Origin of the sequence: Variovorax sp. 278MFTsu5.1, assembly GCF_048305045.1 — a bacterium.
Taxonomy (GTDB): Bacteria; Pseudomonadota; Gammaproteobacteria; order Burkholderiales; family Burkholderiaceae_C; genus Variovorax; species Variovorax guangxiensis.
Genome location: NZ_CP157622.1, coordinates 2,423,599 through 2,647,423, shown reverse-complemented (window position 1 = coordinate 2,647,423; position 223,825 = coordinate 2,423,599). Strand labels below are relative to the sequence as shown.

Below are 223,825 nucleotides of genomic sequence, written 5' to 3'. Positions count from 1 at the left end.
TTCTACGGCCAGCGCCGTACCGTGACTGCGGCGGCCACGTATCGCTTCTGAAGAAAATCCTTGCCCGGGCGAAGGTCTGGCGCGGGGGCGACAGGCCGGCACCGTGGGTGCCACCTAGAATCGCCCCCGCTGCGCGGTTCGCCGCGCGGCAAGCGTTCTCAGGGCGGGGCGAAATTCCCCACCGGCGGTGATGGCGGCATGTTCCGGAAGGAAAGGCAGCACAAGCCCGCGAGCGCCTGGGGCTCGCAATGAGCTCCAGGGTCAGCAGATTTCGGTGCGATTCCGAAGCCGACGGTCACAGTCCGGATGAAAGAGAGCGCGAAATGCGGGTCGGCCCGCGCGCTGCGCTTTTTCAGGCGAACCGGCGCGCGAGCGGGCTCGCTGTTTCGTGCGCCCTGATTCAGGAAACCTGCTTTCTTCAAGAGGCACACCATGAGTCAGATCAACGACCTTCCCCTTTCCGCCGTCACCGCGTCGGGTTCGCCGCGCGGCACGCGCATCGCATTCGTCGAGGCGCAGTGGCATTCCGACATCGTCCACCAGGCGCGCGACGCCTTCCTCGAGGAGATGGAGCGCCAGGGCGTGGCGCGCGACCTCATCGACATCTTCGACGTGCCGGGCGCCTTCGAGATTCCGCTGCACGCCAAGCGGCTCGCCAACTCGGGCAAGTACGCGGCCATCGTCGGCTGCGCGCTGGTGGTCGACGGCGGCATCTACCGCCACGAGTTCGTGGCGAACACGGTGGTCAGCACGCTGATGTCGCTGCAGCTGGAGACCGACGTGCCGATCTTCTCGGCCGTGCTCACGCCGCACCACTTCCACGAGCACGTGGAGCACCGCAAGTACTTCCACCGCCATTTCGCGGTGAAGGGCACGGAAGTGGCCGAGGCCTGCGTGAAGACGCTCGAAGGGCTGAAGAAGGTGGACGCGCTTCTGGCCGCCTGACCTACGTGACATCGGGGGCGGGCCTGCGTAACCTGCGCGGATGAACGCTCCATCCACCTCCGCCCGCGAAGACCGCTACACCCTCTACGGCGCCCCCGGCTCGGGCGCCACGCCCGTGCACGCCGCGCTCACGCTGATCGGCGCGCAGGTCGAGACCGTCGACATCGCCCCGTGGGAGGGCGATGCCGAGCGCGAGCGGGTCGCCGGCGTCAACCCGATGCGGCAGGTGCCGGCGCTCGTGCTGCCTTCGGGCGAGGTGATGACCGAGAGCGCGGCCATACTGCTCTGGCTGGGCGACCGCTATCCCGAGGCCGGACTCTGCCCCGCACCCGACGACCCGCTGCGTGCGCGCTACCTGCGCTGGATGGTCTACCTGCCGGCCGCCATCTATTCGATGTTCTGGGTGCGCGACGAGCCTTCGCGCCTCGTGCCCGACCCCGCCGCGCAGCCGGCGATGCTCGAACGCACCGCCGAGCGCATCGCGCATTGCTGGCAGCTGATGGATTCGCAGATCGACGAGCCCGCGCCCTACCTGCTGGGCGAGAAGATCAGCATGCTCGACCTGTACGTGACCGTGGTGTCGCGCTGGACGCCGCGCCGTCGGCGCTTCTATCGCGTGGCGCCACGCATGGCGCAGGTGGTGCGCCGTGTCGATGCCGATCCGCGCCTGGCGGAATTCTGGGAGGCGCGCTTTCCGTTCTCGATGGACGCACAGGAAAGCTGAGCGGCGCCTGTTTCCTATCATCGGCACCATGACCGCACGCACCCCCACCACCGCCTACCCGATGACGATCTACCACAAGCCCAACTGCAGCACGTCGCGCAACGTGCTGCAGTTGATCCGCGAAAGCGGCGTGGAGCCCGAGATCGTTCTCTATCTTGAAACGCCGCCCTCGAAGAAGAAGCTGCGCGAGCTCTCCAAGGCCATGGGCATGGGCGCGCGAGACCTGCTGCGCACCAAGGAGGCTCCCTACGAGGAGCTGAACCTCGCCGATCCGAAATGGACCGACGACCAGATCTTCGACTTGATCGTGGAACACCCGATCCTGCTGCAGCGGCCCATCGTGGTCTCGCCGCGCGGCACGCTGATGTGCCGGCCGTGGGAGCGGGTGCGCGAGATCCTGCCGGCCTGAGGCTCAGTCTGCGCGTTGCGCCAGGCCCCAGGCGACGTGCTCGCGCACCAGTTCGCTCGGGTGTTCCGCCCGCGTCGCCAGCGCTTCCTTCGCACCACCCTCGCCCGAACGCACCGCGTTGCCCAGCGCCACTGCGATGTTGCGCAGCCAGCGCTCGTGCCCTATGCGGCGGATCGGGCTGCCTTCGGTGCGGCGCAGGAAGTCCTGTTCGGTCCACGCGAAGAGATCGGCCAGCGTGCGGCCGGTGAGTTCGTCGCGCGCGTCGAAGTCGGGCAGCGTGCTCTTCTTGGCGAACTTGTTCCAGGGGCAGATCAGCTGGCAGTCGTCGCAGCCGTAGATGCGGTTGGCCATCAGCGGACGCAGTTCGACCGGAATGGAACCGCCGTGCTCGATGGTGAGGTACGAGATGCAGCGGCGCGCGTCGAGCCGCTTCGGCGCCACGATGGCCTGCGTCGGGCACACGTCGATGCAGGCGCTGCAGCTGCCGCAATGCGCGGTGACGGGCTCGCTCGGCGGCAGTTCCATGTCGACGTAGATCTCGCCCAGGAAGAACATGGAGCCCGCATCGCGGTCGAGCACCAGCGTGTGCTTGCCGCGCCAGCCCTGGCCGCTGCGCGAGGCCAGCTCGGCTTCGAGCACGGGGGCCGAGTCGGTGAAGGCGCGGTGGCCGAAGGGGCCGACCTCCTCGGCGATGCGCTCGGCCAGCCTGGCGAGCCGGTTGCGCAGCACCTTGTGATAGTCGCGACCTCGGGCATAGACCGACACGATGGCCTCGCCAGGCCGCTTCAGCCGGTCGAACTCGATGGCCTGCCACTCGGGCTCGGTGGTGCGCGGCAGGTAGTCCATGCGCGCGGTGATCACGCTGACGGTGCCCGGCACCAGCTCGGCCGGACGCGCACGGCGCGTGCCGTGCGTTTCCATGTATTGCATCTCGCCATGGAACCCATGGGCCAGCCATTGCATCAGACCGGCCTCGGCGCTCGATAAATCGACGCCCGCGATTCCGATTTGGGAGAATCCGAGTTCCCGGGCCAAGGCCTGAATACGAACAACGAGTGGATGGCTGACGATCACTTGCCGATTGTAGAAACGCACAAGAGCACCCGCAGCCTGCGCTGGTGCAGCGAAGCCGACACCGATGCCTTCGCGCAGGCGCTGGCCGCATCGCCCGCATTGCGCGACGCATTCATCGAGCTGCATGGCGACCTCGGCGCCGGCAAGACCACTTTCGTACGCCACCTTCTGCGCGCCCTGGGCATCACCGGCCGCATCAAGAGCCCCACCTATGCGGTGGTCGAGCCCCACGAGGCGCCCGACGGGCTGCAGATCTTCCATTTCGACTTCTATCGCTTCGCCGACCCGCGCGAATGGGACGACGCCGGCTTCCGCGACATCTTCGCCGGACCGGGCCTCAAGCTGGCCGAGTGGCCGGAGAACGCCGCGGGCCGTACGCCAATTGCCGACCTCGCTATTAAAATAGAAGCAATGACTGACGACACACGCAGCGTGACCCTCCTCGCGAACACCCCTCGCGGCAGCGATCTGCTGGCGCGCATCGCCGCATGAAGGCGGCCGGCCTGAAACGGCGCGTGCTGCTGCAGGGCGGCAGCATCGCGCTGATGCTCGGCGTGCACCAGATCGCGCGCGGAGCCACCATCCTCGCAGTTCGCGTGTGGCCCGCCGCCGACTACACGCGCGTGACCATCGAGTCCGACGCACGCCTGAACTCGCAGCAGCTCGTGGTGGGCAGCCCGCCTCGGCTCGCGGTCGACATCGAGGGCATCGATCTCAACCCCGAGCTGCGCGAGCTCGTCGGCAAGATCAAGCCCGGCGACCCGTACATCAACGGCCTGCGCGTCGGGCAGAACGCGCCGAAGGTGGTGCGCATCGTGTTCGACCTGAAGCAGGCCGTGGTGCCGCAGGTGTTCTCGCTCGCGCCCGTGGCCGCGTACAAGCACCGGCTGGTGCTCGACCTGTACCCCGAGCAGGCGATCGACCCGATGGAAGCGCTGATCGCGGAGCGCCTGCGCGATGCGCCGCGCACTTCGGGCGGCGGCTCCGCTGTCGCCGGTGTCGTGCCGCCGCCCCCTGCCCCGGCAGCCGATCCGCTCGGTGACCTGATGGCGCAGCAGTCGATGCGCCCTGGCCCGCAGACGCCTCCACCCGCTGTCGCGATCGCACCCGATCGCCCTTCGGCCCCGCCTCCGCCCGTGGTCGGCACCACGCCCGTCAGGCCCGTCGCGCCGCCTCCGCCGGTTGCGCCTCCGTCGCGAGGCCCCAGCAGCACCGCCACCGCCAGCCGCACCGACCGCATCATCATCGTTGCGCTCGACCCCGGCCATGGCGGAGAAGACCCCGGCGCCATCGGCCCCGCCGGCACGCGCGAGAAGGACATCGTGCTGCAGGTGGCCCACCGCCTGCGCGAGCGCATCAACGCGAGCAGCGTGAACGGCAGCCCCATGCGCGCCTTCCTCACGCGCGACGCCGACTTCTTCGTGCCGCTGGGCGTGCGCGTGCAGAAGGCGCGGCGCGTGCAGGCCGACCTGTTCGTGAGCATCCATGCCGACGCCTTCACCACGCCCGCCGCGCGCGGCGCCAGCGTGTTCGCGCTGAGCCAGAGCGGCGCGTCGAGCAGCGCGGCGCGCTGGCTCGCCAACAAGGAAAACGACGCCGACCGGGTCGGCGGCGTGAACGTGGGAACCCACGAGGCACAGGTGCAGCGCGCGCTGCTCGACATGAGCACCACCGCGCAGATCAATGACAGCCTGAAGCTCGGCGGCGCGATGCTCGGAGAAATCAAGGGCATCGGCGCGCGGCTGCACAAGGGCTCGGTCGAGCAGGCCGGCTTTGCGGTGCTGAAGGCGCCCGACATTCCGAGCGTGCTGGTGGAAACCGCCTTCATCAGCAACCCGGAAGAAGAAGCGAACCTGCGCCGCGTCGACTACCAGGAGAACCTGGCAGATGCGCTGATGCGCGGCATCCAGCGCTACTTCGCGCAGAACCCGCCGCTGGCGCGCAGCCGGCAGCTCTAGCCGCCCCCTTTCCCGCACCGCTGCTGGCTGTAGAGCCAAAGCATGCACTCCTGTCCCACGCGGTGCGCCCCGCGAGGCCGCACAGGCACGTGCGGCTGGTTCCTACACGGCACACGGGGGTGCGTTGGACATGATGAGCCATCACTCATCGAAAGGTGGACATCATGAACACACGTCTCTGGATCGCTGCAGCCGCAGCCACTTCGGTCATGACCATTGCGGGTTGCGCAAGCGGTCCCAATCAGAACCTCGGGACCGGCGTAGGCGCCGTGGGCGGCGCTCTGGTGGGCAATGCCATCGGCGGCAACACCGCGAGCACCGTGGGCGGCGCGGCCATCGGCGGCCTCATCGGCAACCAGGTCGGCCGCAATGCCGATGAACGCAACTATTACAACCAGCAACGCTATCCGCGCGGCAGCGGCTACTACCCTGGCAACGGGCCGAACTACTGATGCACGGTCTGAACAACGGGCCTGAATGAAAAAGCGCGCCCCCCGGCGCGCTTTTTTCATTGGTTGGCGAAGTCGGGTCAGGCCTGCGAGGCCTGGGCCTCGCGCGCCTTCTCGGCCTTGGAGGCGCGCCACGCGCCGTAGATCGCCAGAAGGCCCGGTACGAAGATCAGCGCCCAGATGATCTTGTCCAGATGCTGGCGCACGAAAGGCAGGTTGCCGAAGAAGTAGCCGGCGGTGGCGATGCCCAGCACCCAGATCAGCCCGCCCACCACGTTGAACATCGTGAACTTCGCGCGGTTCATCTCGGCCACGCCGGCCACGAAGGGCGCGAAGGTGCGGATGAAGGGCATGAAGCGCGCGAGGATGATGGTGATGCCACCGTAGCGCTCGTAGAAGGCATGGGCCTGGTCGAAGGCCTTGCGGTTGAAGAAGCGCGAGTTCTCCCACTGGAACACCTTCGGCCCGAAGTAGCGCCCGATGGAGTAGTTGCACTGGTCGCCCAGGATCGCGGCCGCGATCAGGATGCCGCACGCCAGCGGATAGTTCATGAGCCCCGCGCCGCACAGCGCGCCGACGATGAAGAGCAGCGAGTCGCCCGGCAGGAACGGCATCACCACCGCGCCGGTTTCCACGAAGACGATGAGGAACAGCAAGGCATAGACCCAGGGGCCGTAGGCGATGACGAAGGCCTCGAGGTGCTTGTCGACGTGAAGGATGAAGTCGACGAGAAAGCTGATGATTTCCATGGGCGCGGATTATCCTTGCTCGACCTCGACGCACTCGCGAATCACCCCATGCTGCACATACGCGCCGCCACGGATGCGGACTGGCCCGCCATCTGGTCCGTCCTGGAACCCACCTTCCGCCGCGCGGACACCTACACGTATCCGCCCGACGTGACCGAGGAACAGGCACGCCACTCGTGGATGAAGGTGCCCACGGCGATCTTCGTCGCCTGCAACGACCAGGGCGCGGTGCTCGGCACCTACGTCCTGCGCCCCAACCAGCCCGGCCAGGGCTCGCACGTAAGCAATTGCGGTTACGTCGTGTCCGACGCGGCGCGCGGCATGGGTGTCGCATCGGCCCTGTGCGAACACTCGCAGCAGGAGGCCCTGCGCATGGGTTTTCGCGCGATGCAGTTCAACTTCGTCGTGTCCACCAATGAAGGCGCGGTACGCCTGTGGCGCAAGATGGGCTTCGAGATCGTCGGCACGCTGCCGGGCGCGTTCAGGCATCCGCGGCACGGCTTCGTGGATGCCTACGTGATGTTCAAGCAGCTGCAGCAGCCCTGAGCGGACGCCTCGGAACCCGCGCTTTTAGAATGCCCCGGTGAGCGCCCTCCCCACCACCATCTCCCCCCCACAACGCCGCCCGATCCGCGAGCTTCCCGACGAGTTGATCAGCCAGATCGCCGCCGGTGAAGTCGTCGAGCGTCCGGCCTCGGTGGTGCGCGAGTTGCTGGACAACGCGCTGGACGCAGGTGCCGGCCAGATCACGGTGCGGCTGGCCTCAGGTGGCGTGCGGCTGATCTCCGTGGAAGACGATGGCCTGGGCATTCCCCGCGAGGAACTCACGGTGGCGCTGCGCCGCCACGCGACCAGCAAGATCGCCAGCCTCGACGACCTGGAGACGGTCGGCACGATGGGCTTTCGCGGCGAGGCGCTGGCCGCCATCAATGCGATTGCCGAGCTCAGCATTCTTTCGCGCTTCGCGGGCTCCGATTCCGCCTTCGCGCTCGACGGGCGCACCGGCGAGCTGCGGCCCGTGGCCCGCTCAGCCGGCACCACCGTCGAGGTGCGCGAGCTGTTCTTCGCGACCCCCGCGCGCCGCAAGTTCCTGAAGACGGACGCCACCGAGCTGGCCCATTGCATCGAGGCGGTGCGCCGCCATGCGCTGGCGCGGCCCGAGGTGGGCTTCTCGATCTGGCACGACGGCAAGCTGGTCGAGCAGTGGCGCGCAGCCGCCACGCGCGAGCAGCGGCTGGCCGATGCGCTGAGCGACGAGTTCGTGTCGCAGAGCGTGGCCGTCGCGCGCGAAGGCGGCGCGGTGCGCGTGGTCGGCCGCGCGGGTATTCCCGACGCGGCGCGTTCGCGCGGCGATCATCAGTTCTTCTACGTCAACGGACGCTTCGTGCGCGACAAGGTGCTGTCGCACGCGGTGCGCAGCGCCTATGAAGACGTGCTGCACGGCCAGCGCCAGCCGGTGTATGCGCTGTACCTCGAAATCGATCCGTCGCGCGTCGACGTGAACGTGCATCCGACCAAGATCGAAGTGCGCTTTCGCGACGGGCGCGAGGTGCACCAGGCCGTACGCCATGCCGTCGAGGACGCGCTGGCGGCTCCGCGCGCCAATGACGCGACAGCGCCGGCAGGCGCGCCGCAGCCCTTCTTCAAGCAGACGGCGCTGCCGCCGAATGCCAGCTGGGCCCAGCCGGCCATGGACTTCACGCCGCGCGAGCGCGGCACCGGCGATTTCGAGGCGATGTGGCCCCAGCGCAGCGAGCAGCCGCGGCAGGTTGCGCTGCATGCGTCGGAACCTTCCGCGCCGCCACCCTGGCCCGCTGCCAGCGCGGCGCCGGCAAGCTTCCAGGCTCCGAGCGGACTTCCCCTTGCGCCGAGCCCTGGCACGCAGTCCATCGCCAACAACGACGAGGCCTGGCCGCTGGGCCGCGCGCTGGCCCAGCTGCAGGGGGTGTACATCCTGGCCGAGAACAGCCAGGGCCTGGTGATCGTCGACATGCACGCGGCACACGAGCGCATCGTCTACGAGCGGCTCAAGACGCAGCTCGACGGCGCTGCCATCAGCAGCCAGCCGCTGCTGATTCCGGCGACCTTCGCTGCCACGCCGCAGGAAGTGGCCACGGCCGAGGCCTGCGCCGAGGTGCTGCCGACGCTGGGGCTGGAGATCACGCCCTTTTCGGCGCGCACGCTCGCGGTGCGCGCCGTGCCCGGAACGCTGGCCGACGGCGATCCGGTGGAACTCGCACGCAGCGTGCTGGCCGAACTGGGCCAGCACGACGCCAGCACGGTGGTGCAGCGCGCCCAGAACGAACTGCTCTCCACCATGGCCTGCCACGGCGCGGTGCGGGCCAACCGCAAGCTCACCATCGACGAGATGAACGCGCTGCTGCGCCAGATGGAGGCCACCGAGCGTTCGGACCAGTGCAACCACGGTCGGCCGACCTGGCGCCAGCTTTCGGTGCGCGAGCTGGATTCGCTCTTCATGCGTGGCCGATAAGCAGCGAAACCCCGGCCGATCCGCGGTTTTCGGACATTTTTAAGCCTTTTTTCTAGGGTTTTCCGCAGTCGGCGAAATCCCAGGCACATCCGTTGCATGTGCTCGGTAAAGTGCCGGCGAGCACTGTTTCAGGGAGTTACCTTGCTGCTGTGTCGGCGCATCAAGGTGAAAGCAGGTGAACTTTCGAGCCGACTCCGCTGTCCCTCAAACCCATGATGAAACGCTGGACCCTCCTCGCGTCTGTCCTCTCGCTGTGTGCACTGCTTGCCGCCGGTTGCTCGACGCTCGACGAGCAGCAACGCGAATGGATCTTCCAGCCCAGCGACCGCAGCTGGGGCAACACCGCCTCCATGGCCCAGGGCATGGAGGACGTGTGGATCGACTTCCAGTCCTCCCTCACCGGCGAGCCCGCGCGCCTGCACGGCCTGTGGCTGGGCGGCGCGCCCGAGACCACCGCCACTCCTGTCCTGCTGTATCTGCACGGAGCCCGTTACAACGTGGCCGGCTCGGCACCACGCATCCAGCGCATGCATGAGCTGGGCTTCTCTGTGCTGGCCATCGACTATCGCGGCTTCGGGAAGAGCTCCAAGGGCCTGCCCTCGGAAGAATCGGCCCGCGAGGACGCCCGCGCCGCCTGGACCTGGCTGGCCGCGCGCCACCCCAGGCAGCACCGTTACATCTTCGGCCACTCGCTCGGCGGCGCCATCGGCATCGATCTCGCGGCGCACGTGAAGGACGAGAGCGGCACCATCGTCGAGAGCACCTTCACCTCCATCGCCGACGTGGTCAGCGGCTTCAAGTGGGGCTGGCTGCCCTTCGGCCCGTTCATCACGCAGCGTTTCGAGGCGATCAACGCGGTCAAGGACATCGGCTCGCCGCTGCTCGTGGTGCACGGCACGGCCGACAGCCTCATCAACCCGACGCTGGGCCGCAAGCTGTACGACGCGGCCACCGGGCCCAAGATGTTCGTGCTGGTCGAGGGCGGCTCGCACCACAACACCAATTCCATCGGCGAGGCGCAGTACCGCGCGGCGCTGACCCAGCTGTTCCGCATGAAGCCGGAGAACATGGTCGCCAGCAACGCCGCCGTGCGGCCGACGCCGCGCCTCGCGCCGCCGGCTGCCTCGGCCCCGCTCACGCCGCAGGACGTGAGCGGCAAGGTGGAGCCGCCAGTGCCCGCCGCCATCTGAGGGCGGCCACCTCCCCACCTCCACCCAAGGCCCGGCACGCTGCCAGGCCCGCGCCATTTGCTACGCTCGGCGCACCATGTCTCCCAGTTCCGACGCGGCCGCGAAGACCGCCACCCGCGCATCGCCCGATGCCGCGCCCTCCCCGACTCCACCGCGCTACATCGCGCTCGCAGGTCCCACCGCCTCGGGCAAGACGGCCGCCGCGCTGGCGCTCGCGCGCCTGCTGCCGGTGGAGATCGTCTCGGTCGATTCGGCGCTGGTCTACCGCGGCATGGACATCGGCACCGCCAAGCCCACGCCCGCCGAGCAGGCCGCCGTGCCGCACCACCTGATCGACATCCTCGATCCGCGCGAGAGCTACAGCGCCGCCGCCTTCGTGGCCGACGCCACGCGGCTCATCGGCGAGATCCGCGCGCGCGGCGCGCTGCCGCTGCTGGTGGGCGGCACCATGCTCTATTTCAAGGCGCTGTTCGACGGCATCGACGCCATGCCCGCGGCCGATGCCGCGGTGCGCGCGCGCATCGACGCCGACGCGGCCGCGCTCGGCTGGCCCGCCATGCACGCGCGGCTCGCGCAGGTCGATCCGGTCACGGCCGCACGGCTCGCACCGCAGGACAGCCAGCGCATCCAGCGCGCGCTCGAAGTGTGGGAGAGCAGCGGCCAGCCACTGTCGAGCTTCCATGCGAGCGACAACAAGGCAGCCGGCGCTGTCGAAGGCGGCGCGCTGTTCTCGCTGGAGCCCGCCGACCGCTCGTGGCTGCACGGCCGCATCGCCGAGCGCTTCGACGCCATGCTCGCCGCAGGCTTTCTCGACGAGGTGCGTGCCCTGCGCGCACGCGGCGATCTTTCGACCGACCTGCCCTCGATGCGCTGCGTCGGCTACCGGCAGGCCTGGGAAACGCTCGATGCGGCCGGCAGCGCGGCGCCCGACGCCAGGGCCATGGCCGATCTGCGAGAGCGCGGCATCGCCGCCACGCGTCAGCTCGCCAAGCGGCAGGTCACCTGGCTGCGCAGCATGCCGCAGCGCACCGTGATCGCCTGCGACGCTCCCGACGCGGTGCAGGCCGCCGTTCAACTCATGGCCAAGGCCGTGGCTCCCAGATGACGCTGCGTATTTCCAACCTCGGCAAGCACTACGGTGATGCGCCTGTCTTCGAGAACGTGACGCTCACCGTGGAGCCCGGCGAGTTCGTCGCCATCGTGGGTGAATCGGGCGTGGGCAAGTCGACACTGCTCAACTGCATGGCCGGCCTCGACAGCTGGGACCAGGGCACGGTGACGCACGACGGCGTCGACATCGGCGCGCTCGACGGCGAAGCCTGCGCGCTCTGGCGGCGGCGGCATGTCGGCTTCGTGTTCCAGGCCTTCCACGTGCTGCCGCACCTGGACGTGACGCAGAACGTGGCGCTGCCGCTGATGCTGCTGGGGCAGCAGAAGGACAGCGAAGGCCGCATCGCGCACATGCTCGAGGCGGTGGGCCTGCCCGGCATGGGTACGCGGCTGCCGCAGACGCTGTCGGGCGGCCAGCTGCAGCGCGTGGCCATCGCACGCGCGCTGGTACACCGCCCCGCCCTGCTGCTGGCCGACGAGCCCACGGGCAACCTCGACCCCACCACCGCCGCGAAGGTGATGGAGCTGCTGATCGGCCAGACCCGCGAGCACGGCGCCTCGCTGGTGCTGGTGACGCACTCGGAAAGCGCGGCCGCGCAGGCCGATCGCCTGCTGCACCTCACGGCCAGCGGAATCCGGGCCTGAACGAGGCCGAGAGTTACTGCGGTGCGATCAGCGCCGCGAAACGCGACAGGTCGACGTTGCCACCGCTGATCAGCACGCCCACGCGCTGGCCCGCGATCGCCTTGCCCGCCGCGATCGCGCCCGCGAAGGCGAGGCAGCCGGTGGGCTCCACCACCATCTTCATGCGCTCGGCGAAGAAGCGCATCGCGTCGACGAGCTGCTCGTCGGTGACGGTGAAGATGTCGTCCACGTCGCGGCGGATGATGCCGAAGGTGTACTCGCCCAAGTGCTGCGTCTGCGCGCCGTCGGCGATGGTCTTCGGGGTTTCGATGTGCACGATCTTCCCCGCTCGGAACGACTGCTGGCCGTCATTGCCCGCCTCGGGCTCCACGCCGTAGACCTTGCAGTCCGGCGACAGCGCGCGTGCCGACAGCGCCGAGCCCGAGAGCAGCCCGCCGCCGCCAAGGCACACGAACAGATGGTCGAGCGGGCCGGTTTCCTCGATCAGCTCCTTCACCGCCGTGCCCTGGCCGGTGAGCACGTCGGGGTGGTCATAGGGCGGGATCATCGTCATGCCGCGCTCCTGCGCCAGCTTCTTCGTCAGCGCCTCGCGGTCCTCGGTGAATCGGTCGTACAGCACCACCTCGGCGCCGTAGCCCTTGGTGGCCGCGACCTTGGCGGCCGGCGCGTCCTTGGGCATCACGATCACGGCGGGCATTTGCAGCAGGCGCGCCGACAGCGCGATGGCCTGCGCGTGGTTGCCCGACGAGAAGGCGATCACGCCGCCCTTGCGCTGCGAGGCGTCGAACTTCGACAGCGCGTTGAAGGCGCCGCGGAACTTGAAGGCGCCCATGCGCTGGAAGTTCTCGCACTTGAAGAAGAACTCGGCGCCCCAGCGCTCGTTGGCGGTGGTGGAGCGCAGCACCGGCGTGCGGTGGGCATGGCCTTCGAGCCGCTCGGCTGCGGCGATGACGTCGTCGTAGGTGGGTAGTTGCATGGGATCGAGCTTAGCGGCGGCTTCCGCTCTTTTGCAGCCCCAATGGGTAAAAACCCGCTAGCCACGGCAGCCCTGAACTCCGTACTCTGTATACAGAGTTCAAAGAACCCGGCGCAAGGAGACAACCATGCCCGCCCAGCTCGTCAGCATCGAGGTCGCGCCCGACCTCGTCGACCAGGTCTACCGCGCCCTGCTCGGCGCCATCAGCAGCGGCACGCTCGCACCCGGCGAGCGCATCACGCAGGAAGACATCGCGCAGCGCCTCTCGGTGTCGCGCCAGCCGGTGCTGCAGGCGCTGCGGCTGCTGAAGAAGGACGGCTTCGTGCTCGACGCGCCCGGCCGTGGCGTGCTGGTGGCCCCGCTCGAAGCGGAGGCGATGCGCAAGGTCTACCAGGTGCGCGGTGCGCTCGATGCCCTGGCCGCGCGGCTGGCGGCGCGGCAGCGCTTTCGCATCGACCCGAAGCTCATCGAGCGCGGCCGGCGCGCCGCGCGCGGGCGCAACGTGGAGGCCATGATCGACGCCGACGTGGCCTTCCACCAAGCCATCTACGAGGCATCGGGCAATCCGCTGATCGCGCAGAGCGCCGATCCGCACTGGCGCCACCTGCGCCGCGCGATGGGCGCGGTGCTGCAGGCCGAGCCCCAGCGCGAGACGCTGTGGGACGAGCACGAAGCCATTGCCGACGCCATCGCGGCAGGCAACGCGGACCGCGCCGCGCGCCTGAGCGAGGAACACGTCTCGCGGGCCAGCGAGGCACTGAGCGAACGGCTGCTGGCGCATGCCGCATCCCCCCACACCGCCATCACCCCCAAGCAAAAAGGAGACAAGGCATGAAGCTCAACCCCGAGCAGCGCGCGCAGTTCGAGCGCGACGGCTATCTGTTCTTCCCCGGCCACTTCTCGGCCGAAGAAACCAAGGTGCTGACCGACGCGGTACCCGATCTCTACGCGAAGCGCGAGGCCTTCAACGTGCGCGAGAAAGGCTCCGACGCCGTGCGCACGAACTTCGCCGCGCACCTCGTGAGCGAACCTTTCGCGCGGCTCGCGCGCCACCCGCGCATGGTCGAGCCGGTGACCGATCTCTTCGGCGAAGACGTGTACATGCACCAGTTCAAGATCAACGGAAAGATGGCCTTCGAAGGCGACGTGTGGCAGTGGCACCAGGACTACGGTACCTGGCTCAACGACGACCTGATGCCCACAGAGCGCGCGATGAACGTCGCGATCTTTCTGGACGACGTGAACGAGCACAACGGCCCGCTGATGTTCATCCCGGGCAGCCATCGCAAGGGCGTGGTCGATGCGAAGCACGACCTCACCACCACCAGCTATCCGCTGTGGACCGTCGACAACGACCTGATCCGCCAGCTGGTGGACCGCGCCGGCGGCAAGCAGGGCGGCATCGTCTCGCCCAAGGGGCCGGCCGGGTCGATGATCCTGTTCCACAGCTGCCTGGTGCATGCCTCGGGCAGCAACCTCTCGCCCTTCAACCGAGTGGCCGTGTACCTGAGCCTGTGCGCCGTCAGCAACCACATCCGCCGCCACAAGCGCCCCGAATACATCGCGCACCGCGACTTCACGCCCATCGAGCTGCTGCCCGACGACTGCCTGCTGAAGCCCTACCCCGTGGATGTGCCGTGGAAGAACGGCCTGCCCGAGAGCGCGCTGCGCACCTCGCCCGACGTGCTCGATACGGTGGAGGCCTGACGACATGAGCCTCCATGCCCGCCTGCAGCAGCGCGCAGCCGAAGGCCGCCCCATCCGCATCGGCCTGATCGGCGCCGGCAAGTTCGGCTCGATGTACCTCGCGCAGATTCCGCGCACGCCCGGCGTGCAGCTGGTGGCCATCGCAGACCTCTCGCCGGACGCGGCCCGCGTCAACCTCGAACGCGTGGGCTGGGAGCCCGGCCGCGCCGCAGCCGCATCGGTGCAGGAGGCGCTGAAGCAAGGCACCACCTGGATCACCGACGACTGGCAGGCCGTGACGCGCGAGCCCTCCATCGACATCGTGGTCGAGTGCACCGGCAACCCCATCGCGGCGGTGGACCACTGCCTGGATGCCTTCGCGCACGGCAAGCACGTGGTGAACGTGACGGTCGAGGCCGATGCCTTCTGCGGCCCGCTGCTCGCGCGCAGGGCGCAACAGGCCGGCGTGGTCTATTCGCTGGCCTTCGGCGACCAGCCCGCGCTGATCTGCGACCTGGTGGACTGGGCGCGCACCTGCGGCTTTCCGGTGGTGGCGGCCGGGCGCGGCCACAAGTGGCTGCCGCGCTTCACCGAATCGACGCCCGAGACGGTGTGGGGCAACTACGGCCTCACGCCCGAGCAGGCGAAACGCGGCGGGCTCAATCCGAAGATGTTCAACAGCTTCCTCGACGGCTCCAAGCCTTCCATCGAAAGCTCGGCGGTGGCCAACGCCACCGGCCTCGCCGTGCCATCGGACGGCCTGCTCTACCCGCCCGCGAGCGTGGAAGACATTCCCTTCGTCACCCGGCCCAGGAGCGAAGGCGGCGTGCTGGAGCGCAAGGGCATGGTCGAGGTGGTCTCTTCACTGGAAGCCGACGGACGGAAGATCCCGTACGACATCCGCATGGGCGTGTGGGTCACGGTCGAGGCCGAGACCGAGTACATCAAGAACTGCTTTGAGGAATACAACGCCCACACCGACCCGAGCGGGCGCTACTTCACGCTCTACAAGCGCTGGCACCTGATCGGGCTCGAAGTGGGCATGTCGGTGGCCAGCGTGGCGCTTCGCGGCGAGGCCACCGGCGTGGCCACCTGCTGGAACGCCGACGTGGTCGCCACCGCCAAGCGCGACCTGGCCGCCGGCGAGATGCTCGACGGAGAAGGCGGCTACACCGTCTGGGGCAAGCTGCTGCCGGCCGGGCGCTCGCTGCGCCTGGGCGGCCTGCCGCTCGGGCTGGCGCACAACATCAGGCTGGTGCGCCCGGTGAAGAAGGGCCAGAGCCTGAGCTGGGCCGACGTGGCCATCGACACCAATACCGCGGCCTACAAGCTGCGCAACGAGATGGAAGCCCTGTTCGCGCCCGCGGCGCAGGCAGAGGCCGCCTGAAGGAGGCTGGCCGAGAACTTTTCGCTTCGGTGCAGCCACCGTTGCACCGGGCGGCTTCCACGTAAAAAATGTTCTGCTCGACACGAGACCCGTGTCGAAATGACCGCCGGCGGGCCGTCATTGTGGTGAGCGATCCTGCTCAGCAAGCTTTTCCACGACGGAGAGACACCATGCAGTACATGTTGATGTTCTATCAGCCCGCGGCCGAATTCGAGCAACGCGAGGACGCATCCGCGCAGGCCTACCGCGCCAGCTGGGTCGCATATGCCGACGCCGTGCGCCAGTCGGGCATCTCGCTCGGCGGCCACGGCCTCTTCCCGCCCATGACCGGCACCACGCTGCGCGTGCGCGGCGACCGGCGCCAGGTGCAGGACGGCCCCTTCGCCGACACCAAGGAACAGCTCGGCGGCTACTTCGTGATCGACGTTCCCGACCTCGACGCCGCGCTCGAATGGGCCGCGCGTGCGCCCTGCGCGACCAGCGGCGGGGTGGAGGTGCGGCCCGTCTTCGTCGCCACGGCCCTGGCTGCTGCATGAGCGACCCGGCGGTTCACTGGGCCGCCGAGCGGGCGGCGCGCGAGTCGTACGGCCGGCTGCTGGCCATCCTCTCCGCGCGCACCCACGACATCGCCGCATCCGAAGACGCACTGGCCGACGCCTTCTCCCGCGCGCTCGAACGCTGGCCCGCCGACGGCATTCCGGCCGAGCCCGACGCCTGGCTGCTGAGCGTGGCGCGCCACCGCAAGCTCGACGCCTGGCGCCACAGCCGCGTGCAGGACCAGGCCACGCAGACCCTGCTGCTGCTCGCGGGCGAAATGGACGACGCCGCCGACGGCGCCGGCGCCATTCCCGACGAGCGGCTGCGCCTGCTCTTCGTGTGCGCGCACCCGGCCGTCGATGCCCCGGCACGTGCGCCGCTCATGCTGCAGACCGTGCTCGGCCTCGACGCGGCGCGCATGGCCGGCGCCTTCCTCACCGCGCCTTCCACCCTCGGGCAGCGGCTGGTGCGCGCCAAGGCCCGCATCCGGGCAGCCGGCATTCCCTTCGAATACCCGCAGGCGCGCGACCTGCCGCAGCGGCTGCAGGACGTGCTCGACGGCATCTACGCCGCCTACGGCACCGGCTGGGACGACATCGACGGCGCCGACGCCCTGCCGCGCGGCCTCACCACCGAGGCCATCGACCTGTGCCGCATCCTCTGCGGCCTGATGCCCACCGAACCCGAGCCGCTGGGCCTGCTGGCGCTGATGCTCTTCTGCGAGGCCCGCATGCCTGCGCGCCGCAGCGACACCGGCGCCTACGTGCCGCTCGACCAGCAGGACCCGTTGCGCTGGAACCCCGACCTGCTCGCCGAGGCCGAGCTCTGCCTGCGCCGCGCGTCCGAAATGAAGTCGCTCGGCGCCTACCAGCTCGAAGCCGCGATCCAGTCGGCCCACTGCGAACGCCGCGTCGGCGCACCGGTGCCGCCCGAGGCGCTGGTGTCGCTGTACGAGGGACTGCTGGCGCTGCGGACCAGCATCGGCGCGCAGGTCAGCCTCGCCTGCGCGCTCGCGAACGCGCGCGGCCCGGAGATCGGCCTGCGGGCACTGGAAGCCATTCCCGCGCAGGACGTGGCGAACTACCAGCCGTACTGGGCTGCACGAGCGCATCTGCTCGCGGCCGGTGGTGCGCGCTCCGCCGCCCGGCAGGCGTTCGACCGGGCCATCGGGCTGAGTTCCAACGCGGCCGTGCGTGCGTACCTGCACGCGATGTCGGATCGGCTCTGAGCCGTCGCCCAGCTACTTCGTCGCGTTGAAGGTGCGCGGAAACAGCGCCGCCTGCGAGCGGTCGCGCAGCCGGTAGCTCATGGCCGGCCGCCCCAGGCTGCCGGTGACCATGCCGGCCTCTTCCATGAATCCGCCGTCGAGCATGCGCTTGCGGAAGGCGCTCTTGTCGACCGCCCTGCCCAGCACGACCTCGTAGGTGTGCTGCAGCGCCGGCAGCGTGAACGGCTCCTCCAGCAGGAAGGCCGGCAGCGAGGTGTATTCGACCTTGCCGCGCAGCCGCGCCACGGCCGCATCGAGCAGCTCGCCATGGTCGAAGGCCAGCCGCTTGCGCGAGGCGGCATCGACCTCGAACCACGCCACCTCGGTCGCGTTCGCGCCGCTGCGCAGCTGCATCGCCTGCGCGGGGATCAGCGCGTAGAAGCAGTGCGTGGCCGACCAGCCCCGCGGATCGCGCTGCGCGCCGCCCCAGCTGCCCAACTGCTCCAGGTAGGGCGTGACCACGCCCGTCTTCTCGCGCAGCTTGCGCAGCGCGCAGTCGAGCAGCGTGGCGTCTTCGTCGATGTTCACGAAGCCGCCGGGCAAGGCCCACTTGCCCGGGAAGGGCTCGTCGGTGTCGGCGGGCCGCTTCACCAGCAGCACCTGGAGGGCGTCGCCGAGTACGGTGAACATCACGATGTCGACGGTGACCAGCGGGCGCGGGAAGGTCAGTGGCGGAAATCCGGAAGATGGAGTACTCACTTGAGAACTTGACTGCGGGTTTATTAGTTGTACTATACAACCCTCATTTAGTTGTACAGAGCAACTCACACGAGATCGTAGTCAAGACAAGAACAAGGAAAACGAAATGAACACCGCTGTCACACCCCGCAGCACCCGCGAGCTGCCCGCCTACTTCGCGCAGGGCCATCACCCAGAGTTCCTTCTCTTCTGGGGCCATCAGGCGCCGAAGACCGGCGTGAACAAAAGCTGCTTCAGCCAGTGGTTCGAAGCCGCGTTCACCGTCGACGGCGTCCGGTACCGCACGGCCGAGCATTTCATGATGGCCGGCAAGGCGCGCCTGTTCGGCGATGAAGAAATCTGCGTTCGCATCCTCGCCGCGCGCACGCCCGGCGAGGCCAAGAAGCTGGGCCGCGAGATACGCGGCTTCGACGAGGCCGCATGGGCGGCCGCCCGGCTGGACATCGTGACGCAGGGCAACATCGCCAAGTTCTCGCAGAACGCGGAACTCGGCGCCTTCCTGCTCGGCACGGGCCACCATGTGCTGGTGGAGGCCAGCCCTGTCGATCCGATCTGGGGCATCGGGCTCGCCGCCAACGATCCGCTCGCGCAGGACCCGCGCGAATGGAAGGGGCTCAACCTGCTGGGCTTCGCGCTCATGGCCGCGCGCGAGGCGCTGAGGCAGCGGCCATGAACGTGATCGAGCGCTATCGGGGTTGCCTGCTCGGTCTGGCCTGCGGCGACGCGGTGGGCACCACGGTCGAGTTCCGCACGCGCGGGAGCTTCGCGCCGGTGACGGGCATGCACGGCGGCGGGCCCTTCGGGCTCGTCGCGGGCGAGTGGACCGACGACACGTCGATGGCCCTGTGCCTGGCCGCAAGCCTGATCCACTGCAAGGGCTTCGACGCAATCGACCAGATGAACCGCTACTGCAACTGGCGCAGCGTGGGCTACATGAGCAGCACCGGCAACTGCTTCGACATCGGCCTGACGGTGTCGGGGGCTCTCACCCGCTACCTGGCCTCGGGCGATCCTTTCGCCGGAGATTCCGATCCGCGCACGGCCGGCAACGGCGCGCTGATGCGGCTCGCGCCGGTGCCGATGTTCTACGCGGCGAGCGCCGAGGCCACGTGGACGCAGGCCGGCGAAAGCGCGCGCACCACGCACGGCGCGCTGGAAGCCATCGAATGCTCTCGGCTCTTCGCATTGCAGCTGCGTTCGGCCCTGCTTGGCAAGGGCAAGGCTGCGATCCTCTCGACCGAACCGCTGGCGCCTCTGAGCGAGAAGGTCGCGGCGCTGACGCGGAACGACCATGCCTCGAAGAGCGCCACGCAGATCAAGGGATCGGGCTACTGCGTCGAATCGCTCGAAGCGGCGCTCTGGTGTTTCGCGAACACCGGCTCCTTCGAGGAAGCCGTGCTCGCCGCCGCCAACCTCGGCGACGACGCCGACACCACTGCAGCCATCTGCGGCCAGCTGGCGGGAGCTTTCTACGGCGTCGCAGGCATCCCGCGGGACTGGCTCGACAAGCTCGTGATGCGCGCGGAAATCGAAGAGATGGCCGGGCAGCTCCTCGCGCTGGCCGGCTGACGAAACCCGGCGACTACTCAGGCTGCACGGCCGCGTCCCCCACCCGCCGCGCATCGAGCTGGCTGCCGCCCTGCGCCAGCGACACGCCCACCACCGCATTCGCCGCATCGCGCCTGAACATGACCTGCGCGCCGATGGCAGTCACAGCAAAGCGGTCGTTGCCCGTGGGCGTGAGCGCGCTGTAGCCGCGGCCCGTCTCGCGCACCAGCAGCCTGCCGCTGCGCACGGTGAAGCTCAGCGACTTGTTCCTGGTCACGCGGTATTCGCCGCGGTACTCGTCCAGCCGCTTCGCATCGATCGGCACTTCGGCGGTCGGCACCGGATAGCGGCTCTTGCCGATGGCCAGCATCACCGATTGCATCGGCGCGCGCGCGTTGCTGCTGAGCACGATCATCGCCTCGCCGGTGTCGGGCGCCAGCAGCCACAGCGTGCGGTAGCCCTCGGTGACGCCCGCGTGATAGTAGGTGCGCCGGCCGCCTTCGGGCCCGCGCACCATCACGGCATAGCCGATCTCGGCGCCCTCGTAGCGCGCCAGCGGCGTGAGCATGCGCGCGGCGGCCGGGCCCAGCGGGCCTCCCGAGCCCGCGAGGATGGCGCGGCTGAAGGTCATCATGTCGGCGGCGGTGGAGCGCAGCGCGCTGGCCGGCGCGTAGGCCTGCATGTCGAACAGCGGCTGGCGGCGGTCGCCCGAGAAGGCCGGGGCCATGCGCGAGGCCTTGTCGCCCAGCGTGATGACGGTGTCGTTCATGCCCAGCGGCTCGGTGATGCGCGCGCGCACCAGCTCGCCCCACGAGGTGTCGTAGTGCTCGGCGAGCAGTTGGCCAAGCAGCGCCATGCCGAAGTTGCTGTAAGCGCCTTCGCAAGGCGGCGCGGCGGCCGTGAGCCTGATGCGAGCGAGCGCGGCCCAGAACATGGCCTTGTCGTAGGTGTGGAACTGCTCGACGAGCGGCGCGCCGCCGGTCACGCCGTCGGCCATCACGGGCATGCAGCCGGTGTGCGTGACGAGCTGGTGCAGCGTGACCGAGGCCACCGCGGGCGAAAGGCCGGCGACCTTGCCGGCGAGCAGCCTGCCGACCGTGTCGTCCAGCTTCAGGTCGCCGCGCTGCACCGCCTGCGCGAGCAGCAGGCCGGTGAACACCTTGGTGACGGATCCGATCTCGAACATCGGCTGCTCTGCGCTGCCCGATGCGATGGCGCGTGGCTGCGACGGCGGCTCGGGGTTATAGGCGGCGCCGTAGGCCACCTGCCCGTCGTGCAGCGTGCCCACCACCATCGTGCCCCGCTCGGTGCCGAGGGCTGCTTTCGCAAGAACGGCCGGATCGCTTGCCAGCGTCAGGGGCTGTTGTTGCTGTTGCGGCGGCTGCAGTTGCGCCAGGGCATTGCCGGCCAGCAGAGGGACGAAAAGCCAGGCTGCAAGCCAGGAGCGGTACAGCAAGGCATGGGGCATGAGCCACATCGTCGGATTCCTCAGGCGTTCGAAGAGCCGCAATCCTGCCACGTCCGGAGTCCCCCTCGCGCGCCGCGACGACAATCGGCCGATGCGCGCATTGCTCGGCACCTTCTCCTGGCAGGAACTCCGCCACCACCCCTGGCGCAACGCGGCGGCCGTGCTGGCCGTGATGCTCGGCGTCGCGCTGGCCTTCTCGGTACAGCTGATCAACGCCTCGGCGCTCGACGAGTTCTCGAGCGCGGTGCGCTCGGTCAACGGCGAGCCCGACCTGGAGGTGCGCGCCGTGCAGGGCGGCTTCGACGAGGCCGTGTTCGCGCAACTCGCCCGCCATCCGCAGGTGGCGCTGGCGAGTCCGGTGGTCGAGGTGCAGGGCCTGGCGCTTGCCGGCGGGCAGCAAGTGCCGATCCGCGTGATCGGCATCGACGCGCTGGCGCTGCCGACCATCGCACCCGCGCTGATGCCGCAGGCCGCGGCGGGTGCCGACCGCTTCGCCCTCTTTGCGCCGGGCCATGTGTTTCTCAACCTCGCGGCTCGCGATGCGCTGGGGCTGCCCGCGCAGGCGCCGGCCGACGGCAGGGCCGAGAAAGTGCAGCTGCGCAGCGGCGACGCCTGGCACAGCCTCTCGGTGGCCGGCCACGTGGCCGCGGGCGGCAAGGCGCTCGCGGTGATGGACATCGCGGCGGCACAGGAGCTCTTCGGCCGCATCGGCGAGCTCAGCCGCGTCGACCTGCGCCTCGCGCCCGGTACAGACCGGGCCGCGTTCATGGCCTCGCTGCAGCGCGCACCCGGCTGGCCCGCAGGCGTGCAGTTCGCCGAGCCCGGCGACGCGGCGCAGCGCGTGAGCAACCTGTCGCGCGCCTACCGCGTGAACCTCACGGTGCTGGCGCTGGTGGCGCTCTTCACGGGCGCCTTCCTGGTGTTCTCGGTGCTGGCGCTGAGCGTGGCCAAGCGCGCGCAGCAGTTCGCGCTGCTGGGCGTGCTCGGGCTCACGCCGCGCGAGCGGCTGCGTCTGGTGCTGGCCGAATCGCTGGTGCTGGGCCTGATCGGAAGCCTGGCCGGCCTCGCGCTGGGCACGGCGCTGGCGGCCTTCGCGCTGCGCGTGCTGGGCGGCGACCTGGGCGGCGGCTACTTCGAGGGCGTGGCGCCCACGCTGCACTGGAGCGCGGGCGCCGCCCTGCTCTACGGCGGGCTCGGCGTGCTGGCCGCGCTGGTCGGCGGCTGGTGGCCCGCGCGCGCGGCGCAGTCGCTGCCAGAGGCGCAGACGCTCAAGGGCCTGGGCGCCGCGCCCACGCAAGGCAAAAGCCACTGGCTGGCGCTGGGCCTGGTCGCGCTGGGCGCCGTGCTGGCCAACCTGCCGGCCATCGGCGGCATTCCGGTGGCGGCGTATCTCTCGGTCGCCTGCCTTCTGGTGGGCGGCATCACCGCCCTGCCCTGGCTGATCGCGCTGCTGTACGACCGCGTGGCGCCGCTGTTCTCGCAACGCGTGTTGCCGATGCTGGCGGTGGAGCGAGCCCGGCGCATGCGCGGCACGGCGGCCGTGGCCGTCAGCGGCGTGGTCGCGAGCCTGAGCCTTGCGGTCGCGCTCACGGTGATGGTCGCGAGCTTCCGCGACTCGGTGACGCATTGGCTCGACGTGGTGTTGCCCGCCGACCTGTACGTGCGCGCCACCTCGGGCGGACGCGGCGGCAACAGCGGCGGCGGAAGCAGCACCGACACCGCCACCTTCGCGCCGGCCTTCGTCCAGTCGCTGGCGCAGTTGCCCGGCGTGGCGCGCACCGGCACGCTGCGCACGCAACCGCTGCAGCTCGATGCGGCGCGGCCGGCGGTGACGCTCATAGCGCGCAGCCTCGAAGGCGGAGCCGCGCAGTCTCTGCCGCTGGTGGGCAGCGCACTGCCGGTGCCCGAGGGGCAGATCGGCATCTACGTGAGCGAGCCGATGGTGGAGCTCTACGGCGCGAAGCCGGGCACGGTGTTCGCGCCGCTGTCGGCCGCCATGGGCAAGGCGCAGGCCTCGTTCTTCGTGGCCGGCGTGTGGCGCGACTACGCGCGGCAGTTCGGCGCCATCACCATGGACGCGCGCGACTACGAACGCATCACCGGCGAGCGCAACGTGAGCGACGTTGCGCTGTGGCTCGCACCCGGCGCGTCGGAGGGGGCCGTGCAGGTCGCTGTGCACGAACTCGCCGCGCGCCAGAACGATGGCTCGGCCGGATCGGTGGAGATCGCTTCAGTGGGCCAGATCCGCACGACCTCGCTGCGCATCTTCGACCGCAGCTTCGCCGTCACCTACTGGCTGCAGGCGGTGGCCATCGCCATCGGCCTGTTCGGCATCGCCGCCAGCTTCAGCGCGCAGGTGCTCGCGCGTCGCAAGGAATTCGGCCTGCTCGCGCACCTGGGCTTCACGCGCCGGCAGGTGCTCGCGGTGGTCGCCGGCGAAGGCGCCGCGTGGACCGCCATCGGCGCCGTGGCCGGGCTCGGCCTGGGGCTGGCGGTGTCGGTGGTGCTCGTGAAGGTGGTGAACCCGCAGAGCTTCCACTGGAGCATGGATCTGCTGGTGCCGTGGGCGCGGCTGCTGGCGCTGTGCGCGGCGGTGGTCGCAGCCGGCACCATCACGGCGTGGATGGCCGGCCGCGCCGCCGCCGGCAAGGATGTGGTGCTGGCGGTAAAGGAAGACTGGTAGGCCGCAGGCCAGCCCCACGACTTCAGCGCGCCGGCGTCAGCTGGATTCTTTCCAGCGTCTCCTTCTCCACGGCAGCCCGGCTGTAGACCAGCGGCACGTACCTGCCTTCGAGCCACAGCGGCGCAAGGTCGCGGTAGTTCGGGCTCTCGGGGTTGCCCGACTGGCCCGGCGCGTTGATGACGCGCGAGGCGTCCCAGTTGCCCACGTCCAGCACCATGCGGAACGACGCGCCGGAGGTCAGCTTGTAGTCGCTCGCGCGGTAGGTGGCGGCCATCGGCGTGAAGGAGGAACCCGACATCGGCCAGTCGCCCACGTCGAGCTTCCTGCGCGTGGAGGCATCGACCACGCCGCCCAGCGGATGGCGGAACTCGGCGCGGTGCAGCGCGCCCCACTTCCATGTCGCGGGGTCCGGGCCGAGCTTGGCGCTCAGTTCCTGCATCGCGGCCGGCAAGGTCTTGAGCAGCAGCGCGTCGCGCTGTTCGTTCGTGACCCAGCCGAAGGGGTTTTCCAGCAGCAGCACCATGCGCGTGTTGTCGCCGGGCGCGGCCAGCGCAGCGCCGGCATCGCCCGCGCCGGCCTTGAGCACGGCGGCGCGCAGCGGCTTGCTGCTCCATACCTCGTAGAGGGCCGCGGCGGCGCTGTCGCGGTCCATGGTGCCGTCCCAGCCCTGCAGCATGCGCAGCGCGGCGGCCGTCTGTGCGTCGTCGCTGCGCAGGCCCGAGAGCAGCTTCAGCACCCGCTGCGCGGGCGTGGCGACGATGTCGTTCTGCATGCGCTGCGAATCTTCGACCGAGAAGCGCGAGCCCGCCGCCACCTTGCTGGCGAACAGCTCCTTGAGCCGGCGGGCACGCGCCGCATCGCTCCACTCGTAGCCCACGCCCTTCTTCGCAGCAGGGTGGTCGGGCGGGATGTTGTTCTCGTTGGCGGTCACCACGTAGCCGCGAGCCGGGTTGAACTCCGAGGGCAGCTCGTCGCCGTTGCGGAAGCCCGACCACTCGTAGCGGCCGTCGCCGGGCACCGGCATCAGGCCGTCCCAGTTGGGGCGTATGGGCGTGAGGCCGCCGGGAATCCAGCCGACATTGCCGCTGCTGTCGGCGTAGACCTGGTTCTCGCCCGGCGCGCCCCAGCGGTTCATGGCGGCGCGGAACTGGTCCCAGTTGCGCGCGCGCATGTAGTCCATGGAGCCGAAGTACGGCGCCATGCCGGGCTCCAGCCACGCCGCGCGCAACGCAAAGGCGCGCTGCTTGCCCGGTTCGGACAGCAGCACCGGCCCATGGCGCGTGAAGGTGTTGATCACCTCGCGCGGCGCGCTCTCGCCCTTCACCGCGATGCGCTCGGTGACGCGCACCATCGGCTCCCAGCGGCCCTGGTAGCGGTACTCGTTGGGATTGCGCGGGTTGAGCTGGTACACGTACAGGTCTTCCTGGTCCATGTAGAAGCGCGTGAGGCCGAAGGCGATGGTGCCGTTGTGGCCGATCGAGATGCCCGGCAGGAAAGGCTCGCCCGCGCCGATCACATCCATGCCCGGCGCGCTCAGGTGCGCCATGTAGCGCAGGCTGGGTGCGCCGTGCGCGCGATGCGGGTCGTTGGCGAGGATGGGCCGGCCGGTGGAGGTGAGCTTCGGCGAGATCACCCAGTTGTTGCTGCCGTAGCCGGCCGTGGGGTCGCCCTGCGATGGCTGCTGCGAATTCGGCAGGCTCGCTACGGGCGCCGCGAGCCGCGTGTTGGTCTTGCTGAACTGCGGTGCCTCGGTCGCGCGCATGTAGGCCGCGCGCAGTTCGGCTGTCGGAATGGTGCAGGGGTCCAGCCCCTGCGGCACGCGCGGGTTGATTGGCGGATCGAGCTCGCGCCGCAGCCAGTCGGCCTTGATGCCGGGGCCGCCCGCGCAGAAGGCGCGTGCGCGGTCGATCTCGGAAGTGAAGTTGAGCGTGAGGCCGTGGTGGCGGATGCGCACCACGTCCTCGGGCGACCACGTGGCCGGCTGGTAGCCCAGGAGCGCGAACTCCGGCGGCAGCAGCGAAGGCTTCGCGCGCACCTGCGCCACGTAGGCGTTCACGCCGGCCGTGAAGGCCTCGGCCACGCGCTTGGCGTCGGAGCCATAGGCCAGCCACTCGCGGTACATGTCGCCGCGATAGAGCACGGCGCGCGCGGCGCGGTCGTTCTCCACCCATGCGGGGCCGAAGTCCTTCGCCATCTCGCCGAGGCCGCGCTTGCGCCAGAGGTCCATCTGCCAGAGTCGGTCGCGCGCGGCGATGAAGCCCTGCGCGACGAAGGCGTCATAGAGCGTGCCCGCGTAGAGGTGGGGTACGCCCCATCGGTCCACGAGCACCTCGGCCGGTTTCTCGAGGCCGGGCACGGCGAATGATGAGGAAGGCCGCGTGGTGCCCGGCTGCGCATCGGGCGGCCCCGAGGCGCAACCCGCGAGCATGAGAGCGGTGAGTGATGCGAGCGCAACTGCGCGAAAGGAATGCCTTTGACCTAACGAGCGCCGCGATGCCCGGCGCAGGTTTGTTCTTTTCATGGGCCTCGTCTCCTGCCTTGTGTTGTTCGTAGAGGGGTGGCAGCGAACAGTATCCCGATTTGCGCGGCTCGTGGGCGTTACAAGGCGCGACTTGTAGACTGGCACACCATGCAGCGAGCCCTCTCTTCCTTCCCTCTTTCGCGCCGAAACCTGCTGCTCGCCGCGCTCGCATCGGGGCCGCTGGCCGCATGGGCGCTGCCCGAGCGCCGCCTCGAGTTCCCGCGCGACTTCGGCAGCCATCCCGACCTGCACACCGAGTGGTGGTACGTCACCGGCCACGCGAAGACTTCCGCCGGACGCGAGTTCGGCTTCCAGGTCACCTTCTTCCGCTCGCGCGTGGAGGCCACGCTGGGCATGCGCTCGGCCTTCGCGGCGAAGCACCTGGTGTTCGCGCATGCGGCCGTCACCGACCTCGAAGGCCGCGTGCTGCTGCACGACCAGCGCATCGCGCGCGCGGGCTTCGGCGTTGCCGAGGCTTCCGCGAACGACACCGACGTGCGCATCCGCGACTGGTCTCTCGTGCGCGAGAACGGCATCTATGTGGCGCGCATTCCGGCGAACGAGTTCATGCTCGAACTGCGCTTCACCCCCACGCAGCCGGTGCTGCTGCAAGGCAATGCCGGGCTCTCGCGCAAGGGGCCGGAGGAATCGCAGGCCAGCTACTACTACAGCGAGCCGCAGCTCAAGGCACAGGGCAAGCTCACGCTGAAGGGCCAGGCCTTCGACGTCGCGGGCACCGCATGGCTGGACCATGAATGGAGCGAGGCGCTGATGCATCCCGAGGCCGTGGGTTGGGACTGGATCGGCATGAACCTCGACGATGGCAGCGCCCTCACCGCCTTCCACCTGCGGCGCAACGACGGCACCGCGCTGTGGGCCGGAGGCTCGTACCGGCAGCGAGACGGCACGGCCCGGATCTTCAGGAACGGCGAGGTCCGCTTCGAGAGTCTCAAGACCTGGGACAGCCCCCGCACGCAGGCGAAGTATCCGACGCGATGGCGAGTACAGACGCCCGCCGGCAGCTTCGAGGTGCGCGCCCTGCTCGACGACCAGGAGCTGGACAGCCGCGGCTCCACCGGCGGCGTGTACTGGGAGGGCGTGAGCGACCTGCTCGACGCGCAGGGCCGCCGCGTGGGGCGCGGCTATCTCGAGATGACCGGCTACGCGGCTCCGTTGAAGCTGTAACTGTTGTAGCCACGGACAGAGGCTGACAACCGAAAGCCTCCTACATGCGTTGGGAAAATTTCCCATAAATAATCATCCCGAAGCAGAGGAACCCCAACATGAAAACCCGAATCGCAATGCTGGCCGCTGCCGGCGCGCTCTCCATCCTGGCGAGCCCCCTGGCCGCCAACGCGCAGGTCTCCGTCAACATCAACGTGCCCGGGCTGGTGATGACGGCGCCACCCCCGCCACGCTACGAGCCGCTGCCCCCGCCTCGCGGCGGCTTCATCTGGGTGCCGGGCCGCTGGATCTGGGACGGCCGCGCCTATGCATGGCGCGCGGGCGGATGGCAGCCGGAGCGTCCGGGCTACGTCTATGCGCCCGGCCGCTGGATCGAGGACCGCGGTGGCTGGCGCTGGACCGAAGGCGACTGGCGCCGCGAGGCCCGCCGTGAAGCGCGCCGCGAACGCGAGTGGGAAGAAGACCGCCGCCATGACCGCTACGAGCGCGATCACCGGCACGGCCACGATCGCGGCGATTTCTGCCCGCCCGGCCAGGCCAAGAAGGGCAACTGCTGAGGCGCAGGCCCGCAGGGCCCGGAACGAAAAAGGGAGCCGAAGAGGCTCCCTTTTTCTTTGTCCGCGTCTTGCTACTTCGCCCGACGCCGGTCGATGAACGCGATGATCTCGCCCATGATCCCCTTGCGGAAGGCCAGCACGCAGATTACGAAGATCAGGCCCGTCACCATGGTCACCGACTCGCCCAGCGTGTTGAACCAGTCCACCGTGGTGATGCGCGCGAGCAGGTTGCCGAGTTCGCCGATCTTGTTCTCCAGCAGCACCACCACCGCCGAGCCCACCAGCGGACCCGAGAGCGTGCCCAGGCCACCTACCAGCGTCATCAGGATGACCTGGCCCGAGGCGGTCCAGTGCACGTCCGAAAGCGTGGCAAAACCCAGCACCAGCGTCTTGAGCGAGCCGGCCAGGCCCGACAGCGCGGCCGAGATCACGAAGGCCAGCAGCTTGAAGCGGCTCACGTCGTAGCCCAGCGAGAGCGCGCGTGGCTCGTTCTCCTTGATGCCCTTCAACACCTGCCCGAAGGGCGAATGGATGGTGCGCACGATCAGCAGGAAGGCCACGACCACGATGACAAGCGCCACGTAGTACATGGTGAGGTCGTTCGACAGGTCGATCACGCCGAACAGCTTGCCGCGCGGCACGCCCTGCAGTCCGTCCTCGCCGCCGGTGAACTTGGCCTGAAGCGCGACGAAGAACATCATCTGCGCGAGCGCCAGCGTGATCATCGCGAAGTAGATGCCCTGGCGGCGGATGGCCAGCACGCCGAAGACCCAGCCGAGCAAGGCGCCGGTGAGCGTGCCCGCGATCAGCCCCAGCTCGGGCGTGAGGCCCCAGACCTTGATCGCATGGCCCGCCACGTAGGCCGAGCCGCCGAGGAATGCCGCGTGCCCGAAGGAGAGCAGGCCGGTGAAGCCCAGCAGCAGGTTGAACGCGGCCGCGAAGAGCGCGAAGCACATGAGCTTCATCACGAACACCGGGTAGGCGCCGAAGAACGGTGCCAGGACCAGTGCGAGCAGCAGCAGCGCGTAGACGACGGTGGATATCTTTTTCATGTTCATGCCGTCCGCCTTATTTTTCTTTGCCGAACAGGCCGGCCGGACGGATGAGCAGCACGATGACCATGATCACGAACACGACGGTGGAGGATGCCTCCGGATAGAAAACCTTGGTGAGCCCCTCGATCACGCCGAGCCCGAGGCCGGTGAGGATCGCGCCCATGATCGAGCCCATGCCGCCGATCACGACCACGGCGAACACCACGATGATGAGGTTCTGCCCCATCAGCGGCGACACCTGGATGACGGGCGCGGCGAGCACGCCGGCGAAGGCGGCGAGCGCACAGCCGAAGGCGTAGGTCAGCGTGATCATCAGCGGCACGTTGACGCCGAAGGCTTCCACCAGGCGCGGATTCTCGGTGCCGGCGCGCAGGTAGGCGCCGATGCGGGTCTTCTCGATCACGTACCAGGTGGCGAAGCACACCACCAGCGACGCCACCACCACCCATGCGCGGTAGTTGGGCAGCACCATGAAGCCGAGGTCGGTGGCGCTCGACAGCGCGTCGGGCGCGTCGTAGGGCAGGCCCGAGACGCCGTAGATCGAACGGAACACGCCCTCGATCAGCAGCGTGAGGCCCAGCGTGAGCAGCAGGCCGTAGAGGTGGTCGAGCTTGTAGATCCAGCGCAGCAGCAGCCGCTCGATAAGCACGCCGAAGATGCCGATGACGACCGGCGCGGCAATCAGCATCACCCAGTAGTTGATGCCGAAATACTCCATGGCCATCCACGTTAGGACGGCGCCGAGCATGAACAGCGCGCCGTGCGCGAAGTTGATGACGTTGAGCAGGCCGAAGATCACCGCCAGCCCGAGGCTCAGGATGGCGTAGAAGGAACCGTTGACCAGCCCAAGCAGGAGCTGGCTCAACAGGGCGGGAAGGGAAATGTTCATAGAAAGTTCAGGACACCACTGGCCGTTTCTTCTTTTTCGCGGGGGCCGCCGCGCACGGCCGCCCGAAGCGGCCGGCCCGCCCCCCCTTGCAAAGGGGGGTTGGCGAAGCGACACGCAGTGCGCGCAGCCTGGGGGGTTACTTCCATAACGCGCACTTGCTCTCGGCTTTGGTCGTGAAGACCTCTTCGCCCTTGAGCTTCTGGACCACCTTGTAGTAGTCCCACGGCTGCTTCGACTCGGCCGGCGACTTCACCTGCACCAGGTACATGTCGTGCACGAAGCGGCCGTCGGCGCGGATGCTGCCCTTGGCATAGAAGTCGTCGATGGGGGTGGACTTGAGCGTTTCCATCACCTTGTCGGCATCGACCGTCTTGGCGGCCTGCACGGCCTTCAGGTAGGTCATGGTGGCCGAGTAGTCGGCGGCCTGGATGTCGGTGGGCATGCGCTTGGTCTTCTCGAAGAAGCGCTTGCCGAAGGCGCGCGTCTTGTCGTCGAGGTTCCAGTCCCAGCTGGTGGTCAGCAGCAGGCCCTCGGTGTTCTTCAGGCCCAGGCTGTGCACGTCGGTCACGAAGACCAGCAGGCCGACCATCTTCATGCTCTTGGTGATGCCGAATTCCCGCGCCGCCTTGATGGCGTTCTGCGTGTCGCCGCCCGCATTCGCGAGCGCCAGCACTTGCGCCTTGGAGTTCTGCGCCTGCAGGAGGAACGAGGAGAAGTCGGAGGTGTTCAGCGGATGCTTCACGCTGCCGAGCACCGTGCCGCCCTTCTCCTTCACGACCTTGGTCGCGTCGGCTTCGAGGGCCTGGCCGAAGGCGTAGTCGGCCGTCAGAAAGTACCAGCTCTTGTCGCCGCGCGCGATCACGGCGCTGCCCGTGCCCTTGGCCAGCGCGACGGTGTCGTAGGCGTAGTGCACGGTGTAGGGGCTGCACTGCTCGTTGGTGAGCGCCGAGCTGCCCGCGCCGTTCACGATGAACACGCGCTTCTTCTCCTGCGCCACCTTGGCCATGGCCAGGCCGGTGCCCGAGCTGGTGCCGCCGAACAGCATCGTCAGGCCCTGCGTGTCGATCCACTCGCGCGCCTTGGAAGCGGCGATGTCGGCCTTGTTCTGGTGGTCGGCCTGCAGCAGCTCGATGGGCATGCCGTTGACCTTGCCGCCGAAGTCGTCGATGGCCATCTGGATCGCCAGCGCGCCGTTCTTGCCCTCCACGTCCGCGTAGAGGCTCGACATGTCGGTGATGAAGCCGATCTTGACCTTGTCCTGCGCCTGTGCGGCGCCGGTCGCCATCATGCAGGTAGCAGCGAGGCAGGCAGAAGCAATGAGCGTGCGGTTCATGGAGTGATCCTCTTGGTTGGCTTCGGTGAAAAGGTCTGGCGCGGCTTCAGCCGGTTATTTCCAGAGGGCGCACTTGGTCTCGGCCTTGGTCGTGAAGACCTGGTCGCCCGGCAGCGTCTTGAGCACCTTCAGGTAGTCCCAGGGCTTCTTCGATTCGGCCGGCGATTTCACTTCGACGAGGTACATGTCGTGGATGAAGCTGCCGTCCGCGCGGATCTGGCCCTTGCCGTAGAAGTCGTCGATCTTCATGCTCTTGAGCTGCGCCATCACCTTGTCGGAGTCGGTGGTCTTGGCGGCGGCCACGGCCTTCAGGTAGGTCATGGTGGCCGAGTAGTCGGCGGCCTGCACGTCGGTGGGCATGCGCTTGGTCTTCTCGAAGAAGCGGTTGGCGAACTTGCGCGACTCGTCGTTCAGGTCCCAGTACCAGCTGGTGGTGTGCAGCAGGCCTTCGGTGTTCTTCAGGCCCAGGCTATGGATGTCGCTCAGGAAGACCAGCAGGCCGGCGGTCTTCATCGTCTTGTTGATGCCGAACTCCTTGGCGGCCTTGATCGAGTTGATGGTGTCGCCGCCCGCGTTGGCCAGGCCCAGGATCTGCGCCTTGGAGTTCTGCGCCTGCAGCAGGAACGAGGAGAAGTCCGAAGCATTCAGCGGATGGCGCACGGCGCCCACCACGGTGCCGCCCTTCTCCTTCACGACCTTGGTGGTGTCGGCTTCGAGCGCGTGGCCGAAGGCGTAGTCGGCCGTCAGGAAGAACCAGCTCTTGCCGCCGCGGTCGACCACCGCGGCGCCGGTGCCTTTGGCCAGGGCCACGGTGTCGTAGGCATAGTGAATGGTGTACGGGCTGCACTGCTCGTTGGTGAGCACCGAGCTGCCGGCGCCGTTGTTGAAGTACACGCGCTTCTTTTCTTCGGCCACCTTCGCGGTGGCCAGCGCCACGCCCGAATTGGTGCCGCCGAAGACCATGGTCACGCCGGCGGTGTCGATCCACTCGCGGGCCTTGGAGGCGGCGATGTCGGCCTTGTTCTGGTGGTCGGCGGTCAGCAGTTCGATGGGCTGGCCCAGCACCTTGCCGCCGAAGTCGTCGATGGCCATCTGGATGGCGGTGGCACCGCCCTTGCCTTCGAGGTCGGCATACAGGCTCGACAGGTCGGTGACGAAGCCGATCTTCACTTTTTCCTGCGCCTGCGCGGCGCCTGCACTCATGGCGAGGATGCCGATTGCGGTTGCGATGAGGCCGAGTTTCTTGTTCATGCTGTTGTCTCCTGGAGAAATCTTTGTGGGATGGAAGGACAGGTCTTGTGGACTCGATGTGTTTTAGACGCCCAGCAGTTCGGTGAGCACGGGCATCTTGGCTTCGAGCTCGGCGGCGCCGAACTTCTCGACGATGCGGCCGTGCTCCATCACGTAGAAGCGGTCGGCCAGCGGCGCGGCGAAGCGGAAGTTCTGCTCCACCATCACGATGGTGTAGCCCTTGGCGCGCAGCGTGGTGATCATGCGCGCCAGCGCCTGCACGATGACCGGCGCGAGGCCTTCGGAAATCTCGTCGAGCAGCAGCAGCTTGGCGCCAGTGCGCAGGATGCGGGCCACGGCCAGCATCTGCTGCTCGCCGCCGGACAGGCGAGTGCCCTGGCTGTGGCGACGCTCTGCGAGGTTCGGGAACATGGCGTAGATCTCTTCGACCGACATGCCCGGCCCCGCCCCCTTCAGCTCGGGCGGCAGCATCAGGTTTTCCTCGCACGAGAGGCTGGCGAAGATGCCGCGCTCTTCCGGGCAATAGCCCACGCCGAGATGCGCGATGCGGTGCGTGGGCATGCCGACGGTCTCGCGGCCGTTGACCTCGATGCTGCCCTTGCGCGCGCCCGTCAGGCCCATGATGGCGCGCAGCGTGGTGGTGCGGCCCGCGCCGTTGCGGCCCAGCAGCGTGACGACCTCGCCCGGCTGCACGACCATGTCGACGCCGTGCAGCACATGCGATTCGCCGTACCAGGCTTGCAGGCCTTTGATTTCGAGTGCGGCCGTCATGTCAGTGGGCTCCCTGCAACTGGCCTTCGGTGGTGCCCATGTAGGCCTCCATGACCTGCGGGTTCTTCGAGACCACGGCATACGGACCTTCGGCCAGCACGGCGCCGCGCTGCAGCACCGTGATGGTGTCGGCGATGGTCGAGACCACGCTCATGTTGTGCTCCACCATGAGGATGGTGCGGCCGGCCGACACGCGCTTGATGAGTTCGGCAACGCGGTGCACGTCTTCGTGGCCCATGCCCTGCGTGGGCTCGTCCAGCAGCATCAGCTCGGGCTCCATGGCCAGCGTGGTGGCGATCTCCAGCGCGCGCTTGCGGCCGTAGGGCAGGTTCACGGTCTGTTCGTCGGCGAGCTCTTCGAGGCCGACTTCGGCCAGCAGCTCGCGGGCCCTGGCATCCAGCGGCTTGAGCGACTTCTCGCTCTTCCAGAAGTGGTACGAGGTGCCGAGACGGCGCTGCAGGCCCAGGCGCACGTTCTCCAGCAATGTGAGGTGCGGGAACACGGCCGAGATCTGGAACGAGCGGATGATGCCGCGGCGCGCGATCTGCGCGGGGCGCTCGCGCGTGATGTCCTGGCCGTTGAAGAGGATCGTGCCGGTGGTGGGCTCGAGGAACTTGGTCAGCAGGTTGAAGCAGGTCGTCTTGCCAGCGCCGTTCGGGCCGATGAGCGCGTGGATGGAGCCGCGCACCACGGACAGATTGACCTTGCTGACCGCGGTGAACCCCTTGAATTCCTTGGTGAGCTGGCGTGTTTCGAGGATGACGTCGCTCATCTCGCGAAGTCGCCCGGGTTCGTGTGAAGAATGTGGGTCATGCGGTCCATCTCAATGCGCCAACCATCGAGCGCGGACCGATTGTTCGTGGGTGCCTCCGGCTTGCATACTGGGGCAAATGCCTATGCTGCAGTGCAACCATTTCACGGCGCCGCAGGCTTGTTCGCCACGACTGTCATCTCGACGACAAAGCGGAATCCGGAGCACGGCAAAGATCGCACGCATGTTGCGCCGGCAGCGCCGACTTCCGTCGGGGAAATCACGGCACGCCGTCTCGCGGGTGCCAACCTAAACTGACCGGGACTCATCACGTCGAAGGCCGCACCGGCAAGCGCCGGGCATGACCGCGACCATGGAACCAACGACATCGCTGCACATGCCCGACTTCCGCTCTCCGGACTTCCTGACCGACCACATCCTGCACACGCTGGCCTTCTACGAGACGCGCAATCTCGACGCCACCGGCGGCTTCTTCCATTTCTTCAGGGACGACGGCACGGTGTACGACCGGCGCACGCGCCACCTGGTGAGCAGCACGCGCTTCGTGTTCAACCACGCGACGGCCTACCGGCGCTTCGGCAAGCCTGCCGACCTTGCGGCCGCGCGACACGGCCTCGCGTTCATCGAACATGCCCACAGGCAGCAGGACGGCGGCTATGCATGGCAGCTCGACTGGCACGAGCAGCGCGCCACCGTGCAGGACGCCACCAACCGCTGCTACGGCCTGGACTTCGTGCTGCTCGCGCAGGCGCATGCGCTCATGGCCGGCATCGAGGAGGCGTACCCGGGGCTGGATCACACCTGGCGGCTGATGGACGCGCATTTCTGGGAGCCGCGGCACCAGCTTTATGCCGACGAGGCCACGACCGACTGGCGCGTCGGTGCCTACCGGGGGCAGAACGCCAACATGCACGCCTGCGAGGCGCTGATGGCCGCCTTCGAGGCCACGCAGGAGGCGCGCTACCTCGAGCGTGCGCTGGCGGTGGCCGAATCGGTGACCGGCCGGCTGGCCTCGCTGGCCGACGGGCTGGTGTGGGAGCACTACCGCGAGGACTGGTCGGTCGACTGGGACTACAACCGCGGCAACAAGACCGACATCTTCAAGCCCTGGGGCTTCCAGACCGGCCACCTGACCGAATGGGCCAAGCTGCTGCTGCAGCTCGAAGGCCACCTCGCCACCGAAGACCGCGAGGCCGGCTGGATCGTGCCGCGCGCGCGCCACTTCTTCGACACCGCCATGTTCCGCGGCTGGGACGCCGACAACGGCGGGCTGGTCTACGGCTTCGGCCCCGACGGCAAGGTGTGCGACGGCGACAAGTACTTCTGGGTGCAGGCCGAGAGCTTCGCGGCCGCCGCCCTGCTCGCGGTGCGCACCGGCGAGGCCGGCTACTGGGACTGGTACGACAGCATCTGGGCCTACAGCTGGGAGCACTTCGTCGACCACAGGCACGGCGCCTGGTATCGCATCCTCACGCCGACGAACGGGAAGATCGGCGACGAGAAGAGTCCGGCAGGCAAGACCGACTATCACACCATGGGCGCTTGCCACGACGTGCTGCGCGCGTTGGGCAGGTAGAAGCGGCAACGAAAAAGAAGAACCCCCAGGCTCCTTGCGGAGGCTGGGGGTTGCGAGGGGGTCTGGCGCGGTCAGTGCGCGCCGGCTGCAGCGTCGCCGCCTGCTCCACCCTTCTGGGGCCGTGCCAGCCACACCAGCGGAATCAGCAGCAGGAACAGGATCGCCGACGCATAGAAGATGTCGTTGGTCGCCAGCATGTACGACTGCTGGTCAACGAGGCGATTGATCTGCCCCATCACCTGGTCGGTGCCGAAGCCGTTGGCGTTCAGCCCGGCCATCGCGCTGGTGGCCGCGTTGTTGCCCTGGTTGATCGTCTCGGCCAGCTGGGCGTGGTGCAGCGTCGCGCGGTTGTCCCAGAGCGTGGTCGTGATGGACGTGCCCATCGCGCCCGCGGTGATCCGCAGGAAGTTCGACAGGCCCGAGGCGGCCGGGATGCGGTCGGGCGTGAGGCCCGACAGCGTGATCGTCACCAGCGGGATGAAGAAGAACGCCATCGCGATGCCCTGGATGATCGTCGGGATGATGATCGTCACGAAGTCGGCCTGCGTATTGAAGTTCGAGCGCATCCACAGCACCAGCGCGAACACGAGGAACGAGAAGGTCGCGTAGCGGCGCGGGTCGATCTTGGCCACCGTGAGGCCCACCACCGGCGAGAAGAAGATCGCCAGCAGCCCCACGGGCGCCATGATCATCCCCGCCTGCGTGGCGGTGTAGCCCATCCACTGCTGCAGCCACAGCGGCAGCAGCACCACGTTGCCGAAGAAGAGGCCGTAGGCCACCGCCGTCGCCACCGCGCCCGACCAGAAGTTGCGGCGCTTGAAGAGCGACAGGTCGACCACCGGGTGCTTGTCGGTCAGCTCCCAGACCAGGAAGAAGGCGAAGCCGACCACGGACACCACCGCCAGCGTGACGATCTGCGCGGAGTGGAACCAGTCGAGTTCCTTGCCCTTGTCGAGCATGAGCTGCAGCGAGCCCACCCACAGCACCAGCAGCGCGAGGCCGATGGCGTCGATGGGCACCTTGTGCGTGGCGCTCTCGCGCTTGTGGTAGAGCGCCCAGGTGATGGCGGCAGCGACGATGCCCACCGGGATGTTGATGTAGAAGATCCACGGCCACGAGATGTTGTCGGTGATCCAGCCACCGAGCAGCGGCCCCATCACCGGCGCGACCAGCGTCGTCATGGACCACATCGCCATCGCCAGGCCCGCCTTGGCGCGCGGATAGCTCGACAGCAGCAGCGCCTGCGACAGCGGGATCATCGGCCCCGCGACGAAGCCCTGCAGCGCGCGGAAGGCGATCAGCGTCGTCATGTTCGGCGCGAGGCCGCACAGCAGCGAGCTGATCATGAACAGGATCACGCTGGCCATGAACAGGCGCACCTGTCCGAAGCGCTGCGTCATGAAGCCGGTGAGCGGCACCGCGATGGCGTTGGCCACTGCGAAGCTGGTGATGACCCAGGTGCCCTGCGTGGTGCTCACGCCCAGGTCGCCCGAGATGGCAGGCAGCGACACGTTCGCGATCGACGAATCGAGCACGTTCATGAAGGTTGCCGCAGAAAGCGCGACCGTGCCCCAGACGCGGGCTGCGCCCTCGAGCGGCGGATGCGCAACGTATGCAGGAGCAGCGGTGGCCATGGGGCGGGCTGTTTACCTGGACGGAAGAAAGGTCCGGACGAACGCTGGCGCGATCAGCCCGGCTGCCCCTGCACGGCCACGGAAGTGTTGCCGGCAGGCGCGGCGGGCGCCTTGGCGGGTGCCGCAGCCGTGGCGCCGCCCTTGCCGCCGATGTTGGCGGCGACGATGCGCTCCACTTCGGCATCGGCACCGCGGTCGAGCTGGCTGTAGACCGCGGTCTGCGCCAGCGCGGTGGCACGCGGCGCATCGGCGAGCATCTTGCCGCCCTTTTGCGAGATGTCGACCTCGGCGTCCATCGACAGGCCGATGCGCAGCGGGTTGGCCTTGAGCTGCTCGGGGTCGAGCGCGATGCGAACGGGCACGCGCTGCACCACCTTGATCCAGTTGCCGGTGGCGTTCTGCGCGGGCAGCAGCGCGAACGCGCTGCCGGTGCCCACGCCCAGGCCCGCGACCTTGCCGGTGTACTCGACCTTCTTGCCGTACACGTCGGCGGTGAGCTTCACGGGCTGATCGATGCGGATATTGCGCAACTGCACTTCCTTGAAGTTGGCGTCGACCCACAGCTGGTTGAGCGGCACGATGGACATCATCGGCGTGCCGGCGGCCACGCGCTGGCCGAGCTGCACGGTGCGCTTGGCGACGTAGCCGTCGACCGGCGCGGGCATGGCCACGCGCTGTGTGGCGAGGTAGGCCTCGCGCACCTTGGCGGCGGCGGCCAGCACGCTCGGGTGCTGGGCCACGCTGGTGCCTTCGGTCAGCGACTGGTTGCTGACCAGCGCTTCCTTCGCGGCCACGACGCCGGCCTGCGCGGCGGCGAGCTGGCTCTTGGCGGTGTCGAGCTGCGTCTCGGCATGGTTGAGTTCTTCCTTCGACACGGCACCGTTGCCCGACAGCGCGCGGCGGCGCTGCAGGTCGTCCTGGGCCTTGGCGATGTCGCTCTGCGCCTTGACGATGTCGGCCTGGCGCAGCGTGACCTGCGCGGCCAGCGAGCCGTTGTTGGCGTACAGCGTGCGCACCTGGCGCACCGCCTGTGCGAGCGCGGCCTCGGCCTGCTCGAGCGCCACCTTGGCGTCGGCCGGGTCGAGCTGCACCAGCGGCTGGCCGGCCTTCACGAAGTCGGTGTCGTCGGCGTTGATGGCCATCACCGTGCCGCCGATCTGCGGCGTGATCTGGATGACGTTGCCCGAGACGTAGGCGTTGTCGGTGTCCTCGTAGTGGCTGGCCACCAGCCATTCGTAGAGGCCCCAGCCGCCGCCGGCGACGATGACCACCGCTGCGAGCGCGGTGAGTGCGCGGCGGCGCTTGCCGTTCCCGGCGGGCGCCTCGGGGGCTGCGGAAGCTGCGGCTGCAGCGGGCGTCGGAGTGTTGTTGTCGCTCATGATGAAGTTCTTTCCGAAGACGAAGGAGTCGGGCCGGGCTGGATCTGCGCCGTGCCGATCAGTTCAGCGGGGCCGAGGGAGCCGATGCCGTGGCGGTTGCCGGCGGCTGCCAGCCGCCGCCGAGCGCGCGCGCCAGGCCCACCTGGGTGTCTAGCGCGCGGGCCGCGAGGTCGACCGCGAGCCGGCGCTGGGCCAGCACTGCCGTTTCGGCCGTCAGCACGTTGAGGTAGTTGCCGAGGCCCGCGCGGTAGCGCTGCACGGCGATGTCGTAGGCACCTTCGGCCGCGGTCTGCGCGGCGCGCTGTTCGGCCTGCTGGCGCGTGATCGACTGGGCACTCGTGACCTGGTCGGCCGCGTCGCGCACCGCGTCGATCACGGTGGCGTTGTAGCTCTCGACGGCCGCATCGAGGTCGGCCGACTTGCCGCGCAGGTTGGCGCGCAGCTTGCCGCCCTCGAAGATCGGCAGGCTGATGGCCGGGCCCACGCCCCACTGCTCGCTGCCCGACTTCAGCAGCTTGCCGAAGCCCAGGCTCTGGAAGCCGACGAAGGCCGTGAGGTTCACGTTGGGATAGAAGAGCGTCCTGGCGTTGGCCACGTCGCTGGTGGCAGCTTCGACGCGCCAGCGCGCGGCGGCGATGTCGGCGCGGCGGCCGAGCAGGTCGGCCGGGATGTTCGCCTGCAGCGCCATCGGCTTCACGCCATCGAGCACCGGCGGCTTGAGCGAGGCGGTGACGTTCGGCTGGCCCACGAGCGCGTCGAGCGCGTGCTGCTGCAGCGCGATCTGCTCGTTGAGCGCTTCGATCTGCTGGCGGGCTTCAGGCAGGCCGCCTTCGCTCTGGCGCAGTTCGAGGCGGGTGTCGAGGCCGGCGGAAACGCGGTCGCGCACCAGCTTCAGCGTTTCATCGCGCTGCGCCAGCGTGCGCCTGGCAACGGTGAGCTGGTCGTTCAGGCGCGCCCACTGGAAGTAGCTGCGCGCCACGTTGCTCGCGAGCAGCACGCGGGCCGCGTCGGCATCGGCCGCGGCTGCATTGGCGGCGCCGATGGCGGTGTCCAGCGCGGTGCGGTTCTTGCCGAAGAAGTCGAGCTCCCAGCTCGCGCCCAGCTGCAGCAGGCCGATGTTTTGGGTGGAGCCGCCCAGCGGTGCCGGGTAAATGTAGTTGCTGTTGAACTTCTGGCGGTTCAGGTCGAGATCGGCCTTGACCTGAGGCTTGAGCGCGGCACCGGCGATGTCGGCCGAAGCCTGCGCGCGCGCGAGGCGGGCCTGCGCGACCTGCAGGTTGGGGTTGCCGGCCACGGCCTGGTCGATGAGCGAGTTGAGCTGCGAGTCGCCGAAGGCGAGCCACCACTGGCTGTCGAGGCGGGACACCGGCACGGCGGCGCTGTCGGGCGCGATGCCCAGCGACGAGGCGTCGCGCAGCTTGGCCTGCGAGCCGATGCCGGCCATGTCGGCGCAGCCGGCGAGTGCAACCACCAGCAGCGCGGCGGCCACGACGGGAGTGCGGCGCATGGCGCGCACGGCGAGGGAATCAGTCATTTTTATCTCCACGGGCCGCGAGGGCCTGGGCGTTGTCGAGGATGCGACGCAGATAGCCTTTGAGCTGTTCCCATTCCTCGGTGGTGAAGCCTGCGAGGTGCTCGTTCTGCACCCTGCTGAGCACGTGCGGCACTTCCTTGGCGGCCGCGCGGCCTTCGTCGGTCAGTTCGATGTTGACCACGCGCCGATCTTCGAGCGAGCGCACCCGGCGGCACAGGCCCTTGGCCTCGAGGCGGTCGAGCAGGCGCGTCATGGCGCCGGTGTCGAGCTCGCAGGCCCTGGCCAGTTCGGCCACCGTTGTGGCCGCGCCGACGTGCAGCTTGTAGAGAGGCACCCACTGCGGATAGGTGGGGCTGCCCGGCTCGCACATGCGGGTTTCGACCGACTGGCCGACCGCCGTGACGATGCGGCGCATGAGGTAGCCGATGCTCTCCTCGGCGCGGTAGGTTTCCGGGGTGTAGAAGGCGACGGGCTCACGACGCTCCTCGCCGGTGGAAGCCGACGGGTTCTGAGGGGTGTTGGCATCGCTCATGGCCGCAATATTAGTTGCCTCGGCAATTATTGTCAAGGCTACCTTTGTAGAGGCAAGGGATCGGTAGAATTGGCGCATGGCTTCCTCCCCACCGTCTTCCATGGCCAAGGGCTCGCCCCGATCGCTCTCGGGCCTGAGCCCTTTTCTTCGTCCGTACCGTGTGCAGATCGTGCTGGCGGGCGTCTTCCTGGTGATGGCGGCGGTAACGACGCTGGCTTTTCCTATCGCCTTGCGCAGCCTGATCGACAACGGCCTCATCAGCTCCGACAAGGGCGCCCAGACCATGGCGCTGCGCGAGCATTTCGGCGCCCTCTTCGCCGTGGCCGTGGCGCTGGGCGTGTTCTCGGCGGCGCGCTTCTACACGGTGAGTTGGCTGGGCGAGCGCGTGACGGCCGACATCCGCAACGCCGTCTACGGCCATGTGCTCAGGCAGAGCCCCGCCTTCTTCGAGACCACGCAGACCGGCGAGGTGCTGTCGCGCCTGACAGCCGACACCACGCTGGTGCAGACGGTCGTCGGCTCATCGCTGAGCATGGGCCTGCGCAACGCGGTGATGGGCGTGGGCGCCCTGGCGGTGCTGATCTGGACCAACCCCTACGTGATGGTGCAGGTGCTGGGCATCCTCGTGCTGGTGGTGCTGCCGAGCATGGTTTTCGGCCGCCGCGTGCGCAAGCTGTCGCGCGCCAGCCAGGACCGCGTGGCCGACTCCAGCGCCATCGCCGCCGAAGTGTTGAATGCCATTCCGGTGGTTCAGAGCTACACGGCCGAGAGCCGCGAGGCCGCGCGCTTCAGCGGCTCGACCGAGAACGCCTTCCGCACCGCCGTGCGCCGCACCCGGGCCCGATCGGTGCTGGTGGCTTTCATCATCATCGCGACCTCCGCGGCGCTGCTCTGGGGCCTCTACCAGGGCACGCAGGCCGTGCTGCGCGGCGATATCACCGCCGGACACCTGGGCCAGACCGTGGTCTACGTCGCCATCCTCGCCAGCGCGACCGCCGTGCTCGGCGAGGTCTACGGCGACCTGCTGCGCGCAGCCGGCGCGACCGAGCGCTTGATGGAATTGCTGCACGCGCCCGCAGCCATCGTGTCACCCGCGAATCCAGCGGCTGCGCCCGTCCCCGTAGCGGGCAGCGCGATCAGGTTCGACGCGGTGACCTTCCACTACCCTTCCCGCCCCGGCACACCGGCCTTGCGCGACTTCAGCCTCGATGTCGCACCCGGCGAGACCGTGGCACTGGTGGGATCCAGCGGCGCCGGCAAGAGCACCGTGTTCCAGCTGCTCCTGCGCTACTACGACCCGCAAACGGGCCGCGTATTGCTCGACGGCGCACCGCTTGCCTCGCTGGCCCTGCCCGAGTTGCGCACCCGCATCGGCCTCGTGCCGCAGGACGCGGTGATCTTCTCGGCCAGCGCCTTCGAGAACATCCGCTACGGCAACCCCGAGGCAACCGCCGAGGAAGTGGAAGCCGCCGCCCGCGCCGCCTTCGCCCACGACTTCCTCCAGGCCCTGCCCGAGGGCTACGACACCTTCCTCGGCGAGCGCGGCGTGCGGCTTTCGGGCGGACAGCGACAGCGCATCGCTATCGCGCGCGCGATCCTCAAGAACCCGCCGCTGCTGCTGCTCGACGAAGCCACGAGCGCGCTCGACGCGGAGAGCGAACGCATGGTGCAGGCCGCGCTCGAATCGGCGATGGAGAACCGGACCACGCTGGTGATCGCCCACCGCCTGGCGACGGTGCAGAAAGCCGACCGCATCGTGGTGCTGGACCACGGCGGGATCGTCGAACAGGGAACGCACGCGGCGCTGGTCGCGCAGGGCGGCGTGTATGCGCGGCTGGCCGCGCTCCAGTTCACGGCCTGAACAGGCCGCGCTACTCAGCCAGTTACTGCAGGGTTTCTTTCAGTGCCGCCGGAATCGGCAGCGCCATCACCGGAATGCCCTCGTCGAGCAGCGCCTCGGTCTGCTCGGGCGTGGCCTGCCCGCGGATACCGCGCTCGGGGGTCTCGCCGTAATGCATCTTCCGGGCTTCGTCGGCAAAGCGCTCGCCGACGTCCTCCGTCTTCGCCAGCACCTCGCGCACTGCACGCATCCAGCGGGCTTCGGGCGAGGGATCGGCGGGAACGTTGGAAGCAGCAGCGACTGGAGCAGCCGCAGCAGCCTCCTTCGGCGCCCTGGCGTTGCCGAGGTTGAGGCGCGGCGCGCTCAGCAGCTTGACGATGGCGGTGTCGCCACAGACCGGGCATTCGACCAAGCCGGAGGCCAGCTGGGTCTCGAAATCCTCGCTCGAGGCGAACCAGCCTTCGAAGCCGTGGCCGTGGGTGCAGCGGAGATCGAGAACCTTCATGGCGCGGATTATCCCGCGCTGCCCTGCGCGGGCGCAGCCTGCCAGTCCAGTGCCCATGCGCCCGAAAGGACGTTCTGCAGCCAGAGCGTGCAGGTCAGCGTCTTGGCATCGGTGACCTTGCCTTCGCGGCACCAGCCGGCCAGTTCGTCGGGAGTGGCCGTGAACACGTCGAGGAACTCGCCGTGGTCGAGTTGCCGCTCGCCGAGCGAAAGGCCCCGCGCAAAGTAGATATGGATGATCTCGGTCGAGTAGGCCACGGCGAGGTGCATGGCGCCCGCATACGCCCACTCGCGCGCGGTGTAGCCCGTTTCCTCGATCAGCTCGCGCCGGCCGCAGTCGAACGGATCCTCGCCCGCATCGAGCTTGCCCGCGGGAAACTCGATCATCACGTGGCCGACCGGATAGCGGAACTGCCGCTCCAGCACGACGCGGCCGTCGTCAAGCAGCGGAATGACCACCACGGCGCCCGGGTGCACCACGTACTCGCGCGTGGCGCTGTGGCCATCGGGCAGGCGGATGGTGTCGCGCCGGGCCTTCAGGAACTTGCCGTTGAACAGCTCCTCGCGGCTCTGGAGCTCTTCCTTCAGGTGCGAATCGGCGGTGGAGGTGTCGGTCGGCTTGGTGGTCATGGTCGGTCGCTCGTCCTCTTCAGTGCCTGTGCTTCATCAGGTAGCGCCAGGTGAACCCCGGAAAGGCCAGCACGATGAACAGCGCGCCGGTCACCGCATAGAACTCCCAGCCCTGCGCGGCGATCTGCCCTGCCCTGCGCTCGAACAGCAGCCCGACGCCGCCGGCCAGAAAGTACAAGACCACCAGTTCGGCGAGGCGCACCGCGAGCGACTTGGGAGCAGTCGCCAGAGGCACGACGCCGAACAGGCGGTCGTTGAAGAACGGCAGGTTGGCGGCCACGAGGGCCACCAGGAGAACGACCCAGACGGACGCGGTCTGCGACACCCTAGGTCGGCCGCGTCAGTGGGCCAGCGTCGCCACGATGGCGTCGTAGCACAGCGTCATCAGGCCGCCGGGCACGATGCCCAGGATCAGGATCAGCGCGCCGTTGATCGTCAGCACGGTGCGCACGTCGCGCGGTGCCGACACGGTGGTGGCCGTGACGGGCGCATCGAAGTACATGACCTTGACCACGCGCAGGTAGTAGAAGGCGCCGATCAGCGACATCATCACCGCAAACACGGCCAGGCCGATGTAGATGGCGTGGCCCGAGGCGATCAGCGCCTGCAGCACGGCCAGCTTCGCGTAGAAGCCGACCAGCGGCGGCAGGCCGGCCAGCGAGAACATCGCGATCGACATCACGCCGGCGTACAGCGGGCTGCGCTGGTTCAGGCCGGCGAGGTCGGTGATTTCCTCGCTCTCGAAGCCTTCGCGCGCCAGCAGCAGGATGATGCCGAAGCTCGCGAGCGTGGTCAGCACGTAGGTCACGATGTAGAACATCGCGGCGCTGTAGGCGTACTGGGCGTTGTAGGTGCCCTGCTGGTCCGAACCGGCAACCAGGCCGAGGAGCATGAAGCCCATCTGCGAGATCGTCGAATAGGCCAGCATGCGCTTGAGGTTGCTCTGCGCGATGGCGGCCAGGTTGCCGACCAGCAGCGAGGCGATGGCCAGCACGGCGAGCATCTGCTGCCAGTCGATGGCCAGCGGCTGCAGCGCGTCGACCAGCAGGCGGATGATGATCGCGAAGGCGGCCAGCTCGGGCGCCGCGCCGATCAGCAGCGTGATCGCCGTCGGAGCGCCCTGGTAGACGTCGGGCACCCACATGTGGAACGGGGCTGCGCCCACCTTGAAAGCCAGGCCGGCGACGATGAACACGAGGCCGAACACCAGCACCTGGTGGTTGACCTTGCCGGTTGCGATGGTCTTGAAGACCTCGTTCACGTCGAGCGAACCGGTGGCGCCGTACATCATGGACAGGCCGTAGAGCAGGAAACCGCTGGCCATGGCGCCGAGCACGAAGTACTTCATGGCGGCTTCGCTGGCCACCGCGTTGTCGCGGCGCAGCGCCACCAGCGCGTAGCTCGACAGCGTGAGCAGTTCGAGGCCCAGGTAGATCAGCAGGAAGTTGCTGCCCGAGATCATCACGAACATGCCCAGCAGCGCGAACATGCTGATGGTGAACATCTCGCCGCCGCGCAGCATCTCGCGATCGGCCGCGTAGGGACGGCCGTAGACCAGCGTGATCATCAGGGCGACGGTGGCGAAGCACTTGAGCCAGTTGCCCATCGGGTCGCTGACGACCATGCCGCCGAAGCCGTAGATGGTCTTGGCTTCGGAAGCCTGCAGACCCGACAGCACTGCGACCACGGCCAGCGTGAGCAGCGTCAGGACATAGGTACGGGTGCGGCGCGGGCTCGTGTCCGACAGGTCGACCAGCGCAATGATGCAGGCCATGACCAGCAACACGATTTCGGGGTAGATCGTGACCCAGCTGAGTTTGTCAATCATCTCGTTCTCTTCTTCAGCGTGGCATCAGGAGGGCAGCTTCGAGACTGCCACGTGGCGCAGCAGCTCGGTCACGGAGGCGTCCATCGCGTCGGTGAACGGCTTCGGGAACAGGCCCATCCACAGCACGGCGATGGCCAGCAGCGCCAGCATCAGGAATTCGCGCGAATTGATGTCGCTGAGTTCCTTCACGTGGTCGTTGCCGACCGGGCCCAGATACACGCGCTTGTACATCCAGAGGGTATAGGCGGCGCCGAAGATCAGCGCGGTGGCTGCTCCCAGGCCGATCCAGAAGTTGGCCTTCACGGCGCCCAGGATCACCATCCACTCGCCCACGAAACCGGCGGTGCCCGGCAGGCCGCAGTTGGCCATGGCGAACAGCAGCGCGAACGCGGCGAACTTGGGCATGGTGTTCACCACGCCGCCGTAGTCGGCGATCTGGCGCGAGTGCACGCGGTCGTACAGCACGCCGATGCCCAGGAACATGGCGCCCGAGACGAAGCCGTGGGCGATCATCTGCACGATGCCGCCGGACACGCCCAGCTCATTGAAGATGAAGAAGCCGAGCGTCACGAAACCCATGTGGGCCACCGACGAATAGGCCACCAGCTTCTTCATGTCCTGCTGCACCAGCGCCACCAGGCCGACATAGATCACCGCGATCAGCGACAGCGCGATCATGAGCCAGGCCCATTCGTGCGAGGCGTCGGGAGCGATGGGCATCGAGAAGCGCAGGAAGCCGTAGGCGCCCAGCTTCAGCATGATCGCGGCCAGCACGGCGGAGCCGCCGGTCGGCGCCTCGACGTGCACGTCGGGCAGCCAGGTGTGCACCGGCCACATCGGCACCTTCACGGCGAAGGCCGCGAAGAAGGCGAAGAACAGGAAGGTCTGCGCGGTCGATCCCAGCGGCAGCTTGTGCCACGACAGGATGTCGAAGCTGCCGCCCGACTTGTTGTACAGGTAGATCAGCGCCACCAGCATCAGCAGCGAGCCGAGCAAGGTGTAGAGGAAGAACTTGAACGCCGCGTAGATCTTGTTCGGGCCGCCCCAGATGCCGATGATCAGGTACATCGGGATCAGCGTGGCTTCGAAGAACACGTAGAACAGCACGCCGTCGAGCGCGGCGAACACGCCGATCATGAGGCCCGACAGGATCAGGAACGCGCCCATGTACTGGTTCACGCGCTCGGTGATCACTTCCCAGGCCGAGATCACCACGATGACCGTGATGAACGACGTCAGCAGCACCAGCCAGAGCGACAGGCCGTCGACTCCGAGGTGGTAGTTGACGTTGAAGCGCGAGATCCAGCCCGTCTTCTCGACGAACTGCATCGCGGCGGTGCCGTTCTGGAAGCGCGTGAACAGCGGCACCGTGACCAGGAAGCTCACGATGGAACCGACGAGCGCGACCCAGCGCACGCCCCTGGCGTGCTCGTCACGGCCAAACGCCAGCAGCACGGCACCGAATGCGATCGGCACCCAGATGGCAAGGCTCAACAAACCCATTTTTCTTTTTCTCCAGCGCTAGGCTCAGCGTTTGAACCAGACGAAGTACGTCATCAGGATGAAGACGCCGAGCAGCATCGCGAAGGCGTAGTGATAGATGTAGCCCGACTGCATCCAGCGCACCACACCAGAGATACGGCCCACGACCTTCCACGAACCGTTCACCACGGCACCGTCGATCAGGGCCTGGTCGCCGCCCTTCCACAGGCCGGTACCCAGGGCGCGCGTGGCGCGGGCGATGACGTTCTCGTTGAACCAGTCCATGTAGTACTTGTTCTCGAGCAGGCGGTAGATCGGGCCGAAGGCACGCTTGATCGCCGCCGGCAGCGCCGGGTTGATCATGTACATGTACCAAGACAGGACCACGCCGGCCAGCGCCAGCCAGAACGGCGCCGTCTGCAGGCCGTGCATGGCCATGGCCACCGGACCGTGGAAGGCTTCTTCCAGCTCCTTCATCGCGTGATGCTTGGAAGCGTCCACGAAGATCGCGTTCTTGAAGAACTCGCCGAAGAGCATCGGCTCGATCGTCATGAAGCCGATCACCACCGAAGGAATAGCCAGCAGCACCAGCGGCAGCCAGACCACCCAGGGCGACTCGTGCGGCTTGTGGTCGTGGCCATGGCCGTGATCGTCATGACCGTGGCCATGGTCGTCATGGTGTGCATCGGGGTTCTGGTCGTAGCGTTCCTTGCCGTGGAAGACCAGGAAGTACATGCGGAACGAGTAGAACGCGGTGATGAACACGCCGGCCAGCACCGCGTAGTAGGCGAAGTTCGCGCCCCACAGGTGGCTTTCGTGCACAGCCTCGATGATGCTGTCCTTCGAGTAGAAGCCCGAGAAGAACGGCGTGCCGATCAGGGCCAGCGAACCCAGCAGCGAGGTGATCCAGGTGATCGGCATGTACTTGCGCACGCCGCCCATCCAGCGGATGTCCTGGTTGTGGTGCATGCCGATGATGACCGAGCCGGCGCCGAGGAACAGCAGCGCCTTGAAGAAAGCATGCGTCATCAGGTGGAACACCGCGACCGAGTAGGCCGAGGCACCGAGCGCCACCGTCATGTAGCCGAGCTGCGAGAGCGTCGAGTACGCGACCACGCGCTTGATGTCGTTCTGGATGATGCCCAGGAAGCCCATGAAGAGCGCGGTGATGGCGCCGATCACGAGGATGAAGCTCAGGGCCGTGTCGCTCAGCTCGAACAGCGGCGACATGCGCGCCACCATGAAGATGCCGGCCGTCACCATGGTCGCCGCGTGGATCAGCGCCGAGATGGGGGTCGGGCCTTCCATCGAGTCGGGCAGCCACACGTGCAGCGGGAACTGCGCGCTCTTGCCCATCGCGCCGATGAACAGGCAGATGCAGATCACCGTGATGAGCATCCACTCGGTGCCCGGGAAGGTGATGCCGGCCAGCGTGCCCGCCTTGGCGAAGGCTTCGGTGTAGTTCAGCGTGCCGGCGTAGGCCGCGATCAGGCCGATGCCGAGGATGAAGCCGAAGTCGCCCACGCGGTTGACCAGGAAGGCCTTCATGTTCGCGAAGATCGCGGTCGGCTTGTTGAACCAGAAGCCGATCAGCAGATACGACACCAGGCCCACCGCCTCCCAGCCGAAGAACAGCTGGAGCATGTTGTTGCTCATGACGAGCATCAGCATGGAGAAGGTGAACAGCGAGATGTACGCGAAGAAACGGTTGTAGCCGTCGTCCTCTTCCATGTAGCCGATGGTGTAGATGTGGACCATCAGCGACACGAAGGTCACGACGCACATCATCATGGCGGTGAGGCCGTCGACCATGAAGCCGACTTCCATCTTCAGGCCGCCGACCACCATCCATTCGTAGATGGTCTGGTTGAAGCGGGCACCGTCGGCTATCACGCTCTTGAGCGTCATCGCCGAGATGATGAAGGCGACCAGCACGCCGAGAATGGTCAGCGAATGCGTGACCTTGCGGCCGATGTGATTGCCGCCGAACTTCGTGCCGAACACGCCGGCCAGGGCTGCGCCGACCAGGGGTGCCAGCGGAACGGCCAGCAGTGTGGATGCGGAAAGGGTTGCGCTCATGTTGCTGTCAACCCTTGAGCGAGTTGAGTTCGTCGACGTTGATGTTCGACCTGTTACGGAACAGCAGGACCAGCAGCGCCAGCCCGATCGCCGACTCGGCCGCGGCCACCGTCAGGATGAAGAACACGAAGATCTGGCCATGCATGTCGCCCAGGAAGTGCGAGAAGGCCACGAAGTTCATGTTGACCGCCAGCAGCATCAGCTCGATGGCCATCAGCAGGACGATCAGGTTCTTGCGGTTCAGGAAGATGCCGATCACGGACAGCGCGAAAAGCATCGCGCCGAGCGAAAGAAAGTGTCCGAGCGTGAGCGTCATGCCTTGTTTTCCTTTGCAGCGTCCGCAGCTTCGACCACAGGCTCCGCGGCACGCGTTGCCGGCATCTGCACGATGCGCACGCGGTCGCGTGCCTTCACGCGAACCTGGTCGGCCGGGTTGACGTACTTGCTGTCCTTGCGGGTGCGCAGCGTCAGTGCGATGGCGGCCACGATGGCCACGAGCAGGATGACCGCGGCGATTTCCAGCGGATAGAGATATTCGGAGTAGAGCAGCTTGCCCAGTTCGAGCGTATTGGAGGTGTTGGCCGCTGCCGCATTGGCCGCGGCGCGGGGTGCCTCGCCCAGGCGGAAGCCGCCCATGAGCACCGCCGCCATCTCGAGCGCGATCAGCGCACCTACGCCCGCCGCCAGCGGGAAGTGCTTCCAGAAGCCCTCCCGCAAGCTGTCGACGTTGATGTCCAGCATCATCACCACGAACAGGAACAGCACCATCACGGCGCCCACATACACGAGCACGAGCGAAATCGCGAGGAACTCGGCGCGCAGCAGCAGCCAGATGGCCGATGCCTGGAAGAAGGCCAGAACCAGGTACAGCGCGGCGTACACGGGGTTGCGGGCGGTGATGACGCGGAATGCTGCGAACAGCAGCACCACGGCAAACAGATAGAACAGACCGGTCTTGACGTCCATTGGAATTCGAATTGGTACGGGTTTCGGGCTGAACCGGGTCAGCGGTACTTGGCGTCGGCCGCCTTGTTCGCTGCGATTTCCTTCTCGTAGCGGTCGCCCACGGCCAGCAGCATGTCCTTGGTGAAGTACAGGTCGCCGCGCTTTTCGCCGTGGTATTCGAAGATGTGCGTCTCGACGATCGAGTCGACCGGGCAGCTCTCTTCGCAGAAGCCGCAGAAGATGCACTTGGTCAGGTCGATGTCGTAGCGCGTCGTGCGACGCGAGCCGTCGTCGCGCACGTCCGATTCGATGGTGATCGCCAGCGCCGGGCAGACGGCTTCACAGAGCTTGCAGGCGATGCAGCGCTCTTCGCCGTTCTCGTAGCGGCGCAGCGCGTGCAGGCCGCGGAAGCGCGGCGACAGCGGCGTCTTCTCTTCGGGGAACTGCACCGTGATCTTGCGGGCGAAGGCGTACTTGCCGGTGATGGCCAGGCCCTTGAACAGCTCGAACAGCATGAAGCTGCTCAGGAAGTCCTTGAGCGAGAAAGGCGCGGATGGTGTTGCGGTGTGCGCAGCAGACATGATGTTGGCGCTCCCTGTTATTTCCAGATGTTGAACGGCGTCTGCATCCAGCCACCGACCACGACCAGCCACACGAGCGTGACGGGAATGAAGATCTTCCAGCCCAGACGCATGATCTGGTCATAGCGGAAGCGCGGGAACGTCGAACGCACCCACAGGAACATGGTGACCACGCAGAAGGTCTTGAGGCCCAGCCAGATCCAGCCCGGAATGAAGCTCAGGAACTCGAACGGGGGCAGCCATCCGCCGAGGAACAGCACCACGGTCAGGATCGAGACGAGCCACATGTTGGCGTATTCGGCCAGGAAGAACATCGCGAAGCTCATGCCCGAATACTCGATCATGTGGCCGGCCACGATTTCGGATTCGCCTTCCACCACGTCGAAGGGGTGGCGGTTGGTTTCGGCGAGGCCCGAGATGAAGTAGACGACGAAGATCGGCAGCAGCGGCAGCCAGTTCCACGACAGGACGCTGATGCCCATGTCTGCGAACATACCCTTGCCCTGCACGTTGACGATCTCGGTCATGTTCAGGCTGCCGGTGACCATCAGCACCACGACGAAGCAGAAGCCCATCGCGATTTCGTAGCTCACCATCTGTGCCGAGGCGCGCAGCGCGCCAAGAAAGGCGTACTTCGAGTTCGACGCCCAGCCGGCGATGATCACGCCGTACACCTCGAGCGAGGTGATGGCCATCACGAACAGCAGGCCGGCGTTGATGTTGGCCAGCGCCACGTCGGGGCCGAAGGGAATCACGGCCCATGCGGCGAGCGCCGGCATGATGGTCATGATCGGGCCGAGCAGGAACAGGCCCTTGTTGGCGACCGTCGGAAGAATGATTTCCTTGGTCATCAGCTTGAGCGCGTCGGCGATCGGCTGGAGCAGGCCCAGCGGTCCAATGCGGTTCGGGCCGATGCGGATCTGCGTGAAGCCGATGGCCTTGCGCTCCCACAGCGTGAGGTACGCCACGGCCAACATCAGCGGGATGACCACGATGATGATCTTGATCAGCGTCCAGATCACCGGCCAGACCACGCCGGTCCACCAGCCCGCGGCCACCAGGCCCTGGCCGAAGCCGTGAATGGTGTCGACGATCATGCCAATGCCTCCTCGGCACCAGCCGTCACGTTGGAGCCAGCCGATGCGTTGCGCGCGTCGGCTGTCAGTTGCAGCGATGGTGCGCGGCGCACGATCGAATCCAGCTGGTAGATGCTCGCGACCACGGGTGCAGCAGCCGCGCCGTCGGCAGCGACCGCAGTGGCGGACGTGGCGTTGCTCAGCGCATTCGCGGGCACGGCGCCCTTCTCACCCACGGTGGCCAGCACTTCGGCGGTCGATTCGAACGCGAAGCCGGGCAGGCCCAGCAGGTTGGCCAGCACGCGCAGCACCTTCCAGGCCGGACGGGTTTCGCCCAGGGGCTTCACCACGGCGTGGAAGCCCTGGACGCGGCCCTCGGCGTTGACGAAGGTGCCGGGCGTTTCGCTGAACGGGGCGATCGGAAGCAGCACGTCGCTGAATTCGAGGTTGGCCTTGAAGGGGCTCAGCGTGACGACCATTTGCGCATTGCCGATGACATCGGCCGCGGCTGCGCCGGCTGCCGAGTCGAACACCGGCTCGGTGTTCAGCAGCATCACGGCCTTCAGGCCCGAGCCAGCGGCGAGCATGCGGCCGGCATCCAGGCCGCCGTTCTTCGGGAACGCGCCGACGATCTGCGCGCCCACGGTGTTGGCCGCCTCGGTCAGGTAACCGACGGTGGCGCCGGTCTGCGCGCCGATCCAGTTGGCCAGCGCCAGCAGGCTGCTGGCCTGTGCGTGGTGCGCGGCTGCATTGCCGAGCAGGATGGCCTTGCGTTCGCCGCTCAGCAGCGAGGCAGCGATCGCCTTGGCGGCGGCGTCCGGTGCGTTCTTCGGCGCCAGAGGAGCGGCCGCGCCACTGGTTTCGCCGATGGCTGCAGCCACCGCGGCCAGCGCCTCGACCCACTCGCCGGCATCGACGATGGTCGACTGTGCCACGTTGATGGCCCAGGCGTCGCGGTCGGCCATCAGGCTGGCCGAAGTGATCACCGACAGCGCGGCGCCCTTTCGCACGGCCTGGCGGATGCGCTGCGCGAACAGCGGGTGCTCCTTGCGCAGGTTCGAACCCACGACGAGCGCGCGCTGCAGCTGCGTGAGCGACGCGATGGAAGTGCCGAGCCAGCGCACGCCTTCGAAGGCGGCGAATTCGGCATTGCGCAGGCGGTAGTCGATGTTGTCGCTGCCGAGCTCACGCGTGAGCATGGCGGCGAGCTGCAGCTCTTCGAGCGTGCTGTGCGGGCTGACCAGCGTACCGATGCTCTGCGCGCCGTGGTCGGCCTTGATCTGCTTGAGGCCGTTGGCGACGTACTCGAGCGCCGTCTGCCAGTCGACCTGCTGCCACTGGCCGCCCTGCTTCAGCATGGGCTGCGTCAGGCGCTCGGGGCCATTGAGCGCTTCGTACGAGAAGCGGTCGCGGTCGGCGATCCAGCATTCGTTGACATCTTCGTTCTCGAGCGGCACCACGCGCATCACGCGGTTGTTCTTGACCTGGACGATCAGGTTGGCGCCGGTGGAGTCGTGCGGGCTCACCGACTTGCGGCGCGACAGTTCCCAGGTGCGGGCGCTGTAGCGGAAGGGCTTGCTCGTGAGCGCGCCGACCGGGCAGATGTCGATCATGTTGCCCGAGAGTTCGGAGTCGACCGAGTCGCCCACGAAGGTTTCGATTTCGGAGTGCTCGCCGCGGTTCGACATGCCGAGCTCCATCACGCCGGCCACTTCCTGGCCGAAGCGGACGCAGCGCGTGCAGTGGATGCAGCGGCTCATCTCTTCCATGCTGATCAGCGGGCCGACGTCCTTGTGGAAGACGACGCGCTTTTCCTCTTCGTAGCGCGAAGAGGAACCGCCATAGCCGACGGCCAGGTCCTGCAGCTGGCATTCGCCGCCCTGGTCGCAGATCGGGCAATCCAGCGGGTGGTTGATCAGGAGGAACTCCATGACCGACTGCTGCGCCTTGATGGCCTTCTCGCTCTTGGTGCGAACGATCATGCCCTGCGTGACGGGCGTGGCGCAGGCCGGCATCGGCTTGGGCGCTTTCTCCACGTCCACGAGGCACATGCGGCAGTTGGCCGCGATGCTCAGTTTCTTGTGATAGCAGAAGTGCGGGATGTACGTGCCGGCCTTGTCGGCAGCGTGCATGACCATGCTGCCTTCGGCGACTTCGACCTTCTTGCCGTCGAGTTCGATTTCAACCATATGTGTATTTCTCGCGCTCAGGCCTTGACGGGCGCTTTCGGTACGTAGCCCGGGATCAGGGCCTCGAACTCATGGCGGAAGTGCTTGATCATGGCGCGCACCGGCATTGCCGCCGCGTCGCCGAGGGCGCAGATCGTGCGGCCCTGGATGTTGTCGGCCACCGAGTTCAGCAGGTCCATGTCGGACGCCCTGCCCTGCCCATTGTGGATGCGGTCCACCACGCGGTAGAGCCAGCCGGTGCCTTCGCGGCACGGCGTGCACTGGCCGCAGGACTCGTGCATGTAGAAGTACGACAGGCGGCGCAGCGACTCGACCATCGAACGGCTGTCGTCCATCACGATGACGGCGCCCGAGCCCAGCATGGAGCCGGCCTTGGAGATGGAGTCGTAGTCCATCGTGCATTCCATCATGATCGACGCGGGCAGCACCGGCGCGGACGAACCGCCGGGAATCACCGCCTTCAGCGTGCGGCCCTTGCGAACGCCGCCGGCCAGCTCCAGGAGCTTGGAGAACGGCGTGCCCATCGGGACTTCGTAGTTGCCGGGCAGCTCGACGTCGCCGCTCACCGAGTAGATCTTGGTGCCGCCGTTGTTCGGCTTGCCGCACTCGAGGTAGGCCTGGCCGCCGTTGCGGATGATCCAGGGCACCGCCGCGAAGGTCTCGGTGTTGTTGATGGTGGTGGGCTTGCCGTACAGGCCGAAGCTGGCGGGGAACGGCGGCTTGAAGCGCGGCTGGCCCTTCTTGCCTTCCAGCGATTCGAGCAGCGCGGTTTCCTCGCCGCAGATGTAGGCGCCGAAGCCGTGGGCCGCGTGCAACTGGAAGTTGTACGTGCTGCCCATGATCTTGTCGCCGAGATAGCCGGCGGCACGCGCCTCTTCGAGAGCTTCCTCGAAGCGCTCGTAGGTCTGGAATATCTCGCCGTGGATGTAGTTGTAGCCCACGCTGATGCCCATCGCGTAGGCGGCGATGGCCATGCCCTCGATCACGATGTGCGGGTTGAACTGCAGGATGTCGCGGTCCTTGCACGTACCCGGCTCGCCTTCGTCGGAGTTGCAGACGAGGTACTTCTGGCCCGGGAACTGGCGGGGCATGAAGCTCCACTTCAGGCCGGTCGGGAAGCCCGCGCCGCCGCGGCCGCGCAGGCCGGAGGCCTTCACTTCGGCGATCACCTGGTCGGGCGTGAGGCCCTCGGTCAGGATCTTGCGCAGGGCCTGGTAGCCGCCGCGCGCCTCGTAGTCGGCCAGGCGCCAGTTGGTGCCGTCGAGGCCGGCATAGATCTGCGGCTCGATGTGGCGGTCATGGAAACAGGTCTGGACGCCCGTCGCCTGGAACTGCTGGAGCACTTGTTCGGGTGACATCAGGAAGCCTCCCCCTTGGTGGCCGGCGCGGCGTTGCGCAGGCCGTCGACCAGCTGGTCGAGCTTCTCGTTGCTCATGAAGCTGCACATCGTGCGGTCGTTGACCAGCATCACGGGCGAATCGGCGCAGGCGCCCAGGCATTCGCTCTGCTGCAGCGTGAACAGGCCGTCGGGCGTGGTCTCGCCCATCTTGATGCCGAGCTTCTTCTCGAGATGCACGAGGGCGGTGACGCCATCGCGCAGCTGGCAAGGCAGGTTGGTGCACACGTTGAGCTTGAACTTGCCCACCGGATGCTGGTTGTACATGTTGTAGAAGGTCGTCACCTCGTGCACGGCAATGGGCGCCATGCCGAGGTACTCGGCGATCTCGCGCTCGCGCTGCAGGCTGACGTAGCCCTCGTTCTGCTGGACGATGGACAGGCAGGCCATCACGGCCGACTGCTTGCCCGCCTCGGGGTACTTCGCCACCTCGCGCGCAAAGCGCTCGAGGATCGCAGGCTCCAGAGGGGCAGAAGGCGCCGAGGGCGCCGTGTCATGGTGGGTCGAGGAAGTCATTCGCTCTTTCTCACCTGTCGATCTCGCCGAACACGATGTCCATCGTGCCGATCACCGCGACAGCGTCGGCGATCATGTGACCGCGCGACATTTCGTCGAGGGCGGCTAGGTGCGGGAAACCAGGGGCGCGGATCTTCAGGCGGTACGGCTTGTTGGCGCCGTCGCTCACGAGATAGATGCCGAACTCGCCCTTCGGATGCTCGACGGCGGCATAGGCCTGGCCTTCGGGCACATGGAAGCCTTCGGTGAAGAGCTTGAAATGGTGGATCAGCTCCTCCATGTTCGCCTTCATCGATTCGCGCGCGGGCGCGGCGACCTTGTGGTTGTCGGTGATGACAGGACCGGGGTTGGCACGCAGCCAGGCCGAGCACTGCTGGATGATCCGGTTGGCCTGGCGCATCTCCTCGACGCGGACCAGGTAGCGGTCGTAGCAGTCGCCGGTCTTGCCCACGGGCACGTCGAACTGCATGCGGTCGTAGACGTCGTAGGGCTGCTTCTTGCGCAGGTCCCATTCGATGCCCGAGCCGCGCAGCATGGGGCCGGTGAAGCCGAGGTTCAGGGCGCGCTCCGGCGAAACCACGCCGATGCCGACGGTGCGCTGCTTCCAGATGCGGTTGTCGGTGAGCAGCGTCTCGTACTCGTCAACCATCTTCGGGAAGCGCTTGCAGAAGTCGTCGACGAAGTCGAGCAGCGACCCCTGGCGGTTCTCGTTGAGCTTCTCGATGGCCTTCGCGTTCTTGACCTTGCTGACCTTGTAGCGCGGCATCGCGTCGGGCAGGTCGCGGTACACGCCGCCCGGACGGAAGTACGCCGCGTGCATGCGCGCGCCGGAAACGGCCTCGTACATGTCGAACAGGTCTTCGCGCTCGCGGAAGCAGTAGATGAGCATGTTCATCGCGCCGCAGTCGAGGCCGTGCGCGCCGAGCCACAGCAGGTGGTTCAGCAGGCGGGTGATCTCGGCGAACATCACGCGGATGTATTGCGCGCGCTCCGGCACCTCGAGGCCCAGCATCCGCTCGATGGCCAGGCAGTAGGCGTGCTCGTTGCTCATCATCGACACGTAGTCGAGACGGTCCATGTACGGCAGCGACTGGATGAAGGTGCGCGTTTCGGCAAGCTTCTCGGTGGCGCGGTGCAGCAGGCCGATGTGGGGGTCGGCGCGCTGGATGACCTCGCCGTCCAGCTCGAGCACCAGGCGCAGCACGCCGTGCGCTGCCGGGTGCTGGGGACCGAAGTTGAGTGTGTAGTTCTTGATTTCGGCCATATCAGTCAGTGCAAACCGCCGCCGTAGTTGTCTTCGCGGATCACGCGCGGGGTGATTTCGCGCGGCTCGATGGAAACCGGCTGGTAGACCACGCGCTTCTGCTCTTCGTCGTAGCGCATCTCGACATGACCCGACACCGGGAAGTCCTTGCGGAACGGATGGCCGATGAAGCCGTAGTCGGTCAGAAGGCGGCGCAGGTCGTCGTGGCCTTCGAACACGATGCCATAGAGGTCGAAGGCTTCGCGCTCGAACCAGGTGGCGGAGTTCCAAACGGACTGCAGCGAGTCGACCACGGGGAAGTCGTCGCTCGATGCGAGCACCGTCAGGCGCACGCGCTGGTTGAGACTCACCGACAGCAGATGGGAGACGACGCCATAGCGCCCGCCCTGCCACTCGCCGTCACGGTAGTCGGAGTAGTCCATGCCGCAGAGGTCGATCAGCTGCTCGAAGCGGCAGCCGGGCGCATCGCGCAGCAGCAGTGCAGCCTCGAGGTAGTCGGCAGCGCCGACCACCACGTTCACCTCGTCGAGGGCGACGGTCACGCTCTTGGCCTTGGCGCCGAGCGTCTCGGCGACGGTGGCGCGCAGCACCTCCGGCGAAATTGCAAAGTCAGTCATCGTCGGCGATCCCTCAGGCGCGGGCAATGGTGTTGGTGCGGCGAATCTTCTGCTGCAGCTGGATCACGCCGTAGAGCAAGGCCTCGGCGGTGGGCGGGCAACCCGGAACGTAGACATCGACCGGCACGATGCGGTCGCAGCCGCGCACGACCGAATAGCTGTAGTGGTAGTAGCCACCGCCATTCGCGCACGAACCCATGGAGAGAACCCAGCGCGGCTCCGGCATCTGGTCGTAGACCTTGCGCAGGGCCGGAGCCATCTTGTTGCACAGCGTGCCGGCCACGATCATCAGGTCGGACTGGCGCGGGCTGGGGCGGAACAGCATGCCGAAGCGGTCGATGTCATAGCGGGCGGCGCCCGCGTGCATCATCTCCACCGCACAGCATGCAAGGCCGAAGGTCATCGGCCAGAGAGAACCAGTCTTCGCCCAGTTGACGACCGAATCGTAGGTCGTGGTGACGAAGCCTTCCTTGAGAACGCCTTCAATGGCCATCGTGTTTCTTCCTTGTCATTCCCAGTCGAGCGCGCCCTTTTTCCACTCGTAGGCGAAGCCCACGACGAGGATGGCGAGAAAGATCATCATGGCCCAGAAGCCAACAGCGCCGATTTCCTTGAGCGCAATAGCCCATGGAAAGAGGAATGCAATTTCGAGGTCGAACAGGATGAAGAGAATCGCGACGAGGTAATAGCGCACGTCGAACTTCATGCGCGCATCCTCGAAGGCCTCAAAGCCACACTCGTACGGGGAGTTCTTCGCGGTGTCGGGCCTGTTGGGGCCGAGAATGTATCCGATGACCTGAGGGGCGACGCCTACGCCGACTCCGACCAGAATGAACAAAAGGACGGGGAGGTAGGAGTCGAGATTCATCGAGAGTTTTTCACCGCTTGCCACCGGCAGGAAGAACCTCTGGATGAGGTTTTCCGCCGATGAGATTTGGTGCGGTCGGCGAGACTCGAACTCGCACAGCTTTCGCCACTACCCCCTCAAGATAGCGTGTCTACCAATTTCACCACGACCGCGGTTTTTGCTGTTCGGATGGCATGAGGTACCTGCAAGAGGAATTTGGCTTTCCGAACAGATTTAGAGTTTACCCTGAAATGGAGCCATTTCTCACGGGCAACTCATGAAAACGAGTTGATTACTTGCCCGGAATCTGCCCCGCACCCGAAACAGGGGCTGCAGGAGCCGAAGCAGGCGCATTCGGAGCTGCCGCACCGGGGATCTCGTTCGCAGCACCGGAGGCCGGCGCAGCAGGCGCACCCACTGCCGCACGCTCCAGAAGACTGCCGCCGCCAGCAGGACGCGCATGGCTGAAGTAGGCCAGCAGCAGCGTGCAAGCGAAGAACACCGCGGCAAGCACTGCCGTGGTGCGCGACAGGAAGTTGGCACTGCCGCTGGCACCGAACAGGCTGCCGGCGCTGCCGCTGCCGAAGGCCGCGCCCATGTCGGCGCCCTTGCCGTGCTGGATCAGGATGAGGCCGATCATCGCGAGCGCTGCCAGCATCTGCACGCCGACCAGAAGGTTGAGGACCACGTTCATTCGTTCTTACTCCTAATTTGATGCAACCGGTGCGCGTTCAACGCGCAGCGGCGGAAATGATCTGCAGAAAGTCGGGCGCCTTGAGCGACGCACCGCCGATGAGGCCGCCATCGATGTCGGCCTGCGCCAGCAGCTCCGCGGCATTCGCCGCGTTCATGCTGCCGCCATAAAGAATGCGGATGCCGGCGGCATGCTCGCTGGCCGCGTGATGCAGTTGTGCGCGCAGCACCGCGTGCACTGCCTGCGCCTGCTCCGGCGTGGCCGTCTTGCCTGTGCCGATGGCCCAGACAGGCTCATAAGCCACCACGATCTCGCTGATGCAATGGCCGTTCACGTGAATGACGGCAGCCAGCTGGCGCTTGACCACCTCTTCGGTCTGCCCTGCTTCGCGCTGCGCAAGGGTCTCGCCCACGCAGACGATCGGCGTGATGCCGTTGGCCAGCGCAGCCGCGGTCTTGGCAGCAACCGCTTCGTCGCTCTCGCCGTGGTACTGGCGACGCTCGGAGTGGCCGACGATCGCATAGCGCACGCCGAAGTCCTTCAGCATCGCGGCCGATTGCTCGCCCGTGAACGCGCCTTGCGGGTGCGCCGAGACATCCTGCGCGCCGAGCGCCAGGGCCGGCGAAGCCGCCAGCAGCGACTGCAGCTGCGCGAAATACGGAGCGGGCGCGCACAGCGCCACGTCGCAGGCGGCCGGGCTCGCGGCCAGGCCCTGCTGGAGGGCCTTCACCAGCGCCTCGTTGGCAGCCAGGCCGCCGTTCATCTTCCAGTTGCCGGCGATCAGTTTCTTCTTCGTTGTCATCGCGTTCTTCTCGTCACCATGTCAGCACGATCTTGCCGATGTGCTGGTTCGATTCCATCAGCGCATGAGCCTGGGCCGCGCCGCTTGGCTCACCCGCCGCGGCAAAGGTGCTGTGGATCACGGGCTTGATCGCGCCGCTTTCCAGCAGCGGCCACACCTTCTCGCGCAACGCCCTGGCAATGGCGCCCTTGAACGCCACGGGCCGCGGACGCAGCGTCGAGCCGGTGATCGTGAGCCGCCTGCGCAGCACGAGACCCGCATTGATCTCGCTCTTCACGCCGCCCTGCACCGCGATGATGACCAGACGGCCATCTTCGGCCAGGCATTCGACCTCGCGCGCCACGTAGTCGCCGGCGACCATGTCGAGCACCACGTCCACGCCCTTGCCGCCCGTGAGCTTCTTCGCCTCTTCGACGAAGTCGCTGGTACGGTAGTTGATGGCGTGGTCGGCGCCGAGCTTGAGGCAGGCTTCACACTTGTCGTCGCTGCCGGCCGTGACGATCACGGTCGCGCCGAGCGCCTTGGCGATCTGGATCGCCGTGACGCCGATGCCGCTCGAGCCGCCCTGAATGAGCAGCGTCTCACCCTTCTGGAGGCGGCCGCGTTCGAACACGTTGCTCCAGACGGTGAAGAAGGTCTCGGGCAGAGAGGCCGCTTCGAGATCGCTCCACCCTTTGGGCACTGGCAGGCATTGCGCCACGGGCGCCACGCACAGCTCGGCATAGCCGCCGCCGGCAATCAGCGCGCAGACGCGATCGCCGACCTTGAAGCCGGCCTCTGCCAACGCCGCGGCATCGCCCGACACGATCTCGCCAGCCACTTCGAGGCCCGGCAGATCGGACGCGCCCGGCGGCACCGGGTAGTGCCCCTTGCGCTGCAACACGTCGGGGCGATTGACGCCACTCGCCGCAACGCGGATCAGCAGTTCGCCGGCGCCCGCGACGGGGTCGGGACGCTCGGCGACGCGCAGCACCTCGGGGGCGCCGTACGAAGTGATTTCAATGGCTTTCATGGTCTTTCGGCCTCCAGCGCCCGCAGATGGGGCGCAGCTTGACGTTCAAAAGATGAAGAGGCAGCAATGGCGGCTGCATGCACAGCCGCCACCCTCGCGCCCTTCTTACTCCTGAGGCTCGCGCGGAGCTTGCTGCTGCGGCTGCTCGCCGGCCGGCGCTTCGCTGCGCGGCTGTTGCTGCTGTTCGTTGAAGCGAGGCGCGCGTTCGCCGCGATCGCCGCCGCGGTCACCACCACGCTCGCCGCGATCACCGCGGTCTCCGCGGTCGCCACGCTCACGACGCTCGCCGCGGTCACCACGGTCTTCGCGCGGGGGACGCTCGCTGAACTCCATGCCGGCCGGACGCTCGGTCAGGGCCTTCATGGACAGCTTGACGAGGCCCTTGTCGTCGGTCTCGAGGACCTTGACCTTCACGATCTGGCCTTCGCTCAGGTAGTCGGTCACCTTCTCGACGCGTTCGTGCGCGATCTGGCTGATGTGCAGCAGGCCGTCCTTGCCGGGCAGCAGGTTGATGAGCGCACCGAAGTCCAGGATCTTGGTGACCGGGCCTTCGTAGACCTTGCCGATTTCGACTTCGGCAGTGATCTGCTCGATGCGCTTCTTGGCCATCTCGGCCTTTTCCGGATCGGTCGAGGCGATGGTGATGGTGCCGTCTTCGTCGATGTTGATCGTCGTGCCGGTTTCTTCCTGCAGGCCGCGGATGACCGCGCCGCCCTTGCCGATCACGTCGCGGATCTTCTCGGGGTTGATCTTCAGCGTGGTCAGGCGCGGTGCGAACTGCGACACGTCGGACTTGGCCTCGCCCATCGCTTCCTGCATCTTGCCGAGGATGTGCATGCGCGCTTCCTTGGCCTGTGCCAGCGCGACCTGCATGATTTCCTTGGTGATGCCCTGGATCTTGATGTCCATCTGCAAGGCGGTGATGCCGTTGGTCGTACCGGCCACCTTGAAGTCCATGTCGCCCAGGTGATCCTCGTCGCCCAGGATGTCGGTCAGCACCGCGAAGCGGTTGTCTTCCTTGATCAGGCCCATGGCGATGCCCGCCACGTGCGCCTTCATGGGCACGCCGGCGTCCATCATCGAGAGGCAGCCGCCGCACACCGATGCCATCGACGACGAGCCGTTCGACTCGGTGATTTCCGACACCACGCGGACCGTGTACGGGAACTCTTCCTTGTTCGGCAGCACGGCGACCAGCGCGCGCTTGGCCAGGCGGCCGTGGCCCACTTCGCGGCGCTTGGTGGAGCCCATGCGGCCCACCTCACCGGTGGCGAAGGGAGGCATGTTGTAGTGGAACAGGAAGCGGTCCTCGTACTCGCCGGCCAGCGCGTCGATGCGCTGTGCGTCGCGCTCGGTGCCCAGCGTGGTCACGACCAGCGCCTGCGTCTCGCCGCGCGTGAACAGGGCCGAGCCGTGGGTGCGGGGCAGCACCGAGTTGCGGATTTCGATGGGACGCACGGTGCGCGTGTCGCGGCCGTCGATGCGCGGCTCGCCCGACAGGATCTGGCTGCGCACGATCTTCGATTCGATGGCGAACAGCAGGTCGGAGACCTTGCCGGAGTCGAATTCGGCGCCTTCGGCCTTCAGGGCCTCGAGCACGCTGGCGTTGGCTTCGCGCAGGGCCTGGGTGCGGGCCTGCTTGCTGCGGATCTGGTAGACGGCGCGCAGCTTGTCTTCGGCCAGGCCCTTGACCTTGGCGACGAAGGCTTCGTCTTCGGCAGGCGCTTGCCAGTCCCACACCGGCTTGCCGGCGTCGCGCACGAGTTCATGGATCGCGTCGATGGCGATGTTGGCCTGCTCGTGGCCGAACACCACGCCACCCAGCATGACTTCTTCGCTCAACTGCAGGGCTTCGGACTCGACCATCAGCACGGCGGCTTGCGTGCCGGCCACGACGAGGTCCATCTGCGAATCCTTGCGGGCGGTCTGGCCCGGGTTCAGCACGTACTGGCCGTTGATGTAGCCCACGCGGGCGGCACCGATCGGGCCGTTGAACGGCACGCCGGAGATCGACAGGGCGGCGCTCACGCCGATCATGGCGGCGATGTCGGCGTCGACTTCGGGGTTCAGCGAGATCGTGTGCACGACCACGTGCACTTCGTTCAGGAAGCCTTCGGGGAACAGCGGACGGATCGGGCGGTCGATCAGGCGGCTGGTCAGCGTTTCATGCTCGCTGGGCTTGGCTTCGCGCTTGAAGAAGCTGCCGGGGATCTTGCCCGCGGCATAGGTCTTCTCGATGTAGTCGACGGTCAGCGGGAAGAAGTCCTGGCCGGGCTTGGCCGACTTGGAGGCGACCACGGTCGCGAGGATGACGGTGCCCTCGATGTCGACGAGCACTGCGCCGCTGGCCTGGCGGGCGATCTCGCCCGTTTCCATGACCACGGTCTTGCCGCCCCATTGGAACGACTTGGTGACTTTGTTGAAGAGGCTCATGTTTTGCTCCTGTTTTGATAGCGAACTACACGGAGTCCGCAGGTGACGGAGGCTTCTCAGAACACGATGCCATTCCAGCGAAGCTCGGCGGGAACTTCATTGGAATGACACAGCTTCGCTCTGTTTGGGCACTCCGAAAGTGGATCGCGAAGTAAAAAACGCCTGAGCTAGCGGACTAACCCAGGCGTTTTTTCATGCGATTTGGATTACTTGCGCAGACCCAGCTTGGCGATCAGCGCGGTGTAACGGTCGGCGTCCTTGGACTTGAGGTAGTCGAGGAGCTTGCGACGGCGGCTCACCATGCGCAGCAGGCCGCGACGACCGTGGTGGTCCTTGGCGTGCGTCTTGAAGTGGGGGGTGAGCTCGTTGATGCGGGCGGTCAGCAGTGCGACTTGCACTTCGGGGCTGCCGGTGTCGTTGGCGGCGCGGGCGTTGTCCTTGACAACTTCGGCCTTGATGGAGGCTGCGATCATGTTGATTTCCTTGTTCCTGGATGTTTGACTTGCGGCCAGGACTGGAACTGCCCTCGCCGTGCGCCTTGCGGCATGCAAAGCCTTGGGATTATAGCCCGACCGCCCCGCCCGGCCCTTTTACCCCCTTGGAAGCACGGGCAGGCCTCCCGTCGAGCGACGCCAGCCCCACCGCGCCCAGCACGCAGGCCGCCCCGCCGATCTGCGCCGCGCTGATGCTCTCGCCCAGCCACAGCGCCGCCAGCACCAGCGCCGAGACCGGCAGGACGGCCGTGAACAGCGCCGCCTCTGCCCCGTTCAGCCGGGAAGACCCGGCAAACCACAGTACGAAGCCCAGCACCGTGGGCACCAGCGCGTAGTAGGCGACGCCGGCCAGCGCCTCGGCGGGCAAAGGCCGCTCCCAGGCCCGCTCGAAAAGAGCCGGAGCCAGCGAAAGCAACAGCCCGAACGCCGTCATCAGCGTCGAAAGCGCCAGCGGCCGCACCGGAACCCGCAGCCGCTTGTTGAGCAGGATGAACATCGCCTCGCAGATCACCGCACCCAGCACCAGCAGGTTGCCTGCCAGCGCCGCCGGGGAGCTCGATCCCGCCGCCGCACCGCCCCCGGGCCAGCTGATCGCCAGCACCCCGACCGTCGCCAGCACGATGCTGCCCACCAGATACCGCCCCGGCCGCTCGCGCAGCGCGATCACCGCCACCAGCGCAGCTACCGCCGGCAAGGTGCCCGCCACCACGCCCGCGCTGGCGGCCGGCGCCCAGCGCACGCCGAGGATCAGCAGCACCGTGTAACCCACGCTCCCCAGCCCCGCCTGGCACACGAGCAGCGCCAGGTCGCGCCGATCGGGCCGCGGCCATGGCGTACGGGTCAACCGCAGCAGCACGAGAAAGACCGGCAGCGCCAGCGCGAAGCGCAGCGCCGTCGCGGTGAAAGGCGGCAGCCCCGCCGCGATGACCTTGCTGGCCACCACCGTGCTCCCGACCGTGACCATTGCCAGCGCACAAAGCGCCATGCCCTTGAACCGTTGCGACATCCCGGACCTTCCGCCTTCGTGGAGAAAAGCCCGAGCTTCGCGGCCCGGCCGCGCCGCGTATTGAACGAAATTGCAGCCGGCCGACCGGCCGTGTTGCAGCCGGTGTTACTTCTGCCGCGCCAGCCAGTCGCGCAGCCGCTCCACGCCTTTCACCAGCCGCTGCGGATCCTTCGACGCAAAGCACCAGCGCAGCCAGCCCTGCGCCTCGGGCGCGAAGGCATTGCCCGGCGCGAGCCCCAGGCCGGCCTCGGCCACCAGCCGCTTGGCCACTTCGAGCGAGTCGCCGAAGCCTTCGAGCCGGAAGAAGGCGTACATGCCGCCCTTGGCCGGCGCCACCTGCACGCCCGGCAGCGCGGCCAGCAGCGGCACCAGCGTGTCGCGGCACTGCTTCAGGTGCGCCACCACGCGCGGCGTGATCTCGGCCGTGTGCTCGATGGCGGCAATGGCTGCGCGCTGCGTGAACACGCTGACGCACGAGGTGTTGAACTCGATCAGCTTGCCGATGCCATCGACCATCGACGGCGGCAGCACCAGCCAGCCGAGGCGCCAGCCGGTCATCAGGAAGCTCTTCGAGAAGCTGTGCGTGACCACGAGCCGGTCGTCCGGCTTCGAGATGTCGAGGAAGCTCGGCGCGCAGGCGTTGGGCGTGGGCTCGAAATAGAGCCGCTCGTACACCTCGTCGGCCAGGATCCACGTGCCCGTCTGGCGGCAGTGGTCGAGCACGGCCTGCTGCTCGTCGCGGCTCATGGTCCAGCCCGTCGGGTTGTTCGGCGCGTTGACGATCAGCAGCCTGGTCTTCGAGGTGACCGCCGCGCGCAGCGCCTGCAGGTCGAGCGTCCACTGCCCGTTCACCGGCACCAGCGGCAGCGTGCGCACGTGCGCGCCCATGATCGCGGGCTGCGCCGTGAGGTTGGGCCACACCGGCGTGACGGCGACCACCTCGTCGCCCGCGTCGACCAGCGCCTGCACCGCCAGCATCAGCGCGCTCACGCCACCCGAAGTGACGGCGATGCGCGACGCCTCGACGGCGGGGTGCAGCGCGCTGGTGTAGCGCGCGATGGCTTCGCGCAGCTCGGGCAGGCCGAGGTTGTGGGCGTAGAAGGTCTCGCCACGCTGCAGCGATTCGATGGCCGCCTGGCGGACCACCTCGGGGGTGACTTCGTCGCTCTCGCCGAACCAGAAGGCCAGCACGTCGTCGCGGCCCATGCCGGCATTGGCGACTTCGCGGATTTTCGATGCTTCGAGGTTGTGGATGGCTTCACGCATGTAGGCAGTTCCTGTTGTTCGTCATCAGCTTCAAGGTCTCTTCATCTTGCACGAGGTCGGCAGCTCGGCGCGCTCCGGGGCGATGGTCTTGACCACGCGGAAGCCGTAGCCCGAGCCTTCCACGTCGAACTGCACGCCCGGCCGGCCCTGCCTGTCCATCACGCCCACCACGAGCTGCTGCTGGAACTGGTGGTCCGCCGCGCGCATGCGCCCGCGCTGGCCGTACATGCTCACGTCGGCCTGCTCCAGGGCGCGCGCCACGGGCAACGCATCGGCGCTGCCAGCGCGCTCGATGGCCTGCGCGAGCGCCTCGACCATGAGCTGCAGCCGCATATGCACGTAGTCGTCGGAAGGCTTCGGAAAGCGCGCGCGGAAGGCGCGGTAGAAGGCTTCCGACTGCGCCGTCTGCACATTGGGCAGCCAGTCGGCCACGGCCACCACGCGGCCGATGCCCGCGTCTGCGATGGCCGCCGGCGCGCCCAGCGCATTGCCATAGAAGGTGTAGAAGCTGCCGCCGAAACCCGCCTCGCGAGCGGCCTTCACCAGCAGCGTGAGGTCGTTGCCCCAGTTGCCGGTGATCACGGCCTGCGCACCGCTGGCGATGATCTTCGTGGCGTAGGGCGAGAAGTCCTTCACCTTGCCCATGGGATGCAGTTCGTCGCCGACGATCTCCACGTCGGGCCGCTGCGCGCCGAGCTGGCGGCGCGCCTCGCGCAGCACGGCCTGGCCGAAGCTGTAGTCCTGCCCGATCAGGTAGGCGCGCTTGAGCGACGCGTCGTCCTTCATCACGTCCATCAGCGCGGCCATGCGCATGTCGGCGTGTGCGTCGAAGCGGAAGTGCCAGAAGCTGCAGCGCTCGTTGGTGAGCGCCGGATCGACCGCCGCATAGTTGAGGAAGATCGCGCGCCGCGAGGGATCGCGCTCGTTGTGCTTGTCGATGGCATCGACGAGTGCCGCAGCGGTGGCCGACGAGTTGCCCTGCAGCACGATGCGCGCGCCGTCGTCGAGCGCGGCGCGCAGCGCGGAAAGCGCTTCCTCGTTCTGTCCCTTGCTGTCGTAGCGATCGAGCTGCAGCGGCCGCGCACCTCCAGCGACGCCGGGCAGCCTGATGCCGCCACGCGCATTCACGCGCTCCACGGCCCACAGCAGGTTGCGGAAGACGGCCTCGCCGGTGTTGGCGAAGGGCCCGCTCATGCTTTCGATGAGTGCGAGCCGGATGGGCGCGACAGGCGCCGAAGCTGCAGCCTGCGCAAGCGCCGCGAAGGGCTTCGCGCATAGCGCCAGCGCCGCGAATTTCAAGGTCTCGCGGCGCAAATTAAAGGGGGGATGCATTGTCTTGAAACGCGTGCCGCTGCGCCTAGATGAGGTCTCAAGCGGCACTCACGATGGAACGGCCGCGCAGTGTAAGGGACACACATTCCTTGTCCCCATTGTGTTCACTCAGGAGTTCTCACATGTTTTTCGCCCCCACCCTTCGCACCGCCCGCTTCGCACCCCGCGCCTATGACCGTTCGTTCGAACGCTTCGTGAACGAAGCCTTCGCCGGTGCACGCCGCTCGCCGCTCGTGGAGCAGGACGACAAGAGCTGGACCCTCTCGCTCGACGTGCCGGGCTTCGCTCGCGAAGACCTCGCCATCAGCATCGAAGGCGCCGTGCTGCGCATCGAGAGCAAGGCCGAAGCCAAGCGCCAGTTCAAGGCCGCCTACGAGTTGCCGCAGGACATCGACGTGGCCGCCAGCGAGGCGAAGCTCGAGAACGGCGTGCTTACGCTGAAGCTCGGCAAGCTGGTGCCGGTGAGCCAGGCCACGCAGTTGCAAATCAACTAAACAGGCCTAAGCCCACAAGAGGAAAATGTTAGTAAGACCTCGTTTTTGACATTAAACGAGCACCTTATTCACAATAGCGCTGGATTAACGTCACATGATGTGACGTTTTTTTAGAACTTTCTTCTTCGTGGGCGTCTTGTAAACGCACTGATTTCCCGACGGTGCGGTTCGGGTGCCCCCTCAAGGCACCATGAAAACTCATCTGCAGCCCGCAAATCCCAACGAACAATCCGACACGCTCCTGGTGTTCCTGCCGGGCGCGTACCTCAAGCCCGACGAGTTCGAGCGCGAGGGCTTCATCGCCGCCGTGCGCGAACGCCACTTGGCGGCCGATGCGCTATTGGTGGACGCGGACGTCTCCTACTACTACGAGCAGACCCTGAGCGACCGCCTGCACACCGAGGTCATCGAGCCGCAGCGCGCCAAGGGCTACAAGTCGATCTGGCTCGTGGGCATCTCCATCGGCGGCTTCGGTGCGCTGATCCACGAACTGGCGCGGCCGGGCTCGGTGGACGGCATCGTGGCGCTCGCGCCCTACCTGGGCCGGCGCGTGCTCGGCGCGGAGATCAAGAAGGCCGGCGGCCTGCGTGCCTGGCAGGCGCCTACCGGTCCGCTGCCCGACGAGGAACCCGACCGCAAGCTCTGGCCCTTCTTCCAGCAGTACCTGTCGGCAAAGCCGTCGAAGAACCTGCCGCGGCTCTACCTGGGCTTCGGGCTGGAAGACCGCTTCGCGAGCAACCACAAGCTGCTGGCAGACGCCCTGCCGCCGGAGCAGGTCTTCACGATCGAGGGCGGCCACGACTGGCCGCAATGGCGCCAGCTCTGGCGCAATGTGCTGGACGTGTTGCCGCTGCCGGCCGTCGGCCGGCCGTCTAAGCAAACGATTACGCAGTCTCAGGTAGCGCCGTCTCAGGCACCGAAAGCGACGCCATGGGCCATCGCGGCCTGACGTCGAACGCATAGCGCTCGCTCGCCTGCGACAGCCCCGACTGCAGGCGCATCGCGGCGGCCATGGCGATCATGGCGCCGTTGTCGGTGCACAGGTGCAGCTCGGGGTAGTGCACGCGCACCTTGCGCCTGGCGCACGCGGCGTTCAGTTGCTCGCGCAGGCTCCTGTTGGCCCCCACGCCACCCGCCACCACCAGCCGCTTCAGGCCGGTCTGGTCGAGCGCCGCGAGCGATTTCTTCAACAGCACCTCGACGATGGCCGCCTGCGTGGACGCCGCCAGGTCCGCCTTGCGCGCTCCCAGTTCGTCGCCCAGCTTCCTGGCCTGCGTGAGCACGGCCGTCTTCAGGCCGGCGAAGGAAAAATCGAGATCGCCGCTGTGCAGCAGCGGCCGCGGCAGCTTGAAGGCCGCGGCATCGCCGCCTTCCGCCAGCTTCGCGAGCCAAGGCCCGCCCGGGTACGGCAGGCCCATCAGCTTGGCGCTCTTGTCGAAGGCCTCGCCGGCCGCGTCGTCGATGGTCTCGCCGAGCAGCTCGTAGCGCCCCACGCCATCCACCCGCATCAGCTGCGTGTGGCCGCCTGACACCAGCAGCGCGACGAACGGAAATTCCGGCGAATCGGCGCTCAGGAACGGCGACAGCAGATGCCCTTCGAGGTGATGCACCCCCAGCACCGGCTTGCCCAGCGCCACGCCCAGCGCGCAGGCCACGCCCGCGCCCACCAGCAGTGCACCCGCCAGCCCAGGCCCGCGCGTGTAGGCCACTACGTCGATCTCGCCGAGCGAGCGGCCGGCTTCGGCCATGACCGTCTCGGTCAGCGGCAGCACGCGGCGGATGTGGTCGCGGCTGGCCAGCTCGGGCACCACGCCGCCGTAGGCCTGGTGCATGGCGATCTGGCTGTGCAGCGCGTGCGAACGCAGCACCGGCAGCGCGTCGCCTTGCGACTCGACCAGCGCCACGCCGGTTTCATCGCAGGATGATTCGATTCCCAACAAGAGCATGCCGCCGAGTGTAGGCGGCGCCCCCTGGCCGGCGCCCGCGAAGGGGCAAACGGCACGGATGTTGCAGTGACGCTCTCGAGAACCGCCCCACCATGAAATCCGGACTGTGCTTCCTCATCGCCGCCCGCCGCTGCGAAATCGACGAGCTGGACCGGCTCGCCCGCACCAGCGAGCTGGTGGGCGTGATCGGCCGGCTGGTCCATGCGCTGCAGCGCGAGCGCGGCATGTCGAACATGTTCCTCACCTCGCGCGGCAGCCGCTTCGCCGAGCAGCGCGGCCCGCAGATCGCCGAGTGCCTCGTGCTGGAGCAGGAAGTGCGAGCCGGCTTCGACCAGCTCGAAGCCGACAACTACCACCGTGGTGCCGACGCCGGCAACAACGCGCGCCTCTTCAGCCGCATCGCCTGGGTGCTGCCGGGCCTGGACGCCCTGCCCGCCCTGCGCCGCCGCATCGACGCGCTGGAGCTGAAGCCCGCCCAGTCCACCGCCGCCTTCGCCAAGCTGGTCGCCGGCCTGCTCTCGGTGGTGTTCGAGGCGGCCGACGGCGCCACCGACCCCGAGATCTCGCGCCTGCTGGTGGCGATGTTCAACTTCATGCAGGGCAAGGAGTTCGCCGGCCAGGAGCGCGCCTTCGGCGCCGCAGCGCTCGCGCTGGGCCGCAGCGACGAGGCGCAGCGCCTGCAGTGGCTGCACCTGATCGAATCGCAGGAACGCTGCTTCCAGGTTTTCACCGACTTCTCGGGCGAGGCGGTGCTCGCGCTCTGGCGCGACAGCCAGCCCGACGCCGAGGTGGCCGAGCTCGAACGCATCCGCCGGCGCGGCGGCATCGCGGCGCCGGCCGACGTGCCGCTGAGCCAGGCCTGGTTCGACTGCTGCACCCGCCGCATCGACGCCATGAAGACCGTCGAGGACCGCCTCGCCTGCGACCTGCGCACGCTGTGCGAGCACAAGACTGCGCAGGCCCGCAGCGAACTGCGCGAATACCGCCAGTTGCTGGACACGCTCACGCCGCAGGCCGGCGCCCTCTTCTTCGACGACGCCGACGCGCAGGCGGCCGCACCTGCCCAGTTCGGCCGACACCTGGAGCGCTCGGTGCTGGACATGGTCCGCGAGCAGTCGCAGCGCCTGCAGGCCATGAGCGACGAGCTCGAAACCGTGCGCGCATCGCTCAACGAACGCAAGGTCGTCGAGCGCGCCAAGGGCCTCTTGATGGCGCACCGCCGCCTCAGCGAGGAAGAGGCGCACAAGATGCTGCGCCAGACCGCCATGAACCAGAAGCGCAGGCTGGTGGACGTGGCCGAGTCGATGCTCGCGATGGCCGACTACCTGCCCATGCTCGACCGCGCACCGCCGCGCTGAGGCAACCGTGGCGGGCAATGCCGTTCAACTTGGTGCACTGCACAACAACCGTGCCAACCGCGCCCGCCGGCCCTGTACGTACGAAAGGCCCCTGCCCCGCGATCCTCGGCCACGCGCAGCTACTTTCCTGATAGCAGCCCCGGCTTCCGAAGGCTGGCACACCGCTTGCAAGCGAAAGTTTCGCAGGCCCCGAAGGCCTTCAGGCAGGCGGCACCCAACGGCGGGTGCTTCCCACCGAAACCGGACAAAGGCGTCCCCATCCCGCAAGGGCTCGTTTTCGAGCAGCCCGTGCGTGGTGCGGACGCCTTTTCGTTTTTGTCTTTCTTCTTTGTTGTTTGTCTTCAACCGGAGCCCGCCCCATGACCGACCTGCTCAAAACCCGCCTCAGCCGACGCCGCGTGCTGCAAGCCGCTGCCATCGGCGCCGCCGGCATCGACCCCGCCCTGCGCGCGGCCGTCTGGGCCCAGGGCTCGGACAAGCCCGAGAAGGAGGAAGTGAAGATCGGCTTCATCCCGCTGACCGACTGCGCCAGCGTGGTGATGGCCTCGGTGCTGGGCATCGACAAGAAGTACGGCGTGAAGATCGTGCCCAGCAAGGAAGCCAGCTGGGCCGGCGTGCGCGACAAGCTGGCCAACGGCGAGCTCGACTTCGCCCACGTGCTCTACGGCCTGGTCTACGGCATGCACCTGGGCCTGGGCGGCCCTAAGAAGGACATGGCCGTGCTCATGACCCTCAACAACAACGGCCAGGCCATCACGCTGTCGAAGAAGCTCGCCGACAAGGGCGCGGTGGACGCCGCCTCGCTCGCCAAGCTCATCGCCGCCGAGAAGCGCGAATACACCTTCGCCCAGACCTTCCCCACCGGCACGCACGCCATGTGGCTGTACTACTGGCTCGCATCGGCCGGCATCGACCCGTTCAAGGACGTGAAGAACATCACCGTGCCGCCTCCGCAGATGGTCGCCAACATGCGCGTGGGCAACATGGACGGCTACTGCGTGGGCGAGCCCTGGGGCCAGCGCGCGATCATGGACGGCATCGGCATCACGGCCATCACCACGCAGGACATCTGGAAGGACCACCCCGAGAAGGTGCTGGGCACCACGGCCGAGTTCGCGAAGAAGTACCCGAACACCGCGCGCGCCGTGACCGCCGCCATCCTCGAGGCCGGCAAGTGGATCGACACCGGCCTGCAGAACAAGAACAAGATGGCCGAGACCATCGCCGACAAGAGCTACGTCAACACCAGCGTGGACGCCATCAACCAGCGCATCCTGGGCCGCTACACCAACGGCCTGGGCAAGAGCTGGGACGACCCCAACCACATGAAGTTCTACAACGGCGGCGCCGTGAACTTCCCGTACCTGTCGGACGGCATGTGGTTCCTCACGCAGCACAAGCGCTGGGGCCTGCTGAAGGAGCACCCCGACTACCTGAAGGTGGCCACCGAGATCAACCGCATCGACATCTACAAGCAGGCCGCCGCCGCCACGCAGACGCCGGTGCCCAAGGACGCGATGCGCAGCAGCAAGCTCTTCGACGGCTCCGTCTGGGACGGCAAGGACCCGAAGAAGTACGCCGAATCCTTCAAGCTCCATGCATAGGGAGAACACCATGGTCAGCGCAGTCTTCCACTCGCCGCTCGATGTGGCCGCCGCGCAGGCGGCGCCCTCCGCCCCGGCCAAGGCGGCCGCCTCCAAGCTGGCCACGCCCCAGCCGGCTCCCACCCCTGCACCCGAACCAAGGGCGCGCGCGCCCATCGACCTGCGCGCCTTCTGGATGCGCGTGCTGCCGCCGCTGGCGGGCTTCGGCCTGCTGCTGCTGATCTGGGAGGTGGTGGCCATGAAGAGCACCACCGGCTTCCCGACGCCCGCGGCCACCTGGCAGCAGGCGGTGACGGTGTTCAGCGACCCGTTCTACAGCAAGGGCCCCAACGACCAGGGCGTGGGCTGGAACGTGCTCTCGTCCCTGCAGCGCGTGGCGCTGGGCTTCGGCCTCGCGGCGCTGGTGGGCATTCCGGCGGGCTTCGCCATCGGGCGCTTCGAGTTCCTCTCGCGCATGTTCAACCCGCTCATCAGCCTGCTGCGCCCGGTCTCGCCGCTGGCCTGGCTGCCCATCGGCCTGCTGGTGTTCAAGGGCGCCAACCCGGCCGCCATCTGGACCATCTTCATCTGCTCGATCTGGCCGATGGTCATCAACACCGCCGTGGGCGTGCAGCGCGTGCCCACCGACTACATGAACGTGGCCAAGGTGCTGAACCTCAGCGAATGGAAGATCCTCACCAAGATCCTGTTCCCCGCCGTGCTGCCCTACATGCTGACCGGCGTACGGCTGGCCGTGGGCACCGCCTGGCTGGTGATCGTGGCCGCCGAGATGCTCACCGGCGGCGTGGGCATCGGCTTCTGGGTGTGGGACGAATGGAACAACCTCAACGTCGCCAACATCATCATCGCGATCTTCGTGATCGGCATCGTGGGCCTGGTGCTGGAGTTCGCGCTCATCAAGCTGGCGACGGCCTTCACCTTCGACGAAGTGAAGGGCTGAGCTGAAGACAGATTCGGACAGCCGAACGCAGAAATCGCAAGGGTTCCGCGAAGGTCGCAGAAGAGAAACAAAAAATCTTCGGTCTTCCTTCTGCGACTTCTGCGTAGTTTTTGACTTTCTTCTGCGTTCTGTCCCCGCATTCAGGAGCACACATCATGAACGACACCAAGTACATCGAGATCCACGGCGTCGAGCAGGCCTTCAAGACGCCCAAGGGCCGCTTCGTCGCGTTGCGCGACGTGAACCTGAACGTGGCCAAGGGCGAGTTCATCACGCTCATCGGGCACTCGGGCTGCGGCAAGTCGACGCTGCTGAACCTGATCGCCGGGCTCACTACGCCCACCGAGGGCGCACTGCTGTGCGCCAACAAGGAGATCAAGGGCCCCGGCCCCGAGCGCGCGGTGGTGTTCCAGAACCACTCGCTGCTGCCCTGGCTCACCTGCTTCGAGAACGTCTACCTCGCGGTCGAGCGCGTTTTCGCGGCCACCGAGAGCAAGGCGCAGCTTCGCGCACGCACCGACGCCGCGCTGGCGCTGGTGGGCCTCACGCCCGCCGCGCAGAAGCGCCCCGGCGAAATCTCCGGCGGCATGAAGCAGCGCGTAGGCATCGCGCGCGCGCTGTCGATGGAGCCCAAGGTGCTGCTGATGGACGAGCCCTTCGGCGCGCTCGACGCCCTCACCCGCGCCAAGCTGCAGGACGAGCTGCTGGCCATCGTGCAGAAGACGCACAGCACCGTCGTCATGGTCACGCACGACGTGGACGAGGCCGTGCTGCTGAGCGACCGCATCGTGATGCTCACCAACGGCCCGGCCGCCACCATCGGCGACGTGCTGTCGGTGGACATTCCCCGCCCGCGCAATCGCGTGGAGCTGGCGGAAGACCCGGTCTACGTGCACGCGCGCAAGGCGGTGATCGACTTCCTCTACACGCGCCAGGCGCACGTGGAGAAGGTCGCGGCCTGACGCAGACCGAGCGCCGGCACCGGAGGCGTCACGACATGATGACCTGGAGGCTGTGCTCGTACGACGCCGTGAGGCGTTCGAAGGTGTCGACCAGCGCCTCGCTGGAACGCACCAGCGTGGCGCGGCCATCGGCGCTGTCCAGCGCCTGCACGCCGCCGACCAGCCGCAACCATTCGTCGCGAGCGCTCGCCAGCGCGGCGCGGATCTCTGCGGTGCTCAGCGGCGCGCGCTCCAGTTCGAGCAGCGCGGCCTCGAACTCGGCCATGGTCGGCACCAGCCGCGCCTTGGCCGCTTCTTCCTTCAGCGCCGCCGCGAGCAGCGAGTCCTTCGCGAGCCGCTGCGCACGCATGCGCTGCCGCCCGCAGATGTTGACGATGCGCAGCGCGCGGCGCGCGCCCGAGGTTTCCAGCGCCTCGGTCAGCGCCTCAGCGGCGCCCAGCAGCACTTCGGCGCGCTGGTCAATGTCGGCCAGCCCTGTAGCAGTCGGTTTCGCCGTGAGCGCATCGGCCAGCCCGCTCCACGCGGCCTGCGCCTGCGCGAGCGCCTCGACGCCGGCAGCACCAAGCCCGAGGGCCGCCAGATGATCCAGGTTCTGCTGCACACGCTCGGAAGACTGCGTGCGCAGCAGCCGGGCGCGCTGCGCGTCGATGCCGCCCAGCAGCTGCGCCGCCACGCGCACCAGCCGCTGCGAGAGCATGCGCAGCTGCCCGGCGCGGTTGATGGCGTCCGCCCACTGCGCGGCCTCTATCACCGAGCGCGACACCTCTCCGAGCCGCAGGTTCGCGTGCATCGCGGCACCGCGCAGCAGGCCGAAGGCTTCGTCCTCGCCGATGCCGCGCGCGGACATCAGCAGGCCCTTGGCGCGATCGACCCACTTGCGCTCGTCCATGCGGGTGCGCAGGTTCTCCAGTTCGGTGCGCAGCGCGGCTTCGCGCTGCCAGCGGGAGCGCGCACGCGCGATCACTGCGGCGAGCGATCCGGCATCGACGGTGCCGGCCGGCATCCAGGCATGCACGCCGAGTGCGACCAGTTCCTCGTGCTGCGCGGCGCTCAGCGGCTCGCTGACAAGGCTCAGCGCGCACGGTGGCACGCCAGCCCAGCTGTGCAAGGTGTCGAACAGCGCGGGCGTAGGCAGAGGCAGGAAGATCAGCGCCTGCCGAGGGGAAAGCGCCTCGACCTGCCGCGCGAAGCCGGCGCAATCGGCAACACCGAGCACATCGATTCCCGCACCGGACAGGGCCTTCGCCAGCGCCTCTGGCAGCACGAGGCCGGCGGTTTCATCGGGCAGGACAACGAGAAGGGACATCGTGGAAAAGAAACGGTGCGGGAGCGCACCGCGAGCATAGGCCACGCCCGCGTGAATCCGCAGGCACGCCTCTTGCATGAAACAGGGCGCGGTGTAACGAAGCACCGCTTTGGTGAAGAGGCTGCAGGCTCCTGCATCCGGCCCGGCAACGCACATGCCGCGCGCACCCCCACGTCGACAGCGTCCGCTGCCGGCACTCCGCTCCCAACCCCGTCCGTCGACACGGCCTCCCCAGGGCCGCGCCGCGGCTTTTTGCATCTTTGAACGCCATGTCAGGTTTCAGGAATTTCTTGCAGTCAGGCCACAGTCCGACACTGTTCGCGGCCTTCCTGTACTTCTCGTTCTCCTGCTGCATCTGGGTGCTCAACGGCGCCATGGCGCCCTTCATCGGCGAAACCTTCAGCCTCTCGCCGGCGCAGAAGGGCCTGATGCTGTCGGTGCCGATCATCGCGGGCGCGCTCATGCGCTTTCCGCTGGGCATCCTGTCGCAGTACATCGGGCGCAAGAAGGCCACGCTGGTGGAGATGGCGCTGATCGCGGTGGCGATGCTCTTCGGCTTCTTCTTCGTGAAGAGCTTCAACGACCTGCTCGCCATGGGCGTGCTGCTGGGCATCGCGGGCGCTAGCTTCGGCGTGGCGCTGTCGCTGGGCTCGGGCTGGTTCCCGCCGCAGCACAAGGGCCTGGCCATGGGCCTGGTGGGCGCGGGCAACGTGGGCACTGCCGTGTCGGTGCTGGTGGCGCCGCCGCTGGCCAACTGGCTGGGCTGGCAGGCGGTGTACGGCGTGGCCGCCGTCGCCATCCTGATTCCGATGGTGGTGATGGTGCTCTTCGCCAAGGAGCCGCCGGACGTGAACGCGCATTCGAGCTTCCGCGAGCACATCGCCTGCCTGTTCGAGAAGGACGGCTGGGTGTTCAGCCTGATCTACGGCGTGACCTTCGGCGGCTTCATCGGCCTCACGACCTTCCTGCCCTCCTACTACTACGACCAGTTCGGCGTGAGCAAGGTGCAGGCCGGCCAGCTGACCATGCTCGCGGCCTTCATGGGCGCGGCGGTGCGCGTCGCGGGCGGCTGGATCTCCGACCGCTGGGGCGGCGTCAACACCCTCACGGTGGTGCTGCTGGTGGTGACCGCCAGCCTGGTGCTGGTGGGGGTCTCGTCGGCCTCGCTGGCCGTGACCACGCTGGCGCTGATTGTCTGCTTCGCAGCGCTGGGCGCGGGCAACGGCGCGCTGTTCCAGCTGGTGCCGCTGCGCTGGCCCGCGAGCACCGCGGTGGCCGGCTCCATGATCGGCGAGATCGGCGCCCTGGGCGGCGGCCTCGTGCCCAACGCCATGGGCCTGTCGAAGCAGTACCTGGGCAGCTACCTCTGGGGCTTCATCTTCTTCGCGGTGCTCTCGCTCGTGATGCTGGGCGTGATGCGCGTAATGCAGATCCGCTGGACCCGCACCTGGGCCGAGAAGGGTGGCCGTGCGCGCATCGCGCCGGCACATGCTTCGCCCGCAGTCAACAACACGCGGAAGGCTGCCCGGTCATGAACCGCCCGGCCCGCCTCCGCTCATCGTGGCAAGAACAGGAGCCACACGATCAACAGGAGGTTGAACAGCACCGACACGCCCAGCGCCAGCTGGTAGAGCGCGAGCGGGTCGCGGCGGATCAGCGGCGTGGCGGCGGGCGCGTTCACCGGGCGGGATGCACCGCGTTCGAGCGCGAGCAGCAGCTCCTCGGCGGTTTCGAAGCGTTCTCGCGGATCGCGCGCGACGGCCTTGCGCACCAGGTGGTCGAGCCAGATGGGCACGTCGGGCCGCAACCGCGAGAGCGCAACCGGGTCGCGCCGGTAGCGCGCCACCTGGTAGGGCTCGATCTCGCCGTAGGGCAGATGGCCGGTGAGCCACTGGTAGAGCGTGACGCCGAGCGCGAACAGGTCGCTGCCCGCGTCGGCCGTGCCGCCCTCCTCCCACTGCTCGGGGTTGATGTAGCTGGGCGTGCCGGCATGCAGCTCGCGCTGGGCCGCACCCTCTCTGCCCGACAGCGCCACGCCCAGGTCGAGGATGCGCCAGCGCCCGTCCTCGCCCAGGTGCAGGTTGCCGGGCTTGACGTCGCGGTGGATCACGCCCTGGCGGTGCAGCCTGCCGAGCGCGCGGCTGAGCTCGATGGCGGCGGCCACCACTTCGGGCACCGCGCCGCGCGGGTTGGCCTTGCGCAGCTGCTCGAGCGTGCGCCCGCCGTGCCAGTCGAACACGACGTACAGCGCGCTCGCGTCCGCGGCGCGCTCATGCACGCGGACGAAACCGTTGCCGCCCACGCGCAGCCCCAGCCAGGCCTCGTGGGCCAGCATCGCGCGCTCCTGCGGATCGCCGGCGCGCGAGGGGTGCAGCGTCTTCAGCGCGACCAGCTCGCGCGTGGCCGGATGGCGCGCCTGGTACAGCAGGTGCACGCCGGTGTCGGCCACAAGCGCGGTGATGGCGTAGCCGTCGAGCACCTCGCCCACCTTCAGGGCGGGCGGCGGCGCGAGACGGCGGCCGTCGCCGAGTTCGTCGTCGAGCTGGCGGGCGTCCAAACCCACGACACGGATGACCAGCGCGGTCGCGTTGTCGCGCGTGCCGGCGTCGAGCGCCGCATGCACCAGCGCCTCGCTGGCGGCCTCGGCGTCGTCGCCCTGCAGGGCCAGCGCGGCCACCTGCTGGGGCTTGAGCACGCCGTGCACGCCGTCGGAGGTGAGCACGAAGCAGTCGCCCACGCGAACGTCGCCCTGCACATAGTCGACGCGCACCTGGTCGTCCAGGCCGATGGCGCGCGTCAGGCGGCTGCGCATGTCGGGATGGTCGAAGGCATGGTCCTGCGTGAGCGGCACGGCCGCTTCGCCGCCGGCACGCACGCGCCAGGCGCGGGTGTCGCCGACGTGCGCCAGCGTGTAGCCCTGGCCGTGCAGCACCAGCGCGGTGAGCGTGGTCAGCGCCGTGCCGCCTTCCTCGCTGCTCCTGCTCTGGCGGCGGCGGTTGTGGTCGGCCAGCCAGCCGTTCTGCGCGGCGACCAGCCGGTCGAGCGCGGCGGTCGGCTCCCAGGTGGCGGGCGTGGCGAAGTAGTCGGCCAGAAGCCCCATCACCGTGGTCTGCGCCGCCTCGCGGCCCCGGCCTCCGCTGGACACGCCGTCGGCAATGGCCGCGATGAGCCCGCGTGCCTCGTCGCCGGGCGGCGCGTGCACCGCGCCGGCGAAGTCCTCGTTCACCTCGCGCGGTCCGCGACGGCTGCTGTAGCCGATGTCCACTTCAAAGCTCATGGCGCGATTCTGAACGCGCGCTGCGGGCGCAAGTCCGCTTGATTTCCCTGAAAGGTCCAGCCCCATGAAGAAAATGAAACTCGTGATGGTCGGCAACGGCATGGCCGGCGTGCGCACGCTCGAAGAGCTTCTGAAGATCGCGCCCGACCTGTACGACATCACCGTCTTCGGCGCGGAGCCGCATCCCAACTACAACCGCATCCTGCTGTCGCCGGTGCTCGCGGGCGAGCAGACGATCGACGAGATCGTGCTCAACAGCTGGGAGTGGTATGCCGAGAACAACATCACGCTGCACGCCGGCAAGAAGGTGGTGGAGGTCGACCGCGTGAAACGCATCGTGCGCGCCGAGGATGGCACCGAGGCCGCCTACGACCGCCTGCTGATGTGCACCGGCTCCAACCCCTTCATGCTGCCGGTGCCCGGCAAGGACCTGAAGGGCGTGATCGCCTACCGCGACATCGCCGACACAGACTACATGATCGAGACCGCGCGCACGCACAAGAACGCGGTGGTCATCGGCGGCGGCCTGCTGGGCCTGGAGGCCGCCAACGGCCTGATGCTGCGCGGCATGAACGTGACGGTGGTGCACGTCATGCCCTGGCTGATGGAGCGCCAGCTCGACGACGTGGCGGGCAAGCTGCTGCAGAAGTCGCTGGAAGACCGCGGCCTGAAGTTCATGATGGGCGCGCAGACGCAGGAGCTGGTGGGTGGAGAGGATGGCCGCGTGAAGGCCATCCGCTTCAAGGACGGCACCGAGACCGCCGCCGACCTGGTGGTGATGGCCGTGGGCATCCGCCCCAACGTGGAGCTGGCCGAGAAGATGCGGCTGCACTGCAACCGCGGCATCGTCGTCACCGACACCATGCAGACCGTGACCGACGCGCGCATCTACTCGGTGGGCGAATGCGCGGCGCACCGCGGCATCGCCTACGGGCTGGTGGCCCCGCTCTTCGAGCAGGCCAAGGTGGCGGCCAACCACCTGGCGCAGTTCGGCATCGGCCGCTACCTGGGCTCGCTCACCTCCACCAAGCTGAAGGTGACGGGCATCGACCTGTTCTCGGCCGGCGAGTTCATGGGCGGCGAAGGCACGGAGGAGATCGTCATGAGCGACCCCTTCGGCGGCGTCTACAAGAAGCTGGTCATCAAGGACGACAAGCTGGTGGGCGCCTGCCTCTACGGCGACACGGTGGACGGCAGCTGGTACTTCAAGCTGCTGCGCGACGGCCGCAGCGTGCATGACATCCGCGACAAGCTGATGTTCGGCGAATCGAACATCGGCGACACCGGCCACGAGGGCCACAACAAGGCCGCCACCATGCCCGACGACGCCGAGGTGTGCGGCTGCAACGGCGTGAACAAGGGCACCATCTGCAAGGCCATCAAGGAAAAGGGCCTGTTCACGCTCGACGAGGTGAAGAAGCACACCAAGGCCAGCGCGAGCTGCGGCTCGTGCACCGGGCTGGTCGAGCAGATCCTGATGTTCACCGCCGGCGGCGACTACTCGGCCACGCCCAAGAAGAAGGCGGTGTGCGGCTGCACCGACGTGAGCCACCAGGACGTGCGCGACGCCATCCGCAAGGAGCACTACCTGACGCACGACGAGGTCTACCGCAACCTCGGCTGGCGCACGCCCAACGGCTGCTCCACCTGCCGCCCGGCCATCAACTACTACCTGATCAGCACCTGGCCCAAGGAGGCGAAAGACGATCCGCAGAGCCGCTTCATCAACGAGCGCAGCCACGCCAACATCCAGAAGGACGGTACCTACTCCGTCATTCCGCGCATGTGGGGCGGCCACACCACGCCCGACGAGCTGCGCCGCATTGCCGACGCGGCCGACAAGTACAAGATCCCGACCGTCAAGGTCACGGGCGGCCAGCGCATCGACCTGCTGGGCGTGAAGAAGGAAGACCTGGAAGGCGTGTGGAAGGACATCGGCATGCCCAGCGGCTTCGCCTACGCCAAGTCGCTGCGCACGGTGAAGACCTGCGTGGGCAGCGAGTGGTGCCGCTTCGGCACGCAGGACAGCACGCAGATGGGCAAGGACCTGGAACGCGCGCTGTGGGCCATGTACTCGCCGCACAAGGTCAAGCTGGCCGTTTCTGGCTGCCCGCGCAACTGCGCCGAGGCCGGCATCAAGGACGTGGGCGTGATCGGCGTCGACTCCGGCTGGGAACTCTATGTGGGCGGCAACGGCGGCATCAAGACCGAGGTAGCGCAGTTCCTGGTGAAGGTGAAGACCGCCGCCGAGGTGATGGAGTACTCGGGCGCCTTCCTGCAGCTGTACCGCGAGGAAGGCTGGTACCTGGAACGCACGGTGCACTACATCGGCCGCGTGGGCCTGGACTACGTGAAGAAGAAGATCCTCGACGACGCCGAGGGCCGCAAGGCACTGTGGGAGCGCCTGCAGTTCGCGCTCGACGGCGAACCCGACCCGTGGTTCGAGTCGGCGCAGGCCTCGGTGGACGTGCGGCAGTTCACGCCGCTGACGGCGGCCGCCTGAACCGCAACAAGGAACGAAAGAAAGAAGAGCCCCACCATGAGCGACTGGAAAGTGATCTGCCGCATCGACGACATCCCCGTGCTCGGCGCGCGCCGCGTGACGCGGCCGGCCGGGCTGGACGTGGCCGTGTTCCGCAATTCCGAGGATCAGGTGTTCGCGCTGCTCGACCGCTGCCCGCACAAAGGCGGCCCGCTGAGCCAGGGCATCGTGTTCGGCACCAGCGTGGCCTGCCCGCTGCACAACTGGGCCATCGGGCTGGACGACGGCTGCGCCAAGGCACCCGACGAGGGCTGCACGCCGAAGTTCGCGGTGAAGGTGGAAGACGGCGTGGTGCACCTCGACGCGGCCGAGCTGGCGACGCACGCCATCGACCTGGAGCGCCCGAGCGCGGGCCCGAAGCCTTTCGCGGTGCTGTCGGTCCTTCCGCTGGAATAAACCCATGACGCGGGAGACCCGGTCCACCTGCCCGTACTGCGGCGTCGGCTGCGGCGTGATCATCGAGTCGACCGGCGACCAGATCACCGGCGTGCGCGGCGACCCGGCGCACCCCGCCAACTTCGGGCGGCTGTGCACCAAGGGCTCGACGCTGCACCTCACTGCCAGCGCCACGGTCACGCGCCAGACGCGGCTGCTGCAGCCCATGCAGCGCCTCGCGCGCGGCGAGGCCCCCCAGGTCGTGAGCTGGGACACCGCGCTGGACAACGCCGCCGGCAAGTTCGCGCAGGTGGTCCGCGACCACGGGCCCGACGCGGTCGGCTTCTACGTGTCGGGCCAGCTTCTGACGGAGGACTATTACGTCTTCAACAAGCTGGCCAAGGGCCTGATCGGCACCAACAACATCGACACCAACTCGCGCCTGTGCATGAGCAGCGCGGTGGCCGGCTACAAGCAGACGCTGGGCGCAGACGCCCCGCCGGCCTGCTACGACGACCTGAAGCATGCGCAGTGCCTCTTCATCGTGGGCAGCAACACGGCCTGGGCGCATCCGATTCTTTTCCGCCGCATCGAGGACGCGAAGGCGGCGAACCCGGCGCTGAAGATCGTGGTGGCAGACCCGCGCCGCACCGACACGGTCGAGATCGCCGACCTGTTCCTGCCGATCCAGCCCGGCACCGACGTGATGCTCTTCAACGGCATGCTGCACCTGATGCTGTGGGAGGGCTGGACCGACGCGAAGTACATCGCGGCGCACACCAGCGGCTTCGACGCGCTGAAGGCCACGGTGCGCGAGTGCACGCCCGACAAGGTGGCGCAGGTCTGCGGCATCCCGAAGGACGACCTGCTCGAGGCCGCGCGGCTGTTCGCCACCTCGCCGGCCACGCTGAGCCTGTACTGCCAGGGCCTGAACCAGTCGTCCAGCGGCACGGCGAAGAATGCGGCGCTCATCAACCTGCACCTGGCCACCGGCCAGATCGGCCGCGCCGGCGCGGGCCCCTTCTCGCTGACCGGCCAGCCCAACGCGATGGGTGGGCGCGAGGTGGGCGGCCTGGCCAACCTGCTGAGCGCGCACCGCGACCTGGCCAACCCCGACCATCGCGCCGAAGTGGCCGCGCTCTGGGGCGTGCCCTCGGTGCCCGAGAAGCCGGGCAAGACCGCGGTGGAGATGTTCCAGGCGGCGGCCGACGGCGAGATCCGCGCGCTGTGGATCGCCTGCACCAACCCGGCGCAGTCGATGCCCGACCAGGCGACCGTGCGCCGCGCGCTGGAGCGCGCCGAGTTCGTGGTGGTGCAGGAAGCCTTCGCCACCACCGCCACCTGCGCTTTCGCCGACCTGCTGCTGCCAGCGACCACCTGGGGCGAGAAGGAAGGCACCGTGACCAACAGCGAGCGCCGCATCTCGCGCGTGCGCCCGGCCGTTGCGGCGCCGGGCGAGGCGCGCAACGACTGGTCGATCGCGGTGGCCTTCGCGCACCGGCTCGAAGCGCTGGCCGGCAGCGGCCTCTCGCTCTTCCCCTACGACACGGCCGAATCGGTCTGGAACGAGCATCGCGAATCCACGCGCGGGCGCGACCTCGACATCACCGGGCTGAGCTACGCGATGCTGGAGAGCGCCGGCCCGCAGCAGTGGCCGCTGAAGGAAGGCGAAAGCATCGGCCGCGCGCGCCTCTACGCAGACGGCGTTTTCCCCACGCCCGACGGCCGCGCCCGCTTCGTCGACACCGCCTACAAGCCGGTGGCCGAGGCGCGCGAGGCCCGCTATCCCTTCTCGCTGAACACCGGCCGCCTGCGCGACCAGTGGCATGGCATGAGCCGCACCGGCACGGCCGGGCGCCTGTTCGGCCACGTGCCCGAGCCGGTGGTGCAGATGAACGCGCAGGACATGGCCCGCCGCCAGATCGGCGAAGGCGACCTGGTGCACCTGACCTCGAAGCGGGGCTCGATCATGCTGCCCGCGCGCGCAAGCGCCGAGGTGGGGCTGAGCCAGGCCTTCGTCGCCATGCACTGGGGCGAGGAGTACCTGAGCGGCTGCTCGTCGAGCGGCACGCGGCTGGCGGGCATCAACGCGATCACCACGCCGGCCTTCTGCCCGACCTCGAAGCAGCCCGAGCTGAAGCACGCGGCGGTGAAGATCCTCAAGGCCGAGCTGCCCTGGTCGCTGCTGGCCATGGCCTGGCTGCCCGACGGCGAGGCGCTGGCGGCGCACCGCGCGCTGCAGCCGATGATGGCGCTCTTTCCTTTTGCAACCTGCGTGCCGTTTTCCGGCAACACGCAGGGAGGTGAACGCAGCGGCCTGCTCTTTCGCGCCGCCGCGCACGACGCGCCCGACGACGCGCTGGTCGGGAAGATCGAAGCCCTGCTCGGCCTGCAGACGCCCGACACCCTGCGCTACGCCGACCGCCGCCGCGGCCAGCGCCGCTCGGCGCGGCTGGCGCGCCGCGCCGACGGCAGCGCGGGCCTCGAGGCCTTCCTGCTGGGCGGCGACACCAGCGCCGAGGCATGGATCGCCACCCTGCTGCGCGAGGAACTGCCCGCCCAGAGCTACGGCCGCCTGCTGCTGTCGCCCGGCTCGAAGGCGCCGGTGGCGGTGCAGTCGCGCGGCAAGACGGTGTGCACCTGCTTCAACGTGGCGGATGGGACGATCCAGGCCGAGCTGGCGCGCTGCGCCGGCACCCCGGACGAAAGGCTGTCGAAGCTGCAGGGGGAGCTGAAATGCGGCACCAACTGCGGCTCGTGCATTCCGGAGCTCAAGCGGATGGTGCGGGCAACGGCGGCCGAGGCGGAGGCGCTGCCGTGATGCGCCGTCTGCATTGCTCCCTCTCCCCTCGGGGAGAGGGCTGGGGTGAGGGGGAGCGGTAATGACGTCCGCGCCATGTTGCAAGGCCGCTGCCCTCACCCTAACCCTAACCCTCTCCCGCAAGCGGGAGAGGGGACAAGACACCCAATGCATAAGCCGACTCACATTCCGGCATAAGCGTTGCAGGACAATCCGCCTACCCATGGGAATCAGCCAATACATCAAGGAAATCGGCCGCGGCGCGCGAGGCGCCAGGCCGCTCACGCGCGAACAGGCCACCGACCTGTTCGGCCAGGTGCTGGACGGCACCGTGACCGACCTGGAGATCGGCGGCTTCTGCCTGGCCATGCGCATCAAGGGCGAGACGCCCGAGGAGATGGCCGGTTTTCTCGATGCTACCCATGCGCGGCTCCGGATGGTTCCCGCCGGCGACCGCCCGCTGATCGTGCTGCCCAGCTACAACGGCGCGCGCAAGCTGCCGGTGCTCACGCCGCTGCTGGCGCTGCTCCTGGCCCGCGAAGGCCTGCCGGTGCTGGTGCACGGCAGCGCCAGCGAAACATCGCGCGTGCTGGCGTCGAACGTGCTCGCCGCCCTGGGCCACGCGCCGATGACGGCCATCCGCGCCGTCGCCAATGGCGAAGCGGCCTTTGCCTCCACCGAGCTGCTGAATCCCGCGCTCAAGCGCCTGCTCGACGTGCGCCGCGTGGTCGGCCTGCGCAACCCCGGCCACAGCGTGGTGAAGCTGATGCAGCCCACCGCGGGTCCGAGCGTAGTGGTGGCCAGCTACACGCATCCCGAATACGCGCGCGTCATGGCCGAGACCTTCGAGCTCATGGGCATGACCGCCCTGCTCTCGCGCGGCCTCGAAGGCGAAGTGGTGTCGGACCCGCGCCGCACCGCGCAGATCGACGGCTTCGTGCGCGGCGCACGCACCGAGCTGCAGTCGCAGCAGGCCGGCACCGCCTCGGAGGTGCCGGGGCTGCCGAAGGAAATCGACGTCGCCACCACCGCCGACTACACGCGCCGCGTGCTGGCCGGCGAGCTTCCCGTGCCGGAGGCCATCGCGACGCAGGTCAGGCACATCACGCAACTGGCATTGGCATCCCACGCATGAACAACGACAACCCCACCTCCCTCATCTCCGGCCGATGCACGCTGGTGGGCGCAGGCCCCGGCGACCCGGAACTGCTGACCATCAAGGCCGCGAAGGCGATCCAGGCGGCCACGGTGCTGCTGGTCGACGACCTCGTGAACGACCAGATCGTGCAGGCCTACGCACGGCCCGGGGCGCGCATCGTGCACGTGGGCAAGCGCGGCGGCTGCAAGAGCACGCCGCAGGCCTTCATCGAGCGGCTGATGATCACCGCCGTGCGCGAAGGCGAGACGGTGGTGCGCCTGAAGGGCGGCGACCCGTTCATCTTCGGCCGCGGCGGCGAGGAGGTGGAGCACCTGCGCGAAGCCGGCATCGAATGCACGGTGGTCAACGGCATCACCGCAGGCCTCGCGGCCGTGACGACGCTGGGCGTGCCGCTCACGCACCGCGACCATGCACAGGGCGTGGTGTTCGTCACCGGCCATGCCAAGACCGGTGCCGGCGCAGCCGAAGACCCGACCGACTGGCGCGCGCTGGCCGCGACCGCCTACAACGCGCGGCTCACGCTGGTGATCTACATGGGCGTGTCGGGCGCGGCGCACATCGAACGCGAGCTGCTGCACGGCCTGCCGGCCGACACGCCGGTGGCGGTGATCCAGCACGCGAGCCTGCCGCACCAGAAGCACATCGCGACCACGCTGGGCAGGCTTCAGGACGGCATCGCCGAAGCCGGCCTCGCGAGCCCGGCGGTGATCGTGGTGGGCGACGTGCTGCGCGGGCTGGCCGCTGCCGAGACGACGGCGGACGCGACCAGGTTCGGCACCTGAACCGCACCTGACCTGGGCGACTGAGGTGCAGGCGGCGCGAGCGCCGCGCACCACAACGTGGCATGGATCGTGCTCAGCGATGGGCAATGAATGCAGCCGCCACGCCTGAACCCGCCGCCGTCGAGATCGTCGCTCTCACCAAGCGCTACGCCCCAGGTACGCCGGCCGCCGTCGACCGTATAGACCTGCGCATCGCCAGCGGCAGCTACTGCTGCCTGCTGGGGCCCTCGGGCTGCGGCAAGAGTACGACCCTGCGCATGATCGCGGGGCACGAATCGGTCAGCAGCGGCGACATCCTGCTGGACAACCGCAACATCACGAACCTGCCCGCCGCCGCGCGCGGCACGGCGATGATGTTCCAGAGCTTCGCGCTCTTCCCGCACCTTTCGGCCACCGACAACGTCGCCTTCAGCCTCAAGATGAAGGGCGTGGGCAAGGCCGAGCGCCACAAGCGTGCGAACGACCTGCTCGAGCGCGTCGCGATGGGCCACCTTGCCGCGCGCAAGCCGGGTGAGCTTTCCGGCGGCCAGCAGCAGCGCGTGGCGCTGGCGCGCGCGCTCATCACCGAGCCGCGCGTGCTGCTGCTCGACGAACCGCTTTCCGCCCTCGACCCCTTCCTGCGCATCCAGATGCGCGCCGAGCTTCGGCGCTGGCAGAAGGAGCTGGGCCTGACCTTCATCCACGTCACGCACTCGCAGGAAGAGGCGATGGCGCTGGCCGACACCATGGTTGTCATGAACCACGGCGTGATCGAGCAGGTCGGCTCGCCGCACGCGGTCTACAACCATCCGGCAAGCGAGTTCGTGGCGCGCTTCATGGGCGGCCACAACGTGTTCGACACGCCTGCCGGGCCGATCGCGGTGCGCAACGACCGCATGCGGATCGCAGCCGCCGCGCAGGCAGCAACCGATGGAGCTCTCGCAGCCACTGTCACCGACGTCGAGTACCAGGGCACCTACGTCCTGCTCGGGCTGGCGCTCGATGGTGTCGCCGCCGCCGGACGCCAGAACGTTTCGGTGCTGCTCAGCGAAGCCGCTTTCCTCGCGCGCCCCTATGCGCACGGCGAGGCAGTGCACCTCTCGTGGGCCGAAGCCGACGCGCGTGTGCTCGGCCCCGGCGCCAAGCCGCCGAGCGAGCGGGCACCGGCACCCGCCGGGGCCGAAGCCACCCGCCAGGACGACACCGCCGTGCTCGCCGTTCCCTTCTGAGCGCCCGCGCCACCCGCTTTTCTCCGCGTTCGTTTCCCTTCACCTTCCTTTTCTTTCTGCAATGGAGACCCTGCCCATGACCGATCCCATCGACAACAACGGCCTCAAGCGCCGCACCCTGCTGCAAGGCACCGCCGGCATTCTTGCCACGGGCATCGCACCCTTCGTGCATGCACAGGAGAAGGTCGTGCTGCGCTATCTCGGCACCGCGGTGAACCAGGACAAGGCGATCGCCGAGAAATTCAAGGCCGACACCGGCATCGAGATCCAGTACGTGGCAGTGACCACCGACGACGTGACCAAGCGCGCAGTCACCGCGCCCAACAGCTTCGACCTGATCGACACCGAGTTCTTCTCGCTGAAGAAGATCGTGCCCACGGGCAACCTGAAGGGCATCGACACCAGGCGCGTGAAGAACGCGGACAAGATCACCTCGCTCTTCACCAAGGGCGAAGTGGCCGGCAAGAAGGTGGGCGACCAGGGCACGGCTCCGGTGAAGGTGATCTACCTCGAAGGCGAGAAGAGCAAGGCCTTCGCCAAGTCGGCCACGCAGTACATGTCGCTCATTCCGACCACCTACAACGCCGACACGCTGGGCATCCGCCCCGACCTCATCAAGCGTCCCATCGGCTCGTGGGCGGAGCTGCTGAACCCGGAGTTCAAGGGCAAGGCCGCGATCCTGAACATTCCCTCTATCGGCATCATGGACGCCGCAATGGTGGTGGAGGCCAAGGGCATCCACAAGTACGCCGACAAGGGCAACATGACCAAGGCCGAGATCGACCTGACCATCAAGGCGCTGATCGAGGCCAAGAAGGCCGGCCAGTTCCGCGCGCTGTGGAAGGACTTCAACGAGTCGGTGAACCTGATGTCCTCGGGCGAGGTGGTGATCCAGTCGATGTGGTCGCCCGCGGTCACGGCCGTGCGCAGCAAGGGCATCGACTGCACCTTCCAGCCGCTCAAGGAAGGCTATCGCGCCTGGGCCTCGGGCTTCGGCCTCCCGGCCACGCTCTCGGGCAAGAAGCTCGACGGCGCCTACGAGTTCATCAACTGGTTCCTCGACGGCTGGGCCGGCGCCTACCTCAACCGCCAGGGCTACTACAGCGCCGTGCTCGACACCGCGAAGACCAAGATGGAAGCGTACGAGTGGGCCTACTGGATGGAAGGCAAGCCCGCCGCCCAGGACATCAAGAGCCCGCAGGGCGACGTGATCGCCAAGGCCGGCGCGGTGCGCGACGGCGGCAGCTACGAGCAGCGCATGGGCGGCATCGCGTGCTGGAACGCCGTGATGGACGAGAACGAATACATGGTGAGGAAGTGGAACGAGTTCGTGGCTGCCTGACGGCAGTCCACGAACTCGACCCCCAGGCTGCGCTTCGCTTCGCCACCCCCCTGTAAGGGGGCGACACCTGCGGCCCGGCAAAGCCGGTTCCGCGGTGTCCCACGAACGGGCTTCGCCTTGCTCGCCCTTGGGCACAGTTTTTCGCTTTCATCCATGAGTACACCCGTCGCGTCCAGCCATGCCGCCGCTGCCCCCATCCACGCCGTGAAAGCGTGGTGGCAGGCGGCGCCGTTCGCGCTGGTGTTCCTGCTGTTCTTCCTGATTCCGCTGGGGCTGGTCGCGATGGTCAGCCTTTGGAATTTCAACGAGTACGAGCTGATACCGGCTGTCACGCTGCGCAACTACCTGAGCCTGTTCGAGGGCTGCTCGCGGCTGACCGACAACGGCGACCTGTGCGTCACGCTGAACACCTACCTGAGCACCTTCAAGTTCTGCCTGCTGGTGTGGGGCATCACGCTGGTGATCGGTTTTTCGGTGGCGTACTTCCTGGCGTTCCACGTGCGCTCGTCGACCATGCAGACGGTGCTGTTCGTGCTGTGCACGGTCCCCTTCTGGACTTCCAACGTGATCCGCATGATCTCGTGGGTGCCGCTGCTGGGGCGCAACGGGCTGGTCAACCAGGCGCTGATGGGCATGGGCCTCGTGAACCAGCCGGTCGAATGGCTGCTGTTCTCCGACTTCTCGGTGGTGCTGGCCTTCGTGCACCTGTACACGATGTTCATGATCGTGCCGATCTTCAACAGCATGATGCGCATCGACCGCTCGCTGCTCGAAGCGGCCAGCGACGCCGGCGCCTCGGGCTGGCAGACGCTGTGGAACGTGGTGGTGCCGCTGTCGCGCACCGGCATCCTCATCGGCTCGATCTTCGTCATCACCATCGTGATGGGCGACTTCGTCACCATCGGCGTGATGGGCGGGCAGCAGATCGCCTCCATCGGCAAGATCATCCAGGTGCAGACCTCGTACCTGCAGTTCCCGCTGGCGGCGGCCAACGCCATGATCCTGCTGGCCGTGGTGCTGATGATCATCTGGGGCCTGACCCGGATGGTCGACATCCGCAAGGAGCTCTGAAATGCAAACACCCATCGGCGCCCAGCGCGCCCCCGGCTTCTGGCCGCTGGCCACCGTGTTCGGGCTCTTCGTGCTGTTCCTGTACGGCCCGATGATCACGATCTTCGTGCTGAGCTTCCAGGGCCCCGAGGGCGGGCTGACCTTTCCGCTGCGCGGGCTGTCGCTGCACTGGTTCCACAAGCTGGCCGAAGGGCTGGGCACGGTCGACATCGGCGCGGCCTTCAGGCGCTCTCTGGCACTGGGTGCTGTGGTGATGGGGTTCACCGTGGTGCTGTCGGTGTTGGCCGGGCTCGCGTTCCGCAAGAAGCTCGCGGGCAGCAACGCCCTGTTCTTCGTGACGGTGGCCAGCCTCATCATGCCGTCGATCATCATTTCGCTGGGCATCGGCCTGCAGTTCCGGCTGATCGACACCGGCATCAAGAACGTGCTGACGGCGATGGACGCCACCTCGCTGCTCGAAGGCTACGGCACCGCGCTGGGCCTGTTCAGCTCCGCGCTCGGCGCGCACCTGACGTGGACGCTGCCTTTCGGGCTGCTCATCATGTTCGCGGTGTTCAACCGCTTCGACCCCGCCTACGAGGAAGCCGCGCGCGACCTGGGCGCCACGCCCTGGCAGACCTTCCGCTTCGTGGTGCTGCCGCTGATCGGGCCGTCGATCGTCGGCATCGGCATGTTCGGCTTCACGCTGTCGTGGGACGAGATCGCCCGCACCTCCCAGGCCATCGGCGACGTGAACACCCTGCCGCTCGAACTGCAGGGGCTGACGTCGACGGTGACCACGCCTTCGATCTATGCGCTGGGGACGGTGACCACCGTGGTGTCGCTGCTGGTGATGGCGGTGGCGCTGGGCACGGCGGCCCTGCTGAGGCGGCGCTCCGTGCGCAGGGGGTGAGCATTTTCCCGCCGCGCCTCTAAAATCGCGCACCCACAAAAGTCAAGAAGAGAGAGAGGCGGGGCATGCTGGACATCGACAAGCTCAACGAATTCACCCAGAACCACGGCGAACTGCGCCGCGGACAGGGCCTGGTCACCGGCACCATCGCGCTGAGCCTGGCCATCCTGTGCTTCCTGGGCGTGCTGGCCTTCCACTTCCCGCAGTACCTCACGACGCCGGAGTTGCGCAAGAGCTACAACGTCGACGTGATGCGCATGATCCTGCTGGCGGCGCTGGTCGTCTCGGGCGGGCTCTCGCTGGTCAACATCATCTTCAACCGCTCGCGCTGGCTCTCCTCGGCCGCGTTCCTGTTGGTGGCGGCCTCGGCGCTGCTCGGCGGGCACAAGGTGCCGGTGCACGACTTCGCGGACAACACGCCCTACATCGGGCTCGACTGGTTCATCCTCGACCTGCTGGGCTCCTCGCTGATCTTCATCTTCATCGAAAAGCTGTTCGCGCTGCGCAAGGACCAGCCGGTGTTCCGCGAGGAGTGGCAGACCGACTTCCACCATTTCGTGGTGAACCACATGATCGTGGGCTTCGTGCTGCTGGCCACCAACCTGATGGTGCACAAGCTCTTCGGCTGGGCGGCCAACGACGGCATCCGGGGCTGGGTGAGCAACCTGCCGTTCTGGGCGGGGCTGCTGCTGATCATCCTGGTGGCCGACCTGGTGCAGTACTGGACGCACCGCGCCTACCACGAGGTGCCCGTGCTGTGGCGCCTGCACGCGGTGCACCACAGCGTGAAGAGCATGGACTGGATGGCCGGCTCGCGCCAGCACATCCTGGAGCTGCTGATCACGCGCACGCTGGTGCTGGCGCCCATCTACGTGCTGGGCTTCAGCAAGGACGTGATCGACGCCTACATCGTGGTGGTGGGCTTCCAGGCGGTGTTCAACCACTGCAACGTGAGCGTGCGGCTCGGCCCGCTGCGCTACCTGATCGTGACGCCCAACTTCCACCACTGGCACCACAGCCAGGACCAGGAGGCGCTCGACAAGAACTACGCGGCGCACTACGCCTTTCTCGACTACATCTTCGGCACCGCCGTGAAGAGCACCAAGCTCTGGCCCGAGAAGTACGGCGTGCTGGGCGACTACGTGCCCAACGGATTCTTCAAGCAGCTGAAGTTCCCGTTCGTCTGGAAGGGCTGATGCGCATCGCTTTCCGTTCCGCCGCGGCCATTGTTGCCGCGGGCGCCGCCCTGCTGCTGTCGGCCTGCGCCACACGGCTCGACCTGCCGACCAAGGACACCGGCCTGCGCCTGCGCGTGCAGAGCTCGGTCATCGCGCCGGGCAACGGCGGCGAACTCATCGCCGCCGACGCGCTGGCGCCGGGCGACATCCTGCTGACCTCCATCGCCACGGTGAACTCCTTCGGCATCCGGCTGGGCACCTTCTCGCCGGTGAGCCACGCGGTGCTGTACCTGGGCAACGGCCAGATCGCCGAGGCCGTGGGCACGGGCGTGCGCGCGCGGCCGCTTTCGGAGGTGGTCGACGAGGAACAGATGGTCGTGGCCTTCCGCGTGCCCGGCGTGGACGACACGAGCGCCGCCCGCATGCGCGAATGGGCGCTGTCGCAGGTCGGCACCAGCTACAACACCGTGGGCGTGCTGCTGAACGCGCCCTTCGTGCTGAACCGGCGCCTGTGCGAACTGCCGCTGGTGCCCACCGCCGTCAGCCACTACTGCATGAGCGGCCTGGCCATGGTGCAGCTGGGCGCGAGCCGCGACGACCAGTTCTTCTGCTCGCAGTTCGTGCTGGAGGCCTACCGCCAGGCAGGCATGCCGATCACCAACGCCGACCCGCGCTGGGTGAGCCCGGCCGACCTGCTGCACATGCGCGAGGGCGACGTGCCCTCCATCGCCGCCACGCAGCCGCTGCGCTACGTGGGCCACCTGAAATACAACCCGCCGCCGCTGCTCGCGGCCGATGGACCTTGAGCGCGGCGGAGTTCGACGTCGTCGTGATCGGCGCCGGGGCCGCGGGCCTCTTCTGCGCCGGCGTGGCGGGCCAGCGCGGGCTGAAGGTGCTGGTGGTGGACCACAGCGAGAAGGTGGGCGAGAAGATCCGCATCTCGGGTGGCGGACGCGCCAACTTCACGAACCGCGACCTCGACGTGCGCGCGCCGCAGCGGCACTTCATCAGCGACAACCCGAATTTCTGCCGCTCGGCGCTATCGCGCTATGCGCCTCAGCAGTTCATCGAGCTGGTGCAGAAGCACGGGATCGCCTTCCACGAGAAGCACAAGGGGCAGCTTTTCTGCGACGGCTCGTCGCAGCAGATCGTCAACATGCTGCTGGCCGAATGTGAGGCGGGCGGGGTCGAGCGCTGGCAGCCGTGCAGGATCGGCGAAATCGCGTTTTCCGCCGGCAATGCAGACGGGAGCAGCGCGGGCAGCTATCGAATCGAGAGCAGCCGGGGCGCCATCGAGACGCCGAAGATCGTGGTCGCCACCGGCGGCCTGTCGATCCCGCAGATCGGCGCCAGCGACTTCGGCTACCGCATCGCCGAGCAGTTCGGCCTGCGGATGGTCACGCCCCGGCCAGCGCTGGTGCCGCTGACCTTCGGCGGCGACGCCTGGGCGCCGTATGCCGAACTGGCTGGCCTGGCGCTGCCGGTGCGCATCGAGACCGGCGCGAAGAAGGAAAAGACAGCCTTCCTCGAAGACCTGCTCTTCACCCACCGGGGCCTTTCGGGTCCGGCGGTGCTGCAGATTTCGAGCTACTGGAAGCCCGGTGCCCCGCTGACCATCGATTTCGCCCCCGGCGTGAACGTGGCCGAGGCGCTGGGCGAGGCGAAACTGCGGTCGAAGAAACGCATCGCCAACGAGCTGGCCGCGCTGGTGCCCTCGCGGCTGGCCGATGCCTGGGTCGGGCAGGACCCTGCCCTGCAGCGGCCGGTGAACGAGGCGGCCGACAAGGCGCTGGCGGCGCTTTCGGAGCGCATCGCGCGCTGGCAGATCGTCCCCAGCGGGACAGAAGGTTACAAAAAGGCCGAAGTCACGGCCGGCGGCGTCGACACCCGCGACCTGTCGTCGCAGACCATGGAATCGAAGCAGCCAGGCCTGTATTTCATCGGCGAAGTGGTCGACGTGACGGGCTGGCTCGGCGGTTACAACTTCCAGTGGGCCTGGGCGAGCGCGCATGCATGCGCCCAGGCTCTCTGACCTTCTCGCCCCCTTCAGAGACACCGAGGAACCGGCTTTGCCGGGCCTCAGGTGTCGCCCCCGGCGAGGGGGTTGGCGAAGCGACACGAAGTGCGCGAAGCCTGGGGGAGTGCCATTTCCGCCTGGGGGAGTGTTATAATCGCGGGCTAACTCTGGCCTCCCCTCAACGGCCGCAAAAGTTTTCAGTTGAGGAACCCCGGCTTGGGGCCTCGATCTCTCCAAGCCAAATTCATTTCAACGATTCATCAATGACCACCATCCGCGTTAAAGAAAACGAGCCCTTCGACGTCGCACTGCGCCGTTTCAAGCGCACCATCGAAAAGCTCGGCCTGCTGACCGACCTGCGTGCCCGCGAGTTCTACGAGAAGCCGACCGCCGAGCGCAAGCGCAAGAAGGCAGCCGCGGTCAAGCGCCACTACAAGCGCGTGCGCAGCATGCAGCTGCCCAAGAAGCTGTACTAAGCGACACCCCGGCGGCGGGCCCCAGACGAAAGTCGGCCCGGTCGCCTCGTTGCCTCAGCCGCGCCAGGGAAACCTGCCGCGGCTTTGTTTTTTCCGAAAGGTTGCCGAATGACTATCAAAGAACAGATCACCGAAGACATGAAGACGGCGATGCGCGCCAAGGACTCGGAGCGCCTGGCCACCATCCGCCTGCTGCTGGCCGCGATGAAGCAGAAGGAAGTCGACGAGCGCGTGGAGCTCGACGACACCATGGTGGTCGCCATCGTCGACAAGATGGTCAAGCAGCGCAAGGACTCCATCGCCGCCTTCACCACCGGCGGCCGCACCGACCTCGCCGACAAGGAAGCCGCCGAGATCAAGGTGCTGGAGGTCTACCTGCCCCAGCGCATGGGCGCCGACGAGGTCGCCGCCGAGGTGAAGGCCATCGTGGCCGAACTGGGCGCCAAGGGCCCGGGCGACATGGGCAAGGTGATGGGCGTGGTCAAGACCCGCCTGGCCGGCAAGGCCGACATGGGCCAGGTCAGCGCAGCGGTCAAGGCCGCTCTGACGGGCGCCTGAGCATGAACGCCGGCAGCCCGAGCGTCACCATCCCCAAGGCCTGCGCCTGCCTGATCGACGCACGGGGCCGGCTGCTGGTGTTCCGCCATCCCGAGGATGGCAACATGCAGCTTCCCAAGGGCACCATCGAGCCCGGCGAATCGCCCGAAGTGGCGGTTCGCCGTGAGCTGCTCGAGGAATCCGGCATCGACTACGCCGGCGAGCTGCAATCGCTGGGCACGCTGGAGCGCGAATGCGAAGCCGGTGTCGAAGGCAACACGCATCGCCACCCGCAGCTGTGGCACCTGTTCCTGATGCGCGCCGAGAGCGCCCTGCCCGAGAGCTTCACCCACACGGCCACGGGCAGCCCCGAGGAAGAGGGCCTGGTGTTCCTCTTCAGCTGGCTCGATGCCGGCGACGCGCTAGACGACTTCGCCCTGCCCTATCGCCAGACCATCGAGCGCGTGCGCGCCGCCCTGGTGCTCGCGGCCTGACTGGAAGAAGCGCCTCATCAGGCCGCGGCCCGCACGGCCATGTAGAGCCCCAGCAGCGCCAGCCCGATCAGGAAGCAGCGCCGGAACACCGCCACCGACAGCCGCTTGCGCAGCCAGGTCCCGAGCACCATGCCGCCGATGGCCGGCGCCAGCATCGCGATCGAGCCTCCGATCGCCGACACCGGATACCCGCCGTTCCCGGCCAGCCCGATGGCCAGCACCACCGTCGAGGTGGTGAACGAGATCCCCATCGCCTGTATCAGCGAATCGCGCTGGAACCCCAGCGCCTGCAGGTACGGCACCGCCGGCACCGCGAACACCCCCGTCACCGCCGTCACCAGCCCGGTGACCACGCCCACCAGCGGCCCGATCCAGCGCGCCTGCGAGTCGCTCACATGCAGCTGCCGCCCGGACAGCCCCCAGAGCGCATAGACGACCAGCGCCACACCGAGCGCGAAAGAAGCCCAGGCACCCGCCGGCACGCCCAGCCATAGTGCCCCCGCCAACGTGCCGACTACCACTCCCACCTGCATGCCGCCGATGCGCCGAAGCACCGGCATGAAGGTCGCGCGGGGCCCGGTCTGCCAGATGTTGGTGACCAGCGAGGGCACGATCAGCAGCGCAGCCGCCTGCGCCGGCGACATCCACAGCGCGAGCAGCGCCATCGACACCGTCGGCAGCCCGAGGCCGACCACGCCCTTGATCACTCCGGCCAGCAGGTACACGGCCGTGGCGGCGGCCCAGAAAGCGGTTGCGTCGATCGGATGCGTCATCGGACGCCGACTCTGCCAACGAAGCCCGCCGCCGCAAATGCGGGATTCGCGAAGCAGGCCTCAGTCTCAGGCTGAGGCTCCTGGTGCACACTCCGCCCAACCATGCGATTCGACCTCACCGACCTGCGGCTCTTCATCCACGTCGTCGAGGCCGGCAGCCTCACCGCGGGCGCCGGGCGCTCGCACATGACGCTGGCCTCCGCCAGCCAGCGGGTGCGTGGCATGGAAGACGCCCTGGGCAGCCCCCTGCTCACCCGCCACGCACAGGGCGTGAAGCCCACCGAAGCCGGCCGCACGCTGCTGCACCATGCGCGCGTCGTGCTGCAGCAGATGGAGCGCCTGCGCGGCGAACTCGGCGAATACGGCCAGGGCCTCAAGGGCCACGTGCGCTTCATGTGCGGCACCTCGGCGCTGACCGAGCACCTGCCCGAGGTGCTGAGCCGCTTCCTCGCCGAGCATCCGCGCATCTCGGTCGACCTGGAAGAGCGCCCCAGCCCCGACACGGTGGAAGCCCTGCGCGCCGGCCTGTGCGACATCGGCATCGTCTCCGACGCCATCGACAGCGAGGGCCTCGAATGCCATCCCTTCCGCCGCGACGACCTCGTGCTGGTGATGCCGCGCGGCCACGCACTGGCTACCCGGCGGCGCCTGAAGCTGGCCGAGGTGGTCGACAGCGAATTCGTCGGCCTGCCCGCCGACAGCGCGCTGCAGCAGCTGATCACCCAGCACGTGCGCGCCTTGGGCAGGCATCTGGCCTACCGCGTGCGCGTGCGCAACTTCGAGGCGGTCTGCCGGATGGTCGAGTACGGCATCGGCGTCGGCATCGTTCCGCAGACTGCCGCCGAGCGCTGCGCCCGCTCGATGAAGATCGCGCGCGCCTCGCTCGCCGACGCGTGGGCCGAGCGCACGCTGATGGCCTGCGTGCGCTCGTCGGAGGACCTGCCGCTCAACGCGCGGCGCATGCTCGACTACCTGGTCGCGCCGCCTCCCGACGAGGTCAGGAAGCTGCAGTGACCGGCCGCCCCAGCCGCGCCCGCGCCGCCACGAAGGCGTCGAAGGCTTCGCTGCTGGTCTTGCTCGGCACGTAGCCGAAGCGCTCCTTCAGCGCGGTGTTGAGCAGCACCGGCCGGTAGCGCAGGAAGTCGAGCTGCTCCGGCCCGTAGCGGCTCACGCCCAGCGCCGAGCCCACCGCCAGCGCGGTCTTCAGCACGCCGGCCGGCCAGTCGACCGCGCTCTTGCCGAGGCGCGAAGCGATCTCGTGGATGCCCAGCGCGCCGTCGCCCGCGAGGTTGTAGCAACCGGGCGGCGCACCGCCGAGCGCATGCGCGATGGCGCCGGTCACGTCCTCGTCCCAGATGAAGACGAAGGGGCTCGCGCTGCCGCGTATCGCGATGAGCCGCTTCTTCTCGAACAGCGCCGTGATCTGGTTGTCCACCCGCTCGCCGAGGATCGTGCCGATGCGCAGCACGGTCTGCGCCAGCGCGGGATGCCGGGCGCGGTAGTCGGCCAGCATCTCCTCCACCTGCCGCTTGTGGTCGGCGTAGGCGAACACCGTGTTGCCACGCAGCGGCTGTGACTCGGTGATCCACGCCGGGTTGTCCGCGTGGTAGCCGTAGGCCGCGCCGCTGGACGACACCACGATGTGCCGCACACCGTTCGCCACGCTGGCGTCGAGCACATTGCGCGTGCCGCCCACGTCCACCGAATGCTCGAAGGCGCGGTTCGAATCCTTGCCGGGCGTGACGATGGAAGCGAGGTGCACCACCGTGTCGATGGCGTGGTCGGCGATGGTCTCGGCGATGCGCGAATCGCGTACGTCCAGTTGCCGGTAGGTCACGCCCATGAGCTGCCGGTCCGGCGGCACTTCGCGCACGTCGACCGCGACCAGCGCCTCCAGCGTGCCCTGCTGCGCCAGGGTGGCGAGCAGGCTGCGCCCCAGGAAGCCGTCGGCCCCGGTCACCAGCACGCGACGCGCCACGATGCCTTCGCCGCCGCTCATGGCTTCGCGGGCTTGCGCCCCCACCAGCTCGCCAGTGCAAGGCCCGCGATGATGTCCCAGAAGCCCCATACGCCCGCCACCACGGCCATGCCGCCGAGCCCGCCGAAGAAGCTGAAGATCAGCACCAGCCCGAGCCCCGAGTTGCGGATGCCCACCTCGATGGACACCGCGCGCCGGTCGTAGTCGCCCAGCCCCGAGAGCCGCGCGCAGAGGTATCCCGTTCCGAAGGCCAGCGCGTCGTGGATCACCACCGCCAGCAGCACCAGCCCCACGTAGTCGAGGAAGAAGCGCCAGTTGCCCGCGATGGCGCCGATGATGAACACGATCAGCGCGACGAAGCTCAGCACGCCCACCGGCTTCTTGATGCGCGCCGTGAGCGCCGGCAGCCTGTGCGCGCAGGCCACGCCCAGCACGAAGGGAATGCCGATGATCGCCACGATGTGTCCCAGCATGTCCAGCGGATCGAGCGCGATGGTCTTCAACAGCGCCGAGGCCGTCGGATGCAGGCCGCCCCAGAAGGCGAAGTTCAGCGGCATCACCACGATGGAGATCGCGTTCGAGATCGCCGTCATCGACACCGACAGCGCCACGTTGCCGCCCGCGCGGTGCGTGAGGATCTGCGAGATGTTCCCCGGCGGGCAGCAGGCCACCAGGATCATGCCCAGCGCGATGCTCGGGCCGGGCTTGAGGATCAGCGTGAGCACATAGGTCACGGCCGGCAGCACGATGAACTGCGCGCCGATGCCCACCGCCATCGCGCCGGGCATGCGCGCCACGCGCTTGAAGTCCTCGATGCGCGTGTCCAGCGCGATGCCGAACATCAGGAAGCCCAGCACCACGTTGAGCAGCACCAGCGAGGCCGGATTGAAATGCAGGCGTATCTCGTCGACAGGCAGCATGCGGAGGGCCTCCTTCGTTTTTCTTCAGGTGGGATCGGCCAGCGCCGCGGCGGCGTTGCGCACGGCCGCGCGATAGGTGTCCTTGTGCACGTAGTACGCCATGCGCTCCAGCTGCAGGTACTTGAAGCCGCCCGACAGGTCGGGCGCTGGCCCCTGCGCCGCTGTGCGCAGCGCCGATGCCTTCGCCGAGCCGGCAGCCTGCGCGCGGAAGTAGCGCGCCACCAGTTCGGCCTGCTCGTAGCGGCCCTGCCAGCCGATGCCGCTGGCCTCGATCATCCCGAGCACCGCGATGTTCTCGAAGCGCGGCGAGAAGATGTTCAGGTACAGCCGCGGCGCCATGCCCTGCCAGTTCAGCAGCTCGCGGTCGATGAACGGGTAGTGCAGCGCGTAGCCGGTGGCAGCGAGGATCAGGTCGTAGTCGCGCGCGCCGCCGTCCTTGAAGTGCACCGTATGCCCGTCGAGCCGCGCGATGTCGGCGCGCACGCCGATGTCGCCGTGGCCCACGTGGTGCAGCACCAGCGAGTTCACGATGGGGTGCGACTCGTACATCCGGTAATCGGGCTTCGGGAAGCCGAAGCGCACCGGATCGCCGGTGAACCACTTGAGCACCGTCGAGTCGATGCGCTGCTTGAGCCATGGCGGCAGCGGGCGCTTGCCGCCCAGCGTGTCGGCCGGCTTGCCGAACACGTACTTGGGCACGAAGTAGTAGCCGCGCCGCACAGAGATGTCGACGCTCCTCGCGTAGTGCACGGCATCGACCGCGATGTCGCATCCCGAGTTGCCCGCGCCGACGATCAGCACGCGCTTGTCCTTGAAGAGCTCGGGGTGCTTGTAGTCGCTGGTGTGCAGCAGCTCGCCGTCGAAGTGGCCGTCGAAGCTGGGCCGCTTGGGCTCGGCGAGCGTGCCGTTGGCGATGACCACGCCCCTGTACTCGGCCGTCTCGATGGTGCCTTCGGCATCCTCGGTGGTCACGAGCCAGTGCGTGCCGGGCGAATCGCTCACCGGCTCGACGCGCAGCACGCGCGTGTTGAAGCGGAAGTGCTCGCGCAGCCCGAAGCGGTCGGCGAAGTCGCTGAAATAGCGGCGCAGTTCGCGGTGGCTCGGGTAGTCGGCCACCGTGTCGGCCATCGGGAACTCGCTGAACTCGGTGGTGCGCTTGCTCGAGATCAGGTGCGCGGAGTGATAGACCGTGGAGCGGGGGTTGGAGATGTCCCACAGCCCGCCCACGTCGCCATGCGCCTCGAAGCCCTGGAACGGCACGCCGTGCTTCTGCAGGTTGCGTGCGCCGGCGAGGCCGGAGGGGCCGGCGCCGATCAGCGCGATCTGTTCGTGGGTGGGTACGGCGTCGTTCGGCGTCGTCATCGGGTCGGAGGCTCCTTGGGAAGTCCGGGAATTGCAGTGGCGCCCGCCTCGCCCACGCGCGGCTTGCGCGGCTGGCCGCGCAGCAGGCGGTCGTGCAACGGCTCGGGCAGCAGGTCGAGCGCCTTCGACAGCCAGCCGATGCGGCGCGGCAGCACGATCTTCTCGCGCCCCGCCGCCACCGCAGCGAGCAGCCGGTGCGCGGCATCGCCGGCTTCGAGCAGCCCCGGCATCGCGAAGCGGTTGCCGGCGGTGAGCGCGGTGCGGATGTAGCCTGGGCTGACCGTGTGCACCGTGAGCCCCGTCTCTCGCAACTCGGCGCGCAGGCTTTCAAGGTAGCGGATCAGGCCGGCCTTGCTCGCGCAGTACGCGCCGTTGCCCGGCATGCCGCGCCAGCCGGCGATGCTGGCCATGCCGACGAGCGCGCCGCGCCGCTGCGCGCGCATCGCGGCGACGAAAGGCTGGAAGGTGGTGGCCGCGCCCAGCAGGTTGATTTCGAGCATGCGGCGGAACACGGCCAGGTCGTCGGCCTGGGCGGTGTCGTAGCCGCCGGCGACGCCGGCATTGGCGATCACCAGGTCGGGCATGCCGGCCCTGGCCATCCAGTCGACGGCCAGGGCCTGCATCTGCGGCCCGTTCGACACGTCGGGCGTGTAGACCGCGCAGCGTCCGGGTGCCAGCGCGGCCAGTGCTTCCAGTTTTCCGGCATCGAGCCCTGCCAGCGCAACCTGCGCTCCTTCTTCGATCAGCTCGCGTGCAAGCGCCTGGCCCAGGCCGCCGCAGGCGCCTGTGAGGACTACGTTGCGAAACTGCAGGGGCATCGGCTCGCGGTCTCCGGGTGGCAAAACCCGGCCACTGTAGCCGCGCATGCGCGCCCCGCCCCCCGGCATTTCCCCTTGCCCCGGCGGCTGCCGTAACGGGGGCTTCAGGAATGCGTCAGGCTTCTGCGCCCTGCGGAAACTCGATCTGGATCTTCACGTCGCCCGCGCGCCCCGCCGCCGCTTCCTCGAAGGCCCGCACGCCATCGGTGAACGCGAAGGTGCGCGAGATGAAGGGCTTGACGTCGACCTGCCCCGAGGCGATCAGCGCCAGCGCGCGCGGGAAGATGTTGGCGTAGCGGAACACCGACTCGATGCGAACTTCCTTCGACTGGATCGCGACGATGTCCATCGGCACCTTGCCGCCGGGCATGCCCACCAGCACCAGGCAGCCGCCGGGGCACAGCAGGTCGACGATGCCCTCGAAGGCGCGCGCGCTGCCGCTGGCCTCGAAGACCACGTTGGCGCCCCAGCCGTCGGTGAGCGACTTCACGGCCTCGGCGAGGTCGGTGCCGCGCACGTCGACGGTCGTCACCGCCGGGTTGCTGTCGAAGAGCGCCAGCTTCTCGGGCACGAGGTCCGCGAGGATCACGCGCGCCGCGCCGCCCGCGAGCGCCGCCAGCGCCGTCATCGCGCCGATGGTGCCGGCGCCGACGACCACGGCCACGTCGCCCGGCTTCAGCGCCGCCTTCTTCGCGGCCTGCAGGCCGATCGACAGCGGCTCGACGATGGCGCCCTCGCCGAAGCTCACGTTGTCGGGCAGCCGGAAGGTGAAGGCCGCCGGGTGCACCACGTAGGGCGTGAGGCAGCCGTGGATGGGCGGCGTGGCCCAGAAGCGCACGGCCGGGTCGAGGTTGTAGATGCCTTCCAGCGTGGCGCGCGAATCGGCCGCCGGGATGCCGGGCTCCATGCACACGCGGTCGCCGGGCTTGAGGTTCGTGACCTCGGCGCCCACCTCGACCACCGTGCCCGAGGCTTCGTGGCCGAGGACCATCGGGTCCTCCACCACGTAGGGGCCGATGCCGCCGTGCTGGTAGTAGTGCACGTCGCTGCCGCACACGCCCACGGTGTGCATGCGGATCTTCACGTCGCGCGGCCCCATGTCCAGGGGCAGTTCGACGTCGCGCAGCCTGAGCTCGTGCGCCTTTTCCAGAACCAGTGCTTTCATGTATTCGAGTCCTTGAATGGGTGTTGTCGGTATGTCGTCGGTCAATGCAATGAGGTGCCGGCGCGCAGCAGCGAGGCACCAGAGTCGATGTCGAAGAGGTGCACCTGCGCCGGGTCGGCCACGAAGCGCACGCGCTCGCGCAGCCCCGGGCACTGCGCTGAGGGCATGAGCGCGGCGATCTCGCCGTCGCCCTGTCCGAAGCTCACCAGCACCTCGTTGCCGAGGTACTCGATGAGCTGCACCTCGCCGTGGAAGCCGCCACCCTGCCCTTCGCTGGCGTCGGGGTGCAGGTGCGCGGGCCGCACGCCGAGCGTGACGCGCTTGCGGCCTTCGAGCGCGAAGCGGTGCGCGTCCACCCACACGGTGCCTTCGCGGCCGGCGAGTTCGATGGTTCCGGTGGCCACCCCGTCGTCGCGCACATCCATCTCCACCAGATTCATCGGCGGCGTGCCGATGAAACCCGCCACGAAGGCCGAGCGCGGCCGCTCGAAGATCTCGCGCGGCGAGCCGACCTGCTCGATGCGCCCGTCGCGCAGCAGCACGATGCGGTCGGCCAGCGTCATCGCCTCGTGCTGGTCGTGGGTCACGTAGACGGTGGTGGTCTTCAGCGCCTGGTGCAGGCGGGCGATCTCGATGCGCATGTGGTTGCGCAGCTTGGCGTCGAGGTTCGACAGCGGCTCGTCGAAGAGAAACACCTTGGGCGTCTTGATCATCGCCCGCGCGATCGCCACGCGCTGCTGCTGACCGCCCGAGAGCTCGGTGGGCTTGCGCTGCAGGTAGCGCTCCAGCCCCAGCGTGTCCGATACCTCCTTGATGCGCGCATCGATCTCGGCCTTGGGCACCTTCAGCCGCTTGAGGCCGAAGGCGATGTTGTCGCGCACGCTCATGTGCGGATAGAGCGCGTAGTTCTGGAACACCATCGCGATGCCGCGCTCCTGCGGCGGCAGGTCGTTCACCCGCTGGCCGCCGATCATGAGGTCGCCGCCGGAGATGTCTTCCAGGCCCGCGAGCATGCGCAGGATGGTCGACTTGCCGCAGCCCGAGGGGCCGAGGAACACGACGAACTCGTTGTCGGACACGTCGAGGTCGAACTGGTGGACGACCTGCGTGTCGCCGTAGCGCTTGATGATGTTGTGACAGCTGATTGCGGACATGTCGTTCTTCAGGGAAATGGGTTGTGCGCGGTGGTGCATGCCGGGGCTCATGCCGCGTCGCGCTTGCGCTTGAACGCCGCGTTGAGGAAGCCGCTGAGCACGCCGACCATGAGCAGCGGCGGCAGCGACAGCAGGATGACGGAGGCATTCAGGATGCCCCAGGGCACATCTCGCCCGAGCTGGCTCAGCTCCGAGGCCACGATGGGCAGCGTCTTCGCATCCGAAGTGGTGAGCATCAGCGCGATGAGGAACTCGTTCCACACCAGCACGAAGCCGAAGGCGATGGCGCCGATCAGCGAGCGCGCGGCGATCGGCAGCGCCACCTTGAAGAAGATCGCGTAGGGGCCGTAGCCGTCGACGCGGCCGGCCTCCTCCACTTCCTTCGGTACCGCCTTGAAGGCGGGAATGGCGAGCCAGATCACGGTGGAGAGCGTGAGCAACGTGTAGGTGACGACGAGCGCGATGCGCGTGTCGTACAGCTCCAGTTGCAGCCAGATCACCATCAGCGGAATGGCCACCGCCACCGGCGGCAGGAAGCGCATCGAGAGCACGAAGAACTGGATGTCGTTCGCCCAGCGCAGCGGATAGCGCGCGAGCGCGTAGGCCGCAGGCAGCCCGAGCACCGCGCCCGCGATCACCGCCGCTCCCACCACCACGACGGAGTTGAGCAGCCCTTGCGCCACCGCCTCGCGGCTCAGCACGTAGATGTAGTTCTCCAGCGTGGGCGAGAAGAAGAACTTGGGCACGGCCGAGACGATGTCGACCCGGTTCTTGAACGAGTTGAGAAAGGTCCACAGCACCGGCACCAGCGCCGAGAGCCCGGCCAGGACCAGCACCAGCCGCGCGAGCAGCGTGCCGAGGGACAGCTTCTTCGTTTTCCTGTTGGGGGATGCGCTCATTTCGGCCGCGTCCATTTCCAGATGTAGGTGAAGGCCACGGTCGAGGCGATCATCATCAGCACCGCCATGCCCGAGGCGTACGAGATGCGGCCCGACTCGATGAAGCCCTGCGAGAAGGCGTACATGTCCAGCGTCTCGGTCGAGATGCCGGGGCCGCCGCGGGTCATCACGTAGATCAGGTCGAAGGCGCGCAGCGACTCCACCATCTTCACGAAGCACAGGCTGACCAGCGGCGCCTTGAGCATCGGCAGCGCCACGTAGGCGTACACCTCCCAGGTCTTCGCGTGGTCCATGCGCGCGGCCTCGAAGGGCTGCGGCGGCAGGGTTTCGAGCAGCTTCAGCACGATGACCGCGAAGAACAGGCCCCACTGCCACACGTCGACGAAGGCCACGGTCAGCAGCGCGGTCACCGGGCTGGCGAGCAGGTCCAGCGGTTCTCCGGTGACGGCCTTGTACGGCCAGGTCAGCAGTCCGAACAGCGGGTGGAAGGCGAACTTCCACACGAAGGCCGCCGACACGCGCGGCAGCAGCACGGGCACGATGAACAGCATCGACAGCACGTTGCGCCAGCGCGCTGTGGTGCACTGGAACATCAGCACGCCCAGCAGCACCGCGAGGCCCATGGTGGCGCTGACGGTCAGCACTTCCCACACCAGCGACACGCGCACCGAATTGAGGAAGCGCCGGTCCGAAAAGAGCTGGATGTAGTTCGACAGCCAGACCCAGGCCGTGTCGGCCTGGCCCAACTCGCGGTCCTGCAGCGAGATGCCGATCGCGAAAAGGGTGGGCACCAGCGCCAGCACTGCAAGCACCAGCAGGCCGGGCCCGATGAAGACGAGCGGCAGCCGGGTTGCCGTCGCCGTCTTCTTTTTCTTCTCCCTGAGCGTCATTACTTCTTGCGCCGCGCGACCAGTTGCTTCGCGTAGGCATCGAGTTCGTCGAGCCCGCCCTTGATGTCGGTGCGCGAGCCGGTGATCAGCTCTTCGAGGATGATCCCCCAGCGGTCGCCGAGGTCGGGCCAGGCCGGGTCCTGCCAGAAGTTCACGGCCGTGACCTTGCCGGTGTCGGCCAGCGCCTTGCCGAGATCGGCGCCGTAGCGCTTGGCGAACTCGGGGCTGGCCAGCACGCTGGTGCGGTTGAGTTCGCCGAACTGGCCTGCGGCGAGGCGGCGCTGCTCCTGCTTCTTCGAGGTGGCCCAGGCGACGAAGAGGCCGGCGCACTTCTTGGCCTCCTCGGTCTTGTTGGCCTTGGCGCCGATGGCCAGGCCGTGGCCGTAGCCGCCGCCGGTCAGCGGCGTGGGCGGCGGCAGGTAGGCGACCTTGCCGATCACGGTCGACATCTTCGGGTCGAGCGCGTTGCCGGCCAGCGGAGTCGACTCGATCAGCATCGCCACCTTGCCTGCGAGGAAGGCGCCGGTGGATTCGTCCCAGCCGCCGGTCTTGGTGCCGGGCGCGGAGTACTTGAAGAGATCGAGATAGGTCTGCGTGGCCTTCAAGGCCGCGGGCGAGTCGAACACGGGCTTGTCGCCGTCGAACCACTGGCCGCCGTAGCCACGGAAGAAAGGCATCCAGCGCCACACATTGGCGCCCGAGCCGCGCTGGCCGCGCAGCGCCACGCCGTAGACGCCGTTGGCCGGATCGTTGAGCTTCTTCGCGGCCTCGGCGAATTCCTCCAGCGTGGTCGGGGGCTTGATGCCGGCCTTCTCCAGCAGGTCCTTGCGGTAGACCAGCAGGTCGCCGCCACCGGTGAGCGGCGCGAACCAGACCTGGCCGTCGAAGGTCGCGACCTTCTGGCGGCCGGGGTCGAAGTCGGCGTAGTCGTAGTCGGCGGGGTAGTACTTCGCCAGCGGCACGATCCACTTCGACTGGGCGAACAGCGGCACATTGGCCTCGTCGACGTAGTACACGTTGTACTTGCCCACGGTCGAGGCGTCTGCGCGGGTCTTGGTGCGGCGGTCGTTCTCGTTGAGGTTGTCGATGTTGAACGAGGCGCCGCTCAGGGCCTTGAACTCGTCCTTGTACTTTTCGAGCAGGGTCAGCCCGTCGCGGGGCTGGGACAGGACGCGCAGGTCCTCCTTGCAGACCTGCTGGGCCTGGGCCGCGCCGCCCCATGCGGCCAGCGCCGCCAGCAGCATCGCGCAGCCCTTGAGCCGGTGCCGGTTTTCTTGAACAGCCATCGTTTTGTCTCCTTTGAACCTGTCGCGAATTGCCGGCGGATCGCGGCGGAAACAGGTGGAACGAAGCGTAGGCAGCGGCGGCGCGGCGCCGCGTACACGCGAGCCGGGGCACTGGTATTTTCATGACCAGCCTGCTTGGGGTTTTGCCGGAGTCGAGGGCTTTCGGCCCTGCCTGGTTGCATTTCAAAACTCCATCGATAGAATCGATTTCAGTTTTTATTTGAAACCAAATAGGGCAATCATGAGCACCACGCCGCCATGCCAGGCCACCTTCGCGCGCCCATGCGCCACGCCGTCGATATCGGGCGCACTGGCGCTCCTCTTCGCCATCGCCTGCGGTCTGGCTGTGGCCAACGTCTACTACGCGCAGCCGCTGCTGGACACGCTGGCGCACACCTTCGGCATCCGGCCCGCCACTGTCGGCGTCGTCATCACCATCACGCAGATCGGCTACGGGCTGGGGCTGCTGCTGGTGGTTCCGCTGGGCGACCTCGTCGACCGCCGCCGGCTGATCGTCGGGCAGTCGCTGCTGTCGGTGGCCGCGCTGCTGGCCGTGGCGCTGGCGCCCAGCGCGTCGGTGCTGCTGCCGGCGATGGCCGCCGTGGGCGTGCTGGCCGTGGTGACGCAGGTGCTGGTCGCCTACGCCGCGAGCATGGCCGCGCCAGGCGAGCGCGGCCGCGTGGTGGGCACCGTCACCAGCGGCATCATCATCGGCATCCTGCTGGCGCGGGCGGTCTCGGGCACGCTGTCGGATCTCTTCGGCTGGCGCTCGGTGTACCTGGCCTCGGCGGCGGCCACGCTGGTGGTCGCCGGGCTGCTGTGGATGGTGCTGCCCGCGCGCACGCGGCCCGCGCCGGGCATCTCGTACCCCCGGCTGATCCGCTCGGTGTTCGCGCTCTTCGCGCAGGAGCCGGTGCTGCGCATCCGCGCCGTGCTCGCGATGCTGATCTTCATGTCCGTCACCATGCTGCTGACGCCGATGGTGCTGCCGCTCACGGCACCGCCCTTCTCGCTCTCGCACACGCAGGTGGGCCTGTTCGGGCTGGCGGGCGCGGCCGGGGCGCTAGGTGCCGCGCGAGCGGGCCGCCAGTCGGACCGAGGCCGCGCGCAGCGCACCACCTGCATCGGCCTGAGCGCGATGCTGCTTTCGTGGGGGCTCATCGCGATGCTGCCGTGGTCCATCTGGGCGATGGTGATCGGCGTGATCGTCATCGACTTCGGCCTGCAGTCGGTGCACGTGGCCAACCAGAGCCTGATCTACCGCGTGCGCCCCGAGGCGCAGAGCCGGCTGACGGCCGGGTACATGATCTTCTACTCCATCGGCTCCGCCACCGGATCGATGGCTTCGACGATGGTGTACGCCCATGCGGGCTGGAATGGCGTCTGCCTGGCCGGAGCCCTTGTCAGCGGCGCGGCGCTGCTGTTCTGGGCGCTGACCGGGCACCTGACGCCGCGAGACACGGCCGCCTGAGTTCAGTCCGTGGTGGCCAGCGGCGTGTTCTGCGCGGTGCGCAGCCCGAAGCGGTCCTGCGCCTGCTGCCGGTAGACCGAGGGCGTCATGCCCTTGAGCTGCAGGAAGCGGCGGTTGAAGTTCGCAAGGTTCGCGAAGCCCACCTCGTAGCAGATGTCGCTCACCAGCCTGTCCGACTTCTGCAGCATCTCGCAGGCCTTGGCCACGCGCAGCCGCGTCACGAAATCGGTGAAGGTGGCACCCATGTGCCTGTGGAACCAGCGCGAGAAGCTGCTCTCGGCCATGTTGGCCACGGCGCACACGGCGGGCAGCGAGAGTTCTTCGGTCAAGTGCCGGTCGAGGTAGTCGAGCACGCGGCGCATGCGGGTGTTGACGCTCGGATCCTCGGCCACTGGCTCGGCAGTGCTGGAAATCTGCCGCCAGTCGGGCCAGCGGGCCAGCTCGTGCAGCAGGCCGATGAAGGCCGAGAGCCGCGCCATGCCCTCCTGCCCCTGCACGCGCTGGAAGCGCTCGCGCACCAGGTCGCCGATGCCGAAGAACTCGATGCCCAGCTTCGCCCGGTCGAGCATCGGCAGCACCGCCTTCAGCTCGGGAAACAGGTCCGTGCCCTTGCGCAGCGGCTCGTCGCGGAAGTGGATGACCATGCTGCGCTCGGTGATGCCCTCGGGCGGCACGTCGTGCGAGATCCAGGTGTGGGGCAGCCGGGCGCCCACCAGCGCCACGTAGCCGGGCTCGAAGCGCCCGATGTGGTCGCCCACGAAGGCATCGCCGCTGCTGCGGTTGATGCACTGCAGCTCGTATTCGTCGTGGTAGTGCCAGCAGTCGAAGGGCCAGGGCACGCCGTGCTGCAGGCAGCGCACCGAACTGCCGCCCGCCGGCTCGAAGCCGAGCCTCGGGTCGCGCATCAGTTCGTGCTCGAGTTCCGGTTTTCGCGCTGCGTTGTGCCTCATGGTTCGACTAGCCTTCGCGCGCAGGCCGGCGGCGCAGCCTTCAGGCGCCGGCGACCTTCATGCGGTTCACCAGGACCGACCCCGTGGTCTTGGCGCCGAAAGTGTAGGCATCGGCCCCGATGGCTTCAATACCCAGCAGCATGTCCTTCAGGTTGCCGGCGATGGTGATCTCCTGCACCGGGAAGGCGATCTTGCCCTTCTCCACCCAGAAGCCGCTGGCGCCGCGCGAGTAGTCGCCGGTCACGTAGTTCACGCCCTGCCCCATCAGCTCGATGACGAAGAGGCCGGTGCCCAGCTTGGCGAGCATGGCGTCGAGGTCGTCGGTGTGCTTCGTCAGGCGCGAGCTCAGCGTCAGGTTGTGCGAGCCGCCGGCGTTGCCGGTGGTCTTCATGCCCAGCTTGCGCGCCGAGTAGGTCGAGAGGAAGTAGCCCTCGAGGCGGCCTGCATCGACCACCTTGCGCGCCCGGGTGGTCACGCCTTCGTCGTCGAAGGGGGCGCTGCCCTTGCCGCGCAACAGGTGCGGGTCTTCGGCCACGTCGACGTGCGCGGGCAGCACGGGCTTGCCCAGCGAGTCGAGCAGGAATGTGCTCTTGCGATACAGCGATCCGCCGCTCACGGCCTGCACCAGCGAGCCCAGCAGTCCCACGGCCAGCGGCGACTCGAAGAGCACCGGGCATTCGACGGTCTTGATCTTGCGCGACTTCAGGCGGCTGAGCGCGCGTTCGGCGGCGTAGCGGCCCACGGCCTGCGGGCTGGCCAGTTCTTCGGCCGAGCGCATGGAGCTGTACCAGGCGTCGCGCTGCATGTCGTCGCCCTTGCCGGCGATGGGCGCCACCGAGATGGAGTGCCGCGAGCTGGCGTAGCCGCCGCGAAAGCCATGCGTGTGGGCGCTGAAGAAGTGGCTCTGCTGGGCCGAGACGCCCGCGCCCTCGCTGTTGGTGATGCGCTTGTCGGTCGACAGGGCGGCCTCTTCGCATTCCAGGGCCAGCTTCGCGGCCTGCTCGCTGGTCACGTCCCAGGGGTGGAACAGGTCGAGCTCGGGGTGCTCCTTGGCGATGTCTTCCTCGTCCGGCAGGCCGCTCACGGGGTCTTCGGCGGTGAAGCGGGCGATGTCGTAGGCCGCCTGCACCGTCTGGGCGATGGCCGCCTCGGAGAAATCGGAGGTGCTGGCGTTGCCGCGGCGGTGGCCCACGTAGACCGTGACGCCCAGCGACTTGTCGCGGTTGCGCTCGACGTTTTCCAGTTCGCCCTTGCGCACCGAGACGCTCAGGCCGCAGCCCTCGGAGGCCTCGGCCCCGGCGTCGGTGGCACCCAGCCGCTTGGCGTGCGCCAGGGCGGTGTCGACCAGGTTTTCGAAGAAGGAGCGGCTGTAGGCGAAGCCGGAATCGGCGCGCGAGGAGGATGTCGTCATGTGGTGGCTATGATACTTGCGCCCCCCATTTCCCGTTTTCAGCAGCTTCCCACCGCGCATTGCACGCGTTGCAACGCCTCGCGGCGCGGCCCAGAATCCATCCCATGTCCCGCAAACCCAAAAAAGGCTATTACGTCCGCGGCCATTTCGTGGCCGAAGGCAGCGAGCTCGACCTCGAACTCAAGCGCGAGCTCAAGGGCTCCGACGACGCCAGCCGCACCGACCTGAAGCGCGAAAGCGAAGAGCTGCAGAAGCTGGGTGCCGAGCTGCTCACCCTGCGCGCCGGCCTGTTCGACGCGCTCCAGCTCGACGAGAAGCTGGTCGAGGCCATCGCCGAAGCCAAGCGGATCACCAATTTCGAGGGCAAGCGCCGCCAGATGCAGTACGTCGGCAAGCTCATGCGCAAGCTGGAGCCCGAGGTGCTGGAGGCCGTGAAGCGGGCCCTGCTCGAGCAGAACACCGTGCCGGCCGCCGAAGTCGCCGCCCTGCACGAGGCCGAGCGCTGGCGCGACAGGCTGATTGCCGACGACGACGCCCTCGGCGGCTGGATCGAGACCCACCCCGCCACCGACGCCCAGCAGCTTCGCGCCCTGGTGCGCCAGGCCCGCAAGGACATGAAGGCCGGCCCCGCCGGCGAGGCGCCGCGCCAGGGCAAGGCCTATCGCGAGGTGTTCCAGGTGGTGCGCGCCCAGCTGGCCGTGCACGGCGGCGCCGACCATGCCGCCGCAGCGGCAGCCCAGGACCGGGAAGAAGACGCATGAGCGAGGCTGCATTCGATCCGGTGCGCATCGGCATCGTCTCCGTCAGCGACCGCGCCTCCAGCGGCACCTACGAGGACAAGGGCCTGCCCTCGCTGAAGGAATGGCTGGGCCGGGCACTGAAGAACCCCATCGAGTTCGAACCCCGGCTGATTCCCGACGAGGCGGAACGCATCAGCGCCACGCTGATCGAGCTGGTCGACGCCGGCTGCTCCCTGGTGCTGACCACCGGCGGCACCGGCCCCGCCCTGCGCGACGTGACGCCCGAGGCCACGCTGGCCGTGGCGCACAAGGAAATGCCGGGCTTCGGCGAGCAGATGCGCCAGATCAGCCTGCGCTTCGTGCCCACCGCGATCCTCTCGCGACAGGTGGCGGTGATCCGTGACAAGAGCCTGATCATCAACCTGCCCGGCCAGCCCAAGTCGATCGCGGAAACGCTCGAAGGGCTGAAGGACACCGAGGGCGTGCAGGTGGTGCCGGGCATCTTCGCGGCCGTGCCCTACTGCATCGACCTGATCGGTGGGCCCTATCTCGAGACCGACGATTCCGTCTGCAAGGCCTTCAGGCCCAAGTCGGCCATTCGAGCCCGCTGAGCCTGTTGCTCATTGCGCCGCCTGCGCGCTCTTCGCCTCGACGTCCTTCAGGCAGGCGTTGATGGCGGCGTTCGACGCCAGCCCGTAGCAGCGCGCAGCGGCCGCGCGCACGGCCTTCTGCTGAACGCGCCGTTCCTCGGCGCTATCGATCTGGTAGCTCATGAGCCACTTCATGGCGAAGGCGAGCACGATGCCGAAGCCTATAGCGATGCCGACCACCGTCGAGCGCCAGGTCCGCGCCGGCGCGGCGGGAGGTGCCGAGCCGTAACCCACGTCGAATGCCATCGGCGGCTGCGCCGGCGAGCCGCCGTGGACCCTGCGGCGCTGCGGGGCGCGCGGCTCGGCCTTCGCCTGGGTGAAAGACTTGTTGTCGTAGCGGCTGCTCATCGATCTGCGTGCATGGGGAGGTAGTCCGGACGTGATTGTCCAACAGCCGTCCCCCGCAGGCTGAAACGACCGGTGGCTGTGTTCCTCCTCGCTCAGGCCGCCGCGCGCCGCGCCAGCCACTCGTCGAAGCGGATCGCGCCCAGGCGCGGGTTCGATCCGGGCGTCAGCGAACGGTCGTCGAGCTGCACGCCGAAGTAGCGTGCGCCGGGGTCGGTCACGACCTTCCGGGCATCGCCCGTCGCCGCGAAGAAGCGGCGCACCAGCGCGTCGAGCGGCAAGGCCTCGGGCCCGGCGATCTCGATCCGGCCGCGCGCCGGCAGCTCGGTCACGACCTCGGCCAGCGCCGCCGCCACGTCGTCGGACGCCATCGGCTGGATGAGCGCGTCCGAAAGCCGAGCCAGGCCGTCCTGCACGCCCGACGCCGCGATGGCGCCCACGAACTCGAAGAACTGCGTGGCCTGCACGATGGTGTAGGGCACGGGCGAGGCCTCGATCAGGTCTTCCTGGAGCTGCTTGGCGCGGAAGTAGCCGCTGTCGAGCAGGCGCGCGGTGCCGACCACCGACAGCGCGATGTGATGCGCCACGCCGGCCTTCACCTCGGCCGCGAGCAGGTTGCGCCCCGTTGTCGCGAAGAAATCGAGCGCCGCCTGGTCCTCGAACGAGGGCGAATTCGCCACGTCGACGACGACGCGGGCGCCCGCGAGCGCCTCGTCCAGGCCCTCGCCGGTGAGGGTGTTGACGCCCGTGGAGGGCGATGCGGCGACGACGTCGTGGCCGGCCTCGCGCAGGCGGGCGGCGAGCCTGGAGCCGATGAGGCCGGAGCCTCCGATGATGGCGATCTTCATGGTCGATTCCTTGGTCAAGAAAGAGTGCGAGGAGTGCGAAGGGGCGCCCCCGATGGGCGCCCTCGCCTGCAAGACGTCCGGCCGCACGCGCTTGTGACAGCCGGATCGCTCTTTCTTCCAAAAAATCGGCCCGAACCCCGCTCTGGGCCCTCACCGCCCCTTCACCGCCCCGAAACCGTGCGTGTCGGCCGCCTGCTCGCAGGGCACCCGTTCAGCCTGCACGGTCGAATGGTGGATGTCGAAGCGCTCTGCCAGCATCTCGCGCAGCCGCTGCGTGAGCGGCGCCAGGTCGCCCACCTCCGGCGCGCACACCACGTGCACGCTCAGGCTCACCTTGCCGCTGGACAGCGCCCACACGTGCAGGTCGTGCAGGCTCGCGACGCCCTCGCTGCCCAGCAGCGCACTCTCGACCACGGGCAGGTCCACCTCGTCGGGCACGCCTTCGAGCAGCAAGTTGAGACTCTCGCGCAGCAGGCGCCAGGTGCGCGGCAGCACCCAGAGGCCGATGGCCACGGCGATCACCGAGTCGACCCAGCCCCAGCCCGTGTAGCGAATGACGATGGCGCCGACGATCACGCCGATGGAGCCCAGCATGTCGGCCCACACCTCCAGGTACGCGCCCTTCACGTTGAGGCTCCGGTCCTTGCCGGAGGCCAGCAGCCGCATGCCGATGAGGTTGACCACCAGCCCGCCGGCGGCCACCAGCAGCATCGTGGTCGACTGGATCTCGGCCGGCGCCGAGATGCGCCGGTAGGCCTCGTACAGCACGTAGATCGCCACGAAGAACAGCAGCACCGCGTTGAGCACCGCCGCCAGGATCTCGAAGCGGTAGTAGCCGAAGGTGCGCCGCCGGTCGGCCGGCCGCTTGCCGATCCAGATGGCGGCCAGCGAGATCGCCAGCGCCACCGTGTCGGTGAACATGTGCGCGGCATCGGACAGCAGCGCGAGGCTGCCCGACACCAGCCCGCCCACCACCTCGGCGACGAGGTAGGCCGAGGTCAGCAGCAGCGCCCAGCGCAGTGCCTTCTCGTTGCCGCCGGTGGCGTGCGCATGCTCATGTGCCATGGGAGCCTCGCAGTGAAGGGGCCGAAGGATCGGGCGGCGCGCCGATCGCCTGTTGCTGCGCCTTCTCATCTTCCTCGTCGCGCCGGTGGGCGATGCGGTAGAGCAGCGGCAGCACCAGCAGCGTCAGCGCGGTCGACGACAGGATACCGCCGATCACCACCGTGGCCAGCGGCCGCTGCACCTCGGCGCCGGTGCCTGTGGCGATGGCCATCGGCACGAAGCCCAGCGAGGCGACCAGCGCCGTCATCAGCACCGGCCGCAGCCGAGTGAGCGCGCCTTCGCGGATGGCGGCGTCCAGCGGCAGGCCGCTCTCGCGCAGGTTGCGGATGAAGGAGATCATCACCAGCCCGTTGAGCACCGCCACGCCCGACAGCGCGATGAAGCCCACCGCCGCCGAGATCGACAGCGGAATGCCGCGCATCCACAGCGCCACGATGCCGCCCGTGAGCGCGAACGGGATGCCGGTGAACACCAGCAGCCCGTCCTTGATGTTGCCGAACATCGCGAACAGCAGCGTGAACACCAGGAGCAGCGACACCGGCACCACGATCTGCAGCCGCTGCGTGGCCGAGGCGAGGTTCTCGTACTGGCCGCCCCACACGGTCCAGTAGCCGGTGGGGATCTTCACCTTGCCCATCGCCTCCTCGGCCTCGGCCACGAAGGAGCCGAGGTCGCGCCCGCGCACGTTGGCGCTGACCACGATGCGGCGCTTGCCGTCCTCGCGGCTCACCTGGTTGGGGCCGGGCGCGATATCCAGCGTGGCCACCTCGCCCAGCGGAATGAAGCTGGTGCGCAGGCCCTCGGCGCCCGCGCCCTTGGGCAGGGCCACGGGCAGGCGCTTGATGGCCTCAAGGTCGGTGCGCAGCTCCTCGGGCAGGCGCACGATGATGTCGAAGCGCCGGTCGCCGTCGAACAGCGTGCCCGCCTCGCGCCCGCCCACGGCGGCGGAGATGGCGTCCTGCACGTCGCCCACGTTGAGGCCGTAGCGCGCGGTCTTGGTGCGGTCGATGTTCACGGTGAGCATCGGCAGGCCGGTGGTCTGCTCGATCTTCACCTCGGCCGCGCCGGCAATGCCGTTGAGCACGCCCGAGACCTCTGCCGCGGTCTTGTTCAGCACGTCCATGTCGTCGCCGAAGATCTTCACCGCCACGTCGCTGCGCACGCCCGAGATCAGCTCGTTGAAGCGAAGCTGGATGGGCTGCGAGAACTCGTAGTTGTTGCCCGGCAGCTTCTCGACCTCTTCCTGCACCGCCGCGAGCACCTCGGCGCGCGAGCGCTTCGGCGTGGGCCACTCGCTCTCGGGCTTGAGCATGATGTAGCCGTCGGAGATGTTCGGCGGCATCGGGTCGGACGCGATCTCGGCCGTGCCGGTGCGCGCGAACACGCGCTCGATCTCCGGAAACTTCGTCTTCAGCGTGCGCTCGAGCTGCTTCTGCATCTCGACCGACTGCGTCAGGCTGGTGCCCGGAATTCGCAGCGCCTGGATGGCGAAGTCGCCCTCGCTCAGGCTGGGCACGAACTCCGTGCCCAGGCGCGTGGCCAGCAGGCCCGACAGCACCACGGCAACGGCGGCGAAGGTGATAACCAGCGGCTTGGCCGCCATCACGCGCGCCAGCAGCGGCTCGTAGGCGCGCTTGGCCCACAGCATCAGGCGGTTTTCCTTCTCGCTGACCTTGTTGCCGATGAAGAGCGCCACGGCAGCGGGAATGAAGGTGATCGACAGGATCATCGCGCCCAGCAGCGCGATCACCACGGTGAAGGCCATCGGGTGGAACAGCTTGCCCTCGACACCCGTGAGCGCAAAGATCGGCAGGTACACGATCATGATGATCAGCTGGCCGAACAGCAGCGCGCGCCGCGCCTCCTGCGAGGCCGCGAACACCTCGTGGAAGCGCTCGCTGCGCGTGAGCGGCCTGCCTTTGTGGGCCTGCGCGTGGGCCAGCCTTCGCACGCAGTTCTCCACGATCACCACCGCTCCGTCGATGATGATGCCGAAGTCCAGCGCGCCCAGGCTCATGAGGTTGGCGCTGACCTTCTGGTTCACCATGCCGGTGAAGGTGAAGAGCATCGACAGCGGAATCACCAGCGCGGTGATGACGGCCGCGCGGATGTTGCCCAGGAACAGGAACAGGATCGCGATGACCAGCACCGCGCCCTCGAACAGGTTCTTCTTCACCGTGGCGATGGCCTTGTCGACCAGCACCGTGCGGTCGTACACCGTCACAGCCTTCACGCCGGCGGGCAGCGTGCGGTTGATTTCCTGCATCTTCTTGTCGACGGCCTGCGACACCGTGCGGCTGTTCTCGCCGATCAGCATGAACACTGTGCCCAGCACCACCTCGCGGCCGTTGTCGGTGGCAGCACCCGTGCGCAGTTCGCGGCCGATGCCGACCTCGGCCACGTCCTGCACGCGCAGCGGAATGCCGTTGGCGTTGCCCAGAATGACATTGCCGATGTCCTCGGCCGATTTCACCTGCCCCGGCGCGCGAATGAGGTATTGCTCGCCACGCTTCTCGATGTAGCCCGCGCCCACGTTGGCGTTGTTGCGCTCCAGCGCGAGCACGATGTCGCCCATGGTCAGGCCGTGGGCCAGCAGCTTGGCCGGGTCGGGTGCGATCTGGAACTCCTTGGCGAAGCCGCCGATGGAGTTGATCTCGGTCACGCCCGGCACGTTGCGCAGCTGCGGCTTGATGATCCAGTCCTGTATCTCGCGCAGGTCGGTGGGCGAATACAGCTTGCCGTCGGCCTTTTTCGCGCCCTCCTCCGCCTCGACGGTCCAGAGATAGATCTCGCCCAGGCCGGTGGAAATCGGCCCTATCACCGGCGAGATGCCGCGCGGCATGCTCTCGCGCGCGGACTGTATTCGCTCGTTGACGAGCTGGCGCGCGAAGTAGATGTCGGTGCCGTCCTTGAAGATCACCGTGACCTGCGAGAGGCCGTAGCGCGAAAGCGAGCGCGTCTGCTGCAGGCCCGGCAGGCCGGCCATGACGGTCTCTATCGGATAGGTCACGCGCTGCTCGGTCTCCAGCGGGGAGTAGCCGGGCGCGGCGGTGTTGATCTGCACCTGCACGTTGGTGATGTCGGGCACGGCGTCGATGGGCAGCTTCTGGTAGCTGAAGATGCCGAGCGCCGCCATGCCGAACACGGCGAGCAGCACCAGCCAGCGCTGCTCGATGGAGAAGCGGATGATTCGTTCGAACATGCGGGCTTCCTCAGTGGGTGTGCGTGGCCGAGCTCTTGCCCTGCTGCGACTTCACGACGAAGCTGCCGCTGGCCGCATACGCCGCGCCGGGCTTCAGCCCGCCGACGATCTCGACGCGCTTGCCGTCGCTGCGGCCTGTCTGCACGTGCTGCGGCAGGAAGCCGCCGGGCACGCGCAGGAACACAGTCGGCTTGTCTTCCACGGTCTGCACCGCGTCGGCCGCGACCGTCACGGGCGCCTCCGTCTCGGAGGCCACCAGCTCGACATTCACGAAGAGGCCCGGGCGCCAGATGCGGTCGGGGTTGGTCAGCGTGACGCGCGCCGTGGCGGTGCGCGTCTGCGCGCCGATCAGCGAGCCCACGTACGAGACCTTGCCGGTCGCGGTCTGGTCGAAGGCGCTGGAGCGGATCTTCACCTGCTCGCCGACGCGCACCAGGTTCAGGTTGCTGGCGGCCACGCTGATCTCGGCCCACACGGTCGACAGGTCGGAGATGGTGAAGACGTTGACCGCCTCGCCCACCGATTCGCCAAGCGAGATGTGCTTCTCGACCACCATGCCGTCGAAGGGCGCGCGCAGCTCGTAGCGGCCTAGCGCCGACGAGCCGGGCGTGGCGCCCAGCGCCAGCAGCTTCTGGTTGGCGTTGGCCACGGCGATGCGCGCCTCCTGCATGGCCTGCTCGGCCTGCAGGTAGTCCTGCTGCGGCGAGATCTTCTCCTCCCACAGCTTCTTCTCGCGCTCATACGTCGTGCGGGCCAGCTCCAGCCGGCGCTGCGCCGATTGCAGCTCGCTGCGCTGCTCAGAGAGCCCCGGGCTCGACAGCACCGCGAGCACCTCGCCGCGCTTGACCTCCTGGCCCAGATTGGCCGGCACGCTGTCGACCACGCCCGCCACGCGCGGCACCACATGGGCGGTGCGGTCTTCGTTGAACTTGATCTCGCCGGGCAGCTGCAGCGACAGCTTGATGCGCGCGGGGCCGGCGCTCTCGATGGCGATGTCGGCAGCCTTGATCTGCTCGTCGGTGAAGGCGATCTTTTCCTCGTCTTCCTTGTGGGCGGCGGACTTGGCCTCGCCCTTGCCTTCCTCCGCGTGATGCTCTTTGTCGCCGTGGCCCTTGGCCTCGCCGTGGCTGTGGTCATGGTCGTCGCCGGCCTTGGCCTCCTTGTGGCCGCCTTCCTCATGGTGTTCGCCGTCGCCATGGCCGGCGGCGTCCGAATGGCCGGCCGCCTCGGGCTTGGCTGGCGCGCTGCGCAATATCAGCGCCCCGGCACCCGCGCCCAGCACGAGCGCCGCCGCGATGGCGATCAGCTGCTTCTTGCCGACACGCTCGGCGAAAGTCTTGCGTTCTTCTGTGGTCATGATCTTTGGAATTCCTTGTTTGCCTGTCAGCGCGCGACGGGCGTGGTCATCGCGGGAGTGGTCGCGTCGCCTTCATTGCCCAGCAGCCGGTCGAGCTCGCCCGCGGCGCGGTGCGCGTCGGCCAGGGCGAGCAGGTACTGCGCGCGCACCTGGAACAGCGTGCGCTGCGCATCCAGCGCTTCGAGAAAGCTGAACTTGCCCAGCTCGAAGCCCTTGGTGGCGGCCTTGTAGGCGCTCTCGGCGCCGGGCAGCGCGTCGCGCTGCAGCGTCTCGGCGGTGGCGTGCGCGGAGCGCAGGCGCTCGGTGGCCTGGGCCACGTCGGTGCCCAGCTGCAGCTCGGCGGCGGCGAGGTCGTCGCGCGCCTTTTCCTCGCGGCTCAGCGCCTCGGCGACGTTGCCCCGGTTGGTATCGAAGATCGGCAGCGGCACCGACAGCCCCAGCACCACCTGGTTGCGCCGGCTGCTGCCGGTCTCGCCCTCGGAAGCCGGCACGCGCTTGGCGCCCAGCGAGACGGTCACGTCGGGAATGCGCCTGGCGCGCTCCAGATCGGCCAGCGCCTTGCGCCGATCGACCTCGAGCCGCGCCTGCCGCACCACCGGTGCATCGGCGAGCCTGCCGGCGATGTCCTGCGCCGAAGCTATCGCCGGCAGCTGATCGACCGCGCCATCCACCTGCGTGAAGCGGGGAGCGGGATTACCCCACAGCGCCGCGAGCTGCTGGCGTGCCGAGCGCAGCGTGCCCTCGGCCTGCATCAGCTCGACGCGGATGCCGGCCTCGGCCACGCGCGCCTTGGTTTCCTCCAGCGGCGAGACCTTGCCGGCAGCCACGCGGTTGGCGGCAGCGCGGGTGGCGGTCTGCGCGAGGCCCACCGAATCCTGCGCGAGCCGCAGGCGCTCCTGCGCGGTCAGCACGTCGAAGAAGGCTGTGACAGTGGCCGCGCGGATCTCGGCGCGGCGCCCAGCCAGCGCCGAGGCCGCCTGGTCGCGCGCCCGCTCGGCCGCCGTGACGCGGGCCGAGCGCTTGCCGCCCAGCTCGATGGGCTGGCTCAGCTGCAGCGTGGTGGTGCGGTTGTCGCGACGCATGTCTTCCAACTGCACGTCGAGCGTGGGGTTGGGCCAGGCGCCGGCCTGGACGACGGCGCCCTCGGTGGCCTCCTGCTCGCGCAATGCGGAGGACAGGCCGGGGTTGGCCCGCATCGCCATGGCGACGGCGCTGCGAAGGGTCAGCGGACCCGCGGGCTCCTGCACACGGGTGTTGGCCGCACCGGACGGCGCGGGTTGTGAATGGGGGACTCCGGCGGAGGCCTGAGCGACCTGCGAAAAAGCCGGGGGCGCCGCCATGGCCAGCACGGCCAGCGGCACGAAGAGCGTGCGCATCGAATTCTCCTGGGTTGCGAAACAACGGACGGACGAATTCGGCGAGAGCTCGGCTAGCTGATGGTGGGTATCAGAAGGGGGTGGTGTGCTCTCGCCGAATCAGGAGGCGAGAGACCAGTCGGGGCGGACCGGAACGTCGGAGACATGCGAGGCGAAACGCTCGTCGGGCGTCGCGCGCAGCGGCTGGGCCACGCGCGCCACGGAGGCTGCCGGTTCGTCCAGCGCATCGGCATGCTGGGCATGGCCGAAGTGGCAGACGGCGCAATCGCCGACCACCGCATTGGGCTGGGTGCTGGAGTTCTTCTGCGCACCTTCGCCGCTGTGGCTGCGGTCGGTGCCGCGGGTTTCGCTTTCGTGGTGGCCCCAGTGGTCGGGCCGGGTGTCGCGCTCATGCTGGCAGTACGCCGATGCCGACGCCCAGCTGAACTGGAACGGCAGCAGGGCGAGCATGAAGATGAGGAACCAGCGGCGCATGGAGGCAAAAAGTATATCGGCGGGCTGCATCGGGCATTTCGGCAATGGCCCTGCAAGGCGCAGGCCCTGAACGAAGCGGGCCGGCGCAATGTACGACCGGGGGGCGAGGCTTTGTCTGTCAGCAGGATTACCGAAACGTAACCCCCGTACCGGAAGTGCTTCGATACCATCCGCAGATGCGAATCCTTGTCATCGAAGACGAGCCCAAGCTGGGCGACTACCTCAAGAAGGGGCTCGAGGAGAACGGTTACGTCGTCGACATAGCCCGCGACGGCATCGAGGGAAAGTACCTCGCCACCGAGGGTGACTACGCGCTGATCCTGCTCGACGTGATGCTCCCCGGCATCGACGGCTTTGCCGTGCTGCAGGCCATCCGCCGCACGAAGAACGTACCGGTGCTCGTGCTCACGGCGCGCGACAAGGTCGAAGACCGCGTTCAGGGGCTGCAGCAGGGCGCCGACGACTATCTGGTCAAGCCCTTCTCCTTCTCCGAGCTGCTGGCGCGCGTGCAGGCCCTGCTGCGCCGCGGCAAGCCGCAGGACTCCACGGTACTGCGACTGGCCGACCTGGAGGTCGACCTGGTCAGCCGCAAATGCATGCGCAACCGCACGCGGCTGGATCTCACGGCCAAGGAGTTCACGTTGCTGCTGGTGCTGCTGCGCCGGCGCGGCCAGATTCTTTCGCGCACCACGCTTGCCGAGCAGGTGTGGGACATGAACTTCGACAGCGACACCAATGTGGTGGAAGTCGCCATCCGCCGCCTGCGCAGCAAGCTCGACGACCCCTTCGAGGTGAAGCTGCTGCACACGGTGCGTGGCATGGGCTACGTGCTGGAAGACCGCTCCTGGACTTGAGCGCCCGGCCTCAATCCCTGCAGAGCCGGCTGTCCCTCTGGCTCGCCGCGCAGACCCTGTTCGGGCTGAGCGTGATCTGCTTCGCCATCTACCTCGTCACCGCCTGGAACTTCGGCCAGAAGCAGGAAGAGGAGCTCGCCAACAAGGCGGTGCTGGTGGAGCACCTGCTGCTGGAGGCCGAGAAAGGCGGCGACCTCGTCTTCCTGCGCCACAAGCTCGACGACTTCTTCTCGATGCAGGACGACGTGACGCTGTCGATCTCCGCCGGCGGCAGGCGGCTCTTCGAATCGAGGCCCGCCACCGGCGGCAAATGGATGCTGCGCGACCTGCAGGTGCCGTGGACGCAGGCCGGCGCCACCACGCAGCTGTCGGTGCGCCTCGGCGTGAACACCGCGCAGGAGGCCCAGCTGCTGCGCCGCCTGGCGTGGACGCTGCTGGGCGCCGTGGTGCTGGGCACCGCGCTGGTCTCGCTCACCGGCATGTGGCTGGTGCGCCGGGGCCTGAAGCCGCTCAAGACGCTGACCGAGCGCACCGCCGCGATGGCGCCCGACAAGGCCAACCAGCCCATAGACGCCAGCGACTTCGCGGAAGAGCTGCGCCCCTGGATCACCCAGTTCAACGCCCTGCTGCTGCGGGTGCAGCGGGCCTATGTGCAGCTCGAATCCTTCAACGCCGACGTGGCGCACGAGCTGCGCACGCCGCTGGCCAACCTGATCGGCTCCACCGAACTCGCTCTCACCCGCCCGCGCAGCAACGAGGAGCTGCAGACCGTGCTCGCCTCCAACCTGGAAGAGGTCGGCCGGCTCTCGGGCATCGTCACCGACATGCTGTTTCTCTCGCAGGCCGAGCGTGGCGCGCCGATGCGCACGCGGGCGGTGGCGAGCCTTGCGGCGCAGGCAACCGACGTGATCGACTTCTACGACGCCATGCTGGAGGAGGCCGGCCTGCGCGCCGAGGTGCGCGGGGAGGCCATGGCCGATGTGGACGCGGCGCTGCTGCGTCGCGCGCTCTTCAACCTGCTGGGCAACGCCATACGCTTCGCGGCGCCGGCTTCGACAATACGCATCGAGATCGGCGAGGAAAGCGCCACCGAGTTCGCCGTGGCCGTGGTCAACAAGGGCGAGCCCATCGACCCCGCCGCCCTGCCCCGCCTGTTCGAGCGCTTCTATCGCGCCGCACAGGCCCGCGACGGCTCCACGCGGCACCACGGGCTGGGCCTGTCGATCGTGGAAGCCATTGCCCGCATGCACGGCGGGCGGGTGTTCGCGGCCAGCCGGGGCGGCGAGACGCGTATCGGCTTCACCGTGGCGAAGCGCTGATGGAAGTCAGGGCTTGGCGTGCGCGGCGTCCGCTGCAACCGCCTGCTTGCGGCCGATGAACAGGTTGATCAGCGGACCCGTCATCGCGGTGGTCGCGAGCGCCATCACCAGCAGCATGGTGAAGAGCTCCGGGCCGATCAGCCCCGCGTCGAGGCCGATCTTCATCACGATGAGTTCCATCAGCCCGCGCGCGTTCATCAGCGAGCCGGTGGCCAGGCTGTCGCGCCAGCCGTAGCCCGCCATGCGCGCGCCGGCCGCGCCGCCGGCGATCTTGCCCACGGTGGCAACGCCCACGATCAGCAGCATCGCGCCCAGGCTCGCGCCCGAGAAGGCGTTGGCCGTGGTGCCAAGTCCGGCAAGGGCGAAGAAGAGCGGCATCAGCACCACGATGGAGATCGGCTCGATGCGCTCGGTGAGCGACTTCAGCAGCCGGTCGTCGCGCGGCAGGCAGGCGCCGAACAGGAAGGCGCCGAACACCGCATGCAGGTGCAGCCACTCGGTGACCAGCGAAGTTGCCAGCAGGCCGATCATCAGCGCCGCCATCACCGTGGTCGAGGGCTCGCCTTCGGGCGCCTTGACGCGCAGCAGCCACGCGAAGGCCGGCTTGAGCCCGAGGAACAGCGCCGCAAGCACCACCGCCATGCCCAGCGTGGTCTTCAGCAGCCCCTGGTAGCCCTCGCCCGCGCCGACCAGCGCGACCACCACGGCCAGCAGGATCCAGGCGAACACGTCGACCACGGCAGCCGCGCCCAGCGAGAGCTGGCCGAAGGGCGTGCGCGTCATGCCGCGGTCTTTCAGGATGCGCGCCATCACCGGGAAGGCGGTGATCGACAGCGCCGCCGCGATGAAAAGAGCAAAGGGCCAGAAGCCGACACCTGCCGGCGCGAGCGTGGGATGCAGCGCCGGTGCGATCGCGATGCCCAGCGCCATCGGCACGACCACGCTCAGCACGCCCACGTAGCCCGCCGAGCGCAGCTGCTCGCGCACGCCCTTCGAGGCACGCAGCTCGAGGCCGACCACGAACATGAAGAGCACCAGCCCCAGCGTGGAAAGCGAGGAGAGCCCCTGCAGCGACTCCTTCGAGAACAGCTGCGCGTGCAGCGAGGGAAAGAGCGCGCCCATCACGACCGGCCCGAGCATCAGGCCCGCGGCCATCTCGCCGACCACGCCGGGCTGGCCCACATGGCGAAGGATCCAGCCGCAAAGACGCGCAGTGACCAGGATGACGATGAGCTGCAGCAGGAGCGAAGTGACGGACATCGGGTAGCCGGGAGTTGGATTTCGGCCGATGTTAGTTCGAAGCCGCGTCGTCGAGCCAGCGGTTGGCCCACTGGTTCAGCGGCAGCAGGCGCCTGACCAGCTCCGCGCCGGCCTCGGTCAGCACATAGCCCGCCACGGCGAGCTCGACCACACCGGCCGCGCGCAGCTCCTTGAGCCGGTCGTTCAGCACCGAGGGCGACATCTGGTCCGTGCTCGTGCGCAACGCCCTGAAGCTCTGCGGCTGGCCGTCGCGCAGCTCCCAGAGGATGCGCAGCGTGCCCTTGCGGCCGAGTTGCTCCAGCAGCCGCATGACGGGGCGGCGCGATGCGGCGGGTTGTGCGTCTTCCATGCGAAGCCTTCATTGATCGATCGTGCGAGTGTACGCGCTTGCGCTACGCAATTCGTAGCGATAGACTGCGATCGACCGCTACGTATTCCGTAGCGATTTCAACCCGGTTGCAACGAAGGAGACAACCTCTTGACCGACACCACCACACAGCGCACCCCGCGCATCCCCCCGCTCGAAGCCCCCTATCCCGAGCCCATCGGCGAGCTGCTCACACGCATGACGCCGCCGCAGGCGCCCGAAATACTCGCGCTGTTCCGCGTGCTGGCCGTCAACCCCGCGCTTGCCGAGCGCACGATGGAACTCGGCCGCTACCTGCTGGGGCGCAAGGCGGCCATCAGCCTGCGGGAACGCGAGATCGTCATCCTGCGGGTCTGCGCCCGCTGCGGCGCCGAATACGAATGGGGCGTTCACTGGAGCGGATTCGCCGACGCCGCCGGCTTCAACGACACCGACCGCCGCGTGATGGCATCGCCCGACGGCGATCTCTCGCTACTCGCCCCACGCGACCGTCTGCTGGTGTCGATGGTCGACCAGCTCCACCACACCAGCGACATCGACGACGCGCTGTGGGAAGCCCTGCGCGCCCACTGGAGCCACGCGCAGCTCATCGAACTGATGATGCTCGCGGGCTGGTATCACTCGGTGAGCTATGTCTGCAATGCGGCGCGCGTGCCGCTGGAGAAGTGGGCCGCGCGCTGGTAAGGCTCGCTCACTTCTGCGCGCGCATCAACCGCAGCCCGTTCGCCACCACCAGCAGGCTGGCGCCCATGTCCGCGAACACCGCCATCCACATGGTCGCGCTGCCGAACACGGCGAGCACGAAGAACACGGCCTTGATACCCAGCGCCAGCGTGATGTTCTGCCAGAGCACCGAGTGGGCGCGGCGCGAAAGACGGATGGTTTCGGGGATGCGGCGCAGGTCGTCGTTCATGATGACCACGTCGGCCGCCTCCATCGCGGTGTCGGTGCCGGCGCCGCCCATCGCGAAGCCGATGTCGGCCTGCGCGAGCGCGGGGGCGTCGTTGATGCCGTCGCCGGTCATCGCTGCGGCGCCGTAGCGCTGCTGCATGGCCTTGACGGCGTCGAGCTTCTCCTCGGGCAGCAGGTTGCCGCGCACGTCCTCGATGCCGGCATGGGCGCCGATGGTCCTGGCGGTGGCGGTATTGTCGCCGGTGAGCATCACTGGCACGACGCCCAGCGAGCGCAGCTCGGCCACCGCCGCCTGCGACGATTCCTTGATGGTGTCGGCCACCGCGAAGAGCGCGAGCACGGCCTTGTCCGAAGCCAGCAGCGTGACGGTGCGGCCGGCTTCCTCGTGTCGCTCGAGTTCGGCTTCGAGCGAGGGCGTGCAAAGGCCGCGCTCCTCGATGAGCCGGTGGTTGCCCAGCACGTAGACCTGCCCCGCATGCGCGGCCTGCACGCCGCGGCCGGGCAGCGCGGTGAAGTCGGCGACTTCGCCTTGCGGTCCCTTCAGCCCCTCGGCGATGGCCTTCGACACCGGGTGATCGGACCGGCCGGCAATGCTCGCAGCCACGGCGAACACGGCCGCCTCGTTGCCCGAGGATTCGCCGATCAGCGACGACTCCACCAGCTTCGGCTTGCCTTCGGTGATGGTGCCTGTCTTGTCCAGCGCCACGGCCTTGAGCTTGCGCGCCTCTTCGAGGTAGGTGCCGCCCTTGATGAGAATGCCGCGCCGCGCGGCCGAAGCGAGCGCGCTCACCACCGTCACCGGCGTGGAGATCACCAGCGCGCACGGGCAGGCGATGACCAGCAGCACCAGCGCCTTGTAGATGGCCTGCAGCCAGGTCCAGTCCATGAAGAAGGGCGTGAGCACCGCGACGGCCAGCGCCAGCACGAAGACGGTGGGCGTGTAGATGGCGGCGAACCTGTCGACAAAGCGCTGCGTGGGCGCGCGCGAGCCCTGCGCTTCCTCGACCGCGTGGATGATGCGCGCGAGCGTGGTATCGGCCGCCACGGCAGTCACGCGGAACTCCAGCGCGGCGGTCTGGTTGATGGTGCCCGCGAACACCTGGTCGCCGATGGTCTTGTCGACCGGAATGCTCTCGCCGGTGACCGGCGCCTGATCGATCGCGCTGGAGCCTTCGGTGACGATGCCGTCCAGCGGCACGCGACCGCCGGGGCGGATGCGCGCGATGGCCTGCAGCGGCACCTCGCTCGCCATCACCGTCTTCCAGCTGCCATCGGCCTGCTTCACCTCCGCCTGCTCGGGTGCGAGCGCCAGCAGGCTCTGGATGGCGTTGCGCGCGCGGTCCACGGCGCGGGCCTCGATGAGCTCGGCAATGGCGTAGAGCGCCATCACCATCGCGGCCTCGGGCCACTGGCCGATGATGAATGCGCCGGTGACGGCCACCGCCATCAGCGCGTTGATGTTCAGACGCCCGCGCACCAGCGCCGCGAAGCCCTTCTTGTAGGTGTCGAGGCCCGCGAGGCCGATGGCACCCAGCGCCAGCGCCATCTCGAACACCATGAAGCCCCGGCCCTCCAGCCCCATGAACGAGACCGACTCGGCCGCGATCGCCAGCACCAGCGCCGCAACCAGCCGCGCGAGCCCGGCGCTCATGCCGGCGATCTTCGCGGGCGCTGCCGGGGCTGCCTGCGCGCCCGGTGCATTCAGCGGCTCGGGCTTGAAACCCGCCTTGCGGATGGCGGCAAGCGCTTCGGGCAGCACGCCGTCGTCGGTGGTGATGGCCATGGTGCGCTCGCCGAGGCGGAAGCGCAGCGCCTTGACGCCCGCGATGGGCTCCAGCGCACGGCGGATTTCGGACTCTTCCACCGCGCAGTCCATGGTGGGAATGCGAAAGAGCAAGGCGCCGGTGGAGACATCGCTCACATCGGGCGCCAGGGGGATCGCCGAGTGGCTGCTTGCGCTGCAGCCGCAGCACGCATCGGCCGCCTTCGGCTGCGTATGCTCGTGTGTGTGACCATGCCCCTCTTCATGGGCATGCGGATGCGGATGAGAGTGCGCATGCGCGCGCGGCACGGGCGGGTTCAGGGCGTTCTGGTTCGTCATGGAATCGATTGGAAACCCTGAAGCAGGTGTAGAGTCAATCACTCATTCCCACTCGTTCATTTGCCGCATCATGAAAATCGGTGAACTGGCCAAGGTCGCGAACACGCCGGTCGAAACCATCCGGTACTACGAGCGCGAGCAACTGCTGCCCGAGCCCGCGCGCACCGAGGGCAACTACCGCATCTACGACGAAGACCACGCCCAGCGCCTGGGCTTCATCCGCCGCTGCCGCTCGCTGGACATGACGCTGGACGAGATCCGCAGCCTGCTCAAATTCCGCGATGCGCCGCAGGAAGACTGCGGCGAGGTCAACCAGCTGCTGGACGACCACATCGGCCACGTGGCCGCGCGCATCGCCGAGCTGAAGACGCTCGAGAAGCAATTGAAGGCGCTGCGCCAGCAGTGCTGCGGCCCCGAATCGGCGAACGCCTGCGGCATCCTGCAGGAGCTGGACACCACCGCGCTGGCACCCGAGAGCTTCGGGCAGCACGCGGGCCACGTCCACGGCGCGCTGCATGCGCCGGCCAAGCGCGGCGGCTGACCGCGCTTCTTTTTTCTCTTTTCCTTCTACTTGCCGATGAGCTGCGAGAGCTTGTCGGCCTCGAAGCTCTCGTCGCGCGCCGCGTCGCCCGGCACGCAGTCCTTGCTGCCGGGTTGCGCCGAGAGCTTCTCGATGGCCTGCCACAGCAGCGCGATCTGGTGTTCCTGGCTCGATGCGTTTTCGATCAGGCTGCGCATGGCCTGGCTCAGCGGGTCGTCGTCCTGCGTGATGCCGTAGGCAGAGAACTTTTGCGGCGTGGCCACGTCGGCGCTCTCGCCGGCCTTCGAGGGGATGATCCGCGCCGGGATGCCCACCGCCGTCGCGCCGGCCGGCACCGGCTTGATGACCACCGCGTTGCTGCCGATCTTGGCGCCGTCGCCCACCACGAAGCCGCCCAGCACCTTGGCCCCGGCGCTCACGACCACGTCGCGCCCCAGCGTCGGATGCCGCTTGGTGCCCTTGTAGAGCGAGGTGCCGCCCAGCGTCACGCCCTGGTAGATGGTGCAGCCGTCGCCGATCTCGGCCGTCTCGCCGACGACGACGCCCATGGCGTGGTCGAAGAACACGCGCTCGCCGATCTTGGCGGCGGGGTGGATCTCGATGCCGGTCAGCCAGCGGGCCCAGTGCGCGATGGCGCGCGCGGGCCACTTGAAGCCATGGGTCCAACAGGCGTGCGCCCAGCGATGCAGCACCACGGCGTGGAAGCCGGGGTAGACCGTGATCACTTCCCAGGCGCTTCGGGCGGCCGGGTCGCGTTCGAGGATGCACCGGATGTCGGCGCGCAGTCTGGAGAACATCGCTGCCTTGTGCCTTCTGTCTGTTGTCGTTATATCGATAGGGGCCGCGCAGTCTAAGGCCGGGCGTCTTCGCGTACGAACGATAAGGTTTTAGTCGTTTCCGGGGGCCTTGCCGCCCTTGTCTGCCTTGTCTCCCCTCGGCGGCCGGGTGGCATCGCTCATCGCCTTGGCGATGCCGCGCAGGATGTGGATCTCCTCCGGCGTGGGCTGGGCCCGGTTGAAGAGCTGCTGCAGCCTGGGCATGAGCTTCTTGGGCGCCCCGGGGTCGAGGAAGCCGATCTCCACCAGCGAGCGCTCCCAGTGGTCGAGCATGCCGGCCACGGCCTGGGCGTCTGCCGCCTGCACGGGCTGGATGGCCTCGCGCACCTCGTAGCCGCCCAGGGCCAGCCGCCATTCGTAGGCGATCACCTGGATGGCCGCACCCAGGTTGAGCGAGCCGAACTTCGGGTCGGTGGGAATGCTCAGGGCCACGTTGCAGCGATAGACGTCCTCGTTGCGCATGCCGAAACGCTCGGAGCCGAACAGGAAGGCCACGTGCTGGTCGCCCTGCCTGGCGAGCGGCTCCAGGTGCTCGCGGGGCGTGCGCGTGGGCGGGCCGAAGTCGCGCGGGATCATTGCAGTGGCGCACAGGTGTGTGACGCCGTCGAGGGCCTCGTCGAGCGTCTCGACGATGCGGGCGTTGGCCAGCACGTCGAGCGCGCCGCTCGCGCGCTGGATGGTTTCCTCGCGCCGCAGCACGTTGGCCCAGCGCGGGGCCACCAGCACCAGGTCGGAAAAACCCATGGTCTTCATGGCGCGGGCGGCGGCGCCCACGTTGCCGGCGTGGCTGGTCTGGATCAGGATGAAACGGGTGCGCATGGAGGGTTGGCGGACACTAACGGGCGGAGCCGGTAAAATCCCCCGATTCTCGCCGCCCGCATCGCCGGGCCGTCTCCGGGGGCCCTCCCCACCGTTCTTCCCACAATCCAATGTCGTCCCCCAACCTGCATCCCATGCTCAACGTGGCCGTCAAGGCCGCACGCGCCGCCGGCGCCATCATCAATCGCGCCGCCCTCGACGTCGAAGCCGTGCGCATTTCCCAGAAGCAGGTCAACGACTTCGTCACCGAAGTCGATCACGCCAGCGAGCAAGCGATCATCGAGACGCTGCTCGGCGCGTACCCGGGGCACGGCATCCTGGCGGAAGAATCCGGCAGCCAGTACGGCGCCAAGGACTCCGACTACGTCTGGATCATCGATCCGCTGGACGGCACCACCAATTTCATCCACGGCTTCCCGGTCTACTGCGTGTCGATCGCGCTGTCGGTGCGCGGCAAGATCGAGCAGGCGGTGGTCTACGACCCCACCCGCAACGACCTGTTCACCGCCACCAAGGGCCGCGGCGCCTACATGAACGAGCGCCGCATCCGCGTCTCGAAGCGCACCCGCCTCAACGAGTGCCTGATCTCCACCGGCTTCCCCTTCCGTACCGGCGACAACTTCAAGCAGTACCTGGCCATCATGGCGGACATGATGCCCCGCGCCGCCGGCCTGCGCCGCCCCGGCGCCGCCGCGCTCGACCTCGCCTACGTGGCGGCCGGCTTCACCGATGCCTTCTTCGAGACCGGCCTGAACCCCTGGGACGTGGCGGCAGGCTCGCTGCTGGTCACCGAGGCCGGCGGCCTGATCGGCAACTTCACGGGCGAGCCCGAGTTCATGGACCAGCGCGAGTGCCTGGCCGGCGCCCCGCGCGTGTACGGCCAGCTGGTGCCGCTGCTCGCCAAGTACTCCAAATTCGCCACCGTGGACGACAAGCTGCGCGCCAGCGACCGCGTGCGCGCCGTGTCTGCCTCCGCCAAGGCGAGCGCCGGCAACTCCAACGACTCGACCGACCTCTACGCCCGCAGTACGGTGCCGGGCTTCGCCGACGAGGCAGCCGAAGCCGAAACCCCGGCCGCGCCGGCGGCGGCTCCCGCTCCGCGCAAGCTCACGCGCGTGCGCCGCGAGGCACCCGCCAACGGCGCGCCTTCCGAAGGCAACTCCTCCGCCAAGTGACGATGCAGGGGCCCAGCAGCGCCGCGCCCCGGGTCCGTGCCGCTCTGCGCATCGCGCTGAGCCACTACGTCGCGAGCGGGCTCACCGTCGCGCTGGGCCTGCTCTTCATCTCCGGCGGGGTCCATCTCTGGCTGGGCACCATCGCGGCCTCTGCCGCCGCCACCGGCGTGATCGTCACCGCGCCGCCCGACCTGCCCGGCCCGCGCCGCGGCAAGTTCCTGCAGATGCTGCCGGCGCCGCTCATCGGGCTGCCGCTCTTCTTCGCGGTGCAGATGCTGCACAGCGCCCCCATCCGCCTCGGGCTGGTGCTGGTGCCCGCCACTTTCATGGCCTTCCTGGCCATGGCCTGGGGCAAGCGCGGCATCCCGATCGCCATCGCGGTGATGTTCTCGATGATCTTCTCCATGGCCACGCCCGCGCCTTCCGGCATGGCCGACGCCATCGAGCGCACCTGGCACTTCGGGCTGGGCGCGGGGCTGTACGTGATCTGGGCCACGCTGGCCAACCTGGCGCTCAACGGACGCTTCCGCACCCAGTCGGTGGCCGACGTGCTGTACTCGCTGGCCGCGCTCATGCGCACCGAGGCCAGCCAGTTCCTGCCGCAGGACGAAACCCGCGACGTGCGCGACACCCCCGCGCCCCTGCTGGGCCAGCTGCTGCGCGAGCAGGCCGCGCTGGCCGACCAGCTGCAGGCCACGCGCGACATCGTCCTCGAATCGCCGCGCACCCCGCGCCGCCAACGCCTGGCCGCCATGCTGGTGATCGTGCTCGAGATGCGCGACCAGCTGCTGGCCAGCGAGCTCGACCTGGACACCCTGCGCGCGCACCCCGCGCATGCCGACGCGCTCATCGAGATGCGCCGCGTGCTCGAAGAGCTCGCCGACGAGACCATAGCGCTGGCCGACGCCCTGCTCTTCGGCCGCCACCCCGACGCCGTGGTCGACCGCCGCCCGCGCCTGGCGGCCATCCACGTCTCGGCCGACGACAGCGCCGATGGCCATGCCGGCCACATCGGCCCCACGGCCGCCATGCTCGCGCGCGGGCTGGCCAGCCGCATCGGCCACATCAACGACGAGGTGCTGCGCCTGTCGGCCATGGCGCGCGGCGACGCCGAGCCCAACCTGGCCGTGGTGCGCGCCAACTGGCAGCTCTTCGTGAGCCCCACCGACTGGTCGCTGCGCCCCTTCTTCACGCTGTGGAGCTGGGACCAGCCGCCGCTGCGCCACGCCATCCGCGCCGCGCTGGCCATCGCGGCCGGCTACGCCATCGCGGTGTCGATGCCCTGGGGCTCGCACGACTACTGGATCCTGCTGACTATCGTGGTGGTGCTGCGCGGCAGCCTCTCGCAGACGCTGGAGCGGCGCAACGCCCGCGTGGCCGGCACGCTGCTGGGCTGCGTGCTGGCGGTGGGGCTGCTGTCGGCGCACCCCTCGGCGCTGATGCTGCTGGTCATCGTCACGGTCGCGCAGGCCATCGCGCACAGCTTCGCGGTGCGGCGCTACCTCATCACGGCGGTGGCCGCCACCGTGCTGGGCCTGGTGCAGGCCCACATGCTGAACGTGGGCATCGCCCCGATCTTCGCGCTCTTCGAGCGCATCGCCGACACGCTCATCGGCGCCGCGCTGGCCTGGGGCTTCTGCTACGTGCTGCCCTCGTGGGAGCGCACGCAGATCCCGGCGCTGGTCTCGCGCGTGCTCACCGCGCAGGCCCGCCATGCGCGCCTCGCGCTGGGCCTGGGCCAGCTCAAGGCCATCGACAGCAGCCCCGAGCTCGAGTGGCGCCTTGCGCGCCGCGAGGCCTACGACAGCCTCTCGGCGCTGGTGCAGGCCACGCAGCGTTCGCTTTCCGAGCCGCGCGCCGTGCAGCCGCCGCTGGAACCGCTGGAGCACCTGCAGGCCCACAGCTACCAGCTGCTCGCGCAGCTGAGCGCAGTGAAGTCGATGCTGGTGCTGCGGCGCGACCGCCTCACGCCGGCGGAGGTGGAAGGCCCCATCGGCCGCACCGCGCAACGAATCGAGGCGGCCATCGGAACCATTCCGACCACCGGCCCCTCCCACCCCGAAAGTTCGGGTTCGACCGCCGTCGGCGGCCCGATCCCCCTGCCCGACCCGTTCGACAACGACATCAGCCCCTGGCTGCTTCGCCGCCTCGACCTGGCCACGGCACTCGCCACGCAGCTGCGCGACGACGCGGCGCGCATTCTTCAACCTCTGAACGAGACAACAGCACAAGCGAAGACGACCACAGCCTGATGACCCAAGAGATACTCGCCCATCCCTGGTTCGGCACCTGGCTTGCCGCACTGATCGCAGTTCCCCTCTCTCTTCTCGCCCACCGCATCGTCGGCCTGGTGCTCAGGCGGATCACCCGCCCCGCGCCGGCCATCCATGCGATGGTGGTCAATTGCAGGGCTCCCGCCCGGCTCGTGTTCCCGCTGGTGGCGCTCACCATGGTGTGGCAGGGCGCGCCGGACGACCTGCGCTTCATCGGCAACGTCAGCCATCTCACCGGCCTGCTGCTCATCGCCGCCGCCACCTGGCTCACGGTGAAGGCCATCAGCGGCTTCGCCGAAGGCGTGCTGGCGCAGAACCCCTCCGACATCGCCGACAACCTGCAGGCCCGCCGCGTGCTCACGCAAACCCGCGTGCTGGCACGCACCGCCATGTCGGTGGTTATCGTGGCCGGCGGCGCGATGATGCTCATGACCTTCCCCGGCGCGCGCCAGGTGGGCGCGAGCCTGCTGGCCTCGGCCGGCGTGATCGGCATCGTGGCCGGTCTTGCCGCCAAGCCCGTGTTCAGCAACCTCATCGCCGGCCTGCAGATCGCGCTGGCGCAGCCGATCCGCATCGACGACGTGCTGGTGGTCGAGGGCGAATGGGGCCGCGTCGAGGAAATCACCGGCACCTTCGTCGTCCTGAAGATCTGGGACGAGCGCCGCCTGATCCTGCCGCTGAGCTATTTCATCGAGAAGCCGTTCCAGAACTGGACGCGGCATTCGTCGCAACTGCTGGGCGCGGTGTTCGTCTACGTCGACTACGGCATGCCGCTCGCGCCGCTGCGCGCCGAGGTCGAGCGCATCGTGAAGGCCGCGCCCGAGTGGGACGGCCGCTTCTTCAACGTGCGCGTGACCGACGCCACGGAGCGCACCATGCAGATCCGCGTGCTGTGCACGGCCGCCACCTCGGGCCTGACCTTCGACCTGCGCTGCAGCGTGCGAGAGGGCCTCATCGACTTCATGCAGCGCGAGTATCCGCAGTTCCTGCCGAAGATGCGCATCTCGGCCGACGGGCTGCCCGAGCGCGAACAGCTGCCGCAACAAGGACAGGCCCCGGCCTGATCCTGTCTTGAAGCCAGAGCCGGCCCCCGCCCCCGAACGCAAGCCCGCACTCACGCGCGCGCTGCTCTATGCCTTCGCGGTGCTGTGCCTGGTGCTGGGCCTCATCGGCGTGATCGTGCCCGGCATGCCGACCACGGTGTTCATCCTGATGGCCGCATGGGCCGCCGCCCGCAGCTCGCCGAGGCTGCATGCGTGGCTGCTGAGCCATCGCCTCTTCGGCCCGCTGCTGCACAACTGGGCCAACGGCCGCACCGTGAGCCGGCGCGCCAAATGGAGCGCGACCGTGACGATGGCGGTGTGCGCGGTGATCGTGTCGTTCACCGCGCACCGTGCGTGGCTCGCCGCGCTGGCCATCGGGTGCATGGCCTGCGTGCTGGCCTGGCTGTGGTCGCGGCCACTGCCTCCAACCTAGCACCCTGGCGCCCCTAGCGGCGCGGCTGCTTTTCCATGTTCGGGGCGGTAACGGCGCGCGGCGGAATCGGCACCGACATCACGATCGACGTGCGCGTCTCGCCCAGGTGGTTGATGGCGCTCACGAAGGCTTCCAGGTGCTCGATGTCGCGCGCCGCCACCTTCAGCACATACGAGTCCTGTCCCGTCACGTGGAAGCATTCGAGCACCTCGCGCCTGCTTTCGAGCAGCTTCAGCAGCCGCACCTTCTCTGGCTGCGGTGTGGTGATGCCGACGAGCGCCATCACTGTGTAGCCCACGTTGCGCGGAGGCACCACCGCCCGGTAGCCGGCCAGCACGCCGGCTTCTTCCAGCCGCTTCACGCGCTCCGAGGTCGACGGCACCGAAAGCCCCACCTGCCGCGCCAGCGCCGTGAGCGAAGTGCGCGCATCGGCCTGCAGCACTTCGAGGATCTGCCAGTTCTTGCTGTCGATTTCCATGGATTTCAGGCTTCGGCGGTCGATTCGTCTTGAATTTCAGGCAGGAAGCGCATTCCGCCTGAGCTTCGCCATTCTCCTCAGGCGAAGCTGTAAACACAATTTACAGCATGGACTCCACCCTCTTCCTCAAGGCCCTCGTCATCGGGCTCTCCATCGCGGCACCCGTAGGCCCCATTGGCCTTCTGTGCATCCAGCGCACCCTCGCGCATGGCCGCGGCATCGGTTTTCTCAGCGGGCTCGGCGCCGCGCTGGCCGATGCCTTCTATGGCGCCATCGGCGCACTGGGCGTGTCGGCCGTCATCGCGTCGATGGTGGCGGCCCGCGTGCCGCTGGCGCTGGGCGGCGCCGCCTTCCTCGCGTGGATGGGCGTTCAGCTGCTTCGCGCGCCGGTGGCCACCGAGGCCCGGCAGGCGGCGGACGCCACCACGCCGCTGAAGGCCACGCTCTCGGTCTTCGTGCTGACACTGGCGAATCCGATGACGATCCTGTCCTTCGTCGCGGTGTTCGCATCCATCTCCACGGGCCACGTTGCAGGCGGCAGCCAGGCCGCGACGATGGTGCTCGGCGTGTTCCTCGGTTCCGCGCTGTGGTGGCTGGGGCTTTCGACGATGGTCTCGTCGGTTCGGCACAAGCTCAGCGCGAAGACCATGCAGTCGATCAACCGGCTGTCGGGCGCGATCCTGCTGGCCTTCGCGGTCTATCAGCTCTCGACGCTGCTGCCGCGCTGAACCCCCTTGCGCCGCATCGGCGGAAGCTCTAGGTTCGTGAACGCACGCAGCACCCACTCGACCGGCCCGTAGACGAAGCGCCCCATCCACCAGCGGCTCAGCACCAGTTGCGCCGCGAAGATCGCGAAGGCGATGCCGGTGGCGGCCAGGGGGCCCATGGTGCCGATCCAGCGCAGCCCGTAGGCCAGGAAGAGCCATGCGCAGACCAGCGACTGCATCAGGTAGTTGGTCAGCGCCATGCGGCCTGCCGGCGCGAGCATGGCTTCGAGCATCCGGCCGCGCGGCGACAGCATCAGCAGCACGAGGCCGGCCGCGTAGGCAGCAGTGAGAAAAGGCGCGGTGAGCAGCGTGGCCGCGAGGCCGTAGAGCTCGCGCACCGGGTTGTCCAGCCGGATCGAAGGAAAGGCGTAGACCGCCGCGCCCGGCAGCCCGATGACCAGCCCCCAGCGCAGCAGTCGCTCGAACAGCGGCCGATACGCATCGGCATTGGCGAACAACTCGCGCCGCCCCGCGATGAAGCCCGCGAAGAACATCGCCAGCGCCGTCGGCGCCTGCACCAGCCCGGTGATCCACCAGATCTGCGAGAGCTCGCGCAGGTGCTGCACGATTACCGTGAACGGCGTTCCGCGATACGCGGCCAGCGCCCTGGCGGCATCCGCATAGGCCGTGCGCGTGTCGTTCGGCACGCCCGCCTTCACCAGCAGGTAGCCGATGCCCGCCCACAGCAGCGAGGTGGCCAGCACCAGGAACACCGCGGCGCGCGCCATGAACACGTCGCCGCGCCGCCGCAGCACAAGCAGCACCGCCCCGAGCACCGCGTAGGTGGTGAGAATGTCGCCGTGGTACAGCACCACCGCATGCAGCAGCCCCAGCACCCACAACCCCACCAGCCGCCGGCCCATGCGCGGCGCGAAAGACTTTCCGTTGCGCTCGGCCGACTGCATCTGCAGCGTGAAGCTGTAGCCGAAGAGGAAGGAGAACAGCAGGTAGAACTTGGTCTCGAACACCAGCGTGCGCACCAGCAGCGCCGCGCGTTCGAGCACCGACTGCGCCATCGGGTCTGGAATGCCCGCGCCGTAATACGTGGAAGAAAAGCTCGCGATGTTCACGACGAGGATGCCCAGCAGCGCGAAGCCGCGCAGGGCGTCGACCAGCGACTGGCGCTCGCCGGGGGCGGTCTTCTCGCTGCCGCTCATGCCGGCACCCGCTCAGGCTCGCGGGGCCGTGCAGCCACGATCTCGCGGATGGCATCGACCAGCAGCCGCGCGCCCTCGCCGGGCTCATCGCCGCGCCGCATGGTGAGCCCCACCGGCCCCTCGGTGCTGGAAGTGTCGATGGCCAGCCGCTTGAGTTCGCCGCGCTCGACCAGCCCTTCGACGGCTCCCTGCGGCGCGAACCACACCGCGTCGGAGCGCCGCAGCAGCCCCAGCACGAAGCTGGTGTCGGTCGCCTCCACCATCCGCCCGGGCAGCGCCATGCCCTGCGCGACGAGAAAGGCATCCGCCGTGTGCCGGATCAGCGTGCCCGACACCGGCAGCACCAGCGGGTGGCCCGCCAGCGCGTCGAGTGGCGGCTTGCGGCGTGCCGCCAGCGGATGCCCGGGCCGCGCGACCAGCAGCAGCGGCTCGCTGTAGAGCTGCTCGAAGGCCAGGTCGGCCATGGCCGAGGCCTGCGCGAGGCGGCCGAGCACGAGGTCGATCTCGCCCTGGCGCAGCTGCGTCATCAGCTGCGCGTTGGTGCCGCTCACCACGCGCACCCGCAGCGCCGGCTGCGAGGCGTGCAGCATGGCCACGGCCTCGGGCAGCAGGTTGGCCACCATGTTGGGCAGTGCGCCGACCGCCACGCGCAGCTGGTCGGCCTCGGGCTGGTCCATGGCCAGGCCCAGGCCCTCGCGCAGGCCGCGCAGCGCCGAGACCGCGTGGCGCACCAGCACCTCGGCGGCGGGAGTGAGCTCCACGCCGCGCCGGCGGCGCAGCAGCAGCTGGCGGCCGACGATCTCCTCCAGCTCGGCGACCGTCTTGGACACCGCCGGCTGCGTGAGCGACAGCGCCTTGGCCGCGCGCACCAGGTTGCGCTCCTGCGCCACCATCACGAGGCACTGCAGGTGGCGCATCTTCAGGCGCCCAAAGTTCATGGCTGACACGGTGTTTCCTTGGGAGAGTGGCCGCCTCAATATAACCAGCCGGAATAGCTGGCAGAAGAGCTTTCAGTTGTGCCGCCCCCGCCGGCCACCTAGAGTTGCCCTGGATAACGGAGACAAGACGACATGACCCCCGGTTCGCCCAGCAACACCCTTCGCGGCACGCGCCGCCGCCTCGCCGCTGCCCTTGCAGCCTGCGCAGCCCTCGCCTTCGGTGCCACCGCCACCACGAAGGCCTTGGCCGCCGACGCGCCCTACCCCGCCAAGGCGGTGCGGCTGCTCGTCAACTTCCCGGCGGGCGGGCCCATCGACATCCTCGCCCGCGCGCTGGCCGACGCGCTGCAGAAAGACCTGAAGCAGCCCTTCATCGTCGACAACCGGCCCGGCGCGGGCGGCAACATCGGCGCCGACCTGGTCGCCAAGAGCCCGGCCGACGGCTACACGGTGCTGCTGGGCATCGACAGCACCTTCACCATCAACCCGCACCTGTACGCCTCGATGCCCTTCGCGGCAAAAGACCTGAAGCCGCTGATGATCTTCAGCTCCTCGGGCCTGGCCTTCGGCGTGGCGCAGGGCGTGAAGGCGAAGACGCTGCCCGAGTTCATCGCCCAGGCCAAGGCCGAGCCCGCCACCTTCAGCTCGGCCGGCAACGGCAGCCCGGGCCACATCGCCGCCGAGATCTTCGCCAGCGACACGGGCGCCAAGATCACGCACGTGCCCTACAAGGGCAACGCGCCGGCCGTGCTGGCGCTGATGGGCGACGAGGTGCAGGCCGGCATCCTCGCCACGCCGGGCCTCCTGCCGCAGGTGCAGGCGGGCAAGCTGCGCGCCCTGGCCGTGACCGGCAAGCAACGCTCGCCGCTGCTGCCCCAGGTGCCCACCGTGGGCGAACTGGGCCTGAAGGGCCTCGAATTCGAAGTGCTCTACGTCTCGATGCTGCCGGCCGGCACGCCCGAGCCTGTGGCGCAGACGCTGCGCGCCGCGCTGCAGAAGGCGATGGCGCTGCCCGAGATCAAGTCGCGCCTCGCCTCGCTCGACATGGTGCCGCTCGGAGAAACCGGCACCGTGGCCAGCGAGCACCTGGCCGCCAGCCAGGCGCGCTATGGCCGCATCGTGAAGGCCACCAGCATGAAGGTGGATTGAGACAGCAGGCAGAACGGCAATGAAGGAAGGGTAAGTCCGGTGAATGGTTGATTTGATCAATCGAGCGCGGCCTCTTCAGAATCGTCCGCAACTGCGGATCCCGCGGCCATACTCGATTGCCATCGATAGCCATCGCCTGAACGACGAAGACAAGGACCTGCTCACCATGCTGCCGACCCCATCCCTCTCCATCACCCGCCGCCTTGCCGGCATGCTGGCCATTGCCGGCATTGCAACGGCTTTCGCCACCAGCGCGGTGGCCGCCGAGGTCAAGTTCGACACGCCCTTGCGCATCGTCGTCGGCTACGCCCCCGGCGGCGCCACCGACCGCGTGGCGCGCATCGTGGGCGACAAGCTCACCACCCGCCTGGGCGTGCCCGTGGTGGTCGACAACAAGCCCGGCGCGGGCGGCCGCCTCGCGGCGCAGCAGGTGAAGACCACGCCCGCCAGCCAGAACGTGCTGATGCTCGCCAACCCCGCCGTGATGATCGTGGCGCCGCTGGTCTTCAAGGACAACAACTACGACCCCGACCACGACTTCGTGCCCGTGTCGTACGTCAACGACTACAACTTCGCGCTCGCCGTGTCGCCCACCCTGCCCGTGCGCGAGCTGAACCACCTGCTGGCCTGGATGCGTGCCAACCCGAACCAGGCCAACGTGGGCGTGCCGGCCACCGGCAGCCTGCCGCACTTCTTCGGCCTCATGGTCGGCGAGAAGGCCAAGGTGCAGACCCAGGTGATCGGCTACCGCGGCTCGGCGCCCCTGCTCAACGACGTGATCGGCGGGCAGGTGCCCGTGGCCGTCGACACCGAAGACGTGGCCGTGCCGCAGCACACCGCGGGCAAGCTGCGCATCCTCGCCATTTCGGGCGCCAAGCGCTCGCCTTTCGTGCCCGACGTGCCCACCTTCAAGGAAGCCGGCCTCGACCTCGCGGCCACCGGCTGGAACACCTTCTTCGCACCGGCCACCATGCCCAAGGAGAAGGTCGAGCGCCTCGCCGTCGTCATCCGCGAAGTCATGCAGGACCCGGACACGCAGCGCAAGTTCAAGGACTCCGGCATGACGCCCGTGGTGAGCACCCAGGCGCAGACCGCCGCGATGCTCAAGGCCTACCGTGCGCAATGGGCGCCGGTGGTGCAGAAATCGGGCTACCAGCCCTGACCCCCGACAAGCAGAAGCAAAGAACCAAGCAAGCGAGAGAGAGCCCCAGAGAGACATGGCAAGACCCAACATCATCTTCATCGTGGCCGACGACCTCGGCTATGCCGACCTCGGCTGCTACGGCGGCCGCGACGCTGCGTTCGGCCCCGTCTCGCCGGTGCTCGACGGCCTGGCCGCCAACGGCCTGAAGCTCACGCAGGGCTACTCGAACTCGCCCGTGTGCTCGCCCACGCGCTTCGGCATGATCACCGGCCGCTACCAGTACCGCCTGCGCGGCGCGGCCGAAGAGCCCATCAACAGCAAGAGCCGTGGCAGCACCACCCTGGGCCTGCCCACCGACCACCCCACCCTGCCTTCGCTGCTGAAGGCCAGCGGCTACCAGACCGCCCTCATCGGCAAATGGCACCTGGGCTACCCGCCCACCTTCGGCCCGCTGCGCTCGGGGTACGACGAGTTCTTCGGCCCCATGTCGGGCGGCGTCGACTACTTCACGCATTGCGACTCCACCGGCCGCCACGACCTGTGGTTCGGCGAGGAAGACCAGCAGGAAGAGGGCTACCTCACCGACATCCTCTCGAAGCGCGCGGTCGACTACGTGGAACGCATGTCAAAGCAGGAAGCCCCCTTCTTCCTGAGCCTGCACTACACAGCCCCCCACTGGCCGTGGGAAACCCGCGACGACGCGGCCAAGGCGCCGAACATCAAGGACAACCTGTTCGACCTGGCCGGCGGCAACATCCACGTGTACCGCCGCATGATCCATCACATGGACGAAGGCATCGGCTGGATCATGGACGCGCTGAAGAAGCACGGCATGGCCGACAACACCCTGGTGGTGTTCACCAGCGACAACGGCGGCGAACGCTTCTCCGACAACTGGCCGCTGGTCGGCGGCAAGATGGATCTGACCGAAGGCGGCATCCGCGTGCCATGGATCGCGCACTGGCCCGCAGTGATCGGCAAGGGCGGCGAGAGCACCCAGCTGTGCATGACCATGGACTGGTCGGCCACCATGCTCGACGCAGCCGGCGTGGCCGCGCACCCCGACTACCCGCTGGACGGCGTCTCGCTGATGCCCGTGCTCAAGGACGCATCGAAGAGCTTCCGCCGCCCCCTGCACTGGCGCATGAACCATCGCGGCCAGGAGGCACTGCGCGACGGCGACTGGAAGTACCTGAAAGTCGATGGCAACGAGTACCTCTTCAACATCCCCGGCGACGAACGCGAGCGGGCGAATCTGGCGAAGAAGGAGCCGGAGAGGCTGGCCGCGATGCGCGCGGACTGGCAGGCCTGGAATGCGACCATGCCCGCGATTCCGGAGGATGCGACGGTCAGCCTGGGCTACTCGGTCAAGGACATGCCGCAGCGGTAAGCGACGACGGCAGGGCTACCATCCTGCCCTTCCGTCGGAAGCGCCAGGCGGCGCCACTGCGGCAAGGGAAATGGATCTGGAATCTGCATGCCGACGCCATCGACGAACGAAATGGAGGAGCGCCTTCGCGATCTTGCGCGGCGCTCCTTCTGGTTTGCACCCGCCCTGCGCGCGGTGCGCGACCAGGGCCTGGCCTCATGGTGCATCGGGGCCGGAGCCGTCCGCAATCTGGTGTGGGACGCGCTGCACGACTACCCGACGCCCACACACCTGGCTGACGTGGACGTCGCGTATTTCGACGCGACAGACCTGACGCCCGAGCGCGACGCAGCCATTCAAGATCGCTTGCGCTCCGCCCTGCCCGGCACGCCTTGGGAAGTGACCAACCAGGCGGCCGTGCATCACTGGTTCGAAGGGCACTTCGGGCACGCCGTCGAGCCGCTGCATTCGCTGCACGAGGCGGTAGCGTCATGGCCTGAATACGCCACCTGTGTGGGGCTGACTCTCAACGAAGACGACTCGATCGGCGTCATAGCGCCTCACGGCCTCGACGACCTGTTCGGCTGCATCGTGCGCCGCAACCCCACGCGTGTGAGCCTGGCCACCTACCGGCAACGCGTGGAACAGAAAAACTACGCGTCGCGGTGGCCGAAAGTCAGAGTCGTGGAAGCCTGATCGCGCGGCAGCGTGGAGGGCGGGCGCCCCGCGAGGCGGCGGCTTTCACGCGCCAGGTGCGGCTGGTCGGCGTAACCAGCCTCGGCGGCAAGGTGGGCCAACGGCGTCGATGGCTCCGCGCGCGCCAGTTGCAGGAAGCGCTGGTAGCGCAGCAGGCGTGACAGCGTCTGCGGGCCGTAGCCGAAGTGTTTTACGAAACGACGGCGCAGCGTGCGCTCGGGCTGCTGCAAGCGCTCGGAGAGCCAGCGCAGCGGCGAGTCTTCGGGGGCCATGCCGGACTGCAGCAGGCAGAAGGCTTCTGCCATTGCGGCATCGGGCGTGAGATTGGCGGCTGACCGCGCGGCCACCCTGTGCACGAATTGGGCGGATGAATCTGCGGAGAGGCATGCCGCGCGCGCCCCCCACAGATCGCTCAGCGCAACGCGGCGATCCGTCAGCGCGCTCATGTCGATGCCCAGCCACGCGGCCGCCGCACCGGGTTGAAAGCGCAGGCCCAACACCCACGCGCCGGGCTGCAGCGCTTCGGCATGCGGCTGCCGGTCGGGGCCGGCCACGCGAACCACGCCGTCGATCCACTGCAGGTCGATCGAGCCGTCGGGTACCACCAGCAGCGGCGTGCCGCCGGCATCGGTGGGCAGCACATGCATCCACTGGCAGGCAAAGATGCTGCGCAAGGCAGGCGGCACCGGGGCTTCGGCATATCGGCCGACCTCCTGCGCGAGCGGTGTGGCCGTTTTGTTCAAGTCGGCGGGCATGGCGTGGAGCAAGCTGGAGGCTTCCATTGGACAACAACAGCGAAGCAGGAGCCACCCGCATGAAAGCCCGTATTTCCGTTCTCACCATCTGCGTAGACGACCTGGAGCGCGCGCTGCGCTTCTACCGCGACGGCCTGGGCCTGGCGACGCCGGGCATCATCGGCCAGGAATTCGAACACGGTGCCGTCGCCTTCTTCGACCTGCAGCCCGGCCTGAAACTGGCGCTGTGGCCACGCGACAGCCTGGCGCACGACAGCGGCATCGCGCGAGGCAGCGGCAGCGCCTCGCCCGACTTCACCATCGGCCACAACCTGCGAAGCGAAGCCGAGGTGCAGGCCACCATGGCGCAGGCCGAGGCCGCCGGCGCGACCATCGTGAAGCCGGCGCAGAAGACCTTCTGGGGCGGCTTCGCGGGCTACTTCCAGGACCTGGACGGGCATCTGTGGGAGGTGGTCTACAACCCGGCCTTCCTGCCCGAGGACTGAAGAAGCGGATAGGACGCCAGCACCTCGTGCCACACCGGCCGCGTCTTCAGCCACGAACGCACGAACAGAAACTCGCGCACCGGCCAGCGAACAGGCGGCATGGCCGGCGCGGCGGCCCCCGATGCCTTGCGGGCGATGGTGATGTGCGGCGCCCAGTCGTCGTGGCGGCCCGACAGCCACGGCGCGAGCTGACGCACCACGGCTTGCTGCAACCGGTCGAGCGCGGCGTGCGGCTGCGGGCGCACGATGGCGATGCCGTTGTGGGCCCAGACGCCGGACCAGTCCAACAGCAGCTCGAAGCCCTCTTCCATGCGCAGCTCGCCCAATGCCTGGCGGATGCCTTCGACAGCGGCATCGCCCTGCGGCGAGATGTGGCACAGCGTCATGTGCAACCGGTTCGGCTTAGGGAGACTCGGCTTGGGCTGCGTGCGCCAGACCCACTGCGCGCGGTGCTCGGCGATGGCGGCCTGCACCGCCTCGTCGGGCTTGAGCCAGGCGTAGAGCATGGGCATTTCCAGTCGCGCGCGGCGCGCGGCATCGGCGGGGGTGAAGGGGGCGATGTCCATGGTGGGGCCATTGGACATCAGGCGGCGGGACCGCGCTTGAACCATCGCGGGCAGGAAGCCGTGCGCGATGGCGACTGGAAGTACATAAAGGTGGGCGGTGACAAATAACTGTTCAACATCCCCGGCGATGAACTCGAGCGGGTGAATCTAGCGAAGAGGGAGCCGGACAGGCTGGCGGAGATACGGCCGGATTGGCAGGCTCGGAGTGCGACGATGCCGGCGATTCCGGAGGATGGGATGCGACGGTTAGCCTTGGCTACTGATCAAAGATAGGCCGCAGAGATGAGGCTGGCTGCGGTCGACCGCAATTGAGCATGCATGGGCCGCCCAAAGGCCCATCCTCCAGTTGACCGATGTAGGTGGCAAACCTGCCCGAACTGATAGTGCTACCTCTCTCTCGAAGTGCACAATCAGTCATGGTCACACTTTCAGCCCCTAAATTTGACACGAAAGCTCGCGCGCGTCGCGTGGAGATTCTTGGCGTATTCGGATCAGGAAAAACCACTTTGGCGAAGCGTTTAACGGCTGCTTCAGGACGACTCCTTCCTGAAGACCATGAACGCAATCCATTCTGGGGCGACAGTAACTCAATCGCAGTGCTTGGCTATCTTGGCTATGACTTGTCTTTTTTGTTGCAACATGCGCACCTCGTTTCGACAGTCCCCAGTGACACCATCGCTTTTTGCGACTGGTCGTTTGAGACGGATTGGCTTTGGGCCTCATTGAGATTAGCTGATGATCTTCCAGCCTATGAGGCGATTCGAGCCCGTATATTGAAAAGGCTAGGTCCCCCAACCGGATACTTGTTTCTCAGACAAACGCCGGACACCATTGTTGACCGGATTGAGCGTAGGTCACGCCCCGCCGAAGACTCGTTCCGGCAATATGTTCGAAGCGCTTGCGCGCATCTTGACGAACTCACGAATAAGCTGCCGCGCGAAAAACTTCTTGTGGTTGACGACCATGTTGAGCCGACAGCGGTTTATCAATGGCTAGATGGCATGGATGCGAGAGAAACCTCATGACAGACACATCACGCGCGGCAGCCTCGGAGTTACTAAAAACGTACCGTGTCGATGGCTCTTGCCTCTACATGGTTGGCACGTTTGACACAGGGGTTACGGTATTTAGCCAGCAGGTCCGAGCTCTAAATCTCGCTTGGTCTACGATCGAATCAGAGTTGCTGCCCGCGTCAATTTCCGCAGAAAAAAACTCATCTACGAAGCACAAGAAAATTGCAATAGTTGGAGCTGGCTTTGCCGGCTTGACTGTTGCCGCAAGTTTGCTTGCAAAAGGTGTTCTAGCTGAGCTCACCCTTTTCGAACAGCGCGACGCTCTACTTCCACTACAGCAAGGAAGCGACTCACGGTGGCTTCACCCGAGGATCTACGACTGGCCAAAAACGGGCAGCCAGGCAAGTGTGGCGATGCTTCCAATCTTGAACTGGACGGCGGCGCGTGCATCTGACGTAGTTGTTCAGGTTCTTGCTCAATGGGGAAAGATAGTTCGCGCCTCAAGTAACGATTCGGTGAAGCTCTATTGCAATGCGCGGCATTTGCAAATTCATGAAACGCCTCGCCATGGCAAGCGTTTGCGCATTGAGTGGGTTGGTGAAGAGCGTGATCCCGCTGATGGCACCGCGCACAAGGGCAGAGTCAGTTTAGCGACAGGAATGTCGAACGATTTCGACATGGTAATTCTTGCAGTTGGCTTCGGGCTTGAGCGCGATGGAGTTCTTTCTTATTGGCGTAACGAGACCGTTGGCCAGCCGAGCCTAGACGAGCCACGTCGGACTTATTTGGTTTCGGGACAGGGCGATGGAGCGATGATTGATCTCCTTCGAGTCAGAATCTCGCAATACAGACAAGATCGAATTTTGGAAGAAGTGTTTGTAGGCCATGACCAACTTCTAACTGCGGTGCAAGAGCTGCATCGGAAATTTGCCTACGACCTCCATAAAACCGGCCTATTTGCCGCCTTTGAGAATCTCGGCATTAAAAGCAAGACCAAGACAGAATTTGAGAGCGCATGCGATCGGCTTAGGCGCAGGCTGCGTCGAGATACGGATGTCATTCTTCAGCTAAAAGTCAAAAAGCTATCGCAACTCTTTGATCCAAAAACTTCTCGCATCTCATTCCAGAACAAATTACTTGTATATATGCTGTACAAGTGCGGTGGCTTCGTACCGTCGACGCACGAGGAGAAAAATCTAATTCAGCAACATGGGATTCCTGAAAGCTTGGTAATTAGACGGCACGGCACGTATCGTGACGAACAACTGGAGGACATGCTTTCCGAGACGCTGTACCAAGCAATACAGACGCGAAGGGGGACTGCTCGCCCCGATCCGTTCTCTCAGATTGATAAACCTCTCTGGCCGGGCGGCTACTTTGATACGCCAGGTCCGAGTAAAGAGATTGGCAAGATTGGTGACGATCAACGATCTCATTGGCGCAAAGAATATCTGCCAGGTCCGACTGAGATGCTTGCCACTGCTTTTTGCTCTGCAATTGCCGGAGCCATCCTTCCACGCCACTCAAAAGGGCGCTTGAGGGTAACAATTCACCGGGCAATGATTTTTGGATCAGAAGAGTTGCTTCAGCAGGCCTGCGATTATCAAGGCACCGAAGATGCCCGAACTGAACAATCAGCGGCTGGGCGCACCTTTCCAGCTGAGAATGGAACTATTGGACAAGCCTACCTCTGTCGTCAAATAGTTCGCTCGATTCGCGACATCGACGCGACCAAATTGAATGCGTCAATGGAACCACTAAAACTGCATGAGGCCTCACGCTTCATGTCAAAAAAGGTTGGATTTGTGCTCGCGATTCCATTACTTGAACCAGAATCCAAGTCATCTCATACCGCCCCTTCACCGGTTCTTGGCGTGATTTACATCGACAGCACCGCCCCAAGATTTTTTATCGACAACAAAGAACTAGAGCAAATTGTAGCGATGACCAAATCTTTTCTTGAAGCTCTTCAACGAGCCACGATCTCACCCATTGACAGGATCAGAAACATCCAGCTTGCCGAACTAGCAGAAGCCATAAAGCCAACGCAAAAAATCTCAAATAAAGTGAAGAATATATTGGAATTGGTGACAGCAATAGATCCTCCGCGAGTCGACATACCACTGCAATTGAATTTCGATCATTCTGACTTCATTCCAATTTACAGCGCAGGCAAAAAATGAAGACACACATCTTAAAGAGTTGGCCAAAATTCTTTGAACCAATTGCAGCAGGAATTCGTACGCACGAACTTCGACGCTGCGACCGTGACTTCCATGTCGGAGATCGAATTGAACTGCGGGAATTTGATCCCGTCACGAATGAATATACGGGTCGAGTTTGTTTTGTGTTAGTTATGTCAATAACTTCGGCCGAAGAGCCATGTGCAGTCTCCGAAGAAGCTCTCAATCCGCATTTCTGCATTTTGAGTGTCCGACTGACTAGTCAATGAAGTGGCAGCCGTGCGCTTCGATTCCATTTGAATTCATCGATGAAATGCGAGCACACGCATACGTAATGAAATTCGATTCCCTACGAGGCATCGCCTGCCCTTGTCGCAGAGTAAAAGCGATTCGGCTACTGCAGAAGTGCGTTAAATCGCACGGCATCAATTTAGCGTCGGTTCGGTAGACAACGAAAGTTTGGGACCGCTCGCCACAAACGCAGCGGCGGCCCATTCCAATGTTTCCCTTAGCTCAGCCCCTCCTACTCACCTCCAACAACATCTCCGCCTCCCGCGCCAAATCCGCGGCAATCCAGAGCATGTAATCCCGATGCTTCTCCCCCGCCTCCTCGAACCACCCGTTGCCGTCGCCATAACAGCACCACAGCAGCGAGTTCAGCTGTGCCAGTTTGATTTCGAGTAGTTCCCTTGCCTCGTCGGGCGTCGGGGTGGCCGCCGTGGGCTTGGTGGTGGTGCCGCGCGTGGTGCTATTGCTGCTGCGGCGGGAAGATTGGGGCGTGGGACGCCCGGCCATAATTCGCTTAGACATCATGGTCGCGCTGCTTGCGAAGCGGCCGGTCTCCGCTGACGTAGGTTGCAAGCGAGCTTGCCGAGCTACATGCTGGAGACCGTGGTCACTACCAGCAAGGAAAGGAGACCGGCCATGCAAGAGATTAGCAAGATCCACGTGGGTTTGGACGTTCACAAGGACAGCATTGCCGTTGCAGTGGCTGAGCCTGGGCGAGCGGCAGCCAAGGTGATCGGCACGATCAGGCACGACGTTCCCAAGCTGCTGAAGTTGCTCGTCAAACTAGGCGACACCGAAGCCGTGCATGTGGTCTATGAGGCAGGTCCCACTGGCTGGGGCTTGCAGCGTGCCTTGACGGCCAAGGGTTACAGCTGCGAGGTCATTGCGCCGTCGAAGATGCCTCGACGTCCCGGAGACCGCATCAAGACCGACCGGCGCGACTGCGCGCAATTGGCCGAGTGCTCGCGTGCGGGACAACTGCGCGCGGTGTGGGTGCCTCGACCTGAGGACGAAGCCATTCGAGACCTGGCACGCGCCCGCGAAGATGCGCTGAACGACCGGCGCCAATTGCGCCAACAGCTCAAGGCCCTGCTGTTGCGCCACGACGTGCGCTTCCCGGGCAAGACCTCCTGGACGCAGGCGCACCATGCATGGCTCGGGAAGCTGAACTTCTCCGAGGTGGCAACGCAGGCAGCATTTATGGACTACTGGATGGCTGTGCAGGCCAGCGATGAACGCCTCAAGCGCCTGAGCTCAGCACTGCTCGAGTACGTCAAGAATTGGCGCTTTGCGCCACAGGTATCGGCGCTGCAGGCGCTGCGAGGCATCGACGTGACCTGCGCCATCGCACTGGTGGCCGAGATCGGGGACTTCAGCCGCTTCGATCATCCGCGCAAGCTCATGGGTTACTTGGGTCTGGTGCCCTCGGAGCGCTCCAGCGGTGAGCGCACTGCACGAGGCAGTATCACCAAGACTGGCAACGCGCATGCGAGAAGGATGCTGAGCGAGGCGGCGTGGAGCTACCGCTTCAAGCCACGATTGGGTGAGCGTGCACGTCGGCGCCAGGAAGGCTTGAGCCAGCAGCTGTGCGCTATTGGCTGGACGGCGCAGGTACGCCTGACGCAGCGCTTCGCAAAGCTCGACGCCCGTGGAGTGCACAGGAACAAGGTGTGTGTGGCCGTGGCGCGTGAACTCACCGGCTTCGTCTGGGCAGTTGCTCAGGCGGCGGACACACCATCGCAGGCAACACAAGGAGGCACGACATGAGCGAGATCGATTCGGTGATGCGACCCACGCACCCGGCAGGGCAACCCTCGTAATGGCTGCATAGGCTCCGAAAGGATGATCCACGACTTTTAGAGCGAGGCAGGCCCGCGACGGATCGATGAAGTGCCGGTAGCCAATCCGCGGATATGAGCATGATTCATCGTCGCTTGCGCGCTCGGGTCGCATCACCCGATCGATCTCATATGAGAAAAAATTAAATCCTCGTTGACGGCAGCGACCATATGAGCCATTTGGTGTGCTGTCCTTCCAAGGTTGTGCACGTCATGTGGTCAGACGGTCAGGGTGTTTGCGCGCCCTGGCCGTCGCCTTTTGTGCCTCACGTTCGCACCAGTGCACCGAGGAGCACCGGCAACCCGCCGTGAGGTAGGCGGTTCATCAGGTCAGTGGGTCAACTGGTTGGGGGAGCTCCTTTCACGATCGGTGGTCGTCGCCCACAAGGAGGGGCGTCTTGCGACAGGGGCATTCACTTTAGAGAAGCGAAGCCGCGCAAGAGAAAAGATTTCGTCGAGGATTTCTCGAAACGGCGGGATATCTGCCGGGGCGCTGCGGCGGGACACAAAGCTATGACGTTTGAAGGCCTGTCGCCCTCTGCCGGCTCGTGTCCTTGATGGCTGGTTCGTGCCTGCGATCAGAACCGGATGATCCACTCCCCACGCAGATACCGATACTGGTAGCTCGGCCCCGCGAAGGTTGTGCTGCGGCTGTAGCCGGCGCCGAAGCGGAACACGTGCGCGCCTCTCACGGGGCTTTGCAGGCTCACGTCGAGCAGCCTCGTGGGCTGGCTCATGTCGTGGTTGATGGTCTCGTTGCCGAGGCCTGCGGTCACGGAGGCGGTCCATCCCTGGAAGCGGTGGCGCCAGCCGATGGCGAACATCGACTCGCTGTAGCTCGTAGGGTTGAAGTAGGCCCTGTCGACGTCGTCGTGGGTGCTTCGGTATGTGCGGTAGCGCGCCTGCAGCGTGAGCCCGAGGTCGAGCGAGGGCTGGTAGATGAGCCGCAGGCGTCCGTGGTCTCGGCGGTTGCCGTCTGAAAAGTACTGCTGCGCGACGAGGCCCACCAAGGTGACGTGGTCGCCCAGGCGCTGGTCGGCCGCGACGCCGACGAAGGTGAAGTCGATGCCCCGGTCGAGCGACTTCGGGGTTTCGACCCAGTCGCGCGTGATGAGGAATTCGACCGCCGTGCTCTTGGTGGGCGATATGCGGTAGCTGCCGTCGAGCGTGAGCAGCGTGTGGCCGCCCTGCTCGAACACGCCGGCTTCCATGGTGCCGCCGTCGGCCGTTCGGGTTTCTATGTCGCGCGCGAGGAAGGTGAGCTTCTGGCCGCTTCTTTTCCAGCTGTCTTGCTTGTATCGGTAGTCGCCGAGCCTGAAGCCGAGAAAACGGTCTGCGTTTTCAAAGGCAGGAAAGAATTCGACGGACACGCGGCGTGACTGGAAATGGTCGCTGTCGTTGGTCAGGTAGAACTCGGGGCCGAAGGCCATGGTCTTGGGTTTTTCTTCCTCTTGCGCCTTGCAGGGGGCGGCGGCAAGCAGCGCGAGCGCCGGAATAAAAAGAAGAAAAGCGGTGGCCGAATGTCGTGTCATCGGTTTCATCGATGCCCGGGTCATTTGGTCCCCCAGGCCTTGGGCCTTTTGAAGAGTTCGTCCAGATATCCGAGAACGCTGGCCGGCTGAAGAATCAGGCTGTAGAGCAGCACGTAGATGAAGAAGCCCTGGAAATTCTTTCGCACGACGAGCCCGGTTTGCTTGAACATCCGGCGCTCGATGGAAAACATCAGCAGGCTCAATGCGAATGCGGCCGGTATGAGCGCAAGGGTCATCGGGCCGACGATCCAGAAATAGCCGAAGAGCGCGAGCACCAGCCCCGGAATGAATCCGATGGTGTAGGCCAGGTCGAGCCATGGGAAAAGCAGGTTCCAGTAAATGAAGAAGGTCGAAAGCCGGGGCTGCAGAAGAATGCCCGGGTGCTTGGCGAAGGCCTCGGTCATGCCGCGCGCCCAGCGCTGGCGCTGCTTCACCAGTTGGCGGATGCTGGTGGGCACGTTGGTGAAGAGGCAGGCGTCCTCGCAATGGCCGATGCGGTAGCCGGCCTTCAGCAGGGCCCAGGTGAGCACGATGTCTTCACCCACGCATTCGGGCCAGCCGCCGACCTCTTCGAGCGCGTCGCGGTCGTAGAGGGAGAACGCGCCCTGCGCCACCAGCGTGCCCTGGAAGAGCGACTGCACGCGCTTGATGGCCGCAATGCCGTGGAAGTAGTCCCACTCCTGGCAGCGGGTGATCCAGTTGTAGCGCGAGTTGCGCACCAGGATTTTTCCGGCCACGGCGCGCGTGTTGGGCGGGTCGGAGTGGTAGCGCTCGACGATGCTGGTGAGCGCGCCCTTGTACAGGAATGAATCGGCATCGACCGTGATGACGATGTCGTGCCGCACCTGCTTGAAGCCGATATTCAGGGCGCGCGCCTTGCCGCCGTTCTGCTTGAGGTCGACAAAAGTGATCCACGGATACCGGGCGCAGGCTCCCTCGACCACGGTGGCGGTGCCGTCTTTCGAGCCGTCGTTGATCACGAGGACCTGCAATTCGCCGGGGTAGTTTTGCCGCTCGATGCTGACGAGGGTTTCCTCGATGGAGGCTTCCTCGTTGTACGCGGCAATCAGGATGGATATCGGGGGATAGACGGAGAGCGCGGTACGCGGCGGCCTTTTGTCCAGAAGCAGGCTGATGGCCAGAAATGCATTCATGAACCCCGGAACGATGGCAATTCCATAAACCAGGAAAACTGCCAGCACGATGCCGACATGGGTGGTCAGCTCGGTCAGCCAGGCCTGCGCAGCCCAGATCGAAAAGGCAACCCACGCCACGGAGCCAATCAACGCTATAAGAAACTTACCTGACACGGGCAGGTAAATCATCGAATGCTGTGTCTTTTGGCTGCTCTCGTTCATATCGCCTTTTGACAGTTCCGCGAAATGTAATCTTCCGCGAAGGCGGTGAATAGTCTCGTTACCCCCTCAAGCCATTTTTGCAACAGTCGCGCATCGGTGCGCGCGAGCGCTATTTACGAGGGGTCGTAGCCAGGCGCCGAATTGATTTCGTTCGGCTTGTAGATCTTGTGCTGCGCCATGCCGGTGCCGGCATCTGTTACCACCAGCAGGCGCCACAGCGGCTCGCGCTTGGAGCAGTCGCTTTCTTCCTTGCCGAGCTTGAAGCTGGGCACGCCGGGCGCGGTGCCCTTGACGGTCACGCGCAGCAGGGTCTGGCCCTTGGCGTTGGACACTTCGAGGTCGAAGCCCTTGCCGGTCATGTTCTCGGCCTTGTAGCCGTAGCCGGTGAAGTGCTTGACGACGTATTCGAGGGCGGCGGCCTGCACGGCTTCGGGCGTGGCCTTTTCGTCGTCGGCGGCCTTGGCGGCGGCGGAGAGTTTCTGCGGAATGTTGCCGCGCTCCCTGGCGGCCTGCACTTCGGCTTCGCTCGGCGCCCAGCCGCGCGGGCCGCGCACGAGCACGGCGAGTTTCTGTTCGGGCTCCCAGCTGGCCACGTGCCATTCGTCGTCGTCGCGCACGCGGGTGGACACCTTGGCGTCCTTGTTGCTCTCGACTTCGAGAATGGCGATGCGGTTGGTCTGCACCACGGCGCGAAAGCCGTTGCCGGCGTCGTAGCTGCGCTTGAGCAGCGCGAGCCTGTCTTTTGCGCGCTGCAGCTGCTGGGCGTTGCGCTCGCCGCCGCCGGCGCGGTGGTGGGCGTCGAGCGATTCAAGGTAGAACCAGCGCCCACTGGCCGACACGTTGACCCATTCGGCCCAGATGGTGGCGATGACGTTGTCACCGGTGGCCAGCCACGCGTGCTCGAATGGTTTGTCGCGCGCGTCGAACACACCCATCTTGGCGACGATCTCGACCGGCGTGAGCCGTGGGCCCTTGAGCCGCATCTCGTCGATCACAGTGAGTACGCGGGGGTCGACTTCCTTGTCCATTCAGTGGAATTCTGCTGAGTTTGAGGGGGTGGGGAGTATGCCGCATCGCCCGGCGCCGACGCCCGTGCGCAGGCAATCGTATGGCACGATCAAAGGATGAACGAGCCCTCACGCCGCATACCGTATCGCACCTGGCCTGGGGCGCTGGCGGTGCTCCTCGCCATTGCCGCCTACGTGGGCGGCCTCACCTGGTGGGACCGCCACACGCCGGGCAACCGGCCGCTGCAGCCGGGCGAAACGGTCGAGGCAGGCCAGGCCAGGTTCGTGCCGGCCGAGGGTTGGGAGATGGACGTTTCGCGCTCCAAGGCGGGCCAGTCGCTGATGCTCTTCAAGGGCGGCCACAAGTTCCTGGTGACGACCTTCCCATGGGCGGGCGGGCCCGATGGCCCTCTCGTGCGCCAGCAGCGGCTGATGGAGCGCGGCCAGCGCCTGCAGATCGACGGCGACGTGTCGGACTTCATCACCTCCTGGGGCCTGCAGGGCAAGACTTTCGCGTACTACGGCTCGAAGCTGGCGGGCCGGTTCTGGCAGGTGGTCGACGTGCGGCGCAAGTCGCTGGTGCAGATCGACTTCTGGGGCTCCAGCGACGGCATGGACGACGCGCTGCAGGAGGCGCGCTCGATGCTCGACTCGATGGACCTGGAGGCGCCGCAATGAACATGCCGGTGTTCGACCAGGGCGACCAAAGCGGCCAGGGCAGCCAGCAGGTGACCGAGGTGGCCGGCTGGCCCGTCGGCACCGACTCCTTCTTCCAGCCCCGGCGCGTGGCCTTCTGGGTGCTGGCGGCGCTGATATTGAACGGGCTGTTCTACACGGTCTACATGTTCTCGCTGGGGGTGCGGGTGGTGCCCGTTACCGCCCTCCTGGGGCTGACGGTGTGGGGCATCTACACGATGCTCTTCGTGCAGGCCTTCCGCACGCTCGACCTGCTGGAGCAGCACCCGACGGAGGCCTACGTGCTGGCCTTCGCATGGGGCGGCATGGGCGCCGTGTACTTCGCGGCGCCGGCCAACGTCGCGATCCAGAGCCTGTGCGCCAAGCTGATTTCGCCGGAGTTCGTCGCCACATGGGGGCCGGCCATTGCGGGGCCGGTGACGGAAGAGTTTTTGAAGCTCGCGGGCGTCGTCCTGCTGGTGCTGGTGGCGCGCAACCAGTTCCAGACGTATCTGTCGGTGCTGATCGTCGGTGCGATGGTGGGGCTGGGCTTCCAGGTGGTCGAGAACCTGAGCTACACGGTCAAGTCGGCGGTGCACTTTCCGCTGGAGAACCAGGTCTATCCGGTGCTTCTGAACCTGTTCACGCGCGGGCTGCTGAGCGGGCTGTGGAGCCACGCAGCCTACACGGCGATCGCGTCTTTCGGCGTCGCCTGGTTCCTGCTGCATCCGCAGCGGCCGATGGTGGTGCGCGTCGCGGTCGCGGTGCTGTGCTTCGTGCTCGCGTGGGCGATGCACTTCATCTGGAATTCGCCCTTCCTCGAAGACCTGTTCGACGGCGGCTATGGAGAGATGGCGGTGATGCTGGTCATCAAGGGCCTGCCCGCGATCATCGTGGCCGCCCTCTTCTGGCATGTTGCCGCGCGCGAGAACGGCACCTACCTGCATGCGCTGGCGGCCTGGTTCGTGCCCGAGCGCGACCTGATCCAGGACGACGAATGGGTGCGGCTGGGCGCGCCCATGCAGCGCTACAGGGTGCGCCGCGAAATGGGCTGGACCTACGGCTGGCGCGCAAGACGCCTGAAGACGCACCTGCAGCGCGAGCAGCTGCGGCTGATCCGCAAGGCCGCCACCTACGGGCGCGGGCCGCAGACGCTGAAGCACGAAACGGCGGTGAGGCGGCTGCGGGCCAAGCTCGACCCGATCATCGCGGCAGGAATCACGGCAAAGACCTGAGGCGTTGGTTTCTCGCGATGACGGGCAATTCCTGCCCCGAATTGTTAAAAAAGATTGCTAAAGTCGTACGCGTCATGCGACGACAACAACAAGAAATGCTTGGACTGCGCCTGCTGGCGCTGCTGGTGCTCCTCTTGCTGGGCACCGGCTGGAGCTTCCCCGCCAGGGCCGTCACGCTCGTCGAACAGGCTCAGCTCACGCTGACGCTGCATGGCAAACACCCCACGGACCAGCCGCCCGAGCCGCACGCGGTGCAGCTGCCCTACAACTGGGACCAGCGGCAGGGCGCAGTCGATGGCGAGGCGGCTTTCGCGTTCGACGTTCCCGTCAACGATCCGAGCGTGCCGCACGCGCTGTTCGTGCCGCGCATCGGCAACAGCTTCAGGGTGCTGGTCGATGGACGGGAGTTGGCGCGATTCGGCACCTTTCCGCCGGGGCCGTACGACGATGCCTCGTTCACGCCGCAGTACTTCGCGCTGCCGGATTCATCGGCCCCGGTGCGGCGCGTGGAGATCGTCGTCGCCGCGCAGGCCGCACGCCAGGGCGGGCTCTCGCCAGTGGTGGCGGGCACCGAGGCGGAGATCCGGCCGCTGTACGAAGACGCGCTCTTCTGGCAGATCAGCGGCGGGCGCTTCATCGCCATCGTGAGCGGCGTGCTCGGGGCGCTGTCGCTGCTGGTGTGGCTGCGGCAACGCGAGTCGCTGTACCTCTACTACGGCCTGGGCGAGCTGCTCTGGTCGGTGCAGACGGCGCGGGTGCTCTTCACCCATGCACCGCTGCCGTGGCCCTGGTGGGGCGTGGTGCCGCTGGCGGCCTTCCAGGCGGCGGTGCCGCTGCTGTGCCGCTTCGCGCTGTCGGTGGTGGGCAAGGGAGACTCGCGGCTTGCGCGCTTTCTCGGCCTGCTCGCGCTGCTGTCTCCGGTGACGGCCACGCTGGGCATCACGATGCCGCTGCTGTGGCTGATGCCGGCGTGGCAGATCCTCTTCTTCCTGTCCGGCCTGGCGATGGTGGTGGTTGTGCTGCGGGTGGCGGTGCGCAGCCCGGTGCTGGAGCACCGCGTGCTGGGCGTGGCGGTGGTGCTGGTGGTGCTGAGCGCCGCGCGCGACAACTGGGTGATGCGCACCTCGCCCGAGGCCTATGCGGTGGTGCCGTGGATCCGCTTCGCGTGGGTGGGCTTCGCCATCTCGCTGGCCTGGGTGATCGCCGAGCGCATGCGCAAGGACGTGCGCGCCGTGGCGCAGATGAATGCATCGCTCGAAGCCGAGCTGGCCGAGCGCAACGCGGCGCTCGAAGCCGTCTTCGCGCGCGAACGCGAAGGCGAGAAGGCACGCGGCGCGCTGGAAGAACGCCAGCGTCTCACGCAGGACCTGCACGACGGCCTCGGCGGCCAGCTGGTCGGCCTGCTGCAGATGGCCCAGCAGCCCGGCGCCGCCATGAACGACGTGGCGCTGCACCTGCGCGACGCGGTCGACCAGCTCAAGCTCACGGTGGACGCCATGCACGGCTGCGAAGGCGACGTGGCCTCCGCGCTCGGCAGCGTGCGCTACCGCCTCGGCCCTCGCCTGCAGGCTGCCGGCATCGAGCTGCGATGGGACGTCGGTTCCCTGCCCACGATGACGGGCTGGACCGCACGCGAATCGCACCAGCTGCAGATGCTGCTGTTCGAAGCCTTCGGAAACCTGATGGCGCATGCGCAGGCGACGCAGGCCGGCCTTGGCGCGAGGCTGCTGGAAGGCTCCGGGGAACGCGCCATCGAGATCGAACTGCAGGACAACGGCCGCGGCTTCGACACGCAAGCGGCGTTCGCCGGCAAGGGCCTCGCGAACATGCGCACGCGCGCCGCTGCGCTGGGAGGCGCGCTCACCGTGCGCTCGCAGCCCGGCGAAACCAGCCTGCTGCTGCGCCTGCCGGTACCGGCGGCATCGACGACGCCGGGCGAACCCGGGCGGGAAACGGGCCGGCCGCCGCTTCAGCCGGCAAACGGCACGCTGCGATAGGGACTGCGCGCGTCGCTCAGCAGCAGGCGGTTGGTGCGCAGCAGGTGCTCTTCGCGCGCATCGGAATACTTCCAGATCAGACCGCCTGCGATGTAGGCAGCGCTCACCTGCGGCCAGCTGCCGTACGCCTCGCGCACCTGACTGGCGAGCCCGCCGGCAAAGCCCGCGAACTCCGCGCGCTCGATATAGCCGAGCTGGACCGCCCAGCGCGACAGGCTGGCCAGACGCACGGCGTCCCACGCGACCAGGCTGGATATGTCGGCGGGCGAGGCCTTGAAGTGCTTGCGCAACTCGTCCACCCAGCTGCGGCTGCCCGCCATCAACTGGGCCAGGTCCGCCATCGGCTTGCCGCTCTGCGCCGAGAGCTCGCGGTAGTCCAGGCTCTTGCGCGCCTTGATCTGGAAGAACGAGGGGAAGAAGGCGTCCATCGCCATGCGCAGGACCGCTGGCGTTTCCTGCGTTGCCGTGTCGATCGCGGCAATGGCGTTCCACAGGGACCGGTAGGCCGATCGCTGCCCTTCCTCGACGAGCCATCGGGCGGTCTGCTCGAAGCTGGCACGGTCGTGCACGCTCCACACGTCGGCGATGCCTTCGCGCAGCACGTCGTTGTCCTTGCCGGTGGCCACCGCGTTCACGAAGTCGCCGTTGAAGGCAGACAAAGGCGCGCTGAGCGTGACCAGCCATTGATCCTGGCCCGAGAGCGCCTCGGCGGCGTCGAAGTGAAGCTTGTCGTTGTCCATCATCGCGTGGCCGAGCGTGTCCATCATCCCCATTGAAACTCCCTGTGTTCGAAGCGCCCATGCATCCGGCGGATGCCAGGCAGGTTGACAAATGGTGGGGCCGCACGCGCGGCGAACTGGCGCCGGATTGGCGTGGCAGGCACGCCGCAGCCCCGAGGAAGGGCAGATGTTAACCAGAACGGACGTCCGGACATCCGATGAATTCGGGCCTTGGCCAGGAAGAGGCACGCCCTTCGTCCCGGGTATCGATTTGACTAAATTTTAGATATATCTAAAATAATTCAGACATACCTCAAGAAGGATCCCCACCATGAGACATTTCCACTTCGGCCATGGCCATCACCACTGCCACATCGCCCGCGGCGAGCACGACGACGGCCTTTCCGGCGGGGGCCGCGGTCATCGCGGCGGACGTGGCGGCGGCGGGCGCGTGTTCGGCCATGGCGGCCTGCGCTTCGTGCTGCTGCAGCTCATCGCCGACAAGCCCTCGCATGGCTACGAACTCATCAAGGCCATCGAAGAGCGCCTCGGCGGCAGCTACGCGCCCAGCCCCGGCGTGGTCTACCCCACGCTCACGCTGCTCGAGGAGATGGGCTATCTCAGCGTAGACACCGCCGACGGCAGCGGCCGCAAGAGCTACAGCATCACTGACGGCGGCCGCGAATTCCTCGCGGCCAACCGCGAGATGGCCGACGCCATGATGGCCCGCATGAGCGGCGGCGTAGACGGCGCCGGCCCGCGCGGCGGACGCCCGCCGCAGGTCACGCGCGCCATCGAGAACCTCAAGCTCGCGATGCGCATGCGCCTGACGGGCGCGCCGCTGACCGATCAACAGGCGCACGAATTTGCCGCGGTGCTCGACGCCGCGGCCCAGCAGATCGAAAGGATCTGAGGGGCCGAGGGCAACCCGAATCCCAACCAACCCTGTCTCGCAACAGGATTTCCGCAATGACTGACTTCAGTACATCACCAGCGTCCACGGCACCCATCGTGCCGGACCGCACGCCCCGCCGGGTGCGCCACGAGCTGCGCTTTCGCCGGCTCGCGGTGAAGACCGTGCAGCGCGTGACGCCGCACCTGATCCGCGTCACGCTCGCCGGCGACGACCTCGCGGGCTTCTACAGCCCGGGCTTCGACGACCACGTGAAGCTGTTCTTTCCCGATCCCGCCACCGGCAAGCTGAGCCTGCCCACCATGGGCCCCGAAGGTCCGGTGTGGCCCGAAGGCCGCCCAACCATGCGCGACTACACGCCGCGCAACCACGACGCGAAGGCCGGCACGCTCGAGATCGACTTCGCGCTGCACGAGGCCGGTCCGGCCACGCAATGGGCCGAGCAGGCGAAACCCGGCGACATCCTCGGCGTGGGCGGCCCGCGCGGTTCGTTCATCGTGCCGACCGAATTCGACTGGCACCTGCTGATCGGCGACGACACCGCCCTGCCCGCGATCTCGCGGCGCCTCGCCGAACTGCCCGCCGGCTCGCGCGCGGTGGTGCTGGCGGAAGTCGACAGCGAAGCCGACGAGATCGCGTTCGACACGCAGGCCGAGCTCACCCTGAAATGGGCGCACCGCCGAGGCACCGAGCCCGGCCTGAGCCCCGTGCTTGTCGACACGCTGAAGGCCATGCAGCTGCCTGCCGGCGACTTCCACGCGTGGGTGGGCTGCGAATCGGCCATCGCCAAGGCGCTGCGCTCGCACCTGGTGGGCGAGCGCGGCGCGAACCCGAAATGGACGCGGGCCTCGGGCTACTGGCGCCGCGGTGCGGTGGCCACGCACGATTCGCACGACGAGTGAGTGGGCTTGCTCCTTCCCCCCGCTGGGGGAGGGAGAAATGTCGGGGTCAGTGCGGCACTTCAGCCGGGCCTGAAGCCGCAGCGCTGCGCCTCGGGCTGCGTATCAGCAACAGCAGCGGAATCGCCAGCACCGTGATGATCATCATGATGGCGAAGTCGTCGAGGTAGCCGATCAGCGCGCCCTGCCGCGTCACCTCGGCGTTGAGCAGCGCAAGCCCCGTGGCGGTGTCGGGTGACATCGTCTGCGGCAGGGTCGCGAGCGCCGCGTTGCCCGGCGCCACGGTCGAGGCGATCTGCGCATGCGCCCTGCTCGAGCCTTCGGTCAGCAGCGCCTGCACGATCGAGATGCCCACGCTGCTGCCGATGTTGCGCAGCAGGCTGAAGATGGGCGTGCCCTGGTTGCGCAGCCTCGGCGCCAGCGTGGCGAAGGTGGCGGTGGAAAGCGGCACGAAGGTGAAGCCGATGCCCAGCCCCTGGATGAAGCCCGAGACCACGATGAGCGTGCTGTCCATCTGCAGCGTGAGCCGCGTCATCTGGTAAAGCGAGAAGGCCGTGAGGCCGAAGCCCAGCGCCATGATCGCGCGCACGTCGATGCGCTGCACCAGCCGCCCGACGATGATCATCGCGATCATCGTTCCCACGCCGCGCGGCGCGGTCACCTCGCCGGTGTAGATCACCGGGTAGCCCATCAGCCCCTGCAGGAAGTTGGGCAGCAAGGCCATGGTCGCGAACAGGATCATGCCGACGATGAACGCGAACAGCAGGCCGGTGACGAAGTTGCGGTCCTTCAGCAGGTCGCGGTCGAAGAAGGAGACGCCCTGCACCATCCAGGTGTGGACCACGAAGAAGCAGAAGGCCACCAGCGCGGCCGCGGCTTCGAGCTTGATCTCCCACGACTCGAACCAGTCGAGCTGCTCGCCGCGGTCCAGGAACAGCTGCAGCATGCCGATGGCGATGCTCAGCGTGACGAAGCCGAAGATGTCCAGCCGCTCGCCCTGCGGCCGGCTCTCGGGCAGGTAGCGCGCGATGCCCCAGAAGGCGAACACGCCCACCGGCAGGTTGATGAAGAACACCCAGCGCCAGTCGAAGTTCTCGGTGAGCCAGCCGCCCAGCAGCGGCCCGAGGATGGGCCCGACCATGATGCCCGCGCCCCAGATGGCCATGGCCTGGCCGACCTTCTCGCGCGGGTTGATGTCCAGCAGCACCGCCTGCGACAGCGGCACCAGCGCCGCGCCGAAGATGCCCTGCAGCAGCCGCGCGGCCACGATACCCACCAGCGAGGTCGCCAGCCCGCACAGCGCCGAGGCCACGGTGAAGCCGATCACCGAGATGATGAAGACGAGCCTGCGCCCCCAGTGCCCACACAGCCAGCCCGTGAGCGGCAGCGCGATGGCCGAGGCCACGATGTACGAGGTGAGCACCCAGGTGATCTGGTCCTGCGAGGCCTGCAGGCTGCCCTGCATGTGCGGCAGCGCCACGTTGGCGATGGTGGTGTCCAGCGCCTGCATGATGGTCGCCAGCATGATCGAGATGGTGATCATGCCGCGGTGCGGCACGGTGGTTCCCGGCGCGACGCTCATGACGACTTGCGGCCGGCCGGTGAAGCGATCTCAACGAGGCTGCCATGCACCCGGGCGAGCAGGACCAGCAGCTGGGCGCGCTCGGCCTGCGACAGCACCGACATCACGCGGGCGTTGAGCCCGTCGCTGATGCTCAGGGCGCTGTCGAGCGCCTTCTCGGCGCTGGGCTCCAGGTGGATCCTGTTGACGCGGCGGTCGGTGGGGCTGGGCTCGCGGCGTATCCAGCCGGCGGCCGCCATGCGGTCGCACAGGCCGGCCACGGCCATGGGGGTGAGGTCGAGCCGCTGCGCCAGTTCGGCCTGCGAGAGCGGCTCTTCTTCGTCGCCGTGCATCGCCAGCGCGCCCAGCAGCCGGCACTGCGCGCTGGTGAGCCCGATGCGCTCGCGCGCGAGGCGGTCGAACTCCTCGCTGTAGAGCTTGCCCACGCTCTTGACGAGGAAGCCGAAGCGCTGCGTGAAGTCCCTTTTCATAAGGGACTTGATTGTCTACATGTTTATTAGTTGAGCATTAGCAACAAGGGCGTCCGAGGCTCTTGGGACTCTCTAGAGCCAACCTGCCCGCCTGAACCGGTAGTAGAGATAGCCACAGGTGCTCACGATGAGCCCCAGCGCGATGCCATAGCCGTAGCGGAATTTCAGCTCCGGCATGTTCTCGAAGTTCATGCCCCAGATGCCGGCGAAGGCGGTGCACACCGCGAAGATGCTGGCCCAGGCCGCGAGGCGCTTGGTGACCTCGCTCTCCTCGATGGTGACCATCGACAGGTTCACCTGGATCGCCGTGGCGATGGTGTCGCGCATCGCGTCGATCGACGCGTTGATGCGCGCCAGGTGGTCGCCCACGTCGCGGAAGTATTCCTGCGAGCTCATGCAGATCTGCGGCACGCGCCCGCCGTGCATCTTGCCGGCCGCCTCCACCAGCGGCGCCACCGCGCGCTTGAGGACCATGCTGCGCCGCTTCAGGTCGTAGAGCTGCTTGATCTTGTCGCGCGCCGCGCCGCCCTGGCCGAAAATCTGCTGCTCGATGGACTCCAGCTCCACTTCCAGCGCGTCGATCACCGGGAAGTAGCGGTCGACCACCGCGTCCATCAGCGCGTACAGCACGAAGCCGGCGCCGTGGCGCAGCAACTCCGGCTCGCGCTCGCAGCGCTCGCGCACGCCCAGGAAGCCCTGCTTGCTGCGGTTGCGCACCGACAGCACGTAGTTGGCGCCGACGAAGACGTCGACCTCGCCCACGTTCATGCAGTGCTCGCCCTCCTCCGAGGGCTCCACCAGGTGCATGACGACGAAGAGCGAGTCGCCGTACTCCTCCATCTTCGGGCGCTGGTGGCCGTGGTGGGCGTCTTCCACCGCCAGCGGATGCAGGCCGAACTCCTTCTGCATCTCGCGCAGTTCCTCGTCGGAGGCATCGCTCAGCGCCACCCAGACGAAGCAGCCGGGCCGGCTGATGTATTCGCTGATGTCCTCGACCGATATGTCGGCGAGCTTGGAGCCGTTTTCGTAGGCGACGCAGTTGATCAGCATCGATGCCCTCGCAGTTCACGTTGGTGGAAGCCTTCGATGGTGCCACGGGCCTCCCGCTGCCGCCGGTGGGGCTGTCGCCGGGGCTTCGGCCGGCTCGGCTAGAGTTCGCCATGGTCCGGCCGGCGCGAGACCGGTGAACGCAGTCCAGCGGCGCAGCGCAGACGCCGCAACGCACAAGATGGGGAAAAGGGAGGAAGTCGATGAGAAAAAGCTTGTTCGAGGAGTCGCTCAAGTGAAGCGGGACGTTCGCCTTGCGAAGACCCTGCTCGCGGCCGTCATGATCTCGGTGTCGGCAGCCACCGGCTGGCAGCTCTGGACATCGCGCGAACAGACGCTGGCCGCAGCCGACACCAACAACCTCAACCTTGCCCAGGCGCTGAACATCTACGCCGAAGGCATCTTCACCCAGAGCGACATGCTGCTGCAGGGCGTGACCGAGACGCTGAAGGCCGACGGTCACCCGCACGCGCACCTGCAGCGGGTGCAGTCGCTGGTCGAGCGGCAGAAGCGCCTGCTCGACCCGCTCGACGGCGTCGCCGTCCTCGATGCCAGGGGCGACTGGCTGATCTACTCCAAGGGACAGGTTCCGCCGGGCACCAACAGCGCCCATCGGCCCTACTTCGTGCATCACCGCGACACGCGCTCCAACGATGTCCTCATCAGCCCGCCGCTTCGCAATCCGTTCACCGGCGAATGGGGTATCACGGTCAGCCGACGCCTCGAGGACGACAAGGGCCGGTTCGCGGGCGTCGTCGTCATCGGCCTGGGCCTGCAGAACTTCCTGCGCGCATTCGGAACCATCGCCCTGCCCGACACCGGCACCATCGGCCTGAGCACCAACACGGGGCAGATGCTGGTGCTCTACCCCTACCGCGAGAAGTACGTCGGCCTCGACTTCTCGAAGTCGGTCAATTTCCAGCGCCACTTCTCGGGCACTTCGGGTACCGCATCGTTCCGCTCCAGCGTGGATGGAACGAAGCGGCTCTACGCCTTCCGCAAGAGCGACCGCTACCCGGTGCTGACCACCGTGGCGGTGGGCCGCGACCAGGCGCTGCAGGCCTGGAGGCACCAGGCGCTGCTGACGCTCGCCGTGGTCAGCGCCCTGCTGACCGCGGTGGCGGCGGTGGGCTGGAAGCTGATCATCAACATCGGGCGGCGGATCAGGGCCGAGGCTTCGCTGATGGCCGCGCGCGAGGACCTGCTGCAGGCCAACCGCCGGCTGGAGATCTTGGCGACGCAGGACCCGCTCACCGGCCTGGCCAACCGCCGCAGCTTCGACGAAGTGCTGGCGCAGGAATCCCGCCGCGCGGCCAGGGAAGGCACGGCCCTGTCGCTGCTGCTGCTGGACCTGGACTACTTCAAGAGCTTCAACGATGCCTATGGCCACGTCGCCGGCGACCAGTGCCTGAGGGCCGTCGCGATGGCGCTCAGGCGCAGCATCAGGCGCCCGGGCGACCTGGTCGCGCGCTACGGCGGAGAGGAGCTGGCGATCGTGCTGCCCAGCACCGGCCTGCAGGGCGCCCGCAAGGTCGCGGAACTCATGCTCGAACAGGTGCGCGCGCTCGGCATCACCCACAGCGAGAGCCCGCATGGGCAGGTCACCGTCAGCATCGGAGTGGCGACCCTGCAGGACCCGCAGTCGCACGCGCCGGAGCAGCGGCTCGTCGAGGCGGCGGACGCCGCGCTCTACAAGGCCAAGCAGGGTGGACGCAACTGCTGGGTCAGCCAGGAGGAATGGGTGGCGGGCTGAGCCTCATGCGGCTCTGAAGCAGACGGGCCCGGCGGAATCAGCGCAGCATGCGGCGGGTGGCGCGCTGCCCCAGCCAGCGCGCCAGTTCCACGAGCAGCGGCGTCATCACGGCCCAGCCGGCACCCAGCACCAGCATCGCCCGGCTGGGGTCGGGAAACTGGCCGGCCCCCATCCGCACCGCGGCCGCGTAAGACAAGGCACCGCCCACGCCGCCGATCACGGCCGAGAGCAGCCAGCGCCCGTGCAGCCAGCGCAGCGGCCCGCGCAGCGTGGTCGAGAACAGCGCCCACAGCCCCAGGATCCACGCGGGCGCCACGCCCGGCCAGGGCCCCGGCGAGGCATAGACCAGCACGCCGCCGCGCGCCATGCCGGTGTCCCATGCCAGGCCCAGCAGCACCGCGCACAGCGCCAGCAGCAGTTCGTCGCGGCGCGCATCGCTGAACCACAGGTTCAGCAGCACGGCGCCGATGCAGGCCGCCACGCCCCAGCCGGGCGCGCCGCGCGCGGCGCCCAGCACGCACGCGAACCAGGCGGCCTGGAAGACCACGAGGTTGAGAACGGTGGGGCCGTACTGGCGCAGCAGTGTCTTCATGCGGACCGGGCCTGTGCGGCGAAAGCTGCGGGGGTGATCCGGGCACGGCCCTGCGGCGTAGGGAAGTTGCGGGGCCGGCGACGTTCGGCCCGGGCCGCCGCATTTCCGGGAGTCACGATGCCAGCTTCGATCACGCCCGCCCCGATGCGGGAGAGCCGTTCATGACACCGCCGATCCGCCAATTGGTGCTGGTGCTGGGCGACCAGCTGGACGGCCGGGCCTCGGCCTTCGACGGCTTCGACCCCGCGCGCGACGGCATCTGGATGGCCGAGGTGCGCGAGGAGTCCACGCACGTCGCCTCCAGCCGAATCCGGATCGCCCTGTTCCTGTCCGCCATGCGCCACCATGCGCGGCTGCTGCGCGAGCGCGGCTGGCCGCTGCACTACGTGCGCCTGGACGATCCCGCGAACACCGGCAGCCTGGCCGGCGAACTGGCGCGTGCGATCCGGCTGCTGCGGCCCGGGCGGCTGGTGATGACCGCGCCGGGCGACTGGCGCGTGCTGCGCGCGCTGCGCCGCGCCGCCGCCGAGGCCGGACTCGCGCTGGAGCTGCGCGACGACCGCCACTTCTTCTGCACCGTGCGCGAGTTCGCCGAGCATGCCCGCGGCCGCCGCACCCTGCGCATGGAAAACTTCTACCGGCAGATGCGCCGCCAGCACCGCGTGCTGATGGAGGGCGAGGAAGGAACGCAAGGCTACGGGCCCACGGGAGGGCGCTGGAATTTCGATGCCGACAACCGCCAGCCCTTCGGCGCCGAGGGTCCGGGCATCGTGCCCGAGCCCGCCCGCTTCGAGCCCGACGCGATCACGCAGGAGGTGCTGGCGCTGGTGGCCCGGGAGTTCGAACGCCATCCGGGCGAGCTCGGTGGCTTCGCCTGGCCGGTGACGCGCGAGCAGGCGCTGCTGGCGCTGGAGCGCTTCGTCGACGAGCGGCTGCCCGGCTTCGGCCCCTGGCAGGACGCGATCTGGCCCGGCCAGCCCTGGCTGTGGCACGCCCACCTCTCGGCGGCGATGAACCTCAAGCTGATCGAGCCGCGCGAAGTGGTCGCGCGGGTGGAACGCGCCTGGCAGGAGGGCCGCGTTCCGCTGGCGAGCGCCGAAGGGTTCATCCGCCAGGTGCTGGGCTGGCGCGAATATGTGCGCGGCGTCTACTGGACCTCCATGCCCGGCCTCGTGGAGTCGAACGCGCTGGATGCGCGGGCGCCGCTGCCGGGCTTCTACTGGACCGGCGACACGCCGATGGCCTGCCTGTCGGATGCGATCCTGCAGACGCTGCGCCTGGGCTACGCCCACCACATCCAGCGCCTGATGATCACTGGCCTGTTCGCGCTGCTGCTCGGCGTGCGGCCGCGCGAGGTCCACGAGTGGTATCTCGCCATCTACGTCGATGCGGTGGAATGGGTGGAGCTGCCCAACACCGCGGGCATGAGCCAGTACGCGGACGGCGGCGTGATGACGAGCAAGCCCTACATCGCCAGCGGCAAGTACATCGAGCGCATGAGCGGCGGGCAGTACTGCGCCCAGTGCCGCTACCGGCCCGGCGTCAGCCAGGGGCCCGAGGCCTGCCCCTTCACGACGCTCTACTGGGACTTCCTGCTCAGGCACCGCGAGCGCTTCGCGAAGCACCAGCGCATCGGCGCGCAGGTGCGCAACCTCTCGCGGCTGTCCGGGCAGCAGGCCGAGGCGATCAGGGCGCAGGCCGCCGCGCTTCGCGACGCGCTCGAAAAGGCAGGCGGCTACACGCCCTGACACCGCGCTCGGCCGTCTGCCGCCGGCGCCCTCCTCAGGCATCGGCCGCACGCAGCCGGTACAGCCCCACATCGATGCGCCCGCAGCGAAAGCCGGCCTCGCAATACGACAGGTAATAGGTCCACAGCCGCTTGAACGCGGCGTCGAAGCCCAGCGGCTCGATCTGCGGCCAGGCCGCCAGGAACCGCCGGCGCCACTCGGCGAGCGTTCGCGCATAGTCCATTCCGAAGCAGTGCGAAGTCTCGATGACGAACCCCGCGCGCCGTGCCTGCTCTTGCAGCACGCCCGGGCTGGGCAGCATGCCGCCCGGGAAGATGCAGTGCTGGATGAAATCGGCGCCCTGGCGGTAGCTGTCGAAGTGCTCGTCGGCGATGGTGATCGCCTGCAGCACCGCCACGCCACCGGGCTCGAGGCGGTCGCGCAGGGTCGCGAAGTAGGCGGGCCAGTAGGCCTCGCCGACGGCTTCGATCATCTCGATGGACACGATGCGGTCGAACCGGCCCTGCACGTCGCGGTAGTCCTGCAGCCTCAGGTCGAGCCGCTCGGCCACGCCCCATGCCTGGCCGCGCTCGCGCGCGAAGGCCAGTTGCTCGGCCGACAGCGTGAGCCCCGTCACGCGCGCCTCGTGCCGGCGGGCCAGGCTCGCCGCCAGCGTTCCCCAGCCGCAGCCGATTTCGAGCACGTTCGCGCCTTGCGGGGTGTCGAGCATGCGGTGGATGGCATCGAGGCGGCGCGCCTGGGCGGCCTCGAGAGTGTCGTCGGGCTCGTCGCTGAAGATCGCGCTCGAATACAGCATGCTGTCGTCGAGCCAGTGCCGGTAGAACTCGTTGCCCAGGTCGTAGTGGAAGGAGATGTTGTGCCGGCTGCCGCTGCGGCTGTTCCTGCGCGCCAGGTGCAGCAGCCGCGCCAGCCAGCGCGAAGGGCCGCGGCCCTTGAGCAGCGAGCCCCAGGCGGCCTCGTTGGCCAGACCGAATTCGAAGAGGGCCAGCAGGTCGGGGCTGTCCCATTCGCCGTCGCGGAAGCTCAGGGCCAGGCCGAGGTCGCCCTGCATGAGCAGCCGCACGATCGGCCGCCAGCTCGAAAGGCGCAGGCTGGCATGCGGGCCCGGCTCGCGGCCGGCCACCTCGATGCTGCGCCCGCCGGGCAGCGTCAGCGCCAGCCGGCCGAAGCGCGTGCGCGCGAGCAGGCGCCGCAGCGGCGAGAAGGACGGCACGGCGTCGAGAACGGGGGCGGAGGGCGTGGTCAGGCTCATGGAGTCTCGCTCGTGGAAACGATGGTGATGTCGCGCTCCGGGGCCACCGGACGCGGATGCAGTGGCACGCGCTTGATCCACAGGCGCAGTGCCTGCCAGTGGATGGCCGCGACGACCTTGAGGGTCAGCAGCGGATGGGTCAGGAAGACGCGCAGCAGCGCGAGGTCGCTCAGCGCGGTGCGCTGGCCGTCCTGGCGCGCGTTGAGCACGGCGCCGTCGGCATCGTGCACGCTCACGCCGATCGACACCGACTCGCCCGGCGCCGCGATGCGGAAGCGGTAGCGCAGGTCCATGCCGTTGAAGGGCGAGACGTACATCCGCTTGTCGCAGCGCTGGTCGATGACCGGGGCGGCGGCGTCGGCCACCGGGATCAGGTAGCTGTGCCGCTGCCCGAAGGTGTTGTTGACCTCGTAGACCATCGCCTGCAGCTCGCCTCCCGGGGCGTGGCAGAACCACACGCTGAGCGGGTTGAAGACGTGGCCAAGCAGGCGCGGCATGGTCAGCAGCCGGATCGCGCCGCCCGTGGGCAGGCCGGCCTCACGCAGCCGCGCCTCGACCTGGGCGCGCAGGTCGCGGCCCGAGCCGTCGCCGTAGTCGGCGGCGTGGAAGCTGAACAGGTTGAAGCGGTCCACCGAGAACAGGCGCAGCCGCTCGTGCAGCTGCGGCAGCTCGTCGATGTCGACCAGCACGTTGTAGACGCGGTAGGCGAGCCGGTGCCGCCTGGGCCGCAGCCGCTGGTGCATGACGCGCCCGACATAGAGCGCCGAGCCGCCCTGCCCGCTCATGACGAAACGGCCTGCACTGCCTGCATTGCGTGCATCGCCTGGGGCAGGTGGATGCGCCCGGACTCCTGCGGCACGCTCCAGGGCCGGCGAACGCCACCCAGCGCCTCGGCGACCGCCAGGCCGGACTGCAGCCCGTCCTCGTGGAAGCCGGAGCCGAAGTAGGCGCCGCAGAACCACGTGCGGCGCTGGCCCTGCAGGTTCCAGAGGTGGCGCTGCGCGGCCATGGCGGCGGCATCGAACAGCGGATGGTCGTAGACCTCCGTGCGGATCAGGTGTTCGGGCCGCGGGCCGGCGACGGGGTTGAGCGTCAGGAAGATCGGCTCGGCCCGCGGGCCCTGCGGCAGGTGGGGTTGCAGCCGGTTCATCCAGTAGGTCACCGTCGGGGCGGCGCCGCTGCCGCGCGTTCCGAGGTAGTTCCAGCTCGACCACACGGCGCGGCGCGCCGGCATCAGTGCAGGGTCGCGGTGCAGCACGGCCAGGTTGCGGCTGTAGGGAAATGCGCCCAGCAGGGCTCGCTCGGCGCTGGAGGCGTCGGGCAGCAGCGCCAGCGACCGGTCGGCGTGGGTCGCCAGCACGACGTGATCGAAGCGCTCGGGCCACCAGCCGCCGGTGGTGCGGATGCGCACGCCGTCCGGCTCGCGATGCAGTTCGAGCACGGCCTGGTCGAGGTGGACCCGGTCGGCAAAAGGCCGGCTCAGGCGCTGCACGTACTCGCGGCTGCCGCCTGCCACGGTGCGCCAGACCGGCCGGTCGCTGATCTGCAGCAGGCCGTGGTTCTCGCAGAAGCGCGCGAAGGCCGCCACCGGATAGCGCCCCACCCGCGCGGCGGGCGCCGACCAGATGGCGGCCGCCATGGGATAGAGATGGTCATCGCGAAACGCGCGGCCGTAGCCGCGGGCGTCCAGGTAGTCGTCCAGCGCCTGGTCGCCGGCGGCCTGGGCATCGCGCGGCGCCTCGCGGTAGAACCGCAGCAGCTCGCGCAGCATCGACCAGAACCTCGGGCTCGCCAGGTTTCGCTTCTGCGCGAACAGGCCGCGCAGGTCGGTCCCGGCGTATTCGAGGCGGCCGGCATCGAGGCTGACGGCGAAGGACATGTCGGAGGCCGCGGTCGGCACGCCCAGGTGCCGGAACAAGGCGCTCAGGTTCGGATAGGCGGGCTCGTTGTAGACGATGAAGCCGGTATCCACCGGCACCGTGCCTTCGCGGCCGGGCGCGTCCACCGTGTTGCTGTGCCCGCCGAGGCGCGATTCGCTCTCGAACACCGTCACTTCGTGCCGCTGGGACAGGAGCCAGGCGCAGGAAAGCCCCGAGATGCCGGTGCCGACGACGGCGATGCGCTGGCCCTGACCCGGCGAGGTGGGTGTCGCGAGGACGGTGGGCTGGGCGGGCTGGGGGTCGAAGGGCGGCATGGTGCGTATCCAAGTGTTGGAGCTTGTACGCAGGAAACCACCATTTGGACCATGGCGCATTGCGGCGATGATCCGATCGCGGCCGGATTGCGTAAGGGTTAGCATGGCCGCCGTTCCCGACCCATCCACCCAACCTGCGGGCATTCCGGTGCCCCGCGGCCGCCGAGCGCCCAACTTGACTGTTGTTGTGACCGATTTCAAGCAGCCGCGCCGCTCCGACGACCTCTGGGCGCAGGCCCTGGCGGCCGTGGCCGAACGGCAGGACAGGGAGGCGTTCGCGCGGCTTTTCTCGCACTTCGCGCCGCGCGTCAAGCGCTACCTGATGCACATCGGCTGCCCGGAACTGCAGGCCGAGGAGCTGGCCCAGGAAGCGCTGGTGAGCGTGTGGCGCAAGGCCGCGCTGTTCGACCCGGCGCAGGCCGCCGTCTCGACCTGGATCTTCACCATCGCGCGCAACCTGCGCGTGGACGCGCTGCGGCGGCGCCAGGGCGTGGAGTCGGCCGAGGAAGAGTTCGATTTCGACCTGCTCCAGGCGGACGGCGCCTCGCTCGACGACGGACTGCACGCCTCGCGCCTGAACGAACGCCTGCGCAGCGCCTTCCGGCAGCTGCCGCCCGAGCAGCAGCAGGTGCTGCACCTTTCCTATTTCGAAGACGAACCGCATGCCCGCATCGCGGCCCAGCTGAGCATTCCGCTGGGCACGGTGAAGTCGCGCGTGCGCCTGGCGGTCGCTCAGCTGCGCCGCCTGCTGGAACGCTGATGATGGACATCCGACACCACCCCGACGACGACCTGCTGCTGGCCCGGGCCTCCGGCCAGTTGCCGGCCGGAACGCGGCTGGTACTGGCCAGCCACCTCGAACTGTGCCCGCTGTGCCGCGAGCGCGCGCGCACGCTCGATGCCCTGGGCGGCATCCTGCTCGACGAACTGGAGCCCGTGCCGATGGCCGACGATGCGCTGGCGCGCACCTGGGCCTCGATCGACGCGCTCGAGAACGCGCCTGCCGGGACCGTGCGGGTGAGCGCGCCGCCGCCGCTGCCGCCCGGCGCGCGCTGGCCACGCGCCCTCGCCCACTGCAGCGCCACGCCATGGCGCTGGATCGGCCCCGGCATGCGCTGGAGCCGCGTGAGCGTGCCCGAGGCGCCGGATGCGAACGTCTTCCTGCTGCGCATCGCGGCCGGCAAGTACCTGCCGCAGCACACGCACCAGGGGCTGGAGCTGACCCAGGTGCTGCACGGCCGCTTCCACGACGGGCGGGCCCTGTTCGGCCCCGGGGATTTCGACGCGGCGGATGGAGAAATCCACCACCAGCCCGTGGTCCAGGACGGCAGCGAGTGCATCTGCCTCGCCTCCCTGGACGGCCGCCTGCGCTTCGAAAGCGCTATCGCGCGCGTGCTGGGTTCGCTCGTCGGGATGTGAGGCGGGCAGACACCCAGGCCGCCACGCCGCTCACGAAGCTGCCCCACACCAGGTCCGCGATGGTGATGGCCCAGGGCCAGTCGCGCAGCGTCGCCTGGTTGGTGAGGTCGTAGGTGGCGTAGGCCACCAGCCCGAAGAAGGCGCCGCGCCGCAGCGCCACGCCGGCCGAGCCTTCTGCCAAGGCCGGCGCGATCGCGAAGACCAGCAGGCCCGCCAGGTAGATGGCATAGAAAAGCACCGCCGCGAGCCAGTCGACGTCGGACGCCATCAGGTCGCCGAGCGCCGGCTTGTACAGGCGCGGGCCCATGAGCGACAGCCATACGGCGTCCAGCACGAGAAAGCTCAAGAGCGCCCACAGGTAGGCGATGGACAAGGTGCGGGCGGAAGCTTTCATGGTGCGCCAGTAGGAGAAGTCAATCGGTAACTCAGCTGCCGGTCGCCCTTGGTCTCGGCGTCCAGCCCGATCCAGCGCCCGCTGTCGGCGGCATACCAGATGCGGATGCGCTGCTGCGCGGCCTGCAGGCGCCAGCCCCGCGCCCGCACGGGCTGGCCGCGGACCTCGATGTTGGTGCCGGGCAGCGGCTCGAAGCGCACCGGCTCCAGCTTGCCGGTCTGCGGATCGACCAGGCGCTGCTGCTTCGGCAGGCGGGGGTTCCAGTACGCGAAAGTCATCACGCACTCGTCCTCGAAGCGGCGCGCGACCTGCTGCCGCGTGCCGTCGTCGTCGGTGTCGGCGCGCAGTTCGCGCAGGCAGTCGCCGGCCCAGCGCTCCCCGGCGTGATGGCGATAGCGGTAGACGGGCACGCCGAGCATGCGCACGACGAAGTCGGCGCGGCTGTCGACGCTGCGCGCCGCCGCGCTGCCGCCGACCACGAAGCGATGCGTGCCGATGGGCTTGCCGTCGAGCGTGGCGGTGAAGTTCCACTCGCCTTCCTCGGTCGCGCCCTCCTGCGCCGAGGCCGTGAAGGCCATGCAGGCGGCCATCGCCAGGGCGAGAGCCAGGGCGCGCGCCGGCATCAGCGCTTCTCGAACAGGTAGTGGGCGACCCACCACTGGCCGCCTTCGGCGTAGCCGAACAACTCTTCCACCGAGATGAAGAAAAGGCGCCAGCGCGTCCACCAGATGGGCGCCTCGCTCTCGCCGTAGACGGAAACCAAGAGCGGCATGAGCTCGTCGCGCCGGGCGTCCATGCGCGCCAGCCAGGCGGCGGAGGTCTTCGCATAGTGGCGGCCGTTCCAGCGCCATTGGCTCAGCAGGCGCAGGTCGTCCTGGCAGCGCAGGGCGAGGTCGTCGCCGGGCATCATGCCGCCCGAGAAGAAGTAGCGGCTCATCCAGTCGCTCGCGTCGCGCACCTCGAAGGGATACGGCGCCTCGCGGTGCACGAACACGTGCATGAAGAAGCGCCCCTGCGGATTCAGCCAGCGCGCAACGTTCGAGAAGGCGCGCGGCCAGTTGCGCAGGTGCTCGAACATTTCCACCGACACCACGCGGTCGAAGCGCCCGGCCGTCTCGAAGTCGTTGAAGTCGCAGGTGATCACCTCGAGGTTGCCGAGGCCGCGGGCCGCGGCCTCGGCAGTGATGAACATCCGTTGCGAATGCGAGTTGGACACCGCCGTGATGCGCGAGCCCGGAAAGCGCTCGGCCATCCACAGGCTCAGCGAACCCCAGCCGCAGCCGAGTTCGAGGATGCGCTGCCCATCTGCAAGGCCCGCACGCGCGCAGGTCTCGGCCAGCGCGGCCGCCTCGGCCTGCTCCAGCGTCTCGACACCTTCGGGCCACCAGCAGCAGCTGTACTTGCGGTGAGGCCCCAGCACGGCGGCGAAGAACTCGGCCGGCAGTTCGTAGTGCTGCTCGTTGGCCTTCTCGGGCAGCAGGGCCAGCGGAGCATTGCGCAGTTCGTCGAAGAATGCCTGCGAGTGCCGCGCGACGGCTTCGGGGTTGCCGCTGTCCAGTTCGGCCAGGCGCTGGCGCAGCAGCCGCCGCACGCCGATGCGGACGGCGCCGTCGGGCACCAGACCCTGTTCGACCCAGTGGATGGCGGCGGATGCGCTGGAGGCTCGGGGCATGGCGGGACGTCGGCAGTGGTTGGTCCCGTGGTACGCAAGGCCGGGCGCGCCGGATCACCGCGCGACGAATTCCGCTTCAGGCCGGCGGCGAACACGGCGCCGCGCGCAGGCCGGCGATACGCGCATTGAACGTAGAATGCCCGCGGCACTTTCACCCGTGCGCGCAGGCGTCATGCGCCATGCCTCCCATGCCCTCCCCGAACAAGCACTCCAGCCCCTCGCCCGCCGCCGTCCGCGACGCCCGCATTGCCGCGGGCCTCACGCAGACCGAGGCCGCGCAGACGGTCCAGGCCTCGCTGCGCGGATGGCAGCAGTGGGAGGCCGGCGACCGCTCGATGGCGCCGGGCCTCTTCGAGTTGTTCATGCTCAAGACGAGGCAGTGGCCGCTCGAGGGCGGCCACCGGGCCGGCTGAACAGAGAGCCGCGCGGAAAATGCCTAGGAACGTCCCCCACCTGCCCCCCATGCCCCGCGCGCCGGCGGCATGGATCGCAAGCAACTGATTGAAATGACCAAGACAGACCTCTCTGGGCACACGCCGATGATGGCCCAGTACCTGGGCCTGAAAGCCGACCATCCGGACACCCTTCTGTTCTACCGAATGGGCGACTTCTACGAACTCTTCTGGGCCGACGCCGAGAAGGCCGCGCGCCTCCTCGACATCACGCTCACCCAGCGCGGCCAGTCCGCCGGCCAGCCGGTGGTGATGTGCGGCGTGCCCTTCCACTCGGTCGACACCTACCTGGCCCGCCTCATCAAGCTGGGCGAATCGGTCGCCATCTGCGAGCAGGTGGGCGAAGTGGGCGCCGCCAAGGGCCCGGTCGAGCGCAAGGTGGTGCGCGTGGTCACGCCCGGCACGCTGACCGACTCCGAGCTTCTCAACGACAAGGCCGACTCGCTGCTCCTGGCCGTGCATGCGGGCGCGCGCAACGTCTGCGGCCTGGCCTGGCTCAGCGTGACCGGCGCCGAGCTGCGGCTGGCCGAGTGCCCGGCCGACGCGCTCGAAGCCTGGATCGCGCGCATCGGCCCCAGCGAGTTGCTCTACAGCGCCGAAGTCACGCCCGCCTTCGAGCAGCGACTGAAGGCCGCGCGCGCCGCCACGCCCTTCACGCTTTCGCTGCGCCCGGCGTGGCAGTTCGACGGCGGCCTCGGCGAGCGCAAGCTGGCCGAGCAGATGGGCAGCAACAGCCTCGCGGCCTGGAACGCCGAATCGCTCGCCAACGCGCACGCCGCGGCGGCTGCGCTGCTGGGCTACGCCGAGCACACCCAGGGCCGTGCGCTCTCGCACGTGCAGCGCCTGTCGGTGGAACGCGACGGCGACCTGATCGAGCTGCCGCCCACCACGCGGCGCAACCTCGAACTGGTGCAGACGCTGCGCGGCGAAGATTCGCCCACCATGTTCTCGCTGCTCGACACCTGCATGACCGGCATGGGCAGCCGCCTGCTCAAGCGCTGGCTGCTTTCGCCCCGGCGCGACCGCTCCGAGGCGCAAGGCCGCCTCGAAGCCATCGGCGCGCTGCAGGCCACGGCGCCCGGTGCCACGGCCGCCCCCTGGCGCACGCTGCGCGAGCAGCTCAAGAACACCAGCGACGTGGAACGCATCGCCGCGCGCATCGCGCTGCGCCAGGTGCGCCCGCGCGAACTGCTGGCGCTGCAGCTGGCGCTCGCGAAGGCGGAGCAGCTCGCACCGATGCTGCCCGCGGCGTCCGCCCTGCTCGGCCAGATCGCCGAACGGCTCGCCCCGCCGCCGGGCTGCGCCGCCTTGCTGACCAGCGCCATCAAGCCCGACCCATCCGCGCTGGTGCGCGACGGCGGCGTGATCGCCACCGGCCACGACGCCGAGCTCGACGAGCTGCGCGCCATCAGCGAGAACTGCGACGACTTCCTGCTCAAGCTCGAGATCAGCGAGCGCGAGCGCACCGGCATCGGCAACCTGCGGGTGCAGTTCAACCGCGTGCACGGCTTCTACATCGAGGTGACGCAGAGCGCGCTCTCCAAGGTGCCCGACAACTACCGCCGCCGCCAGACGCTGAAGAACGCCGAGCGCTTCATCACGCCCGAGCTGAAGGCCTTCGAGGACAAGGCCCTGAGCGCGCAGGACCGCGCGCTGGCCCGCGAGAAGTGGCTCTACGAGCAACTGCTCGACGCGCTGCAGCCCTCGGTGCCCGCGCTCACGCAACTGGCCGGCGGCCTCGCCACGCTCGACGCGCTGTGCGCGCTGGCCGAGCGCTCGCACACGCTGCACTGGCGCGCGCCCAGCTTCGTGTCGCACCCGTGCATCGAGATCCAGCAGGGCCGCCACCCGGTGGTGGAGGCGCGGCTGGCCGAAAAGTCGTCGGGCGGCTTCATCGCCAACGACACGCAGCTGGGGCCGCAGCAGCGCATGCAGGTCATCACCGGCCCCAACATGGGCGGTAAGTCGACGTACATGCGGCAGGTGGCGATCATCGTGCTGCTGGCCTCCATCGGCTCGCACGTGCCGGCGGCAGCCTGCCGGCTCGGGCCGATCGACGCGATCCACACCCGCATCGGCGCGGCGGACGACCTGGCCAACGCGCAGTCGACCTTCATGCTGGAGATGACCGAGGCCGCGCAGATATTGCACAGCGCCACCGCCCAGTCGCTGGTGCTCATGGACGAGATCGGCCGCGGCACCAGCACTTTCGACGGGCTGGCGCTGGCCGCCGGCATCGCGGCCCAGCTGCACGACCGCAGCAAGGCCTTCACGCTGTTCGCCACGCACTATTTCGAGCTGACCGAGTTCCCGGCCACGCACCACGGCGCGGTGAACATGCACGTGAGCGCCACCGAGGCGGGCCGCGACATCGTCTTCCTGCACGAAATGCAGCCCGGCCCGGCCAGCAAGAGCTACGGCATCCAGGTGGCGCGGCTGGCGGGCATGCCCGCGGCGGTGGTCAACCACGCGCGGCAGGCGCTGGAGGCACTTGAATCGCAGCATGCGCAAACTCGTGCACAGGTCGACCTGTTCGCTCCGCCTCCGGTGACCGAAACACCCATGGCCAGCGCCGTAGAATCCGCGCTGGCCGCGCTCGACCCCGACACGATGAGCCCGCGCGAGGCCCTCGATGCCTTGTATGCCCTTCAGAAACTGAACAAACGTGAACTCGGCGCCGCATGACCCGGCACAGTTCATGCCAGATGAACCTGAACCCATGACTTACTGCGTAGGCATCAAACTCAACGCCGGCCTGGTGTTTCTCTCCGACTCCCGCACCAACGCGGGCGTGGACCACATCAGCACATTCCGCAAGATGATCGTCTACGAGCAGCCGGGCGACCGCGTCATGGTGCTGCTGTCGTCGGGCAACCTGAGCATCTCTCAGTCGGTGCGCGAGATCCTCCAGATCGAGGAACTGCGCGAAACCCGCGAGGACGGCAGCCAGGGCGCCCCCATCACCATCTGGAACGCCAGGAGCATGTTCGATGCCGCACGCGTGCTGGGCTCGGCGGTGCGCCATGTGTACGACCGCGACGCCGAGGCGCTGAAGCACGCGGGGCTGGACTTCAACGTGTCCTTCATCTTCGGCGGGCAGGTCAAGGGCGAGGGCATGCGCCTCTTCCTGGTCTACGCGGCCGGCAACTTCATCGAGGCCACCACCGAGACGCCCTACTTCCAGGTCGGCGAGTCGAAATACGGCAAGCCGGTGCTCGACCGCGTCCTCACGCCCGAGACCCCGCTGGACGAGGCGGCCAAGTGCGCGCTGGTGTCGATGGATTCGACCATGAAGTCGAACCTGTCGGTCGGCCTGCCGCTGGACATGGTGGTCTACGAGGCCAACAAGCTCGAGACCGACCGCGTGATCTGCATCGACGCCGACAACCCCTACTACCGCATGGTGCACAACAGCTGGGGCCAGAAGCTGCGCGAGGTGTTCGACAGCATCGAGGACCCGGTGTGGGACGACAGCCATACCGAGCACCCGCTGAAGATGCCCGCGACGCGCCACAGCCCGCTGCGCAAGATCTCGACCCCCGACGAAAAGCTCATCTGAAATGATGCCCCCCGGCTTGCCACTTCGTGTGCTTCTCCACCCCCCGAGGGGGAGGCTCGGCCGCCTTGGGGCGGCCCGGCGACGGCCGTGATGCCCCCCGTCGTCTTCTCGCACGGCAACAGCTTTCCCGCGAGCACCTACCGCGTCGTCCTCGACAGCCTGCGCAACCGCGGCTTCGAGGTCGACGCCATCGAGAAATTCGGGCACGACCCGAAGTACCCCGTCACCGACAACTGGCCGCACCTGGTGCAGCAGCTGGCCGACTTCGCCAAGGCGCGCGCCGACCGCGCGGGCGGCCCGGTGTTCCTGATCGGCCATTCGCTCGGCGGCTTCCTGAGCCTGATGTGCGCCGCCCAGCACCCCGAGCTGGCGCGCGGCGTGCTGCTGATCGACTCGCCCATCCTCGGCGGCTGGCGCGCGAACACGCTCAACGTGGTCAAGCGCACGCCGCTCATGAAGAGCGTGTCGCCCGGCGCCATCAGCCGCAAGCGCAAGAACAGCTGGGAGCACCGCGAGGCGGTGTTCGAGCACTTCCGCAGCAAGAAGGCCTTCGCGAAATGGGACGAGCAGGTGCTGCACGACTACATCGACCACGGCACCTTCGACGCGGATGACGCTCGCGCGCTGAGCTTCGACCGCGACGTCGAGACCGCCATCTACAACACCCTGCCCCACAACCTCGGCGCGCTGCTGCGGGCGCACCCGCTCAAGTGCAAGGCGGCCTTCATCGGCGGGCGCCAGTCGGCCGAGATGAAGCGCGTGGGCATGGCGATGACGCAGAAGGTCACCCGCGGCCGCATCGCGATGCTGGACGGCACGCACCTGTTCCCGATGGAAAAGCCGCTGGCCACCGCGGCGGCCATCGAGGCCGCGCTGCGCAACCTGCTCTGACGGGCCGGAAACACGCCTCAGCGACGCTTGCCGTTTCCGCCTCCCTCATTTAAGGGATGCGCCCCCGGCCCTGGATTATTAGAGTCCCTCTCCACCTACGGAGGGCTCCATGACGACTGGCAGGAAGCAGACGAGAGCACCCGCGCGCAAGCGTGTATCTGTCAGGGGCGCCACCGGTAGCACGGTCATGACCGTCGGATGGCCCGGATCGCCGGACGCCCTACGTGGCGGTGCCTCGAAAGACGGCAAGGAAGTCAAGCGTCAGGCCCCCTGGTGGAACTATGCGCTGCTCAACCGGGAACGCTGGCGCGACACCGAGGTTCTCAATGTTGCCCAGCAGACGAGAGCGGTGTTGATGTGGGACCGACTGTTTCTTCCGAGAAACGCGGAACCGCGGCCAATGCCTGGGCTCGACACGCGGATCGCCGAAGTGTCGATCCGCTATGTCTCCGAGGATAAGAACTGGCAGTACCGCGTCATGCCCTGGGAGTTCGTGCTGAACTCTGCGATCCGCGCGCATCACCCGCACGAGTTGAGCGACGTCTACCGCCTGCCGGTCATCCGCCGACTTGACATCTCCGACACCGGACGGTCCACCGCGGCGCCCGCACTGCCCGCGAGCAGATGGAAAGTGCTGGTCGTGCTGTCAGCGCCGGGATTCATCAGCCGCAAGTACACCCTCAAGTCCGAACTGGAGGGCATCCGGGCCCATCTGCCCGATGCCGACGTCCAGGAAATATGGACGCCGCGGTACAGGGAACTCCAGGCAAGGATCGCCGAGTACAAGCCCGACATCGTGCACTTCGCGGGATGCGACACGCACCAGGCACGCGCCCTTGCGGAAAGCGACGAGTGGACCGCGAAGGAAAGCGAGGTGATCCTGGCCCAGTTGTGCGACTGCGTTCCCGACCCGAAGGACGGCATGGAGGAAGTCGACGGGTACGCCATGCTGCACGAGGACTCCGATCTGATGCATGGCACCAACGCCCGTATCGACTGCGTCTCCTACATGCGGCTTTCCAAATTGTTCGACAAGCACCATCCCGCCCTTGTCTGCTGGAACCTCTATCACTCCGGCAACCGGATCGCGGCGATGACCGTTGGCGAGGGACAGGCCGGCGCCTCGATCGGTTTCCAGGACTTCATCGACGACGAACTGGCCGAGGAATACTTCAAGGAGTTCTACATCGGCCTGGCCGCCAGCAAGGGGCGGGTCGCGGTGGCGCATGTGCGTGCGCTCAATGGCTTGTGGCGATTGCAGGGCGGCCTCCGCGGGGCGGGCATCGTGCTCTGGACCTGCGCATCCAGATTGAGCGAATTCGACGGCTCGGACCTCGAAACGAAGTCGCTCGAACCGACGAGAAACAGCGAGTTCCTGGGTAAAGCACTGCCGCCGGGTATATGCCAGTTCCACATATCGGTGCCGGCCGGGCTCAACTACGCGCAGTTGCACCAGAAGCAGTACCCCTTCGAGAACTTTCGCATTTTTCTGAAGAACCCGCTGATCCTGAACAACGTCAACATCGAAGTCAGGCTCAACGGCGAAGACCGGGAGCTGGTCTATCGCAAGCAGTTCGACCTGCAAGCGCCTTTCGTCGATCTGCGCAGCGAGATCGAGTTTCCGTTGACCTCGCCACTGGCGCGCTCTTGCGGCGAGAGCGTAGTGACCACGCTCTACGTGAAGCTGAGCCACGGCGACCAGCTACTGCTGAGCGAAACCTACTCCACGCGCCTGCTACCCGCCGACCAGTGGCGCTTCTCGGCGCAGAGCGCACACACGCTGGCCTCCTTTATTTTTCCGCGCGACCCGGAAATCGAGGCACTGGTGCTGAAGGCGCAGAAGTACGTGCGCGTGCTGCGGGACGATGCCACGGCGGGCTTCGAGGGCTACCAAGCGAGTTCGCCGGAGGCCGTCGACCTGCAGGTGCGCGCGCTGTGGTCCACACTGCTGCACGAATACCGCCTGGGCTACATCAACCCGCCTCCCGCCTATAGCAAGAACACCGACAGCCAGCGCCTGCGCACCCCCACGATGGTGCTCAAGGGCGGATGGGGCACCTGCATCGATCTCGCGCTGCTGCTGGCGGCCGCGCTCGAGCTGGTGGACATCCAGCCAGTCATCATGGTGCTCAAGGCCCATGCCTTCGTGGGTTACTGGCGCAGCATCGAAGGCCGCGACCGCTTCCTCGAGATGACCGACAGCGCCGATGCCGGCGAGAAATGGACCTTCCTGCCTCGGCGCCCCGTCTACGGCATGTTCCTGAGCACGTCACTGCGCGAGATCCAGCACTACATCGACACCGGCGAGTTGGTGACGCTGGAGGCCACGCTGCTGACCATGATGGGCGGCTTCGACGAGGCCATCGCCCATGGGCAGAACAACCTCAACGACCCGCAGGACTTCGACTACATGATCGACCTGATGAGCGCGCGCACGGCTCAGATCACGCCGCTTCCGCTGAACTTCGCCTGAGGAGCACACGATGAGCACGCAGGCTTCCATCCAGAAGAAGAACGACTTCCAGCTACTGGCCACGAAGCAACTCGCGCTTGGCGCCTCGGCCACCTTCGCTGCGGAGCAGAAACGAGAACCCACAAGCCCGGTAGCCCGCACGGGACCGCGGCGAGGCATCGGTACGGGAGCAGCCAATGCTGAAGTGCTGCTGATCGAGGACAGCCGCGGCGTGCTGCATTGGGACTACCGTGCCAGCGTAGGCAACAGCGGCGCTCCCAGCCTGCGCCGCGCCGCGCTGGGTGGGCGCGGGCGTTACCGCGGTGGCCTGTTCTCCTTCGGTCGCACCATCACCCGCTCGGAAGTGGCGGAAGTCGGTCCCAACCAGATCGGCGCCGCGCTGCAGAAGCTCGATGAAAAGCTCACGCCGAAGCAAGGGTTGCGCTTCTTGGTCGACGGGGCGCTTGGCGAGCCGGTGGCACTCGCCGGCCAATTGGAGGCCTGCAAGCGCTTGCTGCTGTTCGTGCATGGCACCTTCAGCAAGGGTGACGTTTACTTCGAGGCGCTACCGCCTGCTTTCTTCGCCTCTGCGCTGGCAAAGGTCTATAGCCATGTGGCGAGTTTCGACCACCCCACGTTGAGCGTGAGCCCGATACTCAACGCCATCGACCTGGAGAACGCGCTGAGCGCCGCAGGCCTGCCTGCGAGCACGCCGGTGGACGTCATCTGCCATAGCAGGGGCGGCCTGGTCGCCAGTTGGTGGCTCCGCTCAACCCGCTGCAAGGTCGAGACGCTTGTGACTGCAGGAGCGCCCCTGACGGGCACGAGCCTCGCTTCGCCCTATCGCATTCGCCACCTGCTGGACTATTTTGCGAACTATGCGCAGATGCTCAGCACCGGGCTTAAGACCAGCGCGGCGTTTCCCACCTTCGCCAGCGGCTTCCTGGCCGGCGCGGGCGGCCTGGTGGGCATTCTCGGCGGCGTCTCGGGCGCGCTCTCAGCGCTGCCGGTGGCGGACGCAGCCATCGCGCTCGTCCCGGGACTGAACGGCCAGTCGCTCGTTACCAACAACACTGAGCTCGCCCGCCTCTGGTCGGATCCGCGCTGGAACGCGGCCGGCCCCAGGCCGGCGTGCTACGTGCTGAGTTCCGACTACGAGCCACAGAACAACGATCCGTGGTGGAACATCGTGGCGCAGCTGCGGCAACTGCCCTGGATCGCGGCCGACGAAATCACCGATCGCCTCTTTCCCGGCAGCAATGATCTTGTGGTGGACACGAAATCGATGTCCCACTCGCTACTGGCGCCAGAGGAAACGCTGTCCTACGGGAAGACGGCCGGCGTGCACCACTGCGCCTACTTCACACAGCCCAGAACCGTGGTCAAGCTGCAGGGGTGGCTCAAGATCTCTTGAAGGGCCGAGCGCACGCCATGGCCTTTGCTCGGCTCATTTGCCGGCGACGTGCACCCTGGGCCGCCGGCCCCCATTCCACTTGCCGCCCAGCGCCCGCTCGATCTGCGCGGCCAGCTGCAGCAGCAGCCCGTCGTTGGCCTGCGCCGCCTGTGCCTGGATGCCCAGCGGCAAGCCGTTTTCCTGCGCTGCCATCGGCAGCGAGATGCCCGGCATGCCGCACAGGTTGGCCAGCGGCGTGTACGCGAAGTTCTGCCAGAGGTTGGCGAACCAGTCGTATACCGAGGGGTTCGTGCTGGTCGTGAGGTACTCGCTGGTGCCCACCTTGGGCGTGGGCAGCGCGGTGATGGGCGTGAGGATGATGTCCCAGCGCTGGAAGAAATCGCCGAAGGCGCGCGAGGTGGTGTTGAACACCGCCTGCATCTTCGCGCGCTCGGTGTAAGAGGTGTGCAGCCCGGCTTCCCAGATCTTGATGTTGATCGGCTCCAGCAGCTCGGCCGGCGGACGCTCCAGGCCCAGCCGGTGCAGGTGGCCGTCGATGACCTGCGCGAAGTTGCTGATGTAGCAGGTGGTCTGGGCGTCGAAGGCGGTGCGGAAGTCCAGCTCCGGCAGCGCCCACTCGACGTGGTGGCCCAGACCCTCCAGGAATTTGCCCGCGCGCTCCAGCTCGGCCACGAAATGCGGCGTGGCGCGGAAGTCGCCCCACTCGTGCGACAGCGCGATGCGCAGCCGCCCCGGATCGCGCTGGATGAGCTCGCTGTACGGCTCGGCCGGCGACCAGAAGGGCATGAACTCGCCGGGCGCGCCGCCGCGGCAATGATCGACGAAGGCGGCCGTGTCGCGCACGGTGCGGCTGTGACAGCCCTGGATCGACACCAGCCCCGAAAGATCCGACAGCCCCGGCGCCAGCGAGAACACGCCGCGCGACACCTTCAGGCCGATGTTGCCGTTCACGCCCGCCGGAATGCGGATGGAGCCGCCGCCGTCGGTGGCGTGCGACAGCGGCAGCACGCCTGCGGCCACGATCGCCGCCGTGCCGGCCGACGAGCCGCAGGTGGTGTATTCGAGGTCCCAGGGGTTGCGCGTGACGTGGAAGGCGTTCTCCGCCGAGCTGCACACGCCGAACTCCGGCGTGGTGCTGCGGCCCATGATGTTGAGGCCCACCTTGCGCAGCTGCTGCGTGAGGAAGCTGTCGGCCGCCGGGCGGTGGCCCTGCATCATCATCGAGCCGAACTCCTGCAGCCGGCCCTTGAGCGTGGGGCCCAGGTCCTTCATCAGATAGGGCAGGCCCGCGAAGACACCCTCGGGGTTCATGCCGTCCTTCAGCGGGTCGGCCACCACGTCGTCGAAGACTTCGACGACCGCGTCGAGCCGCGGATCGAGCCTCGCGATGCCGGCGGCCGCCTGCGCGGCCAGCTCCGCCGCCGTCACGTCACCCTTGCGGACCCGTTCGGCCAGGCCGACTCCGTCGTGGTCGGCCCATTCGCTCCAGCTCATTGCCAGCGTCATTCGCATTGCTCCATTTCTTGTTCATCGAGGAAAGTGCGTCCGATTTTGCCGAGCGTGTCGGCGCGACGCATACTGGCGCGTCCTTGGGTGAGCAGGAACGAAGGACAAACAAGCGACCGCATGACCGACGCAGACACCGCCTGGATCGCCACCACGCTGACCGCCTCGCGCCCGCGCGCGGTGGCCGCGCTGCTGCGCTACTTCCGCGAGCTCGACATGGCCGAGGAAGCCTTCCAGGAAGCCAGCCTGCGCGCCCTGCGCCACTGGCACGAAAGCGGCCCGCCGCGCGACCCGCTGGCCTGGCTGATCTTCGTCGGGCGCAACGCGGCGCTCGACGAAGTGCGCCGGCGCGGCCAGCACGAGCCGCTGCCGGAAGACGACGCGCTCGTTTCAGACCTGGACGACACCGAGGCCGCCCTCGTCGAACAGCTCGACCAGGCGCACTACCGCGACGACGTGCTGCGCCTGCTCTTCGTCTGCTGCCACCCCGAGCTGCCGCTGACGCAGCAGATCGCACTGGCGCTGCGCGTCGTCTCGGGCCTGTCGGTGCGCGAGATCGCTCGCGCCTTCCTGGTCGGCGAGGCCGCGATGGAGCAGCGCATCACCCGCGCCAAGAAGCGCGTGGCCTCGGCCGGCATTCCCTTCGACACGCCGGGCCGGCGCGAGCGCGACGAGCGGCTGGCGACCGTGTGCACCACCGTCTACCTGCTCTTCAACGAAGGCTATTCGGCCAGCGGCGGCGAGGAGCATGTGCGCGCCGCACTGTGCGAGGAAGCGATACGCCTTGCGCGGCTGCTGCTCGGCCTGTTCCCCGGCGAGCCCGAGCTGATGGGCCTGCTCGCCCTGCTCCTGCTGCAGCACGCGCGCGCCGATGCGCGTCTCGATGCGGGCGGCATGGTCGTACTGCTCGAAGACCAGGACCGCGCACGCTGGAACCGCGCGCTCATCGACGAAGGGCTGGCGCTGGTCGAAGGCGCACTGCGGCAGCGCAGGCCCGGCCCCTACCAGTTGCAGGCCGCCATCGCCGCCACCCACGCGCAGGCGCCGCGCGCCCGGGACACCGACTGGGCCGAGATCGACCGCCTCTACGCAGCGCTCGAAACACTGCAGCCCTCTCCCGTCGTCACGCTGAACCGCGCGGTGGCAGTGCACAAGCTGCGCGGGCCGCAGGTCGCGCTGGCCCTGACCGAACCGCTGGCCGGCGCTCTGGACGGCTACTTTCACTTCCACGGCCTGCGGGGCGCACTGCTGATGGAGTTGCAGCGCCCCGACGAGGCCCGCGCCGCCTTCGCTCGCGCCCTGGGCATGGCCCGTACCGCCGCGGAGGCCGCGCACATCCGGGCGATGCTCGACCGCCTGGGCAGGCCCGGCTGACCCGATTCCACCCCGCCCGCCACCCACGAAACACGGAAAAGAAAAGGAAGACCATGCTTTATTCCATCCTCATCTACGGCTCCGAATCCGCGGTGGCCGCCTGGGAGCCCGGTGTCGAAGAGGAAATGCTCGAACGCCACACCGACCTGCGCGAGGACCTCCAAGGCCAGGGCCGGCTCGGCACCGTGCTGCGGCTGATGCCCAATGTGGCGACCACGGTGCGCCGCGCGGGCGACATGCATCCGCTGGTCACCGACGGGCCCTTCGCCGAGACGAAGGAGCAGCTCATGGGCATCTACATCGTGGAGTGCGAGTCGGTCGAGGAAGCCACCCACGCAGCGCACCGGCTGGCCTTCGAGGGCGGCGTGTTCGAGATCAGGCCGATCACCTGGTACGACCCAGGTGTGATTGCTGCGCGCATTCCGCAGGTCTGAAGTAAAAAAATCTGCCGGCGTTGTCGGATCGGGCCACCGCCGCCCGTCCTTGGCTGGAACGCACGCATTTCGCGGGCGGCAAACCAAGGAAAAGACGATGTCGCAGACATTCAAGGACAAATGCGTGGTGGTTCATGGTGGCAGCGGAGCCATCGGTGCGGCGGTGGCCCGTGCCTTCGCGCGTGAAGGCGCCAGGGTGTTCATCACGGGGCGCGACCGCGCCAGGCTCGACGCGGCGGCGCGCTCCATCGAGGCCGGCGGCGGGCATGCCGAGCCTGCCGTGGTCGACGCGCTCGACGAACAGGCCATGGTCCGCCACGCCGCCGAAGTGGCCGGGCGCGCCGGCGGCATCGACATCGCGCTCAATGCCATCGGCATCGTGCACGTGCAGGGCACGCCGCTGGCGGAGCTGCCGCTGGAAGACTTCTTCCTGCCCGTGCAGGCCTACACCCGGAGCTGCTTCCTCACGGCGAAGGCCGTGGCGCCGCACATGGCCAAGCGCGGCGGCGGCGTGATCCTGTCGGTGTCGACGCCGGCCTCGCGCATGCCGGGGCCTGGCTACCTGGGCCATGCGGTGGCCTGCGCGGGCGTGGAGGCGCTGTCGCACCACATGGCGGGCGAGATGGCGGCCTTCAACATCCGTACCGTGTGCATCCGCTCGCATGCCATTCCCGAGGCGGTGACCGCCGGCTCGCACGCCCGCGAGGTGTTCCGCCCGGCGGCGGAAAGCATGGGGCTCACGGTCGAGCAGATGCTCGCGGCCAAGCCGCCCGGGCTGCTGGTGGAGCGGCTGCCCTCGCTCGACCAGATGGCCGCCACCGCGATGTTCGCGTCCTCGGACGGCGCCGGCGCGATGACCGGCGCGGTGCTCAACCTGAGCGGGGGCATCACGCTGGACTGAGGCTGGACTGAGGCCGGGCCCGACCGGGCTCCCTAGAATCGCCCGGGTCATTCCCGAACCGAGCCGATTCCGCATGCAGCCCGACTTCCCGCCAGCGCCCGCGCTGGCCGACGCCCTGATCGTCGATCCGTTCTACCTGGCGATCTCCGTCGATTTCGAGGACGACATGCCGGCGCGCAAGGCGGTGCTCGCCGACTACTTCGCCTATTCGCTGGGCGAGGCCGCGCGCACCGGCCGCTACCTCGCCACCGAAGACGCCCGGCTCGGCGCGGCGGCCTGGCTGCTGCCGCGCGCCGATGCGCTCGACGCGGCCGAGTCGGCGGCAAAGGGCGAATACCTCGCCGCCACGCTGGGCCCGCGCGGCCACGGCAACTACCGCCGCATCGTCGATTTCATGGCCGCGCGCTCGCCGGCCGTGGTGCCGGCGCATGCCTGGTACCTGTCGATCCTCGGTATCTCGCCCTCGGCGCAGGGACGCGGGCTGGGCGCGCAACTGCTGGCGCCGACCCTGGCCGAGGCCGACGCGGCGGGTGTGCCCTGCTTCCTGGAAACCTTCACGCCGCGCAGCGTGGCCTTCTACGAGCGGCTGGGCTTCCGCGGCGAGGCCGAGCACCTGGAGCCGGTCACGAACTCGGCGTACCTGATCATGTGCAGGCCGGCTCGGCAGTAGTCGGCAGCAAACGGGAAAATAGGCAGATACGTTCCACCCGCCGCGCCAGGCCGGCCGAAGATTCCGCCGCATGTCCCCTCTTCCCGCTGAAGCCGCCGAACCCGTCTCGCTGAGCCCCACGCTGATCGTCGAGGACGATCCGGCCACGCAGGAGCGCCTGCGCCATGTGCTGTCTTCCCTCGGCTGCGACGAGAGCCGTATCTCGGTGACCGACAGCGTCGCAGGCGCCCGGCAGTTGCTGGGCGAACAAGGCTACGGCGTGGTGCTGGTGGACATCGGCCTGCCCGACGGCAGCGGGGTGGAGCTCATCGGCTGGCTGCAGGCGCACCACCCGGGCGTACCGGCGGTGGTCATCTCGGCCTGGCGCACCGAGGAGATCATCTTCGCGGCCCTGCGCGCGGGCGCCATCGGCTACCTGCTGAAGGAGCGCGATGACGTCGAGCTGGGCATCGCGCTGCGCAGCATCGAACAGGGCGGCGCGCCCATCGACCCGAGCATCGCGCGCCACATCCTCGCCTGGCTCGCATCGCACCAGCCACCGGCCGACGCGCCCGCGCAGGCGCAGGGCTGCGCAGAGGCACCGGCCGCGCTCACGCGCCGGGAGCTCAAGATACTCGAGCTCGTCTCGCAGGGCCTGAGCAACCGCGACATGGCCGAATCGCTCTCGATCTCCAGACTGACCGTGGAATGCCACACCAAGAACATCTACCGCAAGCTGGCCGTCAGTTCGCGCACCGAAGCCGTCTTCGAAGCGCGACGGCATGGCTTGCTGCGCTGAGCGGCGCGTTCGTCCTGCTTCTTCTCGCGGCCTGCCCGGCCTTCGCTGCCGGAGAAACCGCCGCTCCCGCGCTGCGCGTGGAGGCCGTGCGCGGCACCGGCTGGAACGACACCGCCCCGCCCGCCGAAGGCTGGACGCCCGTCGCCCTGCCCGACAGCTGGGCCAACCGCTGGCCCGGCTTCGACGGCGTCGTCTGGTACCGCCTGACGTGGGAGCAGCCCGAGCAGGCGCGTGAAGCCGGCCTGCTGCTGCACTACCTGAACATGGCCGGCGAGGTCTCGCTCAACGGCACGACGATCTCGCGCGACCAAAGCCTGGTCGAGCCGCTCACGCGCGCCTGGAACACGCCGCGCTACTGGCTGCTGGCGCCGCCGCTGCTGAAGCCAGGCACCAACACCCTGCTGGTGCGCGTCTCGGGGCTGGCGCCCTACCAGGCGGGACTGGGGCCGGTCGAGATCGGCGAACCGGCGGCGATGCAGTCGCGCTTCGAGCGCGAACGGCTGGTGCGGCACGACCTGCAGGTGCTGGGCCTCGCGGTCAGCGCGGCGGTCTCGGCCTTCTTCGCCGCCTGGTGGTGGCTGCGCCGGCGCGAGACGGCCTATGGCTGGTTCGCGGCGATGTCGGTGCTGTGGCTGCTGTTCGCCTACAACCAGATCGCGACCAGCCCCTGGCCTTTCGGCTCCAACCATCACTGGCAGGCGCTCAACACCTCGCTGCTGCTGGTGTTCAGCGTCTCCTATCTGTTGTTCGTGCTGCGCTACTGCGGGCGCCGCCTGCCACGGCTCGAAGGCGCGGCCGCGCTGGTGGCGGCGGCCGGCGTGCTCGACCTGTGGCTGGCGCCCGAGCCGTCGCTGGCGGCGCACAGGGCCATCTGGACGCTGGTGGGCGGCCTCACGGTCATCGTGGTGAACAGCTGCGCCCTGGTGTACGGCTGGCGCCATCGCGGCAGCCCGGTGCGCTCCATCGCGCCCTTCATGGCGATCTCGGCCGTGACGGGCGCGCACGACCTGCTGGTGTTCACGCAGGTGATCGACAGCAACGTCTACTACACCAACATGTCGTCGTACGTGCTGCTGCTGGGCATGGCGCTCACGCAGGCGGCGCGCTTCGCGCAGAGCCTGCGGCGCATCGAGAACTTCAACACCGAACTGATCGAGGAGGTGAACGCAGCCAAGGCCGAGCTCGCCGCCACGCTGGCCCAGCAGCACGCGCTGGAGCTGGCGCACGCACGCATCGGCGAGCGCGTGAACCTGGTGAGCGACCTGCACGACGGGCTCGGCGGCATGCTGGTGGGCAGCATCGCGACGCTGGAGCGCAAGCCCGAGAACCTCAGCGCGCCGGAACTGCTCGCCATGCTCAAGCGCCTGCGCGACGACCTGCGGCTGATCATCGACGCCACCGGCCGCGACGACGGGGCCCGCGCGCTCGGCGAGCTGCTGGTGCCGATGCGCCACCGCAGCACGGAGCTGCTCGACGCCAACGGCATCGACTGCCGCTGGCAGGTGTCGGGCATCGAAACGCTGGAATTGCCGCCCTCGCAGAGCCTGGACCTGATGCGCTTCCTGCAGGAGGCGCTGACCAACGTGCTCAAGCACAGCGCGAGCCGCCGCGTGGACGTGACGGTGGCGCGCGCGGGCGCCGAGCTCCAGCTCAGCGTGCGCGACGACGGGCGCGGCTTCGCGGTCGATGACCGGACGGCCGGCGCGGGGCTGCGCAGCCTGCGCACGCGGGCCCGCCGCCTTGGCGCCGAGCTGCACCTGCAGTCGCGCCCCGGCGAGACCCGTGTGGCGCTGCGGATGCCGCTCGCCGGCTGAGCGCTCAGAGTTCGAGCACCAGCCGCCCCTCGCAGGCGCGCGAGCAGCAGGCCATCATCTTCGTGTTGGCGTCGCGCTCCACCCGCGTGAGCACCACGTCGCGGTGATCGACCTTGCCGGAGAGCACGCGCACCTCGCAGGAGCCGCACAGCCCCTCCTCGCAATCGCTCTGCACGTCGACGTTGGCGGCGCGCAGCGCGGTCAGCAGGGTCTGGTCGGGCGGCACGGTGAGGACGAGGCCCGAATCCTTCAGCTCGACCTCGAAGGCCCGTTCCTTCGACGGATCGAGCGTGGCCAGCGTGGATTCGAAATGCTCCACGCGCAGCGCGCCCTCGGGCCATGCGGCGCAGCACGCCTCCAGCGCCTGCAGCATGCGCAGCGGGCCGCAGGCGTAGACCTGCGCGCCGGGCACCGGCTGCGCGAGCAGCGCCTGCAAATCGTTACGCCGGCCTTCGTCGGCAACGTGCAGGTGCAGCCGCTCGCCATGCAGCGCAGCCAGCTCATCGACGAAGGCCATGCTGCGGCGGCTGCGGCCGCTGTAGTGCAGCTCGTAGTCCATGCCCAGCGCCTTGGCGCGCCGCGCCATCGCGCTCACCGGCGTGATGCCGATGCCGCCGGCGATGAAGATCGCCTTCTGCAGCGACTCGTCGAGCCTGAAGTGGTTGCGCGGGCCGCGTATGCGCAGCCTGTCGCCGGCCTTCACGTTCGCATGCACCCAGGCGGAGCCGCCGCGGCCTTCTGGCTCGTGCAGCACGGCGATCTCGAAGGCGCCCGCGTCGTCGGGGTCACCGCACAGCGAATACTGGCGCGAGAGTTCGGGCGTGCCGCATTCGACGTCGATGTGCGAGCCGGCCGTCCAGCGCGGCAGCGGCTTGCCATCGGGCGACACCAGGCGCAGCCTGACGACGCCCTCGGCCACCGGCGTCACGCCCTGCACCACCACGGGCCGCGCGATCGCATGCGCCGAGGGCTCGCCGATGCGCACCGGCACGCGCACGTCGCGCAGGCCGGGGTTCGCGCGCTCGGGGTTGGCGGCCGGGTCCCATTCCACCCACAGGTGCTCGGGCCCCCGGAACGAGGTGTTCGGCACGTAGGTGAAGCGCTGCTCGCAAAGCCGCATGTGCGGCAGCCGGCGCGTGAACTCCTCCAGGAAGATCTGCATCTCCATGCGCGCCAGGTTCTTGCCCATGCACTGGTGCGAGCCGTAGCCGAAGGTCAGGTGGTCGCTGGCGTTGTCGCGGCGGATGTCGAACAGGTCGGCATCCGAGAAATGCCCCTCGTCGTGGTTGGCCGACGAGGTCACGATGAGCAGGCGCGAGCCCGCCGGCAGGTCGACGCCGCCGACCTGCGTGTCTTTGGTGACCATGCGGCGCCACGCGGCCACCGAGCCGTTGTGGCGCAGGCACTCCTCCACCGCGTTGGGGATGAGCCCCGGGTCCTCGCACAGCTCGCGCCACACCTGCGGGTGCTGCAGCAGCAGCTTCACCGCGTTGGCGGTGGCGTTGGCCGTGGTCTCGTGCGCGGCGACGATGCCGGCCATCATCATCGAGTGCAGGTACGAGTCGGTCACCACATCTGGGTGCTGCATCTGCTTGCGGATGCCGTACTGCATCCAGCCAGGCGCGTCGGGGTCCTGGCGCATCTTGGCCAGCACCTTGCCGGCGTACTGCCAGAAGTTGCCCACCGCATGCGCCACCGCCACCTGCTCCTCGGGCTTCGGACGGCCCCAGGTGTTGACTGTGTGCGCGATGGAGTACTTGCGCAGCGTGTCCATGTCTTCCTCGGGCACGCCGAGGAAGTGCAGCGCCACGGTCAGCGGGATCTCCCACAGCATCTGGTCGACCAGGTCGGCGCGGCCGTCGTCGATGAAGCGGTCGACGTACTCGCGCGCCAGCTCGCGCACCATGGGCTCGTGGTGCTTCAGCGCCTCGGGCGTGAAGGGGTCCATCAGCGCGCGGCGGCGCGGCATGTGGGCGGGCTCGTCCTCGTTGACCAGCGTGCGGTTGAGCGCGAAGCCGTAGGAGGCCAGCACCGCGTTGGCTTCCTCGCCCGTGGGCGTGATCTTCTCGAGCGCGATGGAGGGGCTGAAGGTGATGTTGTCGCGGAACACCGCCTTGATGTCCTCGTAGCGCGTGAGCACCCAGTAGCCCAGCTTGGGGCTGTAGAAGATGGGCTCCTGCTCGCGCGCCCAGCGCACGTACTCGGGCGGATCCTGCTGGTAGCCGTCCTCGAAGGGGTCGAAGCCGGCGGCGCGCTGGCTCACCGGGCAACCGGTGGGCGTTCGCTCGGAAGACAGCGGGCCGTGCGCGACGGGGCAGCCGGAAGTGCGCGAGGACGTGGCGGTATCGGGCATGGCGGACAGCTTCAGTCGAGGGTGATCTTCAGGTCGCGGATCAGCTTGTGCCAGCGCTCGGTCTCGCTCCTGAGCAGCGCGGCGTACTGCGCGGGCGTGTTGCCGACCGGCTCCACGCCGAAGTCGACCATGCGCGTGCGCACCGAGGGCTCGTTGATGGCGGCGACGAGCTGACGGTTGAGCGTGGTCACCACATCGGCGGGCGTGGCCGAGGGCACCACCACGCCGACCAGCGCGGCGGCCTCGACGTTCTTGTAGCCGAGCTCGGCGAAGGTGGGCACATCAGGCAGCTGTGGCAGGCGCGTGGGGTTGGCCACAGCCAGGGCCTTGACCTTGCCGCCCTTGATGAAGCCGGAGCCCGCGGCCAGGTCGACCATCATGGCCGGCAGCTGTCCGCCGACCACGTCGGCCAGCGCGGGCGCCGCGCCGCGGTACGGCACGTGGACCATGAAGAGCTTGGCCTCCACCTTCAGCAGTTCCATCGCCAGGTGGTGCGGGCTGCCCGCGCCGGCCGAGGCGTAGTTGATGCCGCCCGGCTTGGCGCGGGCCTGGGCGATGAAGTCCTTGGCGGAGTTGAAGCCCGAGTTGGCGCCGACGACCAGGATCATCGGGAACTTGCCCATCAGCGTGACGGGCGCCAGGTCCTTGGTGGGGTTGTAGCTCAGCGACTTGTAGAGCGCGGGGTTGAACACCAGCGTGCCGTTGTCGGCCGAGAGCACGGTGTAGCCGTCCGCCGCGGCGCGCACGGTTTCGGAAGCGGCCAGCGCGGTGTTGCCGCCGGGCTTGTTGTCCACCAGCACCGGCTGCCCGACCTGGGTCGAGAGCGTCTGCGCGACCGTGCGCGCCAGGAAGTCGGAGCCGCCGCCGGCCGCGTAGGGAACGATCCAGCGGATCGGCTTGGCGGGATAGGCCTGCTGTGCGCCGGCGCCGGCGGCGACGGCAGCCAGCGAAAGAACCGCGAGGCAGCGGGCGAAGTGCTTCTTCATGAGGGAGTCTCCGTGAGGAATTTTGTGTATTGCGTAATTATCATACGCATAGCGTAATTCTCAGATCGCGGGTTTACCCGGCTCTGCCGGTCGAGCACCTAACATCCAGCCGTCATGAAGCAGCCTCCGGAATCCGATCGCTCTCTCTCCTCCCCAGCGCGCGAACGCCGCCAGCGGGTGCAGTCCGCCGAGACCGGCATGTCCGTGCTCAAGGGGCTGGCGCACCTGGGCGGGCGCAGCAGCCTGACCGCGCTGTCGGCGCACGTCGCCGAGAGCCCGGCCAAGGTGCACCGCTACCTCGCGAGCCTGATGGAAGCGGGCCTCGTGCTGCAGGACGCCGCCTCGCAGCACTACTACCTGGGCACCGAAGCCATCCAGATCGGCCTGGCCGCCATGCGCCAGGCCGACCCGATCCGCGCTGCCGAGCCCTGCCTGATCCGCCTGCGCGAATCGCTGGAGGTGACCTGCTTCGTGGCGGTGATGGGCAACAAGGGCCCGACCATCGTGCGCTTCGAGGAACCGGGCCTGCCGGTCACGGTGAACGTGCGCGCCGGCTCGGTGATGTCGATGCTGTGGTCGGCCACGGGCCGCGCCTTCCTGGGGCTGCTGGATGAATCGCGGGTGCTTGCGCTGGCCGAGCAGGAACTGGCCGATGCCACGCCCGAGATGCGCTCGCAGCTCGACGCGAAGGACCCGATCGGGGAGCTGCGCCGCGAGGTGCGCCAGGCGCGCTGCGCGAGCGTGAAGGACACCTACCTGCGCGGCATCAGCGCCGTGGCGGCGCCGGTGTACGACTATGCGGGGCGGGTCTGCGCCGTGATCACCGCGCTGGGCGCCACGGGCGGCTTCGACCCGTCGATCGACGGGCCCATCGCCGCGGCGGTGCGGCAGGAAGCAAGGGCCGCGAGCGCCCTGCTGGGCGCCGCGGGCTGAAGAATCAAACCAGGATCAGTCGGCCCAGACCACCGTGCCGGTCCACGCCGTGGCCAGCACCAGGATGCCGAAGGCGATGCGGTACCAGGCGAAGGGAATGAAGCTGTGGCTGCTGATGTACTTCAGCAGCCAGCGCACGCAAAGCCATGCGCTGATGAACGAGAACACCAGCCCCACCGCGAAGAGCGGCACGTCGGCCATCGACAGCGCCGCGCGCTCCTTGTAGATGCTGTAGAGGCCCGCGCCGATCAGCGTGGGAATGGCCAGGAAGAACGAGAAGTCGGTCGCCGCCTGGCGCGAGAGGCCCAGCAGCATGCCGCCGATGATGGTCGAGCCGCTGCGGCTGGTGCCGGGGATCATCGCGAAGCACTGCACCAGGCCGACCTTGAGCGCGTCCCACGGCGTCATGTCGTCGACATGCTCGACGCGCACCGATCCGGGCGGCCGCTTCTCGGCCCAGAGGATGATGAAGCCGCCGATGATGAAGGTGCTCGCCACCACGGTCGGGATGAACAGGTGCTCCTTGATGACCTTGCCGAACAGCAGGCCCAGCACCACTGCGGGCAGGAAGCCGATGAAGATGTTCAGCGCCAGGCGCTGGGCCTTGGGTTGGCGCGGCAGCGCGACGACGGTAGAGCGGATCTTCTGCCAGTACACCAGGATCACCGCGAAGATCGCGCCGGTCTGGATGGCGATCTCGAAGACCTTGCCCCGGTTGTCGCCGAAGCCGCCGAGCAGCGAGCCCGCAAGGATCAGGTGGCCCGTCGAAGAGATCGGAAGAAATTCGGTGAGCCCCTCGACGATGCCCATGATGGCGGCCTTGGCCAGCAAAACAATATCCACGCGTACTCCTTTCAAGTGCGGCCATTATCGCGAGGGGGCTGGTCAGCCAGGGCTCAGACTCCCCTGTTCCGGTGATGTTCAGGCACGGCGCGTTGACACACAGTCGAGGGTGTGCGAAGGCATGGGATGCCTAAGGAGCCATTGGTAATGCGAACGTTCACGCCCGGCGACAGACTCGAAGAGCACGCCTCGACTTTCGACGATCACGGCGAAGACCGCCGCAAGAACGCCCTCGACCTGGAACGCGAGCAGAGCGCCTCGATGCGCCGCGTGACCGAGGCCACGGGCGCGTCGGCCCACGAACTGCGGCAGCTGATGCAGCGGCTGCGCGACATCGACCTCTCGGGCTCCAGCGCGGGCATCGTCGCGCAGGGCCACATCGAGGCCGACCGCATGCAGTCGGGCATGGCCGCGCTCGACCTGGGCGACGGCAACGTGGCCGAACAGCGCGGCGACGCGGTGCAGAGCATCGATTTCTGGCTGCTCGAACCGCTGGACCCCGCGCACGACAAGAAGTGGTATGCGCGCTGGAAGTTCTGGAGCTTCATCCTCGGCGCGGCCGGCCCGGAAGCCGCGCTCACCCTGCAGGGGTTGGCGCTGCGCCCCACAGAGCCCGGCGACACGCACGCCGACCTGGTGGCCAAGGCGCGCAAGGTGCTCGAAAGCTGGCGCCGCACCTCCGAGCCGCTCTTCTGGGCAGCGGTCGAATGCTACGTGCGGCAACAGTCGTTCTCGCTCGAAACACAGGCCTACCTGATGCACTGCATCGCGTCGGTTTTCACCGGCGACCCGATGAAGCTGTCGAACGAGCAGAGCGAGCAGCTCGCGGCCGTGCTCGCCGACACCTACTGCGACGCGCTGGGCACCTCGGCGAGCATGCCCTCGGCGGACATCTACCGCCGCCTGTCGCAGGGGCTTGAAGCCACCGACCGCGAGACCGGCCTCACCCGCAACCTCGGGCGCAGCGACGCGGCGCAGATCGCGATGACCGCGCTGTTCTCGGTGATCGAGTTCTCGCGCCTACGCTGAAGCGCCGCCGCCGGCGTGGCGGCGCAGCGCGCGCACCGCGCTGTCGACCGTGGTGAACACCGGCAGCCCGCTGGCCGCCTCGCAGGCAGAACGTGCCCGTGCCATGCTGAACTGCGCCAGCGCGATGCGCGTGCAGCCCCGTTCGCGCAGTGCGGCGGTCTGGGCGGCGATGAGCGCATCGTGGCGCTGCGTATCGCCAGCGTTCAATGCATCGAGCGCGCCTTCGGCCAGCGCGGTTTCGAGCGCGACCTCCGATGGAAACTCCGGCGGCATCGACGCCAGCGTGGGGGCGAAGGTGGCGATCAGGCCGAGCCGGCCCTGCAGCCCTTGCACTGCCTCGTCGATCATGGCCTCGTTGGGCTTGAGCACCGGAATGCCCGCGTGCCGCCGCGCCACCGCCTCGATGCACGGCCCGAAGGCCGAGCAGGTGAAGAGAATGCCCTGCGCGCCGGTATCGACCGCGTACTGCGCGAGGCGCTGGAAGCGCTCGTGCATGGCGGCGTCGAGCCCCTTGCCCTCGCGCGCCAGGTCGGCCGAGAGGCTGTCGTCGAGCAGGTTCATGCGCACGGCATCGGGCCAGTCGCGCGCGAAGGCTTCGTTGATGGGCGCGACGGAGTGCGAGAGCGCGTGGATCAGGGCGATGCGGGTCATGAGTTCAGGCGACGGCGCTCAGATGCCCTTGGAGGAAGGATTGGCGAAGGCGTCCTTCGTCTCGGCATTCAGCGGGTAGTTGATGTTGATGCCCTTGGGCGGAATGGGCGACATGAACCACTTCGCATAGAGCTTTTCCATCTCGCCCGACTTCATCATGCCCGAGACCACGCGATCGACCAGCGCCTTGAAGGCCGGGTCGTCCTTGCGGAACATCAGCGACTGGTTCTCGGTGCGCAGGCTCTCGCCGGTGATGAGGAAGTCCTTGGGGTTGCGCGCGTTCGCGATCTGGCCGGCCAGCAGGATGTCGTCGAGCACGAAGGCCTGGGCGCGGCCGGTTTCCACCAGCAGGAAGGAGTCGCTGTGGTCCTTGCCCGCGAGATTGGTCACCTCCAGGTTGCGGCCCCGGTCGGCCTCGCGCAGCAGGCGGAACGAGGTGGTGCCGCTTGTGGTGGCCACGGTCTTGCCCTGCAGGTCGGCGATGCCCTTGATACCCGAATCGGCCTTCACCAGCATGCGCACGTTGTAGCGGAAGATGTCCGGCGAGAAGGCCACCAGCTTCTGCCGCTCGACGAGGTTGGTGGTGGAGCCGCATTCGATGTCGACCGTGCCGTTCTGCACCAGCGGAATGCGGTTGGCCGAGGTGACGGCCTGGTACCTGACCTCGACGGCCGGCATCTTCAGCTCGCTCTTCACCGCCTCGACGATGCGGTTGCAGATGTCGAGGCTGTAGCCCACCGGCCTGAGGTTGCCGTCGAGGTAAGAGAAGCCGAAGGACGACTCCCGGTATCCGAAGGTGATGGCGCCGCTGGCCTTGATCTTGGCGAGCGTGTCGTTCTCCTGCGCCTGCGCGGCGGCGAGGGGCATCAGCGCGGCCGCAAGCACGGCGGCGAAGGAAAACAGCGGACGAAGCTTGGGCATGGAACGCTCCTCGAGGCGATGGTGGAGGGAAGACGAACGGACGGGAAAGTGGTGGCGCTCAGCGCGCCGTAGCCGCTGCCGCGGCACGCGTGACCGCGTCGATGGAGGCCGCGAGCCGCGCGGCGATCTCCTGCAGGTCCTGCCGGGTGGCGATGAACGGCGGCGCCAGCAGCACGTGGTCGCCCTGGCGGCCATCGACCGTGCCGCCGAAGGGATAGCACAGCAGGCCGCGCGACATGGCGTCCTTCTTGACGGTGGCGTTGACCTTCAGCGCCGGATCGAACGGCGCCTTGCTCGCGCGGTCGGCCACCAGCTCGATGCCCCAGAAGAAGCCGCGGCCGCGGATGTCGCCCACGTGCGGATGCGCGCCCAGCGCGTCGGCAAGCATGCGGCCGAAGGCGACGCCATCCTCGCGCACCTTGGCGACCAGGCCGTCGCGGCGGATCACCTGCTGCACCGCGAGCGCGGCGGCGCAGGCCATCGGGTGCCCGAGGTAGGTGTGGCCGTGCTGGAAGAAGCCGCTGCCTTTCGACATCGCCTCGACGATGCGCCGCTGCGCCAGCACGGCGCCCACCGGCTGGTAGCCGCCGCCCAGGCCCTTGGCGACAGTCATCAGGTCGGGCACCACGCCCTCCTGCTCGCAGGCGTGCAGCGAACCGGTGCGGCCCATGCCGCACATCACCTCGTCGAGGATCAGCAGCACGCCGTACCTGTCGCACACCGCGCGCACCGCCTTGAAGTAGCCCGGCACCGGCGTGAGCACGCCGGCCGTGGCGCCGCCGACCGTTTCGGCGACGAAGGCGATCACGCGGTCGGCGCCCTGCGCGAGGATGGCCGCTTCCAGCTCGGCCGCCAGGCGCAGGCCGTACTGCTCGGCGCTCTCGTCGGCGTGCTGCTCGCGATACGGATAGCAGGGCGAGACATGCGTGGCCGGCACCAGGATGGGCGCGAAGGGTTCGCGGCGCCATGCGTTGCCGCCCACGGCGAGCGCGCCCAGCGTGTTGCCGTGGTAGCTCTGTCGGCGCGCGATGAAGTGCGTGCGCTGCGGCTGGCCGATTTCCACGAAGTACTGCCGCGCCATCTTCAGTGCCGACTCCACCGCCTCGGAACCGCCGCTCACCAGGTAGACATGGCTCATGCCCTCGGGGGCGGAGCCGATCAGCTCGTCCGCCAGCTGCTCGGCCACCTCGCTCGTGAAGAAGCTGGTGTGGGCGTAGGCCAGCTTGTCGATCTGCGCGTGCATCGCGGCCATGACTTCGGGATGCGCGTGGCCCAGCGAGGACACGGCGGCGCCGCCGGAGGCGTCGAGGTACTCGCGGCCCTCGGCGTCGCGAATGAACATGCCGTGGGAGCCCACGGCAACGGGCGGGGTCTGGCGGAGGTGGCGGTGGAAGACGTGCGTCATGGCTCGGTGTTTGGAACTAACGTTTCCGGCGAATTATTGTTTGGAACATTTGTTCCGTCAACTGCCGTGTTTTCCCTGCTCCGGTACATTTGTTCCAACTCAGCCAAGGAGACACACCGTCATGGACGCCAAAGAGCAGATACGCCAGCGTTTCAACGAACTGAGCCCCGCGCTGCAACAGGTGGCGCGCTACGTACTCGACCACCCGAACGCGGTGGTCACCAGCTCGATGCGCAGCGTCGGCATGCGCTCGCAGAGCACGCCCGCGACGCTCGTGCGTTTCGCGCAACACATGGGCTACGAAGGCTGGCCACAGCTCAAGGAAGCCTTCGCCGCCGGGATGGGCCTGGGCTCCGAGACCTACGGCGGCCGCGCCAAGCAGCTCGTCGGCCGCGCCAGCGACCAGACGCTGACCGGCGAGATGTTCGAAGTGCAGCGCCGCAACCTCGAAGCCACCCACCAGCAAAGCGGCTACGCGCTGCAGAAGGCCTGCGCGCTGATCGAGAAGGCACCCGCCGTGCACGCCGCCGGCTTCAGGGCCTGCTTTCCGATCGCCTTTTCGTTCGTGTACGTGTACCGGCTCTTCCGCGCCAGCGTGCACCTGGTCGACGGCCAGGGCGGCTCGCTGGAGATGCAGCAGCGCGCCTTCGCCAAGGGCGACGCGCTGGTGGTGGCGAGCTTCGCGCCCTATTCGCGCGAGGCGCTGCAGGTGACGCGGGCGGCCAAGGCGGCGGGCTGCCGCATCGTCGCCATCACCGACAGCGTGGCCTCGCCGCTGTCGCTGCTGGCGGAGGAGACGCTGCTCTTCACGATCAACAGTCCCTCCTTCTTCCCCTCGGTCGCGGCCGGGGTGGCGGTGACTGAGGCGCTGGTCGAGCTGCTGGCCAGCCGTGCCGGCAAACCGGTGATCCGGCGCATCGACCAGGCCGAGGCGCAGCTCTTCGAGTCGGGGGCCTACCTCACGGCGCCGGCCATGCGCGGCGGCCAGGGGCCGGCCTGAGTCTGCTTCAGACCAGGGACCGGGTGCGGGTCGGGTTCTTCTGGCTCAGGTAGAGCACCAGCAGATCGCGGTTGGAGTTGATGTGCTCGCGCATGGCGGCCTCGGCGGCGGCGGCTTCCTGCCGGCCCAGCGCCTCGACGATGCGGCAGTGGTCCGCGAACGCCTGCAGGGCCTGCTCGTGCCTGTGCAGCAGCATCGAGGCATCGCGGTTGTGGGGACGCAGCTTGCTGTCGAAGATGATCGGCAGCTGGCTGGCGCGCTGCACCGCCTCGGCGAGCCAGCGGTTGTCCGCCAGCGCCAGCAGTTTCTGGTGGAAGGCCAGGTCCAGGTCCTGCCAGCGGGCGGCGCGGCCTTCGGACCATTCGCCGGTGTGATGCAGCAGCTCGTGCTGCTCGTCGAGCATGGCGGTCAGCTTCGACAGGGCCGCGCCGTCGAGCCCGACCTCGCCGATCAGCCGGCAGCACATGCCTTCCAGCGTGGCGCGCACGCTGAAGGCGTCGTGCACGTCCTTGGCGTTGAAGCGGCGCACCTGGAAGCCCTTGTTGGGCAGGTAGACCAGCAGCCCCTCGTCCGCCAGCCGTGCCATGGCGCCGCGAACAGGCGTGCGCGACACGCCGAGCTCGTTGGCCAGCGTAATTTCCATCAAATGGGAACCGGGCGCGATATCGCCATCGAAGATGCGGTCACGCAGGGTTTCGGCCACGGACAACGCTCGCGTCCGTGAAGGATCTGGGGGGGTCATCGAAAGTCGGGAACTGGGGGCGGCCGGAAGCGGGCCGCGCGGATGGTACGGCGGCGTACAAAAGCTTCATATCCCCTGTTTCCGTAAAAATTTTATTTCTGGGCTTTTTCGATGATTACGGAAAAATTCTTAATTTTTGTAAACAGCTTTCTGACCACGAGCGTTAACCTGCCCCCGCCCGGTTGCGCCGCCCCAAACCCGGCCAGTTCTTCTCAGCGCGAGGCTGTCTGCGCAGCGATGTGAATGGCGGCGCGGATGCGCGGATAGGTACCGCAGCGACAAATGTTTCCGCTCATTGCGGAAGAAATGTCGTCATCGCCAGGCTTTGGCGTCTTTTTCAGCAGCGCGCAGGCCGACATCAGCTGACCGCTCTGGCAGTAGCCGCACTGCACCACGTCGACTTCGGCCCAGGCCTGCCGCAGGGCGTCGGCCTCCTTGCCATTCAGTCCCTCGATGGTGGTCACTTCCCGGCTGCCCACCGCCTCCAGCGGGGTGACGCAGGAGCGCACCGCCTCGCCGTCGAGGTGCACGGTGCAGGCGCCGCAAAGCGCCTTGCCGCAGCCGAACTTGGTGCCGACGAGCCGCATCTCGCCGCGCAGCACCCACAGCAGGGGGGTATCGGGTTCGGCATTGACGGTGACGGCCTTGCCGTTGACGGTGAGCGTGGTGGTCATCGCGTTTTCCTTGCTTGTTTGTTTGTCCGGTGTCTTGCCGCTCAGGCGAGCTTCAGCGGCAGGCTGCGCAGCCGCTGCCCGGTGAGCGCGAACACGGCATTCGCCACCGCCGGCGCAATGGGCGGCGTGCCGGGCTCGCCAACGCCACCGGGCGCCTCGCCGCTGGCGGCGATCTCGACCTCGATGGCCGGGCACTCGTTCATGCGCAGCGGCATGTAGTCGTGGAAGTTGCTCTGCTGCACCTGCCCCTTCTCGACCGTGATCTCGCCGTGCAGCGCGGCCGAGAGGCCGTAGACGATGGCGCCTTCCATCTGCTGGCGGATCAGGTTCGGGTTGACGGCCACGCCGCAGTCGATGACGCAGACCACGCGGTGCACCCGCACCTGCCTGTCCGCCGAGACCGACACCTCCGCCACCTGCGCGACGATGCTGCCGAAGGAACGGTGGATCGCCAGCCCGCGCGCGCGCTTCGCGCCGTCGGGCCCCGGCTCCGGTGGCCGGCCCCAGTTCGACAGCTCGGCCACGCGCCTGAGCACGCGCAGGTGGCGCTCGTCCTTCGCGAGCAGCGCGGCGCGGAACGCCACCGCGTCCTTGCCCGCTGCGGCGGCGCATTCGTCGATGAAGCTCTCGACGAAGAAGGCGTTCTGCGAATGCGCGACCGATCGCCACACGCCCGTGGGCATGGCCGATTCCACCGGCTCGTGGGCGACACGCGCATTGGGAAATGCGTAGGCCGTATTCCACGCGCCATCGGTGGTGGTGTCCATGAACGAGGGCGCGCCCATGCTCGAGCCGGCCGTCGTGGTCTGCCAGGCAACCAGCGCGCCAGCCGTATCGAAGCCCGCCTTGCATCGCGCGACGTAGGCCGGCCGGTAGAAGTCGTGCGCCATGTCCTCCTCGCGCGACCAGAAGAGCTGCACCGGCGCGCCGCCGGTCTCGCGCGCCAGCGTGGCGGCCTGGGTGACGAAGTCGGTGCTGTAGCGCCGGCCGAAGCCGCCGCCGAGGTAGGTCACGTGCAGCTCGACCTTGGCGGCGTCGATGCCCAGCGCCTTGGCCGCGGCGTTGCGCGTGAAGCCCGGCGCCTGCGTCGGCGCCCAGACGGTCGCCTTGCCGTCCTTGAACTGCACGGTGCAGTTCATCGGCTCCATGGTCGCGTGGGCCAGGAAGGGCACGCGGTACTCGGCCTCGATGGTCTTGGCGGATGACCGGAACGCGGCGGCCACGTCGCCGTCGTTCAGTTGCGCGTTGCCGGGCCTGGTGCGCAGCGTCTGCGAGAGCCGCTCGATCATCTCGGCGCTCGAAAGGCTGGCGGCCGGGCCGTGGTCCCATTCGACGGCGAGCGCCTTCACGGCGCGCATCGCGTGGTACGGCGTGTCGGCGATCACGGCCACGCCGCCCGGCGTGGCGCCGGTGCCGATGAGCGTGGCACCGACCGGCTCCAGCGCCATCACCTTGCGCACGCCCGGCAGCTTCTGCGCCGCCGTGGCGTCGAAGCTCGCGACGCGGCCGCCGGTGGTCGGGCACATCGCGATGCTCGCGTACAGCAGGCCCGGCGGGAGCACGTCGAGGCCGAAGGTGGCGGAGCCGTCGAGCTTGGCCGCGCCGTCCACGCGCCGCGCGGGCTGGCCGATGAGCTTGAAATCGGCAGGCTTCTTCAGAGCCACCTGCGCCGGCAGCGGCTGCTGCGCGGCCTTCGGGGCCAGTTCGCCGAAAGTGGCGCTCTTGCCGCTGACATGCAGAACGCGCCCGGCTTCGGCGCGGCATTCGGCCACGGGCACCTGCCACAGCGCGGCGGCGGCGCCCAGCAGCATGGTGCGCGCCGATGCGCCGGCCTCGCGCAGCGGCACCCACTGGTCGGTGATGCTCGATGAGCCGCCCGTGCCCGAGAGCCCCGGAATCGAGCGCAGCAGCTTGCCGACCACGTGCTGCGTCGAGCGCTTCACCGCGCCCTCATCGCCGGGCCGGAAAGGCAGCGCGTCGAGGATCGCTGCCTGGTTGTTGTAGATGGCGTCGGGGCCGGCCGTCTCCAGCCGGATCTGCTCGAGCGAGGCGCCCATTTCTTCGGCGAGAAGCATCGACAGCCCGGTGTGCGTGCCCTGCCCCATTTCCGACTGCGACATCATCAGCGTGACCGTGTTGTCGCTGCCCACCTTGACCCAGCCGTTGAGCGCGACCTGCCCTGAGGCGGCCGGCAAGGGTTCGGCCGGCACGAGCCGCGACGCGGCCGGCGTGGCCGACCAGCCGACGACGAGGGCGCCGACGGCCCCCACGGTGCCAAGAACGAAATGGCGGCGCTTGAGCTTGGGCATGGTGTGGTTCTCTCTCGTGGGGATCTGCGGACAGGACTCAGGCGCCGGCGACGATGCCGCGCCAGAAGGTCTCGAAGCCGGCTTCGCAGTAGCCGGCGCGCCCTTTCCTGCTCTTGGTCTGCGCGACGAAGACCATCGTGGTCTCGGCCATCGCGCCCAGCATCGCGCCGAGGAAGGGCAGCGGCTGGTCGCGTATCAGGCCGTTGCGGATGCACTCCGTCGCCAGCACCTCCAGCCGCAGGAACGGCGCCATGCCCGCCGCCTTGCTTTCATCGCTCACCTGGTCCGACACCTTGAGCTGCGACATCACCTTGAATTTTTCCGGGTTGTCGACGCCCCAGTACACGTAGCGGTCCCAGATGTGGAGGTACTTTGTCTTGGGGTCCGCCTTCTCGGGCCAGTCGGCGAGCATGACCTCGGCGAGCTCGGTCTTCAGCTGGCGGTAGAGCTCGTTGACCAGCACTTCCTTGTTCGCGAAGTAGGTGAAGAGCGTGCCCTCGGCCACGCCTGCCGCGCGCGAGATGGCCGAGGTGGGCGTGCTCCACGCGCCCCGGCTGGCGAACTCGGCAATGGCTGCATCGAGGATCGCGTTGCGCTTGTCTTCGCTTCTGGGTCTGGCCATGGCGGTCGGCTGCGGTCTTTATTGATTGAGTACGTGCTCAATTATAGAAACGCGATCCGGATGCTGGCAACCATGGCGTCTTCCCGTCCGGGGCTCCCAGGCGATGCCGACCGACTACCTCCGCCGGCAGGTGACCATGCTGCGCAAGTGGGAAACATTGGAGTTGCCACTCTAGGCGCGGCGCCTCGCCGGCAGGAACCCCTTCCCCGCGCCATGGGTCAAAAAACTGTCGCGGCGCCTTGTCGCGACAGGAGGTAATGACCATGAAGCAAGTGAAGCATTGGCAAGACCCCGTCAACGCCGCCGCCGGCGCCTGGCTGATCGTCTCGCCCTGGGTCCTGGGCTTTTCGGGCATGACGGCCGCCATGTGGACGATGGTGGCGACCGGCATCGTGCTCGGCGCGGTGGCCCTGGGTGCGACCTTCGTGCCCCGGCAGTGGGAAGAATGGACCGAGGTCGCGCTGGCGGCCTGGCTCGCAATATCGCCCTGGGTGCTCGGCTTCCGCGGCACCGAGACGGCGATGGTCAACGCGGTGCTCGTGGCCGCGGTGATCCTGGTGCTGGCGCTGTGGGTTCTCGTGACCGACAAGGACTACCTGGGTCACACCATGGACCGCCCGGCGCATTGACGACCGCCCGCGCCGATCAGGTGGTATCGGCGCTCGCCGCGCTTACCGCGTAGCAGGCGATGTGGCGGGCTGCGCCTGCGCGGCGCCGTCCATCCACCCGGCCTGCCAGCCACCGCCCATCGCCTGGATCAACGCGATGGCCGTGGTCTGGCGGTTGACCTGCAGCTGCACCAGCGTGCGTCGCGCGCTGAGCGCGGCGGCCTGTGCCGTGACCACGTCGGTGTAGCTGACCTGCCCCGCGCGGTAGCGGTTGAGCAGCTGCTGCTCGGTCTTGTCCGCCGCCGCCGAGGCCTCGCGGCGCAGGCCCTCCTGCTGCGCGAGCGTCGCACTCGCGGTGAGCTGGTCTTCCACCGCCTGGAAGGCCGTGAGCACGGTCTGGCGATATCGCGCCACGCTGGATTCGTAGCCCGCCTTCGCCGAATCGACATTGGCCGCGATCGCGCCTGCGTCGAACACCACCTGCGCAACCGACAGCCCCAGCCCCCACAGCGTGTTGGACGAGCTGAACAGGTCCTTCACGCGGCTGACGTTGCTGCTGCCGACCGACGCCGTGAGGCTGATGTTCGGGAAGTACGCCGCGCGCGCAATGCCGATCTGCGCATTGGCCGCCGCCACCGAGCGTTCGGCCGCCGCGATGTCGGGACGGCGCTGCAGCAGCGTCGAGGGCACGCCCAGCGGCACGCCGGGCACCGTGGGCGTCCATTGCGCGGCGGGCAGGCTGAAGTCGGCCGGCGCCACGCCGATCAGCGCCGCGATCGCGTGCTCGTAGGTGGCGCGCGTGCGCTGCAGGCCCACGCGCTCGGCCTTGGCATTCACCAGTTGCGTCTGCGCCTGCAGCACGTCGGTCTGCGCGGCAATGCCGGCGGCATAGCGATTGCTGGTGATGTCGAAGGCGCGCTGGTAGCCCTGGATGGTCTCGTCGAGCAGCACGATCTCCGCATCGGCCTCGCGCAGCGAGAAATAGTTGGTCGCCAGGTCGCCGATGGCCGACAGCCGCGCCGCGGCCAGGTCGGCCTCGCTGGCCTGTGCGTTGGCCTGCGCGCTGCTCACCGCCTCGCGCAGCCGGCCCCAGACGTCGGGCGTCCAGCTCGCGCCCAACGATGCCGAGAAGCTGTTCGACGGGCTCGAGGTGCTGCTGCCACCCACCGTGCCCGAGCGCCTGCCGCTGCCGTCGAGCGACACCGACGGGAACAGCGCCGCGCGCTCGCCGCGCACCAGCGCCTGGGCCTGCGTGTAGTTGGCCACCGCGGCGGCGATGTTCTGGTTCGACACCTGCACGCGGCCGGCCAGGTCGTCGAGCGTGGCGTCGCCGAAGAGCTTCCACCATTCGCCGCGGTCGAGCGCGTCGGCCGGCGCCGCGGGCAGCCAGCCTTCGGCGGCCTTCTGCTCCTTCCAGCCGGCCGACGCGGCGGTGGCCGGCTGTTCGTAGCGCGGGCCGACCGCGCAGCCCGCGAGCATGGCGGCCAGTGCGAGCGCCGAAAGCGAAAAGCGGGAAGTGGAAGTAAACAGTGCGTTCATGTCGTTGTCGTTTCTCGCTCAGGCGGGCGTCACGCGGCTCAGCTCGCGCTCGTTGGCGCCGCGGCGGCGCAGTTTGTCGAGCAGCAGGTAGACCACCGGCGTCGTCAGCAGGGTCAGCAGCTGGCTCGCGATCAGCCCCCCGATGATGGCCACGCCCAGCGGACGGCGCAGCTCGGCCCCCTCGCCGAAGCCGATGGCCAGCGGCAGCGCGCCGAGCGCGGCCGCCATGGTCGTCATCAGGATCGGGCGGAAGCGCAGCAGGCACGCCTCGCGCACCGCCTCCAGCGGCGTGAGCCCGCGCGAGCGCTCGGCCTCGAGCGCGAAGTCGATGATCAGGATGGCGTTCTTCTTCACGATGCCGATCAGCAGGAACACGCCGATCAGCGCGATGATGGAAAACTCCATGCGGAACATCAGCAGCGCCAGCACCGCGCCCACGCCCGCCGAAGGCAGCGTCGACAGCACCGTGATCGGGTGCACCAGGCTCTCGTACAGGATGCCCAGCACGATGTAGATCACGATCAGCGCCGCCAGGATCAGAATCGCCTGCTGGCCCTGCGACTGCTGCGCGCTCGCCGCCGTGCCCGCGAACGCGCCGCGCACGTTGGTGGGCATGGCGATGTTGGCCTCGGCCTTGGCGATGGCCTCGCGCGCATCGCCCAGGTTGGCACCCTCGGCGAGGTTGAACGAGATGGTCGTGGCCAGCTCGCCGTCTTCGTGGCTCACCGAGGTGGCCACCGACTGCTCCTCGAACTTCGCGACCGCCGACAGCGGCACGAGCGCGGTGGCCGTGTTGCTCAGCACGTTGCCCGTCGATGCGTTGCGCAGCGCCGCGTTGGCCGACACCGGCACGGTGGCAGCGGTTGCGGCGGACGAGGACGAGGAGGAAGACGACGAACTCGACGAGGAAGAAGACGAAGACCCCGTCGACGTGCTGCTCGCCGCCACCTGCGTGGTCACGGTCTGCCCGCCCACCACCGACGTCCTGGTGGCCGGCACGTAAACGTCGCTCAGCGAGTTCGGGCTGCGCGTGTAGCGCTGCGCCCATTCCATCACCACGTGGTACTGGTTCAGCTCGGTGTAGATGGTCGCCACCTGCCGCTGGCCGAAGGCGTTGTAGAGCGCGTTGTCGATGGCCGTGGATGTCAGGCCCAGCCGGCGAGCGCTGTCGGGGTCGACCTTGGCCACCGTTTCCACGCCGTTCTGGTCCTGGTCGGTGTCGATGTCGGTCAGCACCGGCTGCAGCTTGAGCTCGTCGGCCAGCTTCACGGCCCAGGTGCGCAGGTCTGCGACGTTGTCGCTCTTGAGCGTGTACTGGTAGGTCGAGTTGCTTGCCCGGCCGCCCGAGCGCACGTCCTGCACCGTGCCCAGGAACACGCGCAGGCCTGTCACCTGGTTGAGCTGCGGGCGCAGCCGCGCGATGACCGCCAGGCCGCTGTCCTTGCGCTGGTTCGCCGGCTTCAGGTTGACGAACATGAAGCCGCCCCCTGCCCGGCCCGCGCCGGTGAAGCCCACCACGGTGTCGACCGCCTCGTCCTTGCGGATGATGTCGACCACCTGCCTCAGCTTCTCGCCGAGCGCCTGCGAAGAGATGCTCTGGTCGGCCCGCAGGCCGCCGTTGAGCTGGCCGCTGTCCTGCTGCGGGAAGAAGCCCTTGGGCGCCGCGCTGAACAGGTACACGTTCAGCCCGACCACCGCCACCAGGATCAGCATCACCAGCGCCTTGCTGTCCAGAGCCCAGTCGAGGCTGCTCTCGTAGCGCTTGAGCATCCAGTCGTAGCTGCGCGCGGCGATGCGGCCCAGCCTGCCCTGCGGCTTGTTTTTGTCGTGCTCGCCGCCGGGCTTGAGCATCCATGCGCACATCATCGGCGTGGTGGTCAGCGAGATCACCAGCGAGATCAGCACCGCCGCCGACAGCGTCACCGCGAACTCGCGGAACAGCCGCCCCACCTGCCCGCCCATGAACAGCAGCGGGATGAACACCGCCACCAGCGACACGCTGATCGACAGCACGGTGAAACCCACCTCCTTCGCGCCCAGCAACGCCGCCTTCATGCGCGTCATTCCCGACTCGATGTGCCGGCTCGTGTTCTCGAGCACCACGATGGCGTCGTCCACCACGAAGCCGGTGGCCACCGTGAGCGCCATCAGGCTCAGGTTGTTGAGGCTGAAGCCCAGCAGGTACATCACCCCGAAGGTGCCCAGCAGCGCCGCCACCGTCGCCACGGCCGGCACGATCGTCGCTCGCACGCTGCGCAGGAACAGGCTCACCACCAGCACCACCAGGATGACGGAGATCACCAGCGTCAGCTCCACCTCGCGCAGCGAGCCGCGGATGGAGTTGGTGCTGTCCGACGCCACCTGCAGCGTCACGTCGGGCGGCAGTTGGGCCTGCAGCTCGGGCAACAGCGCCCGCACGCTGTCCACCGTCTCGATGATGTTGGCCGAGGGCTGCCGCGTGATCAGCACGATGATCGCCGGCTCGCCGTTGAAGAGACCCAGCGTGCGCGTGTCCTCCACGCCGTCGACCACCTCCGCCACGTCCTGCAGCCGCACCGCCGCGCCGTTGCGCCAGGCGATCACCATCGACGCGTAGTCGCTCGCGCGCAGCGCAGGCGTCTGCGTGTAGATCTGCAGCTTGCGCCCGTCGCCCTGCACCATGCCCTTGGGCCGGTTGGCGTTCGAAGCCTGGATGGCGGCGCGCACGTCCTCGGTGCTGATGCCGTAGCGGTTGAGAGCGAACGGCAGCAGCTCGATGCGTACGGCGGGCAGCGAGCCCCCGCCGATCTCCACGTCGCCCACGCCGTCCACCTGCGACAGGCGCTGGCTGACGATGTTCGACACGGCGTCATAGATCTGGCCCGGCGTCTTGGTCTTGGACGTGAGCGCCAGGATGATCACCGGCGACGCCGCCGGGTTGGCCTTGCGGTAGGTCGGGTTGCTGCGCAGCGTGGCGGGCAGGTCGATGCGGCTCGCGTTGATGGCGGCCTGCACCTCGCGGGCCGCGCCGTCGATGTTGCGGCTGAGGTCGAACTGCAGCGTGACGCGGGTCGAGCCGACCGAGCTCGTCGACGTCATTTCGTTGACGCCTGCGATTGTTCCGAGGTGGCGCTCCAGCGGGGTGGCTACGCTGGTGGCCATCGTCTCCGGGCTCGCTCCGGGGATCGAGGCTCTTACCGAGATGACGGGGTAGTCGACCTGCGGGAGGGGGGAGACTGGGAGGACGAAGAAGGCTGCTATGCCGGCCAGGGCTACGCCTATGGTCAGAAGCACTGTGCCTATGGGGCGGCGGACGAAGGGCAGGGATAGATTCATCTCGCTGCTCCTTGTGGGAGCGTGCTGAGGGTTTCTTTCCCGGGGCCGGGTCTCGGCCCGGCGGCCGACTCACTTTCTTTTGCTTCGCCAAAAGAAAGTAAGCAAAGAAAAGGCGACCCCACTGTCTGCGACCCCTTCGCTTTGCGAAGGGGCAACCTGCGGTGCTCGCGTTTCGCGGGGTCTCGCCCAAACTCGCTTCGCTCAAACAAGGGCGAGCCCTGATCCGCGAAACGCTGCGCTCCTCGGCGCAGCCAGAGGGGATTGGGGACATGCGGGCCATCGCTGCGCTCGGCCGCGGGTGCCCAGCAGGCGCTTTGCGCCTGCTGGGCTTGGAATGGCGCATTGGGTTCGGCGAGGCCACTGGAACTCGATACCTGGCCGAGGGAAGCGAAGGCCAGTCCAGGCTGTTCAAAAGCCGAGCGAAGCGATGGCGCGGATCGCTCCCTTCTGGCTGTGCCGAGGAGCGCAGGCGCAGGAGGGATCAGGGCCGCAGCTGTTTGAGCGAAGCGAGTTCTGCGGACCCCCTCCTGCGCCGAGCACCGCAGGTTGCCCGTAGCGCAGCGAAGGGACACAGACAGCAGGGTCGCCTTTTCTTTGCCTACTTTCTTTTGGCGAAGCAAAAGAAAGTAGGTCGCCCGCCGGGGCGAGACCCGGCCTCGGGAAGCAAAACGACCAGAGGCAAGCAAAGTCAAACCGCCTCCTCCTCAATCTCAACCCTCCGAGCACTCCCCCCACCCAGTCGATCAAACGCCAGATAAATAACAGGCGTAGTGAACAGAGTAAGCAGCTGACTGACGATCAACCCCCCAAAAATCGCCAACCCAAGAGGCCGCCGCAACTCAGCCCCATCCCCAAAACTCAACATCAACGGCACAGCAGCAAACAAAGCCGCCAACGTAGTCATCAAGATAGGCCGGAACCGCAACAAGGCAGCCTGGTGAATCGCTTCCCGAGGAGACTTCCCCTGTGTCCGCTCCGCATCGATCGCAAAGTCGATCATCATGATCGCGTTCTTCTTCACGATGCCGATCAGCAGGATGATCCCGATGATCCCGATCACCCCCAGGTCGTTGCCCGTGATCATCAGCGCCAGCAGCGCCCCCACGCCAGCCGAAGGCAGCGTGGACAGGATGGTCAGCGGATGCACGTAACTCTCGTACAGCACCCCCAGCACGATGTACACGCACACCACGGCGGCAAGAATCAGCCACAGCTGGTTAGACAACGATTTCTCGTAGGCCCCTGAAGCCCCAAGGAAGGTCATCGTCACGCTGCTCGGCAGCCCGATTTCCTTCGCCGCCGCGCGAATCGCATCGACCGAAGCCCCGAGCGAAACACCGGGCGCGGTGTCGAAGTTCAGCGTGCTCGCCGGGTACTGCGCCACGTGAGTGATCTGCAGCGGCGCCTGCTGCTCGCTGATCTGCGCAATGGCCGACAGCGGCGTCGCGGTGCCCGAACCGGCGATCAGGCTCAGCTGCCCCAGCGTCTGCGGCGTGTTCACCATGCCGGGCTGGGCCTCGAGGATCACGCGGTACTGGTTGGTCTCGGTGAAGATGGTCGAGACGATGCGCTGGCCGAAGGCGCTGTAGAGCGCGTCGTCCACGGTGCTCGCGGTGATCGACAGCCGCGCAGCCGTGTCGCGGTTCACGTTCACGAAAGCCGCCAGACCCTGGGCGCCGGCGTCGCTGCTCACGTTGCGCACCTTGTCCGATTCCTGCAGCTTCGCAACGAGCTTCTTCATCCACTCGGTGATGGCGGCGCTGTCCACGCCTTCGAGCGACATGCGGTATTCGGTCGGGCCGGTCTCGGCGTCGATGGTGAGGTCCTGCGTGGGCTGCAGGTACAGCGTGACGCCCGCCACCTGCCGCACGCGCTCGCGCAGGCGGTCCATCACGACCTGCTGGCTGTCGCGGTCCTTCGCGAGGTTGATGAGCATGCTGCCGGTGTGCAGCATCGTGTTGTTGGCCGCGTCGACGCCAACGAAGGAGCTGAGGTTCTCGACCGCCGGGTCTTCGAGGATGGCCTGCGCCGCCTGCAGCTGAAGCTGCGACATGCGGTCGAACGAGACGTCCTGCGCGGCCTGCACGCGGGCCTGCAGCTGGCCGGTGTCCTGCGTGGGAAACAGGCCCTTGGGAATGGTGAGGTAGAGCAGCACCGTCAGCACCAGGGTGAGCAGCGCCACCAGCAGCGTGAGCGCCTGGTGCTCGATCACCCAGTGCAGCGAGCGGTCGTAGCGCACCATCACGCCGCTGAAGAAGCGCTGGGCGCGTGCGCCGAAGCCCTTGTCGGAGACCTGCTTCTTTTCCTCGTGCTTGAGCCAGCGCGCCGACATCATCGGCACCAGCGTGAGCGAGACGACCGCCGAGATCAGGATGGTGATGGCCAGCGTCACCGCGAACTCGCGGAACAGGCGGCCGACCACGTCGCCCATGAAGAGCAGCGGGATCAGCACCGCGATGAGCGACACGGTCAGCGAGATGATGGTGAAGCCGATCTGCGTGGCGCCCTTGAACGCGGCCTGCAGCGGCTTCTCGCCCTCCTCGATGTACCGCGCGATGTTCTCGATCATCACGATCGCGTCGTCCACCACGAAGCCGGTGGCGATGGTCAGCGCCATCAGGCTCAGGTTGTTCAGGCTGTAGCCCAGCAGGTACATCAGCCCGAAGGTGCCGATCAGCGAGATCGGCACCGCGATGCTCGCGATGACGGTGGCGCGCAGGCTGCCCAGGAAGGCGAAGATCACCAGCACCACGAGCACCACGGCCAGCACCAGTTCCATCTCGACGTGCTGCACCGAGGCGCGGATGCCGGCCGTGCGGTCGCTGAGCACCTCGATCTTCAGCCCGGCGGGCAGGCCGGCCTGCAGCTCGGGCAGCTGCTTCTTGATGGCGTCGACAGTGGCGATCACGTTGGCGCCGGGCTGGCGCTGCACGTTCATGATGATCGCGGGCGACAGCTTGCTGGTGCCGTCGGCCTTGTTGCCGGCCCAGGCGGCGAGCTGGTTGTTCTCGGCGCTGCTGACCACCTGCGCCACGTCGACCATGCGGATCGGCGCGCCGTTCTTGTACGAGACGATCAGGTTCTTGTAGTCGTCGACCGTCATCAGCTGGTCGTTCGAATTGATCGTGTAGGCGCGCTTGGGTCCGTCGAAGCTGCCCTTGGCCCCGTTGGAGTTGGCCGCCGAGATCGCGGTGCGCAGGGTGTCCAGCCCGATGCCGTTGGCCGCCAGCGCCTGGGTGTTGGCCTGGATGCGCATCGCCGGGCGCTGCCCGCCGCTGAGCGACACCAGCCCCACGCCAGAGACCTGGCTGATCTTCTGAGCGAGCCGGGTGTTGACCAGGTTCTGCACGTCGGTGAGCGGCAGCGTGTCGGAGGTGATTGAGAGCGTGAGCACCGGCGCGTCGGCCGGGTTGACCTTGGCGTACACCGGCGGCGCCGGCAGGTCGGCCGGCAGCAGCGAGCCGCCGGCGTTGATGGCGGCCTGCACCTCCTGCTCGGCCACGTCCAGCGTCTGGCCCAGCGAGAACTGCAGCGTGATGATCGACACGCCCGCGGCGCTGGTCGAGCTCATGCGGTCGAGCCCCGACATCTGGCCGAACTGGCGCTCCAGCGGCGCGGTGACGGTGTTGCTCATCACCTCGGGGCTGGCCCCGGGGTAGAGCGTCTGGACCTGGATGGTCGGGTAGTCGACCTGCGGCAGCGCCGACAGCGGCAGGAAGCGGAACGCCACCAGGCCGGCCAGCACGATGGCGACCATCAGCAGCGAAGTCGCCACCGGCCGGAGGATGAACGGACGTGACGGGCTCAACGTGGGGCCTCCGTGCTGCTGCTACTACTGCTACTGCAAGGACCGCTCGTCATTGGTTGCCGCGCCTGCCCTGCGCGCCTTCGCCGCCGCGGCCTTCGGACATGCGCTGCCAGCGTTCCAGCGCGGCCGGGTCGCCGCGGTCCAGCGCCTCGAGGAAACGCTTGCGGCGTTCGAGCTGCTCGGGGTTGTCCTTGGCGGAGTCGAGCATGCGCTGGCGCTGCTCGGCGGTAGGGAGCTTGACGGGGGTTGCAGGGGCAGCAGGGGCCGATTCGGCCGAGGGCGCCGGGGATGCGGCCGGGGCTGCAGGGGCTGCAGGGGCGGCAGGGGCCGTGGGGGCAGCAGCAGCCGGAGCGGCTTCACCGCCCCTGGGCGCGCCGGGCCCGCCGGCACCTGCGCCACCACCCTGGCGGCGGCCGCGATGCGTACCGCCTGCCGGCGCCGACGCCGCGCCGGCCGGACGGTCGGCCTGGGTCTGCACCCGCGCGCCGTCCTTCAGCCGGTCGCCGCCTTCGGTCACGACCTGCTCGCCGGCCTTCAGGCCCGACATGATCGCGACGTTGTCCACGCTCGATTCGCCGCGCGTCACCGGCCGCTGCGACACGGTGCTGTCCTCGTTCAGCACGTACACGTAGTCGCCGTTGGGGCCATGGCGCAGCGCGGTGACGGGCACCACCACGGCGCTGCTCACGGTGCGCAGCAGCAGCCGCAGGTTGACGAACTGGTTCGGGAACAGCGCGTTGTCGGCGTTGGTGAAGCGGGCCTTGGCCTTGACGGTGCCGGTGGCGGTGTCGACCAGGTTGTCCAGCGTGGAGAAAGTGCCGTTCGCGAGCCGGCGAGTGCGGGTGCGGTCGAAGGCGGTGGCGTCGAGCTTGGCGCCCTGGGCCAGGCGCTCCTGCACCTCGGGCACGCGGTCCTGCGGGATGGCGAATTCGACGTCGATCGGCGCGATCTGAGTGATGGTGGCGACGCCGTTGGCGGTGCCGGTGGAGATGTAGTTGCCCGCGTCCACCGGCCGCAGGCCGATGCGCCCGCTCACCGGCGCGGTGATGCGGCTCCAGGCGAGATTGAGCTTGGCGGTGTTCTCGTTGGCGCGGTCGATGGCCACCGTGCCTTCGAGCTGCTTGACCAGCGCGGCCTGGGTGTCCACGTCCTGCCGGGCGATCGAGTCCTGGCCCAGCAGGGTCTGGTAGCGCTGCAGCGTGACGCGCGCCGCCGCGAGCTGCGCCTCGTCGCGCTGGCGTGCGCCGGTGGCCTGGCCGAGCGCGTTCTGGAACGGCTGCGGATCGATGGTGGCGAGCACGTCGCCCTTCTTGACCATCTGCCCTTCCTGGAAGAGCACCGCCGTGAGCACGCCCGACACCTGCGGCTGGACGATCACGTTGGCCAGCGGCGTGACGGTGCCCAGCGCCTCGAGCTGCACGGGAATGTCGGCCTGCCGGGCGGTCGCGATGCCGACCGTGCTGGAGGCCGCGCCGCCACCGCCACCACGCCCCCCCGGCCCGCCCGGGCCTCCGGGACCGCCCTGTCGCCCGGCGCCTGGTCCCGCACCAGGGCCGGCAACCGGCATCTTCGAGCGCTGGACCAGATACCAGGCGCCGCCGCCCAGCACCGCCAGCAGCAGCAGGGCCAGCAGGCTGCCCATCCAACGGCGTCTGCGTACCGTCGGATGCGTGGGAGACACGGTGGAAGGCAGAGGCTCGGTTGGTTTTTCTTGTTCCATGGACGGTGCGTGCGAAAGGTGCAGAGGTGCGGACCAGCGTAGTACAGCGCGGATGGTAGTCCGGCTCTTTGCTGGGCCGTAAAGCGGCGGTAAAGCTGGCTGGCGCCCCGTCGGAGCCTCCCCGAATTGCCGCGAAACCCCGCAATTCGCGCCGCCCGGCTGCAATTGGCGCCGCCTGCGCGCATTCCGTCGCACGGCGATGGCGGGCATGCGGGGCCGCCGGCACAGTCCACCCCATCGATTCCCTTGTGCCGCCTTTTCAGCTTTTCTTCACCTTTCACCTTCAACGGAGTGCCGCCATGCTGATGCAGATCATCCTTCACACGCCCAAGTGGGTGTTCGCCGTCTTCTTCCTGCTGCTGTGGCTCGGCGCCCGGCAACTGCTGGCCAACCAGGTGAGCCTGACCCGCGTCACGCTGATGCCCGTCGCCATGGGCGGCCTGTCGCTGTACGGCGTGGCCTCGGTCTTCGGCGACTCCTTCGGCGCCCTGCTGGGCTGGGCCGCCGCCGCCGCCGTGATGGCCGCCCTGGTGCTGCAGCGCCCGCTGCACGCCGCCACCCGCTACGACGCGGCCACCCGCCAGTTCGACGTGGCCGGCAGCCCGGTGCCGCTGATGCTCATGATGGGCATCTTCCTGACCAAGTACGTGGTCGGCGCCGCCCTGGCCATGCACCCCGAGCTGCGCCACCAGCCCACCCTCGCACTCGTGGTTCCCGTGCTGTACGGCGCGTTCACCGGTGTGTTCGCGGCCCGCGCCGCGCGCCTGTGGAAGCTGGCCATCCGCACTGACGCTATGGCTGCCGCCGCCCGCGCCGCCTAATATTCCCGGGCCACCACTTCCAGAAGAAGAAACGCCGCCATGAACGCGCTCCTGCTGATCCTCAAGGTTTCCGTCACGGTGGTGCTCGTCGCTTCCATCGCCGAGGCCCTGGTGCTTTCGTGGCGCAACGGCTGGCGCAGCTACGACTGGAAGGCCGCCGGCGTCTCGGTGTTCGACTTCCTGGTGCGCGAATACCCCCTGCGCTGGCTGCTGCCCCTGGCCTTCTGGACCGGCGCGATGGACTGGTTCTACGCCCACCGCCTCTTCACCCTGCCGATGGACCACTGGACCGGCTGGGCCGCCTGCTTCATCGGCCAGGAGTTCTGCTACTACTGGTACCACCGCGCCGCGCACCGCGTGCGGTGGTTCTGGTGCACCCATGCCATCCACCATTCGCCGAACCAGCTGAACCTGTCGGCCGCCTACCGCTTCGGCTGGACCGGCCGCCTCACCGGCACCCTGGCCTTCTTCATGCTGGCGCCGCTGCTGGGCATGCCGCCGCGGGTGATCCTGCTGATGCTCACGCTGAACCTGCTGTACCAGTTCTGGATCCACGCGACCTGGATCCCGCGCCTGGGCCCGCTCGAATGGGTGCTCAACACCCCCTCGGCCCACCGCGTGCACCATGCCTCGAACCTGGAATACCTGGACGGCAACTACGGCGGCGTGCTGATCGTGTTCGACCGCCTGTTCGGCACCTACATCCCGGAGCGCGCCGACGTGCCCTGCCGCTACGGCCTCGTCAACCCGGTCACCACGCACAACATCCTGGAGATCGAGTTCGGCCAGTGGCGCGCGCTCTTTCGCGACCTCGCCTCGGCCCGCTCGGTGCGCGCCTTCGTCGGCTACCTCGTGAAGCCGCCCGGCTGGAAGCCCGAGGGCCCCGGCGACACCACCGAGGAGCTGCGCCAGCGCGCGGCCCTGCAGGCGGCGCCGCAGCCTGCCGTGGCGACCACCGATTTCATTCCTGTCCAATACAAGGAGCTGTCATGACTTCCTACGCATCGTCCTCCGATTCCTCCCGCTGCGACGTCGAGCGCCTCGCACGCCGCCGCGCCGGCGCCAAGATGGGCTGGTACATCCACGCCTTCGTCTATGTGCTGGTCAACCTGGGGCTGGTCACCATCTCGGCCGCCAACGGCCGCAGCTGGGCGATGTATCCGCTCATGGGCTGGGGGCTGGGGCTCCTGATCCATGGGGCGGTGGTCTGGTTCATCGCACCGGGCGGCGGCTTCTACGACCGGCTGGTCGAACGCGAGCGCCGCGCGCTGGGGGGCCAGGACCGCGGATGAGTTCCACGACGCCGCTGCACCGCTTCCGCGCGGAAAACATCCGGGACATGCTGCGGCATGGCCTGATCACCGCCGTCTTCTGCTGCCTCATCGCCATCGCGATGACCATCACGGGGGGCGAGAACTGGGCCGGCCATCTGGTCTATTCGCTGGCCATCGGGATGATCAGCTGGCTGTTCATCGACACGGGGCGGCTCCTGCTCAGCGGGGACAGTGAAACCCACTGGCCGAACTGGCCCTGGGGCTTCATGCTGATCGCGCTGGGCGTGGCCGTCGGTTTCTTCGTGGGCAATCTCATCGGCGACGCCGTGTTCGGCGCGCCCCGGTACGACTTCCTCGACTTCAAGGGCCACAAGCTGGCGACCGGCGTCACGATCACCATCATCGCGACCGTCGGCATGTGCTTCTTCTTCTACAGCCTCGGCAAGAGCAAGCACATGCAGAGCCAGATCGAGCTGGCGCAGCGCAATGCCACCGAGGCACGGCTGAAGCTGCTGGAGACGCAGCTGGAGCCGCACATGCTCTTCAACACGCTGGCCAACCTGCGCGTGCTGATCACCGTCGACCCGCCCCGCGCCGTGGCCATGCTCGACCGCCTCAACAGCTACCTGCGCATGACGCTCAGCGGCTCGCGCGCGCTCTCGCATCCGCTGTCGGCCGAGTTCGAGCGGCTGGGCGACTACCTGGAGCTGATGTCGGTGCGCATGGGCGACCGGCTGCGCTACACGCTCGACCTGCCGCAGGATCTGCGCGATACGCCGGTGCCGCCGCTGCTGCTGCAGCCACTGGTGGAGAACAGCATCCGCCACGGGCTGGAGCCGAAGGTGGAAGGCGGCGAGATCGTCGTGCGTGCGCGCCGGCAAGAAGAAGGCGGCCTGCTGGTGATCGAGGTGAGCGACACCGGCGTGGGCCTCGGCGCGGCGCCGCCGTCGCAGGGCAGCGGCTTCGGGCTGGAGCAGGTGCGCGAGCGGCTGGCCACGGTGTACGGCGAGCGCGGCGGCATGCGCCTGGCGCCCTCGCCTTCGGGCGGCACCCTCGCCACGCTGAGCTTTCCGGCACCCGCCTGAATGCAACACGAAAACAACGACAAGATGACCACTGCATCCCCCACCGCCCTCATCGCCGAGGACGAGCCCCTTCTGGCCCAGGCCCTCAAGGCCGAACTGGCCGCGGCATGGCCCGAACTGCAGATCGTCGCCACCACGGGCGACGGCCGCAGCGCCGTGCGCGAGGCGTTGCGCTTGCTGCCGCAGGTGCTTTTCTTCGACATCCGCATGCCCGGGCTCGATGGCCTGGGCGCCGCCGCCGAACTGGCCGACTGCTGGCCCGCCGACGAAGCACCCATGCCCCAGCTGGTGTTCGTGACGGCCTACGACGAATACGCCGCCCGCGCCTTCGAGGCGCAGGCCATCGACTACGTGCTCAAGCCGGTGCAGCCCGACCGCCTGCGCAAGACCGTGGGCCGCCTGCAACAGGCGCTGGCCGCGCGGCAGCCGGCGGCCACGCCCGCGCTGGCGGATGCGGCGCTGGAACAGACGCTCGCCCAATGGCGCCAGGTGCTGGGCGCCGCCGGCGCAGGAGTCGCCACGGCTACACCCGCCCCGCTGCGCATGATCGCCGCCAGCGACGCCGGCGGCAGCACCGTGCGCATGGTGCCCATCGACGAAGTGCTTTATTTCGAGGCGGCCGACAAATACCTGCGCGTGCTGACCGCCACGCACGAATACCTGATCCGCACGCCGCTGAAGCAGCTGCTGCCCCAGCTCGACGCCGACACCTTCTGGCAAGTGCACCGGGCGGTGGTGGTGCGCAGTTCGGCCATCGAGTCGGTGCACCGCGACGAGGCCGGCAAGCTGCACCTGATGCTGCGCGGGCGGGCCGAGAAGATTCCGGTCAGCCGGCTCTACGCCCATCTTTTTCGCGCGATGTGAAATCGGCCGGGCGAGCGCCCAAAGAAAAAGCCGGCCCTTTCGGGGCCGGCTTTTTTCATTCAGTCACGATTGCCGTGGCTTTTTAGCGCCAGTGGCCATGTCCGCGGTAGTAGCCACGACCGTAGTAGCGCGGGCCGTAATAGGCCGGCGGGCCGTAGTAAACGGGGGCCGGACGGTAGTAGACCGGCGGCGGGCGGTAGTAAACCGGGGGCGGCGGCGCGTAGTAGACGGGGGCCGGCGGCACGTAGACCGGGGCCGGGTAGTAGGCCGGGCTGCCAACGCCCACGGCCACGCCGGGGACGCCGACGCCGATCGACCAGCTCACATCACTGCGGGCGCTGGCCGAGGTGGCGGCAAACAATGCACCGGCTGCCACGACGCCCGCGGCGGCCCACTTGAAAAAGGTTGAACGTGTGAAGCTCATGATCCTGCTCTCCTTGTTTGGCTGGGCAGTCCGGACCCGGACCGCCCATGTGGTGTATTGAACGCGGCAAATGCAAACGGGGTGCACCGGCCAATGTGAAGAACGTTGCCAAAGGTAACCCATAGGGGGTGCCCCCTAAAATGCCGCGATGACCTCCCCGACCGACAAAAGCGGCACCAAGACGACAGCTGCACCAAGCAATTTCCTGCGCCACGTGATCGAGAACGACCTCGCGCAGGGTGCCTATTCTGGCCGCAAGTGGGGCGGATCGCCCGGCAACGCCGCCCATCATGCGCAGGGCATGGCCGATCCGGCCAAGGTGCGCATGCGCTTTCCGCCCGAGCCCAACGGCTACCTGCACATCGGCCACGCCAAGAGCATCTGGCTCAACTTCGAGCTGGCCAAGGAATACGGCGGCGTGAGCCACCTGCGCTTCGACGACACCAACCCCGAGAAGGAAGACCAGGAATACGTCGATTCCATCCGCGACGCGGTGAAGTGGCTGGGCTACGAGACCTACCTGGCCGACCGCCCCAGCGCCCCCGGCACCCTGCAGCCGCACGAGTACTTTGCGAGCGACTACTTCGACTTCATGTACGAGGCTGCCGAATACCTGATCGGCGCCGGCCTCGCCTACGTCGACGAGCAAACGGCAGAGGAAGTGCGCGCGAACCGCGGCGACTTCAACACGCCCGGCACCGACAGCCCCTTCCGCACCCGCACGCCCGAGGAGAACCTCGCGCGCTTCCGCGCCATGCGCGACGGCCAGGTGGCCGACGGTGCCGCCATCCTGCGCGCGAAGATCGACATGGCCAGCACCAACATCAACATGCGCGACCCCGCGCTGTACCGCGTGCGCCGTGCCCACCACCACAACACCGGCGACAAGTGGTGCATCTACCCGATGTACACCTACGCGCACCCCATCGAGGACGCGCTCGAGCAGATCACCCACAGCATCTGCACACTGGAATTCGAAGACCAGCGCCCCTTCTACGACTGGCTGCTCGACCGCCTCGCCGAAGGCGGCCTCATCGCCAGCCCGCACCCGCGCCAGTACGAATTCGCGCGCCTGAACGTGACCCACGTGCTCACCAGCAAGCGCAAGCTGCGCCAGCTGGTCGAAGAGAAATACGTCGATGGCTGGGACGACCCGCGCATGCCCACCATCGCCGGCCTGCGCCGCCGCGGCTACACGCCCGAGGCGCTGCGCCTGTTCTGCGAACGCAGCGGCACCACCAAGTCGGGCGGCTGGATCGACTACGCCAGCCTCGAGGCCGCGCTGCGCGACACCCTCGACCCGGTCGCACCGCGTGCCATGGCCGTGCTCGACCCGGTCAAGCTGGTCATCACCAACTGGGGCGAACTGATGGGCGGTGACGATGTGCTCGACAACTGCTCGGCCCCGGTGCACCCGCACCACCCCGAGATGGGCCAGCGCGAGTTCAAGCTCGGCCGCGAGGTCTGGATCGAGCGCACCGACTATGAAGAAGTGCAGCCCAAGGGCTTCTTCCGCCTCTTCCCCGGCAACAAGGTGCGGCTGAAGTACGGCCACGTCATCGAATGCACCGGCGGCACCAAGGACGCCAGCGGCAGGCTCGTCGAGGTGCAGGCCACGCTGGTGCCCGACACCAAGAGCGGCACCCCCGGCGCCGACGCGATCAAGGTGAAGGGCAACATCACCTGGGTGGCCGCCGCAGACGCGGTGCAGGCCGAAGTGCGGCTCTACGAGCGCCTGTTTGCCGAAGCGCATCCGGGCAGCGGCGAACTGCTGGAAGAACTGAACAAGAACAGCCTGGAAGTGTGTTCGGCCTTCGTCGAGCCCTCGCTCGCCAAGGCCGAGCCGGGCGTCGGCATCCAGTTCGAACGGCACGGCTACTTCGTGCTCGACGCGAAGGCCAGCGCCGCCGCCGGCAAGCCGGTGTTCAACCGCGCGGCCGGGATGCGGGACAGCTGGGGCAAGTAAGCAAGCAGGCCCGCAGTTACTCGGGCCGCTTGTAGACCACCCCGATCACCGCGCTGTTCTCGTCAGTGGTGCAGACGGCCGAACGCCCCTGCGGCCCGACCCTCAGGTTGATCGTGTAGACCCCGTCGCGCGGCGTCGTGCCCTTGTCGGCGACGATGCTGGCCGGCGGCACCTTCAGTTCGCGCGCGGCCGCTGCCACGCAGTTCTTCACGCTGGCCTCGGGCGCGCCGCCCACCCGGATGCCCGGGCTGTTGCACGCCGCCAGCAGCAGGCCGGCCATCGCCGCGCAGGCGAGTTGGATGGAGCGTCGCATCGTCGTCGTCATACCGGATTCCCTGTGTCTCGAATGAACAGGTCGATTGGAGCCGAGCCGGCCGCCGGAGGTTGCAGGACGGACCCGGGCTATCCTGTCGGCACATGAATCGTCCGAGCCCTTCGTCCCCTCGTTCTTCGCCTGCGCCGTCCTCCTCCCGCCTGATCCGCTTCAACAAGCCTTATGGCGTGCTCAGCCAGTTCACGCCCGAGGGCCGCTGGCGCGGGCTCAAGGAATTCATCGACATCCCCGGCGTCTACGTCGCCGGCCGGCTCGATGCCGACAGCGAAGGCCTGCTGCTGCTCACCGACGACGGCAGGCTCCAGGCGCGCATCGCCGATCCGCGCTTCAAGATGGAAAAGATCTACTGGGTGCAGGTCGAAGGCGAGCCGACCGAAGCGGCGCTTGCCGCCCTGCGCAATGGCGTGCAGCTCAACGACGGCCTCA

The 223,825-nt window shown here is 67.9% G+C and carries 205 protein-coding genes, 1 tRNA gene and 1 riboswitch (2 of these 207 running past the window's edge); of the genes, 100 read left to right on the top strand and 106 right to left on the bottom strand.

The annotated features are described in order from the left end of the window. The 4 genes from ABL844_RS11990 to arsC all read left to right on the top strand — a co-directional run. On the top strand, window positions 1-51 hold the end of the coding sequence (locus tag ABL844_RS11990) for a TonB-dependent siderophore receptor (protein WP_418131375.1). Its footprint begins 2,136 nt before the window's first position; the window shows 51 of its 2,187 coding nt (coding positions 2,137-2,187); its start codon lies off the left edge, out of view; the stop codon is at window positions 49-51. A 99-nt stretch (window positions 52-150) separates the two neighbouring features. Further along, window positions 151-322, top strand: a riboswitch (FMN riboswitch). Between the two features lie 110 nt (window positions 323-432). Beyond that, a complete protein-coding gene (locus tag ABL844_RS11985) occupies window positions 433-945 on the top strand; it encodes a 6,7-dimethyl-8-ribityllumazine synthase (protein ID WP_369658612.1) in 513 nt (170 codons plus the stop codon). Between the two features lie 40 nt (window positions 946-985). Continuing rightward, the gene (locus tag ABL844_RS11980) at window positions 986-1,669 is read left to right on the top strand and encodes a glutathione S-transferase family protein (RefSeq protein WP_418131374.1); all 684 of its coding nucleotides are present in this window, start codon (window positions 986-988) and stop codon (window positions 1,667-1,669) included. A 28-nt stretch (window positions 1,670-1,697) separates the two neighbouring features. Next, on the top strand, window positions 1,698-2,078 hold the full coding sequence (arsC, locus tag ABL844_RS11975; protein ID WP_418131373.1) for an arsenate reductase (glutaredoxin): 381 nt from the start codon (window positions 1,698-1,700) through the stop codon (window positions 2,076-2,078). Between the two features lie 3 nt (window positions 2,079-2,081). Here the strand turns inward: arsC and queG are convergent, their stop codons facing one another. After that, the gene (gene queG, locus ABL844_RS11970) at window positions 2,082-3,152 is read right to left on the bottom strand and encodes a tRNA epoxyqueuosine(34) reductase QueG (protein ID WP_418131372.1); all 1,071 of its coding nucleotides are present in this window, start codon (window positions 3,150-3,152) and stop codon (window positions 2,082-2,084) included. Between queG and tsaE the strand changes: the two genes are divergently transcribed. The 3 genes from tsaE (at window position 3,138) to ABL844_RS11955 (ending at window position 5,562) form a co-directional block, all read left to right on the top strand. Next, window positions 3,138-3,644: a tRNA (adenosine(37)-N6)-threonylcarbamoyltransferase complex ATPase subunit type 1 TsaE gene (gene tsaE / locus ABL844_RS11965; RefSeq protein WP_418131371.1), complete on the top strand. Its 507-nt coding sequence runs from the start codon at window positions 3,138-3,140 to the stop codon at window positions 3,642-3,644. The genes queG and tsaE overlap by 15 nt on opposite strands. Next, entirely contained in the window at window positions 3,641-5,110 is a 1,470-nt protein-coding gene (locus ABL844_RS11960) for an N-acetylmuramoyl-L-alanine amidase (RefSeq protein ID WP_418131370.1), read from the top strand. Before tsaE ends, ABL844_RS11960 begins: the two co-directional genes overlap by 4 nt. Before the next feature lie 164 nt (window positions 5,111-5,274). Next, window positions 5,275-5,562: a glycine zipper domain-containing protein gene (locus ABL844_RS11955; RefSeq protein WP_126018379.1), complete on the top strand. Its 288-nt coding sequence runs from the start codon at window positions 5,275-5,277 to the stop codon at window positions 5,560-5,562. Window positions 5,563-5,639: 77 nt separating this feature from the next. Here ABL844_RS11955 and ABL844_RS11950 read toward each other — a convergent pair whose 3' ends face one another. Beyond that, entirely contained in the window at window positions 5,640-6,308 is a 669-nt protein-coding gene (locus ABL844_RS11950) for a DedA family protein (RefSeq protein WP_126018377.1), read from the bottom strand. 48 nt (window positions 6,309-6,356) lie between these two features. Here ABL844_RS11950 and ABL844_RS11945 point away from each other — a divergent pair, with 48 nt between their 5' ends. From ABL844_RS11945 to ABL844_RS11925, 5 genes are all read left to right on the top strand, one after another. Continuing rightward, complete coding sequence (locus tag ABL844_RS11945; protein WP_184636600.1) at window positions 6,357-6,854, top strand: GNAT family N-acetyltransferase; 498 nt, start codon at window positions 6,357-6,359, stop codon at window positions 6,852-6,854. Between the two features lie 37 nt (window positions 6,855-6,891). Continuing rightward, window positions 6,892-8,799 (top strand): DNA mismatch repair endonuclease MutL, encoded by a 1,908-nt coding sequence (gene mutL / locus ABL844_RS11940; protein ID WP_418131369.1) that lies wholly within the window; start codon window positions 6,892-6,894, stop codon window positions 8,797-8,799. Between the two features lie 215 nt (window positions 8,800-9,014). Next, the gene (locus tag ABL844_RS11935) at window positions 9,015-9,989 is read left to right on the top strand and encodes an alpha/beta hydrolase (protein WP_260319211.1); all 975 of its coding nucleotides are present in this window, start codon (window positions 9,015-9,017) and stop codon (window positions 9,987-9,989) included. 76 nt (window positions 9,990-10,065) lie between these two features. Continuing rightward, complete coding sequence (miaA, locus tag ABL844_RS11930) at window positions 10,066-11,094, top strand: tRNA (adenosine(37)-N6)-dimethylallyltransferase MiaA (protein WP_418125430.1); 1,029 nt, start codon at window positions 10,066-10,068, stop codon at window positions 11,092-11,094. Then, window positions 11,091-11,744 (top strand): ABC transporter ATP-binding protein, encoded by a 654-nt coding sequence (locus ABL844_RS11925; RefSeq protein ID WP_126018370.1) that lies wholly within the window; start codon window positions 11,091-11,093, stop codon window positions 11,742-11,744. The genes miaA and ABL844_RS11925 overlap by 4 nt, the downstream gene beginning before the upstream one ends. Before the next feature lie 13 nt (window positions 11,745-11,757). Here the strand turns inward: ABL844_RS11925 and ABL844_RS11920 are convergent, their stop codons facing one another. After that, complete coding sequence (locus ABL844_RS11920) at window positions 11,758-12,720, bottom strand: threo-3-hydroxy-L-aspartate ammonia-lyase (RefSeq protein WP_418131368.1); 963 nt, start codon at window positions 12,718-12,720, stop codon at window positions 11,758-11,760. Window positions 12,721-12,847: 127 nt separating this feature from the next. Between ABL844_RS11920 and ABL844_RS11915 the strand changes: the two genes are divergently transcribed. The 5 genes from ABL844_RS11915 to ABL844_RS11895 all read left to right on the top strand — a co-directional run bounded on the left by ABL844_RS11915 (window position 12,848) and on the right by ABL844_RS11895 (window position 17,558). Continuing rightward, a complete protein-coding gene (locus ABL844_RS11915; RefSeq protein WP_418125426.1) occupies window positions 12,848-13,555 on the top strand; it encodes a GntR family transcriptional regulator in 708 nt (235 codons plus the stop codon). Further along, window positions 13,552-14,427 carry a phytanoyl-CoA dioxygenase family protein gene (locus tag ABL844_RS11910; protein WP_184636588.1) on the top strand — a complete coding sequence of 292 codons (876 nt, stop codon included), beginning with the start codon at window positions 13,552-13,554 and terminating at the stop codon, window positions 14,425-14,427. The genes ABL844_RS11915 and ABL844_RS11910 overlap by 4 nt, the downstream gene beginning before the upstream one ends. Before the next feature lie 4 nt (window positions 14,428-14,431). Further along, the gene (locus ABL844_RS11905) at window positions 14,432-15,793 is read left to right on the top strand and encodes an NAD(P)H-dependent oxidoreductase (protein WP_418125425.1); all 1,362 of its coding nucleotides are present in this window, start codon (window positions 14,432-14,434) and stop codon (window positions 15,791-15,793) included. A 170-nt stretch (window positions 15,794-15,963) separates the two neighbouring features. Continuing rightward, on the top strand, window positions 15,964-16,329 hold the full coding sequence (locus tag ABL844_RS11900; protein ID WP_126018360.1) for a YciI family protein: 366 nt from the start codon (window positions 15,964-15,966) through the stop codon (window positions 16,327-16,329). Then, complete coding sequence (locus ABL844_RS11895) at window positions 16,326-17,558, top strand: RNA polymerase sigma factor (protein WP_418131367.1); 1,233 nt, start codon at window positions 16,326-16,328, stop codon at window positions 17,556-17,558. The genes ABL844_RS11900 and ABL844_RS11895 overlap by 4 nt, the downstream gene beginning before the upstream one ends. A 12-nt stretch (window positions 17,559-17,570) precedes the next feature. Here ABL844_RS11895 and ABL844_RS11890 read toward each other — a convergent pair whose 3' ends face one another. After that, the gene (locus ABL844_RS11890) at window positions 17,571-18,227 is read right to left on the bottom strand and encodes an NUDIX hydrolase (protein WP_240650515.1); all 657 of its coding nucleotides are present in this window, start codon (window positions 18,225-18,227) and stop codon (window positions 17,571-17,573) included. Between the two features lie 175 nt (window positions 18,228-18,402). Between ABL844_RS11890 and ABL844_RS11885 the strand changes: the two genes are divergently transcribed. Both ABL844_RS11885 and ABL844_RS11880 read left to right on the top strand, forming a co-directional pair. Continuing rightward, window positions 18,403-18,969, top strand: coding sequence for an NADAR family protein (locus ABL844_RS11885; RefSeq protein WP_184636580.1), 567 nt, complete (start codon window positions 18,403-18,405; stop codon window positions 18,967-18,969). Further along, window positions 18,966-19,865, top strand: a complete 900-nt coding sequence (locus ABL844_RS11880) for an ADP-ribosylglycohydrolase family protein (protein WP_418131366.1) — start codon at window positions 18,966-18,968, stop codon at window positions 19,863-19,865. Before ABL844_RS11885 ends, ABL844_RS11880 begins: the two co-directional genes overlap by 4 nt. A 13-nt stretch (window positions 19,866-19,878) precedes the next feature. Here ABL844_RS11880 and ABL844_RS11875 read toward each other — a convergent pair whose 3' ends face one another. Beyond that, the gene (locus ABL844_RS11875; RefSeq protein WP_418131365.1) at window positions 19,879-21,321 is read right to left on the bottom strand and encodes a serine hydrolase domain-containing protein; all 1,443 of its coding nucleotides are present in this window, start codon (window positions 21,319-21,321) and stop codon (window positions 19,879-19,881) included. 82 nt (window positions 21,322-21,403) lie between these two features. Between ABL844_RS11875 and ABL844_RS11870 the strand changes: the two genes are divergently transcribed. Next, on the top strand, window positions 21,404-23,995 hold the full coding sequence (locus ABL844_RS11870) for an FtsX-like permease family protein (RefSeq protein ID WP_418131364.1): 2,592 nt from the start codon (window positions 21,404-21,406) through the stop codon (window positions 23,993-23,995). A 22-nt stretch (window positions 23,996-24,017) separates the two neighbouring features. Here the strand turns inward: ABL844_RS11870 and ABL844_RS11865 are convergent, their stop codons facing one another. Next, window positions 24,018-26,516: a penicillin acylase family protein gene (locus ABL844_RS11865; RefSeq protein WP_418131363.1), complete on the bottom strand. Its 2,499-nt coding sequence runs from the start codon at window positions 26,514-26,516 to the stop codon at window positions 24,018-24,020. Window positions 26,517-26,624: 108 nt separating this feature from the next. Between ABL844_RS11865 and ABL844_RS11860 the strand changes: the two genes are divergently transcribed. After that, a complete protein-coding gene (locus ABL844_RS11860) occupies window positions 26,625-27,701 on the top strand; it encodes a lipocalin-like domain-containing protein (RefSeq protein WP_418131362.1) in 1,077 nt (358 codons plus the stop codon). Between the two features lie 98 nt (window positions 27,702-27,799). After that, window positions 27,800-28,258, top strand: coding sequence for a hypothetical protein (locus ABL844_RS11855; protein WP_418131361.1), 459 nt, complete (start codon window positions 27,800-27,802; stop codon window positions 28,256-28,258). A 71-nt stretch (window positions 28,259-28,329) separates the two neighbouring features. On the opposite strand, the gene ABL844_RS11850 is transcribed toward ABL844_RS11855, so the two are convergent. The 6 genes from ABL844_RS11850 to ABL844_RS11825 form a co-directional block, all read right to left on the bottom strand. Beyond that, window positions 28,330-29,316, bottom strand: coding sequence for a branched-chain amino acid ABC transporter permease (locus ABL844_RS11850; protein ID WP_184636568.1), 987 nt, complete (start codon window positions 29,314-29,316; stop codon window positions 28,330-28,332). A gap of 10 nt (window positions 29,317-29,326) precedes the next feature. Next, window positions 29,327-30,202, bottom strand: a complete 876-nt coding sequence (locus ABL844_RS11845; RefSeq protein WP_184636566.1) for a branched-chain amino acid ABC transporter permease — start codon at window positions 30,200-30,202, stop codon at window positions 29,327-29,329. Between the two features lie 136 nt (window positions 30,203-30,338). Then, window positions 30,339-31,535, bottom strand: a complete 1,197-nt coding sequence (locus ABL844_RS11840; protein WP_418131360.1) for an ABC transporter substrate-binding protein — start codon at window positions 31,533-31,535, stop codon at window positions 30,339-30,341. Window positions 31,536-31,589: 54 nt separating this feature from the next. After that, a complete protein-coding gene (locus ABL844_RS11835) occupies window positions 31,590-32,786 on the bottom strand; it encodes an ABC transporter substrate-binding protein (RefSeq protein ID WP_418131359.1) in 1,197 nt (398 codons plus the stop codon). A gap of 63 nt (window positions 32,787-32,849) precedes the next feature. Beyond that, window positions 32,850-33,557 carry an ABC transporter ATP-binding protein gene (locus ABL844_RS11830; RefSeq protein WP_126018332.1) on the bottom strand — a complete coding sequence of 236 codons (708 nt, stop codon included), beginning with the start codon at window positions 33,555-33,557 and terminating at the stop codon, window positions 32,850-32,852. Between the two features lies 1 nt (window position 33,558). Beyond that, window positions 33,559-34,329, bottom strand: coding sequence for an ABC transporter ATP-binding protein (locus ABL844_RS11825; RefSeq protein WP_126018330.1), 771 nt, complete (start codon window positions 34,327-34,329; stop codon window positions 33,559-33,561). 340 nt (window positions 34,330-34,669) lie between these two features. Here ABL844_RS11825 and ABL844_RS11820 point away from each other — a divergent pair, with 340 nt between their 5' ends. Then, window positions 34,670-35,905 carry an AGE family epimerase/isomerase gene (locus ABL844_RS11820; RefSeq protein WP_418131358.1) on the top strand — a complete coding sequence of 412 codons (1,236 nt, stop codon included), beginning with the start codon at window positions 34,670-34,672 and terminating at the stop codon, window positions 35,903-35,905. 71 nt (window positions 35,906-35,976) lie between these two features. Here ABL844_RS11820 and ABL844_RS11815 read toward each other — a convergent pair whose 3' ends face one another. From ABL844_RS11815 to ABL844_RS11800, 4 genes are read right to left on the bottom strand one after another with little or no spacing between them, the layout of a single operon-like run. Beyond that, on the bottom strand, window positions 35,977-37,539 hold the full coding sequence (locus ABL844_RS11815; protein ID WP_126018326.1) for a DHA2 family efflux MFS transporter permease subunit: 1,563 nt from the start codon (window positions 37,537-37,539) through the stop codon (window positions 35,977-35,979). Window positions 37,540-37,592: 53 nt separating this feature from the next. Beyond that, the gene (locus ABL844_RS11810) at window positions 37,593-38,918 is read right to left on the bottom strand and encodes an efflux RND transporter periplasmic adaptor subunit (RefSeq protein WP_184636558.1); all 1,326 of its coding nucleotides are present in this window, start codon (window positions 38,916-38,918) and stop codon (window positions 37,593-37,595) included. Between the two features lie 58 nt (window positions 38,919-38,976). Beyond that, window positions 38,977-40,452 (bottom strand): efflux transporter outer membrane subunit, encoded by a 1,476-nt coding sequence (locus ABL844_RS11805; RefSeq protein WP_418131357.1) that lies wholly within the window; start codon window positions 40,450-40,452, stop codon window positions 38,977-38,979. Further along, the gene (locus ABL844_RS11800) at window positions 40,445-40,984 is read right to left on the bottom strand and encodes a MarR family winged helix-turn-helix transcriptional regulator (RefSeq protein ID WP_418125406.1); all 540 of its coding nucleotides are present in this window, start codon (window positions 40,982-40,984) and stop codon (window positions 40,445-40,447) included. Before ABL844_RS11800 ends, ABL844_RS11805 begins: the two co-directional genes overlap by 8 nt. Before the next feature lie 76 nt (window positions 40,985-41,060). Between ABL844_RS11800 and ABL844_RS11795 the strand changes: the two genes are divergently transcribed. After that, on the top strand, window positions 41,061-42,845 hold the full coding sequence (locus tag ABL844_RS11795) for an ABC transporter transmembrane domain-containing protein (protein ID WP_418131356.1): 1,785 nt from the start codon (window positions 41,061-41,063) through the stop codon (window positions 42,843-42,845). A 22-nt stretch (window positions 42,846-42,867) separates the two neighbouring features. Here the strand turns inward: ABL844_RS11795 and ABL844_RS11790 are convergent, their stop codons facing one another. The 26 genes from ABL844_RS11790 to ABL844_RS11665 form a co-directional block, all read right to left on the bottom strand. Next, on the bottom strand, window positions 42,868-43,329 hold the full coding sequence (locus ABL844_RS11790) for a DUF1178 family protein (protein ID WP_418131355.1): 462 nt from the start codon (window positions 43,327-43,329) through the stop codon (window positions 42,868-42,870). Between the two features lie 8 nt (window positions 43,330-43,337). Next, the gene (locus ABL844_RS11785) at window positions 43,338-43,958 is read right to left on the bottom strand and encodes an NUDIX domain-containing protein (protein WP_418131354.1); all 621 of its coding nucleotides are present in this window, start codon (window positions 43,956-43,958) and stop codon (window positions 43,338-43,340) included. A 19-nt stretch (window positions 43,959-43,977) separates the two neighbouring features. After that, the gene (locus tag ABL844_RS11780) at window positions 43,978-44,283 is read right to left on the bottom strand and encodes a DUF2818 family protein (protein ID WP_126018312.1); all 306 of its coding nucleotides are present in this window, start codon (window positions 44,281-44,283) and stop codon (window positions 43,978-43,980) included. Window positions 44,284-44,298: 15 nt separating this feature from the next. Beyond that, complete coding sequence (gene nuoN, locus ABL844_RS11775) at window positions 44,299-45,786, bottom strand: NADH-quinone oxidoreductase subunit NuoN (protein WP_418119957.1); 1,488 nt, start codon at window positions 45,784-45,786, stop codon at window positions 44,299-44,301. A 24-nt stretch (window positions 45,787-45,810) separates the two neighbouring features. Beyond that, window positions 45,811-47,289, bottom strand: a complete 1,479-nt coding sequence (locus ABL844_RS11770; RefSeq protein WP_184636550.1) for an NADH-quinone oxidoreductase subunit M — start codon at window positions 47,287-47,289, stop codon at window positions 45,811-45,813. Between the two features lie 24 nt (window positions 47,290-47,313). Beyond that, window positions 47,314-49,347: an NADH-quinone oxidoreductase subunit L gene (nuoL, locus tag ABL844_RS11765; RefSeq protein WP_418119956.1), complete on the bottom strand. Its 2,034-nt coding sequence runs from the start codon at window positions 49,345-49,347 to the stop codon at window positions 47,314-47,316. 7 nt (window positions 49,348-49,354) lie between these two features. Further along, a complete protein-coding gene (nuoK, locus tag ABL844_RS11760; RefSeq protein WP_093204819.1) occupies window positions 49,355-49,663 on the bottom strand; it encodes an NADH-quinone oxidoreductase subunit NuoK in 309 nt (102 codons plus the stop codon). Next, window positions 49,660-50,313 (bottom strand): NADH-quinone oxidoreductase subunit J, encoded by a 654-nt coding sequence (locus tag ABL844_RS11755; RefSeq protein WP_126018304.1) that lies wholly within the window; start codon window positions 50,311-50,313, stop codon window positions 49,660-49,662. The genes nuoK and ABL844_RS11755 overlap by 4 nt, the downstream gene beginning before the upstream one ends. Before the next feature lie 38 nt (window positions 50,314-50,351). Then, a complete protein-coding gene (gene nuoI, locus ABL844_RS11750; RefSeq protein WP_019653385.1) occupies window positions 50,352-50,873 on the bottom strand; it encodes an NADH-quinone oxidoreductase subunit NuoI in 522 nt (173 codons plus the stop codon). 17 nt (window positions 50,874-50,890) lie between these two features. Then, window positions 50,891-51,970 (bottom strand): NADH-quinone oxidoreductase subunit NuoH, encoded by a 1,080-nt coding sequence (nuoH, locus tag ABL844_RS11745; RefSeq protein ID WP_221297392.1) that lies wholly within the window; start codon window positions 51,968-51,970, stop codon window positions 50,891-50,893. Beyond that, window positions 51,967-54,138 carry an NADH-quinone oxidoreductase subunit NuoG gene (gene nuoG / locus ABL844_RS11740; RefSeq protein ID WP_418131353.1) on the bottom strand — a complete coding sequence of 724 codons (2,172 nt, stop codon included), beginning with the start codon at window positions 54,136-54,138 and terminating at the stop codon, window positions 51,967-51,969. Before nuoG ends, nuoH begins: the two co-directional genes overlap by 4 nt. A 17-nt stretch (window positions 54,139-54,155) precedes the next feature. Continuing rightward, entirely contained in the window at window positions 54,156-55,496 is a 1,341-nt protein-coding gene (gene nuoF, locus ABL844_RS11735; protein ID WP_369658637.1) for an NADH-quinone oxidoreductase subunit NuoF, read from the bottom strand. After that, a complete protein-coding gene (gene nuoE, locus ABL844_RS11730) occupies window positions 55,496-56,050 on the bottom strand; it encodes an NADH-quinone oxidoreductase subunit NuoE (RefSeq protein WP_240650452.1) in 555 nt (184 codons plus the stop codon). Before nuoE ends, nuoF begins: the two co-directional genes overlap by 1 nt. Window positions 56,051-56,060: 10 nt before the next feature. Continuing rightward, the gene (locus ABL844_RS11725; RefSeq protein WP_126018296.1) at window positions 56,061-57,314 is read right to left on the bottom strand and encodes an NADH-quinone oxidoreductase subunit D; all 1,254 of its coding nucleotides are present in this window, start codon (window positions 57,312-57,314) and stop codon (window positions 56,061-56,063) included. 5 nt (window positions 57,315-57,319) lie between these two features. Further along, window positions 57,320-57,931, bottom strand: coding sequence for an NADH-quinone oxidoreductase subunit C (locus tag ABL844_RS11720; RefSeq protein WP_126018294.1), 612 nt, complete (start codon window positions 57,929-57,931; stop codon window positions 57,320-57,322). Window positions 57,932-57,944: 13 nt separating this feature from the next. After that, entirely contained in the window at window positions 57,945-58,424 is a 480-nt protein-coding gene (locus tag ABL844_RS11715) for a NuoB/complex I 20 kDa subunit family protein (RefSeq protein ID WP_007837763.1), read from the bottom strand. 15 nt (window positions 58,425-58,439) lie between these two features. Continuing rightward, window positions 58,440-58,799: an NADH-quinone oxidoreductase subunit A gene (locus ABL844_RS11710; RefSeq protein ID WP_026346262.1), complete on the bottom strand. Its 360-nt coding sequence runs from the start codon at window positions 58,797-58,799 to the stop codon at window positions 58,440-58,442. A gap of 67 nt (window positions 58,800-58,866) precedes the next feature. After that, window positions 58,867-58,951 (bottom strand) — tRNA-Leu (locus tag ABL844_RS11705). A gap of 119 nt (window positions 58,952-59,070) precedes the next feature. Next, window positions 59,071-59,472, bottom strand: coding sequence for a preprotein translocase subunit SecG (gene secG, locus ABL844_RS11700; protein WP_126018292.1), 402 nt, complete (start codon window positions 59,470-59,472; stop codon window positions 59,071-59,073). 37 nt (window positions 59,473-59,509) lie between these two features. Further along, the gene (gene tpiA / locus ABL844_RS11695) at window positions 59,510-60,274 is read right to left on the bottom strand and encodes a triose-phosphate isomerase (protein WP_184636544.1); all 765 of its coding nucleotides are present in this window, start codon (window positions 60,272-60,274) and stop codon (window positions 59,510-59,512) included. Window positions 60,275-60,287: 13 nt separating this feature from the next. Then, on the bottom strand, window positions 60,288-61,286 hold the full coding sequence (locus ABL844_RS11690; RefSeq protein ID WP_418131352.1) for an NAD(P)H-quinone oxidoreductase: 999 nt from the start codon (window positions 61,284-61,286) through the stop codon (window positions 60,288-60,290). Window positions 61,287-61,391: 105 nt separating this feature from the next. Further along, window positions 61,392-63,719 (bottom strand): polyribonucleotide nucleotidyltransferase, encoded by a 2,328-nt coding sequence (gene pnp / locus ABL844_RS11685; protein WP_418131351.1) that lies wholly within the window; start codon window positions 63,717-63,719, stop codon window positions 61,392-61,394. 206 nt (window positions 63,720-63,925) lie between these two features. After that, complete coding sequence (gene rpsO / locus ABL844_RS11680; RefSeq protein WP_007837783.1) at window positions 63,926-64,192, bottom strand: 30S ribosomal protein S15; 267 nt, start codon at window positions 64,190-64,192, stop codon at window positions 63,926-63,928. Between the two features lie 88 nt (window positions 64,193-64,280). Next, a complete protein-coding gene (locus ABL844_RS11675; RefSeq protein ID WP_418131350.1) occupies window positions 64,281-65,219 on the bottom strand; it encodes a DMT family transporter in 939 nt (312 codons plus the stop codon). A 105-nt stretch (window positions 65,220-65,324) separates the two neighbouring features. Then, on the bottom strand, window positions 65,325-66,485 hold the full coding sequence (locus ABL844_RS11670) for a pyridoxal phosphate-dependent aminotransferase (RefSeq protein ID WP_418131349.1): 1,161 nt from the start codon (window positions 66,483-66,485) through the stop codon (window positions 65,325-65,327). 30 nt (window positions 66,486-66,515) lie between these two features. Then, window positions 66,516-67,817, bottom strand: a complete 1,302-nt coding sequence (locus tag ABL844_RS11665) for a branched-chain amino acid ABC transporter substrate-binding protein (protein WP_418131348.1) — start codon at window positions 67,815-67,817, stop codon at window positions 66,516-66,518. A 122-nt stretch (window positions 67,818-67,939) separates the two neighbouring features. Between ABL844_RS11665 and ABL844_RS11660 the strand changes: the two genes are divergently transcribed. Together ABL844_RS11660 and ABL844_RS11655 are read left to right on the top strand one after the other, a co-directional pair. After that, entirely contained in the window at window positions 67,940-68,311 is a 372-nt protein-coding gene (locus ABL844_RS11660; RefSeq protein WP_019653399.1) for an Hsp20/alpha crystallin family protein, read from the top strand. A gap of 190 nt (window positions 68,312-68,501) precedes the next feature. Beyond that, entirely contained in the window at window positions 68,502-69,260 is a 759-nt protein-coding gene (locus ABL844_RS11655) for an alpha/beta fold hydrolase (RefSeq protein WP_184636532.1), read from the top strand. Here the strand turns inward: ABL844_RS11655 and tsaD are convergent. Further along, complete coding sequence (gene tsaD, locus ABL844_RS11650) at window positions 69,196-70,257, bottom strand: tRNA (adenosine(37)-N6)-threonylcarbamoyltransferase complex transferase subunit TsaD (RefSeq protein WP_418131347.1); 1,062 nt, start codon at window positions 70,255-70,257, stop codon at window positions 69,196-69,198. The two genes, ABL844_RS11655 and tsaD, sit on opposite strands and share 65 nt — an antisense overlap. A gap of 92 nt (window positions 70,258-70,349) precedes the next feature. On the opposite strand from tsaD, the gene ABL844_RS11645 reads away from it, so the two are divergent. The 4 genes from ABL844_RS11645 to ABL844_RS11630 all read left to right on the top strand — a co-directional run bounded on the left by ABL844_RS11645 (window position 70,350) and on the right by ABL844_RS11630 (window position 75,121). Further along, window positions 70,350-71,615, top strand: a complete 1,266-nt coding sequence (locus ABL844_RS11645; protein WP_418131346.1) for a nitrate- and nitrite sensing domain-containing protein — start codon at window positions 70,350-70,352, stop codon at window positions 71,613-71,615. Between the two features lie 359 nt (window positions 71,616-71,974). Continuing rightward, a complete protein-coding gene (locus ABL844_RS11640; protein WP_418131345.1) occupies window positions 71,975-73,219 on the top strand; it encodes a CmpA/NrtA family ABC transporter substrate-binding protein in 1,245 nt (414 codons plus the stop codon). 10 nt (window positions 73,220-73,229) lie between these two features. Then, a complete protein-coding gene (gene ntrB, locus ABL844_RS11635) occupies window positions 73,230-74,159 on the top strand; it encodes a nitrate ABC transporter permease (RefSeq protein WP_418131344.1) in 930 nt (309 codons plus the stop codon). A 152-nt stretch (window positions 74,160-74,311) separates the two neighbouring features. Further along, window positions 74,312-75,121: an ABC transporter ATP-binding protein gene (locus ABL844_RS11630; protein ID WP_126018268.1), complete on the top strand. Its 810-nt coding sequence runs from the start codon at window positions 74,312-74,314 to the stop codon at window positions 75,119-75,121. Window positions 75,122-75,149: 28 nt separating this feature from the next. Here ABL844_RS11630 and ABL844_RS11625 read toward each other — a convergent pair whose 3' ends face one another. Beyond that, window positions 75,150-76,427: an ANTAR domain-containing response regulator gene (locus ABL844_RS11625; protein WP_418131343.1), complete on the bottom strand. Its 1,278-nt coding sequence runs from the start codon at window positions 76,425-76,427 to the stop codon at window positions 75,150-75,152. Between the two features lie 269 nt (window positions 76,428-76,696). On the opposite strand from ABL844_RS11625, the gene ABL844_RS11620 reads away from it, so the two are divergent. Continuing rightward, a complete protein-coding gene (locus tag ABL844_RS11620) occupies window positions 76,697-77,962 on the top strand; it encodes an MFS transporter (RefSeq protein ID WP_126018264.1) in 1,266 nt (421 codons plus the stop codon). Between the two features lie 20 nt (window positions 77,963-77,982). Here the strand turns inward: ABL844_RS11620 and ABL844_RS11615 are convergent, their stop codons facing one another. Continuing rightward, entirely contained in the window at window positions 77,983-79,704 is a 1,722-nt protein-coding gene (locus tag ABL844_RS11615; RefSeq protein ID WP_418131342.1) for a bifunctional protein-serine/threonine kinase/phosphatase, read from the bottom strand. A 64-nt stretch (window positions 79,705-79,768) separates the two neighbouring features. On the opposite strand from ABL844_RS11615, the gene nirB reads away from it, so the two are divergent. The 15 genes from nirB (at window position 79,769) to ABL844_RS11540 (ending at window position 96,577) form a co-directional block, all read left to right on the top strand. Next, window positions 79,769-82,207: a nitrite reductase large subunit NirB gene (nirB, locus tag ABL844_RS11610; RefSeq protein ID WP_369658648.1), complete on the top strand. Its 2,439-nt coding sequence runs from the start codon at window positions 79,769-79,771 to the stop codon at window positions 82,205-82,207. A 36-nt stretch (window positions 82,208-82,243) separates the two neighbouring features. Continuing rightward, window positions 82,244-82,642, top strand: coding sequence for a nitrite reductase small subunit NirD (nirD, locus tag ABL844_RS11605; protein ID WP_184636514.1), 399 nt, complete (start codon window positions 82,244-82,246; stop codon window positions 82,640-82,642). Between the two features lie 4 nt (window positions 82,643-82,646). After that, window positions 82,647-85,442 carry a molybdopterin-dependent oxidoreductase gene (locus ABL844_RS11600; protein WP_418131341.1) on the top strand — a complete coding sequence of 932 codons (2,796 nt, stop codon included), beginning with the start codon at window positions 82,647-82,649 and terminating at the stop codon, window positions 85,440-85,442. A 202-nt stretch (window positions 85,443-85,644) separates the two neighbouring features. Next, complete coding sequence (gene ybiB, locus ABL844_RS11595; RefSeq protein WP_418131340.1) at window positions 85,645-86,556, top strand: DNA-binding protein YbiB; 912 nt, start codon at window positions 85,645-85,647, stop codon at window positions 86,554-86,556. Further along, complete coding sequence (gene cobA / locus ABL844_RS11590; RefSeq protein WP_418131339.1) at window positions 86,553-87,362, top strand: uroporphyrinogen-III C-methyltransferase; 810 nt, start codon at window positions 86,553-86,555, stop codon at window positions 87,360-87,362. Before ybiB ends, cobA begins: the two co-directional genes overlap by 4 nt. Window positions 87,363-87,448: 86 nt before the next feature. After that, window positions 87,449-88,570 carry an ABC transporter ATP-binding protein gene (locus ABL844_RS11585; protein WP_369658651.1) on the top strand — a complete coding sequence of 374 codons (1,122 nt, stop codon included), beginning with the start codon at window positions 87,449-87,451 and terminating at the stop codon, window positions 88,568-88,570. A gap of 76 nt (window positions 88,571-88,646) precedes the next feature. Continuing rightward, on the top strand, window positions 88,647-89,912 hold the full coding sequence (locus ABL844_RS11580) for an ABC transporter substrate-binding protein (RefSeq protein WP_418131338.1): 1,266 nt from the start codon (window positions 88,647-88,649) through the stop codon (window positions 89,910-89,912). A 153-nt stretch (window positions 89,913-90,065) separates the two neighbouring features. Continuing rightward, a complete protein-coding gene (locus ABL844_RS11575) occupies window positions 90,066-90,983 on the top strand; it encodes an ABC transporter permease (protein WP_184636504.1) in 918 nt (305 codons plus the stop codon). 1 nt (window position 90,984) lies between these two features. Further along, window positions 90,985-91,875, top strand: coding sequence for an ABC transporter permease (locus ABL844_RS11570; RefSeq protein WP_418131337.1), 891 nt, complete (start codon window positions 90,985-90,987; stop codon window positions 91,873-91,875). A 65-nt stretch (window positions 91,876-91,940) separates the two neighbouring features. Then, on the top strand, window positions 91,941-93,071 hold the full coding sequence (locus ABL844_RS11565; RefSeq protein ID WP_184636500.1) for a sterol desaturase family protein: 1,131 nt from the start codon (window positions 91,941-91,943) through the stop codon (window positions 93,069-93,071). Next, on the top strand, window positions 93,071-93,859 hold the full coding sequence (locus tag ABL844_RS11560) for a YaeF family permuted papain-like enzyme (protein WP_418131336.1): 789 nt from the start codon (window positions 93,071-93,073) through the stop codon (window positions 93,857-93,859). Before ABL844_RS11565 ends, ABL844_RS11560 begins: the two co-directional genes overlap by 1 nt. Further along, complete coding sequence (locus tag ABL844_RS11555) at window positions 93,856-95,085, top strand: NAD(P)/FAD-dependent oxidoreductase (protein ID WP_418131335.1); 1,230 nt, start codon at window positions 93,856-93,858, stop codon at window positions 95,083-95,085. The genes ABL844_RS11560 and ABL844_RS11555 overlap by 4 nt, the downstream gene beginning before the upstream one ends. Before the next feature lie 248 nt (window positions 95,086-95,333). Further along, window positions 95,334-95,546: a 30S ribosomal protein S21 gene (gene rpsU / locus ABL844_RS11550; RefSeq protein ID WP_007833691.1), complete on the top strand. Its 213-nt coding sequence runs from the start codon at window positions 95,334-95,336 to the stop codon at window positions 95,544-95,546. A 108-nt stretch (window positions 95,547-95,654) separates the two neighbouring features. Beyond that, the gene (locus ABL844_RS11545; RefSeq protein ID WP_184636494.1) at window positions 95,655-96,104 is read left to right on the top strand and encodes a GatB/YqeY domain-containing protein; all 450 of its coding nucleotides are present in this window, start codon (window positions 95,655-95,657) and stop codon (window positions 96,102-96,104) included. Between the two features lie 2 nt (window positions 96,105-96,106). Then, entirely contained in the window at window positions 96,107-96,577 is a 471-nt protein-coding gene (locus tag ABL844_RS11540; protein WP_126018236.1) for an NUDIX domain-containing protein, read from the top strand. Between the two features lie 17 nt (window positions 96,578-96,594). Here the strand turns inward: ABL844_RS11540 and ABL844_RS11535 are convergent, their stop codons facing one another. Next, on the bottom strand, window positions 96,595-97,350 hold the full coding sequence (locus ABL844_RS11535; protein WP_184636492.1) for a sulfite exporter TauE/SafE family protein: 756 nt from the start codon (window positions 97,348-97,350) through the stop codon (window positions 96,595-96,597). Window positions 97,351-97,452: 102 nt separating this feature from the next. Between ABL844_RS11535 and ABL844_RS11530 the strand changes: the two genes are divergently transcribed. Further along, on the top strand, window positions 97,453-98,364 hold the full coding sequence (locus ABL844_RS11530; protein WP_126018232.1) for a LysR family transcriptional regulator: 912 nt from the start codon (window positions 97,453-97,455) through the stop codon (window positions 98,362-98,364). On the opposite strand, the gene ABL844_RS11525 is transcribed toward ABL844_RS11530, so the two are convergent. From ABL844_RS11525 to ABL844_RS11485, 9 genes are all read right to left on the bottom strand, one after another. After that, on the bottom strand, window positions 98,348-99,349 hold the full coding sequence (locus ABL844_RS11525; protein ID WP_418131334.1) for an SDR family oxidoreductase: 1,002 nt from the start codon (window positions 99,347-99,349) through the stop codon (window positions 98,348-98,350). The genes ABL844_RS11530 and ABL844_RS11525 overlap by 17 nt on opposite strands. After that, entirely contained in the window at window positions 99,346-100,248 is a 903-nt protein-coding gene (locus tag ABL844_RS11520; RefSeq protein ID WP_418131333.1) for a bile acid:sodium symporter family protein, read from the bottom strand. Before ABL844_RS11520 ends, ABL844_RS11525 begins: the two co-directional genes overlap by 4 nt. 24 nt (window positions 100,249-100,272) lie before the next feature. Further along, window positions 100,273-101,610 carry a flavin-containing monooxygenase gene (locus tag ABL844_RS11515; RefSeq protein ID WP_418131332.1) on the bottom strand — a complete coding sequence of 446 codons (1,338 nt, stop codon included), beginning with the start codon at window positions 101,608-101,610 and terminating at the stop codon, window positions 100,273-100,275. Beyond that, a complete protein-coding gene (locus tag ABL844_RS11510; RefSeq protein ID WP_418131331.1) occupies window positions 101,607-102,428 on the bottom strand; it encodes an SDR family oxidoreductase in 822 nt (273 codons plus the stop codon). The genes ABL844_RS11515 and ABL844_RS11510 overlap by 4 nt, the downstream gene beginning before the upstream one ends. 115 nt (window positions 102,429-102,543) lie before the next feature. Further along, entirely contained in the window at window positions 102,544-103,593 is a 1,050-nt protein-coding gene (locus ABL844_RS11505; protein WP_184636482.1) for an NAD(P)-dependent alcohol dehydrogenase, read from the bottom strand. Window positions 103,594-103,634: 41 nt separating this feature from the next. Next, entirely contained in the window at window positions 103,635-104,747 is a 1,113-nt protein-coding gene (locus ABL844_RS11500; RefSeq protein ID WP_418131330.1) for an ABC transporter ATP-binding protein, read from the bottom strand. A gap of 47 nt (window positions 104,748-104,794) precedes the next feature. Further along, window positions 104,795-105,646 (bottom strand): carbohydrate ABC transporter permease, encoded by an 852-nt coding sequence (locus tag ABL844_RS11495; protein ID WP_184636477.1) that lies wholly within the window; start codon window positions 105,644-105,646, stop codon window positions 104,795-104,797. Continuing rightward, a complete protein-coding gene (locus tag ABL844_RS11490; protein ID WP_369658666.1) occupies window positions 105,643-106,536 on the bottom strand; it encodes a carbohydrate ABC transporter permease in 894 nt (297 codons plus the stop codon). Before ABL844_RS11490 ends, ABL844_RS11495 begins: the two co-directional genes overlap by 4 nt. After that, the gene (locus ABL844_RS11485; protein WP_418131329.1) at window positions 106,536-107,822 is read right to left on the bottom strand and encodes an ABC transporter substrate-binding protein; all 1,287 of its coding nucleotides are present in this window, start codon (window positions 107,820-107,822) and stop codon (window positions 106,536-106,538) included. The genes ABL844_RS11490 and ABL844_RS11485 overlap by 1 nt, the downstream gene beginning before the upstream one ends. Before the next feature lie 241 nt (window positions 107,823-108,063). Here ABL844_RS11485 and ABL844_RS11480 point away from each other — a divergent pair, with 241 nt between their 5' ends. Beyond that, on the top strand, window positions 108,064-109,293 hold the full coding sequence (locus ABL844_RS11480) for an MFS transporter (protein WP_418131328.1): 1,230 nt from the start codon (window positions 108,064-108,066) through the stop codon (window positions 109,291-109,293). Between the two features lie 2 nt (window positions 109,294-109,295). On the opposite strand, the gene ABL844_RS11475 is transcribed toward ABL844_RS11480, so the two are convergent. Further along, on the bottom strand, window positions 109,296-110,243 hold the full coding sequence (locus tag ABL844_RS11475) for a helix-turn-helix domain-containing protein (RefSeq protein ID WP_418131327.1): 948 nt from the start codon (window positions 110,241-110,243) through the stop codon (window positions 109,296-109,298). A gap of 40 nt (window positions 110,244-110,283) precedes the next feature. After that, window positions 110,284-111,654: a metalloprotease PmbA gene (pmbA, locus tag ABL844_RS11470; RefSeq protein ID WP_184636470.1), complete on the bottom strand. Its 1,371-nt coding sequence runs from the start codon at window positions 111,652-111,654 to the stop codon at window positions 110,284-110,286. A gap of 104 nt (window positions 111,655-111,758) precedes the next feature. Here pmbA and yjgA point away from each other — a divergent pair, with 104 nt between their 5' ends. Both yjgA and mog read left to right on the top strand, forming a co-directional pair. Then, complete coding sequence (yjgA, locus tag ABL844_RS11465) at window positions 111,759-112,415, top strand: ribosome biogenesis factor YjgA (RefSeq protein WP_418131326.1); 657 nt, start codon at window positions 111,759-111,761, stop codon at window positions 112,413-112,415. 20 nt (window positions 112,416-112,435) lie between these two features. Then, the gene (mog, locus tag ABL844_RS11460; protein ID WP_375792082.1) at window positions 112,436-113,005 is read left to right on the top strand and encodes a molybdopterin adenylyltransferase; all 570 of its coding nucleotides are present in this window, start codon (window positions 112,436-112,438) and stop codon (window positions 113,003-113,005) included. 9 nt (window positions 113,006-113,014) lie between these two features. On the opposite strand, the gene ABL844_RS11455 is transcribed toward mog, so the two are convergent. From ABL844_RS11455 to czcI, 7 genes are all read right to left on the bottom strand, one after another. Beyond that, window positions 113,015-113,392 carry a hypothetical protein gene (locus tag ABL844_RS11455; protein WP_418131325.1) on the bottom strand — a complete coding sequence of 126 codons (378 nt, stop codon included), beginning with the start codon at window positions 113,390-113,392 and terminating at the stop codon, window positions 113,015-113,017. A 92-nt stretch (window positions 113,393-113,484) separates the two neighbouring features. Then, a complete protein-coding gene (locus ABL844_RS11450) occupies window positions 113,485-114,237 on the bottom strand; it encodes an SDR family oxidoreductase (protein WP_418131324.1) in 753 nt (250 codons plus the stop codon). Between the two features lie 150 nt (window positions 114,238-114,387). After that, a complete protein-coding gene (locus ABL844_RS11445) occupies window positions 114,388-115,302 on the bottom strand; it encodes a cation diffusion facilitator family transporter (RefSeq protein WP_418131323.1) in 915 nt (304 codons plus the stop codon). Then, a complete protein-coding gene (locus tag ABL844_RS11440) occupies window positions 115,292-118,504 on the bottom strand; it encodes a CusA/CzcA family heavy metal efflux RND transporter (protein ID WP_418131322.1) in 3,213 nt (1,070 codons plus the stop codon). The genes ABL844_RS11445 and ABL844_RS11440 overlap by 11 nt, the downstream gene beginning before the upstream one ends. A 10-nt stretch (window positions 118,505-118,514) precedes the next feature. Then, the gene (locus ABL844_RS11435) at window positions 118,515-119,861 is read right to left on the bottom strand and encodes an efflux RND transporter periplasmic adaptor subunit (protein ID WP_418131321.1); all 1,347 of its coding nucleotides are present in this window, start codon (window positions 119,859-119,861) and stop codon (window positions 118,515-118,517) included. Window positions 119,862-119,887: 26 nt separating this feature from the next. Next, window positions 119,888-121,237, bottom strand: coding sequence for a TolC family protein (locus ABL844_RS11430; RefSeq protein WP_126018195.1), 1,350 nt, complete (start codon window positions 121,235-121,237; stop codon window positions 119,888-119,890). A gap of 99 nt (window positions 121,238-121,336) precedes the next feature. Next, window positions 121,337-121,711: a cation efflux protein, CzcI family gene (czcI, locus tag ABL844_RS11425; protein ID WP_126018192.1), complete on the bottom strand. Its 375-nt coding sequence runs from the start codon at window positions 121,709-121,711 to the stop codon at window positions 121,337-121,339. Window positions 121,712-121,887: 176 nt separating this feature from the next. Between czcI and ABL844_RS11420 the strand changes: the two genes are divergently transcribed. Together ABL844_RS11420 and ABL844_RS11415 are read left to right on the top strand one after the other, a co-directional pair. Beyond that, a complete protein-coding gene (locus ABL844_RS11420) occupies window positions 121,888-122,565 on the top strand; it encodes a heavy metal response regulator transcription factor (RefSeq protein ID WP_126018189.1) in 678 nt (225 codons plus the stop codon). Next, window positions 122,562-123,884, top strand: coding sequence for a heavy metal sensor histidine kinase (locus ABL844_RS11415; protein WP_184636456.1), 1,323 nt, complete (start codon window positions 122,562-122,564; stop codon window positions 123,882-123,884). The genes ABL844_RS11420 and ABL844_RS11415 overlap by 4 nt, the downstream gene beginning before the upstream one ends. A 6-nt stretch (window positions 123,885-123,890) precedes the next feature. Here the strand turns inward: ABL844_RS11415 and ABL844_RS11410 are convergent, their stop codons facing one another. Both ABL844_RS11410 and ABL844_RS11405 read right to left on the bottom strand, forming a co-directional pair. Further along, window positions 123,891-125,144 (bottom strand): cation:proton antiporter, encoded by a 1,254-nt coding sequence (locus ABL844_RS11410; RefSeq protein WP_184636454.1) that lies wholly within the window; start codon window positions 125,142-125,144, stop codon window positions 123,891-123,893. 31 nt (window positions 125,145-125,175) lie between these two features. Next, window positions 125,176-125,493, bottom strand: a complete 318-nt coding sequence (locus tag ABL844_RS11405) for a winged helix-turn-helix transcriptional regulator (RefSeq protein ID WP_126018181.1) — start codon at window positions 125,491-125,493, stop codon at window positions 125,176-125,178. Between the two features lie 129 nt (window positions 125,494-125,622). Between ABL844_RS11405 and ABL844_RS11400 the strand changes: the two genes are divergently transcribed. Then, window positions 125,623-126,195, top strand: coding sequence for a carboxymuconolactone decarboxylase family protein (locus ABL844_RS11400; RefSeq protein WP_418131320.1), 573 nt, complete (start codon window positions 125,623-125,625; stop codon window positions 126,193-126,195). Window positions 126,196-126,202: 7 nt separating this feature from the next. Here the strand turns inward: ABL844_RS11400 and ABL844_RS11395 are convergent, their stop codons facing one another. Continuing rightward, entirely contained in the window at window positions 126,203-128,524 is a 2,322-nt protein-coding gene (locus ABL844_RS11395; protein ID WP_418131319.1) for a heavy metal translocating P-type ATPase, read from the bottom strand. 70 nt (window positions 128,525-128,594) lie between these two features. On the opposite strand from ABL844_RS11395, the gene cadR reads away from it, so the two are divergent. Continuing rightward, window positions 128,595-129,065 (top strand): Cd(II)/Pb(II)-responsive transcriptional regulator, encoded by a 471-nt coding sequence (gene cadR, locus ABL844_RS11390; RefSeq protein ID WP_418125362.1) that lies wholly within the window; start codon window positions 128,595-128,597, stop codon window positions 129,063-129,065. 26 nt (window positions 129,066-129,091) lie between these two features. Here cadR and cysE read toward each other — a convergent pair whose 3' ends face one another. Together cysE and ABL844_RS11380 are read right to left on the bottom strand one after the other, a co-directional pair. Beyond that, window positions 129,092-129,862, bottom strand: a complete 771-nt coding sequence (cysE, locus tag ABL844_RS11385; RefSeq protein ID WP_126018171.1) for a serine O-acetyltransferase — start codon at window positions 129,860-129,862, stop codon at window positions 129,092-129,094. Between the two features lie 90 nt (window positions 129,863-129,952). Further along, complete coding sequence (locus ABL844_RS11380) at window positions 129,953-130,720, bottom strand: RNA methyltransferase (protein ID WP_418131318.1); 768 nt, start codon at window positions 130,718-130,720, stop codon at window positions 129,953-129,955. Between the two features lie 110 nt (window positions 130,721-130,830). On the opposite strand from ABL844_RS11380, the gene ABL844_RS11375 reads away from it, so the two are divergent. The 4 genes from ABL844_RS11375 to ABL844_RS11360 are packed head-to-tail and all read left to right on the top strand — an operon-like array spanning window position 130,831 to window position 135,644. Continuing rightward, window positions 130,831-131,895 carry an inositol monophosphatase family protein gene (locus tag ABL844_RS11375; protein ID WP_126018166.1) on the top strand — a complete coding sequence of 355 codons (1,065 nt, stop codon included), beginning with the start codon at window positions 130,831-130,833 and terminating at the stop codon, window positions 131,893-131,895. A gap of 2 nt (window positions 131,896-131,897) precedes the next feature. Then, a complete protein-coding gene (locus ABL844_RS11370; RefSeq protein WP_418131317.1) occupies window positions 131,898-134,147 on the top strand; it encodes an FUSC family membrane protein in 2,250 nt (749 codons plus the stop codon). Further along, entirely contained in the window at window positions 134,147-135,232 is a 1,086-nt protein-coding gene (locus ABL844_RS11365) for a mechanosensitive ion channel family protein (RefSeq protein WP_418131316.1), read from the top strand. Before ABL844_RS11370 ends, ABL844_RS11365 begins: the two co-directional genes overlap by 1 nt. Window positions 135,233-135,239: 7 nt before the next feature. After that, a complete protein-coding gene (locus tag ABL844_RS11360) occupies window positions 135,240-135,644 on the top strand; it encodes a YbaN family protein (RefSeq protein ID WP_418125360.1) in 405 nt (134 codons plus the stop codon). 13 nt (window positions 135,645-135,657) lie between these two features. Here ABL844_RS11360 and ABL844_RS11355 read toward each other — a convergent pair whose 3' ends face one another. Next, complete coding sequence (locus tag ABL844_RS11355) at window positions 135,658-136,122, bottom strand: Lrp/AsnC family transcriptional regulator (protein ID WP_418131315.1); 465 nt, start codon at window positions 136,120-136,122, stop codon at window positions 135,658-135,660. 107 nt (window positions 136,123-136,229) lie between these two features. On the opposite strand from ABL844_RS11355, the gene ABL844_RS11350 reads away from it, so the two are divergent. Continuing rightward, window positions 136,230-136,850, top strand: a complete 621-nt coding sequence (locus tag ABL844_RS11350; RefSeq protein ID WP_418131314.1) for a LysE/ArgO family amino acid transporter — start codon at window positions 136,230-136,232, stop codon at window positions 136,848-136,850. Here the strand turns inward: ABL844_RS11350 and ABL844_RS11345 are convergent. Further along, complete coding sequence (locus tag ABL844_RS11345) at window positions 136,823-138,046, bottom strand: DUF418 domain-containing protein (RefSeq protein WP_418131313.1); 1,224 nt, start codon at window positions 138,044-138,046, stop codon at window positions 136,823-136,825. The genes ABL844_RS11350 and ABL844_RS11345 overlap by 28 nt on opposite strands. Then, the gene (pcaQ, locus tag ABL844_RS11340) at window positions 138,043-138,984 is read right to left on the bottom strand and encodes a pca operon transcription factor PcaQ (RefSeq protein ID WP_418131312.1); all 942 of its coding nucleotides are present in this window, start codon (window positions 138,982-138,984) and stop codon (window positions 138,043-138,045) included. The genes ABL844_RS11345 and pcaQ overlap by 4 nt, the downstream gene beginning before the upstream one ends. A 132-nt stretch (window positions 138,985-139,116) precedes the next feature. On the opposite strand from pcaQ, the gene ABL844_RS11335 reads away from it, so the two are divergent. From ABL844_RS11335 to ABL844_RS11320, 4 genes are all read left to right on the top strand, one after another. Next, on the top strand, window positions 139,117-140,133 hold the full coding sequence (locus ABL844_RS11335; protein WP_418131311.1) for a Bug family tripartite tricarboxylate transporter substrate binding protein: 1,017 nt from the start codon (window positions 139,117-139,119) through the stop codon (window positions 140,131-140,133). A gap of 166 nt (window positions 140,134-140,299) precedes the next feature. Beyond that, window positions 140,300-141,295, top strand: a complete 996-nt coding sequence (locus ABL844_RS11330; protein WP_418131310.1) for a Bug family tripartite tricarboxylate transporter substrate binding protein — start codon at window positions 140,300-140,302, stop codon at window positions 141,293-141,295. Between the two features lie 55 nt (window positions 141,296-141,350). Beyond that, window positions 141,351-142,667, top strand: coding sequence for a sulfatase (locus tag ABL844_RS11325; protein WP_418131309.1), 1,317 nt, complete (start codon window positions 141,351-141,353; stop codon window positions 142,665-142,667). Window positions 142,668-142,754: 87 nt separating this feature from the next. Continuing rightward, window positions 142,755-143,342, top strand: a complete 588-nt coding sequence (locus tag ABL844_RS11320; protein ID WP_418131308.1) for a nucleotidyltransferase family protein — start codon at window positions 142,755-142,757, stop codon at window positions 143,340-143,342. Here ABL844_RS11320 and ABL844_RS11315 read toward each other — a convergent pair. Beyond that, window positions 143,300-144,097 (bottom strand): helix-turn-helix domain-containing protein, encoded by a 798-nt coding sequence (locus ABL844_RS11315; RefSeq protein ID WP_418131307.1) that lies wholly within the window; start codon window positions 144,095-144,097, stop codon window positions 143,300-143,302. The genes ABL844_RS11320 and ABL844_RS11315 overlap by 43 nt on opposite strands. Before the next feature lie 59 nt (window positions 144,098-144,156). Between ABL844_RS11315 and ABL844_RS11310 the strand changes: the two genes are divergently transcribed. Then, complete coding sequence (locus ABL844_RS11310) at window positions 144,157-144,582, top strand: VOC family protein (protein WP_418131306.1); 426 nt, start codon at window positions 144,157-144,159, stop codon at window positions 144,580-144,582. Here ABL844_RS11310 and ABL844_RS11305 read toward each other — a convergent pair. Beyond that, window positions 144,552-145,148, bottom strand: coding sequence for a 2'-5' RNA ligase family protein (locus tag ABL844_RS11305; protein ID WP_418131305.1), 597 nt, complete (start codon window positions 145,146-145,148; stop codon window positions 144,552-144,554). The two genes, ABL844_RS11310 and ABL844_RS11305, sit on opposite strands and share 31 nt — an antisense overlap. A gap of 416 nt (window positions 145,149-145,564) precedes the next feature. Between ABL844_RS11305 and ABL844_RS11300 the strand changes: the two genes are divergently transcribed. From ABL844_RS11300 to ABL844_RS11290, 3 genes are read left to right on the top strand one after another with little or no spacing between them, the layout of a single operon-like run. Next, window positions 145,565-146,173: a hypothetical protein gene (locus ABL844_RS11300; RefSeq protein ID WP_418131304.1), complete on the top strand. Its 609-nt coding sequence runs from the start codon at window positions 145,565-145,567 to the stop codon at window positions 146,171-146,173. Continuing rightward, window positions 146,170-148,344 carry a hypothetical protein gene (locus tag ABL844_RS11295; RefSeq protein WP_418131303.1) on the top strand — a complete coding sequence of 725 codons (2,175 nt, stop codon included), beginning with the start codon at window positions 146,170-146,172 and terminating at the stop codon, window positions 148,342-148,344. The genes ABL844_RS11300 and ABL844_RS11295 overlap by 4 nt, the downstream gene beginning before the upstream one ends. Then, window positions 148,341-148,613, top strand: coding sequence for a DUF3850 domain-containing protein (locus ABL844_RS11290; RefSeq protein WP_418131302.1), 273 nt, complete (start codon window positions 148,341-148,343; stop codon window positions 148,611-148,613). Before ABL844_RS11295 ends, ABL844_RS11290 begins: the two co-directional genes overlap by 4 nt. 244 nt (window positions 148,614-148,857) lie before the next feature. Here the strand turns inward: ABL844_RS11290 and ABL844_RS11285 are convergent, their stop codons facing one another. After that, complete coding sequence (locus tag ABL844_RS11285; RefSeq protein WP_418131301.1) at window positions 148,858-149,157, bottom strand: hypothetical protein; 300 nt, start codon at window positions 149,155-149,157, stop codon at window positions 148,858-148,860. Window positions 149,158-149,268: 111 nt separating this feature from the next. Between ABL844_RS11285 and ABL844_RS11280 the strand changes: the two genes are divergently transcribed. Beyond that, the gene (locus ABL844_RS11280; protein WP_418129293.1) at window positions 149,269-150,399 is read left to right on the top strand and encodes an IS110 family transposase; all 1,131 of its coding nucleotides are present in this window, start codon (window positions 149,269-149,271) and stop codon (window positions 150,397-150,399) included. 649 nt (window positions 150,400-151,048) lie between these two features. On the opposite strand, the gene ABL844_RS11275 is transcribed toward ABL844_RS11280, so the two are convergent. From ABL844_RS11275 to ABL844_RS11265, 3 genes are all read right to left on the bottom strand, one after another. Beyond that, complete coding sequence (locus tag ABL844_RS11275; RefSeq protein ID WP_418131300.1) at window positions 151,049-152,002, bottom strand: hypothetical protein; 954 nt, start codon at window positions 152,000-152,002, stop codon at window positions 151,049-151,051. A gap of 20 nt (window positions 152,003-152,022) precedes the next feature. Further along, window positions 152,023-153,327 (bottom strand): glycosyltransferase, encoded by a 1,305-nt coding sequence (locus ABL844_RS11270; RefSeq protein WP_418131299.1) that lies wholly within the window; start codon window positions 153,325-153,327, stop codon window positions 152,023-152,025. Between the two features lie 146 nt (window positions 153,328-153,473). Beyond that, window positions 153,474-154,388 (bottom strand): hypothetical protein, encoded by a 915-nt coding sequence (locus tag ABL844_RS11265; protein ID WP_184636401.1) that lies wholly within the window; start codon window positions 154,386-154,388, stop codon window positions 153,474-153,476. A 96-nt stretch (window positions 154,389-154,484) separates the two neighbouring features. Between ABL844_RS11265 and ABL844_RS11260 the strand changes: the two genes are divergently transcribed. The 3 genes from ABL844_RS11260 (at window position 154,485) to ABL844_RS11250 (ending at window position 158,274) form a co-directional block, all read left to right on the top strand. Next, entirely contained in the window at window positions 154,485-155,045 is a 561-nt protein-coding gene (locus ABL844_RS11260; protein ID WP_126024268.1) for a hypothetical protein, read from the top strand. Beyond that, the gene (locus ABL844_RS11255; RefSeq protein WP_418131298.1) at window positions 155,042-156,277 is read left to right on the top strand and encodes a PrsW family intramembrane metalloprotease; all 1,236 of its coding nucleotides are present in this window, start codon (window positions 155,042-155,044) and stop codon (window positions 156,275-156,277) included. Before ABL844_RS11260 ends, ABL844_RS11255 begins: the two co-directional genes overlap by 4 nt. A 95-nt stretch (window positions 156,278-156,372) precedes the next feature. Then, the gene (locus tag ABL844_RS11250) at window positions 156,373-158,274 is read left to right on the top strand and encodes a hypothetical protein (RefSeq protein WP_418131297.1); all 1,902 of its coding nucleotides are present in this window, start codon (window positions 156,373-156,375) and stop codon (window positions 158,272-158,274) included. On the opposite strand, the gene ABL844_RS11245 is transcribed toward ABL844_RS11250, so the two are convergent. Beyond that, complete coding sequence (locus ABL844_RS11245) at window positions 158,247-159,047, bottom strand: DUF1266 domain-containing protein (RefSeq protein ID WP_418131296.1); 801 nt, start codon at window positions 159,045-159,047, stop codon at window positions 158,247-158,249. The genes ABL844_RS11250 and ABL844_RS11245 overlap by 28 nt on opposite strands. A gap of 277 nt (window positions 159,048-159,324) precedes the next feature. On the opposite strand from ABL844_RS11245, the gene ABL844_RS11240 reads away from it, so the two are divergent. Together ABL844_RS11240 and ABL844_RS11235 are read left to right on the top strand one after the other, a co-directional pair. Further along, window positions 159,325-159,906: a PadR family transcriptional regulator gene (locus ABL844_RS11240; protein ID WP_418131295.1), complete on the top strand. Its 582-nt coding sequence runs from the start codon at window positions 159,325-159,327 to the stop codon at window positions 159,904-159,906. 56 nt (window positions 159,907-159,962) lie between these two features. After that, entirely contained in the window at window positions 159,963-160,808 is an 846-nt protein-coding gene (locus ABL844_RS11235) for a siderophore-interacting protein (RefSeq protein WP_418131294.1), read from the top strand. A 46-nt stretch (window positions 160,809-160,854) separates the two neighbouring features. On the opposite strand, the gene ABL844_RS11230 is transcribed toward ABL844_RS11235, so the two are convergent. The 3 genes from ABL844_RS11230 to ABL844_RS11220 form a co-directional block, all read right to left on the bottom strand. Beyond that, window positions 160,855-162,387 carry a DHA2 family efflux MFS transporter permease subunit gene (locus ABL844_RS11230; protein WP_418131293.1) on the bottom strand — a complete coding sequence of 511 codons (1,533 nt, stop codon included), beginning with the start codon at window positions 162,385-162,387 and terminating at the stop codon, window positions 160,855-160,857. Then, window positions 162,384-162,857, bottom strand: a complete 474-nt coding sequence (locus ABL844_RS11225) for a MarR family winged helix-turn-helix transcriptional regulator (RefSeq protein ID WP_126024261.1) — start codon at window positions 162,855-162,857, stop codon at window positions 162,384-162,386. The genes ABL844_RS11230 and ABL844_RS11225 overlap by 4 nt, the downstream gene beginning before the upstream one ends. A gap of 72 nt (window positions 162,858-162,929) precedes the next feature. Beyond that, on the bottom strand, window positions 162,930-163,907 hold the full coding sequence (locus tag ABL844_RS11220) for a magnesium and cobalt transport protein CorA (RefSeq protein WP_418131292.1): 978 nt from the start codon (window positions 163,905-163,907) through the stop codon (window positions 162,930-162,932). 232 nt (window positions 163,908-164,139) lie between these two features. Here ABL844_RS11220 and ABL844_RS11215 point away from each other — a divergent pair, with 232 nt between their 5' ends. After that, the gene (locus ABL844_RS11215) at window positions 164,140-165,657 is read left to right on the top strand and encodes a sensor domain-containing diguanylate cyclase (protein WP_418131291.1); all 1,518 of its coding nucleotides are present in this window, start codon (window positions 164,140-164,142) and stop codon (window positions 165,655-165,657) included. Window positions 165,658-165,694: 37 nt separating this feature from the next. Here ABL844_RS11215 and ABL844_RS11210 read toward each other — a convergent pair whose 3' ends face one another. Then, window positions 165,695-166,249, bottom strand: a complete 555-nt coding sequence (locus ABL844_RS11210; protein ID WP_418131290.1) for a DUF2878 domain-containing protein — start codon at window positions 166,247-166,249, stop codon at window positions 165,695-165,697. A gap of 161 nt (window positions 166,250-166,410) precedes the next feature. Between ABL844_RS11210 and ABL844_RS11205 the strand changes: the two genes are divergently transcribed. Further along, window positions 166,411-167,997: a cryptochrome/photolyase family protein gene (locus tag ABL844_RS11205; RefSeq protein WP_418131289.1), complete on the top strand. Its 1,587-nt coding sequence runs from the start codon at window positions 166,411-166,413 to the stop codon at window positions 167,995-167,997. A 34-nt stretch (window positions 167,998-168,031) separates the two neighbouring features. Here ABL844_RS11205 and ABL844_RS11200 read toward each other — a convergent pair whose 3' ends face one another. The 3 genes from ABL844_RS11200 to ABL844_RS11190 are packed head-to-tail and all read right to left on the bottom strand — an operon-like array spanning window position 168,032 to window position 171,443. Then, a complete protein-coding gene (locus tag ABL844_RS11200; RefSeq protein WP_418131288.1) occupies window positions 168,032-169,249 on the bottom strand; it encodes a class I SAM-dependent methyltransferase in 1,218 nt (405 codons plus the stop codon). After that, window positions 169,246-170,034: a DUF1365 domain-containing protein gene (locus tag ABL844_RS11195; RefSeq protein WP_418131287.1), complete on the bottom strand. Its 789-nt coding sequence runs from the start codon at window positions 170,032-170,034 to the stop codon at window positions 169,246-169,248. Before ABL844_RS11195 ends, ABL844_RS11200 begins: the two co-directional genes overlap by 4 nt. After that, complete coding sequence (locus ABL844_RS11190; protein ID WP_418131286.1) at window positions 170,031-171,443, bottom strand: NAD(P)/FAD-dependent oxidoreductase; 1,413 nt, start codon at window positions 171,441-171,443, stop codon at window positions 170,031-170,033. The genes ABL844_RS11195 and ABL844_RS11190 overlap by 4 nt, the downstream gene beginning before the upstream one ends. A gap of 187 nt (window positions 171,444-171,630) precedes the next feature. Here ABL844_RS11190 and ABL844_RS11185 point away from each other — a divergent pair, with 187 nt between their 5' ends. Further along, window positions 171,631-172,203 (top strand): sigma-70 family RNA polymerase sigma factor, encoded by a 573-nt coding sequence (locus tag ABL844_RS11185; protein ID WP_418131285.1) that lies wholly within the window; start codon window positions 171,631-171,633, stop codon window positions 172,201-172,203. Further along, window positions 172,203-172,862, top strand: coding sequence for a ChrR family anti-sigma-E factor (locus ABL844_RS11180; protein ID WP_418125325.1), 660 nt, complete (start codon window positions 172,203-172,205; stop codon window positions 172,860-172,862). Before ABL844_RS11185 ends, ABL844_RS11180 begins: the two co-directional genes overlap by 1 nt. Here the strand turns inward: ABL844_RS11180 and ABL844_RS11175 are convergent. From ABL844_RS11175 to ABL844_RS11165, 3 genes are read right to left on the bottom strand one after another with little or no spacing between them, the layout of a single operon-like run. Further along, window positions 172,825-173,256 (bottom strand): DUF2177 family protein, encoded by a 432-nt coding sequence (locus ABL844_RS11175; RefSeq protein WP_418131284.1) that lies wholly within the window; start codon window positions 173,254-173,256, stop codon window positions 172,825-172,827. The genes ABL844_RS11180 and ABL844_RS11175 overlap by 38 nt on opposite strands. Beyond that, window positions 173,253-173,879, bottom strand: coding sequence for a DUF6134 family protein (locus ABL844_RS11170; RefSeq protein ID WP_418131283.1), 627 nt, complete (start codon window positions 173,877-173,879; stop codon window positions 173,253-173,255). Before ABL844_RS11170 ends, ABL844_RS11175 begins: the two co-directional genes overlap by 4 nt. Beyond that, entirely contained in the window at window positions 173,879-174,928 is a 1,050-nt protein-coding gene (locus ABL844_RS11165) for an SAM-dependent methyltransferase (RefSeq protein ID WP_184636365.1), read from the bottom strand. Before ABL844_RS11165 ends, ABL844_RS11170 begins: the two co-directional genes overlap by 1 nt. A gap of 188 nt (window positions 174,929-175,116) precedes the next feature. Here ABL844_RS11165 and ABL844_RS11160 point away from each other — a divergent pair, with 188 nt between their 5' ends. The 6 genes from ABL844_RS11160 to ABL844_RS11135 all read left to right on the top strand — a co-directional run bounded on the left by ABL844_RS11160 (window position 175,117) and on the right by ABL844_RS11135 (window position 183,696). After that, entirely contained in the window at window positions 175,117-175,341 is a 225-nt protein-coding gene (locus tag ABL844_RS11160) for an XRE family transcriptional regulator (protein WP_126024249.1), read from the top strand. A gap of 93 nt (window positions 175,342-175,434) precedes the next feature. Next, window positions 175,435-178,065, top strand: coding sequence for a DNA mismatch repair protein MutS (gene mutS, locus ABL844_RS11155; protein WP_418131282.1), 2,631 nt, complete (start codon window positions 175,435-175,437; stop codon window positions 178,063-178,065). Window positions 178,066-178,099: 34 nt separating this feature from the next. After that, a complete protein-coding gene (locus ABL844_RS11150; protein WP_126024247.1) occupies window positions 178,100-178,939 on the top strand; it encodes a proteasome-type protease in 840 nt (279 codons plus the stop codon). Window positions 178,940-179,029: 90 nt separating this feature from the next. Further along, on the top strand, window positions 179,030-179,830 hold the full coding sequence (locus ABL844_RS11145; RefSeq protein WP_418131281.1) for an alpha/beta fold hydrolase: 801 nt from the start codon (window positions 179,030-179,032) through the stop codon (window positions 179,828-179,830). Between the two features lie 109 nt (window positions 179,831-179,939). Beyond that, window positions 179,940-182,303 carry a hypothetical protein gene (locus ABL844_RS11140; protein WP_418131280.1) on the top strand — a complete coding sequence of 788 codons (2,364 nt, stop codon included), beginning with the start codon at window positions 179,940-179,942 and terminating at the stop codon, window positions 182,301-182,303. A gap of 10 nt (window positions 182,304-182,313) precedes the next feature. Continuing rightward, on the top strand, window positions 182,314-183,696 hold the full coding sequence (locus ABL844_RS11135) for an esterase/lipase family protein (RefSeq protein WP_418131279.1): 1,383 nt from the start codon (window positions 182,314-182,316) through the stop codon (window positions 183,694-183,696). A 33-nt stretch (window positions 183,697-183,729) separates the two neighbouring features. On the opposite strand, the gene ABL844_RS11130 is transcribed toward ABL844_RS11135, so the two are convergent. Beyond that, window positions 183,730-185,202 (bottom strand): amidase, encoded by a 1,473-nt coding sequence (locus ABL844_RS11130; RefSeq protein WP_418131278.1) that lies wholly within the window; start codon window positions 185,200-185,202, stop codon window positions 183,730-183,732. Between the two features lie 120 nt (window positions 185,203-185,322). Between ABL844_RS11130 and ABL844_RS11125 the strand changes: the two genes are divergently transcribed. The 6 genes from ABL844_RS11125 to ABL844_RS11100 all read left to right on the top strand — a co-directional run bounded on the left by ABL844_RS11125 (window position 185,323) and on the right by ABL844_RS11100 (window position 191,173). Beyond that, the gene (locus ABL844_RS11125; RefSeq protein ID WP_418131277.1) at window positions 185,323-186,576 is read left to right on the top strand and encodes an RNA polymerase sigma factor; all 1,254 of its coding nucleotides are present in this window, start codon (window positions 185,323-185,325) and stop codon (window positions 186,574-186,576) included. A 53-nt stretch (window positions 186,577-186,629) separates the two neighbouring features. Next, window positions 186,630-187,010: a YciI family protein gene (locus ABL844_RS11120; protein WP_126024243.1), complete on the top strand. Its 381-nt coding sequence runs from the start codon at window positions 186,630-186,632 to the stop codon at window positions 187,008-187,010. Window positions 187,011-187,107: 97 nt separating this feature from the next. Then, on the top strand, window positions 187,108-187,911 hold the full coding sequence (locus ABL844_RS11115) for an SDR family NAD(P)-dependent oxidoreductase (protein WP_418131276.1): 804 nt from the start codon (window positions 187,108-187,110) through the stop codon (window positions 187,909-187,911). A 73-nt stretch (window positions 187,912-187,984) separates the two neighbouring features. Continuing rightward, window positions 187,985-188,581 carry a GNAT family N-acetyltransferase gene (locus ABL844_RS11110; RefSeq protein WP_418131275.1) on the top strand — a complete coding sequence of 199 codons (597 nt, stop codon included), beginning with the start codon at window positions 187,985-187,987 and terminating at the stop codon, window positions 188,579-188,581. Window positions 188,582-188,651: 70 nt separating this feature from the next. Continuing rightward, window positions 188,652-189,359, top strand: a complete 708-nt coding sequence (locus tag ABL844_RS11105) for a response regulator (protein ID WP_418131274.1) — start codon at window positions 188,652-188,654, stop codon at window positions 189,357-189,359. Further along, window positions 189,269-191,173: an ATP-binding protein gene (locus ABL844_RS11100; protein WP_418119872.1), complete on the top strand. Its 1,905-nt coding sequence runs from the start codon at window positions 189,269-189,271 to the stop codon at window positions 191,171-191,173. The genes ABL844_RS11105 and ABL844_RS11100 overlap by 91 nt, the downstream gene beginning before the upstream one ends. Before the next feature lie 4 nt (window positions 191,174-191,177). Here ABL844_RS11100 and ABL844_RS11095 read toward each other — a convergent pair whose 3' ends face one another. After that, window positions 191,178-193,526: a cytochrome P450/oxidoreductase gene (locus ABL844_RS11095; RefSeq protein WP_418131273.1), complete on the bottom strand. Its 2,349-nt coding sequence runs from the start codon at window positions 193,524-193,526 to the stop codon at window positions 191,178-191,180. A gap of 11 nt (window positions 193,527-193,537) precedes the next feature. Next, window positions 193,538-194,512 (bottom strand): Bug family tripartite tricarboxylate transporter substrate binding protein, encoded by a 975-nt coding sequence (locus ABL844_RS11090; RefSeq protein WP_184636348.1) that lies wholly within the window; start codon window positions 194,510-194,512, stop codon window positions 193,538-193,540. Window positions 194,513-194,626: 114 nt separating this feature from the next. Between ABL844_RS11090 and ABL844_RS11085 the strand changes: the two genes are divergently transcribed. Continuing rightward, the gene (locus ABL844_RS11085; protein ID WP_418131272.1) at window positions 194,627-195,445 is read left to right on the top strand and encodes an IclR family transcriptional regulator; all 819 of its coding nucleotides are present in this window, start codon (window positions 194,627-194,629) and stop codon (window positions 195,443-195,445) included. A gap of 15 nt (window positions 195,446-195,460) precedes the next feature. Here the strand turns inward: ABL844_RS11085 and ABL844_RS11080 are convergent, their stop codons facing one another. Then, complete coding sequence (locus ABL844_RS11080; protein WP_126024235.1) at window positions 195,461-196,288, bottom strand: undecaprenyl-diphosphate phosphatase; 828 nt, start codon at window positions 196,286-196,288, stop codon at window positions 195,461-195,463. 147 nt (window positions 196,289-196,435) lie between these two features. Between ABL844_RS11080 and ABL844_RS11075 the strand changes: the two genes are divergently transcribed. Beyond that, window positions 196,436-197,317 (top strand): hypothetical protein, encoded by an 882-nt coding sequence (locus ABL844_RS11075; RefSeq protein ID WP_369658731.1) that lies wholly within the window; start codon window positions 196,436-196,438, stop codon window positions 197,315-197,317. Here the strand turns inward: ABL844_RS11075 and ABL844_RS11070 are convergent. From ABL844_RS11070 to ABL844_RS11060, 3 genes are read right to left on the bottom strand one after another with little or no spacing between them, the layout of a single operon-like run. Continuing rightward, window positions 197,309-197,968, bottom strand: coding sequence for an aspartate/glutamate racemase family protein (locus ABL844_RS11070; protein WP_418131271.1), 660 nt, complete (start codon window positions 197,966-197,968; stop codon window positions 197,309-197,311). The genes ABL844_RS11075 and ABL844_RS11070 overlap by 9 nt on opposite strands. An 18-nt stretch (window positions 197,969-197,986) precedes the next feature. Continuing rightward, window positions 197,987-198,889: an amino acid ABC transporter substrate-binding protein gene (locus ABL844_RS11065; RefSeq protein ID WP_418131270.1), complete on the bottom strand. Its 903-nt coding sequence runs from the start codon at window positions 198,887-198,889 to the stop codon at window positions 197,987-197,989. Between the two features lie 58 nt (window positions 198,890-198,947). Beyond that, entirely contained in the window at window positions 198,948-200,294 is a 1,347-nt protein-coding gene (locus tag ABL844_RS11060; protein WP_418131269.1) for an aspartate aminotransferase family protein, read from the bottom strand. Window positions 200,295-200,415: 121 nt separating this feature from the next. On the opposite strand from ABL844_RS11060, the gene ABL844_RS11055 reads away from it, so the two are divergent. Further along, complete coding sequence (locus ABL844_RS11055) at window positions 200,416-201,294, top strand: MurR/RpiR family transcriptional regulator (RefSeq protein ID WP_126024230.1); 879 nt, start codon at window positions 200,416-200,418, stop codon at window positions 201,292-201,294. Window positions 201,295-201,301: 7 nt separating this feature from the next. Here ABL844_RS11055 and ABL844_RS11050 read toward each other — a convergent pair whose 3' ends face one another. The 4 genes from ABL844_RS11050 to ABL844_RS11035 form a co-directional block, all read right to left on the bottom strand. After that, window positions 201,302-201,997, bottom strand: a complete 696-nt coding sequence (locus ABL844_RS11050) for a GntR family transcriptional regulator (RefSeq protein WP_418131268.1) — start codon at window positions 201,995-201,997, stop codon at window positions 201,302-201,304. Between the two features lie 251 nt (window positions 201,998-202,248). Continuing rightward, a complete protein-coding gene (locus tag ABL844_RS11045; protein ID WP_126024228.1) occupies window positions 202,249-202,710 on the bottom strand; it encodes a (2Fe-2S)-binding protein in 462 nt (153 codons plus the stop codon). Window positions 202,711-202,751: 41 nt separating this feature from the next. Beyond that, window positions 202,752-205,019, bottom strand: a complete 2,268-nt coding sequence (locus ABL844_RS11040; RefSeq protein WP_418131267.1) for a molybdopterin cofactor-binding domain-containing protein — start codon at window positions 205,017-205,019, stop codon at window positions 202,752-202,754. A gap of 37 nt (window positions 205,020-205,056) precedes the next feature. Then, window positions 205,057-205,641, bottom strand: coding sequence for a TetR/AcrR family transcriptional regulator (locus ABL844_RS11035; protein WP_418131266.1), 585 nt, complete (start codon window positions 205,639-205,641; stop codon window positions 205,057-205,059). Between the two features lie 263 nt (window positions 205,642-205,904). Here ABL844_RS11035 and ABL844_RS11030 point away from each other — a divergent pair, with 263 nt between their 5' ends. Beyond that, window positions 205,905-206,270: an SPW repeat protein gene (locus ABL844_RS11030; protein ID WP_369658739.1), complete on the top strand. Its 366-nt coding sequence runs from the start codon at window positions 205,905-205,907 to the stop codon at window positions 206,268-206,270. 42 nt (window positions 206,271-206,312) lie between these two features. Here ABL844_RS11030 and ABL844_RS11025 read toward each other — a convergent pair whose 3' ends face one another. The 4 genes from ABL844_RS11025 to ABL844_RS11010 form a co-directional block, all read right to left on the bottom strand. Beyond that, complete coding sequence (locus ABL844_RS11025; RefSeq protein ID WP_418131265.1) at window positions 206,313-207,788, bottom strand: efflux transporter outer membrane subunit; 1,476 nt, start codon at window positions 207,786-207,788, stop codon at window positions 206,313-206,315. Window positions 207,789-207,806: 18 nt separating this feature from the next. Continuing rightward, window positions 207,807-211,103, bottom strand: coding sequence for an efflux RND transporter permease subunit (locus ABL844_RS11020; RefSeq protein WP_418131264.1), 3,297 nt, complete (start codon window positions 211,101-211,103; stop codon window positions 207,807-207,809). A 688-nt stretch (window positions 211,104-211,791) separates the two neighbouring features. After that, window positions 211,792-214,911: an efflux RND transporter permease subunit gene (locus ABL844_RS11015; protein WP_418131263.1), complete on the bottom strand. Its 3,120-nt coding sequence runs from the start codon at window positions 214,909-214,911 to the stop codon at window positions 211,792-211,794. 49 nt (window positions 214,912-214,960) lie between these two features. Further along, entirely contained in the window at window positions 214,961-216,631 is a 1,671-nt protein-coding gene (locus tag ABL844_RS11010) for an efflux RND transporter periplasmic adaptor subunit (RefSeq protein WP_418131262.1), read from the bottom strand. Between the two features lie 299 nt (window positions 216,632-216,930). Between ABL844_RS11010 and ABL844_RS11005 the strand changes: the two genes are divergently transcribed. Genes ABL844_RS11005 through ABL844_RS10985 form a run of 5 tightly spaced genes read left to right on the top strand, consistent with a single transcriptional unit; the run spans window position 216,931 to window position 220,675 of the window. Then, window positions 216,931-217,452 carry a DUF6622 family protein gene (locus ABL844_RS11005; protein WP_126024220.1) on the top strand — a complete coding sequence of 174 codons (522 nt, stop codon included), beginning with the start codon at window positions 216,931-216,933 and terminating at the stop codon, window positions 217,450-217,452. A gap of 39 nt (window positions 217,453-217,491) precedes the next feature. Next, window positions 217,492-218,445 (top strand): sterol desaturase family protein, encoded by a 954-nt coding sequence (locus ABL844_RS11000; RefSeq protein ID WP_126024219.1) that lies wholly within the window; start codon window positions 217,492-217,494, stop codon window positions 218,443-218,445. Continuing rightward, a complete protein-coding gene (locus ABL844_RS10995; protein WP_184636322.1) occupies window positions 218,442-218,744 on the top strand; it encodes a 2TM domain-containing protein in 303 nt (100 codons plus the stop codon). Before ABL844_RS11000 ends, ABL844_RS10995 begins: the two co-directional genes overlap by 4 nt. After that, complete coding sequence (locus tag ABL844_RS10990) at window positions 218,741-219,811, top strand: sensor histidine kinase (RefSeq protein ID WP_418131261.1); 1,071 nt, start codon at window positions 218,741-218,743, stop codon at window positions 219,809-219,811. Before ABL844_RS10995 ends, ABL844_RS10990 begins: the two co-directional genes overlap by 4 nt. Window positions 219,812-219,835: 24 nt before the next feature. Beyond that, on the top strand, window positions 219,836-220,675 hold the full coding sequence (locus ABL844_RS10985) for a LytR/AlgR family response regulator transcription factor (RefSeq protein ID WP_418131260.1): 840 nt from the start codon (window positions 219,836-219,838) through the stop codon (window positions 220,673-220,675). Window positions 220,676-220,757: 82 nt separating this feature from the next. Here ABL844_RS10985 and ABL844_RS10980 read toward each other — a convergent pair whose 3' ends face one another. Then, window positions 220,758-220,967: a hypothetical protein gene (locus ABL844_RS10980; RefSeq protein ID WP_418119855.1), complete on the bottom strand. Its 210-nt coding sequence runs from the start codon at window positions 220,965-220,967 to the stop codon at window positions 220,758-220,760. Between the two features lie 280 nt (window positions 220,968-221,247). Here ABL844_RS10980 and ABL844_RS10975 point away from each other — a divergent pair, with 280 nt between their 5' ends. Next, window positions 221,248-223,065, top strand: coding sequence for a glutamine--tRNA ligase/YqeY domain fusion protein (locus ABL844_RS10975; protein WP_418131259.1), 1,818 nt, complete (start codon window positions 221,248-221,250; stop codon window positions 223,063-223,065). Between the two features lie 16 nt (window positions 223,066-223,081). Here ABL844_RS10975 and ABL844_RS10970 read toward each other — a convergent pair whose 3' ends face one another. Further along, complete coding sequence (locus ABL844_RS10970; RefSeq protein WP_418131258.1) at window positions 223,082-223,390, bottom strand: hypothetical protein; 309 nt, start codon at window positions 223,388-223,390, stop codon at window positions 223,082-223,084. A gap of 92 nt (window positions 223,391-223,482) precedes the next feature. Here ABL844_RS10970 and ABL844_RS10965 point away from each other — a divergent pair, with 92 nt between their 5' ends. Continuing rightward, window positions 223,483-223,825, top strand: partial view of a pseudouridine synthase gene (locus tag ABL844_RS10965; protein WP_418131257.1) — the 5' portion only. It continues 239 nt past the right edge of the window; only the first 343 of its 582 coding nucleotides appear in the window; the start codon lies at window positions 223,483-223,485; its stop codon lies off the right edge, out of view.

Coding starts and splice junctions, on each gene's coding strand:
- ABL844_RS11335 (WP_418131311.1), top strand. CDS start 139,117: ATGACCCCCGGTTCGCCCAGCAACACCCTTCGCGGCACGCGCCGCCGC.
- ABL844_RS11200 (WP_418131288.1), bottom strand. CDS start 169,249: ATGAGCCTGACCACGCCCTCCGCCCCCGTTCTCGACGCCGTGCCGTCC.
- ABL844_RS11615 (WP_418131342.1), bottom strand. CDS start 79,704: ATGAGCTTTGAAGTGGACATCGGCTACAGCAGCCGTCGCGGACCGCGC.
- ABL844_RS11140 (WP_418131280.1), top strand. CDS start 179,940: ATGACGACTGGCAGGAAGCAGACGAGAGCACCCGCGCGCAAGCGTGTA.
- ABL844_RS10995 (WP_184636322.1), top strand. CDS start 218,442: ATGACTTCCTACGCATCGTCCTCCGATTCCTCCCGCTGCGACGTCGAG.
- nuoF (WP_369658637.1), bottom strand. CDS start 55,496: ATGTCACCCGAACAAGTGCTCCAGCAGTTCCAGGCGACGGGCGTCCAG.
- ABL844_RS11475 (WP_418131327.1), bottom strand. CDS start 110,243: ATGAGGCACAACGCAGCGCGAAAACCGGAACTCGAGCACGAACTGATG.
- ABL844_RS11370 (WP_418131317.1), top strand. CDS start 131,898: ATGCAGGGGCCCAGCAGCGCCGCGCCCCGGGTCCGTGCCGCTCTGCGC.
- ABL844_RS11715 (WP_007837763.1), bottom strand. CDS start 58,424: ATGGCCATTGAAGGCGTTCTCAAGGAAGGCTTCGTCACCACGACCTAC.
- ABL844_RS11395 (WP_418131319.1), bottom strand. CDS start 128,524: ATGACGAACCAGAACGCCCTGAACCCGCCCGTGCCGCGCGCGCATGCG.
- ABL844_RS11120 (WP_126024243.1), top strand. CDS start 186,630: ATGCTTTATTCCATCCTCATCTACGGCTCCGAATCCGCGGTGGCCGCC.
- nuoN (WP_418119957.1), bottom strand. CDS start 45,786: ATGATTGACAAACTCAGCTGGGTCACGATCTACCCCGAAATCGTGTTG.
- ABL844_RS11520 (WP_418131333.1), bottom strand. CDS start 100,248: ATGCTGCCTGTCGACGAGATACGCCTGCATTTCAATCCGGCCTCGCTG.
- rpsO (WP_007837783.1), bottom strand. CDS start 64,192: ATGATCGCAGCCTCCATCAAGGCCGAAGTTGTCAAGGACAACGCCCGC.
- ABL844_RS10990 (WP_418131261.1), top strand. CDS start 218,741: ATGAGTTCCACGACGCCGCTGCACCGCTTCCGCGCGGAAAACATCCGG.
- ABL844_RS11440 (WP_418131322.1), bottom strand. CDS start 118,504: ATGTTCGAACGAATCATCCGCTTCTCCATCGAGCAGCGCTGGCTGGTG.
- ABL844_RS11525 (WP_418131334.1), bottom strand. CDS start 99,349: ATGAGCGGCGGCGAAGGCATCGTGGCGCGTCGCGTGCTGGTGACCGGG.
- ybiB (WP_418131340.1), top strand. CDS start 85,645: ATGGGAATCAGCCAATACATCAAGGAAATCGGCCGCGGCGCGCGAGGC.
- arsC (WP_418131373.1), top strand. CDS start 1,698: ATGACCGCACGCACCCCCACCACCGCCTACCCGATGACGATCTACCAC.
- ABL844_RS11840 (WP_418131360.1), bottom strand. CDS start 31,535: ATGAACCGCACGCTCATTGCTTCTGCCTGCCTCGCTGCTACCTGCATG.
- nuoI (WP_019653385.1), bottom strand. CDS start 50,873: ATGTCTGCTGCGCACACCGCAACACCATCCGCGCCTTTCTCGCTCAAG.
- ABL844_RS11275 (WP_418131300.1), bottom strand. CDS start 152,002: ATGACACGACATTCGGCCACCGCTTTTCTTCTTTTTATTCCGGCGCTC.
- ABL844_RS11710 (WP_026346262.1), bottom strand. CDS start 58,799: ATGAATCTCGACTCCTACCTCCCCGTCCTTTTGTTCATTCTGGTCGGA.
- ABL844_RS11310 (WP_418131306.1), top strand. CDS start 144,157: ATGAAAGCCCGTATTTCCGTTCTCACCATCTGCGTAGACGACCTGGAG.
- ABL844_RS11325 (WP_418131309.1), top strand. CDS start 141,351: ATGGCAAGACCCAACATCATCTTCATCGTGGCCGACGACCTCGGCTAT.
- ABL844_RS11690 (WP_418131352.1), bottom strand. CDS start 61,286: ATGAAAGCCATTGAAATCACTTCGTACGGCGCCCCCGAGGTGCTGCGC.
- pnp (WP_418131351.1), bottom strand. CDS start 63,719: ATGAGCCTCTTCAACAAAGTCACCAAGTCGTTCCAATGGGGCGGCAAG.
- ABL844_RS11020 (WP_418131264.1), bottom strand. CDS start 211,103: ATGAATCTATCCCTGCCCTTCGTCCGCCGCCCCATAGGCACAGTGCTT.
- ABL844_RS11505 (WP_184636482.1), bottom strand. CDS start 103,593: ATGAAAGCACTGGTTCTGGAAAAGGCGCACGAGCTCAGGCTGCGCGAC.
- ABL844_RS11570 (WP_418131337.1), top strand. CDS start 90,985: ATGCAAACACCCATCGGCGCCCAGCGCGCCCCCGGCTTCTGGCCGCTG.
- ABL844_RS11095 (WP_418131273.1), bottom strand. CDS start 193,526: ATGCCCGATACCGCCACGTCCTCGCGCACTTCCGGCTGCCCCGTCGCG.
- ABL844_RS11815 (WP_126018326.1), bottom strand. CDS start 37,539: ATGGCCACCGCTGCTCCTGCATACGTTGCGCATCCGCCGCTCGAGGGC.
- ABL844_RS11285 (WP_418131301.1), bottom strand. CDS start 149,157: ATGATGTCTAAGCGAATTATGGCCGGGCGTCCCACGCCCCAATCTTCC.
- ABL844_RS11870 (WP_418131364.1), top strand. CDS start 21,404: ATGCGCGCATTGCTCGGCACCTTCTCCTGGCAGGAACTCCGCCACCAC.
- ABL844_RS11675 (WP_418131350.1), bottom strand. CDS start 65,219: ATGTCGCAACGGTTCAAGGGCATGGCGCTTTGTGCGCTGGCAATGGTC.
- ABL844_RS11365 (WP_418131316.1), top strand. CDS start 134,147: ATGACCCAAGAGATACTCGCCCATCCCTGGTTCGGCACCTGGCTTGCC.
- ABL844_RS11115 (WP_418131276.1), top strand. CDS start 187,108: ATGTCGCAGACATTCAAGGACAAATGCGTGGTGGTTCATGGTGGCAGC.
- czcI (WP_126018192.1), bottom strand. CDS start 121,711: ATGCGCCGCTGGTTCCTCATCTTCATGCTCGCCCTGCTGCCGTTCCAG.
- tsaE (WP_418131371.1), top strand. CDS start 3,138: ATGGCTGACGATCACTTGCCGATTGTAGAAACGCACAAGAGCACCCGC.
- ABL844_RS11565 (WP_184636500.1), top strand. CDS start 91,941: ATGCTGGACATCGACAAGCTCAACGAATTCACCCAGAACCACGGCGAA.
- ABL844_RS11935 (WP_260319211.1), top strand. CDS start 9,015: ATGAAACGCTGGACCCTCCTCGCGTCTGTCCTCTCGCTGTGTGCACTG.
- ABL844_RS11150 (WP_126024247.1), top strand. CDS start 178,100: ATGACTTACTGCGTAGGCATCAAACTCAACGCCGGCCTGGTGTTTCTC.
- ABL844_RS11640 (WP_418131345.1), top strand. CDS start 71,975: ATGACCGACCTGCTCAAAACCCGCCTCAGCCGACGCCGCGTGCTGCAA.
- ABL844_RS11825 (WP_126018330.1), bottom strand. CDS start 34,329: ATGAGCGACGTCATCCTCGAAACACGCCAGCTCACCAAGGAATTCAAG.
- ABL844_RS11785 (WP_418131354.1), bottom strand. CDS start 43,958: ATGACCACCAAGCCGACCGACACCTCCACCGCCGATTCGCACCTGAAG.
- ABL844_RS11510 (WP_418131331.1), bottom strand. CDS start 102,428: ATGCCCCTGCAGTTTCGCAACGTAGTCCTCACAGGCGCCTGCGGCGGC.
- tpiA (WP_184636544.1), bottom strand. CDS start 60,274: ATGACAACGAAGAAGAAACTGATCGCCGGCAACTGGAAGATGAACGGC.
- ABL844_RS11585 (WP_369658651.1), top strand. CDS start 87,449: ATGAATGCAGCCGCCACGCCTGAACCCGCCGCCGTCGAGATCGTCGCT.
- ABL844_RS11790 (WP_418131355.1), bottom strand. CDS start 43,329: ATGAAGGTTCTCGATCTCCGCTGCACCCACGGCCACGGCTTCGAAGGC.
- ABL844_RS11055 (WP_126024230.1), top strand. CDS start 200,416: ATGGACGCCAAAGAGCAGATACGCCAGCGTTTCAACGAACTGAGCCCC.
- ABL844_RS11860 (WP_418131362.1), top strand. CDS start 26,625: ATGCAGCGAGCCCTCTCTTCCTTCCCTCTTTCGCGCCGAAACCTGCTG.
- ABL844_RS11305 (WP_418131305.1), bottom strand. CDS start 145,148: ATGGACATCGCCCCCTTCACCCCCGCCGATGCCGCGCGCCGCGCGCGA.
- ABL844_RS11660 (WP_019653399.1), top strand. CDS start 67,940: ATGTTTTTCGCCCCCACCCTTCGCACCGCCCGCTTCGCACCCCGCGCC.
- ABL844_RS11580 (WP_418131338.1), top strand. CDS start 88,647: ATGACCGATCCCATCGACAACAACGGCCTCAAGCGCCGCACCCTGCTG.
- ABL844_RS11540 (WP_126018236.1), top strand. CDS start 96,107: ATGAACGCCGGCAGCCCGAGCGTCACCATCCCCAAGGCCTGCGCCTGC.
- ABL844_RS11875 (WP_418131365.1), bottom strand. CDS start 21,321: ATGTGGCTCATGCCCCATGCCTTGCTGTACCGCTCCTGGCTTGCAGCC.
- ABL844_RS11480 (WP_418131328.1), top strand. CDS start 108,064: ATGAGCACCACGCCGCCATGCCAGGCCACCTTCGCGCGCCCATGCGCC.
- ABL844_RS11100 (WP_418119872.1), top strand. CDS start 189,269: ATGCCACACCAAGAACATCTACCGCAAGCTGGCCGTCAGTTCGCGCAC.
- ABL844_RS11195 (WP_418131287.1), bottom strand. CDS start 170,034: ATGAGCGGGCAGGGCGGCTCGGCGCTCTATGTCGGGCGCGTCATGCAC.
- ABL844_RS11485 (WP_418131329.1), bottom strand. CDS start 107,822: ATGGCTGTTCAAGAAAACCGGCACCGGCTCAAGGGCTGCGCGATGCTG.
- ABL844_RS11895 (WP_418131367.1), top strand. CDS start 16,326: ATGAGCGACCCGGCGGTTCACTGGGCCGCCGAGCGGGCGGCGCGCGAG.
- ABL844_RS11805 (WP_418131357.1), bottom strand. CDS start 40,452: ATGACTGATTCCCTCGCCGTGCGCGCCATGCGCCGCACTCCCGTCGTG.
- ABL844_RS11960 (WP_418131370.1), top strand. CDS start 3,641: ATGAAGGCGGCCGGCCTGAAACGGCGCGTGCTGCTGCAGGGCGGCAGC.
- ABL844_RS11490 (WP_369658666.1), bottom strand. CDS start 106,536: ATGACGCTCAGGGAGAAGAAAAAGAAGACGGCGACGGCAACCCGGCTG.
- ABL844_RS11355 (WP_418131315.1), bottom strand. CDS start 136,122: ATGGAAATCGACAGCAAGAACTGGCAGATCCTCGAAGTGCTGCAGGCC.
- ABL844_RS11500 (WP_418131330.1), bottom strand. CDS start 104,747: ATGTCCGCAATCAGCTGTCACAACATCATCAAGCGCTACGGCGACACG.
- ABL844_RS11725 (WP_126018296.1), bottom strand. CDS start 57,314: ATGGCCGAAATCAAGAACTACACACTCAACTTCGGTCCCCAGCACCCG.
- mutS (WP_418131282.1), top strand. CDS start 175,435: ATGACCAAGACAGACCTCTCTGGGCACACGCCGATGATGGCCCAGTAC.
- ABL844_RS11950 (WP_126018377.1), bottom strand. CDS start 6,308: ATGGAAATCATCAGCTTTCTCGTCGACTTCATCCTTCACGTCGACAAG.
- ABL844_RS11110 (WP_418131275.1), top strand. CDS start 187,985: ATGCAGCCCGACTTCCCGCCAGCGCCCGCGCTGGCCGACGCCCTGATC.
- ABL844_RS11910 (WP_184636588.1), top strand. CDS start 13,552: ATGAAGCTCAACCCCGAGCAGCGCGCGCAGTTCGAGCGCGACGGCTAT.
- ABL844_RS11245 (WP_418131296.1), bottom strand. CDS start 159,047: ATGGGGATGATGGACACGCTCGGCCACGCGATGATGGACAACGACAAG.
- ABL844_RS11065 (WP_418131270.1), bottom strand. CDS start 198,889: ATGCCCAAGCTTCGTCCGCTGTTTTCCTTCGCCGCCGTGCTTGCGGCC.
- rpsU (WP_007833691.1), top strand. CDS start 95,334: ATGACCACCATCCGCGTTAAAGAAAACGAGCCCTTCGACGTCGCACTG.
- ABL844_RS11040 (WP_418131267.1), bottom strand. CDS start 205,019: ATGCCCAAGCTCAAGCGCCGCCATTTCGTTCTTGGCACCGTGGGGGCC.
- ABL844_RS11265 (WP_184636401.1), bottom strand. CDS start 154,388: ATGGACAAGGAAGTCGACCCCCGCGTACTCACTGTGATCGACGAGATG.
- ABL844_RS11800 (WP_418125406.1), bottom strand. CDS start 40,984: ATGAGCGATGCCAACACCCCTCAGAACCCGTCGGCTTCCACCGGCGAG.
- ABL844_RS11060 (WP_418131269.1), bottom strand. CDS start 200,294: ATGACGCACGTCTTCCACCGCCACCTCCGCCAGACCCCGCCCGTTGCC.
- ABL844_RS11835 (WP_418131359.1), bottom strand. CDS start 32,786: ATGAACAAGAAACTCGGCCTCATCGCAACCGCAATCGGCATCCTCGCC.
- ABL844_RS11955 (WP_126018379.1), top strand. CDS start 5,275: ATGAACACACGTCTCTGGATCGCTGCAGCCGCAGCCACTTCGGTCATG.
- ABL844_RS11420 (WP_126018189.1), top strand. CDS start 121,888: ATGCGAATCCTTGTCATCGAAGACGAGCCCAAGCTGGGCGACTACCTC.
- ABL844_RS11430 (WP_126018195.1), bottom strand. CDS start 121,237: ATGCGCACGCTCTTCGTGCCGCTGGCCGTGCTGGCCATGGCGGCGCCC.
- ABL844_RS11330 (WP_418131310.1), top strand. CDS start 140,300: ATGCTGCCGACCCCATCCCTCTCCATCACCCGCCGCCTTGCCGGCATG.
- ABL844_RS11070 (WP_418131271.1), bottom strand. CDS start 197,968: ATGACCCGCATCGCCCTGATCCACGCGCTCTCGCACTCCGTCGCGCCC.
- ABL844_RS11005 (WP_126024220.1), top strand. CDS start 216,931: ATGCTGATGCAGATCATCCTTCACACGCCCAAGTGGGTGTTCGCCGTC.
- ABL844_RS11180 (WP_418125325.1), top strand. CDS start 172,203: ATGATGGACATCCGACACCACCCCGACGACGACCTGCTGCTGGCCCGG.
- ABL844_RS11530 (WP_126018232.1), top strand. CDS start 97,453: ATGCGATTCGACCTCACCGACCTGCGGCTCTTCATCCACGTCGTCGAG.
- ABL844_RS11535 (WP_184636492.1), bottom strand. CDS start 97,350: ATGACGCATCCGATCGACGCAACCGCTTTCTGGGCCGCCGCCACGGCC.
- ABL844_RS11445 (WP_418131323.1), bottom strand. CDS start 115,302: ATGGCACATGAGCATGCGCACGCCACCGGCGGCAACGAGAAGGCACTG.
- ABL844_RS11985 (WP_369658612.1), top strand. CDS start 433: ATGAGTCAGATCAACGACCTTCCCCTTTCCGCCGTCACCGCGTCGGGT.
- ABL844_RS11755 (WP_126018304.1), bottom strand. CDS start 50,313: ATGGACGTCAAGACCGGTCTGTTCTATCTGTTTGCCGTGGTGCTGCTG.
- ABL844_RS11165 (WP_184636365.1), bottom strand. CDS start 174,928: ATGCCCCGAGCCTCCAGCGCATCCGCCGCCATCCACTGGGTCGAACAG.
- ABL844_RS11455 (WP_418131325.1), bottom strand. CDS start 113,392: ATGAGCAGCCGCTACGACAACAAGTCTTTCACCCAGGCGAAGGCCGAG.
- ABL844_RS11405 (WP_126018181.1), bottom strand. CDS start 125,493: ATGGAAGACGCACAACCCGCCGCATCGCGCCGCCCCGTCATGCGGCTG.
- ABL844_RS11920 (WP_418131368.1), bottom strand. CDS start 12,720: ATGCAACTACCCACCTACGACGACGTCATCGCCGCAGCCGAGCGGCTC.
- yjgA (WP_418131326.1), top strand. CDS start 111,759: ATGTCCCGCAAACCCAAAAAAGGCTATTACGTCCGCGGCCATTTCGTG.
- cobA (WP_418131339.1), top strand. CDS start 86,553: ATGAACAACGACAACCCCACCTCCCTCATCTCCGGCCGATGCACGCTG.
- nuoH (WP_221297392.1), bottom strand. CDS start 51,970: ATGATCGTCGACACCATTCACGGCTTCGGCCAGGGCCTGGTGGCCGCG.
- ABL844_RS10985 (WP_418131260.1), top strand. CDS start 219,836: ATGACCACTGCATCCCCCACCGCCCTCATCGCCGAGGACGAGCCCCTT.
- ABL844_RS11915 (WP_418125426.1), top strand. CDS start 12,848: ATGCCCGCCCAGCTCGTCAGCATCGAGGTCGCGCCCGACCTCGTCGAC.
- ABL844_RS11090 (WP_184636348.1), bottom strand. CDS start 194,512: ATGAAGAAGCACTTCGCCCGCTGCCTCGCGGTTCTTTCGCTGGCTGCC.
- ABL844_RS10970 (WP_418131258.1), bottom strand. CDS start 223,390: ATGACGACGACGATGCGACGCTCCATCCAACTCGCCTGCGCGGCGATG.
- ABL844_RS11205 (WP_418131289.1), top strand. CDS start 166,411: ATGACACCGCCGATCCGCCAATTGGTGCTGGTGCTGGGCGACCAGCTG.
- ABL844_RS10975 (WP_418131259.1), top strand. CDS start 221,248: ATGACCTCCCCGACCGACAAAAGCGGCACCAAGACGACAGCTGCACCA.
- ABL844_RS11240 (WP_418131295.1), top strand. CDS start 159,325: ATGAGACATTTCCACTTCGGCCATGGCCATCACCACTGCCACATCGCC.
- cadR (WP_418125362.1), top strand. CDS start 128,595: ATGAAAATCGGTGAACTGGCCAAGGTCGCGAACACGCCGGTCGAAACC.
- ABL844_RS11130 (WP_418131278.1), bottom strand. CDS start 185,202: ATGACGCTGGCAATGAGCTGGAGCGAATGGGCCGACCACGACGGAGTC.
- ABL844_RS11250 (WP_418131297.1), top strand. CDS start 156,373: ATGCTTGGACTGCGCCTGCTGGCGCTGCTGGTGCTCCTCTTGCTGGGC.
- ABL844_RS11125 (WP_418131277.1), top strand. CDS start 185,323: ATGACCGACGCAGACACCGCCTGGATCGCCACCACGCTGACCGCCTCG.
- ABL844_RS11025 (WP_418131265.1), bottom strand. CDS start 207,788: ATGAACGCACTGTTTACTTCCACTTCCCGCTTTTCGCTTTCGGCGCTC.
- ABL844_RS11655 (WP_184636532.1), top strand. CDS start 68,502: ATGAAAACTCATCTGCAGCCCGCAAATCCCAACGAACAATCCGACACG.
- ABL844_RS11830 (WP_126018332.1), bottom strand. CDS start 33,557: ATGACGGCCGCACTCGAAATCAAAGGCCTGCAAGCCTGGTACGGCGAA.
- ABL844_RS11225 (WP_126024261.1), bottom strand. CDS start 162,857: ATGAAAAGGGACTTCACGCAGCGCTTCGGCTTCCTCGTCAAGAGCGTG.
- ABL844_RS11410 (WP_184636454.1), bottom strand. CDS start 125,144: ATGTCCGTCACTTCGCTCCTGCTGCAGCTCATCGTCATCCTGGTCACT.
- ABL844_RS11575 (WP_184636504.1), top strand. CDS start 90,066: ATGAGTACACCCGTCGCGTCCAGCCATGCCGCCGCTGCCCCCATCCAC.
- ABL844_RS11375 (WP_126018166.1), top strand. CDS start 130,831: ATGTCGTCCCCCAACCTGCATCCCATGCTCAACGTGGCCGTCAAGGCC.
- ABL844_RS11450 (WP_418131324.1), bottom strand. CDS start 114,237: ATGAAGATCGCCATCATCGGAGGCTCCGGCCTCATCGGCTCCAGGCTC.
- ABL844_RS11865 (WP_418131363.1), bottom strand. CDS start 26,516: ATGAAAAGAACAAACCTGCGCCGGGCATCGCGGCGCTCGTTAGGTCAA.
- nirD (WP_184636514.1), top strand. CDS start 82,244: ATGAGCGACTGGAAAGTGATCTGCCGCATCGACGACATCCCCGTGCTC.
- ABL844_RS11260 (WP_126024268.1), top strand. CDS start 154,485: ATGAACGAGCCCTCACGCCGCATACCGTATCGCACCTGGCCTGGGGCG.
- ABL844_RS11170 (WP_418131283.1), bottom strand. CDS start 173,879: ATGCCGGCGCGCGCCCTGGCTCTCGCCCTGGCGATGGCCGCCTGCATG.
- ABL844_RS11770 (WP_184636550.1), bottom strand. CDS start 47,289: ATGGGTTTGTTGAGCCTTGCCATCTGGGTGCCGATCGCATTCGGTGCC.
- ABL844_RS11320 (WP_418131308.1), top strand. CDS start 142,755: ATGCCGACGCCATCGACGAACGAAATGGAGGAGCGCCTTCGCGATCTT.
- ABL844_RS11925 (WP_126018370.1), top strand. CDS start 11,091: ATGACGCTGCGTATTTCCAACCTCGGCAAGCACTACGGTGATGCGCCT.
- pmbA (WP_184636470.1), bottom strand. CDS start 111,654: ATGACGACATCCTCCTCGCGCGCCGATTCCGGCTTCGCCTACAGCCGC.
- ABL844_RS11600 (WP_418131341.1), top strand. CDS start 82,647: ATGACGCGGGAGACCCGGTCCACCTGCCCGTACTGCGGCGTCGGCTGC.
- ABL844_RS11030 (WP_369658739.1), top strand. CDS start 205,905: ATGAAGCAAGTGAAGCATTGGCAAGACCCCGTCAACGCCGCCGCCGGC.
- ABL844_RS11220 (WP_418131292.1), bottom strand. CDS start 163,907: ATGCTGATCAACTGCGTCGCCTACGAAAACGGCTCCAAGCTCGCCGAC.
- ABL844_RS11350 (WP_418131314.1), top strand. CDS start 136,230: ATGGACTCCACCCTCTTCCTCAAGGCCCTCGTCATCGGGCTCTCCATC.
- ABL844_RS11850 (WP_184636568.1), bottom strand. CDS start 29,316: ATGAACATGAAAAAGATATCCACCGTCGTCTACGCGCTGCTGCTGCTC.
- ABL844_RS11175 (WP_418131284.1), bottom strand. CDS start 173,256: ATGAAAGCTTCCGCCCGCACCTTGTCCATCGCCTACCTGTGGGCGCTC.
- ABL844_RS11380 (WP_418131318.1), bottom strand. CDS start 130,720: ATGCGCACCCGTTTCATCCTGATCCAGACCAGCCACGCCGGCAACGTG.
- ABL844_RS11980 (WP_418131374.1), top strand. CDS start 986: ATGAACGCTCCATCCACCTCCGCCCGCGAAGACCGCTACACCCTCTAC.
- ABL844_RS11890 (WP_240650515.1), bottom strand. CDS start 18,227: ATGTTCACCGTACTCGGCGACGCCCTCCAGGTGCTGCTGGTGAAGCGG.
- ABL844_RS11230 (WP_418131293.1), bottom strand. CDS start 162,387: ATGAGCGTCGCGCCGGGAACCACCGTGCCGCACCGCGGCATGATCACC.
- miaA (WP_418125430.1), top strand. CDS start 10,066: ATGTCTCCCAGTTCCGACGCGGCCGCGAAGACCGCCACCCGCGCATCG.
- ABL844_RS11620 (WP_126018264.1), top strand. CDS start 76,697: ATGTCAGGTTTCAGGAATTTCTTGCAGTCAGGCCACAGTCCGACACTG.
- ABL844_RS11795 (WP_418131356.1), top strand. CDS start 41,061: ATGGCTTCCTCCCCACCGTCTTCCATGGCCAAGGGCTCGCCCCGATCG.
- ABL844_RS11145 (WP_418131281.1), top strand. CDS start 179,030: ATGCCCCCCGTCGTCTTCTCGCACGGCAACAGCTTTCCCGCGAGCACC.
- secG (WP_126018292.1), bottom strand. CDS start 59,472: ATGAACGTGGTCCTCAACCTTCTGGTCGGCGTGCAGATGCTGGCAGCG.
- ABL844_RS11645 (WP_418131346.1), top strand. CDS start 70,350: ATGAAATCCGGACTGTGCTTCCTCATCGCCGCCCGCCGCTGCGAAATC.
- ABL844_RS11255 (WP_418131298.1), top strand. CDS start 155,042: ATGAACATGCCGGTGTTCGACCAGGGCGACCAAAGCGGCCAGGGCAGC.
- ABL844_RS11270 (WP_418131299.1), bottom strand. CDS start 153,327: ATGATTTACCTGCCCGTGTCAGGTAAGTTTCTTATAGCGTTGATTGGC.
- ABL844_RS11665 (WP_418131348.1), bottom strand. CDS start 67,817: ATGCATCCCCCCTTTAATTTGCGCCGCGAGACCTTGAAATTCGCGGCG.
- ABL844_RS11210 (WP_418131290.1), bottom strand. CDS start 166,249: ATGAAGACACTGCTGCGCCAGTACGGCCCCACCGTTCTCAACCTCGTG.
- ABL844_RS11075 (WP_369658731.1), top strand. CDS start 196,436: ATGCGAACGTTCACGCCCGGCGACAGACTCGAAGAGCACGCCTCGACT.
- ABL844_RS11435 (WP_418131321.1), bottom strand. CDS start 119,861: ATGACCACAGAAGAACGCAAGACTTTCGCCGAGCGTGTCGGCAAGAAG.
- ABL844_RS11845 (WP_184636566.1), bottom strand. CDS start 30,202: ATGAACATTTCCCTTCCCGCCCTGTTGAGCCAGCTCCTGCTTGGGCTG.
- ABL844_RS11085 (WP_418131272.1), top strand. CDS start 194,627: ATGAAGCAGCCTCCGGAATCCGATCGCTCTCTCTCCTCCCCAGCGCGC.
- ABL844_RS11880 (WP_418131366.1), top strand. CDS start 18,966: ATGAACGTGATCGAGCGCTATCGGGGTTGCCTGCTCGGTCTGGCCTGC.
- ABL844_RS11820 (WP_418131358.1), top strand. CDS start 34,670: ATGACCGCGACCATGGAACCAACGACATCGCTGCACATGCCCGACTTC.
- ABL844_RS11290 (WP_418131302.1), top strand. CDS start 148,341: ATGAAGACACACATCTTAAAGAGTTGGCCAAAATTCTTTGAACCAATT.
- nirB (WP_369658648.1), top strand. CDS start 79,769: ATGAAGAAAATGAAACTCGTGATGGTCGGCAACGGCATGGCCGGCGTG.
- ABL844_RS11160 (WP_126024249.1), top strand. CDS start 175,117: ATGCCCTCCCCGAACAAGCACTCCAGCCCCTCGCCCGCCGCCGTCCGC.
- ABL844_RS11945 (WP_184636600.1), top strand. CDS start 6,357: ATGCTGCACATACGCGCCGCCACGGATGCGGACTGGCCCGCCATCTGG.
- ABL844_RS11720 (WP_126018294.1), bottom strand. CDS start 57,931: ATGACTGACTTTGCAATTTCGCCGGAGGTGCTGCGCGCCACCGTCGCC.
- ABL844_RS11000 (WP_126024219.1), top strand. CDS start 217,492: ATGAACGCGCTCCTGCTGATCCTCAAGGTTTCCGTCACGGTGGTGCTC.
- ABL844_RS11625 (WP_418131343.1), bottom strand. CDS start 76,427: ATGTCCCTTCTCGTTGTCCTGCCCGATGAAACCGCCGGCCTCGTGCTG.
- nuoE (WP_240650452.1), bottom strand. CDS start 56,050: ATGACTTCCTCGACCCACCATGACACGGCGCCCTCGGCGCCTTCTGCC.
- ABL844_RS11235 (WP_418131294.1), top strand. CDS start 159,963: ATGACTGACTTCAGTACATCACCAGCGTCCACGGCACCCATCGTGCCG.
- ABL844_RS11135 (WP_418131279.1), top strand. CDS start 182,314: ATGAGCACGCAGGCTTCCATCCAGAAGAAGAACGACTTCCAGCTACTG.
- ABL844_RS11045 (WP_126024228.1), bottom strand. CDS start 202,710: ATGACCACCACGCTCACCGTCAACGGCAAGGCCGTCACCGTCAATGCC.
- pcaQ (WP_418131312.1), bottom strand. CDS start 138,984: ATGAACTTTGGGCGCCTGAAGATGCGCCACCTGCAGTGCCTCGTGATG.
- ABL844_RS11190 (WP_418131286.1), bottom strand. CDS start 171,443: ATGCCGCCCTTCGACCCCCAGCCCGCCCAGCCCACCGTCCTCGCGACA.
- ABL844_RS11010 (WP_418131262.1), bottom strand. CDS start 216,631: ATGGAACAAGAAAAACCAACCGAGCCTCTGCCTTCCACCGTGTCTCCC.
- ABL844_RS11905 (WP_418125425.1), top strand. CDS start 14,432: ATGAGCCTCCATGCCCGCCTGCAGCAGCGCGCAGCCGAAGGCCGCCCC.
- ABL844_RS11670 (WP_418131349.1), bottom strand. CDS start 66,485: ATGCGTGAAGCCATCCACAACCTCGAAGCATCGAAAATCCGCGAAGTC.
- ABL844_RS11345 (WP_418131313.1), bottom strand. CDS start 138,046: ATGAGCGGCAGCGAGAAGACCGCCCCCGGCGAGCGCCAGTCGCTGGTC.
- ABL844_RS11315 (WP_418131307.1), bottom strand. CDS start 144,097: ATGCCCGCCGACTTGAACAAAACGGCCACACCGCTCGCGCAGGAGGTC.
- ABL844_RS11295 (WP_418131303.1), top strand. CDS start 146,170: ATGACAGACACATCACGCGCGGCAGCCTCGGAGTTACTAAAAACGTAC.
- ABL844_RS11515 (WP_418131332.1), bottom strand. CDS start 101,610: ATGACGACGCCGAACGACGCCGTACCCACCCACGAACAGATCGCGCTG.
- ABL844_RS11545 (WP_184636494.1), top strand. CDS start 95,655: ATGACTATCAAAGAACAGATCACCGAAGACATGAAGACGGCGATGCGC.
- nuoK (WP_093204819.1), bottom strand. CDS start 49,663: ATGACGCTCACGCTCGGACACTTTCTTTCGCTCGGCGCGATGCTTTTC.
- ABL844_RS11900 (WP_126018360.1), top strand. CDS start 15,964: ATGCAGTACATGTTGATGTTCTATCAGCCCGCGGCCGAATTCGAGCAA.
- tsaD (WP_418131347.1), bottom strand. CDS start 70,257: ATGCTCTTGTTGGGAATCGAATCATCCTGCGATGAAACCGGCGTGGCG.
- ABL844_RS11280 (WP_418129293.1), top strand. CDS start 149,269: ATGCAAGAGATTAGCAAGATCCACGTGGGTTTGGACGTTCACAAGGAC.
- ABL844_RS11300 (WP_418131304.1), top strand. CDS start 145,565: ATGGTCACACTTTCAGCCCCTAAATTTGACACGAAAGCTCGCGCGCGT.
- nuoL (WP_418119956.1), bottom strand. CDS start 49,347: ATGAGCGCAACCCTTTCCGCATCCACACTGCTGGCCGTTCCGCTGGCA.
- ABL844_RS11855 (WP_418131361.1), top strand. CDS start 27,800: ATGAAAACCCGAATCGCAATGCTGGCCGCTGCCGGCGCGCTCTCCATC.
- ABL844_RS11035 (WP_418131266.1), bottom strand. CDS start 205,641: ATGGCCAGACCCAGAAGCGAAGACAAGCGCAACGCGATCCTCGATGCA.
- ABL844_RS11495 (WP_184636477.1), bottom strand. CDS start 105,646: ATGAGCGCATCCCCCAACAGGAAAACGAAGAAGCTGTCCCTCGGCACG.
- cysE (WP_126018171.1), bottom strand. CDS start 129,862: ATGTTCTCCAGACTGCGCGCCGACATCCGGTGCATCCTCGAACGCGAC.
- nuoG (WP_418131353.1), bottom strand. CDS start 54,138: ATGGTTGAAATCGAACTCGACGGCAAGAAGGTCGAAGTCGCCGAAGGC.
- ABL844_RS11885 (WP_184636580.1), top strand. CDS start 18,403: ATGAACACCGCTGTCACACCCCGCAGCACCCGCGAGCTGCCCGCCTAC.
- ntrB (WP_418131344.1), top strand. CDS start 73,230: ATGGTCAGCGCAGTCTTCCACTCGCCGCTCGATGTGGCCGCCGCGCAG.
- ABL844_RS11105 (WP_418131274.1), top strand. CDS start 188,652: ATGTCCCCTCTTCCCGCTGAAGCCGCCGAACCCGTCTCGCTGAGCCCC.
- ABL844_RS11560 (WP_418131336.1), top strand. CDS start 93,071: ATGCGCATCGCTTTCCGTTCCGCCGCGGCCATTGTTGCCGCGGGCGCC.
- ABL844_RS11810 (WP_184636558.1), bottom strand. CDS start 38,918: ATGAGCGACAACAACACTCCGACGCCCGCTGCAGCCGCAGCTTCCGCA.